Raw genomic sequence first — 228,696 nt, 5'->3', positions numbered from 1 at the left:
CACGCCGATCGCGAGGTTCGTGATGCCCGGCCCCCGGCTGCCGAGCACGAGCGCGGGCATGTCCCGCAGCTTCCCCTCGGCCTCGGCCATGAACGACGCCCCGGCTTCGTGGCGGGTGGTGACGAGCGTCATACCCGGCCCGAGCTGCAGCGCGTCGACCAGTTCTAGGAAAGAGTCGCCCGGCACCATGTACGTGCGTCGCACGCCGGCGTCGGAAAGAATGCGTACGGCCGTCTGCGCGACGGTCCAGCCCCGGTGATACCTGATAGGCCACAGTATTGAGAAACGGTTAGCCCGGTCAAGTGATGACCCGCGGTCCATTCGGGTCCCGCTCAACTCAGAGTTGATCGGCTATTGGTGAGAATTTTTCGGGTTGCCCGAAAGGACCGATTCCGGGGAACGGGTCCGGAGCCTTAATCTCGGGGCAGGCCTTCGAGCGGCAAAGGGGTACGCGAAGTTGACTTCCGCAGAGACGGTGTTCACCTACGGCGCGCCCGCGCTGAAGTACGGGCGCGGGGCGTGCGACGAGATCGGCTACGACCTGACCCAGTACGGCGCGAAACGGGTGCTGGTGATCACCGACCCCCGGGTGGCGGCGACCGGCTGGCCGCACCGGATCGCCGAGGGCATCGCCGGATACGGCGTGCACGCGGAGATCTTCGACGGCGTGCACGTCGAGCCGACCGACATCAGCATGCGCAAGGCGGTCGACCACGCGCGCGGCACCGGTCCGTGGGACGCCTTCGTCGCGGTCGGCGGCGGGTCGACCATCGACACCGCGAAGGCGGTGAACCTGTTGACCAGCAACGACGGCGACCTGATGGACTACGTCAACGCGCCGGTCGGCGGCGGCCGGGCGCCGAGCGCGCCGCTGAAGCCCCTGGTCGCGGTGCCGACCACCACCGGGACCGGCTCGGAGAGCACCACGGTGTGCGTGCTCGACGTGTTGTCGCTGCGGGTGAAGAGCGGGATCAGCCACCTCAAGCTGCGCCCGGCCCTCGCCGTGGTGGATCCGCGGCTCATGCTCAGCCAGCCGTCCGGGGTGACCGCGGCGAGCGGGATGGACATCCTGTGCCACGCGGCGGAGAGCTACACCGCCAAGCCGTACACCGAGTTCGAGCGGAAGCGGCCGGAGCAACGGGTGCCCTACTGCGGCGCGAACCCGCTCGCGGACATGTTCGCCGAACGCGCCCTGTCCCTGCTGCGCGATTCGCTGCGCGCCGCGGTGACCGACGGCGACGACGTCGCCGCGCGCGAGGACATGGCGCTGGCGGCCACCTTCGCCGGGCTCGGGTTCGGCAACGCGGGCGTGCACATCCCGCACGCGAACGCGTACCCGATCGCCGGGCAGGTGCGGGACTTCCACCCGGACGGCTACCCGGCCGAGGAGGCGATGGTGCCGCACGGGATGGCGGTTTCGCTGACCGCGCCCGAGGCGTTCCGGTTCACCTTCGACGCCGCGCCGCGGCGGCATCTGCGGGTGGCCGAACTGCTCGCGCCGGAACTCGACCGGCCCGCCGACGACGCGGACTACCTGCCCGCGGCGCTGCGGAAACTGATGGCCGACATCGGGATCCCGAACGGGATCGGCGGGGTCGGCTACTCGGAGTCCGATGTGGACAGTCTGGTGGAGGGAACGGTGAAACAACAGCGGCTGCTGGCGACCGCGCCGCGGCAACCGTCCGAAGAGGACCTGGCGGAGATCCTGCGGCGATCGGTTTCGCTGTGGTGAACGGCGACTACCCGCACTGGCAGCGCGTGCCGACCCGCTGGAAGGACAACGACGTCTACGGGCACGTGAACAACGTCGTGCACTACGCGCTGATGGACACCGTGATCAACGCCTGGCTGATCGAACGCGGCGGGCTGGACATGCACACCGGCGAGGTCATCGGGCTGTGCGTCGAGTCACACTGCAACTACCACGGCTCGGTGGCGTTCCCGGACGTGCTTTCGGTCGGGCTGCGGGTCGGCCACCTCGGGCGGTCGAGCGTGCGGTACGAGATCGGCATCTTCCGCGAGGGCGGCGGGGAACCCGCGGCGGAAGGTCATTTCGTGCACGTGTTCGTCGACCGGGAATCCCGGCGCCCGGTGGAGGTCACCGGAAAACTCCGCGAATCACTGGAAGCCCTGCGCGTGAATTCCTGAGCTAAGCTAACGACCAGGGCGCTTTTGGGGAAAGCGCGCCCGAGTACGGCCTTGCCTGGGGATTCAAGGTTTGCCGAAGGTTCTCTCAAGATCGGTGCCGCAGAGTGGTGCCTGGCGGCCCGACCTGGGGGCGGGCCGCACCGCGCCGTTTTCACCCGGGGGCTAAACGGCGACCCGCGCGACGGGGTCGGTCCACGCGCGCATCAACGCGGCATACCGGGCCGACCCCGTCAGCAGTTCCGCGTGCGTCCCGAGCAGCGTGGTGTCCCCGTCCATCACCAGCACCCGGTCCGCGCGCAACGCCGACGACAGCCGGTGCGCGATGACCACCAGGATCCCGCCGCGTCCGGCGAACGCGCGTTCGGCGCGCGCCTCGGCCACCGGATCGAGGTGCGCGGTGGCCTCGTCGAGGATCACCACCCGCGCCGGGCTCGCGTACACCCGGGCCAGCGCGAGCAGCTGCGCCTCACCCGCGGACAGTCCCGCGGCCTCGTGGCCGAGTTCGGCGGACAGCCCGCCGAGGCGGTCCGCCAGTTCCGCCGCGCCGACCGCCTCGAGCGCGGCCGTGAGGTGCGCGTCGGTCGCGGCGGGCGCGAACAGCGCGAGGTTCTCCCGGACGGTTCCGGCGAAGACATAGGTCTCCTGCGGGACCAGGGTGACCAGCCGGTGGCGCGTTTCCGGCCGCACCTCGCGCACAGGTGCGCCGCCGAGCAGCACCCGGCCCGCCTGCGGCGCCAGCATCCCGGTGAGCAGCCCGGCCAGCGTCGACTTGCCGATCCCGCTCGGCCCGACGACCGCCAGGTGGTCGCCGCCGGCCAGGTCCAGGTCCAGGTCGCGGACCACCGGTTCGGCGTGCGCGCCCCAGCCGAAGGTCAGGCCCCGCACCGCGATCCCGATCGTCGCCGGTTCCGCGTCGCCGCCCGCCGGTTCCGGTTCGACGGCCGCCTCGCTCAACCGCCGCAACGCCACCAGCAGCCGCAGCACCACCGTGCTCGAGGTCGCCGCGAGCCCGCGCAACGCGGGCTGCAGGGTGGTGGCCAGGTACACCAGCGAACCCAGGGCCGCCCCGGCCGACATCGCCCCCGCGGCGACCAGGCCCGGCGCGACCACCAGGACCAGCAGGAGCGGCACGAACCCGCCGAGGGAGATGACCGCGGTCCGCAGCGCGGTCGCCCGGGCCATCCGCATCGCCGCCTCGGCCTGTTCCTCGACGGCCGCGTGGATCGCCATCCCGGCGGTCGCCTCGGCGCCGCACGCCACCACGTCCCGCATGCCGACCAGCACCCCGCCGGCGGTTTCCGCGGTCGCCTCGTCGGCCAGCACCTGCGCGCGCTGCCGCCGGGCCAGCGCGGGCAGCAGGCAGCCGAAGAGGACCAGCGAAACCACGACCGGCGCCGCCACCAGCCAGGCCAGCGATCCGGCGACGGTGAACAGCCCGGCCAGCGCACCGGCCGTGGTCACCAGCATGCCGCGCGCCTGCACCAGCAGTCCGCTGGTCGCATCGCGCACCACCTCGACGTGCTGGGTGATCCGCGCGATCCCGCTGGCGTCCGGGCCGCGGCGCGGGCGGGCGTCGTGCAGCACGCCCCGCACGACCGCGGTCACCAGCGCGTCCCGCATCGGCTCGACGACCCGGCCCAGTTCCCGCCACACGAACCGGGAACCGACCGCGCCGAGCACGGCGACCGCGGCGAACACCAGCAGCCAGCCGACCCCGGCGCGCGGGTTCCCGGCGGCGAACCCGCGGTCCACGGCGAGCTGCACGAGCCGGCCGGAGAAGAAGGCGGGCACGCTTTCCAGGGCCGAGCAGCCGAGCAGCGTCAGGCCGCCGCGCCACTGGGTGGCCAGGGTCGTCCAGTACAGCCTGATCACCGGGTGTCCCCCTCGGTGAAGATCGCCCGATATCCGGGAAGCGTCCACAACCGCTCGTGCGGCGCGACCGCCTGGATCCGGCCGCCGTCCAGCCAGGCCACCAGATCCGCCCGGCTCGCGGCGGCCGCCCGGTGCGTCACCACGATCCGGGTCCGCCCCGGCAGGGCATCCGCGATCGCACTGTCCACTCTGGACTCGGTGACGGTGTCCAGGCTCGCGGTCGCGTCGTCGAGGACGAGCACCCGGGGCCCGCGCGCCAGCGCCCGGGCCAGGCCGAGCCGCTGCGCTTCCCCGCCGGAGAGCGGGGTTTCGGCGAGCGGGTTGTCATAGCCCTCGGGCAACCGCACCACCAGGTCGTGCACGTGCGCGGTCCGGCACGCGCGCTGGATGGCGGCCCGGCCCGCCCACGCGCCGTAGCCGACCGCCTCGGCGACCGTCGAGCCGAGCAGGGCGGGCCGTTCGAAGGCGTAGCCGACGACCGCGCGCAACTCCTCGGTGCGCACCCGGTCCAGCGGCACGCCGTCGAAGAGCGCCACCCCGGAATCCGGTTGCCGCAACCCACCGAGCACCTCGGCGAGCGCGGACTTCCCCGCGCCGGATTTCCCCGCCACGGCGAGGAAAGTGCCGCCCGGCACGGTCAGGTTCACGTCGGTGAGCGCGCCTGCGACGGTGACCTGGCGCAGTTCGACCGTGCCGACGCCCGGGGGCACCGGCAGCATGCCGGGTTCGGGCGCCGGGGTGCCGGTGACCTCGCACAGCCGCCGCGCGCAGGAACGCGCGCGGGCGAGCGTGGTGAGCAGCGGGATCTGGTGCACCATCGTCATCCCGAGCGCCACGTAGCCGAGCGCGGCGAGGACCTGGCCGAGGGTGAGCCGCCCGGCCAGCACGCCGAATCCGGCGGCGACCAGCACGGCCAGTTCGACCGCGGGCAGCAGCAGCGCCGCCCGCCACACCATCTTCGCCTGCGTGCGCCACATGCCGATCCCGGCGACGCCGAGCCGGGGCAGCGGGCGCAGCACGCGTTCGGTCTCGGCGTCGGCGGTGCCGGAGGCGGCGATCGTGCGCAGCCCGCGCACCGCGTCGAGCAGGCGCGCCGAGAGTTCGCCGGAAACCTCCTGGTAGGTCAGGACGTCATCGGCGGTGTGGCGCAGATGCGAGCGGGCGAGCAGCAGCGCGACCGGCACGCTGGCCAGGAAGACGAGGGCGAGCCGCCAGTCCATCAGCGCGAGCAGCAGCACCGCGCCGGTGGAGATCAACGCCGACGAGCCGAGCTGGACGACGATCGAGACGACCGCGCCCGCACCGGTGCAGTCGGTGGTCAACCGGCTCAGCGCGTCGCCGTCGGCGAACCGGGATCGGGTGCCCAGGGCGAGCAGGTGATCGGCGAGTTCGCGGCGCAGCCAGGCCGAAGCGGCGCTCGTCGCGCGCACGGTGAGGATGCCGCCGACGATGTCCGCGGCGATCTCCGCCCCGCCGAGGGCGAGCAGCCAGAGCACCTGGGGCCAGCTGCGTTGCCCGGAGATCACCGCGTCCACCGCCGCGGCCAGCGCCTCGGGAAGCAGAAGACCCGCGGCGGTGGCCAGCGCGGCGCTTGCGACGATGCCGATCAGGCGGAGGCGGTGCAGCCCGGCCAGCCGGCAGAGCAGGCGATCACCGGGTCCCGCCATCTCGTCCCCTTTTGTTTCGGTGCTTTGCGATTTGTTTTCAAGGAACTGCCCGGTGGCGCAGAATGGGGGCGCGGGAGCGGCGCACTTGGCCTGTGCCGCTCCCGCGCCCTTACCTGCGGGAGGCGCCTACGTCAGTGGCAGGTGAGCAGGCTGATGGTGCTGTTCTGGCAGGAAGCGATGAGGCTCAGGTTGCTGCCGCCACCGCCGCCGCTGTGGCCGGCCAGCGCGCCTTCGGTCGCCTCGGGGGCGTCCAGGTCCTGCAGTTCGAGAACGAAGTCCATCGTTCTTTCCTTTCTTCGGGGGTTCACCGGCCGGGGATGGCCGGCGTCTGGGGGACGGCCCGGGCCCGGGCGCCGAGGAACGGCAGGGCCGGGGAGCCGTCGAGGGTGGCGGCCAGGGCGAGAAGCACGCCCGCGCCGCCGGTTTTGACGTCCATCGACAACCGGAGCAGCTGGTTGCCGGGGAAGGCGAGCCCGTCGCGGTAGGGCATCGCGTACCAGGCGAGCCGGGCGAGGTGGGTCTCGATCGCGCGTTCCGCGCTCGCGTCGTGCCCGCGATTCCGGCCCATGGCCAGCGTGACCATCAGGCCCGCGCGGCCGTAGAGGAAACCCGGGTGGATCACGAACTCACCGCGGCAGGACTGCCGGAGGCCGGGCAGTTTCGCCACGCTCTCCGCGTCCGGGCGGTGCACGGCGAGTTCCTCGGCGGCCATCGCGACTCCCGCGCTGCCGATCGCGACGTACGGCAGGGTCCGCGTCCCGCCGTCGCGGACCTGGAGGGATTCGTCGTCGGCCGGTACGCATTCCTCGAGATCCCGTCGCAGGGCGCGATCCGCGAGGTCCAGCCAGGCCGCGTCCCCGGTGCGTTCGAACAGCCGGACGAACAGCAGCGCGGGGCCGGACCAGCCGCTGAGCAGCCCGGCGCGGGCGAACTTGCCCGGGGGCTCCGCGGTGGGCAGCGCCTCGGCCAGTTTCTCGCCGAGTTCGCTCGCCTGGCGCTGGAAGTCGTCGTCCTGCCTGGTTTCCGCGAAGTGCAGGAGGTTGAGCGCGATACCGGCGAGCCCGGTGTCCAGGGCGTGCTCGCGGGTCTGCTCGACAAGCGTGGCCGACTGCCGGATGAGGTCGGTGGCCGCCTCGTGGTGGCCGAAGTTCTCCAGCACGTAGGCGATGCCGTGCGCGCCGTCGTAGAAACCGGGGCGGCCGGGCGGCTCCCGGCGCAGCTTGGCCAGCAGCCACTCCTCGTGCTCCGGGTAACGCCCGGCGCCCGCGGCGTCCAGGGCGTGCAGCACGCCCGCGGCGCCGACGCCGAAGCACGCGCCGCCGACCCGGAACTGTTCGATGTCGCCGGGGAAGAGCCGGTCCTCGCGTTCGGGGGTCGCGCTCGCCAGGATCGCCTCGGCGATGGATTTGCGGACCACGTCCCAGTCGGGTTCGGGCTGGTCGAGTTCGGTGGTCACCGGGGCCGGCGCGTCCTGGCCGCGGGGGCTGAGGCGGCTCAGGATCGAGTCGGCGTACTCGGCCGGCAGCGGGAACCGGCGCCGGACGAATTCGACCAGGCTGTGCAGTTTCGCCGGGGCGAGCTCGAGCAACGGGTTGAGCGGCAGGAAGAGCCAGAGCCGGAGCGCGGCGAGGGCGTACTCGTCGATCTCGAACCCGGTGCGGTCGGCGGGCGCCCGGAAACCGGGGGCGCCGAGCGTCGGCCGGCCGCCGCCGTCGGCCTCGAAGGCCAGTTCGAAGTCGATCAGCGAAACCGTGTCCTCTCCGGTCTCCTCGTCGGTGTCCACGAGGATGTTCATCGCGTGCAGGTCACCGAAGACGACCCCGCGTTCGTGCACCGCGGCGACCAGCCGCTCGACCTGGCCGACCAGGCCCAGCACGCGCTCGGTGTACTCGGCGAGATCCTGCTCGGCAGGCTCCCGGCGGGTGAGCGGGTAGTTGCGCGCCAGCCAGGGGGCCAGGGCCTTGCCCGGCACGTGCTGCATGGCGAGGAAGTGGTGCTCCCACACGGTGAACCGGTCGTATACAACCGGTATACCGGGGATGCCCGCCAGGCGCTCCAGGATTTCGTGCTCGCGCTTCAGGCGGGCCACCGCGTCCCGGCCGTCGCGGTCGAGGCCGGCGTGCGGGCGGGCCTCCTTGAGCACCAGCCGGTGCCCGTCGGCGAGCCGGTCGGCCAGGTAGACCCCGCCGCCGTTGGAAAAATGCAAGGAAGAGATCACCTGGTACGGGAATTGCGAGCGATCCCCACCCTTCCGGGCGGCCAGGTGGGGCGCCAGACAATCCGGAAGGGGCTCCCAATCGGGCACGTAGAAGCTGGGGCCGCGCTTGTCCGGCACCAGCGTGCCGTCCGGTTCGCGGATCGCGAGCACCCGGGTTCCGTCGGCTTCGACCCACTGTTCGGCGAATCCGCCGTAGCGGACGTAGAGGGGACCTTCGCCATACCGGAGGTCACTCAGAATATAAGGGCCGGCCTCCCCGGCCAACTCGGCCGACAGGTCGGCGAGAACGCGCTCCAGTTCTTTGTTGTCCGCCGGATAAATCGTGATCAACTTGCCACTCGCCTCACGTGGCGCGTATTTGGAATTCCGGCCCAGCAGGATGGACGTGGTCCGGAGATACTTGAAGGCGATCGTCCGGTCGACACAGTAGGTATAGACCTTCGCGAGCACCCGCTCCGCGTTGTCCATACCAGCCGAGACGTGAATTTTCCAACCCTGCGAGGGTAAAGTACGTGAAGTAGGATCCAGCACCCGCCACACGCCACGGTCCGCCCGCACCCATCCGTCGGGCAACGGCAGCCCCCGCGCGAAGTCGTCCTCCGGCGTTCCGTTGTCGCGCTGCTCGTCGAAGAAGAGTGGATCCGCGAAGCAGAACGCCTCATAACGGAGATCCATCAACATACCCCCTGCAGCCCGCACCGGTGTTTACGACAGGGGATATTCCCGCACGCCGGACGCCACAGTGACCATCCGCCATCCCGGGGGTTCGACTGCGCTGATCAGGGTAGGCACATTCTCTTACCACCCAGACATTCGAAAACCCTCGGTAAGAGCCAGCAGCAAGTAAACCACTCGATCGCGGTGTAACAGATCTCGCGCGCAGTAAATCACCTGGTAGACAGTCCGGATTATTCCAGGACACCAGTTCAGCAATGACGCCTCAGGCGGATCGGTTCGTTTTTTTCAAGCCGACACCCATTCGAGTGGTTCCGATCCTCAAAGGACGAGCCGGGGGACCGTCCGATCCCGCGAACGGACCCGGCGACACCGTCCGTCTATACTACGAGTGGTAGTAATCGGCGTGCCGTGGAGGACGGGTGATCTCAGGGTTCGCGGTGACGGTCGCGGTGTGCTCGCTGATCGTCGCGGCGTGGAGCTTCCTGCTGGCCGCGCGCAACCGGGAACCGCGACGCGCCCTGCTCGCCGGCCTGGCCGTGGTGGAGTTGCTGCTGGTCGCCCAGCTCGTGATCGGCGTGGTGCTGCTGGCCGGCGGCGAGCGGCCGGGCAGCCTGGCGACCTATCTGGCGTATCTGATCGGTTCGTTGCTGGTGCTTCCGGTGGGCGCCGCGTGGGCGCTGGCCGAACGCAGCCGGTCGAGCACCGCGGTGCTCGGGATCGCGTGCGTCGCGGTGCCGGTGATGGTGCTGCGGCTTTGGGAAGTTTGGGGTGGGGCGCATGCCTGACAGAGCAGCTGAAAGCGGGGGCGCCCCGCGGAAAGCGAGCGGCGGAAGCGGAGCGAGTTCTCAGACAAACACTGAGACCGCGCGACGGGCGACCGCCACGGGACCGGGCCGCGTGCTGGTCGCCGTATACGCGATCTTCGCGCTGGCCGCGACCTCGCGGGCCGCGGTGCAGATCGCCACGAAGTTCCACGAGGCGCCGCTGGCGTATCTCCTGTCCGCCTTCGCGGCGGTGGTCTACATCCTGGCGACATTCGCCCTCGCGCGATCCGGCCTCCGCTGGTGGCGGATCGCCGTGGCCGCCTGCGCCGTCGAGTTCATCGGCGTCCTCGCCGTCGGCACCCTGAGCATCCTCGACGCCGCCGCGTTCCCGGACGAGGCGGTCTGGTCCGACTACGGCCGCGGCTACCTCTTCATCCCACTCGTACTACCCGTCCTCGGCCTGCTCTGGCTCCGCCGTACCGCACGGAACTGACGAGCGGGCAACCGCTTGCGAACCCGAACCGCCTTCGCGGCGGCCACCTACACCCCTGGCGACATTCGCCCTCGTACGATCCGAGCCTCTACTCGTGGCGGATCGCCGTAGTCGCCCGCGCGGTCGAGTTCGTCGGCGTCCTCGCCGTCGGCACCCTGAGCATCCTCGACGCCGCCGCGTTCCCGGACGAGGCGGTCTGGTCCGACTACGGCCGCGGCTACCTCTTCATCCCACTCGTACTACCCGCTCTGGCTCCGCCGCACCGCACGGGACTGAGGACTCACCAGAGGACGGCGATACCGACGTTGACCAAGGTCAACCCGGCCAGGCCCATCAGGCCGCCGCGGATCTCCTTACCCTGGCGCCGCCACAACACCAGCGCCAGCACCAGAACCACGACCGCGATCACCAGTTTGACCGCGATCTTGGCGTTGTTCGGCGGCTGACTGGCCAGCTTCGCGGAGGCGATGCCGACCAGCGCGAGCCCGGTGACCACCTGCGTACCGGCGCCGTACAGCACGTGCACCAGAGAACGGGACTCGCTCGCGCCGAGGCGGACGGCGAGCGCTCCCGCCACGATGGTCGCCATACCGAGCAGGTGCAGGATGACGAGAACGTCGTATACAAGTTGCATACCGGGATCGTACTACAAGCCGTAGTAGATCACGCGGGCAAGGCGAACAGGCTGACCGGAGTCGCCAGGGCCACCATCGCGACGACGACCGCGAGCACTCCCAGGACCCCGGCCGCCCGCCGGGGATGGCGGAGCCGCTGGATCCGCGCGGTGGTCGCGACCGAAGCCGCGGCGAACGCGCCGGCCGGGGTGCCGCCGATGCCGAGTTCGGAGAACCGCTCGAGCGCGCCCGCGAGCGCCTCGCCGCCGTGCTGGCGGGCGGCGCGATCGTCGGCGCACATCTCGACCAGGAGCTGGATGGCAGCGAGCGCGCCGGTGGGCAGCAGGAGCCGCAACCCCTCGAACGGCTCCAGCAGGAGGTGATGCCGCTCGTGCACGTGCGCGCGTTCGTGGGCGAGCACCGCGCGCAGCTGTTCCGCGCTGAGCACCTGACGCGTGCCCGCGCTGATCACGATCTGCGGGCGGCGGCCGGGCAGGCAGTAGGCCACCGGAATGGAATGCCCGACCACCATCGCGTCCCCGTCCGCGCTGGCGACCAGGTCGAGCAACCGCCGGTGCCGAGCCCGCGCGCGAGCCGTGCGCAGCAACCCCAGCACCTGTTCGCTGACCAGCAACCCGATCACCGAAAGCCCGGCGAGAACCGCGACCAGGTGCACCGGATCCAGTGCCCCGGGCGCGTTCAGGAACGCCAGGAACCCGGGCACGACACCGCGCCCGTACGGCGCCAGCCCGGCGCCGAGCAGGGCTCCCACCAACGACACCACCGCACTGAGCACCACGAGCTGCCACAGCACCAAAGCCGTCCGCGGGCAGGAATGCGTCCACCGGCCGCGGGGCAGCCACACCATCGCGACCGCCGCGAACAGCAGGGTCACCAGATGGTGCAGGACGTAACTCACCGCTTCCCCTTGCCCCGCTCCCGATCGAGCGCCGCCCGAAGCGCGTCCGCCTCGTCCCCGCTGACCGACTCGGCGAACCGGACCAGCGCGGGCCCCCGATCCCCGGTCAAGGCCAACGCCTCCAACATCAACTCGGCGACGAAGTCCTCCCGACTGGCCACCGGGGCGTACAACCAAGCCCGCCCAGCCCGCTCCCGCCGCACGATCCCTTTGTCCGCAAGCCGCGAAAGCACGGTCATCACCGTGGTGTAGGCGAGATCGCGGTCGGCCAGGTCCCCGTGCACCACGCGCACACTCACCGGCTCCCCCCGCGCCCAGAGCGCGTCCATCACCGCGCGCTCCAACTCACCAAGCCTGCCCACGCGCACCCCACCCAACTCGCCGCCCTACTACAACCGGTAATGCTACACGACGTAGTAGACCCCTCCGCGGCCCGAACACCCCCTCAACCTGACACCCCGCACACCCCAACCGGCGATCGTCTAGGCTGACCCCCACGGGGCGTTAGCTCAATTGGTAGAGCTGCGGACTTTTAATCCGTAGGTTCTGGGTTCGAGCCCCAGGCGCCCCACAGTGAACCTGTTCGGCGGCCTTCGGTCGCCTTTCCGTTGTCCCGTTTTGTTGTGGGGCCGAGGCCCCACCCTCACGGTGCGAGCTTCTGCTGATCCAGCGTGTCCGGCTGGTTGCTCACCAGCACATGGCACGCCGAGGAATTGGCGCGGTCGAACGCGGACCGTTCGCTCGTGGTGGAATGAATCCTGGAACGCCTTTGCACCTGGTTGGAGGGGACGGGGCCTGGTTCGCTCATGGACTTCGATGAACTCGACCTGCTGCGTCGCAACGACCCGGCTTGGAAGCTGTTGCGTGCCGACAACGCGCCGCTCGTGTTGGGGTTTCTCCGGAAGGTCTTCGTCGACGAGAACGTCCGTTCGATCTCCGCTACCGAACTGATCAGCAGGCTGGACGACGAGCTGTACGCCCTCAACGAGCGGCTCGGCGACGGCACGTTCCCCAAGCCGGCCAAGGCCTACCTCGCTGACTGGTCCGCACCGGAAAACGGCTGGCTGCGCAAGTACTACCCGGCCGGCTCGGACGAGGTGCACTTCGATGCGACTCCGGCCGTGGAGAAGGCGCTGACCTGGGTCGATTCGCTGCGCGAACGGTCCTTCGTCGGTACCGAGTCGCGGCTGAACACCATCTTCGAGCTGCTGCGTCAGATGGCCTACGGCGCGGAGACCGATCCGGATGTCCGGCTCGCCGAGCTGCACCGGCGCCGCGCCGCGATCGACGCGGAGATCAACCGGGTCGCGGGCGGTGACTTCGCCGTCCTCGACACTTCCGCTCAGCGGGACCGCTACCAGCAGTTCGCCGCGACGGCGCGGGAGTTGCTGGCCGACTTCCGCGAGGTCGAGGCCAACTTCCGAACGCTCGATCGCGCGCTGCGTGCCCGGGTCGCGGGCTGGGAAGGATCCAAAGGTGAACTACTGGACGACGTAGTGGGCAACCGCAGTACCATCGCGGATTCCGACCAGGGGCGCAGCTTCCAGGCCTTCTACGACTTCCTGCTCTCGCACGAACGGCAGGCCGAGCTCACCGAATTGCTCGAGAAGGTGCAATCCCTCGAAGCCATCGGGGAGGCCGACGCGCGCATGCGGCACATCCACTACGACTGGCTGGACGCGGCCGAACGCACGCAGGCGACGGTGCGGCTGCTGTCGGAGCAGCTCCGGCGCTTCCTCGACGACCAGGTGTGGCTGGAGAACCGCCGGGTGATGGACATCCTGCGCAGTATCGAATCCTCCGCGATCAAGCTGCGCGAACACCGCGATCCCGCGGTCACGTGCGAACTCGACGGCACCGCTCCGGCGATCGCGCTGCCGATGGAACGCCCGCTCTACCTCCCCAAGGCGAAGGTCCCGCTGGAAAGCGCGGGCATCAGCGCGGCCGCGGAAGATCTCGATGCGTCCGCCCTGTTCGAACAGGTCCACGTCGACCGTGAGCGGCTGAGCGGCATCGTGCGCCGCGAGCTGCGCGACCGCTCCCAGGTCGGGCTCACCGAAGTGCTCGAACGCCAACCGCTCGAGCAGGGCATGGCCGAACTGGTCGGCTACCTCTCCCTCGACGATTCGGCCTTCCGGGTGGTCTTCGACGAGACCGCGCGCGAGCGGGTGCGCTGGACCGACGCCACCGGCACGCGTCGGGTCGCGACCATCCCCCGGGTGACCTTCACCAGCGGCGGCCTTTCTGTCGGTGCGGACTCCTAGCATGGCCGGCGTGACCACATCGCTACGCCGGGACGAACTCGACCTGTCATTGGTGGTCACGCACCTGATGAAGGGTGTGGTGTACGCCGACGGCCACGAGAAGGTGTGGCGCCACCTCCTGCCGCTGCAGGCCCAGGTGCGTGACTACGTCGCCGTCCTGGGCCTGACCGTCGTCGTCGACGAGGCCGAGGGCTACGCCTTCCTGCGTTCCAAACCGGACGCCGAGGACGGTGAGCAGCCGATTCCCCGGTTGATCCCGCGACGTGCCCTGTCGTTCCACGTGAGCCTGCTTTTGGCCCTGCTGCGCAAGAAACTGGCCGAGTTCGACGCCTCGGGAGCGGAGACGCGGCTGATCCTGACCAGGGAACAGATCGTCGAGATGCTGCGACTGTTCCTCCCCGACAGCAGCAACGAGGCACGGCTGGTCGACCAGATCGACACCCAGATCAACAAGGTCGTCGAACTCGGTTTCCTGCGGCGGATCACCGGGCAGGACGCCACCTACGAGGTGCGGCGCATCCTCAAGGCGTTCGTGGACGGGCAATGGCTGGCCGAGTTCGACCAGCGGCTCGGCGAGTACGCCGCCCAGCTCGGCGGCGGGGAGGACGGCGACTGATGGGCGGCCTGTTCAGCGCCACCGGGCTCGAGGCGGGTGCGGCCGACCTCGCCGGCTACCGGCTCGAGCGCCTCGAGGTCTACAACTGGGGCACGTTCGACCAGCGCGTGTGGACCTTCTGCCCGTACGGCAAGAACAGCCTGCTGACCGGCGACATCGGCTCCGGTAAGTCCACGATCGTCGACGCGATCACCACGCTGCTCCTGCCCGCCCACCGCATCTCGTACAACAAGGCGGCGGGAGCCGAGGCGAAGGAGCGGAGCCTGCGCTCGTACGTGCTCGGCTACTACAAATCCGAGCGCAACGAGGCGACCGGGGCGTCCAAGCCCGTCGGGCTGCGGGATCGACGGTCGTTCTCGGTCATCCTCGGTTCCTTCACCAACCACGGGTACGACTCGACGGTGACCCTCGCGCAGGTTTTCTGGTTCCGGGACGCATCCGTCGGCCAGCCGGACCGGTTCTTCGCGACCGCGGACCGCGGCCTGACGATCGCCGGGGACTTCGCCGATTTCGGCGGGGACATCGCGACGCTCAAACGCCGGCTGCGCAAGCAGGACGTCCGCGTCCATGACCACTTTCCCGCGTACAGCAAGGATTTTTGCCGTCGGCTCGGCATCGACTCCGAACAGGCCATGGAGCTGTTCCACCAGACGGTGTCGATGAAGTCGGTCGGCAACCTGAACGACTTCGTCCGCTCGCACATGCTCGAGCCCTTCGACGCCGCCGACTGGACCGGCAGGCTGGTCGACCACTTCGAGGATCTGACCAAGGCGCACGAGGCTGTGCTCAAGGCGCGCAAGCAGCTTGCCCAGCTGGAACCGCTGCTCGCGGACTGCGACGTCCACGACGACCTGGGCGAACGGATCGCAGCGGCCAAAGCCCAGCGCGAGGCGCTGCGGTACTACTGCGCGGACCGCAAATCGGCGCTGCTGGCCGACCGGATCACCGCGCTCGCCGCTGAGATCGACAGTCAGACGGCCACCCAGAAACGGGCGGCGGACGAACTGGAGCGACTGCGCCGCAAGGAGAAGGAGCTGATCGTGCGGCGCGCCGGTTGCGGTGGCGACCGGCTCACCCAGATCGAAACCGAGATCGCGGCCGAGCAGAAGGAACGCACCCGGCGAGAAGACCGTTTCAACCGGTACCACGAACTGCTGGCCGAAGCCGCACTTCCGGAGGTCGCGGATCCCGAACAGTTCACCGCCCGGCAGCGTGCTGTCGCCGAGCGCGCGGGAAACCTCGACGAAGCACAAGCCGAACTGCAGAACCGGCTCACCGATATCAGCGTCGAACGCCGCGCGCTCGATGCCGAAGCCAAGGAGCTGAACGCCGAACTGCTCAGCCTGCGCGAGCGGCGCAGCAACATCCCCAAGCGCAGCCTGGACGTGCGCAACGCGCTGTGTGCGGAGCTGGGGGTCCATTCCGCCGCGCTGCCGTTCGCCGGCGAACTCATCCAGGTGCGGGCCGACTGCGCGGAGTGGGAAGGCGTCGCCGAGCGCCTCCTGCACGGCTTCGGCCTGTCCATGCTGGTGGCCAGCGAGCACTACACCGCGGTGTCCGACTGGATCAACGAACGCCACCTCGGCATCAAGCTGGTGTACTACCGGGTGCCGGAACGACCGGGGGCCACCCCGCCGACACCGCTGCCCGAGAATTCCCTGTTCGCCAAACTGGAGATCAAGGAGTCGCCGTTCTCGGCCTGGCTGGATCGCGAACTGGCACACCGCGCGGACTACCAGTGCGTGGAGACGATGCCCGAGTTCCGCCGCGCGGCGAAGGCCGCCACCTTGGCCGGGCAGATCAAGGGCGCCCGCGGCAGGCACGAGAAGGACGACGCCCGCCGTATCGACGACCGCCGTCACTACGTGCTCGGCTGGGACAACCAGGCCAAGATCGACACGCTGCTCGAGCAAGCCAACCGGCTGCACCACCGGAAAGGCGAACTGGAGAAACGGGCGCAGGAACTCAGCGGGGAGCTGACCGGCAAACGCAAACTCGCCACGACGTTGACGCTACTCGCCGAGTTCGGCGGCTTCGGCGAAATCGACTGGCAGGCCGCGGTGAACCGCATCGCGGAACTGGAGGCCGAGAAGCGGCTCCTGGAGCAGCAGTCGGACGAGCTGAAACGGCTGACCGCCGAACTGGACACCGTCGGCGAGCGGATCGAGAAAGCCGAGGCGGCCCGGGACGCCGCGATGTCGATGGCCGGCAAACTCGGCGGCGAGCGCGAAACCGCGGAGAAACAGCTGCGCGGTGTCCAGAGCACATTGGCCGAGCCGGAATGCGAACAGGCGAGACACTCGTTTCCGCTGATCGACAAGCGCGCCGGCACCAGAAGCCTGGCCACGCCCGAAGACTGCGACAGCTACCAGATCGATCTGGGCGACGAACTGACCGCCGAGGTCGACCGGCTCACCGCGAGGCAGGGCAAGGTGGCGAACCGCGTCGTCGCGAAGATGGGCGATTTCCGCAAGGCGTATCCGCTGGAGACCACCGAATTCGACGACTCGGTGCAATCCGCGGACGAATACCGCGCGCTGCGCGACCAGATCGCCCGCGACGACCTGCCGCGGTTCGAGTCCGATTTCAAGACCTACCTCAACACCAACACGATCCGCGACATCGCGGGCTTCCATTCCCAGCTGAACAAGCAGGCCGAGCTGATCAAGCAGCGGATTGAGACCATCAACGACTCGCTGGTCGACATCGACTACAACCCGGGACGGTTCATCCGCCTCGAGCCGCACCCGACGGTCAACGTGGAGATCCGCGACTTCCGCAAGGACCTGCGCGAGTGCACCAGCGGATCGCTCGGCGGTGACGACTCGGACCAGTACTCCGAACTGAAGTTCCTGCAAGTCAAGGTGATCATCGAACGATTCAAAGGACGCGAGGGGCAGACCGAGGCCGACCGGGCGTGGACGCGCCGGGTCACCGACGTGCGCAACTGGTTCACCTTTTCCGCGTCGGAGCGGTGGCGTGCCGACGACACCGAGCACGAGAACTACACCGACTCCGGCGGCAAATCGGGCGGGCAGAAGGAGAAACTCGCCTATACGATCCTGGCCGCGTCCCTGGCGTACCAGTTCAAGCTGGACTGGGGCGCCCAGAAATCGAGGACCTTCCGCTTCGTGGTCATCGACGAGGCGTTCGGCCGCGGCTCCGACGAGTCCACCCGGTTCGCCCTCGACCTTTTCCGGCGGCTCGGCCTGCAGTTGCTGATCGTGACCCCGCTGCAGAAGATCCACGTCATCGAGCCCTATGTGGCGGCGGTCGGCTTCGTGGACAACAAAACCGGCAACAGTTCCCGGTTGCAGACCCTGACCATCGAGGAATACCAGCAGCGCCAGCTCGCCCACGCCATCAAGACCGCCTCGGCTCCCGGCGGTTAGCGATGGCGGTATCCGACTTGTCCGGTTGGACCTTGCCCGCCGACGTCGTGCGCAAGCTGCGGCGGCGGTGGGAGCGGGGCGAGTTTCTCTCGCGGTTCGCCGCCGGCGCCCCGTGGGAGCCGATGGCGGTCGGCCTGCGCGGGCCGAACGCACGGGATGTGGCCGACCGCTTCGGCGAAGTGCGCGCCTGGGTCGAGCACTGGCGGCGCGAGCAACGGCTCCGCATCGAGATGAAGCCGGTGGGCGGCCGGGTCATCGGTGCCAACGACATCCCCGCCCGCGCCTGGGTCGACTCCTACGACCAGTTGTGGGCCGTGCTCGGCGTGCGAACCGAGATGCGGAGATTCGCGGATCTGCTGGACGCGACGAAGCCCCGCGCCCCGGCCATCGCCGAGTGGATGATCGCCAAGCCGATGGAGGCGCTCCGGCACGCGCGCGAATGGGCCGGCCTGGTCGACACGGTGCTGTGGATCGACGCGCACGCGCACCCCGACATGTACCTGCGGCAGGTCGACGTGCCGGGGGTCGATACCAAGTTCATCGAACGGCATCGCACGATCCTGTCGGAGATGCTGGACCGGCAACTCCCCGAGCAGCGGGTCGACCGCACCAAGCCGCCATCGGACTTCGCCGGCCGCTACCGGTTCCGGAGCAAACCCGCCTACGTCCGGTTCCGCCACCTCGCCGCGGGCGCCGGCTTCAGCGAGTTGTCCGTGCGGGTGTCCGAACTCGCGGACACGCCGCTGGACGCGCACACGGTGTTCGTCGTCGAAAACGAGGTGACCTACCTGGCGTTCCCACCGGCCGAAGACGCGATCGTGATCTTCGGTGAAGGATACGCCGCCACCCGGCTGGAGCCGCTCCGCTGGCTGCCGGACAAGAACCTGGTGTACTGGGGCGACATCGACACCCACGGCTTCGCCATCCTGAACCGGCTGCGCCGCGCATTCGGCCACGTCCGGTCCATGCTGATGGATCGGACGACGCTCCTGGCGCACGAAGGCCAATGGGTACGTGAGCCGAACCCCGCCGCCGACCACCTCGAAATGCTGCTGCCGGACGAAGCCGCGCTCTACACCGATCTCGTCGAAGACGTCCTCGGCACCGCCGTCCGCCTCGAACAGGAACGCATCTCGTACGCCGCCATCGAGCAAGTCGTTCGACGTGCAGGCGAGTCAGGAACCGATAAAGCGGCAGACGTAACATGAAAACATCTCTATATACACTGGAGATACCTCAAAACTCATTGCCGACCCCTTGGCATGACTGCCCTTCTGCCACAAGGAGCAATGACCAATTATGCGCTCGAATCACCCCAATGCAGTAGCGAGTCAAGCTAGATCATCTTCGTGGCCTCGCGAGTTCGCCAGCCGAGTTCTTGACACCAGCGTTGAGAAAGAGCCTCAAGTTCGTTGAGCCGGACGAGTGATTGCCGTTTCCAACCGGCCGATCAGGACAGTACCGTGGCCCGCAGAACGCAACGCAAGAACCGTGCCGGTATAAGGAACCTCGACTGAGCCCGGGGTGATGCTTCATGAGCGCGGCAGCAGGTTCTCGGCGATATCGGCGCACTCCTGTCCCGGATTCGGTACAACGACACCGGGCCTGGTTGAGTCTGATCGAGGTCGAAGGGCCTTTTCTATCCTTGCCGGTGCTGCGCGCCGTCTGGCCGACATTAGACACACTCGACAAACCGACCCGGCAGGCTCTGCGGATCGCGCACGCAAAGTGGCAGGAGTCTCCGGCGGAACACCACGACGCGTGGCTTGACTTCGTGCTACGGGAGCTCACCGGCTGGAGCGACGAGCTCCTCTGGAGTGACAGCGGCTTGCTCGAACCACTCTCGCTCGATGTCACTGAGCACGACACGCGACTAACCCCCTCGTTCGCCCTGATCTCGCCAAATAGTGAGGTCAAACCGACAACAACACACGTACTCGGCATAGCACTCCAGCCGGGCACTCACCCGACCACGCGGCTCAAAGGAGACGCTTGGGCCGCGACTCCGGCCGACAGGTTGGCTCGCCTGTGCCGGCACCACGGTGTCCAACTGGGTCTGGCCACTGACGCTCGCTGGTGGACTCTGGTATGGGCACCGCGCGACGAGGTCACCACCACTGCGACGTTCGATGCCATTGGCTGGTCCGAGTCAGCGGAACAGGATATCGTACGCGCTTTCGTCTCCGTGCTCGGCAGGCGTCGGTTCTTTTCCGTACCGGATGAGGAAAAGTTGGGTGCCCTGCTCGCAGAAAGCAAGCACTCACAAGAGGACATCACCGAGGCCCTCGGCATACAGGTTCGACAGGCCGTCGAATTGCTGGTCGCGGCGATCGGCCGGGCGGACACTGCCGGCGGCAACGCGGCGAGCGCGGCCTGATCGACGTCGACGCTACCGAGATCTACAACGGTGCCGTGGCGACGATGATGCGGGTCGTGTTCCTTCTTTTCGCAGAGGAGCGCGGACTCCTGCCCGCCGACAACGAACTCTACGTTGCCGCATATTCGGCCGGGCGCCTGTGTGCCAAACTCGAGCGGCAGGCGCTCGAAACCAGCGAGGACGACCTCGAACACAGCTACGCCGCATGGCATCGGCTGCTCGCCCTCTTCGATGCCGTGTACTACGGCATCGACCATCAGCGCCTGTCGATATATCCGCACGACGGTTCTTTGTTCGACACGACGACATTCCCGTGGTTTCCACGCACCATCGACGACAGGACCGTCCTGCACGTGCTGCGCGCCGTGCAATATGTGGAGACCGGTGTGGGCAAGTCACGTGAACGTCGCAAGCTTTCCTTCCGGGAGTTGAATGTCGAGCAGATCGGCTGCGTCTATGAGGGGTTGCTCGCCTACTCCGGTTTTCGTGCCGACGAAGTCACGGTTGGACTGATCGGTAAGGTGGGAGCCGAAGCAGAGGTACCATTGCGCGATCTCGAAAACCTGGCGGCCCAGTGTCGGGATGCGCCCGCGCTGGCGGAAAGACTGGCCGAGGCGTACAAGAGCTCCACAATCGGATCCGCTAAGGCACTCGCGCGGAAACTCGCCAGCCCCGCCGACGCTAATGGCGCACAAGCCCGCAAGAAACTGCTCGCGGCGGTACGCGGTAACGGCGATCTGGCTGAGCGGCTCCTGCCCTTCTACCAACTCATCCGGCACGACCTGCGGCAACTGCCATTCGTCATCCTGCCCGGCGAGCTGTTCGTCACCGAATCACCACTCCGCAAGAACACCGGGACGCACTACACACCGCGGCGTCTCGCCCAGCGTGTTATCGCACGTTCGCTGGAACCGCTGGTCTACTCCCCTGGGCCATTGCAGACCGCCGACACCTCAAAGTGGAGACTCAAGAAACCGGACGAGATCCTGGCGCTCAACATCGTCGACATCGCAATGGGATCGGGAGCCTTCCTCGTCTCGGCTGCTCAATATCTGGCCGACCGCCTTGTCGAGTCGTGGATTCGTGAAGGCGACGAGGCCGCGCTCCTGTCCCAGATCTCGCGTGTCATCGGCGACGTCGATGAGGACCAGGTGGTGATCAGCGCCCGGCGGCAAGTCATCGAACACTGCCTTTATGGGGTCGACATCAACCCGGCGGCGGTAGAGATCACGAAGGTGTCCTTGTGGTTGATCTCAATGGCTCCTGAGCGGCCATTCACCTTCCTTGACGACCGGCTCAAGACGGGTGACTCATTGCTCGGCATCACCTCCGACGAGCAGCTGTGGCACATGCACCTGGATCCCGCGCGGGGTGGTGAAATCCGCGCCGACCTCTTCCAGTGGACAGCTCCCGGCCAAGCTCTGTTGGAGAAGCTGGCCGACGATCGCCTTCGCATCGCTGACATCCCGTAGGCGAGGACCCCCTCGGTGGTCTAGCCGAGAAGCGCAAACTGCTCGCTGAAATCGATCGAGATGTCGCGCAACTCCGGCTGATTGCTGACTTGCTGGCGGGATCGGCGGTGGCCCATGCACCCGAAGGGGCACGCGGGCTGGATCGGGGATCGGTGGCTGCGGCGAGGCTCGCGAGCAACGCCGTTCGAGACGGCGATGAATCCACCGCCAGCACGCAGGCGCGCCGTTGGCTGCGTACGGACGAGCCCGCGAACTCGTTCCGCCGAGTACCTTTCCACTGGCCACTCGAGTTTCCCGAGGTGTTCCGGCGCGGCGGGTTCGATGGGGTAATAGGCAACTGGCCGTACCTCGGCGGGCAGAAGCTCACCGGCGTGCTCGGCAATACCTATCGCGAGTACCTAATCCACGCGCTGGCGAACGGTGTCCGTGGCAGCGCGGACCTGATCGCGTACTTCGCACTCCGCGCCGCCGAGCTGGTCAGACACGATGGCACCATCGGCCTGGTCGCCACGAACACGCTCGCCCAGGGGGACACCAGGCAGGTTGGCCTTAACCAACTGGCGGCGAACGGCATCACCATCTACGACGCGATCAAGTCCATGCCGTGGCCGTCAAGGAGTTCTGCGCTGGAGTGTTGTGTCGTGTGGGCTACGCGAGCGAAGGTTCGCTCCCAGCGAGGCATGACTTCGACGCTCGACCCGCCCCCACGGGTGTGCGGCTCACCTGAACGGCTGGCAGCTAATAAGGGCATCGCGTTCCAGGGCTCGAACATCCTCGGGCTTGGCTTCACCTTGCACCCGGATGAAGCTCAAGATCTCATCTTGCGGGATCCTCATAATAAGGAGGTGCTATTCTCTTACCTTAACGGCCAGGACCTGAACTCCCATCCCCAATTTGCACCAAGCCGCTGGGTGATAAATTTCCACAACTGGCCGGAAGAGCGCGCCCGACAGTATCAAGAGTGCTACGAACAGGTTGTGCGGCTGGTGAAGCCCGAGCGCGCTCGAAACAAAGATAAATCGCGCCGCGAAATCTGGTGGCGGTTCACACGACCGACCCTTGAACTTTACGAGACGATCGCGCCGTTATCTCGCGTTGTCGTGATGACCCTCGTGAGCAAGACCGTGATGCCGGTGATGGTACCCACCGGGCAGGTGTTCTCTCACATGCTTGGGGTGTTCGCTGATGACGACCCCGCCATGCTGGCAGCACTTTCCAGCTCAGTCCATTACTGGTGGGCGAAATCCCGTGGGTCCTCGATGAAGACGGACCTCCGATACACGCCTTCGGACGTTTTTGAGACCTTCCCGCTACCCCCTCTCACCGAGGAGCTTCGGCAGACCGGTGACGAGTTGGATACATACCGCCGGAACGTGATGAGCACCCGGCAAATCGGACTGACCAAGACCTACAACTTGGTCTTCGACCCCCACTGCACGGCCAGCGATATCGAAGAGTTACGCCGCCTTCATCGCGCCATTGACGAGGCTACCGTTCGCGCATACGGCTGGACGGAACGCATCGACGCGGTCGGCGGGCTCGACCACGGCTTCCACCCCGTCGGCCGGGAGACTCGCTATACGATAGGCCCCGCCGCCCAGCGCGAGCTCCTGGACAGTCTGCTCGAGCTCAACCACGAACGCTATGCCGACGAGGTCTCCCAGGGTCTGCACGTCAAGAGCCACCGGAAAGACAAGCGCCGGGTCGGCGAGCAGGAGGAGCTGGATCTGGGGATCGACGAGCCCCATGAATGACGCAGCCTTATCCGCGAGACTTTTCCGCAACCTGTTACACACGGCGCCGGTCCGGCGACATGACAGAGCGAACCCCCGTTCCGGGTGATCGAGTGTTAGTCGAGTTGACAACTTCCCATGGCGCTCTCGACCCTGCGGCGGGACCGAGCGTAAGTTGACTGACAGTCATTCACGACAGCTGGCAGGGGTGTGCATGGCCGACTCGGCAACGACGGAGCTCAAATCAGGTTCCCTGGTTTCGGTACGCGGGCACAAGTGGGTGGTCAGCGATGTCGACGCCGCGGCGGGCAACACGCTGGTGTCCCTGCAGAGCGTCGAGGACGTCGTCCAGGTCGAGCGGCTGCGGGAGGTCCGTGCCCTGATCGGCTTCACTCGCCTCGACTCGCCGGATCCGGACGATCCCGATCTGGTCACCGTTGCACCGCTGTCCCGGGACAGGCCCACTTGGGTCCCTGGCAGTGAGGTGCGCGGCGAGGGCATCTTCCTGCGCCTTCCCGACGACCTGCTGGATCGCTGGGTCGACCGCGTCACCGACACGGACGCCATGCGCAGGCACCGGGATGCCTACGCGCAGTTCCGCAAGAACAGGTACTCGGACCGAGTGCGGGGCCCGTTCGACCCTATGGCGCACTGGCCCGGCGAGCGCTACATCGCGCTGCACACACTGTCCCATCTGCTGATCCGCACCATCGCGCTGGAATGTGGTTACAGCTCGGCCAGCCTGTCCGAACGCATCTACGCGGGCACCGATGAAGACCCCCGCAGCGGCATTCTCATCTACACCGCCGTGCCTGATGCTGAAGGCACGCTCGGCGGCTTAGTGTCACAGGCCGAGCCAGAACAACTGGTGCGCATCACCCGCCGGGCGCTGCGAGATGCGATGCGTTGCTCGTCCGACCCGCTGTGCGCCGAACGGCTACCACAGCCACCCGCCGACTTCCTGCACGGTGCCGCCTGTCACGTCTGCCTGTTCGTCTCCGAGACGACCTGCGAACGGGGAAATCGGTTCCTCGACCGCCGGTTCGTCGTACCCGTCGGCGAGCCCGAGCTGGCGCTGTTCTCCACAGTGCCATGAGCGGATTCGAGGCTATCGCCGCCGCGGCTGCGCCCACCCTCGGGGCCGCGGCACTTCGCACCCTCGCCGACCGAGTCGGCGAGGGATGGCCCGAACACGCGGTGCTGTCCGGCATGGGGAACACCTTCACCGTGGCTACCCGCCCGATCCTGCGCGCGCTCGACGACAGCGAGACACCACAGACGCAGGCGGCCGCGTTCCTGCGCGGTCTGGCCGCGGGCTACGCACAGCATGCCGCGTCGGTCGAAGTCGAAACGGTGTGGAGCGGACCGAGCAGCCATTCGGTACCGGTGCGTGCGACTGCCCAGGCGCTGATCCAGGTGGTTACCGAAGCCACCAGCGAACTGCTGCTGATGACCTACTCCGCGAAACCGCACGAACCGTTGCGAGAAGCGCTCGCTTCGGCCATCGAGCGGGGCGTCCAGGTCACCGTGGTGGTGGAGACATTGCAGGGTGCCGGTAGCGCGCTGGCCGGTGCCGAGCCCGCCGCGGCATTCGCCAGGATCAACGGGCTCCAGCCGTGGCACTGGCCGGTCAGTAAGCGCAGCGAGCCCGGTTCGAAAATGCACGCCAAGCTCGCCGTCGCCGACCGGCGCGTCCTCCTGGTCTCCAGCGCGAACCTCACGCAATCGGGCGTGCAGAAGAACATCGAAGCGGGCGTGCTGATCCGTGGTGGCAGCGCCCCCGTCCGCGTTGCCGAGCACATCGTGGAGCTGAAGTCCAAGGGCATGCTGGACCGCCTGACCGTCAGCGGCAGTGCACTGTGACCGCCGCATCGCTAGGAGGACGAGGCAATGCCATCACTGGCCATTGACAGAGAATTCCTGCGCGAATACCCGAAACTCGACAAGGCAGTACAGGAGCGGGTGACCGAGGCGTTCGCTAAATTCGAACAGGCCACGCACACCGGACAACATCTGGAAAAGGTAAAGAATGCACGGGACAATCGATTCCGGACGATCCGCATCACCCAGTTCTGGCGAGGTGTGGTGCTGGCTCCCGAGACCGGCAGCACCTACACCCTGCTGAAGGTACTTCCGCACGATGACGCGTACACCTGGGCGCAGCGTCGCCTCGCCTCGGTGAACGCCGCGACGGGACGAATCGAGATCCGTGATGTGACGGCGATCGAAAGCACCCTGCCGGGCCTGTCCGGCATCGCGGAAATGGCACCGGCCCGGCTCTTCGACGATGTCAACGATGCCGACTTGCGCAGGCTCGGCATCGACGAGCAGACTCTCGCCTTCGCCCGCGTCCTGACCGACCCCGTCCAGCTCGACGCGGCGCGCTCGTTCTTGCCGTCCGGGCAGTGGGACGCGCTGGCCGGCCTCGCGGCCGGACTCAGCCCGGAGGAAGTGTGGGCCGAGCTCGGCGATGTGATCTACGGGCAACGGTTCGACCCGAACGACCTGAGCGCCGCAGTGGCACGAAGCTCGGATCGCATGGTGCTGGTGGACGGACCGGAGGAGTTGCTCGCCATCTTCCGGCACCCGTTCGCGCTGTGGCGGATCTACCTGCATCCGGTACAGCGCACGACGGTTGACGCGCACTTCCGGGGTTCGGCACGGGTTACCGGTGGGCCGGGAACCGGCAAGACGGTGGTCGCACTGCACCGCTCCAATCACCTGGCTCGGCTGAACAACGGGCAGGTGCTGCTCACCACCTTCACTTCCACCCTCACTGGATCGTTGTCGGCCGGGCTGAAGCTACTCATCGAGTCCGACGAGATCCGGAGCCGAATCGATGTCAAGAACGTGGACCAGCTAGCTCATCAAGTCTTTCGAGAAGAACACGGGGCACCACGGCTACTCGACAGCGACGAGGAGAGCGCGCTGTGGCGTTCGGTCATCGACAGGCTCGACCTACCGTTCAGCGAACCTTTTCTGCGGCAGGAATGGCGACAGGTCGTGCTTGCTCAGAAGGTGACCAGCGCGCAGGAGTACCTGTCCGCCAAACGCACCGGGCGCGGCCGTCGCCTCGGTCCACGGCAGAAGGCGCAGGTCTGGCAGGCGATCTGGGAGTTCGAGCAGCAGCTCCGCGACGGCGACTGGTGGACCCACGAGACCGTGTGCGTCGAGGCGGAGCGGCTCCTCGAGCAGCGTACCGAGAAACCCTACCAGCACATCGTCGTCGACGAGGCGCAAGATCTGAGCCCGTCACAATGGAGGTTGCTGCGCGCAGCCGTCCCCCGGCAACCCAACGATGTATTTCTCGCGGGCGACACACACCAGCGCATCTACTCGCACCTCGTCAGTCTTCGTGAGGTCGGAATCCACGTAGCTGGGCGGTCGAGCAGGCTCACGGTGAACTACCGCACCACAGCCGAGATTCTCTCGTGGAGCCTCGGACTGCTCCGCGGAGAGCCGATCGACGACATGGACGGCGGGCTCGATTCGATTGCCGGATGCCGATCCGAGATGCACGGCATGCCACCGGAACTGAAGGAATACCGCAACAAAAACGCCGAGCTCGACGGCTTATCGACGACGGTGCGAATGTGGCTGGACGCGGGGGTGGAACCCGGCGAGATCGGTGTCGCAGCGCGGGCGAAGTGGCTGGTCGAAGCAGCCGTGGATGCGCTGGAAGCGGTTTCGATCCCGGTAAGGTCGCTGCTCGGTGCGAAAGCACCCGACGACGCCGTCGCGGTCGGGACAATGCACCGCATGAAGGGACTCGAATTCCGGTGTCTCGCGGTGATCGGGGTAAGCGAACACCAGGTGCCACCGTCCAGCGCGATCACCCCTCTCAACGAAGATGAGGCAACGCACCACCAGGACATGCGACGGGAACGGTGCCTGCTGTTCGTCGCATGCACTCGGTCCCGCGAACAACTCGCCGTCTCCTGGCACGGCGCCAGCAGCAAACTGCTGAGCGGGCTCAAGTAAACATTCGACCGCTGATTCGGAAGGTACTGCATGGGCAAGCTCTCGACCATCCTCGACCAAATCGATTCCGGAACGGTGCTGCTGCCCGAGTTCCAGCGCGGTTACGTCTGGAACCGGGACCAGGTTCGAGGGCTCATGCGATCGCTGTACCGCGGCCACCCGGTCGGTGGACTGCTGCTCTGGGAGACCGAAGCGGAATCGGTATCGGTTCGCGGAGGTTCCGCGGGCGCGGGTACGCATCTGCTCCTGCTCGACGGCCAGCAGCGCATCACCACGCTGTACGGACTGGTGCGAGGCAAGCCGCCTGCCTTCTTCGAAGGGGACCCTGCCGCGTTCAGCGGGCTGTATTTCAACGTGGACAGCGAGGCCTTCGAATTCTACACAGCTAGCAAGATGGCCGACGACGTTCGATGGGTCGACGTCACGAAGCTATTCCAGGACGGCCCCATGGCCTTCCTGTCCACCTTCATCGACACGCCCGACAACGCCAAAATATACCTGCGCAGGCTGAACACGCTGTGGCAGGTCTACGAACGCCACTTCCACGAGGAAAAGATTACCGGTAGTGACAAGACGGTCGATTCGGTTGTCGAGATCTTCAACCGAGTCAATTCAGGCGGAACCAAACTGTCCAAGGGCGACCTCGCGCTGGCGAAGCTGTGCGCGCACTGGCCGGACGCACGGCACGCGATGCGCGAACAGCTACTGCTGTGGCAACAGGCGGGGTTCAAATTCTCCCTCGACTGGCTCCTCCGCAATGCCAACGCGGTGGCGACGGGCCGATCGTTGTTCACCGCGCTGGACCGGATCACCGTTGACGAGTTCCAGGCCGCCCTCGAAGAATCGATCAACCACGTGGGCACTTTTCTCGATGTGGTTTCCGGCAGGCTCGGCCTGGATCACGACCGAGTGCTGATGGGTCGCTACGCCTTCCCCGTCGTGTCCCTGCTGTTGCATCGCAGCGGCGGACGTTTCGAAGACCGCGTGCACCAAGACAAGGTGCTCTACTGGTACGCGCAATCGGCATTGTGGGGCAGATTCGCGGGGTCAACGGAAACGATTCTGCAAAAGGACTACGACACCGCCCACCGGGAAGGCATCGACGGCCTCATCGATACCCTTCAACGGTGGCGTGGCGGCAATCTGGACGTCCGACCACACGACTTCGAGGGATCAACCAAGGGTTCGCGCTTCTACCCGATGCTCTACATGCTAACCCGAGTCAAGGGGGCTCGTGATCTCGGCAGCGGGCTGGAGTTGCGCGCCGAAATGCTCGGGAAGCTTTCCTCTCTGCAAGTGCACCACATCTTCCCGAAAGCGCTGCTGTACAAGGCCGGCTACCCCCGCAGCCAGGTCAATGCGCTTGCCAACTTCTGCTTCCTGACGCAGGACACGAATCTGACTGTAGGTAAACGCGCACCCGAAGACTATTTCGCCGAAGCCGAACGCAAGTACCCGGGAGTGCTGGCCTCGCAGTGGATACCGCTGGACCCCGCCCTATGGAAGGTCGACCGCTACGAAGACTTCCTCGAAGCCCGTCGCGAACTGCTCGCCGAAGCGGCGCAGTCGTTTCTGTCAAGTCTACGCACGAGTACCGGCTCGTCCGAGGAAAGGCTCCTCGCCCCGTTGTCTGTAATAGGCGAGGAAGAGGAAGACGCGCGAACTACCCAGGTCCGTGACCTCATTGAGGAGCTCCGGCGGCTCGGCTACAGCATGCCGTCCACCGATGCAGAGATCGCCGACCCCGTTAGCGGTCGGCAGATCGCGGTCGCCGAGGCGCTGTGGCCGGATGGATTACAGGCTGGCCAAGGGAATCCGGTGGTACTGGAGCTCGATCCCGAGTCTGCCGATTTGACTCGGTTGGCCGAACTCGGCTATGAGGTGTTCACCTCGGTGGACGCCTTGCTGGGCTTCGTGAACCGGCGCAACGAGGACGCCCGTCTCGACACCACTGACGCGGAACCGGAGCCCCCCTCCGTCGATGAACCGATCGATCAAGGCCCCCTGGTGGAACGGTTCGGAACCGAAATGCAGCGCCTGTACGAACGCAGCCGGAGGGAGGCCCGCTACTCGGCAACCTACTTCCTCAGTATGTTGGCCGATCTGGGGCCGATGGAGACAGCGCGAAAATTGCTGCTTTCCCCTGCCGTCTCCGACGGTTTTGCTGCGTTGTGGGAACGAGGTCGGCTGGACCTGACGGTCGAGGCCCTCGTGACCCGGGCCCCATTCACTGACCTGTTCGACGAGCGAGAGCTTGAAGTCGCCCGTGCGCGACTTGAACAGTTCGGCTACTCTCCCCGAACAGGCGCGGATAACGCCTAGTCGACGAGTTCCTTAGCTTCCTTCAACACCTTGGCTACTAATTGAACCACTTCGTGCGACTGGCCGTATGTTGCGACCGCTTCTTCCAGCAGGGCATGAAGACTTGCGCAGGCTGTTTGGAGGTCGCCGCAGGCGAGGTCGCTTTTCGCTTTCTCAATTCGCTCGTTGACCGCACTGCGCGTCAGGTAGTCACCCTGTCGAGCGCGCCGAAACTTGGCTCTGGGTGTCTTGTGACCCTGGAGTTGCTGGTTGACTTCGCGTACTGCGCGCGGTTCACGGTAAGGTATCGTTAGGTCAATGTCGAACCCGGGGTTCGGTTCTGGGGCGCCCAATTTAGGCAGATACGGCTTGAATACTTCGATCACGTCTTCACTGCTCGGCCGGTCTTCGTACCTCTTGGCCAGCAGCGCCAGTACGAATTCGTCTATCTCGGTGGGTGTGTCGATAGCCCAATGTCGCAGTGACTCGGGGTTTCGGTGGAGATGCTGCTCTTCGGTGGTCATGCCGCTGTTTCTCGACGCGAACGGCTCCCGTCCGGTCAGCATCAGATAGAGAATGCAGCCCAGGCTGTAGAGATCCGAGCTTGGCACGTCAGCAGTCCCCTGTAGTCGTTCTGGCGCCATATAGCTCAGGGTTCCGACGTTCAGTTCCGTGTAGCGTGTGGGGTCGTCGTCGAGGGATAGTGCGATGCCGAAATCGATCATGTAAACCCGACCACTACAAGTGAGCATGATGTTGTCTGGTTTGAGATCGCGGTGGTAGATGTTTTTCGCGTGCGTCGCAATGAGAGCCCCGGCTATCGGGACCGCCAGGCATGCCGTCTCGATCACTCGAGGCCGGTTTCCCGCCAGGTACCTACTCAGAGTGATGCCTTCGATAAACTCCATCGCGAAGTACTGAAGGCCCCGATGGATTCCCTCATCGTAGAACTTCGGGATGTTCGGGTGCGCCGCCTTGTGTAGAATCTTGCCCTCGCGGGCAAATCGACCCAGCAGTTTCCGCTCGGCGTCCGTACCCAGTTTCTCCCGAGTGCCCAGAGCGGGAGTTTTGATCATGACAGCGCGGTTTTCTTCCATGTCCAACGCCTTGAAGGTGCGGGCCATCCCACCTCCGCCGATTGACTGGGTCACCCGATACCGTGCGCCCACCACATCGCCAACCTGCACTGTCCACTCCTCGATCCCAGTCGTTCCGCCAGCTCTCTGGACATCTTGCCCGACTGTGGTCGTCGTTTGTGTACGGCGGTAGCATGTTCGGAGGTGGCGAATTGATCTACCTTGACCGTATACCTACCTTGGGCGGAGGTTTCGACAATGGTCCACTCTGGGCGAGCCGCGATGGCGCGGTGTTGATTCGGATCGGCGCGCGCGATCTCCGCGAGGACGCATGGAGGTGCCCGCAGTCGGTCGCGCTCAAAATTCGAAGTCACGTGGCCGGTGCGGATCGACTCCGCACAGACTTGGAGGCATTTAGCCTCGGTCCGCTCATGACAGCGCTTGATCAACTGGAGTTCGCGCGCCTATCCCACGATGAGGTGGTCGATCACCTGCTACGTCGAACATATGCGTGCATCGGTCGCTCCAAACCGATGCACCCGGGCTTCGTCGAGTGGACGATCCAAGCTTTCCGCAACTATTTGACCGCTTGGCAAGCGCACCGGGAAAGTACGGACACACCCGCTGTGATCCCGGTTCGACCAGAGTGGGTGGTGCACCGCAAGCTGGAGGAGCGCGACAGCCGTGGTGTGCTCATCTACGAATGGACCAGTTGGGGGCGCCGATACCGCTCCGCCGACGGGAGCGTCCGGGAAGCGTGGCTGATCCAGCTGAACGAACCCAAGGACAGGTCCGCCGCGGAGAAGACGGAGATCGCGCACGTTGCCGCGCACGGAACGCCGCTCGGAGCCGCGGAACGGACGCCCGCCGAGACGGTGCAGCCACAGCTAGTCAAAGTGGTGGCGTTCGGCACCGGCTCGGCGAAGGCCAAACCCTTGGGCGAATGGCACGTGTCCGCCACACCTGAACTGTTCCGGGAACACGTGGTGAAGCGCGCCATGGCGGTTATGGACGACACCAAGCGCCGCCCTGGCAGTAACTGCGCGGAGTGCAAGATCACGGTCACATGCGAGTCCCTGAAGAAGTTCGACTTCTTACCTGCCGTGGCCGCTCGTCCCCGCGGGCGGCGCACTTTGTCGGTGACCGACCTCCGCATGTACGACGCCTGCCCGGCCCGGTATCACCTTGACCGGCAGCTCGGCCTTGGCGTCCGGGACATGGCGGAGTCACCCGAGATCGTCCGTGGCCGCGCGGTCGACGCTTGGCTCAACCAGAAGCACGACGGCGAGTCCGTGCGCTGCGACGCTGACGACATGCTCGCGCTGTCGTTTCCGGAACTTCAGCCGGACCAGTCCGAGCAGGTGACCCGGATGCTCGCTGAGCACACCGCGTTCTGCCCCATGTCGGAGACGGCGGACCTGCCGCCGCGGGTGCAGCCCCAGTTGTCGGCGTACGACGAGCGGCTCGGGGTGGTCTTCGTCGCGACTCCTGACCTGCTGTTCCGCCGCGACGGGGCCTGGGTGTGGCGCGAGACGAAGACCGCTGGGCGGCCCATCTGGCGCGGCCGTCCTCTGTTGAGGCAGTTTCCCCAGCTCGCGATGGGGACGTTACTACTCGCCGCCGGGGTGGTGGGCGATCTGTCGAGAGCTTCCCGCGTGGAGTTGGAGCATCTTCGGGCCGACGGCGGTCAACTTGAGGAGGTCGACCCAAACCAGCCGGAAGTCCTGGCCGAGGCCCGCGAGGTGATCGGCGACCTGACACGGCCGTTGTTATTCGACGACAGGTTCGAAGCCAAGCCCGGCACTGGCTGCGGCGGCTGCCCGGTGCTCGGATGGTGTTCACCCGGGCGAGCACACCTCGCGCGGGCAGCCGAGGCGGAGGTTTCCGGTGAACTGGGCTGACTCGGACGCGCCTTTGATCGGGGACGTGGCGCGGGCATTGATCGAGTTGGACGAGATCAAGAACGTTCAGCTTTTCCGCCTGCCGTATCCCGCAGCTGCCCAGCGCGCGCTGAATCGACTCGCGCTACGAGCACTGAGAGACGGGGCGACGCCACCGGCAAGCGTGCCTGACCTGGTGACGCTGTGCCAGGAACGGCCGGTAGTCGACTGGCCGCTGACCGCTCCGCCGGGTGTGTTCAACCAGGCAAGTTGGCTGCTGGACGAGGAATACGGCTTTCTGACGGATCTATGTCACGAGGTGGCGCTCACGGTCGGAGTGCCGAATCCGTGGGCCACGGTCCTGCGGACGCTGGACGATGCCGCGGAGCTGTGCCGCGAGCGACGCGACACGACGGCGTACACCGCCTTCCGGCGCCTGCTGATCGAGCGGCCCGTGCTGGACAACGAGGCGGTCAACGCGATCAACTTCGACCCGCGGCTCGGCTCGCTGGAGAGCGTTGTCAAGCAGACGTACCAGCAGGTCGACGAGCGGTGGGTCCACGGTGGAGTGCTCCACGCCTGTGGTGATTGCGACCACTTGGCATTCCCCCTGGACAAGTACACCTGGTGGTGCGAGAGCGCCCGTTGCGACGACGAGCTTATCCAAGACGGTAAGGACTGGACCGACGAAGACGGTCCGATGTTCCACCTGGATCGCCTGCACCGGCAGTTCGTGTCCCGGCCTGGACGGGTGGTGTGCAATCTCGCCGACCGGCTGGTGGCGTGCGGAGCGAAGGCGGAGCCGTGGCCGAACTTCGGTGCCTACGACCTGCGGATCGTGTTTCCCGACCGCGAAGCGTGGGCAGTCCAGGTCGTAGATTGGAGCAACCCCGCATTAGCAGGTGCGGTTGCGTTCCCGATTCCGGATTCGCCAGCCGCGGACAAGGCCTTCCGGGTGGTTCCCGACGACCGGCTCGCGCCCGATCCCGACTACTACTTCAGTACATTCGACGAACTCTGCTCGGCAGCGGACGACGCATCGCTGATCTCCGACACCCGCATCGTCGACCTCGCGCAAGCGCGCCTCGGTGGACACCGGTCTCCCGCAGAGGGGAGTGCACGTGCGTAGTCCGGACGCCTGGCTCAGGCCACTGGTCAAGAGCTTGGACGAGAACTGGCCCGACAAGGACCGGAAGGTGCAGCCGGCGTTGCTGTGCCAGGTCGAGTTGGGGCTCCGGCTGCTCGAACGTCTTGACCCAGCACAGCCAGCCGCCGGCGCGTGGGTCCTGTTCGGCGGGTACCCGTTCGGCGAGGCTGCCGGTCTCGTGACGACACCTGAACAGGAATGGATGGTGACCTGCGCACGCCACCGGTTGTGGCCGCTGCGCCGCCGGCGCACCTGGCGCGAGGCGGTCAAAGCGTACCGGAAGCTCTCCCCGCAGGTCCGCGCCTACCAGGTGCCCAAAGACCTCGGGCCCGCGACGTTCACCGGTCCCGGCGACACGGCCGCCGACCGCCTGGCCCACTACGACCTCGCGTTGGCGGAACTGCCGGAGTACAGCGAGAACGCTATGCGGCTTGCCGAGCCTGGACCGCACTACTTTCTTCGCCGAGGCAAGCGAGCACGCGTCGACATCCCCGTCGACCTGGTAGCTACCCCTCGGAAGCCGGTCAGCCACCCGATCGACACGCGATCGCGGGTCAACGGCGGTCCCGTCGAGATAAGCCGGGAGGAACTCAAGCGCACGGCCGAATGGCTTATGGATCGGGAGCGGGAGCTACCAGATGTTCGCTCACGGAATTGGGTCGAGCATCTGGAAGACGTGAACTTCGGCGTCTTGGCCCCGGACTGTTCGACGTACGTCGAGAGCGAGTCGTTCTGGCTGGACGGGCTGCTGAACGCGGTGGGCATCGTCGGTGCTGGCAAGAGCACGCTGATGATCCTCATCGCTGTGTGGGCGGCTCGTCAAAAACCGACGCGGGTCACGCTCGTTGTCGGTGACGTGGCGGAGCAACTGCGGCTGACTGAGTACCTCCGCGCCGTCCTCGGGCGCGACGTCGCGGCTCCCGTTATCGGGTTCTCCACGCGCGGGCGTCACATCCAGGGGGTGCACCGGCGGCTCGCGGCGCAAGGGAGAACGTCGTTGCTCGACCATCGGGGCGAGGCGGCGTTCGATGACCTGAACACCACCTGCCCGATTGATGCCCTGCGCCACGACGACACAGGGGAACCGACTCGCCTGATCGACGCCCCATGCGTGGGCTTCCACCCCGCAGACGACGAGGATGAGGAGGACGACCAGCCAGTCCGCAGCATGGCGCGCGGCTGTCCGCTCTGGCACGACTGCCCCCGGCACAGCGCGGCACGCAGACTGGTAGACGCATCGATCTGGATCGCCAACATGGCCTCGCTCGTGACAAGTCCGGTCTCCCCGCACGTCAGCAATGTGCGGCTGCGCCATCTGGAACTCGCCTGCCTGCGCAGCGACTTCGTCCTCGTAGACGAGGCCGACCGCGTGATGATGAACCTCGACGACATGTTCGCCCCGTCGGCGACACTGACCCTCAAGGGACCGGAATCCTGGCTGGACCAACTGCACACGCACAACATTCGAGAACTCGCACGCGAAGGACGCATCCAGCTCTCCGACCGCAATGTGAAGCTATGGGAGGCGTCGCTCACGATCGCCGCGAGCGCCACGAACAGGTTGTACGAGATTCTGATCGATGACGCCGAGATCTGCGAGTGGGTCGGCATCGAATTCTTCAATTCTTGGACGCTTCAAGAGAGGCTCCTAAACGAGTTCTTCCCGCGAGACGACGCACCGGATCCAGTCTCCGATGATGAGGATCTCGCCGTCGATGCCCCGGACCCCGACGAATATCAGCGGATCGGCGTAGCGGCGTCGACCGCCCCAGGCCCGGCCGATCGGCGGGCGCAGCTGGAGAAAGTGTTCGACGTCTTCCGCGATGACCCGCTCGGGGACCGGGGGCCTTACCAGAGCGACGCCGATCGGCTGGTCACCTCGGTCCAGGAGCTTCTGCATACCTTGAATCCCGAGGGCGCGCGCCGGAAACTCGAGGTGGTGCTGCGGAAGTTGATCGGTGACAAGGCCGTGCCGAACGCCGACGGCGTCACCGTACGCAAGTTGGAGTTTGTTCTGTTGCTGTCGGCGCTGCACCACCGGTTGGACCGGCTCACCTACCTCTGGCCGCAGGTCGAAGCCGCGTTGCGGCTGGAATTGACCGACAACGAGTTGGTCCGCCGGCCGCCGTTGGACTACCAGCCGCTGATCCCGGAATCGCCGATGGGCAACCTGCTTGGCTTCCAGTACATACTGGACAACGGCCAGCCCGCCGAGTCGGGCGAGCGACTCACCGGGACGCTTCGGTTCTTCCGGTGTTCCGGGGTCGGCCGGGAACTGCTCATGTCGCTCCCCCGGATCGCCACCGACTCGCACCGTCGCAGGTCAGGGCCGCACGTGATGCTGCTGTCGGGCACCAGCTGGGCCGGCACGTCGACGCGGGCGCACCTGCCCGAGCCGGTCAACGTCATCCTTAGCCCAAAGGCCGAGCGACTCAAGTCGGTGCGCGGGTCGACCCTGACGACCCGGTTCCTCTACGACCGGGGCAAGCCGATCAACCTGTCCGGCCAGCCGCCGGCGACACGGCCCGCGGTGCTGAGGCTGATGATCCAGAAGCTGGGCATGGAACGGCCTGGGGCGCGCAGCATCCTCGACGAAGAACTGGAGCAAGTCGAGTACGCCAGGAGACGGGCGTTGCTTCTCGTGGGCAGCTACCGCGAAGCCGAGATCGCGGCGGACCAGCTCAACGGAATCGGTCAGTGGCGGGGGCACGTCCACGTGCTCACCGCCGATGACGCCGACTTGGACGAGGCCACCACGGGAGCGAAGGACGGCCCGAAATCGAAGCCGGGTTCGATCCGCCGCGGCAACATCGCCGACTTCGCCGACGATCCGTCGGCTTGGGTGCTCGTCGCGCCGCTGTTGGCAGTGGAACGCGGCCACAACATCCTCAACCGCGAGGGTAAAGCCGCGTTCGGGGTTGTCCTGTTCCTCTCGCGACCGCATCCGGTACCCAACGATTTGAGCCTCGCGGTGTTCGCGATCAACGACTGGGTCACTCGATTCGTTCGGGGCATCGCCGAGAAACCGACCGACCCCGATGAGCCAGCTGACTTCCGCGAGCTCGTGGCGCAGGCGGCATCACTGGACGAGGCCGGTCAGTCGTTTCGCGCCCTGGCGCGGACTCGCTGGGGCCGGCTCCTCAACCGACGCTACTCTTACCGCCGCCTCTCGGTATCGGAGCGCCGCTCGTTCGCCTGGGACCAACTGGTGACCATGTGGCAGGTGATCGGTCGGCTCGTGCGCGGTGGAGTCGCCGCCCGGGTTGTCTTCGTGGACGCAAAGTTCGCGCCGCGGCTCGCCGCCGCGCTCGCGCCGGATGCGGTCGATGGCGCGAAGATGCCGCGCGACACCCCGGCGACAAGCCTCCTCGTCAACATCAAGGAAGTGCTCGCCCCATACTTCGCATCGACCAGCGCTGAAGCCCAACTGGTCCAGATGCTGTATGCGCCCATCTACGACGGGTTGCTCAAAATGTTTCCCCCGGACGGGCTCCAAGCGCTGCCGGACGGTGAATGACCATGGGATTCGAGTACTCCGCCATTCGCCGGGCCGTATACGAACCGGCGCCCGACCAAGACCTAGTCGTCGCGTGCTACGACACGTTGCCATTCCCGGAGCAGTTCGCAGCCGGGGTCGTGGACTTGCTCAACCGAGGGCGGGAGGGCAGGGAACCGATACGGACCGCGCCCACCCACCAGCTGAACGCCCTATTGCAGGCACTCGCGTCGGACGTCTCCGTGATGCGGCGCGGCCAGGATCGCGGCGTCCTCCGTGGACACAACTGGCTATATCACCCCTCGGGACGACCGAACCCATTGCCCGAACATGTGCTCGGCAGACTCCTCGACTACTGGATTTCCGGTCTTTGCCCAGCCGAAGAGGATGAGAGCCATGCCCGGGAGCTGCTGGAAAAGCTGCGCGTGGCGCCACCGCGGTGGGCGCCAGTGGATGTGCCGCTGCTGCGCACCTGGGTCGGTGATGGAGGCACCGCCGCACCGAACAACCTGCAGTACCTCCTCGTCGCCGACCACTTCGCCCGGCGTATCCAGGAGTTGCCACCGTACCGGCACAAAACTCGTGAACTCAGGTTCCGGGCGATCGGGCGGGGGCCGCGCCAGCAGGGCGCCGAATTGATGTCGCAGCCACTTCACGAGGACATCGATGGCCGGACGTGGTGGTTCTCCGTGATAATCAATGTCACGCTGCACACCGTGCCGTTCGACCCGCTGCCCAAAATCCACCTCCACACCGGAATACGCCGCTGGGCGACGCATACCGACCCGGACACGGGTCTGCTCCGGCTCGGCTACGGGCGGGATTCGTCCATCTATCTCAGGCCGACGGTCCCCTGGCTGCCGAACGCGCCGGTGAGCGAGCGTTACGGCGTGGCACGCGTCACCTGGGACAACGCTACAAAGCAGCACCAGTGGAAGCGAGGAGGCCCAGCTCGCCTACTGAGCCGAGTGGCCGGCACACGGAAGTTTCCCGATGTGGACGATCTCCTTCGTGACCCGGTGCCCTGGCTAGTCGGCAAGGACAAGCTCGAAGCCTTGGTGGTCCACTCGACTGGCATGGGGAAGCACGGCGTTGGCGTCGGGTTGATGTCTCACCAGCGCTCCCAGATCATCGAATGGGCCGAGCAGGCCTTGTTCCCCGAGCTCAGGAGAGTCCCCGACCTTGTCCGTTCCCTGGTCCCGGCGGATGCACCAGCGAACGTCCGCAGAGCTGTCCCCAAGGACAGGCGCGCGGAGGCCGAGGAACAGGTCGCACTGCGGCTGCGGTCATCGCTGGGCGCGTTGTGCGCTCACCGGTCAGAGGGCGGCGAACGTGTGTTCGAGGCTCGGCTACTGTGGCAGTCGCACGGTGTGCGCGAAGCGGCCATCGCGGCCTTGACGGCCGCGCTCAGCCTCACCGGCGACGGCGGTGCGCAGCGGGGCGACGAGCGTGCGCACGAACTGAGTAAACCCGGCAGCCCCGTGGTGCTGACCTGGGAAACACCGGAGCTCACTGTCCGGTTGAGGTGCCTGCGCCTCGGTGATGGACTAGGTGGCTCGCTCAATGTCGACGCTAAGTCCAGGACAAGGCGCGCCGATCGACAGTCCGCAATCGCGTTACGCAGGCGGGCGCTGGAGAAGCTTCTGACCGACGACGGAGCGAGCGTGGCGTTGCCCAGCCTGGCGCTCGTCGAGATTCCCCGGCGGGGAAGCTTCGTCTACCAGGGCAACGATCCCAAGTTCGCCATGCGCCTGGGGTGCGCGGACGCGGGCGTGTTCACCCAATTCATTGTCGACCGAGGCGCCAAGCGAGCACACCGCGCCAGAGCGTCCTGGATGGACGGATTGCGCCAGACCGGAGCAGTCACCGTGCCCATGCCTGACATCCCCTCGGGAATTCCACCGGAGACGCAGTTCCTCGCCATCTGGATGGCCAGCACGCAGCGAGACAGCCCGGCCAGTCCGCGGCGCAAGCTGCCAGTTGCCGTGCTGGTTCGCCCGGACATCGTCGCAGGAGAGGAGCGGGTGCTGGGCTGGGATCCGGAAGCCTTCCACGGCATCGGCGGTTGGACGAGCTACCCGCGCCTGCTGACCAGACTCCCCGCGCTGGCCCGGATCGAACCAGAGGAATTGGCTGACGACCCGCTGACGCAGTGGGTGCCGTGGTCGGAACACCACCGTGACCTCGAACAGCAGCGCGGGGTAGTGGAGGGCTTCCTGCAGAAACTCCTGCAATCGTCAGAGGTGGTGAATCGGCCAACGGTTCTCCTCGCGCACGCGCAGAACGCCCGCCAGCAGTGGACCTGGTTGCAAGACGGCAACGCGCGCAGGGACCTCATCCGGACAGGGCTGGCCCCCGCCGCCGCTGTTCGGGACAACCTTCGGCTAGTCCGCGTGCGCACGGGCGAACAACGCGAGACGGGCTCGTGGTGGGCAACTGGCCATCCGGACGGGATCAACGGCTTGTCCGCTGGTCTCTGGGCGCAAGATGACACCGCGCCCGAGGATTCCCGGGTGTTCTACAGCACGGCCGCGAAAGCCGCGTCCGCCGGTGGCGCCGCCGTCGCGGCGGACAAACTCGCTCCCCGTCCGATGCGGACTGGCAAGAACAAGGGACAATTGACCATCGACACCGACGTACCGGGGTGGAACCCGTCACTCGTCGAGTTCGCGGTGCTGGGCTGTCACCCCGGCCGCGGTGACGATCCCGAGGCGATCGCCATGGCTCTGCACCAGCTTCGCCAAGCGCCGGACCACCTCGACGCGCTTCGCCTCCCGTTGCCGCTTCACCTGGCCCAGAACGCCCAGGAATACGTGTTGCCCGTGGCGGTCCCCAACGATGAAGAGGAGGACGTAGAGCAGGCAGAGGCCGAAGCCGCACCAGGGGTGATCGTGGAGGACTGAGCGGCACGCCGTCAGTTAGCCAACAGGGCCGCGAGGCGGGCACGCGTCTCTTCATCACGGCTCCGTTTCTCGGGCAGCTTGTCCAGGATGGCGTGGGCGCGCTCCGCGGCACGGCGTTCCTTGTCCGCGTGGCCGAGCTGCTGGTAGACCGAAATAAGTGAGATCAAGATGTGCGCCTCGTTGGCCGGCGCGTCTACGCGGTAGAGCTGCGCTGCCGACTCGCCATGCGCGATGGCCTGTTCCCAGTCGTTCAAACTTTTGTACACGCGGTGCAGGTTGCGGTGTACTGCAGCTTTTCCGTAATCGTCGGTGGTTCTGTTGATTGCCGCGAGTGCCGCCAATCCGTGTGCGACCGCGCGTTCGGGATGACCGGCTGCCAGTTCGACACTGGCCATGGTGTTGCGGGTATGTCCCATGCCGCGGAAGTCGTCGAGTCCTTCGTAGATCGAGTGCGCGATCGTGCAGTGACGCAGCGAATCTGACCAGAGTTCCTGGTCCTCGTAGGCGACCGAGAGCTGCTGATGGCCGTTGGCCTCGTCGATGCGCGCCCCGATCTCCGCGCACCGGCGGATGGACCAGGTGAACTGCTGGATCGCCAGGTTCAGTTTTCCTTGTTTGCGCTGCACCATGCCGATCAAACGGAGAATCACAGCCTGAAAACGCGCCGCCTCCGATGGGCCGAATTCCGATTTGTCAACGTCCAGTGCCGCGTGAAGCAGTTTTTCGGCCGTGATCCAGTGTGCGGACCGATTGTGGAAAGCGCAAAGCGCTGCGGGGAGCAGCCACCGGTAGGCGGGCCAGGCGGCGAACTCGGGTGAGTCCAGGACGGCGAGAAAGGTCTCATGTTCCGCGGTAAGCCAGTCCGTGGCGTCCTGTTTCGTCATCGGTTCAGGCAAGGGCGCCCTCTCGTCCGGCTCGCCCACCGGGAGGTCGCGCCCTGAGTCGAGCGCTCGGTCGCAACGCACGGCCGCCCACAGCAGGTATTCCAGCAGGGCTTCCCGGACCCGCGCCACCTCGCCTGGCCCCGCCCGAGTGGCCATGTCCACCGCGTATTCGCGGAGCATGTCGTGCACCGCGAAACGATCCCGTGGCGCGGAATTCACGAGGTGGTTGCCGAGCAGTTCGTCCAACGCCAAAAGCACTTCCTGCCGGGGCAGTTCGGCGAGGTACGCGACGACCTCCGCGCTGACCGAAGATCCAGGATGCAGAGCGATGATGTGCAGCACCCGTGCCGCCCGGTCCCCGAGGTTCCGGTAGGACCAGGTGAAGGACTCGCGCAGACCTGGGTTGTCGCTCGTCGGTCCGATGTCCAGCAGCGCGCCGGTCGCCTTCAGCTCGGCTTCGATCGTGCGCAGTGTGTGCAACGGCCGCGATCGCGTCCTCGCCGCAACGAGCTGGATGGCCAGCGGCAGGCCCCCGCACCTTTTCACGATGTCCGTTGCCATCACCCACTCGGCACTCACTCGGTCTTCGCCGATCGAGTCCGCCAGCACCTGTTGCCCGGCCTCGGGTGATAGCGGACTCAGCTCGATCTCGCAGACGCCGCCGACGACATGCGAGGTGAGCAGCACAGACCGGCTGGTGATGATCGTCCGGTTCGCTGCCCCGACAGCGATCAGGTCCTTGACCTGATCGTAGTTGGCCGCGTTGTCGAGCACGACCAGGACGGCACGGTCCGCGAGAATAGTGCGGTAGACCGACACGAGGTCGCTGCTCGCCCGCTCGATCGGGTCGACGCCGAACGTGCGGATGAACGCGGTCAGCACCACCTCTGTCGGGACAGGATCGTGACCGGAGAAGCCTGCGAGATCGAAGTAGAGATTCCCGTCGGTGAACCGCTCGGGGAACCGCGCCACCGAACGCGTGGACCAGGACAGGGCCAGCTCGGTCTTCCCGATCCCGGGTGGTCCGGTGATCGTCGCTATGCGCGGCGCCGATGTTCCGTCTCCGAGGAGCGTGTCCAGACGTGCCAACTCCACGTCGCGACCACGCACGACCGTGTTTAACGGAGGCAGCTGGTAGTGGGCCGCGTAGGCAGGCGGGACAACCCCAGATTTTCTGGGGCGTTTCTGTCGCGCTTTCGCCCGCAGCTCGGGCGACACCTTCACTCCGGATTGCTGAGCGCGATCCAGGTAGTTAGTGAACTTGCTTTCAATTTCCCGTTCTCGACCAGCCGCAGCCAATGCGTCGAACAGCGCTGAACAGACCAACTCGTCGGTCGGCCAGAGTTTCGCGGCTTGTTCGGCGTCCGCGACCGCCCAGTCCGGTCTGCCCAATCTGGACTCAGCCTGGATCAGGTCCAGAAACATGCCCCGGCGGCGTTCGTTGAGCTGATCGAACCGGTCGGAGAGCGGATGGTCGGCCCCGGTGAACGGTTCCCCGGGGCGCCAGAGATCGCGTGCTTCACGTAACACGTGAATACGTTTGTCGTCCGGTAGCCGCAGCGCCTTGTTGAGAAGTGCATCAAACCGGACAGCGTCGATCTGTTCACGATCGATGGCTAACCGGATACCGCCGTCCCGCTTCGGGATGACGTGCGTCCCCAGTTGGCCACGCAAGTTGGACACATAGGCCCGGACAGTGGTCTGCCTCCCCGGAGTGTCCGCGGCAAAGGCACGGTACAGATGTTGGTAATCGACGAACAGCCCATCAGACAGCGCTACGAATGCAAGGACGATCAACAGACTGGGCTGTAGGCGAATCTCCTCACCGTCAACCACGACGCGAGCAGGGCCGAGCACCTCTACCTGGACATGGTTCGTATTCATCGAGTCCAGTGAACCAGATCCTCGCCGTCGTGTGCTAGCCACCTCGTTGTTGGATTCGGCGCCGCTGGGTCCAACATTCGTCCAACATCGCACCAACATTCATCGGCGACGCTTCGTCCATCAGGTTCATCTCGGAAGCGGAGCGATGAATGATCGAACGGGAAAGGTGGCCGGTGCCCCATGGCACCGGCGGAGGCGTAGGGCATACGCGGGTCGTCAATCGGGTGGTCCTGGCGGTCGTGCACAGCGTGGCGGGAGGTCAACGCCTGTTCGACGTGCTCGCGGCCGCGGAGAAAGTGTCCGATGTCCAGGTGGTCTTCACTCGTCCCCCGGGGCCGAAGGACAACGGCGTCGGTGATCTTCTGAAAGCGCAGGGGGCGCTGGAAACTCCCTGGGACCAGGCCGTCCACGAGCAGTTCGACCTGGTCGTATCCATCTCGGGAACGGCCATAGACTCGCTGGGCGCCCCGGCCCTGCTGCTTCCCGCACTGGGGGATCAGGGCCAGCCGGTCGACCACCACGGCCGCCCGGGAGTCGCCGCGATTCGGCGAGTGCGTAAGCGGCGCGGTGCCGCTGGCCACCCGATTCCGCTCGCGGTCGGGTTGCCCCAGCGGCGCGACGTTGCACTGTTGCGGAGCACGTTTCCCGACATCGGGCAACACGCGGAGGTCGTCGGAGATCCGAGTTTCGACCGCCTGTTGCGGACCATCGGACTTCGCACCGCTATCCGCAGAAAACTCGGCGTCAAGGCAGGCGAACGTGTCGGTCTCGTACTCTCGTCGCGGGGGCCGGAGTCGCTGTTCGGCCGGTCGCCAGGAATACTGGCCGCGATCGGTCGGGCCAATCGGCATCGAAACGACCGAGTGTTCTGCCAACTGCACCCAGCTGTCTGGATTGGGCACGGTAGTCGGCAGGTCATGGCGTGGTGCGAGGAGGCGTCACAGGAAGGCGTGGCTTTTGTCCAGCCTGGCCAGGATTGGTGCCCTCTCCTGGTCGCGTCCGACTATGTGATCGGCGACCACGGGATCGTCACTTCTTATGCGGCGGCGATTGGCAAGCCGGTTTTCCTGGCCCATCCGCTCGAACGGGCGGCCGCCCGTTCAGCGCTCGTCGGGCTGCCTGTACTCGACCCTTCCCACGCGCTGCACGGGCAGCTCGACCTGACCGCGACCGCGAACACGCCGCATCAGCGAATCACCTCGGCGCCACGACGGTCTGCGGACCTACTCCAGTCCCTTTTCCTGCGCTTGCTCAAGCTCCCGGCGCGCCCAAAGGAAGGCCGTGCCGGATGATTTCGGAAAGAAGGTGAGGTCATGATTCGCATGCTGTTGTCCAAACTTCCGCTCGGCGTCCGGGGCGGGGGTGGTACTGGCGACCGGTGAAGTCAGCCGGTTCATTCGCAGTCGAGCGGTTGCCCTGGACGTCGTAGCACCGGGCAACCGCTCGATGCTGCCGCCGCGTGGTTCCTAGCGCACGACGGGTCACGAGGATTCTCACTGCTTCCTGTCAGCAGTGATGGGCCGGGCACCTCCCCGAACAACGGCTAGGCGACATCGGGTTTCACTGGGATTTCATCGTGGGCTGGGAGCCTTCACCGCAGTCGGGGCCGCTCGGGCCTTTGGTGACGGAGGTTGAGTTGAGAAAGATTGCGGTTTCCTTGGCCGGTCTTCTTGCGTTCACGGGGCTTTGCCTGGTGACGGCGCCCGTGGCGCAGGCGGCTTCGTGTGAAGGTACCTACACGATCGTGGTCGGTGGGACCGGGGACAACGACTCCAACGCGCCGTACTGGCAGGGCGACATCAGCCAGCGCGTCGGGTATCCGGCCCAGCCGATCGGTTACAACGCCCGGCAAGGCGTCAACGAATTGAACCGGTTGATCCGCGACCAGCGCAACGGGTGCCCGGGTCAGCACGTGAAGGCGGTCGGGTTCTCGCTCGGCGCCGCGGTGGTGCACACCTGGGTCACCGAGAACTGGCAGACCATCGACAACGTGAACGCGGTCCTGATCGCCGATCCCAAGCGGGCCGCGGGGCCGGGAAACGCGGGGGCCGCGGCGCATCCGGCCATCGGTCCGTTCATCGGTTTCCCGCTCGCCTGGGCGGACAACTTCTTCGGCAACATTCCCACGCTGACGCTCTGCACCGATGACATCATCTGCGACCTCAACGCGGCCTCGGGATTGCCCGGGTACCTCTGGGAAGGCAAGCACGGGAACTACAACTTCAACGTCGACGTCTACTCCGACGACGCGCGGGGGCAGTGGTACAACGGCGTCTACTACCCCTGATCGGGAAACGCCAGCGGGGTGCCCAGTCGGCGACTGGGCACCCCGCTTCACCGCATCGAAGATGGGTCAGATCGAGTAGTCCACATTGGCCACCAGCGCGTTCGGCCTGGCCTGGACCCGCACCTCGAGGTTCGACGCGGTGTTCGCCGGCCAGCTGACCGTGCCGGATCCGGACGTCCCGCACCCCACGGACTGCCACTTGTCGGGGTTGCGGGCCTTGCCCATCCGCGCCTGGACGCACGCGTACTGGTTGGTGCCCGACTGCACGTTCCACGTGACCTTGAGCTTCCCCTTCCAGCCGCTCGCCGGGCTGGTGTACGAGCACTGCTTGGAGACCGGCCCCCACTTGAGCAGGGCACCGGACGCCGTGCCGTTGCACAGGCTCATCGCGTGCGCGTCGGCCGCGGACGCCGACCCGGCGGTGAACCCCATCGACAGCGCTGACACCACCACGGACGTCGCCACGGCGGCGACGATGCGGCCGCGCTTGGCCGACTTCACTTCGCTCATGTAAACACTCTGGCTTTCTCGGTCGTGACCATCGGACTCCGGCCAACCAGTGGTCCGCTACCGTTGAACCCAACGGCGCAGCCGGTTGACCTGCACTTGCCCGAACAGCTTCACCCGGTCGGCGCACTGTCCGGAAGGACCGGACAGAAGTTCGGACAAGGATTGACGTGTCGGACGAGGTGGTTCCCGGCGCCGGTCGGACCCGGCAGGCCGAGATCGCGCAGTTCGCGGCGGAGTTGCGCCGGCTGCGGGCCGCGGCCGGTGACCCGTCGTTCCGGAAGATGGCCGAGGTGTCCGGATACGTCTCCCGGACGACCCTGCACGAGGCGGCGCAGGGTGTCCGGATGCCGTCCTGGGACACGACGCGGGAGTTCGTCCGGGCCTGTGGCGGCGACGAGGCCGAGTGGAAGGCTCGCTGGCAACGGCTCCAGGACGGGCCCGAAGACCTGCCCGCCCCGCGGGAAGAACAACCGTCCCCGGAGCCCGGACGGACGGCGAGACGGGGCTGGTCCACCCGCGGCGTGGCGCTGCTGACCAGCGGGGTCGCCGTGGTCTGCAGCATCGTCACGGCCGCGGTCGTCGCCGCGGTCCGGCCCGCCGAAACCCCGCCGGCGGCCCCGCGGACGACGCCGACGGATCAGGAACCACTCGTCCCCGGCGACCTCAGCCGCTTCGTCGTCGACGTGACCTACCCCGACGGTGCGACGGTGCGGACCGGCCAGACGTTCACCAAGGTGTGGGAGATCGAGAACGCCGGGACGGCCGTCTGGCACGACCGGTACCTCCAGCGCCGCGAGCTCCCGATCGAGCCCGGGGACTGCGTCACCCCGGAACGCACACCGATCGGTGACGTCCTGCCCAACGAGCGCGTGAAGGTCATGGTTCAGGTCACCGCGCCGGCCACGCCCACGCAGTGCACCGTGAGCTTCAAGATGGTCGACCGTTCCGGCAGATCGTTCTTCCCGGCCTCCCGGCCGGTGTACTTCTCGGTGAACGTCACCGGCTCCTGAGCCCTACCGGCGCGGCCTCCTCGTCCGCCTTGGCGCGGGACCTCGCCGAATTGGTTACTTCGCAAAACAATCGAAATCCCACCACAGGTGTTTGTGGAATTAGTTTTCGACGATCTTGTCGCACACACCACGGGAGCCGTTGTCGAAATGGCGAAACGGCCAGGTTATCGGTCGCAGGTGTGCTCGCGGCACATATTCGTACAGCGATCAAGGCGTCGGGCACTCGTAGTCCGATCAGCTATCGCTTACCGTAGGCGTCTGCTTCGGACGGATGGAAAGGAATGGTTGTGGAGGGGGTCCATAATTTCTTGTCCAGTGCGGCGAGCGGGCCCGTCGTACAGGCTCGAGACGTTCATCTGGGGAACTCGCCGCTGCCCGTGCCGCACCAGTTACCGGCGGACGTGCGGGGATTCACCGGGCGATCCGGCTATCTGGAGAAGTTGGACGCACTGATCCCGGAGGCGGAAAACCACGGGGATCGGGCCGTGGTGATTTCCGCGATCGCGGGTACCGCGGGGGTGGGGAAGACGGCCCTGGCGGTGCACTGGGCACACCGCGTACGAGACCGGTTCCCGGACGGGCAGCTGTACACCAACCTGTGCGGCTACGACCACGCCGGAGTGCCCGCCGACCCCGACGCGGTGCTGGAGAACTTCCTGCATGCCTTGGACGTCCCCGCCGAGAAGGTCCCCGGCGATCTGGCCGCCAAGCAGTGCCTGTACCGGTCGGTGCTGGCCGGGCGGCGAATGCTGATCGTGCTCGACAATGCCTGCTCCGCCGAGCAGATCCGGCCGCTCCTGCCCGGTGAGGGAACCTGCCTGGTGGTGGTGACCAGCCGCAACCGCCTGTCCGGGTTGGTTGCCCGGGAAGGAGCCGAGCGGGTCACCTTGGATGTGCTTCCGCTCGCGGAAGCGGTCGAGTTGCTTCGTTCCATCCTCGGCTCCGACCGCGACCGGACCGCGATCCTCGAATCGTTGGCCGAGCTGTGCGTGCGGTTGCCGCTGGCGTTGCGGATCGTGGCGGAACGGGCCGCGACCTCGGCGGTTCCGCTGACCGAACTGGTGGCGGAGTTGACCGATGAACGCTCCCGGCTCGACGCGCTGACCCCGGACGGGGACGAGGACACCACCGCGGTTCGCGCGGTGTTCTCCTGGTCCTACCGCGCCCTGCCACCCCCGGACGCGCGCGTGTTCCGGCTGCTCGGGCTCCATCCCGGCCCCGATCTCGGCCTGCACGCGGCGGCCGCGCTCGCCGGTGTCTCGCAAGCCGAAACGCGGCGCCGGTTGGATCGGTTGGTCGGCGCGCACATGCTGGAACGGCACGGTCGCCGCTTCCGCTTTCACGACCTGCTGCGCGTCTACGCCGCCGAGCGGGCGCACGAGGACGAAACGGCGACCGAGCGGGACGCGGCGCGGCGGCGGATGCTGGACTGGTACCTGCACACGGCCAGCGCGGCGACGACCGCGGTCGGCCACGACAGCCAGCTCCGGCTCGAACCGGTCAGCCCCGGCATCACACCGCTCACCTTCGACACCCCCGGGCAGGTGGCGACCTGGTACGCCGCCGAGTACCGGAATCTGGAAGCGACGTGGCGGTACCTGGTCAACCAGGCGTGGCGGGCGGTGGGCGGCCGGAGCGGGAAACCGGAATCGTGCGGGCTGGCCGAGGTCGGTGCGCACACCCGAATGGTGCGGTGAGGGAATTCGCCCGCACCGCACCGAATTCGCCGGGTCAGATGCCGGTGCAGACGGCTTGGGCCAGCGGGCCGGAGGCCGTGTTGGTGGCGACGACCTTGCCGTCGACGGTGATCTTGCAGGTGACCGAGCCGCCGTTCTCGTCGGCCAGGGCGGTGAGGGTGCCGCCCTTGAAGGCGCCCTTGTTCTCGGTTTTCTTGGTCCAGGGCAAGGTCGGGGCGGTTTCGGTGCGCGGGTTGAGCACCTCGCCGTAGAGGACTTCGACGTTCTCGGCGGTGCCGGTGACCTCGTAGGTGACGCTCGCGGTCCGGTTGAGTTCCTCGTTGACCTCGTCGACGGCGCGGTTGAACACGAAGATCCAGGTGATGCACACGCCCAGGCCGAGCAGGGACAGCACGATCCCGGTGATGGAGAGGCCCTTGTTGGTGGCGTTGCCCTTCCGCACGCGGGCGAGGCCGACCGCGGAGAAGACCACGCCGAGGATGACCAGCGGCCAGGCGACGACCCCGACGAACGGGATCGGGGAGAAGGCCAGCCCCACCAGGCCGAGGACGAATCCGGTGGTGCCCAGGCCGTTGCGGGGCGGAGCCGGGGCGGCTTGGGGTGGCATGGCCGGCGGGTAGGGGGTCTGCTGGGTCACGGGTCGTTTCCTTTCCACGGGATTTACCGGACGCCGATGCAATCAGCGGGCGAATTCCGGCGCGTCCTCCGCGACGCGTCGACGCGTTACGACGAAAGTCGTCACTTCGCCCGCGCGATCGAGCGGAAACGCTGATGCGGGCCGGTGCGGGCCACTCCGTAGGCTCGGCGCATGGGAAGGCGTGTGCTGAGCGTGGCGATCACCGTGGTCGCGGTCGCGGCGAGCGTGCTGAGCAGTTTCTACGTCTTCGGCGCCCACGATTACGTGTCCGGCGACGACCGGCTCCACCTGTCCTGGTTGTCCGTGCTCAGCTTCCTCGCCGCGCTCGACGCCGCCGCCCTGCTGTGCTGGCGGCACCGGTGGCCCGTGGTCGTCACCGGCGTGGCCGCGGTTCCCCCGCTGCTGCTGGCCGCGGACTCGCTCGCCGCGCTGATCGCGCTCGCGGCACTGGCCGCGCACCGCCGGGACCGCGTGCTGTGGGCGGGCGGCGCGATCGTCTACGCGGCGACCGCGCTCGCCGTGTGGCGGGACGCCCACCGCAACCCCGAGGTGACGGTCGCCGGGCGGATCGTCGGCACGCAGACCAGCGCGGGCCAGGTCATCGGGATCCTGCTGATGGCCGCGATCATGACCGCCATCCCGATCATCGTGGGCACCGTGCGGGGCGTCCGCGGAGAGCTGGCGCGCCGGGAGGCCAGCGAACGGGAACTGCGCGCGGAGATGACCCGGCGGGAGGAGCGCACCCGGATCGCCCGCGAGATGCACGACGTGCTCGGGCACCGCCTTTCGCTGCTTTCCCTGCAGGCCGGGGCGCTCGAGGTCAGCCGGGGCGCGGGATCCGCGCAGGCCACCGAGGTCGCGCGCACGGTGCGCACCACGGCCCGCCAGTCGCTGGAGGATCTCCGCCAGGTCATCGGCGTGCTCCGGGACGGCCAGGGTTTCGCGGAACCGGACGGGGATCCGCGCGGGCCGGTGCGCCCGCAGCCGACCCTGTCCGACATCCCGGAACTGATCGCGAACGCGCGCCGATCCGGCCTCGCCGTGAACGTCACGATCCTGATCGACGAGGCCGCCGCCGCGCCCGCCCCGCTCGGCACCGCGGCCTACCGGGTCCTGCAGGAGTCGCTCACGAACGTGCTGCGGCACGCCCCCGGCGCGGCGGCCGAGGTGTTCGTCCGGGGTGGCCCCGGGGTCGGCCTCGCCCTCGAGGTCGTCAACCCGCTCGGCGCGGGGGCCGCCGAGCCGTCACCGGGCTCGGGCACCGGCCTGACCGGTATCGGCGAACGGGTCGCGCTGCTCGGCGGCAACGTCAGCGCCGGGCCCACCGACGAGCGGATGTTCGCCCTGCGCGCCTGGCTGCCCTGGGCGCGGCACTAATATGTTCGGGTGAACCAGCGCCCCCTGCGAGTGCTGCTCGTCGACGACGATCCCCTCGTGCGCACCGGGCTGTCCATGATCCTCGCCAGCACCGGAGACATCGTCGTCGTCGCGGAGGCCGGGGACGGCGACGAAGCCGTGTCGAAGGTGACCCTGCACGCCCCGGACGTCGTCCTGATGGACATCCGGATGCGCCGCATGGACGGCCTCGCCGCGACCGCCGCGGTCACCGCGCTTCCCCGCCCGCCGAAGGTCCTCGTCCTCACCACCTACGACCTGGACGAGTACGTGTTCGACGCCCTCGGCGCGGGCGCCAGCGGGTTCCTGCTCAAGGAAGGCGGCCCGCGGGAGATCATCGACGCGGTCCGCGTGGTCGCCGCCGGGGAGGCGATGCTTTCCCCGCGTGCCACCAGAAAACTCATCGGCCAGTTCGTCGCCGCACGGGCCAATCCCCGGCGCGACCGCGCCCGGGCCGGGCTGGCCACCCTCACCGAACGGGAACGCGAGATCGTCACCGCGGTCGCGCGGGGCAAGCCCAACGCGGAGATCGCCGCCGAACTGCACCTGAGCGAAGCCACCGTGAAAACCCACATCACCCGGATCTTCGCCAAACTCGATGCCGCCAACCGGGTCCAGCTCACGATCTTCGCCTACGAGGCTGGACTGGTGACCCCCTAGCACCGTTACGGCAGCGGCACCGCCGGGCACCGCGTGCCCGCGGCCGGGACTCGCCGGTCGATGAGGTAGGCCGAAACCACGTCCCGCATGCACCGGCCCCGCGGGGCCGCGCCGTGGCCGAGGCCGTCGTAGGTGACCAGCGCCGCGTTGCCGATCTGCTCGGCGACCCGCACCGCGCCCGCGTGCGGGGTCGAGTCGTCGTAACGGGAATTGGTCACCAGGATCGGCGGTGCGCCCCGCACGTGCAGCCGGTGCGGCGGGTTCGTCGTGCGGAACGGCGGGTTGGCGCAGAGCTGGGGCACCCCGTGCCAGCCCGTTTTCACGTCCGGTGCGACCGCCGCCGACCGTGCGCGGACGCGCTGGAGATCGCGGTACGAATCGATGTCGTTGCGGTGGTCGGCGCAGAAGAGGTAGATGGGCAACGCGTTCGGCGCGGGTCCGCCCGCGCCCGCCCGCGCGGCGGGGCGCGGACCGGCGAGTGCGGCGATCCGGCGCGCGACCCCGGCGACGTCCGCGTTCCCGAGCGGTTCCAGGATCTTCTGCGCCAGCGAACCGCGGTCCAGGCGCACCGCCGGATCGTCCGGATCGGTCAGCTCGCCCGCGTCGGCCTTCGCGTAGAGATCGGCGACGATGGCCTTGACATCCTTACCGCGCAAGGAACATGCGGCACTCGCCGCGCACCAGCGGACGAAGACGTCGAAGGATTCCTGCGCGGCACGGGATCCGGTCACGTCGGTCCGCTCGGTGCTCGCGCTGTGGTCCACATTGGCGTCGAGCACGAGCGTGCGGATCCGGCCGGGGAACAGTTCCGCGTACATCTGCCCGAGCACGGTCCCGTAGGACAGCGCGTAGATGTTCAGGGTCTGTTCGCCGAGGGCCGCCCGCAGCGCGTCGAGATCGCGGGCCTGGACGTTGCTGTCCAGATGGTCGATCAGGGGGCCGGTGCGGTCCCGGCAGCTCCGGCCGAGCGCGGCCTGCGCGGCGAGCAACCGGTCGAACTCCGCGGCGTTCCGCGGTGCGGGGTGGTTCAGCTCGCCGAGTGCTTTTTCGTCGCACAGCACCGGATGGCTCCGGCGCACCCCGCGCGGATCGAAGCTGACGACGTCGAACCGGGCCGCCTGCTCCGGCGGGAACAGCAGGCCGAAGATCTGGTCGTTGGCGACCGCGTCCACCCCGGAACTCCCGGGCCCCGCCGGGGCGTAGACGAGCGATCCGGCCCGGTGCGCGGGATCCGCCGCCGGGCGCCGGGCCACCGCGAGGTCGATCTTCGGCCCGTCCGGTTTCGCCCAGTCGATCGGCACCGGCACGACCGCGCACTCGACCTTCGCGTTGTCCTCGCACGGGTGCCAGGGGACTCCTGGTGCGGCCGCCGCTGCGGGCGCGCACGAAACGAGTGCCGCCACCGCGGCGAGCAGCGCGAAGATTCGTGTCCTCATCGTCCGAACGCTAGGCCCCCGCTCGCCGAGTCACCTCCTGCTCGAGGCCGGAGAGCACTCCTCCCCAGGCAGGATCGATAACGGAATGATCACGGGTTGATCACGGAACGCTCTTACTGCAGGCGCTCAAGGCGCGACACTCCGGGCCGTTCGAAAACACCGGTTCGCCCAGGAGGAAACATGTCCGACGCTCCACACGCCGGGATCGACCCGTTCGCCGCCGCCGTCCGCGGTGTCGCCGAACCGGAAACCGCGCACACCGCGTTGCGGGCCACCGGGCCGATCGTTCGCGCCGACGCGCCGGCCGGTGGTCCGGTGTGGATAGTCACCGGCGACGCGCTGGCGCGGGAAGTCCTCACCGACTCCCGCATCGTCAAGGATCCGGCGTTCGCGCCGGTGGACTGGGATCCGGCCGAGCTGGAGCCCGCCGCGGCCGAGCAGCCCTCGCTCACCACGCTCGACGGCGCGGCGCACACCCGACTGCGCCGCGCGCACGCGCCGCTCTTCTCCGCCCGGCGGATGGGCGAGCACGCCGGCCGGATCACCGCGATCGCCCGGGAACTGCTCACCGGGCTCACCGGTGATCCGGTCGACCTGATGGCGGATTTCACCACGCGGTTCCCGCTCACCGTCCTGTTCGAGCTGCTCGGCGTGCCGCTCGACCGGATCGACGACGCGACCGCGGCCTGCAAGCGCATGCTCAGCGCCGACCCCGGAGAACGCGGGGCGGCCGTGGCCGCGTTCCTGGAACTGGGCGGCGCCGCGGGGCGGAACGGCCTCGCCGCCGAACTGCGCGACCGGGTCCCCGGCGAGCTGACCGACGCCCAGGTGCACTACCTGCTCTTCGGGCTGCTCTTCGCGGGCCAGCTCACCACCGACGCGGCGCTGGGTTTCCTGCTCGCGCACGCACTCGAGGGCGACCTGGCGCCGGTCACGACGGACGAGCTGGTGCGGGAGGTGCTGCGGCTGCACCCGCCCGCGCCGTTCACGCTGTGGCGCTTCACCACCACCGAGGTCGAACTCGCCGGGGTGCGGCTGCCCGCCCGATCGCCCGTGCTCGTCGACATCCAGAGTGCGAACGTCGATCCCGGGCGACCGGACGGGCAGGACCTGACCTTCGGCGCCGGTGCGCACTACTGCATCGGCGCGCGGCTCGCCCAGCTGGAACTGCGCGCCGCGGTGGACGTGCTCCGCGCCGAATTCCCCGGCGCCCGCCTCGCCGTCCCGTTCGCCGAACTCCGGCAGGCCGATCTCGGCGGCAACCAGGGCAGCCGGTTGACCGCGCTCCCGGTCCGGTTGCGGGGCTAGTAGTCGTCGCCGCCGACGAACTGCTCCTCCAGTTGGTCGGCGGTGCAGGCCACCAGGTCGAGGGGGTCGTTGAACTCGTTGAAGTCGACGTTCTCCAGGGGGAGGGAGTGCCGGATGACGACGTGCTCACCCATGATCGCGGCGCCGCCGGCGATGGTGGTGTGCCCGATTTCTTCCAGGAAACTCCGGAGGTTGATCTGGGACGCCAGGCCGCACGGTGAGGCGATCTGCACCCAGTCGTGCTTCTTGTCGAGAACCTCGTGGGCGAGAACGATGACCTGGGTGCGATCGTCGTCACCGTATTGCCGGAATGAGTACTCGATGCGAAGTTCGTCCGGTTCTTCCCGGAGCACCCGGTACGTGGATTTGACGTACTGCACCAGGTCGTGCCACGACGCCATGCGGTCCCTTTCCCTCAGCGAAATCAGCCCTACCACCTTACGGGGAACCAACCCGGCGCATGGCGGGTTTTCCGCTTCGGCACCCGAACGGACAACGCGTCGCCCGAATGGATCAACCGCAGGAAACCGGACCCCTGATCAGCTGTTTCTTCGGCGCGGTTTCCTGAATGAGACCCTGGGTGCAGCCGGGGCCGATGTAAGTAGGCCACTTCTGGCTGTACGTCTTGCCCGCGACCATCGGCACCGGAGTGGAGCCGAATATCTTTCCGTCCGGCTTTCCGCCCTTCAGGTTCTGCCAGGCCAGATAGGCGGTGACCTGGGGCCCCTTTTTCTTGACGTACCAGACGTGGATCTCCCCGGGCTTGCCGGTCGGCGTCTTCTCGATGCACAGGTCACCGTTGCCGATGCCCTTGCAGACCGGCTTGTCCACCGGGGCCGCGGCGGCGTGGACCGGGAGGAAAGCCGAAGTGGCGAGCGCCGCGAGGACGGCCAGGCCGGTTCTCAGCGCGTATTTCTTACGCATGCGAATCTCCTCGGGAAAGAAAGAAATCATGCCGTGATGGCCGGATTTCCCATTGTGGCGACCGTTTCGGCGCGGGACAAGGTGCGCTGCGCGGTTGTCACCGTGTGGGGGAAATCCGACCTTTCACGTGCGTTTTCCTTTGCGCGGAGAGTGCATTCATTCGGCGGTGGTGGTGACGAACCCGGACTGGTAGGCGATCGCCGCGACCTGGACCCGGCTGCGGGCCCCGAGTTTGCGGGCGAGGTTGCGGGCGTGCGTCCGGACCGTTTCCACCGAAAGTACCAACCGCTGCGCGATGGTGTGATTGTCCAAACCCTGCGCGATGAGTTGCAGGATCTCGGTTTCCCGCGGAGAAAGCACGCCACCGGGCCCGCCGAATTCGACGACCGTCCGGAAACCGCCGGTGTCGGAATCCGCGGTTTCGGGGAGTTCCCGGCGGGTGGCGTGCCGGATCGCCTCGGTCAGCAGTTCCGTCCGCGCGGCGGCGGGGACGGCGTTCGCCGCGCCCGCGCGCATGGCCTCCGCGGCATGCGCGGTCGCGGGCGTGCGCGGGGCCAGCAGCACGGTCACGCTGGTCCGGACGTGGCGGCGGGACAGCACGCGCACGGCGTCGAACCGCGGATCGGCCTGTTCGTCCACCACCAGCACGTCCACCGGGCGGGCCCGCAGCCGCGCGTCCGCCGCCTGGACCGAATGCACGGTGTCGGCCAGTTCGGCCTCCGGCATGCGTTCGACCAGGCGCGCGAATCCCTCGCAGAGCAGCGGGATCTCGCTGAAGACCACCACGCTGAGGCGGCGGGACGAACGCGCGGGACGGTCGTCCGGGGCAGAGCGCACGAGCCGGGGCTGCCAGGGGGCCGGGGACGGTCTTCGCGGCGCGGGCGGGTCACCCGCCAGCGCCATCGCGTTGCGCCCGCCCTTCCCGGCGGGCGGGGCGAAACGGCCGTTCACCACATTCATTTCGGTACTCCCAAGCCGGATTGGAGGTGTGGATCGATTTCGTGGCTGCCGCGGGACAGCGCGCGGATCAGGCGGCAGGCCGCCGCGTAGGTGCCGGGCAACCGGACCCGCCACACCCGGACCACGTCGGCCGGGATGTGCTCGACGGCGAGCCCGCGTTCGACGAACGCCCGGGCGGTGAGCGCCCGCGCCGGGACCAGCCCGCTGCGCGGGGTCAGCACGACCGCCGTCGTCGTCGCCAGCAGGGCCCGCGTCTCGCCGTTGGAGAAGACCGCGTCCAGCGCGGCCGCGGTCAGCACCATGGCCGCGAGCGCGGTCATCGTCGGCAGCCCGGAAACGTCCAGGGCCACCGCGACGAACTCGTAGCGCGCGGAGGTTTCGACGGAGTTCGCGTCGCATTCCTGGTACACCTCGAGCAGCCGGGTGCGCAGGTACGGCGCGGTCGCCAGGCCGGTGAGCCCGTCGTCCAAACGGGACAGTGCGAGTTCGTCGGCCGCCTCGTCCGCCCAGCCCTCCGCGGCCGCGCGCAACCAGGCGGACGGCAGATCGTCCGAAGTGGACGCTTCGGTGTCGAGAACCTCCCGCAGGGTGAGGAGATCCGCCAGGGTCTCGCGCAGGTCGATGCCGCCGCGCGCTCGGGCCCGGCCGAGGCGCTCGAGCGGGCCGAGCAGATCCGCCTCGCCCAGGGCGGCCTCGGCCACCTCGATCACCTCCGGCACCTCCCAGTCGTCGGGATAGGCCCAGCCGAGGGCGATACTGCCCGCGCGCCACGCCGATACGGTGCGCCGCACCCGTTCCTCGGCATCGCTCACCTGAAGATTCCCCTTTCCCCTCGCGGCTGTCAGTAAGCCCGGGTCAGCTTCGCCTGCGCCTTGCCCCGCGTGCTCGCCCAGATCACCAGCGCGACGCCGAGGCACGCGGTCACCAGGCTGATGACGCTGCCGATCACGTGGTGCGAGAAGTCGAAGCCGACCTTGGAGCCCCACCACCGGGTCGCGAAGGCGATCGCGAGCAGGCGGAGCTGGTTGCCCAGGAACACCGCGCCGAGCCCGGCCAGCCCGGCGAGCAGCAGCCGCCGCTTGCCCATCTTCCGGCGCCAGGCCAGCACCGCGACCGCGATCAGCACGGGCAGGCCGAGAATGCCGACCGTGCAACTGGTCGTGATGTCCAGGCCGATCGCGTTGCGCTCCTCGAGCCACGCGTACACCACGGTGTCGTGGACCGAGGTCTCGCCGAACAGGCCGATGATCCGCGCCGAGCACCAGGCTTCGAACATCCGGATGTCGCGCTGGAACACGATGCCCAGCGCGCACAGCACCGCGACGAGCACGCCGAAGAGGATCGTCAGTCGCCGGCCCTCGTCCGGCCGCGGGGGCTGCTGGTCACCGGGCTGGATCCGCACTGCCATTCGACTGCTCCGTTTCTGGTTCGGGTTGGGGGTGCTCGATGTGGTCGAGCGCGTGGGCGATGCCCTTGGTCAGCACGTCGGTGATGCCCTGGATCACCGGGCGGACCAGTTCGAGCAGGTCCACAGTGGACTCTTCCGGGGTGGCCAGCCGCTCGGCGTACACCGCGGTCACCGATTCGGCCAGCACCGGACTGTCCCGGAAAGTCGCGGAGAACACGGCGAACAGGGACTGGGCCAGCACCGGGTGCCCGGCGAAGGTCCGGACGGTGTGCGCGGTCCGCACCGGTTCTTCCGGCGCTTTCCCGGCGGGCCGCGCCACTTCGGCGGGCTGCACGACGTGGGCGAGTTCGGCGGCCGTGTCGATCGGGGCCGGCCGGGCTTTCGCCGCGACGGCCTGGACCGGCGCCTGCTGCTTCGGTTCGGTCCGCACCGGCTGGGCGATCGGCGGTTCCGCCCGCTCGGCCGGGGGCCGGGGCTCGGGAACCGGGACGGGTTCCGGCTGCTCCCGCTCGGCGGGGGCGAGCGGGGTCCCGGACAGCGTGTTCAGATCCGGCGCGGGTTCGTCCCGGGCGAGCGGGGGAATGAGTTTCGACGTGGCCGTGGACGGGATCGCGGTCGCGAAGATCGGCACGTTCGACGGGCCGGAGAAGAGCCCGGTGTTCGACACCACCACCGGCAGGATCGCGCCCGCGGCGATCGTCACACCCAGCGCGATCGGAATCCGGCTCTTAGAAGGCCCGGTCGGCGGGGCGGCGCGATGGCGGCCGCGGACATCCGTGGTGGCGCACTGGTCCCGGCCGGGCGCATTCCCGTTCCATTCGTTACCCATCACCAATCTCCTCGATGTCTCACAGAATCGGCGAACTGACAGGCGTTACCGGTTTGAATGACGGAAAAGGACTATTTCGCGGAGCCGGGTTCGGCCACGCCGTCGATGCGCCAGGAACCGCCGTCGCGGACCAGGCTTATTTGATAGGTGCGGTCTATCCGGGCCGGTGGCCCGCCCTTGCCGTCCGACGGCAGCGGCGGCTCGGAGACCGCGGCCACGGCGTGCGCCCGGCCGGAATCCGCCCGGACGTCCGAAACCGACCGGACCAGGGTCGCGACCTCGTCGGGACGGAACCTGACTTCTTTCTGCGCCAGGAGTTTCGTCATGTGCTTCCACCCCGCGCAGAGCCCGCACGCCGCGGTGGTCGTCCGGTCCAGCGGGCCGGGATCGCCCGAGCTGTAGGCCCGGCCGACCGCGTCGAATGTCCCGCGCACCACGGAATCGACCTCGGCCGTGGTCGGCGCGTCGGCCGGGGCGAGGACGACCGGGCGCCCGGCCTGATCCGCCGGGTCGTCGTTCGAACAGCCACCGGTCAGGGAAATGACACCGGCCGCCAGCACCAGCGCGCCGAGCCTTCCGGCATATCGATGACAATTCATGCTCTGACCTCCCGCAGCGAATTCCGGGCCGGGTGCCCGGTACGAGCTGCCGGGGCTCAGATGCGCCACCCCTGGGTCGATTACGCGCCAACTTCGAATTTTTTCCGCCACCCCGGCACGGGTTGTGCGAGGGCCCGCGCAATACCACCGGAGCGGTAACCTTGCTCCCCCGCGGCGAGGTATTCGTCCCGAAAGCCTTGCCCGCCCGCGCCCGCGCGTCACAGGCTCGGCGGCGCAAAGCACGAACCCGCCTTCCGGCTGGCTCGATTCCGACGGGAAACCCCTGAACCACTCCGGCCCCAGCGGCGGCGTGAACCCGTCACCGCTTGCACCACCTCTCTCGCGCCAGATGCGAGTCCACGTGACGAATAGGAGAACTCAGTGCGATCCACCCATGCCCGCCGGGCACTCGCCACGCTCGGAGTGGCCGGTCTGCTCACCGCCGTCGGCGGGGCCCCGGCGTTCGCCTCGGGCGACAGCGACAGCGGCAAGGCGTATTCGAAGGCCGAGCTCATCAAGGGCACGGTGCTGAACCAGACGATCCTCGACCCGGTGGTGCAGGAGTACCCGCCCGGCGGCACCATCGAGCAGCCCAAGCTGAACATCGGCAACGTGATCAAGCTGGAGCTGACCGGCCTGGGCGTCTCCGCGACCGGGGACAAGGACAAGGGCAAGTCGCAGGCCTCGGTGAACGTGGCGGACGCGGCGCTGACCGTGGGGCTGCCGAACGTGGCCGAGATCCGGATCAAGGAGAACGCGCTGGACAGCTGGTGCGAGGCGAACGGCGGTGAGCTGAAGGGCGGGACGACGCTGGCCAGCGTGGCCATCTCGGTGATCGGCCCGAACGGCGTGCCGCTCGGCGAGCTGAAGATCCCGTTCAACCCGCCGCCGAACTTCGGCGTGAAGCTGCCCGGCGAGCTGGGCGAGGTGCTGGCCAACAAGCAGGTGCGCAAGGACGGCGTGATCACCGTGACCGCGCTGTCGATCAACGTCCTCGGCCAGGGCGGCGCCTGGATCGAGAAGGGCAAGACGACCTGCGGCCCGAACATCCCCACCCCGGAGGTGCCGGTGGCCGCGCCCGAGGCGGTCGGCGCGGCCGCGCTGGCGCTCGGCGGGATCGGCGGGTTCGCCTACTACCGCCGCCGCCACAACGGCTCCGAGACCTCCTGATCCACGTCACCCCGAAGCGGTGGTGGCGCCCCCGGGCGCTGCCACCGCTTCTTGGTGCGCGGGGCCCGGTCGATGTCATGAGGGGACCCCTCCAGACGAAATTTGTCCGGAGGGGTCCCCTCAGGAAAGTTCGGCGGCCGGTCAGCGGGGGCCGGGGCGCCGGGTGGGTAGCGGGATGACCTGGGTCGGGTGGTCTTCGATGGCTTCGAACCGGCGGGCCCGGGCCCGCCGGGCGCGCAGGAGCAGCACCCCCGCGACGATCAGCACCACGCCGAGCACGATCGGCCAGACGATCGGGGCCCCGGTGGCCGCGAGCACCACGGCGCTCGCGCCACCCGCTCCGGCGGCGACCCCGCCGCCAATTCCGTACATTCGCACTTCTCCCTTCGAAACGAGTTCAAGCGACCCGGCCGCACCGTGCGGCCGGGTCCGTTTTCCCTGCTGTGGCTAGCGTTCTTCCTCCCGCAAGGCATGCGCGGCGTACGACCGCCGCGGGACGGGGGTCGGTCGCGGGCGGTCCTCCCGCAGCGCGTGCCGCCCCGAGGGGCGGCCGCCGGTGACGACCACCGGGCGCAGCACGCCCGGCCGTTCCTCGCGCAGCGCGTGGCGGCCGAAGGACCGGACCGGCGGCACGTGCCGCACCCGCGGCATGGCCGGGGGCATCGGGCGGCGCGGGATCGGCCCGGTCAGCACCATCGCCTCCTCGGCCTGCTCGACCACGCGCGCGGTCTTCGCCCAGCCGCGTTTACCGCGCAGGATCCGCCACAGCGCCTGGTAGGTCGCCGCGTAGCCCACGTAGTTCCACAGCAGCATGAGGTGGCCGAGCGCGAGCGCGCGGAGCAGGCCGACCTGCCGGGTCCGGCGGCTGTAGAGCGTGCCGATGATGATGTTCGGGAAGAACGCGGTGAGGTACCAGAACAGCGCGTAGGCCACCCGCACCGGGACCGAGCCCCCGGAAATGGCAGGGAACATCGACACGTTGCCGAGCAACGCCTGCAGCAGGGCGTAGTGCTGGATGACCGACCACGGCAGCACGATCACCCACGGCACGAGCACGTAGGCGCACAGCTCGAAAACGCCCTTGTTGGACAGGAAACGCGCCCGCCAGATCTCCGGCAGGCGCGTGATCGACATCATGGTGCCCTGGTACCAGCGCGCTCTCTGCTTGAGCAGCGCCCGGTACTTCGTGACGCCCTGTTGATCCACGTACGCACGCGGCGTGGTGACCGTGCGCCAGCCCCGGACGTTGAGGCTGATGGACAGGTCGAGGTCCTCGGTCAGCGATTTGCTCCACGGCCGCCCGCCGACCTCGCCCAGCGCGGACAACCGGGTGAACTGGCCGTTTCCGCCCAGGCTGACAGTTCCGGGCGCGACCCTGCCAAATTGTGTCATCGCGGAGATAATCCAGAACTCGACGTCCTGGAACCGGGTGATGAGCCGGTCGGTATTCCGGATGCGGACACTGAGCTGCACCCCGCCGACATCGGGCGCGTCGAACAACGGAAGCACGTGTTCCAGAGCACCTTCGGAGAGATGCCCGTCCGCGTCCATCACGCAGAGCAGAACCCGGCGGCGATCCAGCCTTCTCCGTTGAACATCGAATAACACGTACTGCAGCCCGTAATTGAGCGCTTCACCTTTTCCCTGCCGCGCGTTCGGGGGTGTGCGGCGCAGCACGTGCACCCGGTCCCCGCCGACCATCGCGGCGTGGTGCCCGGTCCCGTCGTCCGAACCGTCGTCGACCACGACGACCCGGCAGTCACCGCGGATCGCCGCGAGCCGGTGCACGGTGCCGCGGATCACCGCGGCCTCGTTCAGGGCCGCGACCAGGAAGTACACCGAGTAGTGCCGCGGGATGGGCCCGCTGGAGGCGGCGGCCTCCTGATCACCGAGCCGCAGCCGGGACCTCCGGACGAAGGTGACGCCCTTGAAGACCATGACCGTGAAGTAGGTCAGGCTGAACGACAGAATCACCACGGACGCAATCCCCACCACGGAGTTCACCGACTCCATCCAGCTACCCGCCTCACTCTCGGTTCGACCGCGACGTAGACGGAGCAGGTCCGCCAGGATTACGCACTTGGCGGCAAAACATTTGGCGCGGGGCACCGGGAGCGCCCGGAATGGCATCCGCCGCGCGGTTTCTGACCGGTGGGCCGGAAAGCGGCAGACGTTATTGCCCGGCGGTCCCGGCTGCAGTAATTTGCCTCTGGCCGACGACCGGCTTCGCCGTAGGGCCGGTCCGTTCGCCTCCCTGCCCAAGAAGTTCGCAAGGGCGCGTAATCCGCGAGGGCCGGAAGCATCCTTGTCTCAGCGACTGATGGGAAGGATCCGCATGACTACGGAGCTCTCGGCGGCGCTCGATCGCAGCGACGGAGAGTTGATCAAGGAGGCACGCGAGGGTTCGGACGCTGCCTACCGCGTGCTTTACGAGCGGCACAGCACGGCCGCCCGCAACCTGGCCTGGCACATCACCAAGAGCGCGGCGGACGTGGACGACTTCGTCGCCGAGGCGTTCGCCCGGGTGCTGGACGCGATCCGCCGCGACGGCGGTCCGACCCTGGCCTTCCGTACCTACCTGCTGTCCACCCTGCGCAACGTCGCGAACGAGTACTACCGGCGCAACCGCAAGCTCAGCCTCGGCGGCACGATGACCGAGCACGACGTCGGCGAGATCCACGCCGACACCGTGCTCGCGGCCGAGGAATCCTCGATCGTCAGCCGCGCGTTCAGCCGGCTGCCGGAGCGGTGGCAGGCCGTGCTGTGGCACACCGAGATAGAGGGCCAGACCCCGACCGAGGTCGCGCCGCTGCTCGGGATGACCCCGAACGCCGTCGCCGTGCTGGCCTACCGCGCGCGGGAGGGGCTGCGCCAGGCGTACCTGCAGGCGCATCTGGCCAGCACCGATGTCGCGTCCTGCCAGGCGGTCCGGGAACGGCTCGGCGCGTGGGCGCGCGGCGCGATCCGCAAGCGCGAGGTCATGCAGATCGAGGTGCACCTGGACAAATGCGAGCGGTGCCGGTTGATCGCGCAGGAGATCACCGATCTGAACGGTTCGCTGCGCGCGGTCGTCGCCCCGCTCGTGCTCGGGGGCGCGGCGGCGGCCTACCTGGCGCAGACCAAGGCGCAGGCGGCCGTCTCGTCCGTGGCGAGCACCGCCGGAACGGTGTTTCCGGCGAAGTTTTCCTCGCACTGGTTGTCGGTGGCGGGCTCGGGCGCCGCGCTGACCATGGCCGTCGTGCTCGGCGTGCTGGTCGGGGTCCCCGGTATCGACACGCCCAAGCAGGCGATCGGCGCGCCGCCGGTCGTCCCGTCGGCGACACCGGCTCCGCCGCCGCAGCCGGAACCGGTGGCGCAACCCGCGCCGACGCCCGCCGAGGTGACCGTGCGGCCGAACACGGACGCGATCACGCTGCCCCCCGACCGCGGCCCGGCCGATCTGTCGTTCGTGGCGCGGAACTCCGGGCAGTCGGTGAGCGGTTCGATCACCATCACGATGACCGTGCCCAGTGGCGTCCAGCTCAGCGGCACCGCGGCGGTGCGGGCGGCGGCGACCAAGGGCATGAAGTGCACGCAGTCCGGATCGGTGATCACCTGCACCACGGTCGCCGGGCTCGCCGCGGCGGCGGAGGCCGAACTGTCGGTGCCGCTGCAGGCGATCACCGGCGCGCTGTCCGGAACGCTCACCACGAAGGCGTCGACCGGCCGGGCGACCATGACGCTCAGCCCGGTGCGGGTGGACGTGCCGCGGCCGAGCCAGCTGCTGATCGAACCCAAACCGTTCTTCATCATGGGGTGGTGGGCGAAGCTGCCGCTGGACATCACGAGTTCGGCGGAGATCCCGCTGGACGCGACGATCGACATCGTCCCGCCCGAGGGGTCGGCGGTGCAGTCGTTCGACGTGCGCTGCGATCCGACCGGGAACCGGGTGCACTGCAACGTCCAGCTCAAACCGGGCGAGAAGCTGCACACCTGGGTGGTGCTGGAGTCGATGCCCCCGAAACCGGGCAACGCGACCGTCACCGTCACCACCCCGCGCGAAACCCGCACGATCACCGTCCCCATCGACTTCCACTAGCCCGGAAGCCCGGCGGGTTTCATGAGGGGACCCCTCCAGACAAATTTTGTCCGGAGGGGTCCCCTCATGAAAGCTCGGCGATACCCGGTCAGAGGTCGAGCAGGGCGCCCGCGTAGATCCACTTGGTGGCTTCGAGGCCGATGAGCAGGACCCGGTGCCCGGGTTTCACCCGGCCGGATCGGCGGGCTTCGTCCAGGAAGAGCGGCACCGCGGCGCTGCCGACCGCGCCCATGGTGGGCAGGCTGTCCAGGATCCGGCCCTCGAGCGCCCGCCAGTCGCCGGTGTCCAGTCCTGCTCCGGTCAGCGAGTCGAGCATCCAGTTCACGTTGCCTTCCGGCAGCACGCACGCGTCGACCGCGTTCGCCGGGAGACCGGTGGCGCGCAGGGTCGCGGCGATGGCCTCGGTGACCAGCACCGGCGTGAAGTCCCCGGCGCCCACCACGTCCACCTTCAACTCCACCAGGCGTTTCGCCTCGAGCTGCCGGTGGATCGGGGCGTGCGTGCCACCGCCGACCGCCCGGATCCCGGCCGGCCGGTCGCCGCCGATGGCCGCCATCGCGGCGCCCCGCACCCCGCCCGGCTCGGCGTCCGCGCGCAGCACGATCGCGCCCGCGCCATCGCCGAACATGTACAGCGGCATCCGGTCGCGCATCCGGATCCGCTCCGGATCGCGGCCGAGGTACACCGGCGCGAGCACCGGGGAAATCGCCTCGCTGCCGACCACGACCGCGGTCCGGTGCACCCCGCGCTCCAGGTACATCCGCGCGATGTCCAGGCCCTGCACCGCGCCCGCCCCGCCGGACCGCAGTTCCAGGGTCGCGCAGCGGGCCAGGCCCAGCCGTTCCTGCACCAGGTTCACCACCGGCGGCAGCGGGTAGTCCGGGGTCCCGGTCGAGCACACCAGCAGGTCCACTTCGGCCGGTTCGACCTCCGCGTCCGCGAGCGCCCGGACGACCGCCCGGTACGCCAGCTCCGAGTTGCTGGTGTGGTGCTCCCCGGTGACCGGATCGATGATCCAGTGCCGCTGCCGGATCGACAGGCCCTCGGCCACCTCGTCCGGCAACGGCCCGGCGAGTTCGGCGATCACCGAGGTCGGAATGGGGGCGCCGGGCAGGCAGCCGCCGGTGCCGATCAGGTGTGCGCTGGGCATGCCGCTTCGATCCTCCTGGGTCGCACGAGCACGCCGTGCCGGGCGCGCAGGGTCAGATCGGGCTGGAACTCCACCGGGTGCCCCGGCACCGATTCGAGGTCGAACCGCCGCAGCACGGACGCCACGACCAGCGGCATCTCCAGGTTCGCGAAGGCCATGCCCACGCAGTTCCGCGGCCCGCCGAGAAACGGGAAATACGCGTACCGGGGCCGTCCGGCCGACCGCTCGCGGGTGAACCGGTCCGGGTCGAAGCCCTCCGGGTTGTCCCAGTACGCCGGGTTCCGGTGCGTGATATACGTGCTCAGCAGCAGGAACGAGCCCGCCGGGATCCGGTGCCCGCCGAGCACGTCGTCGCGCAGCGGGGTCCGGGCCACCTGCCACAGCGGCGGGTACAACCGCAGCACCTCGGCCAGGACCCGGCGCAGGTACTTCAGGTTCGGCACGTCCGCCATCGCGGGTTCGCGGTCGCCGAGCACCTCGGCGAGTTCCGCGCGGACCCGCCGGGTGATCTCCGGATGCCGGGACAGCACGTGCCACACCCAGGTCAGGGTCGCGGCGACCGTTTCGTGCCCGGCGACGAACAGGGTCATCACCTGGTCCCGCAGCTGCCGGTCGGTCATGTACTCCCCGGTCTCCGGATCGGGGGTGTGCATCAGCGTGGTCAGCAGGTCGGCCTCGTCCGGCGCCGAATCCCGCCGCTCGCCGATCAACCGGTAGACCAGCTCGTCGAGCCGCCGCCGCGCGGCGAGGAACCGGCGGTTGCGCGGTGTCGGCACCCATTCCGGCAGATCCGGTACCGAGATCAGCTTGTGGTTGAGGTGTTCCAGCTGCCGCCGCACGGAAGCGCCCACCCAGGCGGCGTCGGCGGACCAGTCGGTGCGGAACAGGCAGCGCGCGAGGATGTCCAGGGTCAGCGCCTGCATCTCGGCCTGCATGTCGAGCGGTTCGCCGCCCCACCGGTCGAGCATCCGCCGGGTGCCCTCCAGCATCACGCCGGCGTAGGAATGCATCTGTTCGCGCCGGAACGCGGGTTCGGCCATCCGGCGCTGCGCGCGCCACGGCTCGCCGTTCGTGGTGACCAGCCCCTGGCCGACCGACGCGGAGACCTTGCGGTCGAAATCGGCCGGATGCGGGTAGTTCTCGAACTCGTCGACCAGGATGTGCCGCAGGTGGTCCGGATGCGCCACGAGGTACACGGTGACCGGGCCGCGCAACCGCACCAGATCCCCGTATTCGCGCCACGCGGCCAGGAACGTGCCCAGCGGATCGCGGCGGAAACCCAGGGAGGAACCGAAGATCGGGTGCCCGCGCGGTCCGGGTGGTAGCGGTTTCACGGCGCCTCCTCGACGCGCATCGGCATCCCGCCTTCGGGATAGAGGAAAACGTTCGACGTGGGCACGCACCGGTGACCGGGCGCGAGCGAGAACCGGAACTCGCCCAGCAGGCGCGCGAGCACCAGCGGGGCCTCCAGCAACGCGATCGACGAACCGGGACACAGCCGGGGCCCGCGGGAGAACGGCAGGTAGGCGTACCGGGGCACGCCGCCGGTCGGCCCCCCGGCGAACCGTTCGGGATCGAAACCCTCCGGATTGACCCAGAATTCCGGGTGCCGGTGCACCAGGTACGGGCTGAGGAAGACCTGCGCGCCGCGCTCCACCGGATGCCCGCCGATCACGTCGTCCTCGAGCGGGGTCCGCGAGATCGTCCACACGGGAGGGTAGAGCCGCAGCGCTTCGGCGTAGACCATGCGCAGGTACTTCAGCTTCGGCAGATCCTCGGCACGCGGTTCGCGGCCGCCGACCACCTCGGCGAGTTCGTCGCGCACCCGCCGCTCGGCCTCGGGATGCCGGGACAGCAGGGAAAGCGTCCACGTCAGGGAAAGCGCGGTCGTCTCGTAACCGCCGAGGAAGATGGTGACCACCTCGTCGCGGACCTGGCGATCGCTCATCCGCGCACCGGTCTCCGGATCGGTCGCGCCGAGGAACCGCCCCAGCAGGTCCGAAGTGGACTCTCCGGTTTCGCGGCGGCGCGCGATCAGGCCGTAGACGAACTCGTCCAGTTCCGCCCGCGCCGCGAGGAACCGGCGGCGCGCTCGGGTGGGCAGGATCGGCGGCAGCTCCACGAACCGCTGCAGCCGCAGGTTCGTGTACGCGTTGCAGGTGCGGACCGCGGTCGCGATCTTCCCGGCGACCGCGTCGACCTCGGTGCTGAACAGGGTGCGCATCACCACGGTCAGCGCCAGCCGGAACAGGTCGCCGGTGACGTCGAGGGTCTCCCCGGCCCGCGCCACCGGTCGCCACCGCCGCGCGAGGTCACCGGCCGCGTCGACCATCGCGGGCGCGAACGCGCCGATCCGGGCGCCGGAGAACGCGGGCTGGGCGAGCCTGCGCTGCCGGAAGTGGAAATCCCCGTTGGAGGTGAACAGTCCCTGCCCGACGAACGGTTCGAACTTGCCGATGGACAACGGGTCCTTCGGGTAGTTCGGCTGCCGGTCCTCGAGCACGTGCTGAATGTGCGCGGGGTGCACGGCGAGGTACATCCGGCGGCCGCCGGGCAGCGGGAACCGCACGAAGTCCCCGTGCTCGCGCCAGGCCCGGGTGAACGTGCCGACCAGGTCCCGCACCAGATCCGGCCCGGACCCGACGACCGGACAACCCGCCGCCACCGGGGTCATGGGTGCCTCCGGAGGTCGCGGGCGAGCGTGCGCACGGCGTGCGTCAGGTGGCCGAACGGACCGGTGCCGGGGGCGGGAATCGCCCCGGCCCGGATCAGCAGCCCGTGGAAATCCGATTCCTGCCACAGTTCGGTGAGCAGGCCCTGGTCGTTCATCCGCACCACGATCATTTCGGTCAGGGACAGGAGTTTTCCGGTGGGCGGCACGAACCCGGCGAGGTGGCCGAGGTGCGTCCCGGTGAACCGCAGGCGCGCGGCCACGGTGGTGCCCTGCGTGATCAGGTCGAGGAACTCGTACCGCAGATCCGGTTGCCCCCGCTTGATCACGCGCACGAGGTCCTGGAACTCCGAAAGCGCGCGCACTTTCGGGCGGCTGCCGACGTAGAACACGGCATCCGGCGTCGCCAGCTCACCCACGGTGTCCAGCGCGCCGGGATCGGTGACGCTCCACGCGCGTTCCGCGAACTCCCGGACCTTCACCGCGTAGTCCACTTCGGACCCCCTTTCGCGGTGAGGACGGCCATGCGGGCCAGCGTGCGCAGGGAATGGCCGAACCGGCCGAAGGGACCCGCGTCCTCCGGGGGCACCACGCCGAGCTGGTCGAGGACGACGAGCGGATTGGATTCCCGCCACAGGCAGGCGACGCGGCCGCCGTGGAAGCGGTACCAGACCAGTTCGGTGCGCAGGGTCGGGCGCCCGGTCGGCGGCAACCCGAGGAGCGGTCCCCGGTGCGTGCCGGTGACGTGCGCGCGCAGCAGCACCTGGTTCCGCTCGGCCACCGTCTCGTGCACGTGCACCGCCAGATCCGGCAACCCGGCCCGGGTTTCCGCCACGTACCGGGAAAACCCGTCGCGGTCGAGTTCCTCCGGCAGGTACGCCACCAGGTCCGGCCAGCAGAAGCCCTCCACGGTCGCCAGGTCGCCGTGGTTCCACAGCCGGTCGTGGATGCGCACGGCCAGTGCCGCGTAGTCCAGGTCACCACCGCGGTCCGACATCGGTTTCCCCTTCCTGGCGCAGGATTTCCTGGGCGGTGTGGCTGCCGGACACGAGCACCCGCAGCGCGCTGGCCGCCTGCGCCCAGTGCCCGCTCAGGTAGAGCCCGCCGATCGGCGTGCGGTGGGTGAGCCGTTTGCTGCCCGCCTGGGCCGGGGTGTTCTCCCAGCCGTAGGCCGCGCCGTCGCGGTTCGCGGTGAAGCGCCGCAAGGTCAACGGGGTCGCGCTTTGCGCGAACGTCAGCCCGTCCCGGAAACCGGGGTAGATCCGATCGATCAGGCCCAGGTAGCCGTCCTCGACCCGAGCCTTGAGTTCGGGCCACGGCGCGTCGAACGGCGCCAGCGCGGTCGAGGTCACCAGATGCTCGCCGGGCGGCCCCAGCGACGGATCGAGCAGCGTCGGCACCACGATCACGCTCGCCGCGGCCTCGCCGCCGAGAATGCCCCGGAAAGTCCGGTCGTGATCCGGATCCGGGAAGGCGAACGTCTCGTGGGTGGCACCCGCCAGATCGCAGGTGGTGGCCGCGTACACCACGAACATCGACAGCGAAGGCTTGAGCGAACGCAACCGCCGGACATACGCCGTCGGCAGGTTTCCCATGCCCACCAAGGAATCGAAGGTCTGCCAGGCGTCGGCTCCGGACACCACCACGGGCGCGGTCACGGGTTCCCCGCCGAGCACCACCCCGGTCACCGCGCCGCTCTCAAGCGTGATGCGCTCGACCGGTGTGCCGTAGCGCAACACGCCGCCGCGGCTCTCGATCGCGAGCACGAACGCGTCCACCAGGCGCTGGAACCCGCCGACGCAGTGGTACAGGCCGTGCACCTGGGTGAAGAGGAAGCGCGCGTACAGCTCGAAGGACAACTGCGACGGCGGCAGGCCCATGTACGGCCACCCCGCGGTGCACAGCGCCTTGCACCGCGGGTCGATGAGGTACCGATCGACCACCTCGCCGAGCGTGCGCATCCGGTGCTCGAACAGCACCGGGAACCGCCGCACCGCCGCACCCAGTTCCCGCATGCCCAGTCGCACCGGAACCTGCCGCGCCTCTTCGAGGAAGCGCCCGCACAGCCCGAAGAACGCGCGGATCCCGGCCGCTTCGCGCGGGAACGCGCGGACGTGCGCCTCGACGAACTCCTCGGCGCCGAACGGCACATCCCAGCGATCGTCCTTAATGGACACCCGATACAGCAGGTCCGATTCGACGAACTCGCAGTTGTCCCGCACGCCGAGGAAGGTCAGCAACTCGTCGACCGTGCCGCCCGCGTCCGCGCCGGGCACCACGTGGATGGCCGGATCGAAGTACCGGCCGCCGGCCTCGAACGCGTGCGCGTAACCGCCCGGCCCGTCGGCGCGTTCGGCGACCAGCACCCGGCGGCCGAACCGGGCGAGGTAGGCCGCGGCGGCGAGCCCGCCGAGCCCGCTGCCCACCACGATCACGTCGAAATCGGTGTTCTTCCTGAAACGCGCTTCCGCGTTCGCGTTGACAGGGCTCGACTTCCCGCCAAGCCTCGCCTCTCGCTGAAGGGAGCCCTGCCCCCGCGAAAGCGGGCCTTCGGCAGGGGCGCGTTCGGCGCTCGCTTTACGCGTAAAGCTTACGTTCTCAGATGTTCCCGGCCTCACAGGGACGGCCTCCCCAGCCCGAGCGCGGTCGCCGCGCCACCGTCCACGGTCACGAACGAACCGGTGAGGTAACTCGATTCCGGGCCCGCGAGGAACCGCACCGCGCTGGCGACCTGCTCGACCTCGCCGTACCGCCGCATCGGGATCTGCTTGCGGATGCTCTTCCCGGAGTCCCCGTCGACCAGCCCGCCGACCAGATCGGTCGGGGTGAACCCGGGCAGCACGGCGTTGACCCGGATGCCGAACCGCGCGGCTTCCATCGCGGTGCACCGGGTGAACGCGTTGATCGCGCCCTTGGACGCCGCGTAGTTGGATTCGCCGATCCACCCGCGTTCGGCCATCACCGAGGACACGTTGACGATCACGCCCTCGCCCTGGGCCATGAACCGCGGCAGCACGCTCTTGGTGCCGTTGAAGACGCCGCCGAAGTTGGTGCGCATCACCTCGAGCCAGTCGTCCGGGCCGAGGTGGTAGACCAGCCCGTCCCGGGCGATCCCCGCGTTGTTGACCAGGATGTGCGGGCCGCCGAGTTCGTCGCCGACCCGCCGGACCATCGCCTCGACCTGGTCCGGTTCGGCCACGTCGGCCCGTACCGCGATGGCCCGCACGCCCCGCGCGCACGCCTCCTCGACCACTTGGGCCGCGGCGCCCGCCGAACCCAGGTAGCCGACCGCGACGTCGGCGCCGTCCGCGGCCAGCGCGGCGCAGATCGCCCGGCCGATGCCCCGGGAACCGCCGGTGACCAGCGCGACCTTGCCCTGCAACGGTTTCACGGCTGCCTCCCCTCGGCCAGGAGACTCAGATGCGTGCCGCCGAGCGACGCGCTGTTGACCAGGGACAGGCCCGGCGACCGCAGCGCGAGCGCGAGGCTCAGCGCCCCGCCGACACCCAGCGGTTCGCCGAGTACCCGTTTCGGCGCATGGCATTCCGGCACCGGATCGAACACCCGGCCCAGCGCGAGGCTTTCCGCCCGGTCCGCGCTCGCCAGCCCGGCGGCCGCGAGCCAGACACCGTCCACATCGGATGGTGCGCGGCCGCCGTCGCGCAGGGCGGCGCGCATCGCCCGCTCGGCGCCGCGACCGCGGGCGTCCCAGCCACCCGCGCGGCGGGCGTCGGAAGCGCAACCGCTGCCGAGGATCTCCCCGAGGATCCGCGCACCGCGCGCCCGCGCCGCGTCCCGGCGTTCCAGGACCAGCGCGACGCTCCCCTCCGCGAGCGGCAATCCCGGGCACCGGGCGGCGTAGGCGCGCAGCACCTCGTCGGTGAGCGTGTCCGCGGCCACCGCGACCAGCGCGTCGGCATGCCCGCACGCCAGCAGATCGGCCGCGTACCCGATCGCGGCGGCCCCGGCGGCGTGCCCGGCGGACAGCGTGCTCGTCGGCCCGCGCAGCCCGAGCCGGGTCGCGATCTGGCCGGGCGCCTGGCTGAAGACGGTGTTCACGAACACCCCGGGATGCGCGGCGGACACGCCCTCGGCGAGCAGCGGGCGCATGAACTTCTCGGTGTCCGCCATCGGCCCCAGCCCGGTGCCGAACAGCACCCCGATGTCCTCGACCGCCGCGGTGCCCGGCGCGAACCCGGCGTCGGCGAGCGCGCGGGCCGCGGCCACCACGCCGAACACGGCGAGCCGGTCCATCCGCCGCCGGGCGCGCCGGTCCAGGTACGGCTCGGGATCGACCTCGACGCGCCGGTCCGGGCCGAGCACCGCTACCCCGGTCACCACCACCCGGCCGGTCACCGGCTCGGGGAGCGAACGTCCCGGGCGGCCGAGCACGATCGCGGTGTTGACCCCGCCGAACGCGAAGTTCGTGGACACCGCGACCTCCCGGTCGAACGAGCGCGGCCCGCCCGGCACGTAGTCGAGGTCGCATTCGGGATCCGGGCGGACGTACCCGGCCGTCGGCGGCGCGGTCCGTTCCGCCAGCGCCCGCGCGGTCACGATCGCCTCCACCGCACCGGCCGCGCCGAGCAGGTGCCCGATGACGGATTTGGTGCTGCTGACCAGAACCCGGTCGGCGGCGGGGCCGAGCGCGTGCCGGATCGCGCGGGTCTCGGCCGGATCGTTGCGGGGTGTGCCGGTGCCGTGGCCGTTGACGTACCCGACCTCCCCGGGCGCGACCCCGGACCGCCGCAGCGCCGAACCGATCGCCGCGCCCGCGCTCGCGCCGTCCGGGCGGGGCGCGGTGACGTGGTACCCGTCGGCGGCGAGCCCGTAGCCGAGCACTTCGGCGAGCGCGGGCAAATCCGCCCGCGGGGAAACCAGCAGCACCATGCCGCTGCCCTCGCCGAGCGAAAGGCCGTCGCGCGTCGCCGAATAGGGCGCCATCGGCTCGGCGGACAGCGACTCCAGCGCGTTGAACCCGGCGATCACCGTCTCGGACAGCGCGTCCACGCCCCCGGCGAGCACGGCGTCCGCCCGGCCGCGCCGCACCAGATCGGCGGCCAGCCCGATCGCCCCGGCGCCCGAGGCGCACGCGGTGTTCACGGCCAGCACCGGCCCGCGCGCGGAGAACGCGGCGGCGACCGCTTCGGCGAGCGACTGCGGGGTGAGCGTGGCCAGCAGGTCCGGATCGGGATCGTCGGCGCGCAGCCAGTCCTGCGCGGAGAGCAGCCCCGCATTGCAGGTGCCGAGCACGACCCCGAGCCGTTCCGGCGCGACCGTTCCGGGTGGCAGCGCCGCCATCGCCTCCTCGGCCGCGGCGAGCGCCAGGTCCAGGACGCGGTCGCGGTGCGCGGCGAACCTCCGGTACCGGGCGCGGGTGTCCGGCCGGACGTCCACCTCGCCGAGGACCTTGGTCCGGTAACCGGTCAGGTCGAGGTGCTGGGCCGGCCGGATCGCCACCCGGCCGGACACCGCGCCCTCCCACAGATCGGCGGCCGTCCCGCCGAGCGCGGTGACCGCGCCCGTGCCGACGATGGCGACTGCGTTCACGCTCTCTGCTCCTTCCTGCTGGGCCGCGTGAGCACCAGGGCGGCCTCCTGCCCCTGTGGTCCCCGCGCGAGCGCGAGGGTGTGCCGCGCGGTCAGGGGTCGCGCGCCACCGGAATCCCCGGGCGCGGGCGGGACGGCGTCCTCGTCGAGCATCAGCGCGGCGACTCCGGCGTTCAGCGCGCCCGCCGCCGCGCCCAGGTCCCCGGTCGCCGCGCGCACGTCCCGCTGGACGTACCGGGCCTCGGCGACTCCCGCGTCGGCGAGCGCGCGGGGTGCGGCCGGTTCGCCGAACGTGGCGCCGAAACCGGTGACCTCGGCGTAGACCTTCGCGTCCCGCTCCCGCGCGGCGGTGAGTTCCTCGAGCACCACGAACGCGGCGCCCTCGCCGGGCGGCACCACCGAGTCGCTCGCGGACAGTGCCCACCAGGAGACCGCGTCGTCGAAACCCCCGGCCAGGGCCACCCGGGACTCCCCGCGCCGCAGGGACCGGTAGGCGCGCCCGATCGCGGTCAGCCCGGCCTCCGGACCGCCGTGGAAGTAGGCGTTCGCGCCACGCAGCCCGTGCCGGGCGGACAGGTGGTACAGCACGGCCGACTGCAGCCCTTCGACGTAGAACAGCGGGTAGAAGGCCGAGGTCGCCCGTTCCCCCAGGAGCCGGAGATCGGCCCGGCCGTCCGGCCCCCGCGCGGCCCGGGTCCCGGCGAGCAGGTGCTCCGGGTTGGAGATCTCCTTGCGGCCACCGGCGAAAACCCCGAGGTCCTCCGGATCGTGGCGGGTGAAGTCGATCCCGGCATCGGTGACCGCGAGCGCGGCCCCGGCGATCGCCAGCTGATCGGCCCGGGTGGTCATCCGCAGCGCCCGGCGCGGGGCGTAGCGCTCCGGCACGAAGTCCCGGATCTCGGCGCCCAGCCGGTCGCCCTCGCGCAGGCGGCCGATCGCCGTCTTCCCGTCCAGCAGCGCCTTCCAGGTGTCGGTCCGGCCCGCGCCGAGCGCGGTGAGCAGCCCGATCCCGGTGATCACGACGCGGTTCACTCAGACCTCCTCCCGGGTGGCGATCCGGGTCATCCGCAGCTCGCGGACCGTGGCTACGGTCCGGCCGTCCACCCGGGCCACGCCCTGGCACACCGCGTCGCAGGCGCGGGCCTCGACGACCTGGGCGGCGAGCACGAGCTGGTCGCCCGGTTCCACGTACCGCCGGTACCGGACGCGGTGCGCCTCGGCGAGCAGCCAGCAGCCGTCGCCCGGGTCGCCGAGCGCGAGCCGGGCGACCGCCGCCAGCTCGTCGAGGATGAGCACGCCCGGCAGCACCGGGAACCGGGGGAAGTGCGTGGCGAAGATGTCCAAAGTGGACGGAATGTTGCGGATCGCCTCGGCGCGGACCCCGGCCCGCACGGAAAGCACCTGGTCGAAGCCGGTCATCGCGGTGCGCCGAGCACGAAGGAGGCGTTGGCGCCGCCGAACGCGAACGCGTTCACGCACGCCGTCCGCACCGGGCGCCGCCGGGCCGTTCCCGGCACGTAGTCCAGGTCCAGCTCCGGGTCCGGGTGCTCGAGGTTGATCGTGGGCGGGACGAGCTGCTCGCGCAGCGCGCCGACGGCCGCCACCAGGTTCACCCCGGCGGCGGCCGAGGTCAGGTGCCCGGTCATCGACTTCGGCGAGCTGACCGACAGCGCGGCCGCGTGTTCGCCGAACACCGCCTTGATCGCGCGGGTCTCGCTGAGGTCGTTGCCCGGCGTCCCGGTCCCGTGCGCGGCCACGTAGTCCACTTCGGACGCCTCCACTCCGGATTCCGCGAGCGCCTTGCGCATCGCCCCGGCCGCCCCGCCGCCGTCCGGGGGCGAATCGGTGATCCGGTAGGCGTTCAGCGTCGAGCCGTAGCCGAGCAGCTCGCCGTGCACCCGGGCGCCGCGCGCGGCCGCGTGTTCGGCGTCCTCGAGCACCGCGACCACGGCGCCCTCGCCGAGCACGAACCCGGACCGGCGCGCGTCGAACGGCCGCGACGCCCGCGCGGGCTCGTCGTCGTACTCGCTGGTCAGCGCGCGCAGCAGGGCGAAACCGAGCACGTCGAGCCAGGTGGTGAGCGCGTCGAAACCACCGGCGAGCACCAGGCGGCAGTCCCCCTCTTGGATCCGCCGCATGGCCTCGCCGAGGGCGTGCGCCGCGCCCGCGCAGGCGGTGCTGACGCTGACGAACGGGCCCCGGCAGTCCCCGGCCCGCGCGATGGCCGCGATCCCGGTGTTCTGTTCCCGCCGCCGGACTTCTCCGGTGCGCTGCCGGGGAAGTTCCCCGGTTTCGAGCCGGTCCGCCAGTTCGGTCAGCTCGTCCAGCTCGGGGCGCCCGACCGTGCCGCCGAAGGCCACCCCGCGTTCGCGCGGCGGGATCGCCCGCCACCCCTCGCCCGCGTCCGCGAGGGCTTCCCGGGCGGCGGCGAGGCCGAAGCCCGCGGCCCGGGACAGTCCGCGCTCCCCGGCGAACCCGGTGACCTGACCCGCGATCCGCACCGGGAAGGTCGAGCAGTCGAACGTGGTCAGCCGGGAGATCCCGCTGCGCCCGGACTTCAGGCCGTCCCAGGTGGACGCCACGTCGTTGCCCAGCGGGGTGACCGCGCCGAGCCCGGTGATCACGACCCGCCTCATCGGTCCGGCCGTTCCAGCCCGCGCCGCATCCGGGAGACGTCCTCGATCGACTCCAGGTCCTCGGTGTCGACCAGCGCGCACATCAGCGCTTCGGCGGCCACCACCACCTCGCCGCCGGTGCGGACCGCGCCGGAGAGCACCGCGCGGTCGGCGTTGATCGATTCGACGACCCCGTCCAGTGCGAGCACGTCGCCCGGCCGGATCGGCGGCCCGAGCCGCACCCGGTCGACCGACAGCAGGGCCGCCCGCTTGCGCAGTTCGGTGGAGATCAGCACCAGCCAGCTGCCCGCCTGGCACAACGCCTCCAGCGCGAGCGCGCCCGGCATCTCCGGCCCCCGGCCGTGATCGCGCCAGTACGGCTCCAGCCGGGAGGTGAGCTTGCGCGCGGCGATGGACTCGGCGGGCACGACGTGGTCGATCCGGTCGATCAGGTGGAACCGCATGGTTTCTACCGGCCGATCCGGGCCAGCGCGGGGGTGTCGACCCGGCTGCGCACCAGCTGCACCAGGTTGTCCACGGTGAACAGCCCCAGCACCTCGTCGGCCTTGAGGCGGCCGGACAGCGCTTCGGTGTCGATCTGCGGCATCACGGTTTCCAGCTGCGCCAGTCCCTTGGCCGTGACGACCTCCGCCGCGTCGCCGAACTCCTCGTCCGGGATGCCGCCCTGGACGTAGGTGGCCAGTTCGGCGGCCTCGATCTTGACCCCGAGCGAGCGCTCCAGCCGGAACAGCATGTCCAGCAGATCGATGGATTCCGCGCCGAGGTCGTACAGCAGGGTCGCGTCCGCGGTGACCTCCTCGGGCTCCAGGCCGAGCGCGTCCTGCACGGCCGCGTAGACCGCGGCTTCGATGTCCGTGCTTTCGGTGTTTTCCATGCTTCTCCTCCACTTTGTCGGGGCGAAAACTCAGGCGGGGACGAGCCGTTCGGCGCCAGGCAGGAACGGCTCCGGCGCTTCGGCGCGCAGGCCGAGCAGCCGGGCGAGCGCCTGTTCGGTGCGCAGCGCCGCGCGCCCGTCGCCGAACGGGTTGCCCGCCGCGACCATCGACGCGGCCAGTTCCGGTCCGGTCAGCAGGGCGTGCGCGGCGGTGACGATCCGGTTCTCGTCCGTGCCGACCAGCCGCGCGCACCCGGCGTCGACCGCCTCCTGACGTTCGGTGAGTTCGCGCAGCACCAGGACCGGGACGCCGAAGGTGGGCGCTTCCTCCTGGATGCCACCGGAATCCGACAGCACGAGCGTGCACGAACCCAGCAGGCGGGCGAGATCGGCGTAGTCGAGCGGATCGGTGAGCAGCACCCGCGGGCAGCCGCCGACCGCCGCGGTCACCTGCGCCCGCACGGCCGGGTTGGGGTGCGCGGGCAGGACGACCTCGAGTTCGGGGTGGCGGCGCACCAGGGTGCGCACGGCCCGCAGCACGGCGGCCATCGGGGCGCCCCAGGACTCCCGGCGGTGCACGGTGACCAGCGCGAGCCGGGTCTCGCCCGACCGCGCGCGGCGTTCGACTCCGGCGAGTTCCCGTTCGGCGAACGGGCGGCGGGACACCGAGACCGCGCGGACCGCGTCCACCACGGTGTTGCCGATCACCTGGATCCGCTCGTCCGGCACGCCCTCGGCGGCCAGGTTCGCCGCGGACCGCTCGGTCGGCGCGAGGTGCAACGCGGCCAGCGTGCCGACGAGTTTCCGGTTGGCCTCCTCGGGAAACGGCGCGGCCAGGTCGTGCGACCGGAGCCCGGCCTCCAGGTGCACCACCGGCACGTGCCGCCAGAACGCGGCGAGCGCCCCGGCGACCGTGGTGGCCGTGTCGCCCTGCACCACCACCGCGGCGGGCGGGCGGCGCGCCCACAGCGCGTCCAGGGCGGGCAGCATTCCGGCGTACAGCTCCGGCTGGCTCCCGGTGCGCCGGTCCACCGCGAGGGTCTCGTGTGGACACAGGCCGAACGTGCGCAGGGACTGGGCCACCATCGCGGGATGCTGACCGCTCGCCACGAGCACGGGCCGCAGCCGCCCGGCGCGGGCCAGTTCCCGCGCGACCGGCGCCAGTTTGATCGCCTCCGGCCTGGTGCCCGCCACCAGGTGCACCTCGGGTCGTCCGTCCACCCGGTTTCCGCCGTCCATGCTCGCCTCCTCCGCTCTTGGCGCGGGGTAGTGACGGCCGGGCGGGGCCGATGACGAAGTTCGGCCGGATCTACTCCTCGTGCGGTAGCCGGGCTGTCCAAGCTGGCAGAAAACGGTGTTTACCTGCCGAATACCACGGGAATGGTATGTACCAGTGTCCGCACGCGCGTTAGCGTCCGGACGGCCATTCCACTCGATCGGATGAATTGGGCGTCGCGCCTATGCCGAGCCGGATCGCCGCCGCCGAGCAAGCCATTCCTGGGCGCCGCTGGTCACCGGAAGATTTGTCATCCGGACCAGCACTGACCGGCGCGAAAGGCGCAAAAACCGCAAGGTTCCGGTTTAGGCGACCCGCCAGTAGGTCTGCCGGACGTGTCGCTAGTATGCGTGCCTACACCCACCAGGGTGAGGTCACTTGTCGCTCGAAAGGTAGGCACGTGGACGTTTCGTTGGTAATTGACACTCTTTCGGGTGGTTCGTGAATCTCCCATGAGGGTGGCGCCCCAGATCCGTTGGCGCGGCGGATACCGGCGGGCAGGCAAGTGATTTTCGATTCGTGCAGTTGGTTCCCGCGTCGTTACTTCCTGCGTGAAATTCTTCATTCAAGGATTGTGATAGATGGAAAGCTGTGCTAATCCGAGTCGTTCCCGGAAGCCGGGGCGGAATCGGGCGTGGTTCGCGGTCTCGGCCGTCGCCGCTTTGGCGTTCCTGACCGCGGGTTGTGGCGGTGACGCCCCCGAGGCGGCCCCGGCGGCGGTGAGCCAGGAGGACCTGACCGCGCTGCCCGAGGCCAACACGTTCGGCTCGGTCCCCGAGGCCGCCAAGGATTCCGGCGCCCAGCCGACCGGGAAGGTCATCCACCCCAAGGAGGAGTTGGTCGTCTACTCCGCTGTCGGCGGGAAGGCGATCGCGAAGCTCCCGACGGTCCAGATGGGGTCGCCGACCTGGGTCCCGGTCATCGCCGAACAGGGCTCCTGGGCCGAAATCCTGCTGCCGACCCGGCCGAACGCGGCCGCGGGCTGGGTGCACGTCGACGGCGGGAAGGTGGAGAACGCGCAGAACGACTACGTCATCAACGTCGCCCGCGACGCGTTCTCCCTGGAACTGCTGCAGTCCGGCAAGAAGCTCGGCAAGTGGACGATCGGTACCGGCAAACCCGAGTACCCCACTCCGCTCGGCCGGGCGTACCTCCTCGCCTCGATCGAGGAAACCGTGAACAAGTACAGCCCGATCGTGCTCCCGCTGAGCTTCCACTCCGATTCGCACGAGACCTTCGGCGGCGGGCCGGGCACGGTCGGCATCCACACCTGGCCGGACGAGAGCTTCGTCGGCAAGGCCAACAGCGACGGCTGCATCCGAGTCCCCAAAGACGCGCTCGAGGCACTCGTCAAGGTTCCGCTCGGCACGATCGTGAACATCACGTAACCCCGGCGGATCCGCTTCACCCTCCCCGAAAAACCGTTATCCCCCAATGTGAAAGGCACTGCATTGTCCAGAAGCAAAGCCGTTGCCGCCGGTGTCGGCGTCCTGACCGCCACCCTCGCGACCGGCGCCCTGTTCGCCCCCGCCGCGAGCGCCACCGAGCACAGCAGCTCGGCCTACGCGATTTCCGCGAGCGGCCTGCTGAAGATCGACCCGCTCCCCTCGGTGGGCGTGTCGGAAGGCTTCGACCAGAAGTCGGTCGCCGAGTTCTCCCTGCCGGGCGGGCTGTTCAAGCTGAACGCGCTCAACGCCCAGGCGGGCAAGGGCTTCGCCAAGGCGAGCATCAAGGACGTCAGCCTGAACCCGGGTGTGCTGATCCACGTGGACAAGCCGCTGCTGACCGCGTCGGCGATCACCGCCGACTGCAAGGACGGCAAGGCTTCCTCCTCGCTGGCGAAGGCGTCGATCGGCGGCATCAAGCTGGACGTGGCCGCCGCCCCGAACACCACCGTCGGCGTGCCGGGCCTGGCCTCGGTCACCTTGAACAAGCAGACCAAGAACAAGAACGGCTCGGTCACGGTCACCGCGATCGAGGTCAGCGTGGACGGGATCCAGAAGCTGAGCCTGGCCTCGGCGACCTGCGCGACCGGTGGTGACGGCGACGGCGGCACCCCGACCACCGAACCCACCAAGCCGACCAAGCCGACCGACAAGCCCACCTCGCCGGGCAAGCCGTCCGACGACAAGGGTGGCGACAAGGGCAAGGACAAGCCCGCCGGCGACAAGCCCGACGCCAACGGCAAGGCCCCGACCCCGACCCCGGTCAAGGCCCACCTCGACGTCACCGGCTGATCCACCCGGCCCCACCGTGGCCTCCGCCCCACGGGGCGGAGGCCACTTTCACGTCCACGCACGCGAATTACACATTCAGGCACGCGAGTTGCACGTTCGCGCTCGCCGCCTCGGCGCGGACCGGTTACCCGGATGCCGAACTCGGGTGCCCGAATGAGGTTTTCTCGGTGTGTGGCGTGGTGCCGTGCTCGTGGGATGTGCCCGAATGTCGAGCCCACCTACCGAAATGAGGAACTCGGTGTGCCGAAACGGGGAACTCGCACGTCCGGAACGGGGGACTCGCGCGGTCAGTGGGTGCGGAGCCGGGCGCGGAGGAGTTTGCCGGTGGCGTTGCGGGGGAGTTCGGCGAGGAAGACCACGTCGCGCGGGACCTTGTAGCGGGCGAGGTTTCCCTTCACGTAGGCCTTGATCTCCTCGGCGTCCAGGGTGCGGTCCGGGGCGGGGACCACGAAGGCCCGCAGCCGGTGGCCGAACTCGCGGTCCGGCACGCCGATCACCGCCGCCTCCAGCACGTCCTCGCGGGCGGCGAGCAGGTCTTCGATCTCCCCGGGGAACACGTTCTCGCCGCCGGACACGATCATGTCGTCGTCCCGGCCGTCCACGAACAACCGGCCGGACGCGTCGAAGTGCCCGATGTCGCCGCTGGACAGCAGGCCGTCGATGATCTCCTTGTGGCCGCCGCCGGAGTACCCCTCGAACGCCAGCGCGCTCCCGGCGAAGATCCGCCCGCGCACCCCCGGCTCGGTGACCTCCTCGCCGCCGGCGTCGAAGAGTTTCACCCGGCAGCCGAGCGGCGGGCGGCCGACCGTGCCCGGCGCCGCCCGCCAGTCCTCCGGCGTGGCGACGGTCGCGACCGCGACCTCGGTCGACCCGTAGAGATTGTGCACCACCTCGCCGAACGCCTGGGTCGCCCGGTTGCCGAGATCCGCCGGGAGCGCGGATCCCACGCTGAACAGGACGCGCAGGCTCGACGTGTCGTACTCGGCCAGCGTTTCCGGGCCGAGGTCGAGGATCCGCCGCAGCATGGTCGGCACCAGCACCAGCGCCGTGCACCGGTACCGGGCCACTCCGTCCAAAGTAGACAGCGCGTCGAACCGGCGGCGGAAGATCACCGCGGAACCGAGCGCGAAGGACAGGATGAACTGGGAGAGCCCGGTGCCGTGGAAAGTCGGCGCGGCCACGAAGGTCGCCTCCCCGGCCCGCAACGGGATCCGGTCCAGGAACTGCGCGGCGGCCAGCGGTGACCGGACCCTGCGCGGCGCGCCCTTCGGCGTCCCGGTGGTGCCGCTGGTGAGCAGCACCAGCCCGCCCGCCTGCCGCGGCGCGGGCACATCCCGGTCTTCGGTGCTCGCGATCAGCTCGTCCAGGCACGGCACCCCGGTGCCCGGTTCGTCCACCCACGCCAGGTACCGGCGCACCTCCGCCGGCACCCGGGACAGGACCGGTGTGAACTCCTGGTCGTGCACCAGCGCCGAAACGCCTTCGCGCGCGGCCACGTCGGCCAGCTGCGGCGCGCCGAAACCGGTGTTCATCAGCAGCAGCCGGGCCCCCAGTTTGGCCGCGGCCAGCATGGTGTCGACGACCCCGCGGTGGTCGCGGCACAGCACCGCGATCACCGAATCGGCGCCCAGGCCGTGCGCGGCCCACGCGCGGGCCAGCGCGTTCGACCGGCGGTCGAGGTCGGCGTAGGTGAGCGTGCCGCGCTCGTCGACGATCGCCACCGCGGACCGGTCCCGCCGGGCGGCGATCCGCGCGGCGCCGGCGATCGGGCCGTAGCGGCGCACCGACCGGACCGAGGCGATCGCCAGATCGGGCCGCGAAGGCCGCACCAGGCCGGATCGCCGCAGCACGCCGACCGCGCGCGCCGCCCCGGTCAGCCTGCCGATCGCCTCGACCGGATTCGCCAGGATCGCCACCGTGAGCACTCCTTTCGCGGGCGCGCGGAAACGCGACCTCGGCCGGTCACGTTAATCGCGGCGACCTAAAGTGACAAGAGTGCTGACCAGATTGTGACACCGGGACTCAGTCCAGGCAGCCAGCCTGCCAATACCCAGGAAACCCTTGCCAACCGGCCACGAATGCGGCATACATGTCGCCATTGATAAGACCCCTTATCAAAAGCTGCGCCACGGAGTCAAGGAGTGTCATGTCCCCCTCGAAATGGAGTTTCGCGCGGGCTGGGGTGATCGCGACCCTGCTGCTGGGCCCGGCGTTCGCGCCCGCCGCGGCGGCCGAGTCCCCGGGCGTGCCGCCGGTGCGGTTCGCGCCGAAGGCGGAGTACGCCAGCGGCGGGATCGGCGGCCCCGGCTGGCACGAGACCAACACCGCGGTCGCCGACTTCGACCACGACGGGCACCCGGACGTGGTGACCGCCGATCTGTTCGATCCGTTCGGCTCCGGCCCGTTGCTGTTGCTGAACTCCGGCGACGGCACGCTGACCAGCCCGGGCAAGCGGATCACCACGACCCCGTTCACCGGCACGGTGGTGCCGGCGGACCTCGACGGCGACGGGAACACCGACCTGATCGCCGGCGCGACCTGGGGCTTCTTCGTGCGCCTCGGCAACGGGGACGGGACGTTCGCCGACGGCGAGTTCCACTTCGTCCTGCAGGCGTTCCAGAACGACATCGAGGTCGGGGACGTCGACACCGACGGCCACCCGGACGTGCTGGTGCGCGCCGCGCACGGCATCGTCGCGTACCTGGGCAAGGGGGACGGCACGTTCCCCGAATCCAAGACCACCGTGTTCACCGGCGGTGTCACCCCCGGGTTCTCCGGGATCTCCCTGGCCGATTTCGACAACGACGGCAAACCCGACCTCGCCGCCGCCGACGCGATCACCCAGCGCGTGGTGACGCTGCGGGGCGACGGGACGGGGAACTTCACCCCGCTCGGCAGCGGGCCGAGCGCGCTCGTGCCCGGCACCGTGCTCACCGGCGACTTCAACCACGACGGCATCGACGACGCCGCCGCGCTCAACGAGTTCAACACCGCCGATGCGGGTTCCTCGAGTGCGGTGGTGCTGATCTCGGACGGCAGGGGCGGGTTCGAGCCGCCGAAGAAGTACGGCGGCGGGCTGGCCCCGGTCTCCGGCGCGGTCGGCGACCTCAACGGCGACGGCAACCCGGACCTCGTGTCCAGCGACGTCGCGCTGAGCCAGGAGGTCGTGCTGCTCGGCGACGGCCGCGGCGGGTTCGTGCCCGGCGGGGCGTTCGGCGTCGGCCTCTTCCCGCAGACCCCGGCGATCGGCGATCTCGACGGCGACGGCCGCCCGGACCTGGTGACCACGGCGGTGACCACCGGCATTCTTCCCGGTGTCTCCGGCGTCTCCGTCCTGCGCAACATCTCCTGACCCCGGCGCGGGGTCTCGAATGCGACCTTCGAGACCCCGCGGGGCGGCGCCGAGTTGTCCACATCGGACCCAGCTGTCCACAGATTTCCACGCCCCCCGATTTCCGGGGTTTTCGCGGATAGACTGGCCGTGGGGTCGCCCCCCAGGGAGTGGTGGGGGGTGGTGACCTGGGTATGCGGCAACCGATCCGCGGACACCCCTTGACTATGACGTGCGGCATACTCGACTCTTGGGTTATGACGGTTGGCATAACCCAGGGAGACGGGTGAGCGCGATGGGTGCCGAACGCGCGGTGCGGCGGCTCGGGATCGGGATGCGCGTGGTCGGGGTGTTGTGGGTGGTGTTCTTCGCGGGCGCGTTCGTGGCGCTGGCCACCGATTCGCCGCTGGCCCACCGGGACAACGGGCTGGGACGGTTCGTCGCCTGGGGCGAGGACGGCCACGACTACGCCCTGATGCTCTCGATCATCTACGTGGTCTGGGGCGTCTTCACCTGGCGCGCGGCCCGCGATCCGCTGGCGCACCGGAGTTTCCTCGACTTCACGATCACCGCGAACTACGCCCACATCGGCCTGATGCTGGTGCTCGCCCTCGTCCGGCACCACGAGCACGCCCACCTCGCCGGGGACGTGGCCGCCGGTTTCCTGCCGCCGATCCTGCTCAGCATCCTGTGGTGGCCGATCCGGTCCCGGGTCCCCGCGCGACTATGATGGCCGTCATGGCCGCCGACGCGCGTCAGCGCATGATCATCAGTGCCGCGGTGCTGTTCCGCGAACGCGGTATCGAAGCGACCGCGTTCGCCGACATCGTGGCGCACAGCGGCGCCCCGCGCGGTTCGATCTACCACCACTTCCCCGGCGGCAAGGCGCAGCTCGTCGAGGAGGCCACCCGGTACGCCGGGGACTTCATCGCCGCCCAGCTGGCCACCGCGCTCGACCGGGACGATCCGGTCGCCGCGCTGCGCGTCTTCTTCGACCAGTGGCGGGATGTGCTGCGGGACAGCGACTTCGCCAGCGGCTGCCCGGTCGCGGCGGCCACGCTCGCGGCCGCCGAGTTCCCGGCCGGGCGCGACGCCGCCGGGGAGGGCTTCCGGCGCTGGGAGACCCTGATCGCCGAACGGCTCGGCGACCACGGGCTGCCGAAAGCACGCGCCCGCTCGTTCGGCACGCTCGCGCTCGCCGCGATCGAGGGCGCGGTCGTGCTGGCCCGCGCGCAGCGGGATCTCGCCCCGCTGACCCGGGTCCGCAAGGAACTGGAAGCCGCCGCCCGCGCGGCCCTCGAGGAGGCGAAAACCGCTACCCGGTGAGGAGTTTGGCGGCGGTCCCGTCGTCGACCACCAGATCGCTGAGCAGCCCGCCGCGCAACGCGGCGCGCAGCCCGGGCAGCTTGTGCTCCCCGGCCACCACGCAGATCCGGGACCGCACCCGCCGCAGCACGGACAGATCCGGCCCGCTCGCCCGCTCGTTGAGTTCGATGCCGTCGTGCGAACCGTCCGCGCGGAAGAACACCGTCGCGATGTCCCCGGCCACGCCCTCCTCGCGCAGCGCCCGCAGCGCGGCGGCGTCGAGGTAACCCGCGCGGTAGACGTGACTCGGCACGTCCCCGGCGTCCGCGCCGATGCCGAACAGCGCGACGTCCGCGCCGTGCTGCAGATCGAGGATCCGGCGCACCGAACGCTCCCGCCACAGCGCGCGTTTGGTGTCGGCGTAATCGAAGAACGCGGGCACCGGGAACTGCTCGACGTGCGCGCCGTAGTTCCGGCCGAACCGGGACAGGATCTCGCTGGCGTAGCCGAGCCCGGTCGCGCGCGTGTTCCCCGCCCCGTTGAGCTGGACGATCCGCGCGTGGTGCGTGGCCTTGGGCACCAGGTGCCGGGAGACCGCCTCGATCGTGGTGCCCCACGCGATCGCGAGCACCATGTCCGAACCGAACAACCCGTTCAGCACGCGCGCGGCGACCATCGCGGTCCGGTCCAGCCGGTCCAGTTCGCTCGCGGTGTCCGGCACCGGCACCACGTGCGCGGTCACCCCGAACTCCGCGTGGATCCGCTGTTCGAGGTTCGGCACGTGCTCGTCGGGCAGGTGCAGCCGGAACTCGATCAGCCCGGACGACCGCGCGAAGCTGATCAGCCGGGACACCGTCGACCGGGACGTGCCCATCTCCCGCGCGATGGCCTCCATGGTCATGTCCTGGAAGTAGTGCATCCGCACCGCGCGGACGGCGTCGTCCAGCCTGGTTTCGTCCACGATCAACCAGCCTAGGTGCACGATCGTGCAGCGCCACCGCACGCGGTCCCGCGCCGACCGCCGCAACGGCCTGCACGTTCGTGCAGCACCCTTGACCACTCGCTCACGGCGCCGGAATGTCGAGGTAGGAAGCACTACGCGAGAAGCTGGGAGTGATCATGAAACCGGCCGCACTGTCCCCGCGGGCCCGCACCGAAGCGCTGCGGGAGATGTCCGAAGGCCGCCCGCTCGACGTGCTCGTCATCGGCGGCGGCGTGGTCGGCGCCGGAACCGCGCTGGACGCCGCGACCCGCGGCCTCCGGGTCGGCGTCGTCGAGGCCCGCGACTGGGCGAGCGGCACCTCGAGCCGTTCCAGCAAGCTCATCCACGGCGGCCTGCGCTACCTGGAGATGTTCGACTTCCGGCTGGTCGCCGAGGCCCTGCGCGAACGCGGCCTGCTGCTGCAGCGGCTCGCGCCGCACCTGATGCGCCCGGTGCCGTTCCTCTACCCGCTCACCCACCGCGCCTGGGAACGGCCGTACGTCGCCGCCGGGCTGACCCTCTACGACACCATGGGCCTGACCCGCGGCAACTCGCGCGGCCTGCCGCACCACCGCCACCTGTCCCGCACCAAGGCGCTCGCCGAGTTCCCCGCGCTGCGCCCGGACGCCCTGGTCGGCGGCGTGCAGTACTGGGACGTCCAGGTCGACGACGCCCGGCACACCATGACCCTCGTCCGCACCGCGGCGAGCTACGGCGCGCTGGCCGCCAACCGCGCGCGGGCGGTCGCGCTCCTCCGCGACGGCGAGCGGGTCACCGGCGCCCGGGTCGAGGACACCGAAACCGGCCGCGTGGCCGACGTCCACGCCCGCGTGGTGATCAACGCGACCGGGGTGTGGTCCGACGACGTGGACGCCCTCGCGGGCGCGCACAGCGAGGTCGGGGTCCGCGCCTCGAAGGGCGTGCACCTGGTGGTGCCGCGCGATCGGATCGAGGGCGAGACCGGGCTGATCCTGCGCACCGAGAAGAGCGTGCTGTTCGTCATCCCGCGGGATCGCCACTGGCTGATCGGCACCACCGACACCGACTGGGAGCTGAACAAGGCGCATCCCGCCGCGACCGCCGGGGACATCGACTACCTCCTCGAGCACGTCAACAAGGTGCTGCGCACGCCGATCGGCCGGGACGACATCGTCGGCGTGTACGCGGGCCTGCGCCCGCTGATCGCCGGGAAGTCGGCGGAGACCGCGAAGCTCTCCCGCGAGCACAGCGTCACGCATCCGCTGCCCGGGCTGGTCGCGGTGGCGGGCGGCAAGTACACCACCTACCGCGTGATGGCCGAGGACACCGTGGACGAGGCCGCCAAGGACCTCGGGGACGTCCCCGCGGCGGTGACCGACCGGGTGCCGCTGGCCGGGGCCGAGGGCTACCCCGCGTTGCTGCGCCGGGTCCCCGCGCTCGCCGCCGATCTGGGCGTCGGCGCGGAGACCGTCGAACGCCTGCTCGGCCGGTACGGTGACCTGCTGCCCGAACTCCTCGCCCTGATCGACGAAGACCCGGCGCTGGCCGAACCGCTGCCCGGCGCGCCCGGCTACCTGCGCGCCGAGATCGCCTACGCCGCGACGCACGAGGGCGCCCAGCACCTCGACGACGTGCTGACCCGGCGCACCCGGATCTCGATCGAGGAACGCGACCGGGGCGTCACCGCGGCCGAACCCGCCGCCCGCCTCGCCGCGCCCGCCCTCGGCTGGGACGAGGACCGGATCCGCGAAGAGGTCGCCGCCTACACCGCGCGGGTCGAGGCCGAGCTGCGCTCGCAGGAACAGCCGGACGACACCGGCGCCGACGCCGCCCGGCTCGCCGCGGCGGACCTCGTTCCGGTGCCTTAAGCGGAAAGAGTCCCGCGCCAGGGCCGTATCCAGGTACTTTCGGGCCACATGGAGATCAAGGAAGTCCCGGTGACCCTGGCGCGGAGGTTGAACACCGCCTACTTCGAGGGCCGCCTCTCGCCCGCCGCGGAGGCGGCCCTCGCCGGGCTGGAGACCGCCGGGGCGGACGCGCGGGAGCTGGCCGACCGGATGTTCCGGCTGATGCGGCTGGCCCGGTTCGAAGCGACCGACCTGTCCCCGTTCACGGCGTGGCTGCTCGGCTTCAGCGTGCCGCGGACGGTGCCCAGCGCTTGGCGCGGGGCGGTCCCGCCGGTCACCATGGCGGGGCGGCACCGGAAGATCGACGACTACCTCGCCACGAATCCGTGGCACCGCCCGGACACCGACCCGGTCTTCGTCGACCTCGGGTGTGGTTTCCCGCCGTTCACCACGATCGAGACCGCGCACCGGTTCCCCGGCTGGCGGGTCATCGGGGTGGACCCCGCGTTCGGCCGCTACCTGGTCCACGACGCGGCCGGGAACTACGCCCTCTTCGATTCCGAGGACCGCCTGCGGTATTACCAGGCGGGCAACTACGACCCCGCCCCCGAGGCCAGCCATGCCCGGTTCCACGACCTGCTGCGGCGGCTGCTGCCGCTGCTCACCGAATCCGGGGAAGCGGTCGCGGAGTTCGGGCGGCTGACCCGCGATCCCCTGCGCCAGTACGAGAAGGGCAACCTCGGCCTGCGACCGGGCGAGATCGGAGCATTCGAGCTGGACGGCGGCGCGGACGTCATCCGGTGCCTGAACGTGCTGATGTACTTCGACCAGGACTTCCGGGAACGCGCCCTCCGCTGGGCCGCGCGCCTGCTGCGTCCCGGCGGGCTGTTCCTCTGCGGCAGCAACTGGATCGACTCGGCCAGCTCCCGGTACACCGTCTACCAGAAGGAATCCGGCGAGCTGGTGGCCCGCGAATTCGCGTTCAGCATCGAGAACGTGCGCCCGATCGAACTCGCGCCCTGGTACGCGCTGCACGACGACAACCTGGAGAACCTGCGCAACGCGCACGCGGTCGGCACCCTGCGCGCCGACGCGGACTTCCGGCGGCGGTTCGACGCCCGGCTCGACGCGTTGCTCGCCGAACTCGGGGTCTGCCCGCGGGGCGCCGACGGCTACCTCGGCGACTCCGCCGAAGGCCGGGCGCCCGACGAACTCGCGCGGTGCAGCGCGCTGCTGGCCGAACGGCTGGACTCCGAAGGGTTCGTGGACGACGCGGTCGCCGTGCTGCGCCGGGCGGGCTTCGAGGCCTGGCGCAACGGCGCGGGACACGTGGCGATGCGGCCGGTGCCGCCGCCCGCACTGGGACCTTCCCTCGTGCCGCTTGACCTCAACCGGACTTGAGCCGCCATTCTCGTAATGTGCACGGGCTCATCGACACCACGGAGATGTACCTGAAAGCCGTCTTCGAACTGGAAGAGGACGGTGTCGTTCCACTGCGCGCGCGGATCGCCGAACGACTGAACCACAGCGCCCCCACGGTGAGCCAGACCGTGTCGCGGCTGGAACGGGACGGGCTGCTCGCGGTCCACGGCGACCGCCACCTGGAGTTCACCCCGCGGGGCCGCCGGTACGCGGTGCAGGTCATGCGCAAGCACCGGCTCGCCGAGGTGCTGCTGTACCAGGTGATCGGGCTGAGCTGGGCGCAGATCCACGTCGAGGCGTGCCGCTGGGAGCACGTCATGTCCGAGGACGTGGAGCGCCGCATCGCGATCGTCTGCGATCGGCCGCGGTACTGCCCGCACGGGAACCCGATCCCCGGGCTGGACGAACTGGGCGTGCCGGGCCGGATGCCGGTGCCGTCGGAACGGTCCAGCTCCGCGGCCGCCGCCGCGGGCGGGATCGACGTGGTGGTGACCAGGATCAGTGAACGGGTGCAGGACGACGTCGGCTTCATGGCGGAACTGCACGAAGCCGGGATCGGTCGCGGTTCGCGGGTGCGGTTGAGCCCGAACCGGAACGGCACGATGAACGTCCAGGCGGGTGAGCGGCACCTGCTGCTCGATCGGCACCAGGCGGATTCGTTGTTCGTCGGTGCCCGGATTCCCGCTCCCGCCTGGCCCGAGGGCGAACCGGCGCAGCTGACCCCCAGCGGCTGATGCCGGTTCGCCCTCCTCTCGCCTCAACCGCGGCCGACGGGCTCGCAGTGCAGCCGCGCGCTCAGCCGGTGGTAGGCGGCGAGCAGTTCGGAACGCGTCTCGTTGTATTCGCCGGCGGCGGCGTGTCCCATGGCCGCGCCGATGGCGGCGAGGATCTCCGGCTCGGTCACGTCCGGCCGGATCTCCGCCTGCGCGGCGGTTTCGCGCAGGGCGGCCAGCATTTCGGGGATTTCGGGCCGTCCCTCGCCGACGGTGAGCACCGGGATGAGGACCCGGAGCTGGCTGCGCAGCCGGACCAGTTCCGGCGCGGGTATGTCGTCGTTCACCGGTGCTCCCGGAGACTCGGCATGCGTGGATCGCACGGTCTCCAAGGCGACGAACGAATCCCGGGCCCGTGACGGCGATCACGGGGCCCGGGTTTTTCTCACTCGTTCGCGTGCAAGGTCCCGTCGAGGACGGTGACCGCGCGCCCGGTGAGGTGCACGCGATCACCGCGCACGGCGGTGCGGACGAGCCCGGTCCGCGCGGACGCCTGCAGCCCGGTGAGCTCGTCGCGGCCGAGCCGCCGCGACCAGTACGGGGCGAGCGCGGTGTGGGCGCTGCCGGTGACCGGGTCTTCGGGAATCCCGTCGGCGGGCGAGAAGTACCGGGAGACGAAATCGTAACCTTCGGTTCCCGCGGCGGGTGCGGTGACGATGACCCCGCGGGCGACTTCGGGCGGGGTCAGCGCGGCCACCGCGGTCAGGTCCGGTTTCAGCCCGCGCACGGCCGCTTCGTCGGGCAGGACGAGGAGCAGATCGCCGAGCGCGCCGGTGCGGTAGGTGGCCTCCGGGGCGGCGCCGAGCGCCTCGGCGAGCCCGTCCGGGATCGGGGCCTCGACGGGCGGAGCCGCGGGGAAGTCCAGCACGATGGTGCCGTCGTCGTGGGTGTGGGTGGTGAGGATCCCGCTGCTGCGGCTGGCGAACCGGACGGTCGCGACGGTACCGCGGTCGGCGTGCAGCGCGTGCGCGGTGGCCAGGGTCGCGTGCCCGCAGAGGTTGACCTCCAGGACCGGGGTGAACCACCGGATCGCGCGGTCGGCGCCCTCGGCGCGCGGGAGGGAGAACGCGGTCTCGGACAGGTTCATCTCGGCCGCGACCCGCTGCATCCAGCCCTCGTCGGGCCAGGTGTCGGTGTCCAGCAGGCAGACGGCGGCGGGGTTTCCGGCGAACGGGCGATCGGCGAAGGCGTCGATGATCCGGATGCGCATGGCGCGAGGCTACGGCGGCGGGCGGGCGCGGATCCATGGCCACTTCGTGAGTACTGGACTTGTCAGGCCCGGCGGATTCGGGGAAGGGTGTGCGGATGACCGAACGCAGGCTCGTGCTCCTCCGCCACGCGAAGTCGGCGTGGCCGGACGGGGTGCCCGACTTCGAACGACCGCTGAACGACCGGGGCCGCCGCGACGCCCCGGCGGCCGGGCGGTGGCTGCGCGAGAACCTGCCCGGGCTCGATCTCGTGCTGTGTTCCACCGCGGTGCGGGCCCGCCAGACCTGGGACCTGGTCGCCGGGGAACTCGGCCACGCGCCCGAGGTGCGCCACGACGACCGCCTGTACGCCGCGGCCACGACGACCCTGCTGACCGTCGCCCGCGAGTTGCCCGGATCCGCCCGCACCGTCCTGATCATCGCGCACAACCCGGGCCTGGAGGACCTGGTCAGCGTCCTGACCAACACCGACGGCCAGCTGAAGACCAGCTCGATCGCGGTCCTCACCGGCTCCGGCGACTGGTCCGCCACCGCCCCCGGCCGGGCCACCCTCACCGCCTTCACCACCCCCCGCGGCTGACCAGTCCGTTCCGGTAGGCGAGTTGCACGTTCAGGCACGCGAGTTCAACGTTCGGGTAAGCGAGTTCGACGTTCGGACACGCGAAACTCACGTTCACGACCACGTCGTAACCCTGGCCGGGTCCGAACCGACTAGCAGGTCATGGCTTGGGAATGGATCGCACCGGTGGCCACCGCGACCGCTGGATGCGCGGGCGTCTACTTCACCTGGCTCAGCGGCGCGCAGGGCAGGCGTCACGCCGAACAGCTGGCCGACCGCGCCGAGTCCGCGGCCGAACGAACCCGGGTGCGGGAGCAGCGCCGGGATGCCTACCTGGCCGTGCTTCGCCTGCGCTACCTGCGGCGCAAACAGCTCAAGTATCGGAGCCAGAACCGGCAGGAGGACCTGCGCAACCTCGAGCGGTCATATCCACCGGGCGATCACTTCCGGATGACCATGGAAGCCCGCATCGGCCTCTCCCTGTTCGGCAGCCCGGAAGCGGCAGAGCTGTTCGAGGAATGGGCGGAGATCCGCTATCCCGCCGAGAAAGCACGAGAAGCCGAGTTGTACCAGGCATTCCTGACCCAGGTCCGAAGAGAACTTGGAAACGACCTCATCCTCTCGATCCCGGACGATCAGCCCTGACCGGGCATGGTCTGGCTGCCTTCCGGGACGACCGGGTCCGGGTTGTCGCGGGCCTGCTTCTGCGCGGCGACGAGGTGCCGCACGGTCGCCGCGTACCGCAGGCGCTCGTTCTCGCTCGGGAACCGGGCGGGCGGTTTGGTGAACCGGAACGCCGAGGTGAGGTCGCCGACCGTCTTCCGCCGCCATTCGCTGATGTGCGGTTCGCGCACCCCGAACCGCGCCTCCAGGAACCGGATCAGCGACGAGTGGTCGAACCGCTCCGAGCACACGTACCCGCCCGCGGTCCACGGCGAGACGATCACCGTCGGCACCCGGAACCCGAGCCCGATCGGGGTGCCGTCCACGAACTCGTCGGCCGTGCCCGCCGCGGGGATCGGCGGGAACACGTGGTCGAAGAAGCCGTCGTTCTCGTCGTAGGTCAGGATGAACACGGTTTTCTTCCACACGTCCGGATTCGCCGCGATGGCGTCCACTTTGGACGCTATGTACTGGGCGCCGGCGGCGGGCATCCAGTCCGGGTGCTCGGTCTGCGCGGACGGGGCGACCAGCCAGGAAACCGCGGGCAGTTTGTCGTGCAGCGCGTCGTATTCGAACCAGCCCGCGGATTTGCGCACCATGGCGTTGCGGTGCAGCGGCGAACTCTTCGGCGCCTCGGCGAACTGCCGGAACCAGGCCAGCGAGTTGTCGTCGTAGTTGTCCTCTTCCTGGTAGATCCGCCAGGAGATGCCGCGTTCGGTGAGCCGCTCGGGATAGGTGGTCCACTTCAGCCGCGGGTTGGCCGAGGACATCGAGTTCCGGATGGCCGGTTCGCCGTACTGGCCGTGCGGGTCGATCCAGCCGCTCCACATGTACAGCCGGTTCGGGTTGGTCGGCCCGATCACCGAGCAGTGGTAGTTGTCGCAGACGGTGAACGCCTCGCCGAGCGCGTAGTGGAACGGGATGTCGTCCCGGGTGAAGTAGCCCATGGTGCGGCGGCCCTTGGCGCGGATCCAGTTGTCCATCGCGCCGCGGTTCCACGCCGCGTGCTGGTCGTCCCAGTCGTGCGGCAGCGCGGACAGGATCTGCGCGTTCGTCTTCGAGGTGTCCAGCCGGAAGGGCAGCAGATAGCCGTCGGAGTGCGCGGAATCGGGCTGGTAGAAGGCGGGCCGCCCGTCCGGCAGTTTGCCGACCGTGGGATCGGCGAACCCGCGCACCCCGGGCATGGTGCCGAAGTAGTGGTCGAAGCTGCGGTTCTCCTGCATGAGGATCACCACGTGCTCGATGTCGGTCAGCTTCGACGCGGGCCGGGCCGGGGTGTCGGCGAGCGCCTTGCGCAGGTTCGGCGGCAGCACCACCGAACCGAGCGCGGCCGCGCCCGCGGCCCCGAGCACGCGGCGGCGGGTCAGCTTCGGGGTCACCTGTTCCCTCCAAAGTGGACGATCCGGTCGTTTCCGGTGTCGGCGACGAACACCCCGCCGCGGCCGTCGCAGGCGACCCCGATCGGGGACCGCAGCTGGCCCGGGCCCTCGGTGCCGAATTCATTCAGGAACGGCCCGCTGGTGCGGAACTGGGCGACCCAGCCGTAGTCCGGCACGGTGACGAACACCCGGCCCCCGGGATCGACCGCGGCGTGCGCGGGGTTGGAGAGCCCGCCGAACCGGCTGCTCTGCCCGTACCCGACGGTGAACAGTTCCGCGCCCGCGGGCGAGTACCGGACGATCCCGTTCTTCCCGCTGTCCCGGATTCCATTTTGGACAACCCAGAGATCGCCGGACGGGTCCACGGTGATGCCCTGCGGCCCGCTCATCTTCGCGGTGATGGTCCCCGCGGGCTTCCCGGTGCGCTGATCGAACCGGACGACCCGCTCGTGCGCGGTGTCGGTCGCCAGCACCTGCCCGGCGCGGTCCACCGCGACCCCGCGCGGATTGTCCAGCTCGCCCGCGCCGAACTCCCGGACGAACCCGCCCCACCAGGCGAATTCGGCGATCCGGTTGTTCCCGGTGTCGGCCACGAACGCGTTGCCCGCGTCGTCCACCGCCACCGCCTGCGGCGCGTTCAGCGCACCGGCGCCGAGGATCCGCAGGAACCGGCCGTTCGCGGCGAACACCTGGACGCGGTGGTTGCCGGTGTCGGCGACCCAGAGCCGCCCGCGCCGGTCGACGGCGATCCCGGCGGGCCGGTCGAACTGGCCGGGCAGCGAACCGGTGCGCCCGAACGCGCCGGCGAACGGCGGCGGCGCGGGCTGTTCGGACGCGCGCACGGTGAACCGGACGGGATCGGCGAGCGCGGTGTAGCCGTCGTTGTGCAGCAGGCAGGCGACGTACTCGCCGGGGCGCAGCGCGCCGGTGGTCATCGCGAGCTTCCCGGCGGCCTCCGGCGCGTACTCCCAGGTCGCGTACTGGCCGACCTTGCGGCCGTCGACCGGTTCGCTGCCCGCGGGGAACAGGCCGATCCAGTTCTTGGCGGTGACCTTCCCCGCGTCCACGGCGTAGGTGAAGGTGATCCGCTCGCCCTGTTCCAGCGAGGTCGAATCGGCACGCAAACTACTCACCAGGCGACCCTTTCACGTCAATCGGAACCCGAGGCGAACGATCAACTACCGGCCGGTGTCGTCACGTACCGAAGACCAGCCCCCACCACTCCCTGGGGGCGACCCCACGACCAGCCTACCGGCGCGAACCCCGAAATCCGGGGCGCGGGGAAATCTGTGGACAGCGGAGTCCGGTGTGGACAACCCGGCGCCGGGGACGTTCGGTTCGCGCGCGTTCGCACCGGCCCGGGTATCCTGCCCGCCGGGCGGCGCGCCAGAACGGCCGCGGCTCACGGCGCCCGGCCCGGAGGCGGGGGAATCGTGGCCGTGGCGAACGCGCTGTTCGTGTACCCGAAGCCGCGCGCGGCGTAGGCCGCGTCCGCGCGCAGCGGGTAGCCGCCCGGTCGCACCGCCTCGCCCGGCACCACCAGGAACCGCGTGCGCACCGTCTCCCCGGGCCGCACCACCCGGAAAGCCGCCTCGCCCAGGGGACGGGCGGTGAAGTCCGCGGGCAGCGACAGCGAGAGGCGGACGTCCCGCAGCGGCACCGCGGTGTCGTTGCGGAAACTCGCCTCGGCTTCGGCGCCCTGCCCCGGCCCGTGCCACACCGCCGGGACCGCCAGTTCGGGGCGCGCGAGCGCGTCGCCCACCCGGTCGCCGCCACCGAGCGAACTGGATCCGGCCAGCGTCACCGTCGCGCTCCGCCCGGTCGGCACCGGCGCGGTCTTCACGTACACCACGCCGCCCCGGTCCTCCGCCGCGTAGTACCAGCCGGTCTGCGCCGCGTCGTATTCGGCGCGGGTGCGCAGCCGCGGCAACGTGCCGGTGTCGGTGCGCACCGCGCCGGGTGCGGTGCCGGTGTGCGCGGTCACCTCGTACGGGCGCGAAGCCGGTTTGCCCGCGTAGTCTCCCCGGCTCTCCCCGATGCGTACCGTCACGTCACCCCTGCCTTCCTCGGGCGCGAGCACGTCGAACCGTTGCTCGGCGGACTTCCCCTGCTGGTGGGCGCGGGTGACACCGTCGTCTTCGTACATCGTGAACGAGGACGTGCCCTGCGGGTACACGTCGACGGTCACCCGGTCGCCGGGCCGCTGTTCGGCGTGGTTGTTGATCCCGTCCCGCCACATCGGCACGACCGCCCCGGCCCGCACGAACAGCGGCAGCCGGTCCAGCGGCGCGTGGTAGCCGGGGATCGTGGCCGGGCCCTGGTAGACCTGGCCCGTCCAGTAGTCGGTCCACAGTCCTCGCGGCAGGTAGATCCCGTTCCGCACCTCACCCGCGGAGAACATCGGCGCGACCAGGAACTCTTGTCCGGCAAGGAATTCGTACTTCGTGGTGTCGTCCCACGCCTTCGGGTCCCCGGGGTACTCCAGCGCCACCGAGCGGGCGATCGGCACGCCGGTGCGGTGCGCCTGCGCGGCGTAGCTGTAGAAGAACGGCAGCAGGCGCTCGCGCAGTTTCAGGTACTTCCGGTTGATCGCGGTGTACGGCTCGCCGCGGCTCCACGGCTGCTTGTAGGCCGGTTTCGCCCACCCGCTCATGCTCATGAACGCCGGGGTGAACACCTTCCACTGCAGGTCGCGCACGTAACTCACGTCGCTGCCGCCGAAGATCCCGTCCACGTCGCCGGCGCTGTAGGCGATACCGGAGTTGCCCGAACCGTGGATCGCCGGGATCTGCCATTTGATCGCGTCGAGCGTCCCCGCGTGGTCGCCGGTCCACTGCACCGCGCACCGCTGCGCCCCGGCCCAGCCCTCGACCATCCACGCGAAGCCGCGCGCGTCGCTGTACCGCTCGATGCCCTGGTGCGCGTCCTCGCAACCGGACAACGCGTGCCGGTAGCCCGGGCCGACCCAGGCCACGTCGAGCTTGCGGACCCGGACCCCGGACTTGCCGACCTCGTCGGGCTGCTTGTCCAGCTTCTGCTCGGTCCACAGGCCCAGCTGGATGTTCCGCTCGCGCAGTTCGTCGCCGGTCTTGGTGAGCGCGCCGATGTCGCGGACGCCGACATACGCCTTCTTGTCGGCGTTCCACTCGTAGTCGGTGTTCGCGCTGTAGCCGCAGCCGTAGTCGTCGTTGACCAGCATCCAGCCGCGCGGCATATCGGTGTCGGCGAACTTCCGCGCCACCCGCACCGCGTCCACAGTGGTCTGTTTGTCCGGATGGTTCTTGTAGTCGTTCTTGGGATCCGGGTCGACGCCGTAGTGACCGCGGTTGTAGCAGTCGGAGTCGCCGTACTCCAGGCCGTAGATCGGCGGCAGGAACGGGCGCCCGGTCAGCTCGGTGTACCGGTTGAGCGAGGACTTCAGGTCGCCGACGAAGTAGTAGGCGTCGAACCGCTTCTCCTCGTGCGTGGTGGCCACCGGATCGGTGAAGGAGTAACTGCCCGGGGTGAACGTGTTGCGCAGGACGCCGTAGCCCGCGGTGCTCTGGTAGTAGGGCGAGGCGTTGGGATTGCCGCCGTCTTCCCAGTTGTAGTCGCGCGTGATCTTGATGGTCTGGCCGCGGTGGGAGAACCGACCGTTCTGCATGCCGCCGCCGAGGAACTGCTCGGCCCGCCCGCGGGTCAGCGCCTGGGTCGTCGAACCGTCGGTCCAGGTCAGCGGCTTGGTCTCCGCCCAGATTCGGCCCCCGTCCGCGCGGTACAGGCCGAACCGGAGCTTGTCCTTGTACGCGCGGACCTCGGCGGATCTGGTGCGCAGCGAGTAGTAGGCGCCGTTGTCCGACCACGCGGTGAGCGGGACCGGGTAATCCCGCTTGACCACGATGTTCGCGCCCGGCTGGGCCGGGTCGTTCGGCGGGGTGTTGGCCGGATCGGTGAACGTGCCGTCCGGGGCGAGCCAGAGCCGGAACACGTCGTCGGCCAGGAAGACCACGCGAACCTTCGCCTTCCCCGCGGTCAGCGTGAAGGTCGCCTGCTCGGCCGCGAACCCGGTGACCCGCCCGAGGCTGGTCGACGGCGCCGCGGCCGCCGGTGTGGCGACCAGGGAAAGGAGGACAGCCAGAACAACCCCGAGCGTTCTTGATCGCTTCTGTGCGCATGTGCTCATTACGGCCTCGCTTCACGCACTATCAAACAGGTAGGCCTCATTCAACGCGTGCGTGTGCCGCTTGTCACTCCGCCGATCGTCGGGTCTCCGCGGGTCAGGACACCGGCGGGCGCGGGGTGGTGTCGACCGACAGGTGGAAGACGTCCGGGCGGGCGTAGTGGCCCACGACGTCGAAGTCGTACTTGCCCTCCGTGATCGCGCCGAGGTCGAGGTCCGCGCGCAGCACGGTCTCACCGTCGGTAGCCGGTCCGGCCAGGACCTCGCCGAGCGGGGACACGATCACCGAATTGCCGATCGAGAGCACCTCGTCGGCGGGAACGTCGAGCGGGTAGTCCGCCGGGTAGTCGCCGCGGCGGGCGAACTGGTTCGCCGACAGCACGAAGCACCGGCCCTCGGCGGCGACGTGCCGCATGCTCGCCACCCAGGTGTCCCGCGGATCCGCGGTCGGCGCGCAGTACAGCTGCACGCCCTGGGCATACATGTGCATCCGCATCAGCGGCATGTAGTTCTCCCAGCAGATGACCGTGCCGAGCCGCCCGATCGGGGTCTCGAACACCGGCATGGTGGATCCGTCACCGAAACCCCACACCAGCCGCTCGGCGGCGGTCGGCATCAGCTTGCGGTGCTTGCCGAGCAGCTCGCCGCCGGGGGAGAACGTCAGCGCCGTGCAGTACAGCGTGCCCAGGCCGCGCTCGATCACCCCGATCACCAGGTGCGTGCCGTGCTTGCGCGCGATCGCGCCGAGCCGGTCGGTGGCCGGGCCCGGAACATCCACACTGGACTCCCAGTACCGCCGGTACCAAGCCCGCCCCTCGGGCGTCCGGCCGCCGACGACCGCGCCGAAGGCGATGCCCCGCGGGTAGCAGGAGACGAACGCCTCCGGGAAGAGCACCAGGTCGACGCCGCCTTCCGCGGCCCGCGCGGCGAGCGCCTCGACCTTGTCCAGCGTCGCCGCCAGGTCGAACGCCACCGGCGCCGCCTGCACGACCGCCACCCGAACCACCATGCCGAACCTCCTCACGCGGTGTGCCCGGCGCGGTAGACGCCGGGTGTTACGCCGTAGCACCGGCCGAACCACCGGGTCAGGTGGCTCTGGTCGGCGAACCCCGCCCGGGCCGCGGCCTCGGCGGGGGTGGCGCCCCGCGCGAGCAGCCGCCGCGCCGCGTTGAGCCGCAGCTGCCGCTGGTAGTCGCTGGGCGCGAACCCGTACGCCGCGACGAACGCCCGGTGCAGCGCGTACCGGCTGCATCCGGCGACCTCGGCCAGGTCGGCGGCCCGGACGTCGGTGGCGTAGGCCGCGTGCAGCAGGTCCCGCGCGCGGCGGACCCCGGCGGGCGCGGGATCCGGCAATCGCGGCGGATGCGCCGACCCGCGGCGCACCAGGGCGCGCACGGTCGCCGCGAGCGCCTCGTCCTGGGCCAGCCCGCTCGCCTCGCGCAGGGCGGTGTGCAGGCGGCGCAGGGCGGCGGCGAGCCCGGGATCGGGCAGCACCGGTTCGGCGAACAGCGGCAGGCCCACCGGCCGATCGGCGGCGTCGGCGAGCACGTCGGCGATCAGTTCGGGTCCGATGTGCACGATCCGGTAGGTGAAGCCGTGTTCGGCCGCGGCCTGTCCGTCGTGCGGTTCGTCCGGGTTGAACGCCATCACCATCCCGGCGGCGCTGGTGCGGGCGGCGCCCCGGCAGGTGAACGCCTGCGCCCCGGACTCGGTGACGCCGAACGAGTAGGTCTGGTGGCTGTGCCGGTGGTACACGTGCCGCTCGAAGTGCGCGTGCATGGCTTCCAGCGGCCGGTCCGGCGCACGCCAGTAGTCCGCCCAGTCGCTGATCATGTCCCCCATTGTCCTTGGTTTCCCGTCCCGCACCAGCGTTCAAGACGTGCCCGACCGACCGGGGGCAGGCTGCGGGCATGCAGCCGAAGACGAAGATCGCCGTGGTGGTCCGGGACGATCTGGCCACCTGGCAACGCCTCAACGTCACCGCGTTCGGGGTGAGCGGGATCGCCGCGCGCCACCCGGAGACGCTCGGGGAGGACTACGAGGACGCCTCGGGCGTGCGCTACCTCCCGATGTTCGGGCAGCCGGTGCTCGTCTACACCGGGGACGCGGACGGCCTGCGGGCGGCGCACCGCAAGGCGGTCGACCGGGGGCTCGCGGTCGCGGTCTACCCCGACGAGCTGTTCGCGACGGACAACGACACCGACAACCGGGCCGTGGTGCGCGCGGTGCCGACCGAGAAGCTGACACCGGCCGGAATCGTGCTCTACGGCGGCCGCAACGCCGTCGACAAGGCGGTCAAAGGACTGCGCCTGCACCCGTGAAGTTCGGCACGAATAAAGTCGGCATAAAGAAAACCGTCAAACTCTTACCCGGCAGAAATCTTCGCGGAAATACCCGGGGGGACTAAGGAAACGATCACCGCGGAACGGAAATTCATCGGTGGTACACCGCGCGGAAACTCAGGGCCCGGACGCCATCGAGGGCCACGCGGGTGACGTCCGCGTGGCCCTCGCCTCGGGTGCTACCTCTTGAGTCGAGACCGAAGGGGGGTCCCGGCGCGGCGCCCTGCTACACCGCGCCAGGACCCCTTCAGTCGCCGGGCGCGCGTGCGGCACGTACCCGGCTGGCTACCAGATCGCGAACCCTCAGCCTAGCGCGGCTCGCGATGCACTCCGTCGCCCGTCTCGTGGTTCCGAGCAGACGGGATATTTCTTCGTGGGACATTCCCTGCTCCAGGCGGAGCAGGACAAAGCATTCGCGTTCGCTCAAGCGTCCACACCGGTCCATGATCCACCTCGCCTCGTCCCGATTCGCGGCCATCTCCTCCGGATCGGCCACCTCCGGTGGCAACAGGCGCGGGTGCAAGGCAACCTGCTGGGCGGCCGTCCGGCGGCGGAGGTCGTCGACACACAGGCGCTTGATCACGGTCACCAGGAAGGGAGCGAGCCGGGCGAGGTCGAGCTCGCGGTGCCCGGCGGCCCGGAGAAACGCCTCGTGCACGATATCCTCCGCGTCCACCTCGACACCACACCGGCAAGCCGTTCGGATCAACGCCGGGCGAAGCCGGACACACTCCCTCCAGAATGTCTCGGTCTTCGCCGAGCAAAACGCACGAACATTTGCATCACCCCTGCTGGTCACAATTTTCCCTTCGCCCCGGCAAACGATCTCACGGGATTGCCGCTCGATCCTTTCGGGGCGCGTGTTCGCCAAGCCTTGTCGCTCGAGACGCAACTTTGGCATTCCGTTCTCACGGCTCGTACCGCCGTTCGTGGGAAGCAATCCGAAGGTCTGAACCTCGCAGTGACACTCATCACAGAGAGTGCATATCTGTCAATCCGTATTCACGAGTGGGGCCACCCACAAGGCGCCCCCGTACCACCAATCGTTTCAGCTGAAGGGTGAACATGCTTCACAAGCGATTTCTCGCAGGTGCGCTCGCATTAGCCGCGGCGTTCCTCCTCTGCACCACCGCGACCGCCACGGCCGCGCCCACCCCGACCCAGGACCTGAAATCCACCTGGCTGCTGCTCAGCGTCAACCCAGGTGAGCGCCCCCTCCCTTCCGCCAAGCGGGTGACACTGACCTGTCAGCCGACGGGCGGCTCGCACCCACTGTCCGAATTGGCATGCGCGGAGCTGGCGAAAGTGAACGGGGACATAACTTCGCTCGAAGTCGATCGGCAGCGGCCGTGTTACCTGATCTACGCGCCGCTGTACGTGACAGCGTACGGCTACTGGAAAGGCCAGCCGGTCCAATATCAGGAAAAGTTCCCCAATGACTGTGTGCTGGACGCCATAAAGGGCGCGGTCTTCAAATTCTGATCATTTTGATCGGTTGTGGCGACGGGGGTCAGTCAGTGCCCCCGGCCCGGTGAGTTCTTGACCGAGTGAATGGACACTCCGCGGTGCGATCTCCGCCCCGCGGAGTGTTCCATTAGGCCGGTCGGCGGCGAACCACCCGAGCGGTTCCGCCGCACTTCCCGCGCATCTCGCGGAAAATTGCCACCGGAGCGGGCCCGATGCCCGGTGTTCCACCCATTCGGCGCGCGGCCTCTTCGCCCAGCGGACACCGCGCATCGGCCGCCCACCGAACGAGGGTTTCCAGCGACACCCAGCTCAGGGCTTCTCCTGCCGGGCCCACTCGGCGCGGGTGAGGGCGTACTCGACCTCGCCGTGCTCGCTGCCCTCGATGGGCTCCGCCCAGTCCTCGTGGAACGTGCGGACGAAGCGGAGGCCGCATTTCTCCAGGACCCGCCGGGACCCCCGGTTCACCGCCATGGTCTGGGCGTACACCCGGCGCACGCCGAGCTCGGTGAAGCCCCGGTGGATCAGCGCGCGGCCACCTTCGGTCGCGTACCCCTTGCCCCAGAAGCGTTTCCGCAGCCGGTAGCCGAGTTCCACGTCGCCGGGTTCGTCGCCTTCATGCGGCCGGAACTCGAACCAGCCCAGGAACTCGCCGCTCGCCTCCTCGATCGCCGCCCACCAGCCGAACCCCTCGTACCGCGCGTAGTAGCCGAAGTACAGCGGGAGGATCCGGTTCTCCACCTCCGAGCGCGGGGTCGGCCTGCCGTCGTTGAGGTACCGCATGACCTCGGGGTCGCTGTCCAGTTCGACCAGCTTGTCCACATCGGACTCGGTAAAGCGGCGCAGCGACATCCGCTCGGTGCGCAGGAAGATTCGCATCGATCGATGGTCGCGGGCCGCCGGTGGGCGGTCAACCGAATTGACCGCGATCGCACGGCTCCGAGTATCATATATCAGATCTGACATGCACAAGCGAAGCTCGGGAGGCGCCGTGGCGTTCGACCGCGTCCGGGCCCGGCTGGCCGGTGTGGTGGCCATTCCGGTGACCCCGTTCGACTCCGGCGGGGCGGTGGACCGGGACGCCTACGTCCGCCTGATCGACCGGCTGCTCGGGGCCGGGGTGGAGGTGGTGACGCCGAACGGGAACACCGGCGAGTTCTACGCGCTGACCGAAGCGGAGGCCCGGTGCTGCGTGGAACTCGCGGTGCGGGCGGCCGGGACCGGGGCGAGCGTGCTGGCCGGGGTCGGCCACGACGTGGACACCGCGGTCCGCGCCGCGCGGCACGCCCGCGAACTCGGCGCCGAGATGATCATGGTCCACCAGCCGGCGCACCCGTACATCTCCGCGCGAGGCTGGGTCGACTACCACCGGGCGATCGCCGCGGCGGTGCCCGAACTGGGCGTCGTGCTGTACCTGCGCGACCCGGCGGTCGACGGCGCCCGGCTGGCCGAACTCGGCGCGGCCTGCCCGAACGTCATCGGGGTCAAGTACGCGGTGCCCGATCCGGCGCGGTTCGCCGCGGTCGCCCGGGACGCGGGGCTGTCCCGGTTCGCCTGGATCGCGGGCCTGGCCGAACTGGCCGCCCCCGGCTATTTCGCGGTCGGCGCGACCGGGTTCACCTCCGGCCTGGTGAACGTCGACCCGGCGGCCTCGCTGGCGATGTTCGGCGCGCTCGAGTCCGGGAACTTCGGCGGCGCGATGCGCGTGTGGGAGCGGATCCGCGGGTTCGAGGAGCTGCGGGCCGCGGCGGCGTCGGCGGACAACGTGAGCGTGGTGAAGGAGGCCCTCGCGCAGCTCGGGCTCTGCCTGCCCGCGGTCCGGCCGCCCAGCAGCCGCCTGGACGAACCCGGGCGCGCCCGGGTCGCCGCCCTGCTCCGGGACTGGAATCTGGCAGCCTGACCTGCGAATACGCCCGGCGCTCGAATGTGGTGACCACCACCCGGGCGTCAACATCACGTCAACGCCTCCACCCAGCGCGTCAGGACCTCGTAGGCGATCCGCCCAGCACGCGGTCGCGGCGCTGTGCTTGCGGATGTCGGAAACCGATCCGAAGCACGGAGGTAACAGTGACGCTCGCCGAGCTGCTGCCAAGCCTTGGCTGCTCAGTAGCCGATCACCTCGAGCACGACACCTGGCCGCCGGGGACGCGGCTGGGCCGCGACGGTGAGCTGATCTTCGCCGGCGCGCCGGTCAGCCAGCTCGCCGCGCGGTTCGGCACCCCGGCGTACCTGATCGACGAGAACGCGGTCCGCGCCCGCGCCCGCGCCTACACCGCGGCGCTGCCGGAGGCGGAGGTGGCGTTCGCGAGCAAGGCGCTGTCCTCCGGCGCCGTGCTGCGCTGGATCGCCGAGGAGGGGCTGTCGCTGGACACCTGCTCCGCGGGCGAAATCGCGATGGCGCGGTCGATCGGCTTCCCCGCGGAGCGAATCCTGTTGCACGGCAACGCGAAGACGCCCGAGGACCTGAAGGCCGCGCTGAGCTACCGGGTGGGGCGGATCGTGCTCGACTCGCTCGACGAGATCGCGCAGCTCGGCGCGCTCGCGCCGCACCGACAGGACGTGCTGCTGCGGGTCACGCCCGATGTGGACGCCCGGACCCACGCCAAGATCAGCACCGGCGCCGAGGGCCAGAAGTTCGGCTTCTCGCTGCGCGGCGACGTGCCGGACAACCTCGACCGCGCGGTGGCCGCGGTGCTCGCGCAGCCGAGCCTGCGCCTGGCCGGGCTGCACTGCCACATCGGTTCCCAGGTGTCCCGAGTGGACAAATACGAGGAGGCCGCCCGGCGGATGATCGCCGAACTCGCGCGGATCCGGGACACCCACGGGATCACCCTGCGCCAGCTCGACCTCGGCGGCGGGCAGGCGATCGGGTACCTGCCCGGCGAGGCGCCGTTCGATCTGCAGGGCTACGCGCGCCGGTTGCGGGTGGCGATCGGTTTCGAATGCTCGTCGCGCGATTTCCCGATGCCCCGCCTGACGATCGAACCGGGCCGGTCGATCGTCGGGCAGGCCGGGATCACCGTGTACCGGGTGTGCGCGGTGAAACGCGGCGGGCGGACGTTCGTCGCGGTGGACGGCGGGATGAGCGACAACCCGCGGCCCGCGCTGTACGGCGCGCGGTACACCGCCCGGCTGGTCGGCCGGTATTCGGCGGCGCCGCGGAAGCCGATGGTGGTGGTGGGGCGGCACTGCGAATCCGGTGACGTCCTGGCCGAGGACATCGCGCTGCCCGGCGACCTGCGCGCGGGCGATTTGCTCGCGGTGCCGTGCACCGGCGCCTACCACCACTCGCTGGCGTCGAACTACAACCTCGTCGGCCGCCCGCCGCTGGTCGGCGTCCGCGACGGGCACGCGAGCCTGCTGGTCCGCCGCGAAACCGAGGACGACCTGCTGGCGCGGGAGGTGGGCTGCCGCTAGGGGTCGAGGCGGCGCGGCAGGACGAACCACACCACGGCGAACGCGCCCCCGGCGAGCACGCCCACCACGGCCATCGAGATCGGGCCGTACACCACCTTGGCGATCAGCGCGACGGTCAGGGTCACCGCCCCGGCCAGGCAGACCAGCCCGGCGATCACCGAGCGGTTGCCCGCGTTGAGGATCTCCGCGCGGGCGCCGCGGCGGAACAGGATCCGGTGCCACGCGGCGGGTGCGGACAGCAGGACCGTGGACAGCACCGCGAGCAGGACCGCGCACAGGTGCACGGCCTTCTCGAACCCGCTGGCGTGCCGGAAGGCGTCGGTGAACACGACGGTGAGCAGGAAGCCGAACAGGATCTGCACCCCGGCCTGCGCGACCCGCAGCTCACCGAGCAGCTCGTTCACGTTGCGCGTGAGCCGCTGGTTCTCCGTCTCCTCCGGTTCGCCGGTCACAACGCGGGCTCCAGCACCACCGGGCGCCGCCGGACCTTCTCGTGCCAGCCGAGCGCGGTCACCGCGACCACCACGATCACCAGCCCCAGCCACTGGGTCGCCCGCAGGTGAGCGTCCAGAAAGGACACTCCGATCAGGGCAGCGGTCGCCGGGAACGCGAGTTCGGCCAGGGTGGCCCGGGCGGCCGGAGTGGACCGCAGTCCCGCGTAGTACAGGCTCAGCGCGAGCAAACCCGGGACGAAGGCCAGCAGGGCGAGGCCGAACGCGTTGCCCCAGCCGACCGCGAACGAGCTGCCCTGGGCCGCGACGATGATCGCGGCCACCGGCAGCCCGACGGTGAACCGCAGCACGGTCACCTCGCGCGGCGCCAGGCGGGTGGACACCAGGCGCCCGAGCACGGTCCCGGCCGCCCAGAGCACCGCCGCGCCGATGGCCAGCAGCGCCGCCCGCACCGCGGAGAGCTGGATGTGCAGCGGATCGGCGAAGGCGAGCAGCCAGGCCCCGATCAGCGCGGGCACCGCGAACAGGGCGTAACCGGCGCGGATGCGTTCGCCGAGCACTCCGAAGGCGGCGAGCACGGCGAACAGCGGTTGCAGTTTCTGCAGGACCAGCGGGGTGATCGGATCACCGGTTTGGAAGGCCGCGGTGAACAGCGCGGTGGCCAGTGCCGAGGAACCGCCCCCGATCACCAGCACCGCGAACCACTCCCGGGGCGTGCCGCGCCGAAGCGCGCGCAGCGCGGCCGGGATGAGCGGGCTGAGCACGAGCACCACCAGCAAATGTTCCCAGAACACCACGGTTCCCGCAGGCAACGCTTCGGCCAGCGGCAGCCGCAGCAGTCCGTCGGTCCCCCAGAGCGCGGCCGCGACCGCCACCAGCCAGGTGCGGTCCGCGGGCGCGTCGACGGTTGTAGTCACAGGCCCACATTACGAGCGGATTCGGCATTTCCGGTGCTCGTGATGCCACTGGGTGGACCGGAAATACATCACACGTCCGAGTGGGAATAATGGCCCCGTCAGTCGTTGCCGGGTTAAGGAATGATCATGCGAATCGTCGCGGGAGTCCTGACCACCGTCCTCGTCGCCGCCACGGCGCTCACCGCCGCCGGACCGGCGGCCGCCGCGTCCGAAGCCGGCGGCGGCCACAACTTCCGGGTCGTCGCCGCGCACGGCGAGTTCGGCGAGTTCGAACCGGGCGCCAACGCGGTCACCTACCAGCCCGATCTCGTCCCGGTGGACTCGAAGGCCCACGTGCTCTCGGTGTCCTCGTCCGGGTTCGGCACGACCACCTGGTTCGCCGTCGCGGGCCTGGTGCCGAACCGCGAATACGGCGCCCACGCGCACACGAACGCCTGCGGCGCGACCGGCAACGACGCCGGGCCGCACTACCAGAACGTCCAGGATCCGGTGTCCCCGTCGGTCGATCCGGCCTACGCCAATCCGCGGAACGAGATCTGGCTCGACTTCACCACCAACGCGCATGGCCGGGCGCACGCCAACTCCAAGGTGGACTGGCAGTTCGGCGAACGGCGCGCGAAGTCGATCGTCATCCACGAAACGCACACGCACACCGACCCGGGCCACGCCGGGATGGCGGGCGCGCGGCTGGCGTGCCTGAACGTGGACTACTGAGTGTCGCCTGGCGGGCGGGTCAGTGTCCCGCCCGCCGGTTCGCGACCAGTCGCGCGTACCGGGTCCCGGCGGCGAGCAGGATCAGCCCGGCGCCGAGGAACGCGGAGACCCGGGCCATCCCGTCCAGCGCGGCGAGGTCGAACAGCACCAGTTTGACCACGGCCGCGCCGACCAGCACCAAGCCGATCACCCGCAGGGCCACCACGTCGATGCCGCGCACCAGCAACGCGAGCGCGGCGACCGTCCAGGACACCGTGATCACGGCGTGCCCCAGCAGGAACCCGGACCGGCCGGGCAGCACCAGCAGCGCCCCGGACAGCACGACCCCGGCCGCCCCGTAGAGCGCGGCGACCCCGGCGATCAGCCAGGGCGGCAGGTTCGCCGAGGGCGCGCGGAGCGCCTCGAGCCGGAACGCGGCCCACGGCAGCGCGATCGAGACCGCCAGGATCAGCGCGGCCACCAGGACGGCCCCGGCGAGCGCGGCGGGGGTGCGGTAGCGGAACACCAGCAGCATCCCCGGCGGGAGGTCCCGCGCCAGCGCGAGCACCCCGCCGAGCACGGCGAATCCGAGCGCCCCGGACAACGCGACCCGGTTGCGGGCCCACGCCGCCACCAGGACGAGAAGCAACGCCTCGCCGAGCAGCACGGCCGCGCGAGCCGTCCCGTCGAACTGGAGGACGGTCGCCTGCAGCGCCGCGACCAGCCCGGCCGCCCCGGCCAGATCGCCCGCGTGCCCGGGCCAGAAACGCCGGGTGGCCCAGACGGCGAGCAGCGCCACGGCCACCCCGGCGGAAACCGGCACGGCCTGGGTTTTCGGCAGGAGCCAGGCCGCGATCAGCGCGGGCGCCGCGGCCCCGGCGAGCAGGGCGAGCGCGGCCGCGTCGTCCGGGCGGCGGCGGGCGGCGATCAGGGCGAGGGCGAGGCCCACCGCCCCGGCGGCGAGCGCGGCGGCCGTGTTCGCCCAGGTGCCGGGTTCGCCGGTGACCGCGGTGCCGCACACCGAGGCCATCAGCGGCGGCACCCCGGCGGCGACGGCCAGCCCGGTCCAGTCCCGGCGCAGCTGCACCGGGGTCGTGGCCACCTGGACCATCAGCAGGAACGCCACGAGTTCCGGGGTGAAGCCCCGGGTGATCACCGGCGCGCACACCGCGCACCCGGCGACCACGGCGATGGCGAACAAGGCGGAATCCCAGCGCGCGGCCAGGCCGAGCCCGCCGACGGCGACGAGGAGCCCGGCCGCGAGCCCGGCGAACGCGGGCAGGAATTCGTACAGGGTCGTCGCCGCGATCGCGTCCAGGTAGAGCGCGGCGATCCCGGTGGCGGCGAGCGCGAACGCGCCGGTCCGGCCGGCGGGATTGCGGTGCAGCCAAGCTCCGGTCCCGATCAGCCCGAGCCCGAGCGCGGCGCCGAGGAGCACCCGCGGCAGCGGACCAAGCCAGCCGCGCTGGATCGCCAGCACGAGCAGCAGGACCACGCCGAGCAGGGTGACCGCGCCGCCGACCCAGGCGAGCAACCGGCTGCCCGCGCCTTCGCTCCCGAGCGCCTCGGCCAGCGACCGGCGCGGCGGCCGTGGTGGCGCTGGCGGCGGCATCGGCGGTGGTTGCCACTGCCGCGGGGGCGGCGGCATCCACTGCGGCCCGGGCGGCGGCGGGGGCATCGGCTGCCACGCGGGATCGGGTTGCGGCCGCGGTGCGGGTTCCGGTGCGTCCCCCAGGTTCCGTATCTCGGCGCCGACCCGCGCGAGGCGGCGCCCAAGGTCGTCTATCTCCTCGGCAAGCCTGCCGAGCGCTTCTCGATCGGGCATGCGCCCAGGATGGGCGGCGGACCGCGGCCGCGGATGCGTAGCACTACTCAAAGCCCGATGACGATTCGGCCACCACCCGGGCCATGTCACACCATCGAAGCAACTGTCTAGACCGCTATTGACGGTTGCGTCTACCCCTGCCTAGACATACCCTGTGAAGAGACGCGAAGTCATCAAGAAGATCGCCGCCGCGGCCAAGAAACACGAAGCCGAGTGGGTATTGGCCCGAGAAGGCGCCAACCACACCGTCTACACCCTGAACGGCGTGGTGATACCCATACCGCGCCACAACGAACTCGGCGAGATCTTCGCGGCGGACATCTTCAAGGAGTGCGAAGAGGTCTTGGGGAAGGGATGGTGGAAGAAGTGAAGACTTACCACGCCGAAGTCACTCGAGACGGGAAGTTCTGGCTCATCCGCGTCCGCGAGATCAACCGATCGACCCAAGCCCTCCGCTACAAGGACGTCGAGATGATGGCGAGTGACCTCATCGAGATCATGGAGGATCTTCGCAACGACGAGTACGACCTCGAGCTCGAGGTGCACCTGCCGAGTTCGGTGACGGACCATCAGGCGCGCGCCGAGGTCCTCCGCGAGCAAGCCCAACGCAAGCAAGCGGAAGCTGCCGCCGAGAATCGAGCGGCGGTGCAAGAACTGCTCGCGCTAGGGCTCTCACAGCGTGAAGCGGGCGAGGTACTCGGTGTGTCGTTCCAGCGCGTCAGCCAGTTGGCCAAGTAGCCCTGGAGCAGCCCAGTCGCCCGTGCCACACGTCACCAGCCACAATGGAGGACGTGACCGCCACCCTGAGCAAGCCCGCGCTGCGGATCGGACCGTACGAGGTCGATCCGCCGGTCGTGCTCGCGCCGATGGCCGGGATCACCAACGTCGCGTTCCGGCGCCTGTGCCGCGAGTACGGCGCCGGGCTGTACGTCTGCGAGATGATCACCGCCCGCGCGGTGGTGGAGCGGCATCCCGGCACGATGCACATGATGACCTTCGACCAGGGCGAATACCCCCGGTCGATGCAGCTCTACGGGGTCGACCCGGTGACCATGGGCGAGGCCGTCAAGATCATCGTCGGGGAGGGGCTCGCCGACCACGTGGACGCCAACTTCGGCTGTCCGGTGGCGAAGGTGACCCGCAAGGGCGGCGGCGCCGCGCTGCCGTTCAAGCGCCGGTTGTTCGGCGACATCGTCGCGGCTTCGGTCCGCGCCGCCGAATCCGCGGGCGTGCCGTTCACCGTCAAGTTCCGCATCGGGATCGACGACGACCACCACACCTACCTCGACGCGGGCCGGATCGCCGAGGCCGAGGGCGCCGCCGCGGTGTCCCTGCACGCGCGCACCGCCGCGCAGCGGTACTCCGGCCAGGCCGACTGGAGTGCGATCGCGCGCCTGAAGGAAGCCGTCACCACCATCCCGGTCCTGGGCAACGGCGACATCTTCACCGCGGCCGACGCGCTGCGCATGGTCGCCGAAACCGGCTGCGACGGGGTCGTCGTCGGGCGCGGCTGCCTCGGCCGCCCGTGGCTGTTCGGCGAACTCGAAGCCGCCTTCGCCGGTCGCGAGATCCCGGCGGGCCCGAACCTCGGCGAGGTCGGGCGCATCCTGCGCCGCCACGCCGAACTGCTGGTGCAGCACGACGGCGCCACCAAGGCCATGCGCGACCTGCGCAAACACATGGCCTGGTACTTCATGGGCTTCCCGGTCGGCTCCGAACTCCGCCGCCGGTTCGCCATGGTGTCCAGCCTGGACGAACTCGACGAACTCATCGCGCAGCTGGACGCGGACGCCCCGTTCCCGGCGGCCGCCGAGGGACCCCGGGGCCGCCAGGGTTCCCCGGGCAAGGTCGTCCTCCCGCACGGCTGGCTGAACGATCCGGACGACGAACGCGTCCCCGAGGCCGAGGACATGCACTCGGGCGGCTGAGCCCCGCCATACTGGATCGCGGAAGCGGGAACGCCGAGCATTCGACGCGGAGGGCACATGATCGGCCGGCTCGGCGGTTGCCTGGTCCTGCTGGCCGCGCTGGTCGCGGGCTGCACGAGCGATCCGCCGCCGCGGCCGGAATCCGACCGGGAGAAGGTCGATCGCTACTTCAGCGAGCTCAACGCGGCCGGGCGGCAGGGATCCCAGGCGCAGCAGGAGTTCCTGCGCGGTGCCCAGCATCCCGACTTCACCGGCAAGGCGTGCGAGCTGAACGGGCTGACCCTGGACGTCTACGCGGCCCTGTCGACGCTGCGGCCGGATCCGGACTGGACGCCGGAGGGCGCCACCAAACCGCCGAGCGGGGTCATCTACGTCCTCGGCATTTCGATCACCCTGCGCCGGGCGGGCGCGACGCTCGGGGAGCAGATCGGCTCGGCCCGGGTCGCCCTGGCAGACGGCCGCGCCTACGGGTTCACCCCGTGCCCATCGTCTCGTTGAGCGGCCAATCGGGGGGTTGGATACCACCAATCGGCCGCATGTCTTAGTCCGCTTGAGCGATCTTCGCGTCCCGTCGGACCGATGGCTCAAGCCCGGCAACGAACCGGACGACAAGAACTGGGTGACGGATATCGAGGTGATGTCACAACAGGAAGCGCTCGCGGACCCGTTCGGGCCGCACGAGTCGATCGCCGGGGTGCTCGCGGCGCAGGGTGAATGGCGACAGGCCTACGAGCACCTGCGGACCGCGCTCGACCGGGCTCGTGAGGAAAGCCTGCGCGACGCGCTCACCGCCACCTACAACCGCCGCTTCCTGGATCTGTGGCTCGCCTCGCGGCCGCGCGCGGTGAACGGGCTGGCGCTCGCGCTGGTCGATCTCGACCTGTTCAAGCGGATCAACGACACCTTCGGCCACCCCGCCGGGGACCACGTGCTGCGCCGCACGGTTTCGCTGTTGCGCGACGGCCTGCCGCCGGGCGGGTTCTGCGCGCGGTACGGCGGCGAGGAGTTCGCCCTGGTGCTGCCCGGGGTCCCGCCGGGCACCGCGCTCGGGGTGGCCGAACGGGCCCGGGACCGGGTCGCCCGGCATTCGTGGCCGGAACTGGCCACGGGGTTCGCGGTCACCGTGAGCATCGGGCTCGCGTACCAGCCCTCGGGCCGGGTCGACGTGCCGCACCAGCTCAAACAGGCCGATCGGCTGCTCTACGCGGCGAAACACGCGGGCCGCAACGCGGTCGCCTACCGGGAGCGCGGCGACATCCGGATCGTCGCACACGGTAGGTAGCAAAGCCCGGTTTGTCGCCCACTTCGCGGACGAGCGACTTAACCAAAACGTGGCGGCGAGGCCCCCTATTCCCACTGTGCGTAAAAAAGTTCTCGGGAGGGTGTCGTCACGAACGGCGGGTATCCGTACGATAACGATGCCCGACGCACCGGCGATGAATCTTGTTGATGCCTACCGGCGCGCGCGGGCAACGGAACGAACCGGCGCGGCGTCTGAAGATCGCCGAACCACCAACGCGAAAGGAGACCGGGTGCCCGACGACCAAGTTCCCGGTCCCCGGCCGACGGACGGGTTCGCGCGCATCCGCCACAACCGGGCCCAGGCGTCCGGCAAGCGCCGTCGTTCGATGGACACCTACGGCGGCATCAGCGTCTCCGAGGTGGTGGCCCGGCACACCGGCCAGCATCCCCGGCCCGAGGCGCCGAAACCGCAGGCCGCGCCGAAACCGCAGCCGCCGCGCGCGCCCGAGCGAAAACCCCCGGCGGCGCAACCGCCCCCGCCCCCCGCGGCGCGGCGCCCGGCACCGCCGGCGCCGCCGGAGACGCGCCGGTCCGACTTGCCCGCCCCGCAGCGCCGTCAACCCGCCCCGGGCACCGGCCAGCCGCCGGTGCGGCGGGCTCCGCGCCGCCCGGCCCAGCGCCCGGCGCCCCCGGCCGCCCGGCGCCCGCCGCAGGCGTCGGCTCCCCTGCCCGCACCCCCGCCCCCGCCCGCGGCGCCCGCTCCAGCCCCTGCCGAGCCGCCACCGGCCCAGCCGCCACAGAAGCCGCCGCAGGACTCGATCCGCAACGCGCTCGACGGCGCTCCGCCGCCGTCCGCGCCGCCGCGCGCGCGGCGACCGCCGCGTCCCCGCCGGCCACCGGCCCCCTCGCTCGAGGACCGGCTGACCATGACCGACGAGATGGAGCCGGTCGACGACGCCACCAAGTACCGGCGCAAGATCGACAACTCGCTCGCCCGGTTCTCCGCCGCGCACGACGAACTCGCGGCCGAGGAGGCGAAACGCAAGCAGCGCCGGGAACGGCTGGCCGCGCGTCCCGCGCAACTGCTCGAGCAGACCCGGACGCGGCTGCAGCGGGTCGTGCACCACGATCCGGCCGACGAGCCGACGCGCAAGGTGGCCCAGCCGGTCGCCAAACCGGACGCGGAGCCCGAGGCCGTCCCGGAAGCGGCACCGCAGACCCGGTTGCAGGAGAAGAAGCAGCGCCGCAACGAGCGGTCGATCAAGGCCGGGCGGATCACCGCGGTGGCGCTGGCCGCGCTGGTGTTCCTCGCCACGGGCGCGCTGTGGGGCACGAAGACCTGGTTCAACAACAAGTTCAACGAGATCGCGGCGCTGGACGAGAACTCCTCGGACATCCAGGACGCGGCCGGGCAGCGCGGCGACGAGAACTTCCTCATCGTCGGCTCGGACACGCGGGCCGGTGCGGTTCCCGGTCAGGACGTCGGCGACGAGGACGGCGTGCCGGGGGCGCGGTCGGACACGATCATGCTCGCGCACATCCCGGCCGACCGGCAGCGCGCGGTGGTCGTGTCGTTCCCGCGCGACCTGGAGATCAAGCGGCCCGAATGCGACCGCTGGGACCCGGTCAAGGCCGACTACACCGCCGAGAAGGTGCCCGGCGAGAAGATCACCAAGCTGAACACCACCTACTCGGTGGGCGGTCCGCGGTGCACGCTGAAATGGGTGCAGCAGCTGACCGGGATGAAGATCAACCACTTCATCGGGATCGATTTCAACGGGTTCAAGGGCATGGTCGACGCGGTGCAGGGTGTGACCGTGCACCTGGACAAGCCGGTGGACGACACGACGCTGGGCATGGTCATCTCGCAGACCGGGGACGTCACGATCTCCGGCGACCAGGCGCTGAACTTCGTGCGGGCGCGGCACGTCAAGGGCGATGTGACCTCCGACTACGGCCGGATCAAGCGGCAGCAGCAGTTCATTTCCTCGTTGCTGCAGAAGGTGATGTCGCACGGCGTGCTGACCGATCCGGGTCAGCTGAGCGCTTTCGTGACGGCGTTCGCGGGGGCCACCTTCGGCGACAACATCGGGGTGGACCAGATGCTCACGCTGGGCCAGTCGATGAAGGGGATGGACGCGTCGAAGGTCAACTTCCTGACCGTGCCGACGACCGGCGAGTCGAACTCCCGCGGCAACGAGGTGCTGATTGAATCGAAGGCCGCGGCGATCTTCCGCGCGCTGATCGCGAACGGGCCGATGCCGGACGACAAACCGAAGCCGAACGTGCAGGCGGACGGGCCGCAGAAGCCCGCTCGCTGATCGATTCGCCTGGTCGGAAAAGGTGATTCGTTAGGCCGGGTTCATGTCCGGTTCACCCTGCGATGCGCCGTTCGCGTTGTGTCATCAGTAAAGTGTGGCCATGCGCGAGGCTTACCACGTCGAACTCGAAGAACTGGCCGGGCAGCTGGCCGCCATGTCGGCCCAGGTCGCGGACGCGATGGAGAAGGCGACCAAGGCATTGCTCGAAGTCGACCTGGAGCTGGCCGAGCGGGTGATCAGCGACGACACCAAGGTCGACGACGCCCGGGCCGCGTGCGAGGAGCAGGCCTACGCGCTGCTCGCGCTGCAGGCCCCGGTGGCGACCGACCTGCGGACCGTGCTCGCCGCGATCCACGCGGCCGAAAGCCTGGAGCGGATGGGCGATCTGGCCCTGCACGTGGCGAAGGCGGCCCGGCGGCGGCACCCGGAACCGGTGCTGCCCGATCAGGTCCGCGGCGACTTCGCCAAGATGGGCGAGGTCGCGGTGAAGCTGGCCCGGCAGGCCGAGCAGGTGATCAAGTCCAAGGACGTGGACGCGGCCCGCAACCTGGAGGCCGAGGACGACCAGGTCGACGACATCCACCGCCACCTGTTCACCGTGATCATGGACCGCGACTGGCCGCACGGCGTGGCCGCCGCGGTGGACGTCACGCTGCTGGGCCGCTTCTACGAGCGCTTCTCCGACCACGCCGTCTCGGTGGCTCGGCGGATGGTTTTCGTGGTCACCGGCAAGATGCCCGGCTACGGCTCCAACGAAGACGTCTGACCAGCCCTTCCCCTTACCCACCCCCCACCACTCCCTGGGGGGCGACCCCACGGCCAGTCTATCCGCGCGGGCCCCGGTGATCGGGGTCCGCGCGAAATCTGTGGATGGGGAAGGGCGGTGTGGACAACTCGGCCGACCGGTCAGTGCCCGGCTGGGAACCCGCTTCGCGATCAGGTGGCCGGTTTGGCCGTGCGCGTGGCGCCGATCGACGCGATCACCACGCAGCACACCGCGACCCACTGCAGCGGCTGGAGCATCTCGCCGAGCACCACGAGCCCGGCGAGCGCGCCGACCGCCGGTTCCAGGCTCATCAGGATCCCGAACACGCGCGGCGGGATCGTGCGCAGCGCCTCCAGTTCCAGGGAGTACGGGATCACCGAGGACAGCAGCGCGACGGCCAGCCCGATCGCCAGCACCCACGGCGCGAGCAGCCCGCTGCCGGTCTCCACGACGCCGACCGGCATCGCGACGATCGCGGCCACGGCCATCGCGAGCGCGAGCCCGTTCCCCTCGGTGGTCCGGCTGCCCAGCGCGGCGCTGAGCAGGATGTAGCTGCCCCAGCAGATCCCGGCGGCCAGCGCGAACAGCATCCCGGCCAGGGACAGGTCACCCCGCGACTCGCTGAGCAGCACGACCCCGCCCGCGGCGAGCAGCGCCCACAACGCGTCCAGCAACCGGCGCGAACCGGCCAGCGCCACCACCAGCGGCCCGAGGAACTCGATGGTCACCGCGATCCCCAGCGGGATCCGGGCGATCGCCTGGTAGAAGCACAGGTTCATCACGGCGAGCACCGCGCCGTAGGCCAGCACGACCGGCAGCGCCTTCCGCCCGATCCGCAGCGACGGCCGCCAGATCAGCAGCAGGACGACCGCCGCGAAGAACAACCGCAGCGCGACCGTGCCCGCCGGACCGGTCGCCGCGAACAGTTGCTTCGCCAGGGCCGCGCCGACCTGCACGCTGAAGATGCCGATGAGCACCTGCAACGGCGGCGGGATCGCGCCGAGCGCCCGCCCGGCCAGCGCGATCAGGCCGGACCGCGGCAGCGGCCTGCCCCCGACTCCCTCGACGTACGCCGAAACCACGCCCGCGCCCCCTTCCCGGCTCCACCGAAACTGGGACGACCGTACTTGCGACCCCCGACAGTTCTCGACCGAATATGCCCGATGTCATGAGGGGACCCCTCCAGACGAAAAGTGTCTGGAGGGGTCCCCTCATGACAGTGCGGTTTACCCGCGGTGTTGGAAAGCTCAGCCGAAGCGGCCGGAGATGTAGTCCTCGGTCGCCTTCTCGTCCGGGTTGGAGAAGATCTTCTCGGTGTCGTTCAGCTCGACCAACCGGCCCGGCTGGCCGACCCCGGCGAGGTTGAAGAACGCCGTCTGGTCCGACACCCGCGCCGCCTGCTGCATGTTGTGGGTGACGATGACGATCGTGTAGTCCTTCTTCAGCTCGCCGATCAGGTCCTCGATCGCGAGCGTGGAGATGGGGTCCAGCGCCGAGCACGGCTCGTCCATCAGCAGCACGTCCGGCCGGACCGCGATGGCCCGGGCGATGCAGAGCCGCTGCTGCTGCCCGCCGGACAGCCCGCCACCCGGCTTGCCCAGCCGGTCCTTGACCTCGGTCCACAGGTTCGCGCCGCGCAACGCGCGCTCGGCGACCTCGTCGAGCTTCTTCTTGTTCTTGGTGCCGGCCAGTTTCAGCCCGGCGACCACGTTGTCCCGGATGGACATCGTGGGGAACGGGTTGGGCCGCTGGAACACCATGCCGATCGTCCGGCGCACCTGCACCGGGTCCACAGCGGACGCATAGATGTCCTCGCCGTCCAGCAGGACCTCACCCTCCACCCGGGCGCCCGGGATCACCTCGTGCATCCGGTTCAGCGTCCGCAGCACGGTGGACTTGCCGCAACCGGACGGTCCGATGAACGCGGTGACGTTGCGCGGCGGCACCGACAGGGTGACGCCGTCCACGGCGTGGAACTTGCCGTAGTAGATATCCACGTCCTTGACGTCGATTCGCTTAGCCATGGCGGAAAACGCTCACTTCTTCTTCGGGGCGACCAGGCGGGCGAACACCGTGGCCAGGAGGTTGATCAGGGCGATGATGAGCACCAGGGTCAGGGCGGCGCCCCAGATGCGGTCGAAGCCGACGCTGCCGGGCGCCATGCTGTTGGAGACCCGCTCGTTGTTCATCAGCAGCGGCAACGAAGCCTGCTCACCGTTGAATACGTCCCAGTGCACGAAGTTCGAGTAACCGACGAGCACGAGCAGCGGCGCGGTCTCACCCATGACCCGGGCCAGCGCCATCATGACGCCGCTGATGATGCCGGACAACGCGGTGGGCAGGACGATCTTCATGATCGTCTTCCACTTCGGCACGCCCAGCGCGTACGAAGCCTCGCGCAGGTCGTCCGGCACGATCCGCAGCATTTCCTCGGTGGACCGCACCACCACCGGGATCATCAGCAGCACCAGCGCGAGGGACACCGCGAACCCGCTGCGCGGGAGCCCGAACGTGGTGATCCACAGCGCGTAGATGAACAGCGCGGCCACGATCGACGGGACACCGGAGAGGATGTCCACCATGAACGTGGTGATCTTGGCCAGCCTGCCGTTGCGGCCGTACTCGACCAGGTAGATCGCCACCAGCAAACCCAGTGGCACCGCGATGATCGCGCAGATCAGCCCCTGGAGCAGGGTGCCGATGACGGCGTGCAGCACCCCGCCGCCGACCTCGTCCGGGAGCACCGAGCCGAAGTCCTGCGTCCACCAGTTGGTGTAGGGGATGCGGGTGATGCCGTTGACGATCACCGTGTACAGCACCCACACCAGCGGCACCACCGCGACCAGGAAGGCGAGCCATACCAGCACGGTGGCGACGGCGTTCTTGGTCTTGCGCGCCAGGCTGACGTGCTGGAAGGCCGGCGCGGTGGCCGGTCGTTCCGGGTCGGCGATTGTGCTGGTCATCCTCAGTCCCCCTTCCGGTCGCCGATGATCGACCGTGCCGCGAAGTTGACCACGAAGGTCAGCACGAACAGCACCAGCCCGGCCGCGATGTACGCACCCGCCGAGGTCGGGTTGTTGAACTCGGAGTAGTTCGCCGCGATCTTCGAGGCGAAGGTGGCCCCGCCGTCGAACACGCTCCAGTCGAAGATCCGGCCCACCGGGATGTACAGGATCACCGCCAGCGCGATGGTCTCGCCGAGCGCCCGGCCCAGCCCGAGCATCGAGGCGCCGACGTAACCCGCCTTGCCGAACGGCAGCACGGTGGTCCGGATGACCTCCCAGCGGGTGGCGCCGAGCGCCAGCGCGCCCTCGATGTGGGGCGTGGGCGTCCGCTCGAACACCTCGCGGGTCAGCGAAGTGATGATCGGCAGCAGCATCACGGCGAGCACGACGCCCGCGGTGAAGATGGTGCCGAGGAAGTTGCCCCCCAGGTTGCCGTCGGCGAAGATCGGGATCCAGCCGAAGGCGGAGTTCAGCCACTTGGCGACCGGCTCGATTTCCGGGGCGAGCACGAGAATGCCCCACAGGCCGAAGATGATCGACGGCACCGCGGCGAGCAGGTCGATGATGTAGGCGAACGGCCGCGCCAGTTTCGCCGGCGCGTACTGGGTGAGGAACAGCGCGATCCCGAGCGAGATCGGCATCGCGATCACCAGGGCGACCACCGAGGTCGCGATGGTCACCAGCAGCAGGTCGAGGATCCCGAACCGCAGGTTGTTCGGGTCACCGGTGGCCCATTCCCGGGAGAACAGGAAGCTCACCTTGTCCGCCTGGAGAGCGGGGATCGCTTGCACCAGCAGGAAAAGGCCGATCAGGCCGATCAGCGCCACGACGAACACACCGGCGCCGGTGGTCAGGTTCTTGAAGATGCGGTCACCGGGCCGCATCTTGGTCTTCTTGCTCGCGCCCGGTCCCGCTGGGGAATCCAGGGGCGCGGCCGGATGCTCCGAAATCGGGCCCTCCGCGGGATGTTTGGACGACGACGGACGCCCACCGGTGTCCCCGGTGGGCGTCCGCGTCGAGTTTGGCTCGGTCATCGACTGTGTCAGTCCAGCCTGTCGTTACTGTTCAGAATGCTTCTCCGGCAAGATGATCAGGCGATCGCCTTGATGGAGTCCAGCACCTTGGTCTGCAGGCTCTGCGGGATCGGGACGTAGCCCTTCTCCGAAAGCGGCTGCTGGCCGTCGGTCGCCGCGACGGTCAGGAACGCCTTGACCGCCTTGGCGATGTCCGGGTTGTCGTACTTGGAGCACACGATCTCGTAGGTGGTCAGCAGCAGCGGGTAGGCGCCCGGGGTGTTGCTGGCGTAGATCTTGTCCAGGTCCAGCGCGAGGTCCTTGCTGCCTTCCTTCTTGAAGCTGGCGCTGTCCAGCGACTTGGCCACGGTCTCCGAGGTCAGCGCGACGCCGCCGGAACCGCTGTCGAGCTGCGCCGCGGTCAGGCCGTCCTTGGCGAAGGAAGCCTCGACGTAGGTGATCGCGCCGTCCGCGGTCTTGACCGCCTGGGCGACCCCGTTGGAACCGGCCGCGCCGTTGCCGACACCGCCCTTGAACTGCTTGCCGTCACCCTGGGTCCAAGCGCCCTTGGCCGCGGCCTTCAGGTACTTCTGGAAGTTGTCGGTGGTGCCGGACTCGTCCGACCGGGAGACGACCTGGATGTCCTTGTCCGGCAGGTTCAGGCCCTCGTTGCCCTTGACCGCCTTGATGGCCGGGTCGTTCCACTTCTTGATGCCACCGTTGAAGATTTTCGCGGCGACCTCGGGGGTCAGCGTCAGCTTGTCGACGCCCTGCAGCTTGTAGGCGATCGCGACCGGGCCGACGACCAGCGGCAGGTTCCACGCGTCGTTCCCCGCGCAGCGGGTCTTGGCCGCGGTGGCCTCTTCGCCGTCCTTCAGCGGGGAGTCCGAACCGGCGAAGTCGACCAGCTTGGCGTTGAACTGCTTCACCCCGGCGCCGGAACCGCTCGGGTTGTAGTTCACCTGCTGACCGGAGCACTTGGCCTGGTACTTCAGCGAGAAGATGTCGATGGCGTTCTTCTGCGCGGAAGACCCCTCGGCGGACAGCGGGCTCTTGCCGCCGCACTCGACGTTGGCGGTCCCCGAAGGCGCGGGCGCACCGGAGTTCTGGTTCCCGCTGTTGTTCGAGGCCGGATCGCTACCGCAGGCGGCGAGAACGAGGGCCGCACACGCCGCGATTCCGACGACGCCCATCGGCCGCATGATCTTCACTGCTTTTCCTCCAGGATTGGAGTCGTGTATCGGGATTCGCGGTCGGCTTGCCGCGTCGGCACCGGACACTAGGCAGCCTCGGTGGACGGGCGGCCGTCAGCAGATGAACGGAAGGTGAACAAGACAGCCATTGTGAGTAGTGATACCTCGGCCGAAAGGCTGCCGTGTCCGGCCTGTGACCTGGGTGTTTGCTGTGCGTGATAGCGCGCTGGCTGCCGGTTACAGAGATGCGAACTGCTTTCCGTAACTCCGGACAAACCGGCAACCACCCCCCACCACTCCCTGAGGGGCGGCCCCTCGGCCAGCCTACCGAGTCCCCGGTCGATCATGAAGGATTTCCACAGTCGCCTGTGGATAACCCGGATCCTGTGGATAACTCGGGGACAGGCCGGGGGACAACTCACCGACCCGAGCAGAGAACGCCTCCCCACCGGGAGGTGTTGGGCGGTCGCCTGTGCCGAAGGTTTTCCGGCTCGCCGGGGAGGACTGCCGGGGTCGTGAGTGGCCAGGCCGGTTCTAACCGGCCCAAACACTCACGACCCCCGGCACCCGGCGACCCCACTCCACAACGTCACCGTGCCCGGGACGCGCCGTCCCCGCGGTCCCAAAGCGCCCGCGGGGACGGACTATCCGGCGTACTGGACGTCGACCTCGTACCGGGTGAAGCCGAGTCGCCGGTACACGGCGATGGCCGGGGCGTTGTCCCCCTCGACGTAGAGGATCACCTGGCCGAGTCCCTTGTCCCGCAGGTACCGCAGCCCGGCCAGCGTCAGCGCCCGGCCCAGCCCGCCGCCCTGCGCGCCCGGATCGACCCCGACCACGTACACCTCGCCGACCGGTTCGCCGCCGAAGCGCGCCGGGTTCGGCGGGTGCACCTTGGTCCAGTGGAAACCCACGACCCGCCCGCTCGCGTCCTCGGCGAGGAAGAATCCGGCCGGGTCGAACCAGTCCTCGCGTTCGGCGGCGCGCACGTCCTCGACGGTCAACCGGCCCTGTTCCGGATGCCAGTCGAAGGCCCGCGCGTTGACCGCGACCAGCGCCTCCTCGTCCCGGCCGGGCACGAAGGTCCGCAGCGAGATCCCGGGCGCCGGGCTCGGCTCCGGCCAGTCGGCGTCGGCGGCCGAAACGTGCATCACCAGCAGTTCCCGGTCCCGGGTGAACCCGGCGCGTTCGGCGAGCCGCGCGGCGCCGGGGTGGTCGCCGTGCGCCCACACCCGCAGGTTCTCCCGCGGCGCCTTCGCCAGCAGGGCCTCCGCCATCGCGGTCGCGTGACCGCGGCGCCGCCGGTCCGGGTGCACGATCAGCTCGGCCACCTGCCGCCCGAACGCGTCCCCCGCGGTGTCCAGATGCGCGTAGCCGACCAGTTCGCCGTCCACCCGGGCGAGCAGGTGCGATCCACCGTCGAACTCGGCGGCGACCTCGGGACGGCCGTCGGCCTCCCGCGCCGCCAGCAGCAAAGCGCGCACCTCGCGCACGTCGCCGGGGTCCAGTTCGTCCGCCCACACCGCGTTCAGCACACGAGCGAGCCTACTTACCGGATCAGGTGGCGGAGTACTCCGTGGCCTCGAACGACTCCGGCACTACCGGGGCCGCCGGACCGCTCTTCGCGGCCGTGCCCTTCGCCGGGCGCTCGAACTTGTAGCCCACGTTGCGCACGGTGCCGATCATCTGCTCGTGCTCGGGGCCGAGCTTCGCGCGCAGCCGTCGCACGTGCACGTCGACCGTGCGGGTGCCGCCGAAGAAGTCGTAACCCCAGACCTCCTGCAGCAGCTGCGCCCGGGTGAACACCCGGCCCGCGTGCTGCGCGAGGTACTTGAGCAGCTCGAACTCCTTGTAGGTCAGCTCCAGCGTGCGGCGGCGCAGCCGGGCCGTGTAGGTGGCCTCGTCGATCACCAGCTCGCCGACCCGCAGTTCGGCGTCGACCTGCGTCGAACCGCCGTCGCGGGTGGTGGCCAGCCGCAGCCGAGCGTCCACCTCGGCGGGACCGGCCGTCGGCAGCAGGATGTCGTCGGTGCGCCATTCGGCGCTCACCGCGACCAGGCCGCCCTCGCCGACCACCGCGATGACCGGGGTCGCCGCCTCGTCTTCACCGGCGCCCTTGAGCAGCCGGCAGAGGCTCTTCGCCGACGCCAGATCGCTGCGCGCGTCCAGCAGGATCACGTCCCGGTGTCCCGCGTCGAGCAGCGCGGTGACCTCCGGGGCGCGCACGCGTACGGTGTGCGGCAGGAGATCGAGGGCGGGCAAGACCGCGGTGGCCTCAGGTTCCGGGGTGAGTACCAGCAGGTCCAGGCTCATCGCCACACCGCCTTGTCTTCAGATCGCCTCGGGCACGGCTTTGGTCGGTGCTGAGTGAGAATAGCGGGTGAACACGGGAAACACCGCATTGTTGCCATCGGCGTCACACCGATGGCCGGATATGTAAACCACATGTTAACCAGCGGCGAGAGAAACGGACGTAATGGTGAGCAGGCCGGTAACACAGGACGGACGCACTCCCCGGGGAACGACGCCCGACAGCCGGCGCCGGGGCCGTCGTGCCAGGAAGATCATCATCGTCCTGGTGGTGCTGGCCGGCTTGCTGGTGGCGGCCGATTTCGGGCTCGCGGCGATCGCCGAGCACGCGGTCTCGCAGAAGGCGCGCGAGCAGCTGAAGCTCACCGACGACCCGTCGGTCACGATCCACGGCTTCCCGTTCAGCACGCAGGCCATCGGCGGTGACTACCGCCACATCTCGATCTACGCGGCGGGCGTCCCGCTCCAGGACAAGCTGCGCGACGTCGAGCTCACCGCCGAGCTGCGCGACGTGACCGCCCCGCTGTCCGATCTGACCTCGGGCAACACCGGCGCGATCAAGATCGGCAAGCTGGAGGGCCAGGTCAAGATCAAGGCGAGCGACATCGCCCGGGTCGAACCGCTGACCAAGGTCGAGAACCTGCGCATCGAACCGGCCAGCGAGGACTACGTCAAAACCGGCCAGGACAAGAAGGAAACCGAGCCCACCACGACCGCCAACGCACCCGACGAGGACGATTCCTCGGCGGGCGTGCGGATCTCCGGGAATGTCCAGATCGCCGGGCAAAAGGTGGAAATCTTCTGCTTCGCCATGATCGAACTCGACAACAACACGATTCAATTCACGCCGGAGCGGCTGCAGTTCGGGAATGACAAGGAGACCACCATCGTTCCACCGGAGGTGCAGAAGGCGTTGCTGCCGAACTTCCGCGCGAGCGTGGACGTCGGCAGCCTGCCGTTCAAGGTGACGCCGACCGCGGTCAAGGTGGAAAGTGGTTCGGTGACGCTCAAGGGCGAGGCCAAGGACGTGACGTTCGCCGGAGTCACGGCGGGAAGGTGATCGCGCATGGCGGGGTTGTGGGTGCTGCTCGGCACGCTCGTCGTCGGGCTGGTCGCGGGGGCCGTGCTGCGCGCCCGCAACGGCCGGATCCGCGCCGCGAAGACCGCTGAGCCCGGGGAGGCCGCGGCTCCGGAAGAACGCACCGCGCTGCCCGCCCCGGTCGCCGACGCCCTCGACCCCGCCACGCCGATCACGCTGGTCCAGATCTCCACCACGTTCTGCGCCCCCTGCCGCCATGCGCGGGCGGTGCTGTCCCAGCTCGCGGACCGCACCGAGGGCGTGCGTCACGTCGACCTCGACGTCACCCAGCGGCCCGAGGTGGCCCAGCGGCTCGGCGTGCTGCGCACGCCGACCACGCTCGCGCTGACCCCCGGCGGCCGGGAACTCCTGCGCGTCAGCGGGGTCCCCAAGGCCCCCGAACTGCTCGAGGCGCTCCGGCCCCATCTGGCCCAGGTGTCGTAATCTCCCGGCATCTGGGAAGCGTCCCACTGGGTGAGCGCTGTTCCCACTCTGAGGGACCAGTGGGTACCCTCGTCGCCGTGGACAAGCTGCCCATCCATCTCCTTACGCAACGCCGCGCAGTCGATCTGTGCCGCGTGCGGAGCAGCCTGTGTCCGCTCCCGCGGGCACCGCGCTGAAGCGCGCCCGCCGCACCCCGGTTCTTCCCCGCCACGCGCGTCCGCGCGTTCCGGCCGTTCATATCGGGAGGTGACATGTCAGCAGGACCAGCCGTCGACCCCCGCGGACCGCGTTTCGCGGCCGTGCTCACCACGATCGTGCTCGCGGTCGTGCTCATCACCGGGTGGTGGCCGCTGCTCGCCGCCCAGACCGTGGTGTTCGCGATCGGCGCGTTCATCGGCCTCAAACCGGCGCCCTACTCGCTGATCTACCGCTACCTGGTCGCGCCGCGCCTGGGTCCGGCCGAGGAACGCGAGGACGCGGCGCCCCTGCGGTTCGCGCAGGCCGTCGGGTTCGTGTTCGCGCTCGCCGGCACGATCGGCTACGCGGCCGGGATCACCCCGCTCGGGATCATCGCCACCGCGTTCGCCCTGTTCGCCGCATTCCTCAACGCCGCCTTCAACTTCTGCCTCGGCTGCGAGATGTACCTGCTCATCCGCCGGTTCACCCCCAACGCCAGCGGCCAGCCGTCTTGAGCACACCCGCCCATCCGCGAGAAACAAGAAAGTGAGTGCCCCTCCATGAGCCGTGAAGACGTCCTGGTCACTACCCAGTGGGCCGAGGAGAATCTGGACACCCCCGGGGTGGTGTTCGCCGAGGTGGACGAGGACACCACCGCCTACGACGGCGGGCACATCCGCGGCGCGGTGAAGATCGACTGGCGCAACGACCTGCAGGACCCGGTGCGCCGCGACTTCGTGGACCGGGCCGGTTTCGAGAAGCTGCTGTCCGAGAAGGGCATCGGCAACGACGACCTGGTCGTCCTGTACGGCGGCAACAACAACTGGTTCGCCGCGTACGCGTACTGGTACTTCAAGCTCTACGGGCACGACAAGGTCAAGCTGCTCGACGGCGGCCGCAAGAAGTGGGAGCTGGACGGCCGCGAGCTGACCAGCGACGAGGTCAAGCGCGAGGCGACCGACTACAAGGCCAAGGAGCCGGACACCTCGATCCGCGCGTTCCGCGACGAGGTCGTCGACGCGATCGGCAACAAGAACCTGGTCGACGTGCGTTCGCCGGACGAGTTCTCCGGCAAGCTGCTCGCCCCGGCGCACCTGCCGCAGGAATCCGCGCAGCGCGCCGGCCACATCCCCACCGCGCTGAACGTGCCGTGGGCCAAGACCGCCAACGAGGACGGCACCTTCAAGACCGCCGAGGAGCTCAAGGAGCTCTACGCGGAGGAGGGCCTGGACACCTCGAAGGCGACCATCGCCTACTGCCGCATCGGCGAGCGCTCCAGCCACACCTGGTTCGCGCTGCACGAACTGATCGGGCTGCCGGACGTGAAGAACTACGACGGTTCGTGGACGGAATACGGTTCGCTGGTGGGCGTGCCGATCGAAACAGGCACAGCGACGGGAGCGAAATGATGGCAGTGAGCGACGGTTGCGGCGCGCCGGTGCAGACGGCGACTCCGTCCGATGTGGACACTCAGGGCCAGGTTGTGGTGGCGGGCAAGGTGACCGGGGCCGACGGGCCGCTCGGCGGCGCGTACGTCCGGTTGCTGAACGCCCAGGGCGACTTCGCCGGTGAGGTCCAGGCGTCGGCCGAGGGCGACTTCCGGTTCTACGCCGCCCCCGGCGCGTGGACGGTCCGCGCCCTGCACCGCTCGGGCAACGGTGAGGCCTCGGTCACCGCCGAAGGCCCCGGCCTGCACCAGGTGGCGGTGGCGGTTTCCGCCTGACCAGGCGAGATCCGGAAAGGGGCGCCTCCCGCGAGGGGGCGCCCCTTTTTCTTGGTCCACATTGCACTCAAGCCCACTTGAGCGGGCACCCTCGCGGCCGTGACGCAAACGGAAACGATTACCAATAAGCGTGGCAGTGCGCTCCTGCTCACCGCGCTGTTCCTCGGCACGTTCATGGCGCTGCTGGACGTCAGCATCGTCACCATCGCCCTGCCCAGCCTGCGGGACGAGCTCCGGGCGCCGCTGTCCCAGCTCCAGTGGATCATCGACGGGTACACCGTCGCGCTGGCGGCGCTGATGCTCACCGGTGGCGCGCTGGCCGACCGGTTCGGCCGCAAGCGGGTCTTCCTCACCGGGCTGACCGCGTTCACCCTCGCCTCGCTGGCCTGCGCGCTGTCCGGCGGCGCGGGCTGGCTCATCGCGGCCCGGGCGGTCCAGGGCGCGGCCGCGTCGGTGGTCACGCCCGGCGCGATGTCGCTGATCGCCCAGTCGTTCCCCGAACCCGCGCGGCGGGCCCGGGTCCTCGGGCTGTGGAGCACCGTCGCGAGCCTGGCGTTCGTGCTCGGCCCGCTGGTCGGCGGGCCGCTCACCGAGACCTTCGGCTGGCAGAGCATCTTCTTGCTGAACCTCCCGCTCGGCCTGTTCGCGGTGCTTCTCGGGCTGCGCCACCTGCCGGAGTCCGCCGACCCCGCGCACGCGTCCCTCGATCCGGCCGGTCAGGTCCTCGGCATCGCCTGGATCGGCGCGCTGACCTACGCCGTGATCAGCGCCGGGCACGCCGGGCTGACCTCGGCGGGCACGCTGGCCGCACTGGCCGTGGCCGCGGGCGCGCTGGCCGCCTTCGTCGTGGTGGAACTGCGCCAGCGCCACCCGATGCTGCCGATCCGGCTGCTCGGGCGGCCCGAGTTCGGCGTGGTCAACGTGGCCTCGTTCGTCCTCGGCTTCGGCACCTTCGGCGCGTTCTTCCTGCTGTCGCTCTACCTCCAGACCGCCCGGGGCGCGTCGCCGTCGGAAGCCGGTCTGCAGTTCCTGCCCTATGTGCTCGCCAACAGCGCCACCGCGCTGATCACCGGCCGCCTGGTCGCCCGGTTCGGCCCGCGGCCGGTGCTGCTCGCCGGGTACGTCCTGCTCAGCGCCGCCCCGCTGGCCATGCTCGTGCTCACCACGACCACGCCGTATCCGGTGGTGGCCGCGCTGTTCGTGCTCACCGGCGCCGGGATCTGCCTGGCCGGGGTCCCGACGAACGCCCTGGCCCTGCACGCGGTGCCCCGGGAACGCAGCGGGACCGCCTCGGCCACGGTCAACGCGGCCCGGCAGACCGGTTCGGCGCTCGGCATCGCCGCGCTGGGAGCGCTCCTGGCGACCGGCGCGGACTTCGTCGACGGCCTGCACCGCGCGCTGCTGGTGGCCGGGATCGTCACGCTCGCGGTGACCGTGCTCACGGCACTCACCCTGCGTCCGGCCCGATGAGCCGGTACGGACTATTGTGCTGGTCGTGGAGATCCTGTTTACGTCGCTGCTGGTGCTCGCGTTCGTCGCGGTCGTCTGGTTCGCCGTCTACGTCGTCTACCGGCTGTACGCGGACCAGCGCTAGTACACCGACATGACGAGCGGCGACGAAGCCATCCAGGCCGCCGAGCAGCGGGCGGAGAGCACGCGCGGGCGCAACCTGCCTCCGTACGGCGCCCTTCCGGACCTGCCGATCCCGGCGGACACCGCCAACCTGCGCGAGGGCCCGAACCTCAACGACGCGTGCCTCGCGCTGCTGCCGCTCGTCGGCGTCTGGCGCGGCGAGGGGGAGATCAACTACCCCACGATCGACGGGCCGAAGAAGTTCGCGCAGCAGCTGACCATCGCGCACGACGGCCGCCCGTTCCTCTACCACGAGGCGCGGTCCTGGCTGCTCGACGACGAGGGCAACGTGATCCGCCCGGCGGCGCGCGAGACCGGCTGGTGGCGGCCGCAGGCCGACGACACGATCGAACTGCTGCTCACCCACTCCAGCGGGATCCTCGAACTGTTCTACGGCAAGACCCGCGGCCAGGCGTCCTGGGAACTGGGCACCGACGCGGTGATCCGCACGGCCACCGCCAAGGAGGTCACCGGCGCGCAGCGGCTGTACGGGATCGTCAACAACGGCGACCTCGGCTATGTCGAGGAGCGGGCCATGGTCGGCCAGCCGATGCAGCCGCACGTCTCCGCCCTGCTGCGCCGCGTCGCCGGCTGACCGCCCGCGATGCGCTGGCGGCGGTACGGGACCGACGCGGTGCTCCTGGAATGCGAATCCCTGGAGCAGATGGCCGCCGCGCGCGCCACGATCGCCTCAGCGTCCCTGCCCGATCTCGTCGAACTGGTGCCGGGCGCGCGCAGCGTGCTGATCGCCGCCCGGCCCGGTTCGAAGGCGCTGGACGAGGTTCGCGCGCTCGTCGAGGCCGCGGATCTGAGCCGCCCGCCCGCGGCCGATCCGCGGGAGATCACCCTGGACGTCCGGTACGACGGCGACGACCTGGACGAGATCGCCCGGACCGCGGGAATCGGCGTGGACGAGGTGGTGGAACTGCACACCGGCGCCGAGTACACCGTGGCGTTCACCGGATTCGCCCCCGGTTTCGGCTACCTCACCGGACTGCCCGAACCGCTGCGGCAGCCGCGACTGGAGAACCCGCGGACCCGGGTGCCCGCCGGTTCGGTGGGGATCGCGGGCGAGTTCACCGGGGTCTACCCGCGCTCGTCGCCGGGCGGCTGGCGGCTGCTCGGGCGGACCGGCGCGGTGCTCTTCGATCCCCGGGACGACCGGCCCGCGCTGCTCGCCCCCGGCGACCGCGTGCGGTTCCGGAGCGTTTCGTGAGGGAGATCGAAATCCTCGAGCCCGGGGCGTCGGCGTTGATCCAGGACCTGGGGCGGCCCGGCCACGCGCATCTCGGCGTGCCGCCCTCCGGCGCCCTGGATGTGCCCGCGCTGCGCCTGGCCAACCGGCTGGTCGGCAACCCCGAGGACCGCGCGGGCATCGAGTCGGTGCTCGGCGGGCTGGCGCTGCGCGCGCGGGCTTCGTGCACGGTCGCGGTGACCGGACCGGCGGTGCGCGTGCGGGCCGGGGACCGCGAGATTGGCTCCCACGTGCCCGTGCACCTGGCCGCCGGGCAGGTGCTGCGGATCGGCGGCCCGGACACCGGATTGCGGTGCTACCTGGCGGTTTCCGGCGGGATCGACGTGCCGCCGGAACTGGGCAGCCGGTCGCGGGACGTGCTGTCGGAGATCGGCCCGCCGCCGCTGCGGGCGGGGGACGTGCTCCCGCTCGGCACCCCGCACGGGGTTCCCGCCGGGGCGGACACCGTCGCCCCGCCGAAGCTCGCCGACCGGCTCGAGGTGCCCGCGCTGCTCGGGCCGCGCGACGACTGGTTCGACCACGCGGCCGAGCAGCTGGCCGCGGAGTGGACGGTGGCCGCCGAGTCCAACCGGGTCGGGCTGCGGCTGGAGGGGCCCGCGCTGCGGCGGACCGAGCGGCGGCGCGACACCGAACTGCCCAGCGAGGGCGTCCTCACCGGCGCGATCCAGGTGCCGCCGAGCGGGCGGCCGGTGGTGTTCCTCGCCGATCACCCGACCACCGGCGGCTACCCGGTGATCGGGGTCGTGCCCGAACGGTCACTGCCCGCGCTCGGACAGGCACGACCTGGAACCCGGGTGCGCTTCCACCCGTCCATGTGAGCGTGGAAAGCGTCACGGTCACCGGGGGAGCCGGAGTCATCGATCTGCGCGGCGAGGACACGCCGCACGGGTTCACCGAAAGCCTGCTGTACTCCGGCGGCGCGGTCGCCGCGCTGGACGGTCCGGCCACCGGGGGGCACCGCCTGGTCGCCCGCGCCCCCGGCCGCCGCCCGGAACTCGGGGGCGGGCTGCGGATCGCGCTGGCGACCGGTCAGGTGAGCCGCCCGCTGCGCGACAGCCTGCGGCCCCTGCTCGATCTGCTCGCCGACGGTCACTACGAACTGAGCGGGCCGGAACGGCTGTTCGCCGACGAACCGGCCCCGGTCGCCTGGTCGGTGCCGGAGGTCGGCCCGGACCGCCCGGAACTGGTCGGCGACGGCCGCTACCTGGTGCCGACCGACACCTGGCCGCCCGCCGAGGACGACCGGGTCGCCTACTACCGGCAGGCGATCCGGTCGGGGCACCGGCCGGCGACGGTCCTGCTGGGGGTCGCGGGCGGAGCGGGCGCCGGGTTCGTGCTCGACGGTCACCACAAACTCGCCGCGTACCTGGCGGAAGGGGTGACCCCGCAGGTGGTGCGGATCGCCCGGACCGAGACCCCGGTGCTCGCGGCCGCCGAGCTGCGCGCCTGCCTCTCCGCCACCGCCCTGGGCCACCCCGCCCTGGCGTCCCTGCTCACCACCCTCGACGGCCACCCCGGTTCGCGACCAGAGGTGTCATGAGGGGTCCCCTCCAGACAAATTTTGTCTGGAGGGGACCCCTCATGGAAGTGCGGCGGGCCCGGGACCTAGGCGTATTCGGACTCGTAGGCGGCGGCGAGTTCGGCGTGCACGGCGGCCGAATCGGGCAGCGGTTCGCCGTCCAGGGTGTGCACGCGGGTGACCTTGCGGACCGACGAGGCCAGGAACACCCCGTCCGCGGTGCGCAGATCGTCCAGCCGCAGCGGTTCCACCTTGGTCGTCCAGCCCGCCCGCTCCGCGCCGCGGAACAGGCCCGCCTGCGTGGTGCCCGGCAGGATGCCGATGTTCGCCGGCGGCGTGTACAGCGTCCGCCCGCGCGCGACCACGACCGTGGACGTGGGCCCCTCCAGGACCGAACCGTCGCTCGCGGTGAGGATCACGTCCTGGGCGCCACGACGCCCGGCTTCCCGGATCGCGGCCATGTTGATGCCGTACGACAGCGACTTCGCGCCGAGCAGCAGCCACGGCGCGCGTTCGGCCAGGCCGGGGTCGATCCCGCGGTCCAGGGTGATCGCCGCGACGCCCTCGGCCCGCGCCTTGATCACCTTCGGGTCGATGGACAGCCCCAGCGCGTACCCGGTGGGCTTCGCCTCCGGATCGCCCTCGTACCCGCGGGTGTAGACCAGTTTGAGGGCGATCTCCCGTTCCCCGGTCCAGTTGTCGATCACCAGCCGGGTCGCGCGTTCGAAGGCGGCGCGGTCCGGCGCGGGGAGATCGAGCATCGCCGCCGAGCGGCCCAGCCGGTCCAGGTGCGGGCCGAGTTCTCTCGGCTTGCCGTCGACCACCAGGATCGTCTCGAAGATGCCGTCCCCGCGCATCAATCCGAGATCGTCGACCCGGATGTGCGGGGTTTCGGGATCGGCCAGGGTTCCGTCGAGGAAGGCGAGCACGCGCATGGAGGTCACCCTACGCGCGTAGGGTTGGACCTATGCGTGAACACTCGCCGCTGCTCGACCTGCGCGGATCCGTGGCCCCGCCGGACGACCATCCGGAGCAGGGCGTGCCCTGGCACTGGGGCGACCCGTTCGCCGAGCAGCGCACCGCCACCCGGGGAGTGGCCGTGGTGGACCGCTCGCACCGCGAAGTCCTCAAGGTGACCGGCGAAGACCGGCTTTCCTGGCTGCACCTGGTGATCTCCCAGCACGTGACCGAGCTGCCGGAGAACACCGGGACCGAGGCGCTCGTCCTGGATCACCACGGCCGGGTCGAAGCGCACATGATTCTGGCGTATGAGAACGGCACCATCTGGCTCGACTCCTACCCCGGCGAACAGGTGACCAGCGCGCTGCCCAAGGGCGGGCCGCAGCGCCTGCTCGACTACCTCGAGGCCATGAAGTTCTGGTCCAAAGTGGACATCACCGACGAGACCGGGGACCGCGCGGTGCTCACCCTGCTCGGCCCGGACGCCGACCAGGTCCTGTCCACAGTGGACATCGAGCTCCCGGCGGCGCCGTACGCGGTCACCGGGTTCGACGGCGGCTTCGCCCGCCGGATGCCCTGGCCCGGCCGGTCCGGCGTCGACCTCGTGGTGCCCCGCGCCGAGCTGACCGCCTGGTGGGAGCGGCTCACCGACGCGGGCGCCCGCCCGGCCGGGAGCTGGGCCTTCGACGCGCTGCGCGTGGAATCGCTGCGCCCCCGGCTCGGCGTGGACACCGACGACCGGACCATCCCGCACGAGGTGGGCTGGATCGGCTCGGCCGCGCACGTGGCCAAGGGCTGCTACCGCGGCCAGGAAACCGTGTCGAAGGTGCACAACGTGGGCCGCCCGCCGCGCCGGATGGTGCTGCTGCACCTGGACGGTTCGCCGGAGATCTACCCGGAGACCGGGGATCCGGTGCGGCTCGGCGAGAAGGTCGTGGGCCGGGTCGGCAGCGTGGCCCAGCACCACGAACTGGGCCCGGTCGCCCTGGCCCTGGTCAAACGGTCCGCGCCGATCGACGCCGAACTGCTCGCCGGGGACGGCGACCGGGTGGTGCAGGCCTCGGTCGACCCCGATTCGGTCCCCGAGGAGGGCGCGGCGCCCGGCCGGGAAGCGGCGCAGCGGTTACGCGGGTGACCCGGCTATGGCGCCGGAGCCCGAGATAGAGCAGGATGTCCGCGTGATCGAAGTCCGGCCAGGCGGGCGCCGTCGTATCGACCGCGTTCTGGACGCCGACTACGTGCGCTGTCTCCACGAGCTGGCACTGGACGTGCTGCGTGCGAGACGGGACGAGGCCGCCCAGGAGGAGACCGACCTCTCCTACCTGCGCCGCCTCCTGCACGCGCGGATCGACATCGTGCGCGCCGAGCAGCAGCGCCGCAGCACCGGCGGCGACACCAGCATCGTCGACCAGCTGGCCGCGATCCTCTCCGACAACGCGCTCGGCCCGGCGAGCGGTTCCGGACGGCACCAGCAGCTCGAGCCGACCCGCGCGGGCGAGCACCGGCGGCAGGCCGAGGCGCTGGTCGGCGATGCGGGGCTGTCCGACGTGGGCGCGCTGACCGACGAGAAGCTGACCGCGACCCTGGCGAACTACGCCGCCGAGGAGGCGTCGGTCTCGCAGCGGCGGCGCGAGGTGCAGGGCGTGGTCGACACCCTCAACGCCGAGATCGCGAGCCGCTACCAGCGCGGCACCGCGTCGGTGGACGAACTGCTCGCGACCGAGCGCCGCGCGAAGGACGCCGACCCGGAGTGAGCAACCCGGTACTGGCCGAGGTCGTCCGCTCGGGCTTCACCGAAAGCGTGCACCGCGGCGCCTGCGTGATCCTGCGCCCGGACGGTTCCGCGCACCGCACCGCCGGGGACGTCAAGGTCCCGATCTCCCCGCGCTCGTCGACCAAACCGCTGCAGGCGCTGGGCATGCTCCGGGCGGGACTGGAGGCCGGCGCGGCCGACCTCGCGTTCGCGTGCGCGTCGCACAACGGCGAACCCGGGCACGTCCGCCGCGCGCTGGACCTGCTCGAGCGGCACGGCCTGGACGAATCGGCGCTGCGCTGCCCGCCCGCGCTGCCGCTGCACGAGCCGAGCCGAGCCGGTGTCACACCCCGGCGGGCGGCGATGAACTGCTCCGGCAAGCACGCCGCGATGCTGGCCACCTGCGTGCGGCGCGGCTGGCCGACCGAGTCCTACACCGATCCCGGGCATCCGCTGCAGCGGCTGATCGCGGACACGGTCGCCGAGCTGACCGGCGAGCCGGTCGCGCACACCGGTGTCGACGGCTGCGGGGCGCCCTTATTCGCCTACTCGCTCGCCGGACTCGCCCACGCGTTCGGCACGCTGGTCCAAGCGACCGGCGGGCCGGAGCGGCGGATCGCCGACGCCATGCGGGCGCATCCGTGGCTGGTCGCCGGGACCGGCCGCGCCGACACGCTGCTGATGCTCGCGGTGGACGGGCTGCTGGCGAAGGTCGGCGCGGAAGGGGTGCAGGCGATCGCCCTGCCCGACGGCACCGCGATCGCGTTCAAGATCGACGACGGCGCCGCCCGGGCCCGCGATCCCCTGGCGGTCGCCGCGCTGCGCGCGCTCGGCGCGCTCCCGGAGAATCCGGCGGCCCGTTCGGTGCTCGAGGGCCTCGGCCGCGGTGCGGGCCTGGTGCTCGGCGCCGGACGCGAGGTCGGCGAGATCCGGGTGCCCGCGGACCTGTTCGCTAGTTGAGGTGTTCGCGGGCGGCCAGTTCGCTCCAGTACTCGCGCAGGTCCCGGAACAGTTCGGCGAGTTCCTCGACGTTCCCGTCGCGCAGCGCGTCCAGGATGCTGTGCACCTCTTCGGCCGAGGTGTCCGAGGCGAGGATCGGGTCGGCGATCAGCTGCACCAGACCGCCGTAGTCGAGTTCGATCGCCGACTCCGGGTGGAAGTTGTCCAGCCAGCGCGCGGTTTCGGCGAGGATCCGGGTCGGCCCGGATTCGCCGAGGGTGCTCTCCACCAGTTCCCGCGCCTCGGTCACCCGTTCCTTCGCGTCCCGCATGGCCGCCCGCCAGGACAGCTCGCGTTCCGGATCGGCCCGCCCCGTGCCCAGTTTGAGCCGCCGCTGCGCCGGATCGATCAGCGCGAACCAGGGCAGCGGCACGGTCCAGGTGGTCGACAGCACGTGCACCGCCGATTTGGCGACCTCGCCGAGCGCGGCGTTCGTGCGCGACCGGACGGCCTCGGCGGTGAGCCCGCCCGCGGCCAGCACCGACGCCCGCAGGGCCGGATGCGCGTCGCCGAGGAAGCTCACCAGCGCGGCGGCCGACCGGGCCCGCAGCTCGAGCGGGCAGACCAGCGGACCGGGCCCGACCGTGGTCTCGCCCACGACCGGGACCTGGGCGGGATCGAGCACCAGGACGTCGGTGCCGGTGGACGGCGCCGCGCGGCCGTCGGCGAGCTCCGCGGGCAGCAACCGGACCGGCGCCGCGGTCTGTGATTTGAGCCACATGCGTTGTTCTCGCTCACCGGCCAACGCCCTGGTCAGCTTCGCGGCCTCGACCGCCTGGAGCAGTTGCGGCGAGGGCGGCTCGCCGAAGGCGGACAGGGGTTCGTACACCCTCAGATACGCCACGAACGGTCGGAGCACCCCTGAATCGTGGCACGGCCGCCACGGACGGCCACCACCGACCGGCCGAACGGCAAGCTCCCGGCGCCCGGAGATAACACTGTCGCGTCCGGCACACGGTGCCACGTCGCATTCCACCCCTGGGACACGGTACGGTGTGGACAGGAAACAGTTGTCGAGACGATGCGGGGCCGCCGTTTCCCCCGGCCGCCCCGCCCCTGTGCGAGGGGGTCGAGCCATGGGGCGCGGCCGGGCTAAGGCCAAGCAGACGAAGGTGGCGCGAGAGCTCAAGTACAGCACTCACGACACCGACTTCGATGCTTTGCAGCGCGAGCTGTCCAGTAAATCCTCTTCCGACAGGCACGAGGACGACAAGCGGTACGACGAGGACCCGTACGACGACGGGTACGACGACTACCGCCGTTGAGGCGCGTTTGACGCGAGGGTGGGAGCCGGGTGACACCTGGCACCCACCCTCTCCTCTCGCGTGCGCCCGCACGCGAATCGCCTAGGTAGGAACGGAGTTTGCCGTGGCAGATATTCAACGGGTCGGCGTGGTGGGTGCCGGGCTCATGGGTTCCGGTATCGCCGAGGTGCACGCGCGGGCGGGAGCCGACGTGGTGGTCACCGAGGTGAGTCAGCCGGCGCTGGACGCCGGGCGGGCCCGGATCGAGAAGTCGCTGCGGCGCGGTGTGCGCAGCAGCAAGCTCTCCGAATCCGACGCCGAGGCGGCGCTGGGCAGGCTGTCGTTCACCACCGATCTGGACTCGTTCCGCGGCGTCGACCTGGTGGTCGAGGCGGTGATCGAGCAGGAGCAGGCGAAGATCGACGTGTTCCGCTCGCTGGACAAGATCGTCGAGCGGGAGGACGCGATCTTCGCGTCGAACACCTCGTCCATTCCGATCATGAAGCTGGGCATGGCCACGGCCCGGCCGCAGCAGGTGGTCGGCATCCACTTCTTCAACCCGGTGCCGGTGCTGCCGCTGGTGGAACTGGTCCCGTCGCTGCTGACCAGCGAGGAGACGATCAAGCGGTCCGACGAGCACGCCACCGGGACGCTCGGCAAGACGGTGATCCGGTCGCAGGACCGCGCCGGGTTCATCGTGAACTCGCTGCTGGTGCCGTACCTGCTCTCGGCGATCCGGATGATCGAATCGGGCTTCGCGTCGGCCGAGGACATCGACCGCGGGATGGAGCTCGGCACCGCGCACCCGATGGGCCCGCTGCGGCTGTCCGACCTGATCGGGCTGGACACCATCAAGGCGATCGCGGACTCGATGTACGCCGAGTTCAAGGAGCCGCTGTACTCGTCGCCGCCGCTGCTGCTGCGCATGGTCGACGCGGGCCTGCTCGGCAAGAAGACCGGGCGCGGCTTCTACCAATACGAGTAGCAACTTTCGTTGCCGAAAGCCGGCAACTTCTTCGGCTGTCGCAGGTGATCGGCGCTCGGTTTGACTGGGCGCATGAGCGAACTGACCAGACGTTCCGCGATCATCGCGGCCGGGATCGCCGGGGCGGCTACCGTCGGCACGGCGAACGCCGACGACCGGCGTCCCCGGCGCGGGGTCACCACCTTCGTCTTCGCGGCCGGGGCCAACGGCGCCGCGGGGGCGCCCGCCGAACTCGTGCTGCGCGGGCACCGCGCCGTCGGGGTCGAACTGCCCGGGCACAGCGCGACCGACGCCCAGTTCCGGCTGTCCTACCAAGCGCCGCAGGACCTGGCCGCCCTGGCCACCGAGCCGTCACCGCTGGCCGGGGTCACCTTCGAAGACCAGATCCAGGCGACCGTCGACGTGGTGCGGCGCGCGGCGCGCTTCGGGCCGGTGGTCCTGGTCGGCACGAGCATCGGCGGCGCGACCATCAGCCTGGTGGCCAACCGGGTGCCGCACCTGATCGACCTGCTCGTCTACGACACCGCGTTCTGCTGCGTGAACCTGGCCAAACCCAACGAGTACATGCTCACCCCGGAAGCCGCGGGCACCCAGGTGCTGGCGCTCGCGGGTTTCGCGATCGGGGATCCGAAGGCGATCGGCGCGGCGCGGTCCAACTGGCGCCTGGCCGACCGGCAACTCCTGGCCGCCGCGAAGAAGGCGCTCATCGACGACGGCACGGACGCCGAGTTCTACGGGTTCCTCAACACGATGGCGCCGGACGAGCTGGCCACCAAGGGGGAGACGGACGCGCGCGGGCACGTGGACACCTGGGGCCGCGTTCCCCGCGCGTACGTGCGGCACACCGGGGACAACCTGATCCCGCTCGCGCTGCAGAACCGGATGATCGCCGAGGCCGACGCGCTGACCCCGCGCAACCGGTTCCGGGTCTTCGACGTGCCCAGCGGCCACGTCCCGAACGCGGAGAACATGGCCCGGCTGATCGACATCCTGGACGGGCTGGCTATCCGGTGAACGTGACCGGGGCGTCGAAGGCCGCGCGGCGGGCCGATCGCCGCAGGATGGCCAGGATCGCGCGGCCGACGAGCAGGATCGCCACGACGTTGGTGATCGCGCGCCCGGTGTCCCAGCCGAACGTCGAGGTGAGCACCGTGAACACCAGGAACCGGTGCAGGTTCTCGCCGATCGGCGCGCCGGGCACGAACGACAGGCCCGCGGTCTCCGCGCTCATCGACGCCCCGGCCAGGAACGGCCAGAACCACATGTTCATCACCAGCCCGAACCCGTACGCGGCGACCACGCCGTAGGCGCACAACATCGCGATCTCCGCCTTGCCGCGCACCCGCCGGGGGAGCAGCCCGGCGCCGAGCCCGATCAGCGACGAGCTGAACATCTGGAACGGCAGCCACGGGCCGACCCCGGCGGTGAGCAGCGCGGAGGCGAACACCGAGGTGGAGCCGAGCGCGAACCCGAAGCCCGGCCCGAAGACCCGCCCGGCGAGCACCAGCAGGAAGAACACCAGCTCGATGCCGCCGGTCCCCGCGGCGAGCGGCCGCAGCCCGGCGTTCACCGCGGACAGCACCCCGAGCAAGGCGAGTGCCTTCGCGTCGATGCCGCCACTCGACAGCTCCGCGAGCACGACCAGCATCAGCACCGGCAACGTGACCATGAACAGGAACGGCGCGTCCACCGCGTGCGCCTGCCCGCCCGCGGGCGGCGCGGCGAACAGCGGCCAGGTGAACATCGCCAGCCCGAGCACCACCGCCAGCCCCAGCGCGGCCCCGGTCCGCGGACTGATCCGGACAACCCTCGGGCCACCGAGGAAGTCGTCACTCCCCATCGGCCAAGGCCTCCGCCACCTCGTCCACCGTCAGCCAGTCACCCAGCACCTTGGCCACCTGCGGCGCGAACGCGGGCGAGGCGACCACCACCTCCTTCGTCGGCCCGTCCGCGACGACCTCCCCTTCGGCGAGGACCAGCACCCGGTCGGCCACCGACGCGACGAACTCGACGTCGTGCGTGGCGAGGACGATCGCGTGCCCGCTCGCGCGCAGTTCCCGCAGCACCTCGGCGAACCGCCGCTTCGCGTGGTAGTCGAGCCCGCGGGTGGGCTCGTCGAGCAGCATCACCCGCGGCGCCGCCACCAGTTGCACGGCCAGCACCAGCGCGAGCCGCTGCCCCTCGGACAGGTCCCGCGGATGCTTCGCCCCGCCGATCCCGGGCGCGAGCCGGTCCAGCAGCGTCCGGCAGGCCCCCGCCGCCGACCCCGATTCGCGGTCCGCCTGCGCACATTCCTCGGCCACGCTCTCCAGGTACAGCAGATCCCCGGGCGTCTGCGGCACCAGCCCCACCAGCGCCCGGGCCCGGTGCGGTTTGAGCCGCCCGGGATCCTGCCCGCCGACGTCCACCTTCCCGCCCTGCCGCGGCCCGCTCCCCTGCAGGGCCCACAACAACGACGACTTCCCGGACCCGTTGCGGCCCATCATCGCCACGATCTCCCCGGCCCGCAGCCCCACGCTCACCCCGCGCACCGCCACCTTCTCCCCGTACCGCACCACAATCCCCACCGCCTCGAGCGCCAGTTCCCCCAATGTGGCTTTCGGGGCACTGGAGGTTCCCAATGTGGCTTTCGGGGCGTCTGATGTCCCCAATGCCGCATTGGGGGACTTTCGGTGGGGGGAGAGATGGTCGCGGAGGGGGCGGGCGAGGCGGCGGGCGTCGCGGACCGACAGCGGCAACGGGTCCCAGCCCGCCAGGCGGCCGAGTTCGACCAGGGGTGGGGCGACTTCCGAGGAGGCGAGGATCTCGGCGGGCGGTCCGGAGTGGACGGTGCCGTCGCCGGGGAGGTAGAGGAGGCGGTCCGCGTAGTGCACCACGCGTTCCAGGCGGTGTTCGGCGACGACGACTGTGGTGCCGAGATCGTGCACCAGGCGGGTGATCGCGGCGAGCACGTCCTCGGCGGCGGTCGGGTCGAGGGCGGAGGTCGGTTCGTCGAGGACGAGCACGTCCGGGTGCGCGGTGAGCACCGCGCCGATCGCCACGCGTTGCTGCTGGCCGCCGGAAAGTGTCCGGAGTGGACGGTGGCGCAGCTCGGCGATGCCGAGGAGGTCGAGGGTTTCCTCGACGCGTTTGCGCATGACGTCCGGGGCGACGGCGAGTTGTTCCATGCCGTAGGCGAGTTCTTCCTCGACGGTGTCGGTGACGAATCCGGCGAGGGGGTCCTGGCCGACGACACCGACCACGGCAGCCAGTTCGCGCGGCGGGTGGTCGGCGGTGTCCACACCGGACACCCGGACCGTGCCGCGCAGGCAGCCGCCGGTGAAGTGGGGGACGTGGCCGTTGATCGCGCCGAGCAGGGTGGATTTGCCCGCACCGGTCCGGCCGGTGACCAGGCAGAGTTCGCCCTCCTCGATCACCAGGTCCACTGTGGACAAAGCGGGGCGGGTGGCTTCCGGGTAGGTGACGGTCACCCGGGAGAACTCGATCATCGGGACGCCTCCGTGCGGGGAGCCGGGGCCAGCCCGGCGGGGAGCACGCCGACCAGCAGCGATCCGGCGTGCAGCGGGGAGAGTTCCGGCCAGCGGAGGGGACTCACCGACGAGTACAGGGCGCCCGCGTCGAGACCCGCGGCGAGCACGAACAGCGCGCACGCCCCCGCGCCCGACGCGGCGACCAGGGTTTCCGGCCACCGCCAGGGATCCGGCCGGTACGTGCTCCGCCGCACCCGCCGCCCGCCGAGCAGGAATCCGGTGATCGCGACCGCCAGCCCGGCCAGCAGCATCGGCACGCCGAGCGGACCGGAGGTCCCGTCGAGCACGCCGTACACGCCGACGCACACCCCGAGCAGGCCGAGCAGCACGCACGCGCCGGTGAGCACGCGCATCCCGCGCGGCACCGAAGCCCGGCGGCCGTAGCCCCGGGAATCCATCGCGGCCGCGAGCAGCAGGGAGCGGGCCAGCGCGTCTTCCAGCACGGGGACCAGGATCCCTTTCAGGGCACGCATTCCGCGCTGCCGCCCGCCGCGCAGGCGCCGCGCCCGGCGCACCCGGCCCACGCTTTCCACCAGTTGCGGCGCGACCGACAGCGCGACGGTCACCGCGGTGCCGATCTCGTACAGCGCCCCGGGAACGGCCTTGAGCAGCCGCTTGGGATTGGCCAGCGCGTTGGCCGCGCCCACGCAGAGCACCATGGTCGCCAGGCGCAGCCCGTCGTAGAACCCGCCGAGCAGTTCCTCCGCCGACGCGGGGCCGAGCAGGGTGATCCCGGCGGCGATGTCCGGCAGCGGGATCTCCGGCAGGCGGAAGAGGATGTGCCCGCCGTCCCGCCCGCCGACCAGGATCCGGAACAGCACCCGGGTCACCACGATGAACGCGCCGACATACGCGTAGAGCCGGAACGCCAGCGCCCACGGCGCGTCGCTGCGCCGGGTGGCCACCACGAACCCGAGTACCGCGATGATCAGCCCGAGCAGCAGGGGATTCGTGGTCCGGCTCGCCGCGACCGCCATCCCGAGCGCCCACAACCACCACGCACCGGGATGCAGGTTCCTAGGCACCGCGCCCGCGCCGCCGCCACGCGACGAAACCGGCCGCGCTGCCCAGCACCAAGGCGCCGACCCCGCCGATCAGGGCGCCCCACGGGAACCCGCCCTCCGGCGAGGCCGGGGGCAACGATTCGCCGCCGGTCCAGGCCACCCCGCCCGGGGCGACCCCGCCGACCGAGGTCGTCGGCGGTGCGGCCGGGGTGGTGGTCGTCGGTGCGGCGGAAGTGGTGGGCGCGGCGGGTGGTGCGGGCGGCGCCGCCGAAGGTTGCGGCGCGCCGCCCCGGCCGGGGATCGGCGCGTCCTGCGCCTCGGGCGGGGGCGGCGGGGCGACCGGCTGGCCGGGCCGGACCGGCGCGATCCGCGGCGCCGGATTGCTGCCCGCGGTGTGGTTGCGGGAGAACGACCAGCCCTCGAAGCTGCCCGCCGGGGGGTTCCGGTTCTGCAGCCCGTACTGGCTGGGCCGCCAGCTGCCGCCGTTGGACGCGTGCCAGTAGCCCCAGTGGGCCTCGTTCGGCGGGGTGTCGATGCACGGTTCGGCATCGGGGCCGGGTTTGCCCTCGAGGCGGCAGACGAACCCGAGTCCCCAGCGATCGGTGCCGGTGATCTCGATCCCCGCGTTCTGCACCGCTTCGAGCCCGGTCTCCGGATCACCCGGTGCGCAGCGGATGAGGACGTCCCCGCCGAGGTCCTGGAAGTCGACGACCACCGTGACCCCGTCCGGGCCGGGGCAGTAGCCGGGCGTGCCCCGGCGGTGGTCGACGGCCAGGGCCGGTGCGGGCACCGCGAACAGCAGCGCGGTGACCGCGGCGAGCCGGAACAACCTCACGAAGTACCTTTCGTTGTGCGGCGGGTCAGGAACCAGTACCCGGCCCCGGCGATCGCGAAGCCGAGCAGCACCGAGGCGCCGATGCCCCACGGGCCGCGCAGGAAACCGGCGAACCCCGCGTCCGGGTCGGGCAACGCGTCGGCGCGGCCGATCGACAGCACGGTGGCCGGGGGCGCGGCGGCGTCGGCCGGGCCCTGCGGCGCGGGTGGCGCCACCGGCGGCGGCAACGGCAGGGTGGCGCCCGCCGGGGAGAACGGCGTCTCGGGGGTACCCGGGGGCGACGGCGTCCCGGGATTTCCGGGAGTACCGGGTTTCCCCGGCTTTCCGCCGCCGGGCCGGGCCGGGCCCGGGGCTGGGCCGCCTTCGTCGCCGCCCGGATCGACCGGACGCGGCGGGATGGCCGTCGGGGCGGTCGCGGCGAGCCCGAGCAGCGCCTGCGCGGTACCCCGGCGCAGCTGGTCCTGCGGGCCGGCGCCCTTCCAGTACGCGGCGGGATCCTTCTGGATCTCCAGGTACTTGTCCGCCGAGTACGCGATCGCGCCCGCCATCTCCGGGACGGCGATGTCGGCGGGCAGCTGCATCGAGGCCAGCCAGCCGGTCGCCCGCCCCGCGTTCGCGCGGTCCCCGGCCCGGGTCAGCGCCAGCGCGCCCAGTCCGGTGCTGTTCGCGTTGGGCATGCCCTCGCCGACGAAACCGCCGTTCGCCTGCTGGTGCTGCCGCAGCCAGGCCACGCCCTTGTTCAGCGCGGCGGGGTTCGCCCCGGTCTCGGCCAGCGCCCAGACGGCCATCGCGGTGTAGTCCGGGCCGACGTTCGGTTCCTCGGCGGTGCACGTCGAACCCACCGCGCCGGGTGCCGGGGCGGGCCGGAACCCGCCGCTCGGGCACTGCTGGCGCAGCAGGTAGCCGACCGCGTTCCGCGCCACGCTCCGGTCGAACTCGTGCATCGCGATCAGGGCGAGGGACTGGGAGAAGACGTTCGACAGGTCGAACTTCGGGTCGTAGGCGCCCGGGCGCAGATCCCGGTAGCGGCCGTTGTCGTCGAGCGTCTCGCCCAGCCGCGCGACCAGATCGATCGGTTTGCCGTCCGAATCGTTGCCCCAGTCCCGCGGGTTCACCCGCGCGTGCACGGCGACCAGCAGGTACTTGGCGGTCAGCCCGGACGTGCGGATCTTGGCGCTGAAGTAGGTCTCCCGGAGCTTCTGCGTCGCCCGGCGGAACTCGTCGCCGGTTTCCCCGGCCGCGTGCAGGCCGAGCAGGACGTCCGCGACCAGGCCGCCGTCGGAGGTCTTCGGGTTGGTGGACGGCAGGGTGTAGCCCAGCCGGACCAGTTCCCGTTTCAGGAACCCGGCCGCGGCCGACGCCTGCGGAGAAATCTCCGCGGACGCCGGCGCGGCCGTCACGGCGAACGAGACGAGCAGGCACCCCAGCAGGGCGCCGCAACGGCGAAAAACCATCAGCTACCGGAAGGCCAGTTCGGGTCCTTGGCCTGGGCCAGCGTCAGGCTCATCTGGTTCGGGTCGGACGCGGTTCCGGCGCCGTAGGAGAAGCCGAGCACCACCCCGGCGGCCGGGACGTAGGTGTCCACGCCCTCGGAGGCGTAGGTCCAGTTGGCGTTCGCGCTGTCCGGCACCCAGAACGCCCAGTACGGCGCGTTCGGCGCGAACCCGGTGCACGGGTCCTGCGCCGGGGCCGGTTTGCCGTTGATCCGGCAGAGGTATTCGTACGGTCCGGTCTGGCCCTCGCCGGTCCCGTGCTCCGGGTTCAGGCCGACGTCGGCCAGCGCGGCGAACGCGGTGGCCGGGGTGCCGGTGTCGCAACGGCGGATCACCGAACCGCCGGGAAACTTGGTGAGGTCGGCGACCACGGTGACCCCGGTCGGGCCGGTGCACGGCCCTTCGGTCCAGCCGGCCACGCGGGCCGGGGCCGCGGTGGCCGGGCCGCCGATCAGCAGTGCGGAGGCGAACAGGGTGAACAACAGGGCGAGCACACGCCTTGTCATGTCGTTGCCTTTCTCGGGCTGGCATCCCGCAGCCCCGGACCGGCCTTGTGAGCCGTCGGGCCCGATGACTGCGAAACGCGACAGTGAAGCCGGGCCGAAACCGGGATGGCGGTCCGGCTCACCACGGCCGCGGGTCCACGGCCGTCGCATACGGTTGCGCGTCAGCGCCGGATTCGCACCGGCTTTCCCACCCCAGATTCGCGAGGAGCACGCACAGGCGTCCCCGAGGAGACATTAACTCAGTCAGGTGACACGGGGAAAGGCGATCACCGCCACGCGCGGTGCCTGTCACCGGAATGCCGCACCGAATCGAGTAAGGCAGGATGGCGCGCGTGGATGAGCAACTGCGGGTGGGTCTGGTCGGCGCGGGACCGTGGGCGCGCACGGTGCACGCGCCCGGCCTCGCCGACCACCCGGGAACCGTCCTGGCCGCGGTGTGGACCCGCCGCGCGGAACGCGCGCGCGAACTGGCCGAACCGCACGGCGCGGCCGTCGCCGCCGATTTCGGCGAACTGCTCGAGCAGGTGGACGCGGTCGCGTTCGCCGTGCCCCCGGCCGTGCAGGCCGAGCTCGCGGTCCGGGCCGCGCGAGCCGGGAAGCACCTGATCCTGGAGAAGCCGATCGCCCCGGACCTTCCCGCGGCGCGGCGGATCGCGGACGCGGTGTCCGAGGGCGGGGTCGCCGCGCTGGTGGTGCTGATCCTGCGGTACGCGATGGAAACCCAGGACTGGCTCGCCGACCTCGCCGGTTCCGGCCGCTGGGCCGGTGGGAGCGCGCGGTGGCTGACCGGCGCGCTGCTCGGCGACAAGTACGGCAACTCCCCCTGGCGGCACGAGCAGGGCGCGCTGGCCGATGTCGGCCCGCATGCCCTGGACTTGCTGGACGCCGCGCTCGGCCCGATCACCCGGGTGCTCGCCGCGCACCGGACCGGCGAGGACCTCTGGCACCTCCTCCTGGAGCACGACGGCGGCGCGACCAGCACGGTCACGATGTCGATGCGGTTGCCGATCGAACCGAGCGTCGTCGAGGTCGCGGTCTACGGCGATCGCGGCTACCGGGTGCTCGCCCGCAAACCGGGCGCGGCGAACGCCGCCTACACCGCGCTGCTGGACGATTTCGCCGCGCTGATCGCCAGCGGCGTGACCGGGCACCCGTGCGACGTGCACCGCGGCGTGCACCTGCAACGCCTCCTGGACGAGGCCCGCGCACTCGCCACCCGGCCCCGATAGCAGCGGTTCCCCGGCAAGTACACGATCGCCGCGCCCGCCACTTCAAGATCACCTCAACGGGCGTCCCGTTGAGCGCGCCAAGATCGTCTTGTGCTGCGAAAGTGATCTTGGAGTCGCGTTCGGGGAAAGGGGAACGCGTGGAAAATCTGCTGCGCGATTTCGGGGCCATGATTCCGATCGCCGCCGTCATGCTGCCGGTCGCGCTGCTCGGCTGGCTGGTCCTGGCGGGGCGCTCCGGTCGAAGACGCGGCGCGGTGCTCGCCGGGATCGACGTGAGCATCGCCCTGACCGCGGCGCTGGCGCTGTGCCTGGTGACCCTCCCGGTCCCCGGGAAGCACGGCAGCCGGTTGCATCTGCTGCCGGGCGAGGACGTGCTCACCGCGTTCGGCGAATACGGCTCGGCGTGGCAGTTCGCCGGGAACCTCCTGCTGCTCGGCCCGCTCGGCGCGCTGGTACCGCTGCGCTCGCCCGCGCTGCGCTCGCTCCCGCGAGTGGTCCTCGCCTCGCTGACCGCGTCGACGCTGATCGAGCTCACCCAGTACCTGATCCACGCCGGCCGGGTCACCTCGACCGATGACGTGCTGCTCAACACCCTCGGCGCGGCGGCGGGCGCGACCCTGACCCGCGGCTGGTGGCGCGGGCCGATCCCGGCCCCGGTGGTGCCCGCGCCCAGGACGGGTGTCCTGATTTCCCGGCCGGTCGTCCCGGCGCCCGTCCGCACGCCGTGCGTACCGGAACGCCGATACCCCGGCATGCCGCGGCAGATGGTATTAAGCCGGGCTATAAGGCGTTGAGAAACTCATGCCACCGATTGGGTGACACGAATAGCGCGCCCGCGTCGAGATCCTTCGAATCGCGCACGCCGACCGTCGAACCGGTAAAGGCCACTTCGACGCAGTTGGACGTGTCACTGCTGTACGAACTTTTGCGCCACGCAAAGGTGCCGCGATCCCCGCTGTCCGTCATCCCCGCTCCCCCTGAGCTGCTCAGATGCGATCCGCCACCGAAAAGATGAGCTCAACGGAGTCGGCGGGAGCCAGGGCATCGTCGAGAATGCCCCCGAGCGCCAGCCGATAGTCCGCCAGATCTTCCGGTTCCTCAAGGAACAAACCGATTCCTTGATTCTCAATATGTACCAGGCTCGGTTCACCCGCGAAATCCATCAACACGAACGGCCCACGCAGACCGGCGTTCGCCCCCGCGCCGAGCGGCACCACCCGGACCGTGACGTTCGGATGCTCGGCGGCCGTGCCGAGTTGGCGCAGCTGCCGCCGCATGACCCCGCCGTCGCCGATGACCCGGTGCAGCGCGGTTTCGTCCACGACCGCCAGGTATTTCAGCGACCGGCGCCGGAGCAACGCCTGGCGAGCCATCCGCGACGCCACCAGGGTGTCCAGCTCGGCCTCGGTGATCGCCGGGTTGATCCCGCTGATCACCGCGCCGGCGTATTCCGCGGTCTGCAACAGACCCGGCACCAGCGCGAGTTCGTAGTTCTGGATACGGATCGCCCGCGACTCGAAGTCGATGAGCTCCTTCCACAAATCGGGCAATCCGGATCCCGGGCTGTGCCACCACCCCTGGTCGCCGGACTTTGTCACCAGCGCCAGGATTTCGTCGCGGCGAAGCTCGGGAACGCGATAAAGGGCGAGCAGGGCGGCGACGTCGTCGAGGTGCAGTCCGCGGTTCCCGGTCTCGATCCGGCTCAGCTTGCTCGCCGACATGCCGAGCGTCTCGGCGACCTCCGCGCCGGTCAGTCCGGCCTCCTCGCGCAGGCGCCGCAACTCCGCGGAGACCTGCCTGGATCGCACGCTCGTGCCCTGAGATGATGCCATGATCCGATATTTCGCGAAAACGCGTGGTGTACACAATCGTGCAAACGGATTACGTGCACTCAATTTGGCAAGGTGCCATCACACGCCGTGTCCGCCGGCGCCCGGTGGGCCGGAAAATCGGTTGGCGACCGAGGCCGATCGTGGAAAGCTGCCCACGGCCGTGTTCGCGGCCAATCCTTCGAGCACCGGGAACGCCATGACCTACCCCCGCAGCGGTACCGCCATGGCCATTCGCGCGCCCGGCGCGCACGTTTCCGCATGCTCGAAAGGATTACACCGAGATGTCAATACAGTCCTACCTCCGGCGCAACGCGACGCACGGACGTGACACCGAGCGGATCGGCCCGTTCCTGGCGACCTTCTCGCCCGGCACGGCCAACCCCTTCCTCAACTACGCGATCCCGGACGACGGCGCCACGCCCCGCCAGTCCGATGTGGACGGTCTGACCGAGGCGTTCCGGCGGCGCGCTCTACTGCCCCGCTTGGAATTCATCCCCGGCACCGCACCGGCGGCCGAGCGGGTGCTACTCGACCGCGGGTACTCGGTGGAGCGCCGGGTGCCGCTGATGGTGTGCCCGCCCGGCTCGGTCGCCGGAGTTCCGGTTCCGCCCGGCATCGAACTCGTGGTGCCCGCCTCCGACGCGGAGTTCGCCGCGATGTCCGCCGCGCAGCACATCGCCTTCGGCGAACCGGCGCCGATCGACCCGGTCGAACATCCCACCATCGTCGAGTCCGGCGGCTTCGCCGTGCTCGCGCGGGAAGCCGGCGCCGGGGCGACGGTCGGCGGCGGGGTCGGTGACGTGGTTTCCGAACGCACCACCGAGATCGCCGGGATCGGGGTCCTCGAGCCCTACCGGCGGCGCGGGATCGCGGCCGCGATCACCGCGTTCCTCACCCGGGAGGCGCACGAACGCGGTGTCCGCACGGCGTTCCTCACCCCGGGCGGCGAAGCGGAGGAACGCGTCTACGCCCGGGTCGGCTACCGGCCCGCGGACGAGATGCTGCACCTGCGGCTCGAGTAGCCGCTCAGGGCCCCAGGTGCAGGGTGGCGGCCAGCTGCCTGAGCTGGTCCGCCCCCAGCCGCCCCGGACGGTCCGCCGAGACGAAACCGGACAGCCCCTGACCCAGGTCGAGGATCGTCACGCTCGTCTCGGTGACCACCGCGGGCCGACCGCCGACCTGGTCGTCTGCGACGGCCCCGGGGTCCTTCGGGCGAATCCCGGCCGAAACCGGTTCCCCGGGGGCGTCCGGCGTTTCGAACACCACGCGGACCGAGGGTTTCCGGTCCGCCTTGCCGATCGCGCTCACCACGCCGGTCCAGACTCCCGGGGTTTCCACCCGGAACGGGATCTGGACCGGCGTCGACGCATCGGGTTCGACGCTCTGCGCGACCCGGTGCGCCCTGTCCCGCGCGTCCGGCAGATCCGCCGGAACGCTCGCGACCGCCCACGCGCCGTCGGTCCACTCCCACGCGATCTCCGCGCGGCCCGGGGTGTCCAGCCACACCGCCCGGCGATCGTGCACCGGGGGCGCCGGATCGCCCGCCGGGTCGAACTGGCGGCCCGCGTACAAGGTCGCGGTGGCGGCCGGGGCCGCCGGATCGGTGCTGCGGTCCGGTTTCAGGTAAGCCCGCTGCCGGTACTTCCCGGTTTCGAAGGCGTACGGCGTGAAGCCGCCCGCCGAACCGATCCCGAACTCCTGGCGCCGCACGTCGAACTCCGTCGGCGCCGAGGCGACCCGCAGATCCCCGGCGCCACCGGACCATCCGGCCACGAGGTTCGGCAGCCCGGCGACGGCGAGCGCGGTCACCGCCGCGGCGACCGCGGCGCGGACCGCGAGCCGGGCCCCCTTCCGGCGGCGGCCCGTCCGGATCGCGCGCTCGATGTCGACGCCCGGCCCGGTTTCCGGTCCGGCTTCCCGCAGCGGCCCGAGCAGGCGGGCGGCCTCTCGATCGGTCTGCTCCATCCGCTACTCCATCCCCAGGCTGACGGCCGGTCGCTCGCCGAGCTGGCGGCGCAACGCGGCGAGCCCGTTCGAGGTGAGGCTCTTGACGTTCCCCGCGGAACAGCCGAGCAACCGGGCGACCTCGGCGACCGGCTGGTCGTACAGGAACCGGAGCACGAGCACCGCCCGCTGCCGCGCGGGGACCCGCGCCAGCGCGGCGTGCAGCACCTCGCGGACCTCGACGTCCGGCCCGGGCGGGGCGGTCCGCGCCGGGGTCTCGGCGACCAGCCGCACCCGGGACAGCCAGCCGCGCCGCTGCTCGTTGAGGAACGTCCGCACCACGATCGCGCGCACGTACGCGTCGAGGTTGTCCGCGGCGGCCGCCTTGCGCCAGTGCACGTACAGCCGGGTGATGGCGGTCTGCACGATGTCGTCCGCGCGATGCGGGTCGCCGCAGAGCAGGTACGCGATCCGGCGCAACGCCGGCAGGCGCCCGGTCACGTACTCGGTGTAGGCCTGCTCGTCCCCAGCGCGCACCCGCCCACCTCCTTCACCCTCACCGTGAGGACACGGCCGCACTCCGCTCCGGTTGTGTGAACTGAGTCACAGTGCGCACGTCCCAGGCCCACACCCCGTCCACCGGTCCGCCGGGATCGCCCAGCAACGCGGTGACCGAGGCCCGCAGGGCGCCGAAGTGCTCGTGCGGGGGCAGCACCACGACGTCCGCGCCCCAGAATCTCAGGTCGGCGGCGGCCTGGTCGCGTTCGGCGTCCCCGACGTCCGCCGCCACCCCGGATTCGCCGACCTCCTCCAGCAGCTGGGAGGTCCGCGTGCGGCGCGCGCCGTAGGTTCCGTTGCGCTCGGCACTGCCATCCGGGCCGACGAAGTACCCCTCGGCGAGCGGGAAGCCGAGGTTCGCCGCGACCTGCCAGTGCAGTGCCCGCGCGTCCCCGGAGTCCGGCAGCGGCACGACGACGACCGAACCGCGCGTCACGAACCGCTGCCACGCGCCGTCGGCGAAGAAGGCGGGCGTGGCCGGACGGGGCGCGGCTTCCAGCGGGGTGGGCGCGATCGGGACGAGTACCGCGGCGAGCACGCCCCACCACAGCACCCGCAACCGGCGGCGGCCCTGCGGTGCGGTCGCGATCACCGCGAGCGCGCGGTCGGTGGCCAGGGCGAGCAGCACGCCGACCAGCGGCACGCAGCCGAGCGCGAACCGCGACACCAGCACGGAATCCAGCAGCGGCAGGTGGAACAGCAGCAGCCAGGGCCCCGGGATCGCGGTGACCGCGCCCCCGGCGATCAGCACGATGCCGAACGACAGCCAGGCCAGCGCGAGCGTGGCCAAAGCCAACGCGCGGGCGAGGACATTCCGCCACAAGCAGATCGTGAGCGCGCCGAACAGGATCACCAGCGGCCAGCCGAAGAACGCGTTCTCCTCGGTGCGGTTCAACGAGTATTCCCGTGCCGCGGCGGGATCCCCGGCAATGCTTTCGGTGGCGAACGAGGTGAACGCCGCGAGGTCGTTACCGGCCAGGCCGTGCCACAGCGTGCCGTAACTCTGCGGCCCGAAGAACTGCCACCACAGCGGGAATCCGCACAGCACAAGGGAAACCCCGGCCGCCACGCCGAGCCCCCTGGCCAGCGGGCGCAGCATCGGGCCGACTTCCCGCGGCCGTAGCATCGCGTAACAGGCCGCGAAGACGCCGAAGGTGATCGCGCCGAGCAGCAGCGGTTCCTCGCCGAGGAAGATCTGGGCGGTGACCAGCAGTCCGATGTGGACACCGTCGCGCACCGGCCGCGTGCTCGTGCCCAGCCGGATCACGCGCAGCACCAGTACGGGCAGCAGGAACAGCACGACGAAGTTGGGATGCGCGTTCGCGTGCGAGATGATCGGCGGCGCGAACCCGCAGAACGCGCCGCCGAGCGCGGCGGCCGGGCGGGAACGCCCGAAACCCCGGTGCAGCACCAGGAACCAGGCCGCCGCGGTCCCGGCGAGCCCCCCGGTGAGCGCGAGGGCGAAGGTGACGGTCGGCCCGAAGAGCCAGGTCACCGGCGCCAGCGGGATGCCGATCCCGAGCATCGCGGTATTGGCCATCAGGTTCACGCCGAGCGGATGGTTCTGCAGGTCGGTGGTGAGCGGGTTCTCCAGTTCCGCGACCTTCCGCGCGGTGACCGCGAAGAACCATTCCCACATGTTCTGGTCCTGCATGCTGTTGACCAGGTACCCACCCCGCAGATCCATCCACAATGGACCGATCACCACCAGCGCGGCCACCAGATACCCCAGCAGGACAAGGAAATCGGCCCGCACCCATCGAACCCGTCTCGCCACGCCCCCGAAGGCCAGGGGGACCGGCCGCACTGTTTCTCGCACACCCCGGAGACACCCCGAGCATCCCACCAGGCTGCGTGACCCCCGTCACACCCGCGCTTTGTCGGCCAAGTGCGAAGCCTGTTAGTCGTCGAACTTGCCGCGGCGGCCGCGTTTCACGTCGCCGCGGCGCTTCTTGGCGGCGAGGCGGCGTTCCTTCGAACCCCGGGTCGGTTTGGTGGCCCGGCGCTTCGGGGGCGGGGGCGCGGCGGCCGCGCGCAGGACGTCGGCCAGCCGGGCCCGCGCGGCCTCGCGGTTCGCCAGCTGGGCCCGGTGTTCGCTCGCCGTGATCGTCAGCACCCCGTCGACCAGGCGCCCCGCCAACCGGTCGAGCAACCGCGCCCGCAACGGCTCGGGTACCGACGGCGAACGGGCGACGTCGAACGACAGCTCGACCCGCGAATCGGTGGTGTTCACGCCCTGCCCGCCGGGCCCGGACGACCGGGAGAACCGCTCGCTCAGTTCGGCGTCCGGGATCACCAGCGCCTTGGTGACGACCAGGTCAGCCCCGGGCACCGGACGAGTCCCGCCCGCCGAGCAGGCCGTACGCGAGCAGCCCCTGCGCCGCGGTGTAGGTGGCCATCACCGCGCCGTCCACGAGATCGAACCGGCGCGCGGAACCGCCGAGCCCGCGGAACCGCCCGGCGGCGAGCAGCGTGTCCGAGGTGAGGAACAGCAGCGCGCCCGCGATCGTCGCCGCCGACCGGCGCGCGGGCAACCGGCCCGCGGCGTCCACCGCGAGCGCGCCCATCACCCCGATCACCGTGCTGTACACCGCGATCGGCGCGCGCAGTTCCTTCGGCGCCGCGGGCTGGATCGCCGCGTTCACCGCGACGACCCCGGCCGCGAACGGCGCCGCGAGCCACGGCCTCCGCCGCAGGTATCCCCGGTCGCCCGGCGTTCCGGCGGCCGCGGCCAGCCAGCCCGCGTGCCCGGCCAGGAACCCGCCGACCCCGGCGACGAACGCGCGGTCACCGTCGCCGAGCAACGCCACATCCCCGGCCGCGGAACCGGCCAGCGCCAGCGCCGCCCCGTGCCGCACCGGGCGGGCCGAACGGCTGCCGGGGAGCGCGGCGGCGGCCAGCGCGGGCATCAGCGCGGGCTTGGTCACCCGCCGGACCCGGCGCGCCCGCCGCGCCGCGGCCACTGTGTCCACAGTGGACAAAGCGGCGTAGGCGAGCCAGCGCATCAGAATCGGGGATGCGCGCCGGACAGCACCGCGCGCGGGCCGTCCGGGTCCTCGGCGGGCCGGACCTCGCCGAGCAGCCACGCGGGCACGTGCCGCGCGGTGAGCACGGCCAGCGCGCGGTCGGCGTCCTCGGGGCTCACCACGGCGACCATGCCGACGCCCATGTTGAACGTCTTCTCCATCTCGGCGGCGGCCACCTTGCCGCGCTGCGCGATCAGCGCGAACACCGGCGCCGGGGTCCAGGTGCCGCGCTCCAGCGCGGCGGTCAGCCCGCGCGGGATCACCCGCGCCAGATTGGCCTCCAGCCCGCCGCCGGTGATGTGCGCGAACGTGCGCACCTCCGCCTCGGCGGCCAGGGCCAGGCAGTCCTTCGCGTAGATCCGGGTCGGCTCCAGCATCTCCTCGCCGAGCGTGCGGGCGAACTCCTCGACGTGCCCGTCCAGCGGCATCCGGGCGATCTCCAGCAGCACGCGCCGGGCCAGCGAAAACCCGTTGGAGTGCAGGCCGGACGACCCCATGCCGATGACCACGTCCCCCGGCCGGACCCGCTCCGGCCCGAGCATCGCGGACGCCTCGACCACGCCGACCCCGGTCGCGGACAGGTCGTAGTCGTGCTCGCCCATCAGCCCGGGGTGCTCGGCCGTCTCGCCGCCGAGCAGCGCGCAACCGGCCTGGACGCAGCCTTCCGCGATACCGCCGACGAGGGCGGCGATCTTCTCCGGCACGACCTTGCCGACCGCGATGTAGTCCTGCAGGAACAGCGGTTCGGCGCCGGTGACCACGAGATCGTCGACGACCATGGCGACCAGGTCGACGCCGACCGTGTCGTGCTTGTCCAGCGCCTGCGCGACGGCGATCTTGGTGCCCACGCCGTCGGTGGAGGACGCGAGCACCGGCTCGGTCCAGCGGTCCAGCTTCAAGGAGAACAACCCGGCGAAACCGCCGACGCCACCGAGCACCTCGGGCCTGGTCGCACGCTGCGCGTGCGGCTTCAGCAGCTCGACTGCTTGGTCACCGGCATCGATGTCGACCCCGGCGGCGGCGTACGTTGCGCTCGTGGATTCGCTCACGGCAAGCGCTCTCCATCCCTGAACCAGACGCTAAGGACGCCGGACGGCGTCCTCGGCACCGTACCCCGCGGGGGCGACGGGCCGAGCCGCGCCGTCCGCGGCCTCGAGGCTCTCCAGCAGGTGTTTGCCGATGAGCGCGTCGTCGGGCAGCGGGATCGGGTACTCTCCGCTGAAGCACGCGGTGCACAGCCGCGAGCGGGGCTGTTCGGAGGCCGCGACCAGGCCGTCCAGCGAGACGTACCCCAGCGAGTCGGCGCCGATCGAACGCCGGATGCCGTCCAGGTCCACCCCGTTGGCGACCAGTTCGGCCCGGGAGGCGAAGTCGATGCCGTAGAAACACGGCCAGCGCACCGGCGGTGAGGCGATCCGGACGTGCACCTCGAGCGCGCCCGCCTCGCGCAGCATCCGGACCAGGGCGCGCTGGGTGTTGCCGCGGACGATCGAATCGTCCACCACGACCAGGCGCTTGCCGCGGATGACCTCGCGCAGCGGGTTGAGCTTCAACCGGATGCCGAGCTGGCGGATGGTCTGCGACGGCTGGATGAAGGTGCGGCCGACGTAGGCGTTCTTCACCAGGCCGGAGCCGTACGGGATGCCGGACGCCTGCGCGTACCCGATCGCCGCCGGGGTGCCGGATTCCGGAACCGGAATGACCAGATCCGCGTCGGCCGGATGCTCGTGGGCGAGTCGCCGCCCGATGTCGACCCGGGTGGCGTGCACGCTGCGCCCGGCGATCGAGGTGTCCGGCCGGGCCAGGTACACGTACTCGAAGACGCAACCCTTCGGTTCGGGGTTCGCGAACCGGGACGACCGCAGGCCCTCGGCGTCGATCGCCAGCAGCTCACCCGGTTCGACCTCGCGGACGAAGGACGCGCCGACGATGTCCAGCCCGGCGGTCTCGCTGGCCACCACCCAGCCGCGTTCCAGGCGGCCGAGCACCAGCGGGTGCACGCCGTGCGGATCGCGCGCCGCGTAGAGCGTGTTCTCGTCCGAGAAGACCAGGCAGAACGCGCCGCGCAGGGTGGGCAGCAGCTCGAGCGCGGCGGCCTCGATGCCCTTGTCGGCGGCGGACGAGGCGAGCAGCCCGCAGATCAGATCGGAGTCGCTCGACGATCCGGTGAGCCCGGCGTGCGGCTTCAGCCCGGCCGCCGCCGTCCGGTCCCGCAGCTCGGCGGTGTTGACCAGGTTCCCGTTGTGCGCGAAGGAGATCCCGCTGCCAGTGTCGGTGGTGCGGAAGATCGGCTGCGCGTTCTCCCAGATCGTCGCGCCGGTGGTGGAGTACCGGCAGTGGCCGACCGCGACGTGGCCCTGCAGCGAGGACAGGACCTGCTCGTCGAAGACCTGGCTGACCAGCCCGAGGTCCTTGAACACCACGATCTGGTTGCCGTCGGAGACGGAGATTCCCGCGGCTTCCTGCCCGCGGTGCTGCAACGCGTACAGCCCGTAATAGGTCAGCTTCGCGACCTCTTCGCCGGGCGCCCAGACACCGAAGACTCCGCATTCCTCACGCGGCTCGGGGTCGGGCTGTTCGGCTGGGGCGTGTCCGGCGTTCAACTGGTCGGAAACCACCGAGGTGCTCCTGAGGACGAGGGCGGGCTGAGTCCCAGTGTAAACGGCCGCCGAACGGCAGAAGCCCCGCCCGGAGTGGCTCTGACCACTCCGGACGGGGCTTCCCCCGACTCCCTGGACGAAGTTCTAGGACGCCGCCAGCCACTTCGAGCGGGCCCCGTCACCGGGCACCCAGCAGCCCCTGGCTGCTGGTGTGCCCGGCGCGGCGGCCTCCCCCGGCACGTGATCCTCCGGCAGGGTCAGCACCTCGTTCAGCACGGTCTGCACCGAACCGGCGGCCTGCCAGTAGACCTTCTTCGGCACCATGACGTCGGGCTCGTCGCCCGGCATGCGGGTGGCGATCACATCGTCCTCGGCGTGCAGCCGGACCACGTCGATCACGCTGTCGTGCACCCGCACGCCGACGACGGCGACGACCTCGCCCTCGGCGTTGCGGGGGTGGACGAACTGGTAGCCGCGCCCGATCAGCTCGTTCAGGCCGCTTTCCATGTCGACGACGACTTGGTCGCTGACTTGATCGCTCTCCAGGGTGTCAGTGGACGAGGTCATCGAACTCACCGTCTTTCGCACCCGCGACGAAGGCAGCGATCTCGGCACGCGTGTAGACGAGAGCGGGTCCGCTTGGGAAGCGCGAGTTGCGTACCGCGATCTCGCCGGACTCCAGGGGCGCTACCTCGACGCAGTTCCCCACCGCGCCGCTGTACCTGCTCTTGCGCCACGAAACATCGGCAAGAAGCTCGGCTGAGATGCCGTTGACGATCTGTTCCGCCATGATCCCCACCCTTTCCCGACTGATCACTGGGGGATTGCATATGCACGTGCATTTGACTGTGACGATGACGGTAGCACGTGTGCGTGCAGGAGAGAATGCACGTGCACGAGCTGTCTCAAGGTCTTTTTCACCTGGTACACAAGCCCTTCAGCCAATGGACACCATTGGACGAAAAAGCCCGTCACTCGATCGAGTGACGGGCTACGAAGCGTTACGGAAAACGGTTGAAGATCAAATTTCGGACCGCATCTTCGACAGCATCTGACGCGACCGGTCCGGCGTTTCCGCGTCCACCGCGAGCCGGTCGAGCGCACGGCTGTACGCCTCGATTTCGTCCGATTTTTCCAGGTAGAGCGCGCCGGTCAGATGCTCGACGTACGCGATGTTCGGCAGTTCCGGCTCGGCGAACCGCAGCAGCGTGAACGCACCCTCGGCCGCGTAGCCGCTCATCCGATAGGGCACAACCTGAAGGGAGATGTTGGGCAGCGTGGTGAGTTCGAGGATCTGGTCGATCTGCGCGAGCAGCACCCGGCGCCCGCCGATGGGCCGGTGCAGCACCGATTCGTCGACGACCGCCCACAGGCGCGGCGCCTTCGGGTTCAGCAGCACCTTCTGGCGGCGCATGCGCAACGCGACCATGCGCTCGACGTCATCGTTCGCCGCTTCCGGACGACCGTGGCTCGCGATCGCCCGCGCGTATTCCTCGGTCTGCATCAGGCCCGGCGCGAACTGCAGTTCGTAGGCCTGGATCCGCGCGGCGGCCTCCTCGAGCCCGACGAAATCGTCGAACCACTTCGGCATCAGGTCGTTGTAGCGATGCCACCAGCCGGGCTGGTTGGACTGCTTGACCAGCGCCAGGAACTGTTCCCGTTCCTCCGGGTCGGTGACGCCGTACATGGTCAGCAAATCGGTGACGTCGCGTTCCTTGAAACCGACGCGGCCGAGTTCGAGCCTGCTGATCTTGGATTCCGAACCGCGGATGCTGTATCCGGCCTCGGCGCGCGTGATTTCCGCGCGTTCCCGCAGGCGGCGAAGCTGAGTGCCCAGGATCATCCGGCGAGCGGTGGGGCCCGTGCCCTGTTGCTCGACCGACGAAGCGCCCACGGCGACCATTACCGGAACCTTCCCTGGATCGCAGGAATTTTGATCAACCCATGGTACCGGAGAAAAACTGCCTGATTGTCGAACGTACACCCAGACGGCGCATAGTCAAGGGCTCCCACGTTTACCCCAGGCGTACGAACCCCTACCCTAAGTGTGATCTGCCCTACTTTTACTCACGCCTGGAGCTCGTGATGCCCGGTACTGCCGCTGCACGTTCCGATGCACGTTCCGACCGAAAGGTTCCAGTAGGTGTCGACCCCACGCGGGCGAGCATCGCCCGAGTCTACGACGCCTTCCTGAACGGCAAGGACAACTACGAGATCGACCGGGAGGTCCTCCGCGGCGTTCAGAAGGCCGCTCCCGAGGCACAGGAGCTGGCGTTCGAGAACCGGGGCTTCCTGATCCGGGCCTGCCGCTTCCTGGCCACGCAGACCGGCATCACCCAGTTCCTGGACTGCGGCTCCGGCCTGCCCACCGCGGAGAACATCCACCAGGTCGTCCAGCGGGTCAACCCGGACGCCACGGTCGTCTACATCGACAACGACCCGGTGGTGCTCGCGCACGGGCGCGCGCTGCTCGAGGAGAACGAGCAGACGCACTTCATCTCGGCGGACATCTTCCAGCCGCAGGAGATCATGGAGAGCGAGGAGATCCGCCGGCACATCGACTTCAGCCAGCCGATCGCGTTCCTGCAGCTGGGCACCCTGCACCACTACGACGGCCCGCGCGAGCGGCCCGCCGAGATGATGCGGGAGTACCTCGAGTACCTGCCCTCGGGCTCGTACGTCGCGATCAGCCACTTCCTGGATCCGGAGAACGAGCACAGCGAAGTGGCCCGCCGGATGGAGCACATGTTCCTGCACAGCCCGATGGGTTCGGGGACGTTCCGCACCCGGGCCGAGCTGGAGGAGCTGTTCGACGGGCTGGAGATGGTCCCGCCGGGGCTGGAGCTGTGCGCCAAGTGGTGGCCGGACGGCCCGCAGCTCAAGCCGCTCAACCAGGTGCAGTACTGCATCGCGGGCGGGATCGGCCGCAAGCCCTAGACCCGCACCACCGGAAGCCAGTGGCCGAGGTCGGCCCGGGTGCCCGAAGCGGTCACCCGGCCGGCCTCGACCGCGTCTGTCCACTGTAGACGGCCGGTGGCGAGTTCCAGCCACGTCCGCGGGTCGGTCTCCACGACGTTCGGCGGGGTGCCCCGGGTGTGCCGCGGACCCTCGACGCACTGCACCGCGGCGAACGGCGGCACCCGGACCTCGACGCTGCGCCCCGGCGCGTCGGCGGCCAGCGTCCGCAGGCTCAGCCGGACCGCCTTCGCCAGTTCCGCGCGCCCGGGTTCCGGTCCGTCTCCGCTCAACCAGGCCGAAATTGCCAACACGGCCGTACGTAACTCACCGGGGTCGACCGAACGCGGAGACGTCATGGCACAACAGTAGAGTGACTCCAGATGCGTTGGCACACGTGATCTAGGGAGGCACATGTCGCAGCGGGACGAGGCCGACCGGCTCGCACCCAATCCGGAACCCGGCCCCAGGCTGAGCAAGCCCAAGATCACCGACGAGATGCGCGGCAACGCGCGGCGGAACCCCAACAGCTGGCTCTACGTCATCGACGAGGCCTTCGACCCGAACGGCCCGGTGCCGTCCTGGGCGGTCGTCGGCGCCTACCCGGTGAACGCGAACGGGCAGATCGTCGAGGACTTCCACCCCAACGACCGGTACCGCCCCTCGCCCAAGGCGCTCGGCTTCCCGGAGCCCCGGAACGAGCTGGAACGCCTCCTGCAGCTCGTGCGGACCAACCACCGGCCGCCCGAGGACCTGCCGCGGGTGATCCTGGACGCCACGCTGTTCGTCTACGCCATGTCGCCGATACAGCGGACGGTGATCGGGTTCCACAACACCGACGGCCGCGTGCTGGTCCCCGCCTACACGTCGAAGGCGCTCGTGCCGGGGGACTGGCCGCACGCCCGGGCGGTGCTCGGGCGGGACATCGTGCCGCTGCTCGCCGGGCACGCGGTGGCGATCAACCCGCACGACCTGATCACCGCGGTCGTGCCCGCCGAGCACCTCACGAAGGCCCTGGCCGAAGAGGGCCGGTAGCCCAATTCGTTCACCTGGTCAAGATCACCCGGGCAGGTGACAACCGATTCGCATATTGCGCTCCATCGAGGCATCGTGTCGCCCGGAGGGTTAGCGTGCGAGCCGCGAGGCGGCAGATCGGGGGCCTGACGTGAACGATGCCGAACCCGTGCGGCGGGCGATGCCACGGGTCATCGCGGCCACCCGGACCCCGGAACCCCCGCCGCGGCCACCGCGCCGCGGCCCGCTGCTCCGGCTCGGCTTGGCGGTCACCGCGGTCGGCGCGCTGACCGCCGGGCTGGTCCACGCCTGGCAGGACCCCGAGGTGGCCCGCACCGGCTACGCGGACACCGCCGACTACAGCCTCGCGGACGCCAACTCGGCGGGTTCGCGGATCGCCGAGCACGAGGGCGTGCACGGGACGCCGATCCGGTACGAGCTCACCGCCCAGACGCTCGGCCACGACGTGAGCGGCCACCAGGGCGACGTCGACTGGCCCGGCGCCGCGAACGCCGGGGCCAAGTTCGTCTACGTCAAGGCCACCGAGGGCACCGGGTTCACCAACCCGCGGTTCGCCCAGCAGTACAACGGCTCCTACGGCGCCGGGATGATCCGCGGCGCGTACCACTTCGCCCGGCCGGACGTGTCCGGCGGCGCCGCTCAGGCCAACTACTTCGTCGACCACGGCGGCGGCTGGTCGGCGGACGGCAGGACGCTGCCCGGGGCGCTGGACGCCGAGTACAACCCCTACGGCGATGTCTGTTACGGCAAGGACGCCGCCGGGATGACCGCGTGGATCCGGGACTTTGCCAACACCTACCGCGCGCGCACCGGCCGGTGGCCGGCCATCTACACCAGCACGAACTGGTGGAAGCGCTGCACCGGGAACACCGCCGCCTTCGGCGCGCAGAGCCCGCTCTGGCTGGCCCGGTACCACACCGAGATCGGCGAACTCCCCGCCGGCTGGCCCGCCCAGACGATCTGGCAGTTCGCCAACAAGGGCAGCCTGCCCGGCGACCAGAACTACTTCAACGGCTCGCTGGAACGCCTGCGCGCGCTCGCCCACGGGTGATCCGTACCGCACTGTCCCCTTCTGTCCGGTATCACGTGCCGTGTTTGTTGGCTTTTTGTTAGCCACTCACACGGACGGCCAGGTTCACGGAATTTAGTGACAAACAGCCATTCATGTTTAACAATCAACGCTCGGGCGGCTACTTGCAGTGAGCCGCCCACCGCGAGGGTATTTGTGAAGGGATCCTGCTATGTCCACTGCACGAAGAAGCTGGCGGCGCGCCCTGTGCGCCGCCTTCGCCGTCTCGGCCGGCGCGCTCCTGCTCGGCGCTCCCGCCGCGGCCGGCGCGTCCCCTGCCGAGGGCGCCGCGGTGCCCGCGACCGTCGACGGCATGCCGGTCGACGACTACGTGCGCGCCAACGACCACGCGCTCGGCTCGCAGATCGCGCGGGTCGAGGGTGACCGGTCGACCCCGGAAACCCGGGACCAGGCCCGGCGCGAACCGGCGATGGGCCCCGACGGGTTCCAGATCACGGCCAGCGTCGAGGGCATCGACGTGAGCGGCCACCAGGGCAACGTCGACTGGAACTACTGGTGGGGCCAGGGCAAGCGGTTCGCCTACGTCAAGGCGACCGAGGGCACCGGGTACAAGAACCCCTACCACACCCAGCAGTACAACGGCTCCTACAACGTGGGCATGATCCGCGGCTCGTACCACTTCGCGCTGCCGGATCGCTCCAGCGGCGCCGCTCAGGCGGACTACTTCGTCGACCGCGGCGGCGCCTGGTCCCGGGACGGGAAGACCCTGCCGGGCGCGCTGGACATGGAGTACAACCCGTACGGCGCCACCTGCTACGGCAAGAGCAAGAGCGGGATGACCGCGTGGATCAAGGACTTCCACGACCGCTACCACGCCCGGACCGGTCGCTGGCCGGTCATCTACACCAGCACCAGTTGGTGGAGCCAGTGCGTCGACGGCGACTTCAGCGCCACGGCGCCGCTGTGGGTGGCCCGGTACGCGTCCGCCCCGGGCACCCTGCCGTTCAACTGGGGCTTCTACACCTTCTGGCAGTACACCTCGTCCCCGATCGATTTCAACCGCTTCAACGGCGCCTACGACCGGCTGGTGGCACTCGCCAACGGCTGATCCCTTCGGCACCCGTCGGCTCCCGCTCGGCTCCGGCCGGGCGGGAGCTCGCCGTTTCCGGGACGTTCACGGCCAAAACCGGGGCGGCCGGTCGCTCAACGGGAGATACTGCGCAGGGCATCCGCACGAAAGGCGCATTCATGACCTACCCGCCACCACCCGGCCAGGGCCCGCGGCCCTACGGCCAGCAGCCCGATCCCTACGGCCAGGGCGGTTACCCGGCCACCGGCGGGTTCGGCCAGCCGCACGGCGGCCAGTACGACCAGTACGGGCAGCAGCAGCCCGGGGGCTACCCGCCACCCGACGGCGGCTATCCGCAGACCGCGCAGTTCCCGCAGTACGGCCAGCCGGGCGGGTTCGGCGGTCCGCCGCCGCCGGTCAGGAAGAGCAAGGCGGGGCTGTGGATCGCGCTGGCGATCGCCGTGGTCGTGCTCGCCGGGATCGGCATCACCGGTTTCGTGGCGCCCGGGTTCTTCCTCGGCGACGACAAGGCGTCCGCCGAACAGGACAAGACCGTGCAGGCGATCGTGAACGCGCTGAACGCCAAGGACAAGGCGGCGCTGACCGCGCTCAAGTGCGCGGACGCCGAACCGGAGGTCGCCTCGCTGATCGACAACGTGGACCGGACCTCCGGCGCCAAGCTGATCAGTGGCCCGACCGCGGCCGCCGCGGGCGACTACACGGCGAGCGTCGAGGTCATGATCAACGGCAAACCCGTGACGTACCAGGGCACCGTCAGCAAGGCGGGCGAGAAGTACTGCTGGAAGAACGCGACCGGCGGGCCCAAGCTGAAGCCGACCGGCAAGCCGACCGGGCTGAACGACCCCACCGCGGAGTCCGAGCCCGGCGAGCCGTCCTCGACGCCGGGCATGCCGCGGAGTTCGGGCGAGGGCACCAAGGCGATCGGCGACTTCCTCGCCAAGCTCAGCGCCGGGGACGCCGCGGGCGCGGGCGGCCTGGTCTGCTCGGAGTCCAAGGCCACCCTGGAGCAGACGATCCAGCAGGCGATCGCGAAGCAGGTGAAGCTCACCGCGGAACCCTCGGGGTCGCTGGAGATCGCCGACTTCGCCTCGGCGGCGATCAAGGGCACGGCCGGCGGCGCGGAGGTCAACGGCCTGGTGTCGGCGAAGAAGCCGTCCGGGCAGAGCTTCTGCGTCGATAACATGTTCTACTTCTAGGTTCTGCTGATTCAAGATGTGCGACTGCTTCGTGGCCGCATGATCAGCGCGGCCACGAAGTAGTGGCAGTCGGCGCCGCCGCGGTTGGCGTAGCCGTGCGGGACGTCGGCGGCGAGGTACACCGAGTCGCCCGCCGCCAGCTCGACCTCCCGCTCGCCGATGGTCATCGCCAGCACGCCCCCGGTCACCACGATGAACTCGTGCGATCCGGCGGCCCACGGCCCGTAGGTGCCCGCTTCGCAGCCGGGCGGCAGGGTGACCGAGATCCACTCGAAGTTCACCCCGGGCACGACCGGGGTCAGGATGGTCCGGCGCCAGCCACCCGGTTCGTGCACGACGTCCTGCTGATCGGCCCGGCGCACCACGATCCGCTGGGTTTCCGGGTCCTCGATCAGGCGGGCGAGCCGGACGCCGAGCCCGCCGGCGATGCGGTCCAGCACCACGACGGTCGGCGCCTTCTCGCCGCGTTCCACCGAGGACAGCATGCTCAGGCTCACCGACGACCGCTCGGCGAGCCCCTGCAGCGTCATACCCCGTTCCACGCGCAGCGCCTGAACGCGCTTGCCCAACGCCAGGAGATCCACCTACGCTATAGTAATGGATCATTCCACTATAGCGAAGGTGGTGCGGCCCGCTTCGCCCGATGACCTCGACTCGATCACCGAGATCTACGCGCATTACGTGCGGACGAGCGTCGCGACCTTCGAGTTGACCGCGCCGGACCGGGCGGAGTGGGAACGGCGGTTCGCCTCCGTCGCCGAAACCGGGCTGCCGTTCCTGGTGGCCGAATCCGCAGGCGAGGTCGCCGGGTACGCGTACTGCTCGCCGTGGAAGACCCGGCCCGCCTACCGGCAGACCGCGGAGGATTCGGTCTACGTGGCGCCCGGTTCGGCGGGACTCGGTTTCGGCGGCCGCCTGCTCGACGAGTTGCTGGCGCGCTGCGCGGCGACCGGGATCCGCGAGATGATCGCGGTGATCGCCGACGGCGGCGACCCGGCGTCGGCGGAACTGCACCGGCGGCGCGGTTTCACCGAGGCAGGGCGGCTCACCCGGGTCGGCTTCAAGCACGGCCGCTGGCTGGACACCGTGCTGTGGCAGCGAAGTCTGCCCCACTGATAGAACCTCTGAGAACCGGAGTGAGCCGCGAAAACGCGCCGAGGATCTCGCCGGCCGAAGGCCCCGCTAGGGCGCCCAACGGCAAAAGCCGAGCGAGGCCCGTGCGGGAGCGCCCGGTCGACGTGATCGCGGAGCGAGTTCTCAGACAGACACTGACGCGTCCGGGCGGCTACCGTTCCACCCCGTGACCGATCCGCGAAACCGCCGCCCCCTGTGGAAGACGCCGCTTTTCGGCACCGTGTGCTGCGCGCTGGTGCTGCTGATCGCCGTCACCGGCTGGTTGTTCACCGACAAGGCCACCAGCCGCAGCGAGGCGCTCAAAACCGGTGGGCTGGCGGCGGGCGCGCTGGTGGCGCTCTACGCGTTGTGGCTCAACGACCGGCGGCGCCAGGTGGAGGAACGCCGCCAGGAGACCGAACGCGAGCGGTACGCGCTGGAGAGCGAGCGGGTCGCCGACGAACGGTTCGCGAAGTCGGTGGAACTGCTCGGGCACGCGACCGACCAGGTGCGGGTGGGCGCGCTGCACGCGCTCGCCGGGCTCGCCCGCAGCCGCCCGTCCTACACGCAGACCGTCCTCGACGTGCTGTGCGCCTACCTGCGCCGCCCCTTCCACCACCCGCGCTGGGACGAGGCGGAGACCGACGATTCCGAGGTCGACCGCGAACTCACCGTCCGCCTCACCGCCCAGCGCCTGATCAAGGACCTCCTCCCGCTCACGTCCGACGCGGAGGCCCCCGCCTACGACCTCGACCTCACCGGGGCCGCCCTGGAGTACTTCGACATCGGCGGGCGCCGCATCGGCTCGCTGATCATCCGCCTCGCCAAACTGCACAGCAGCACCACGTTCCGCGAATGCGAGTTCACCGGACCCACCTGGTTCACCGAGGCGAGCACCGGCGCGGGCCGAACCTCCGGCCGGTTCCACTGCCAGCGCACGGTTTTCCGGGATCGCGCGTGGTTCAGCGGCACCGAGTTCAACGGGCGCGCCGACTTCGAGGGGACGGTGTTCACCGGGAAGACCACGTTCAAGCGCGCGAAGTTCTCGGGCCTGGCGGTCTTCGCCGGCACGACCTTCGAGACCAGCCTGGAACTGGAGAACACGCGGTTCGAAGACAGCACCGACCTGCGCTTCCGGCGCCTGCCCGGAACCGTGGAACTCCACAACACCCAGGTGAACCCGGCCCGCGAACTCCACCTCCCCGAGGGCTGGCGGACCAGGGAACTCCGCGACGGCACTTACCGCATCACCACGGCCCAGGCAAGCGGGTGAGCCCATCCCGGCGCCCGAAAAAATAGCGGGGGACCTTTACTCACGTTCTGCGGTAGTAAAGGTCCCCCGCTCACGTTTCGCCGGAGCAAAGGTCCCTTCCTATCGCGGCCGCCGCCGGGTGCTGGGCGCCGTCCCCAATGCGGCATTGGGGACGTTGAAGGTACCCAACGCCGCATTGGTGACCTCCGAGCACCAGCCGAGTGCGGGGGCTCGGGGTGGCTAGGCGAAGAGGCTGGGGAGGGTGCTCTCCCAGGCGAGGCGGAGTTCGTCGAAGGCGAAGCTCGCCACGCTCTGGATCTCCAGGCCGCCCGCTTCCGGGTCGACCACGCCGGTCTTGCGCCACGGGAGCCCTCGCGCGGTGCACATCTCGGTGAACCGCAGTTCCTCGGTGCGCGGCACGGCGACCAGCACCCGGCCCGCCGACTCGGAGAACAACTGCACGAACGGGTCCGCGTCCTCGTCCAGGACGACCCGTGCGCCGCACTGTCCGATGAGGACGGTCTCGACCAGGGTCTGCGCGAGGCCGCCGTCGGACAGGTCGTGGGCCGCGGAGATCATGCCGTCGCGCGAACCGGCGACCAGGATCTCGGCGAGCAGCCGCTCGCGCTCCAGGTCGACGCGGGGCGGCCGGCCGCCGAGGTGGTTGTGGATCACCTGCGCCCACGCCGAACCGCCGAACTCGTCGTGCGTGTCGCCGAGCAGGATCAGGGTTTCGCCCGCTTCGGCGCCGATACCGGTGGGGATGCGGCGGCGGACGTCGTCGAGGACGCCGAGCACGCCGACCACCGGGGTCGGCAGGATCGCGGTGTCGCCGGTCTGGTTGAAGAAGCTGACGTTCCCGCCGGTCACCGGGATGCCCAGCTGCGCGCAGCCGTCGGCGAGCCCGTGCACCGCGCGTTCGAACTGCCACATCACGCCCGGATCGGTGGGCGCGCCGAAGTTGAGGCAGTTGGTGACCGCGATCGGGGTCGCGCCGCTGGTGGCCACGTTGCGGTAGGCCTCCGCCAGCGCGAGCTGGGTGCCCTGGTACGGGTCGAGGTAGACGAACCGCGAGTTGCAGTCGGTGGAGACGGCGACGCCCCGGCCGGTCCGCTCGTCGATCCGGATCACGCCGGAGTCGGCGGGCTGCGCGAGCACGGTGTTGCCGCGCACGTACCGGTCGTACTGCTCGGTCACCCATTCCTTCGACGCGAGGTTGGGTGAGGCGATCATGCGCAGCAGGGTTTCCCGGATCTCCGCACCCGTCGACGGGCGGGTGAGCGTGTCCGGGGTGTCGGCCTGGATGCCGTCCTGGGCGGCCGGGCGGGCGTAGGGCCGGTCGTACACCGGGCCCTGGTGGGCGACCGTGCGCGGCGGCACGTCGACCACGGTCTCGTCGTGCCAGGTGATCACCAGGTGGTCGCCGTCGGTGACCTCGCCGATCTCGGTGGCGATCACGTCCCACTTGCGGCACACCGCCATGAACGCGTCCACATTGGACGGTTCGACGACCGCGCACATGCGTTCCTGGGATTCGCTGGAGAGGATCTCGGCCGGGGTCATTCCCTTGGCGCGCAACGGAACCCGGTCGAGGTCGATGTGCATGCCGCCATCCCCGGCGGCGGCCAGCTCCGAGGTGGCGCAGGACAGCCCGGCGCCGCCGAGGTCCTGGATGCCGACCACCAGCTTCTGCGCGAACAGCTCGAGGCAGCACTCGATGAGCACCTTCTCGGTGAACGGGTCGCCGACCTGGACGCTCGGCAGCTTCTTGCGGCCCGCGGTGGTCTCGTCGCCGGAGAACGTGTCGCTCGCGAGCACCGAGACGCCGCCGATGCCGTCCAGCCCGGTGCGCGCCCCGAACAGGATGATCTTGTTCCCGGCGCCGGAGGCGAACGCGAGGTGCAGGTCCTCCTTGCGCATCGCGCCGACGCACAGCGCGTTGACCAGCGGGTTGCCCGCGTAGCTTTCGTCGAACACCACCTCGCCGCCGATGTTCGGCAGCCCGAGGCAGTTGCCGTAGCCGCCGATCCCGGCGACCACGCCGGGCAGCACGCGCCGGGTGTCCGGGGCGTCCGCCGGGCCGAAGCGCAGCGGATCGGCCACCGCGAGCGGGCGGGCGCCCATCGCCAGGATGTCCCGGACGATCCCGCCGACCCCGGTCGCCGCGCCCTGGTAGGGCTCCACATAGGACGGATGGTTGTGGCTCTCCACCTTGAAGGTGACCGCCCAGCCGTCGCCGATGTCCACCACACCCGCGTTCTCGCCGATCCCGGCGAGCATCTTCGCCTTCATCTCCGGCGTGGTGGTCTCGCCGAAGTAGCGCAGGTGCTTCTTGGACGATTTGTACGAGCAGTGCTCGCTCCACATCACCGAGTACATCGCCAGTTCGGCGTCGGTGGGGCGGCGGCCGAGGATCTCCCGGATGCGCGCGTACTCGTCCTCGGCGAGGCCGAGTTCGAGGTAGGGCTGCGCGAGGTCGGGGGTCTGGTTCGCGCGTTCGGTGGTGTCGATGGCCAGGGTGTCCGTCTCAGGAGTCGCCACGTGGGAAAGGGTATGTCAAGGGGTTTTCCGGAGAAAAATCGGTCGCGTCCAGCAGCTTGATCGCCTTAACGTCAGGCCACGTGCCGACCGACTATCCCGCGCCGGAGATCCGGCTGCCCGCCAAGCTGACGCCCGTCCGGTTCCTCGGGGCGATCCTGCGGGCACGTCCCTGGCTGGCCACCGCGGCGGGCGTGTTCGGCGCGCTCTGGCTGGTGCCCGGAGCGCTGCTGCCACTCGTGGTCGGCCGGGCCATCGACCGGGGCATCGCGGGCGGGGACACCGCGGAACTGGTCTGGCTGGCCGGGGTGATCGTGGCGATCGGCATCGCGCAGGCGGTCTGCGGAACGGTCCTGGACTTCGCCGGGCACGGGATGTGGATGCACGGCGCGTCGGCCACCCAGCGCACGGTGGCCACCCACACCGCCCGCCTCGGCGCCTCGCTGGACAAGCAGATCGGCACCGGCGAGCTGATGGCCATCTCGTCCTCGGACGACAACCACGTCGGCAACGCGTTCGAGACGTTCGGGCGGCTGGCCGGTTCGGCGGTGGCGTTCCTCACCGTGGGCATCGCGCTGCTCGGCACGTCCCCGCTGCTCGGCACGGTCGCGCTGATCGGGGTGCCGCTCGCGGTGCTGGGCATCGGCCCGCTGCTGGCTCCGCTCCAGCGGCGCAAGGGCACCCAGCGGGAGCAACTGTCCGAGGTGAACGCGCTCGGCGCGGACATCGTGTCCGGCCTGCGCATCCTGCGCGGGATCGGCGGCGAACGGCAGTTCCTCGCCCGGTTCCGGGAGGCCAGCCAGCGGGTGCGCCGCGCCGGGGTCGACGTGGCGCGCAGCGAGTCCTGGCTGGCCGGGGCCGAGGTGCTGCTGCCGGGCCTGGTCACGGTCGCGATCACCTGGCTGGGCGCGCGGCTGGCGCTGGAGGGCACGATCACCGTCGGCGAGCTGGTGGCGTTCTACGGCGCGTCGGCGTTCCTGGTGATCCCGGTGAACACGGCGACCGAGTCGGCGGACGCGTTCGCCTCGGCACTGGTCGCGGGCAAGAAGGCGTGCAAGGTGCTGAGCCTGCGCCCGGTGACCACCGATCCGGAATCGCCGGTGCCGCTGCCCGCCGGGCCGCTCGAACTGCACGATTCGACGACCGGGTTCACCGCGGTCGCGGGCAAGCTGACCGTGGTGGACGACCCGGCCGGGGCGGAGACGCTGGCCGCGCGGCTGGCCCGGTTCGCCGATCCGGCCGAGGGGGAACGGGTGCTGGTGGCCGGGACGCCCGCGGACCAGGTGGCCGTCGCCGAACTGCGGCGGCGCGTGGTCTACGCGCACAACCAGGACATCTGGTTCTCCGGGATCCTGCGCGAGCAGGTCGACTCCGGGCGCGAGTCCGGGGTGGACGTGGAGACCGCGCTGTACGCGGCCGACGCCGACGACATCGTGGCCGCGCTGCCGAACGGGCTGGACGAGCTGATCGGCGAGCGGGGCCGGGAGGTCTCCGGCGGTCAGCGGCAGCGGCTCAACCTGGCGCGGGCGCTGGCCACCGGGGCCGACGTGCTGCTGCTGGACGAGCCGACCTCGGCGGTCGACGCGCACACCGAGGCGCGGATCGCGCGGCGGGTCGCCGAACTGCGCCGGGGCAAGACCACCGTCGTGTTCAGTCAAAGTCCCTTGTGGACACATGTCGCCGATGAGACCGTGCGGCGTTCTGCTGAGGAGTCGTTGTGCAGCTGAGGCTTCCGCTGGCCACCCCGGCGCAGGCGCGCGCCTGGGCCCGGGAAACGCTGCGCGCCAACCGCGCGAGCTTCGCGTGGGTCGTCGGGTTGTTCGCCCTGGCCACCATCGCCGGGCTGGCCGGTCCGCAGCTGCTGGGCTACCTGGTGGACGAGGTGGTCGCGGGTTCGGGCACGGTCGGCGTCGATCTGCTGGCGCTGGCCTTCGTCGGCGTGCTGCTGGTGCAGGGCGGGCTCCGGCGGACCGCGCGGCTGCTGTCCGGGAAGCTCGGCGAACGGGTGCTGGCGCGCAACCGGGAGGAGTTCGTCGCCGAGGCGCTGCGGCTGCCGCTGAGCACCGTGGAGGCGGCGGGCACCGGTGACCTGCTCAGCCGGGCGACGACCGACGTGGACCGGATCGACCACGCGACCCGGCACGCGGTGCCGCAGATCCTGATCGCGCTGATCACCGTGCTCCTCACGGTCGTCGCGATGATCATCACGTCGCCGCTGCTCGCGCTGGCGCTGCTGGTCGCGGTCCCGGTGCTGTGGTTCCCGACCCGGTGGTACTGGCGGCGGGTGCCGCCCGCGGTGGAACGCATGCTGGACAACTGGTCGTTCCTGCAGTCCACCACGCACGAGACGGCCGAGGGCGCGCGGACCACCGAGGCGCTCGGGCTGACCCGGCGGCGGATCGCCCGCGGCGAGCGGACCCTGCAGCAGGCGCTGACCGGCGAGCGGGAGCTGCGGTACCTGCAGGTCCGCTGGATTCCGTGGCTGGAGTTCTCGCACGCGCTGCCGATCGCGGCGCTGGTGCTGCTCGGCGGCTGGGCGTACGGCCAGGGCCTGGCCCAGCTCGGCACGATCACCGCGCTGGTGCTCTACGCCCAGGCGCTGGCCGAGCCGATGGACGAGATGCTGTGGTGGGTCGAGGACCTGCAGGTCTCCGGTACCGCGTTGCGCCGGGTGCTCGGGGTGCGCGGCGCCCGGTCGGCCCGGGAGCGGACGGCCACCGGACCGCCGGATCAGGACATCGAGGTGCGCGGGGTGCACTACGGCTACTCCGCGAATCGCGAGGTGCTGCACGGCATCGACCTGCGCGTTCCCCGGGGCGAACGGCTCGCGATCGTGGGGCCGTCCGGAGCGGGCAAGTCGACGCTCGGGCGCCTGCTGGCCGGGATCGCCGCGCCGGACGCCGGTTCGGTGACGATCGGCGGGGTGGAGGTGTCGTCGATGCCGGACGATCTGCTGCGCGGCGAGGTGCTGCTGCTCACCCAGGAGCACCACGTGTTCGCCGGGACGCTGCGGGAGAACCTGACCCTGCCGGCGCGACCGGGCGGCGGCGAGTGGACCGACGCCGAGCTGTTCGGCGCGCTGGCCGCGGTCGGCGCCGAGGCGTGGGCGCGGTCGTTGCCGGACGGGCTGGACACCCGGCTGGGCGCCGGGGCGCAGGCGGTCCCGGCGGCGATGGCCCAGCAGCTCGCGCTGGCCCGGGTGGTGCTCGCCGATCCGCACACGGTCGTGCTGGACGAGGCGACCTCGTTGCTGGACACGTCGTCCGCGCGGGATCTGGAGCGGTCGCTCGGCGGGGTGCTGGCCGGGCGCACGGTGATCGCCATCGCGCACCGGCTGCACACGGCGGCCGCGGCGGACCGGGTCGCGGTGCTCGAGGACGGCCGGATCACCGAACTCGGCAGCCACGCCGAACTGCTCGCCGCCAATGGCCCCTACGCCCGCCTGGTCCAAGCCGCGAGCGCCTGACCCGGCCCGGCGACTTTCATGAGGGGACCCCTCCGGACAAATTTCGTCAGGAGGGGTCCCCTCATGACAGGGAGGCGGCCCGGGGTCAGGCGGTGACCAGGGCGTCGAGGACGGAGTAGAACATGCCGAGACCGTCGTCGGAGGGGCCGGTGAGCGCGTCGATGGCGTGCTCGGGATGCGGCATCAGGCCGACCACCCGGCCGTTCGCGCTGGTGATCCCGGCGATGTCGTCGCGCGAGCCGTTCGGGTTGCCGCCGACGTACCGGAAGACCACCCGCCCTTCCGCCTCCAGCTCGTCCAAAGTGGACTGAACGGCGGTGTACCGGCCGTCGATGTTCTTCAGCGGGATGAGGATCTCCGCGCCCGGCTCGTAGCGGCTGGTCCACGCGGTCGCCGTGTTCTCCACCCGCAGCCACTGGTCGCGGCAGATGAAGTGCAGCTTCTCGTTGCGCAGCATCGCGCCGGGCAGCAGGCCCGCCTCGCACAGGATCTGGAAGCCGTTGCAGATGCCGAGCACCGGCATCCCCTTGTGCGCGGCCTCGATCACCGAGCTCATCACCGGCGCGAACCGGGCGATCACCCCGGCGCGCAGGTAGTCGCCGTAGGAGAAGCCGCCGGGGATGACGACCGCGTCGACGCCGTTCAGGTCCTCGTCGGCGTGCCAGAGCGACACCGCTTCGGCGTCGGCATAGCGCACCGCACGGGCCGCGTCGACGTCGTCCAGCGTGCCGGGGAACGTGATGACCCCGATCCGGGCGCTCACTCCGACACCCGCCGGACGGTCCACTCCTCGATCACCGGGTTGGCCAGGAAGCCTTCGGCGATCTTGGCGAGCGTCTCGTCGTCGACCGAGTCGTCGACCTCGAGTTCGAAATGCTTGCCCTGGCGGACCTCGGTGATCCCCTGGAAGCCGAGGCGCGGCAGCGCACCGGCCACGGCCTGGCCTTGCGGATCCAGGATCTCCGGCTTCGGCATGACGTCAACCACGACTCGAGCCACGACTGGCTGCTCCCTCATTCGTGCAGGTCGGCGGTACCGCCAAAGCGTACTTCACCGCAAATCGAGCGGGGCCGACGAGCCCCCGACGCTCTTCGGCCCCGCTCGATCCCGGGGTTACTTCACCACCTGCACCACATCCCCGGGCTGGAGTGTGGTGAAGAACTTGGCCGCCGCCTCCTTCGACAGGTGCACGCAGCCGTGCGACCGCACCTTGAGGCTGCCCTGGTGGAACGCGATGCCGTTCGTGGTGAAGAAGACCGAGTACGGCATCGGCCCGTTGAACTGCTTGCTGTAGTGGTCGATGTCCTTGTACCGCACCTTGAACGTGCCGACCGGCGTCCGGTATCCCGGCTTCCCGTGGGTGACCGGCACCCCGCCGTAGGTGATCCGGCCGCCGTCCGTCAGCCAGGCCGTGTTCGTGTGCAACTGGAGGCAGGCCCTGGCCTGCGCGCCGCACGGCGCTTCGGCGGCCTCCGCGGCCGGCGCCAGTGCGATCGCGGTCGCCCCGAGCATCGCGGCTCCGGCGGCCACTCCCATGACCCTGCGCGGCGTTCCCATCATCGACCTCCCATCGGTCGCCCGCAGTGGCAGGATTCCCGAAGTTGTTGCTTCCTAACCACAAGTTCGCCTTTCCAGGCCAATACTTACGTCGTTCGGTCGCCGGAATGTGACATGTGGGGGATGCTGGCTGCCGCACTCTTCCCCCACTCGCCGTCTTCCGTCATCATCGCCAGGGGTTGACGCACCGCCAACAGCAGGAGGCACCGTGGCCCGTCCGGACGCGTTCGACTACGTCATCGTCGGAGCCGGGAGCGCGGGCTGCGTGCTCGCGAACCGGCTCACCGAGGATCCGTCCGCGAGCGTGCTGCTCCTGGAGGCGGGCGGCGAGGACGACGCCGACGAGATCCGCATCCCGGCCGCGTTCGCGAACCTGTTCAAGACCAAGCGGGACTGGAACTACGAGACGACCGAGCAGAAGCATCTCGGCAAGTCGGCCTACTGGCCGCGCGCGAAGATGCTCGGCGGCTGCTCCTCGATGAACGCGATGATCTACATCCGGGGCAACCGCGCCGACTACGACGCCTGGCGCGACCGCTTCGGCGCGCGGGGCTGGGGATTCGACGACGTGCTCCCGTACTTCGTCCGCGCGGAGGGCAACACCCGGCTCGGCGGCCCGCTGCACGGCACCGACGGACCGCTGCGCGTGGAGGACCGGGTGTTCACCCACGAACTCACGCACGCCTGGGTCGATTCGGCCGTCGCGTGGGGCCTCAAACGCACCGACGACTTCAACGGCGAATCCCAGGAAGGCGCCGGGCTGTACCAGGTGACCTGCAAGAAGGGCCGCCGGTGGTCGGCCGCGGACGCCTACCTGCGCCCGGCGCTGACCCGGCCGAACCTCACCGTCCGCACGAACGCCCACGTCACCCGCGTCCTCCTCGACGGCACCCGCGCGACCGGAGTGTCCTATGTAGACAGCTCCGGCGAGCGGACCGTGCACGCGGACGCGGAGGTCCTGCTCTGCGGCGGCGCGATCAACTCGCCCCAGCTGCTGATGCTGTCCGGGATCGGCCCCGCCGAACACCTGCGCGAACACGGGATCGAGGTGGCGAATGGGCTGCCCGGTGTGGGCCAGAACCTGCACGACCACCCCGCGTCGCCGATCATCTGGACCACCCGGGGCACCACCGACGTCATCGATTCGGCCACCCCGCTCGGCCTGGTCCGCTGGCAACTGACCAAACGCGGGCCGCTCACCTCGAACATCGGCGAGGCGGGCGGGTTCTATTCCACAGTAGACGGTCTGGCCGCGCCGAACATGCAGTTCCACGTCGCGCCGACTTTGTTCTACGACAACGGTTTCCGCGAGCCCACGGTGTCCGGGTTCACCTCGGCGACCACGCTGGTCGACGTGGCCAGCCGGGGCCGCCTGCGCCTGCGGTCGGCGAACCCGTTCTGGCGCCCCGAACTCGACCCGGCCTACTACGCCGAACCCGCCGACTTCGAAGCCACCCTGTCGGCCCTGCGCACCCTGATCGAAATCGGCCGCTCGGGTCCGCTGGCACGCTACCTGGACAAACCGTTCCTGCCGGACACGCACGAACTCGACGACGACGCGCTCGCCGAACACGCCCGCCAGAACACGCAAACGCTCTACCACCCGGTGGGCACGTGCGCGATGGGCACCGGCGACCTGGCCGTCGTGGACCCCGAACTCCGCGTGCACGGCGTCACCGGCCTCCGCGTGGTGGACGCTTCGATCATGCCGGTGGTCCCGCGCGGCAACACGAACGCCCCCACCATCATGGTCGCCGAAAAGGCGGCCGACCTGATCCGCTCCCGCTAGCCCACCGAAAATCCCCCAATGTGGCATTGGGGGCGTTGAAGGTACCCAATGCGGCTTTCGGGGCGTTGAAGGTACCGAAAGCCACATTGGGGGAAGTTCGGTTACCGTTTGCCGTGCAGGATGGCGGTGAGTTTGGCGACCAGGACGTCCGTCTTTTCCTTGCGGGCGAAGGTGGTCAGCGCCAGCGGGGCGGTGAAGCGCTGGCGGGCGATGGACTTCGGGCGGGCGAATTCGCGGAGGCCTTCCGGTCCGTGGATGCGGCCGAAGCCCGAGTCGCCCACCCCGCCGAACGGGAGCGACGCGATCCCGGCGAAGGAGAGCGGCGCGTTGATGGCGGTCTGCCCGGTGCGCAGGCGGCGCGCGAGTTCCAGGCCGCGGCGCTTGGAGAACACCGTCGAGCCCAGGCCGTAGCGGGAGTCGTTCGCCTTCTCGACCGCCTCGTCCATGTCGCGCACCTTGGCGATGGTGACCGTGGGGCCGAAGGTCTCCTCCTGGACGGCCGACGAGTCCTCCGGGACGTCGACCAGGACGGTCGGCTGCACGTACCGGTCGCCGACCGCGTCGGCGCCGCCGAGCAGCGCGCGGCCACCGCGGGCCAGGGCGTCCTTGATGTGCCGCCGGATGACCTCGAGCTGGGCGGGCATGGTCATCGGACCGTACTTCGCGGAGTCGTCGGAGCCCGGGCGGACTTCCCGGGACTTCGCCACGACCTTGGCGACGAACTCGTCGTGGACGCTTTCGTGCACGTAGACCCGTTCGACCCCGGCGCAGGTCTGGCCCGCGTTCCAGAACGCGCCCCAGACGGTGGCGTCCGCGGCGGCTTCCAGGTCGGCGTCGGCGTCGACCAGGACCGGGTCCTTGCCACCGGCCTCGATCACCACCGGGGTGAGGTTCTCGGCGGCCGCGGCCATCACCTTCTTACCGGTGGCGGTGGAACCGGTGAAGGCGATCTTGTCGACGCCCGGGGAGGTGGTCAGCGCGGCGCCGGTTTCGCCGAGGCCGGTGACCAGCTGGAGGACCGGCTGCTCGGGGACCACTTCGGCGAACGCGTCCACCAGCCACTTGCCCACGCCCGGGGTGTATTCGCTCGGCTTGTAGACCACGGCGTTCCCGGCGGCGAGGGCGTAGGTGATCGAGCCGAGCGGGGTGTACACCGGGTAGTTCCACGGGCCGATCACGCCGACCACCCCGAGCGGGTGGTACTCCACGGTCGCCGCCTGGTTCGACAGCAGCAGGCCCGGCGAGCGCCGCTGGCTGCCCAGCACCTTGCGCGCGTGCTTGCCCGCCCACGCGATGTGCTCGATCGCGAGCACGATCTCCAGCTGCGCGTCGGCGACCGGTTTCCCGGTCTCGTCGTGCACCAGCGAGCTGAGCTGCGCGAGCCGCCGGGCGAGCACGCCCTTCCAGCGGCGCAGCCGCTCCCCGCGGCCGTCGAAGCCGAGCGAGTTCCACCAGTCCGCAGCCTCCCGGGCACGTTGAACGGCCGCCTCGACGTCCTCGCGGGTGTGGATCGGATAGGTGCCGACCACCTCGTCGGTCGCGGGATTGAGCGAGTCGAAGGTCTCGCTGGCGGTGGCGGGCTTGGGCTGGGCGGCGGTCATCGGCGTCTCCCGTGATGTCGACTTGGTGACCAAGACTACGAGCTTACTGACACTCTGCCAATAGCTGTTCCGCTTCGGTAGGACAGCATGGCACAGGTGAGCGCCGCGGTGGCCGCATCGAGCGAAGGAGCCGGCCAGGGCGGCGGCGGGGCACCGGCGCACCGAACTTGGCGACTCCCTCGTGCGGTCGTAGGGTGAAAGTGGATCTCATAAGGGAGAAAACATATGCGAATTGTCCACTATGGACACGCTTGCGTACTGCTGGAAACCGAGAACGCCCGGATCCTGATCGATCCCGGCACGTTCTCCACCGGTTTCGAGAACGAGCGCGACCTGGACGCCGTGCTGATCACCCACCAGCACTTCGACCACATCGACGCCGAGAAACTGCCCGGGCTGCTCAAGGCGAACCCGGACGCGCGGCTGATCACCGACCCCGGTTCGGCCGAGACCGTGGAGAAGCTGGGCCTGACCTCGCGGACCGTGCGGCCGGGTGACTCGCTCGACTTCGGCAAGACGGGCATCGCGGTGGTCGGCGGGCAGCACGCGACGATCCACCAGGACATCCCGATCGTCCCGAACGTCGGCTACCTGGTCGACGACGGCGCGTTCTACCACCCGGGCGACTCGTTCTTCGTGCCCGACCAGAAGGTGGACGTGCTCGCGCTGCCGACCGGCGCGCCGTGGCTGAAGGTCGGCGAGGCGGTGGACTACCTGCGCGCGGTGGCGCCGCGGGTGGCGGTGCCGATCCACGAGGCGGTGCTGGCGCGGCCGGAGATGCACTACGGCCTGTTCACCAACCTCGCCCCGGAGGGCACCGAGGTCAAGGTCGCTCCCCGCGACGAGTTCACGACCCTCTGACCAGGGCGGCACTTCCCCAAAGTGCCGCTAGGGAAGGGCTACCCGGCGGCGAATCGCCGGGTAGGTGGTGGCGGAGGCGCCGTTTTCCAGGGCGATGTCGACCGCGTCGAGCAGGGCCTGGCGCGGTCCCGGGCGGGCGAGGTCGGCGGCGTCCGCGCCGATCCGGACCAGCCCGCCGCGCCGGGCGGCCCGGGCGGCCGCGAGCACCAGGGCGAAGCAGCGGACCGTCTCGGTGCGCGGCGAATGCCCGCCGACGGCCAGCACCCGCGCGCGGTGCACCTCGCCGGTCCGCAGGTCGCGCACGGCCGAAAGGTCCGCGCAGTACGCGAAATCCCGTTCCCGCAACGCTTCCAGCGTGCCGCGGGAGGCGAGCCAGCGCGGCGGCGCGAACCCGTCGGCGTGCAGCCCGGCACGTTCCAGCGCGGCCGTCGCGGCGATGAGCCGCAGCCGCGCCTCGTGCGCGGGGAGCGCGGCGAATTCGGCCTTCTTGCCCAGGTACACGGTCCGGTGCGTCGGCGTGACGCGGTGGTCGTAGCCGTGCAGCAGCAGGGCGTCACCGCCTCGGGTCCGCGCCCGCACCCAGCCGGGCACCGCGCCGTCCCCGGTCCGCGGTGAGTACAGGATGGACAGGGGGACCTTCCGGCTCTCGAGTTCGGCGGCGAAGTCCGCGCAACGGTGCAACGTGCGCGGGCTGAGCCCGGACAGCGATACCAGCAGCTGAGCGTCCACGCTGCCCATTGGGCCAGTCCGGGGTGACACCACCCTGACCCGCAGATGACCGGTCGGGGTCACCTACGAGAAGTGTTGCCCGGGCAACGCTACGTGCTCGGCTCGCGCCTCAGCCCGGCCAGTCGGCGAGGGAGCGCCCGGTGATCCGTTCGTACGCCTCGACGTACCGGTCGCGGGTCGCCTCGACCACCTTCGCCGGCAGCGGTGGCGGCTGGGTGTTCGACGCCCGGTCCCAGCCGGATTCCGGGCCGGTCAGCCAGTCCCGCACGTACTGCTTGTCGAACGACGGCTGCGCGCGCCCCGGCCGGTACTCGGACGCGGGCCAGTACCGGGACGAGTCCGGCGTCAGCACCTCGTCCGCCACGACCAGCCGCCCGGCCGCGTCCACGCCGAACTCGAACTTCGTGTCGGCCAGCAGGATCCCGCGCTCGGCGGCGTGCTCGGCGCCGCGCCGGTAGATCGCCAGCGTGGCCTCCCGCACCTGTTCGGCGCGCTCCCGGCCGATCTCGGCGGCCACGTGCTCGAAGTCCACGTTCTCGTCGTGCGCCCCGAATTCGGCCTTGGTCGCCGGGGTGAAGATCGGCTCCGGCAGCCGGTCCGCCTCCTGGAGACCGTCCGGCAGCGCGACCCCGCACACCGCGCCGGTCCGGCGGTAGTCGCTGTACCCGGATCCGGCCAGGTACCCGCGCGCGACGGCCTCGACCGGCAGCATCCGCAGGCGCCGCACCAGCAACGCCCGGCCGCGGACCTCGTCCGGGATGCGCGGATCGTCGTAGGCGACCAGGTGGTTCGGCAGCACGTCCGCCAGCAGGTCGAACCAGAACACGCTCATCGCGGTCAGCACCCGCCCCTTGTCCGGGATCGGGGTGTCCAGCACGAAGTCGAACGCCGAAATCCGGTCGGAGGTGACCAGCAGCAGGTGCTCGTCGCCCACGGCGTACAGCTCACGGACCTTGCCGGCGGCGATCTTCGGGTATTCGGCGAGCGTCGTCACGCCGAGAACCCTAGCTAACCGGCGACCGGCTCGGCTTGGTCGGCGGGGGCGTCGGTCTCCCCGGCGAGGATGTTGGCGCGCTTCTCGGCGCGGACCGAGCGGATCGCGGCGACCAGGCCCGCCACCCAGAGCAGCACGATCGCGGCGTAGGCGAGCACGAACACCGCGGTCGAGGCGTCGGCGGCCTGGAGCAGGGTGCGCGCGTTGGTGAGCACGATCAGCCCACCGGCCGCGGCGCCGAGCACGCGCGGCGGCAGGTGCCGGACCAGCCAGGCCGCGACCGGCGCCGCGATCACCCCACCGGCCATCAGGCCGAGGACGACCGTGTAGTTCAGGTTCTGCTCGGACGAGAGCGAGAAGAAGAACCCGATGCTCGCGGCCAGCGCGACGATGAACTCCGAGGTGTCCACCGAACCGACGACCTTGCGCGGCTCCAGGCGCCCCGAGGACAGCAGGGTCGTGGTGGCGACCGGACCCCAGCCGCCGCCCCCGGTGGCGTCCACGAACCCGGCGATCAGCCCGAGCGGCCCGAGGAACCGCGCGCCGGGGCGCTTGGTGGTGATCAGCTTGCCCAGCTTCAGGAACGCGAACCGGATCAGCACGTACAGGCCCAGGATCAGCAGGATCGTGGTGATCCAGACCTCGGCGAACTCGGTGGACAGCGAGGTCAGCACGTACGCGCCGAGCGCCGCCCCGGCCGCGCCGGGCAGCGCGAGGACGCCGACCGTGCGCCAGTCGATGTTGCGGAACCGCCAGTGCGCGACCCCGGACGCCAGGGAGGTGCCGACCTCGGCGAGGTGCACCGCGGCCGAGGCGACCGCCGGGGTCGTGCCCAGGGCCACCAGGGTCGTGGTCGAGGTCACGCCGAAGGCCATGCCCAGGGTGCCGTCGACGAGCTGGGCCAGGAACCCGGCCAGGCCGAAAAGAACGAGAACGCGCATCGGGAGGTCCTCAGCTGATGGCCGCGACAGCGGCGCCGGAAAAGAAGGGCCGGATGATCAGCCGAGGCGGCACAGCGCGGAGTTGACGCGCAGCAGATCGACATGCCTGCGCTGCACCAGCGCGATCGCATACCTCTGCATGGTGACAGGATCGCAGAGGTCCACGACGTGATCCAGAAGTTCCCAGATACTGAGCAAAGGATTCGGCGCATGACGTACCGGTGGCTCTCGTTCCTGACCGACTACGGCCTGCGCGACGGGTTCGTGGCCGCGTGCCACGGCGTGATCGCCCGCATCGCCCCGGACGTTCGGGTGATCGATGTCACGCATTCCGTGCCGCCGCAAGGCATCCGGCACGGCGCCGAGGTGCTGGCCCAGACCGCGCCGTACCTGCCCGACGCCGTGCACCTCGCGGTGGTGGACCCGGGCGTGGGCACCGCGCGGCGCGGGGTCGTCGTGGTGGCCGATCGGGGACTGCTGGTCGGTCCGGACAACGGGCTGCTGGTGCCCGCCGCCGAGGCGCTCGGCGGGGTGCGCGCGGCCTACGAACTCGCCGAACCCGCCTACCGGCTGCCCGAGGTGTCGGCGACCTTCCACGGGCGCGATGTCTTCGCCCCGGCGGCCGCGCACCTGGTGTCCGGGGTTTTGCCCGAACGTCTCGGCCCGCCGGTTCCCGAGCTGGTCCGGTTGCCGGAGCCCAAAGTCGTCGCGCGCCCCGGGCAACTGGTCGCCGAGGTGCTGACCGTGGACCACTTCGGCAACGTCCAGCTCGCCGCCACCGCCGCCGATCTCGACGCGGCGGAACTGGGCCGCTGGCTATTGGTCCACTGTGGACAGAACGAGCTACCGGCCGCGCGCGGCCGGACGTTCGCCGATCGGCCGATCGGCGAGGCCGTGCTGTTCACCGATTCGGCCGGGCGGCTCGCCGTCGCGGTCAACGGTGGCTCCGCGGCCGGCGCGCTCGGGCTGACCGGTTATCCGGCCGCCCAGCTGTGCACGATCACCTCGTCGCCGACCGCGACCTGACCGGGCCGGGTCACCGCGGCCTTCATGCCGAATTCGACCGGCCCCTCGGCCGAACGGCGGTACCGGGCGAGGCTGCGGATCGGCTCCGGGCCCGCCTTGCGGCCGGTCTCCTGGTCGACCATCGGCACCGTGCACCGCGTGCACACCCGCGCGTACCCGAATTCGGCGGTGCCCGCGCGCATCGCGCGCACCCGGTCTTCGGCGTGGGGCTCCGCCCAGCCGCGGACGATCAGATTCGGCCGGAACCGGTCCATCGGCACGGCTTCCCCGCCCGCCGCGGCGATCCGCTCGTTCAGTGAGTCCAAAGAGGACTCAGAGGCGACCAGGATCGCGTGCCCGTCGGCGAAGCCCGCGGTGCCCGGGGTCTCGCCGCTCGCGACCCGGGTGTGGTCCGGTGGCACGCGCACCAGCCGGGATTCCTGGCCGAGGACCGTGGAAAACCAGTCGGCCGCCTCGTCGCCCTGGTCGACGCCCTTGCCCTCCCAGGCGAACACCTGCACCACCAGCCGCCGCCCGTCGAAGGCGACCGCGAGGTCGAGGTCTTCGACGCCCGGCGCGGTGAGCCGCAACCGGCCGCCGTCGGCGGACAGTTCGGGTTTGATCACGGCCATCACCGGGGACTGGCGCTGGCTGCGGAACCGCCCGTCCGGGGCGACCGCCATGAACGTGCGGTCGTGCGCGAGCCCGGCCGGGGTCACGTCGGCGGCGGGCAGGGACTTCCCCGCACACCCCTTGACCGGGTAATGGACGAGATCGACGATACGGGCCACTCATCCAGTTTATCGACATACCGCCAGCCGTTTTCCTAGGTGAACGGCACCCAGGCCAGCTGGGCCAGGCCGCCGCCCTCGTCCACCCGCACACCGCTCGAAGACACCGTCCACAGCTCGTTCCCGAGCACCACGGCCCGCCGGATCTGCGCCGACCCGCCGGGATGGCGCACCGTACCGGCCTCGGTGAACGTGCCGCCGGACAGCCGGAGCACGAGCGCGCCCCCGGCGGAACCCGTCACGGGCACCACCAGCAGGCCGGTCGGCGGCCAGTACAGGAACGCGTGCGGATCCGATTCCACCTCCGAGGAACCGCCCGGGAGCTGGTGCTGCGCGATCCGGCGCGGCCGGGCGGCGTCGCCGACGTCGAACAGGGAGACCTGGAGGCCGAGGCTCCGGCCGCGCTCGTCCGCCTCCCGGCCGACCCCGATCAGCTTCCGCTCGCCCGCGTCGTGTAGGTACGCCGAGTACCCGGTGATCTTCAGCTCGCCGACGGCCCGGGGGTGGGCCGGATCGGCGAGGTCGAGCGTGTAGAGCGGGTCCGTCTGGCGGAACGTCACCACATAGCCCACCGGGCCGAGGAACCGCACCGCGTAGATCCGCTCGTCCTTGCCGAGCCCGCCGACCTTCCCGGTGACCGACAGCGCCTCGCCCCGGCGGGCCAGCACGGTGACCGCGCTCTCGGTGTCCATCGTGGTCGCCACCCGGAGATGGCCCTGGTACTCGGAAAGCGAGTACTGGTTCAGCAGGCTTCCCTCGACCGCACCGGAGGCGACGTGCTTCGGCGGGCCCGGCTGGGTGATGTCGAACTGGTGCAGTTCGGTCCGGCCGCGCGGCGCGTCCTCGGTGCTCACCTGCGCGGCGACGTAGAGGCTGGTCGCCGTGCCGTACACGGTGTCCCCGTCGGCCACGATCGACACCGGATCGCCGGTGCCCAGTTCGCCGCGCAGGTCGATGGTCAGCAGGGTGAGCATCGAGGTGCCGGTGTACTTCGCGGGGTGGCTCACCCGCGCGCAGTCCACCAGTTGCCCGGCGCTGCGGTTGCCGCCGGATTCGAGTTCGTACCGGGGCAGCCAGTCGCCGATGGACGAGCCGCGCGGTTCGTCGCCGCGCGGGTGCCCGTACGGGATCCGGGGCGCCGAGCGGAGCACGATCCGCGCCCGGCCGCCGACCTGCCGGGCATCGACGTACTGGCCGTCGACCGAAAGGGACCCGAGCATCCGCGCCGGGCCCGCGAGGTCCACCAGGGTCAGGCGAGCGCCGGAACGCATCCCGGGCGGCAGGTAACCGCGCTCGGCCGGGACGGCCATCTCCGCCGGGGAGAGGACCAGCGCCCGATCGCCGTCGAGCAGCAGTTCGCTCGCCGGTCCGCCGGGCAGCTCGAGCGTGGAGGTGACCGCGCGCGTGGCCGCGTCGATCACCCGCAACCGGCCGTCGGCGACCGTGACCACGCGGCGGCCGTCGGTCTGCACGAGATCCGGTTCGCCGACCCCTTTTTCGTGGTTGTTGGTCGTCGAATGCTCCGTGCCCTGCTCGGCGGGCGCGGGCGCCTGCGGCGCCGCCGCCCGGCCACCATCGGCCTGCGCCTCGACCCCGCCCTTGGCCCCGTACTGGGGACCGTAGGTGCCCGCGTACCGCCGGGCGTTGTCCCGCAAGGCGTTCAGCGCCTCGGCGCAGGAATCGAAGGCGACCAGGCGCGGCCCGCCACCCGGGCCGCCGATGACCTCCCCGCCCGGCGGCCGATCATCGGCACGGAAAACGGCCACCGCCGCGACGACCGCGACCACTGCCCCGAGAATGCCCCACCGACCGAAATGCCGTTTCATGCCGACCAGACGGAACCAACCGGCGATCCGGTTGCGCCCAGGTTCGCACTTTGTCGGCCAAGTGCGAGTCCACGGCGGCCGAAGTGGCCGAGGCACCGCACTCAGCCGACAAAGTGCCCCGTCTCCGGCCTAGAGCACCTGGGAGAGGAACCGCTGCAGGCGCTCGCTGTGCGGGTTGTCGAAGATCGCTTCGGGCGTGCCGGTCTCCACGATCTTGCCGCGGTCCATGAACGCGACCCGGTTCGCCACCTCGCGCGCGAACCCCATCTCGTGCGTCACCACGATCAGCGTCAGGCCGCGCTCGGCGAGCCCGGCCATCAGGTTCAGCACGCCCTTGACCAGTTCCGGGTCGAGCGCGCTGGTCGCCTCGTCGAACAGCATGACCTCGGGGTCCATCGCGAGCGCGCGGGCGATCGCGACCCGCTGCTGCTGGCCGCCGGACAGCGCCGCGGGCCGGTACGGCGCCTTGTCCGCCAGCCCGACCTCGGCGAGCCGGGCCCGCGCGATCTCCTCGGCCTCGGCCTTCGCCAGCTTCTTCACGCTGCGCAACGGCAGCGTGATGTTGTCCAGGACGCTGCGGTGGCCGAAGAGGTTGAAGTGCTGGAACACCATGCCGACGCGCTGCCGCAACTGGTCCGGATCGGCGCGGATCACGCTCTTCCCGTCGAACAGCAGATCGCCGGAATCGGGTTCCTGCAAGCGGTTCACGCAGCGCAGCAGGGTCGACTTGCCGGAGCCGGACGGGCCGATCACGCAGGTGGTCTCGCCCTTGGCCACCTTCAGGTCCACCCCGCGCAGCACCTCGAGGGTGCCGAATTTGACGTGGATGTCGCGCAGTTCGACGCTCGCCGAATGCGCCGGCGCGGTCACCGAGGTCATGCAGCGCCTCCCGACGCGTACTGGGCGTGGTCGTAGTTGGTGTTGGGATCCACGGTGTCGACCTTCCGCCCGGTCCGCAGTTTCTTGTCGATGTAGTTGACCAGGTGCGTCAGCGGCACGGTGATCACCAGATAGACGAATCCGGCCGCGACCAGCGGCGAGAGGTTCCCGGTGTTCGCGGCGAGGTCCTGCCCGATGCGGAACAGTTCGCGCTGCTCGGCGAGCAGGCCGAGGAAGTAGACCAGGCTGGAATCCTTGACCAGCGCGATGAACTGGTTCACCAGCGCGGGCAGCACGCGCCGCACGCCCTGCGGGATGACCACCAGCAGCATCGCCTTCGAGTAGGTCATGCCCAGCGCGCGGCTGGCCTCCAACTGTCCTTTTTCGACACTCTGGATGCCGGAGCGGAAGATCTCGCCGATGTAGGCCGCGGCGATCAGGCTCAGCGCGAGAATGCCCAGCGGGTACGGGTTCGTGCCGACGATGTCGCGGGCCAGCACGCCGAGGCCCTGGCCGATCAGCAGGATCGTCAGGATCGCGGGCAGCCCGCGGAAGATGTCGGTGTAGACGCGGGCGGGCCACCGCAGCCAGCGCTTGGCGGACAGCCCCATGACCGCGAGCACCATGCCCAGCACGGTCCCGATCAGGGCCGAGCTCACCGCGAGGATGAGCGTGTTCAGCAGCCCGGTCCCGATCAGATCCGGGAAGACCTGCCAGATGTATTCCCAGTTGAGAAATGTGTCGAGGAACTGGTCCATTATTTGGATTTACCCGCCTTGAATTGATCCGGCACCGGTTCGGTGGGCAGGAACCGCTGGTGCAGTTCCTCCCAGGTGCCGTCCGCGATCACCTGCCGCAAGCCCGCATTGATCTTGTCGCGCAGTTCCGCGTTGCCCTTGCGGACCGCGTAACCGTGCGAAACTCCGGTGGTGAACGATTTGGTGACCTTCAGTTTCGCCTCCGGGTACAGGGCGACGAACTTCTCCGCCGTGGACTGATCGAGCACGCAGGCGTCCACCGCACCCGTTTTCAGCGCGCTCAATCCCGCGGTGACATCCGGGAACCGGACGATGAGGGCCTGGGGCACGGTGCTCGTCACCCAGAAATCGGAAACCGTCGCCTGGGTGACGCACACCCGTTTGCCCGGCAGGGAGTTCTCGTCGGTGATCGGTACGCCTTCCCTGGTCTGGATGCTCGTGGTCTGGAAGTTGTAGGCGTCGGAGAAGTCGACCGTCTTCTTCCGCTCTTCGGTCTGCGAGATCGCCGAGCTACCGATGGCGAACTCCCCGCTCGCCACCCGCCCGAGCAGGGCGGAGAAATCCGTCGCGGCGAACTCCAGTTCCAGGCTCTGTTTCGCGGCGATCGCCTTCAGCAACTCGTTGTCGAAACCGGTGTAGTTCCCGTTCTCCTGGTACATGTTCGGCGGCGAATCGGACAGCGTGCCGACCCGCAGCGTGGTGCCGCCACTGCCGTCGCAAGCCAGGGTGAAGGTGAACAACGCGGCGATCAAGATCGTCTTCATGAGGGCGTCCCGCCTGTCGTGTCGCCCTCATTTTATGGCCTTGAACTGGTCCGGAACCGGGGCCGTTGGCAGGAACTGCTGGTGCAACCGCTCCCAGGTGCCGTCGGCGATCACCTGCCGCAGGCCCTGGTTGAGCTTGCCGAGCAACTCGCCGTTGCCCTTGCGCACCGCGAACCCGTGCGGGGTGTCGGTGGTGAACGACTTCACCACCTTCAGCTTCTCGGCCGGATTGGCGGCCGCGTACTGCTCGGCCGTGGCCTGGTCGAAGACCGCGCCCTCGACCGCGCCGGTCTTCAGCGCGCTCAGCGCGGCGGCGTCGTTCGGGAACCGCACGATCTGCGCGCCCGGCGCGGTCGACACCAGCCAGCCGTCCGAGGCGGTGCCCTGCACCACGCCGATCCGCTTGCCCGCCAAGGATTTCTCGTCCGCGATCGGGACACCTTCGGAGGCTTCGATGCTGATCGACTGGAAGTTGTAGGGCGCGCTGAAGTCGACGGTCTTCTTGCGCTCCTCGGTCTGCGCGATCGCCGAGCTGCCCACGTCGAACTGGCCACTGGCCAGCCGGCCGAGCAGGGCCGAGAAATCGGTCGCCGCGAACTCCAGCTTCAGGTTCTGCTTGGCCGCGATCGCCTTCAGCAACTCGTTGTCGAAACCGGTGTAGTTCCCGTTCTCCTGGTAGACGTTCGGCGGCGAATCGGACAGCGTGCCGACGCGCAGGGTGGTGCCGTCGCCACCGCCGCAGGCCGTGAGCAGGGCCAGCAGCGCGGCGGCGAACGTGGTGTGGACGATCTTGCGCATTACTCGGGCTTACCCGCCTTGAACTGGTCCGGAACCGGGGCCGTTGGCAGGAACTGCTGGTGCAACCGCTCCCAGGTGCCATCGGCGATCACCTGCTTGAGCCCCTCGTTGAGCTTGCCGAGCAACTCGCCGTTGCCCTTGCGCACCGCGAACCCGTGCGCGATGTCCGTGGTGAAGGACTTGGTGACCTTCAGCTTGGCGTCCGGGTTCTCGGTGACGTTCTTCTCCGCGATGGCCTGGTCGAGGACGTAACCCTCCACCGAACCGGACTTGAGCGCGCCGAGCGCGGCCGCGTAGTCCGGGAAGCGCACCGCCTGCGCGGCAGGCACGGTCGTGCCCAGCCACTTGTCGCCGACCGTGCCCTGGATGACCGCGATCCGCTTGCCCGCCAAGGTGCTCTCGTCGGTGATGGGCGTCCCTTCCCTGGTCTGGATGCTCATCACCTCGAAGTTGTACGCGTTCGAGAAGTCGACGGTCTTCTTGCGCTCGTCGGTCTGCGCGATCGCCGAACTGCCCACGTCGAACTGGCCATTGGCCACTTTGGACAGCAGCGAGGAGAACTCGGTCGCGGCGAACTCCAGCTTCAGGTTCTGCTTGGCCGCGATGGCCTTGAGCAACTCGTTGTCGAAGCCCGTGTAGTTCCCGGACTTGTCGACGAAGATGTTCGGCGGCGCGTCGCCCAGGGTGCCGACCCGCAGGGTGGTCTGGTCGCTTCCGCCGCCGCACGCGGTGAGCGCCGCGAGCAGCCCGGCGGCGAGCGCGGTGATCAGTGTTCTCTTCGTGCTCTTCATGGATTTCCCCCTCACTGACCCGGGTTCCGCACCGGCAGGCCCGGCCCGCCGGGTTCCAGTTCCTTCGGCAACGGCTCGGTCTTGAAGAACTGCTCGTGCAGCCGTTTCACGGTGCCGTCGGCGATCGCCTTGGCCAGGCCGTCGTTGATCTTCGCCAGCAGCTCCTTGTTGTCCTTGCGCACCGCGAACGCGGACGGGGTGTCCTTGGTCTCCACGGTGTAGCCGAACTCCAGCTGCAGATCCGGGTTCTGGTCCAGGTACTTCTGGCCGATGTCCTTCGGCACCACCCAGCCGTCCAGGCTGCCGCCCCGCAGCTGCGCGAAACCCGCGTTGTAGTCGGGGAAGCGCACCACGTTCGCGCCCGCGACCTTCTTGCTCGCGAAGTCGTCCTGCACCGAGGCCTGGACCACCCCGAGGCGCTTACCGGAGAACGCGGCCACGTCCTTCAGTCCCGCGCCCTTCCTGGTGACGATCGAGGTGAAGCCGGTGCTGTAGCCGTTGGAGAAGGCGACCGTCTTCTTGCGCTCGTCGGTGGTGGAGATCGTGGAGCTGCCGATGTCGAACGTGCGGTTGGCCACGTTGGCGAGCAGCCCGGCGAACTCGGTACCGCGGAACCGCACCTCGAACCCCCCGCGCTTGGCGATGTCGCGCAGCAACTCGTTGTCGTAGCCGGTGAAGTTGCCGTTCTCCAGGTAGATCGACGGCGGGGCGTCGGTCAGCGTGCCGACCGTCAGCGGTCCGCCGGCTCCGTCCGAGGAGCCGCCGCACGCGGCGAGGGTGAGGGTGGCCGCGCCCGCGGCGAGGACGGCGAGGAATCGCGACAGCGTGGATCTCATGCTACTTCCGTACATTTCGGGCGCACCTGGGCGCGAGACTACGCGCCGGGAAGCTGGTGGCCGCCCGGCGCGCTGGGTTCCGCGCTCACGTTAGAGAAATCGCCCGAACGGGTAACGTCGTCCCAGCATGTGAACGCCCTTGCGTTCCTTTGATCACAGACCAATCAGAGAATTGGTGCCGGGGCGTACCCCACGGCCTCGGGGAACCGCTTGAGGACTTCCTCCACCCGCCGGACCACCGCGTCGACCTGGGCGGGCGCGACGCCGGTGAACGAGATCCGGTCGGCCAGCAGTTCGTCGAGCTTGGCGCGGTCCAGTGGGAGCCGCTCGTCGGCGGCGAGCCGGTCGACCAGATCGTTCCCGGTCTGCCCCTCGCGCATCGCCAGCGCCACGGCGACCGCGTTCTCCTTGATCGCCTCGTGCGCGGTCTCCCGGCCGACCCCGGCCCGCACCGCCGCCATCAGGACCTTGGTGGTGGCCAGGAACGGCAGGTACCGGTCCAATTCGCGCTCCACGACCGCGGGGAACGCGCCGAACTCGGCGAGCACCGTGAGGAAGGTCTCCAGCAACCCGTCGAGCGCGAAGAACGCGTCGGGCAGCGCGACCCGGCGCACCACCGAATCCGAGACGTCGCCCTCGTTCCACTGGTCACCGGCCAGCTCGCCGACCATCGACAGGTACCCGCGCAGCACCACGGCCAGCCCGTTGACCCGTTCGCAGGAGCGGGTGTTCATCTTGTGCGGCATCGCCGAGGAGCCGACCTGACCGGGCTGGAAGCCCTCGGTCACCAGTTCGTGGCCCGCCATCAGCCGGATCGTCTTGGCCAGGCTGGCCGGTGCGGCGGCGACCTGGACCACGGCCGAGACCACGTCGAAGTCCAGCGAACGCGGGTAGACCTGGCCGACGCTGGTGAATCGCCGGTCGAACCCGAGGAACTCCGCGACCCGGGACTCCAGTTCATCCAAAGTGGACTCCGAGCCGAGGAGGTCGAGCATGTCCTGCGCGGTGCCCACCGGCCCCTTGATCCCGCGCAGCGGGTACCGCTCGATGAGCTGGTCCAGCCGCTCGAAGGCGACCAGCAGCTCGTCGGCCGCGGTGGCGAACCGCTTGCCGAGCGTGGTCGCCTGCGCGGCCACGTTGTGCGAACGACCGGCCATGACCAGGTCCGAATGCTCGGCGGCGAGCGCGGCGAGGCGGGCCAGCACCGCGGCGACCCGGCCGCGCACCAGCTCCAGCGAGCGCCGCAGCTGCAGCTGCTCGACGTTCTCGGTGACGTCCCGCGAGGTCATCCCCTTGTGCACGTGCTCGTGCCCGGCGAGGGCGTTGAACTCCTCGATCCGCGCCTTCACGTCGTGCCGGGTGACCCGCTCCCGCTCGGCGATCGAGGCGAGGTCCACGTCCTCCAGCACCCGCTCGTAGTCCTCGACCACCCCGTCCGGCACCTCGACGCCCAGCTCGCGCTGGGCCCGCAGCACGGCCAGCCAGAGCTCGCGCTCCAGCTTGACCTTGTTCTCCGGGGACCAGAGTTCGACCAGCTCGGCGGAGGCGTAGCGGGCGGCGAGCACGTTCGGGATGCGGGGCTTCTGCGTCACCGCGCCAGGTTAACCCGCTGGCAGCGCCAGCCCGGGATCGGTCGCCAGCGCCGCCGGAGTCAGCTCAGCGCTTCGCGCAGCATCTTGGCGGCGGCGGCCCGCGGTTCCGGGTCGACCTCGACCAGGGCGGCGACCACGGCGCCGTCGACCAGCGCGATCAGGCGTTTGAGCTCCTCGGCGTCGACCGGTTTGCCGGAACGGGCGAGGATCTCGGAGATCAGGTCGTTCAGCTCGACGGCCAGGGTGCGCATCAGCGGGCGCAGGTAGGGCCGCCGCCCGGTGGCCACCAGCCGCTCGTACCGCAGCAGCACGGCTTCGGCGTCCGCCTCGCGGCCGGCGTGCTCGGGGCCCAGCAGCAGCTCCAGCACCAGGTCCACCACCGCCCCCACGCCGCGGTTGCGGGTCGCGATCTCCTCCAGGCGCTCGCGGCCCTGGGCCAGCTCGTACCGGGAGTAGTGCTCGACGGCGGCGGCGACGAGGTCGTCCAGCGAGTCGAAGTAGTACGTCGTCGAGGCCAGGGGCAGCTTGGCCCGTTCGGCGACGGCGCGGTGCCGTACCGCGTCGAAGCCACCTTCGACCAACAGTGCGGAGGCGGCCTCGACCAGGGCCGCCCGCCTTCGTTCGCCTTTGGGCGTACTCGCTGCAGAGGTCACGGCGGACCATCCTGCCATTCGGCCCCCTCAGAAGCGTGCAGCAAGCGCGGTAACGATCCGATCGAGGTCGTTCGGAAACGGCGGATCGACCGATCCGGTGCGCGGAACGCTGAGGACGAAAACCGTGCCCCCGCCCTTGGCGGCGCGTTCGGCGACGAGCGTGCCCTGCGGCAACCCGGTCGGCTTGATCATCTGCCCGGACGGGACCACGGTGGCCGAGATCACACCACCGCGGCCGGTATCGGCCACCTCGAACGCGGCCGAACGCCAGTCCGGCGCGCACCATCGCGCCGGGGAAGCCTGCAGTCCGGTGACCGGAAGCTCGCCAGCGAGGGCGGTGGCGAGCTCCCGGTCGACCTTGTCGCACCCTTGGGTGCCTTCGGCCCGAGGGCCGTTCTCCCCGGACCCGTCGCCCCCCTGCTTGGGCGAGTAGGTCGGGAAGCCTTCTTGGGGTACTGCGTTCGGAGGACGTCCGGTCCCCCCTCCAGGTTGCCTGGGATTACCCGAATCCGCATTACTTTGAAACTCCGGCGCGGACGCCGTCTGCTCGAGGACTCCGTCATTGAGTAACAAACCGGTCAAACCGCCACCGGCGAGGAGGACGACCGCGCAGCTGACGGCGACCAGGACCCGGTTCCGGCTGCGTATCCCGGCCCGGGCCGACGCCTTGGTGACGTCGGTGACGGTGAATCCGGCGGGCGGCGGCTCGCCGGGAGCCTCCCGGAACAGCGTCTCCAGTTCCCGCTCATCCATGCGTGTCCACCTCCTCGCCCAGCACTTCCCGCAGGTTCGCCAGCCCGCGAGCGGTCTGGCTCTTCACGTTTCCCTCGCTGCAGCCCAGCGTCCTGGCCACACCGGCCACGTCGAGCCCCTCGAAGTACCGGAGCACCAGCACCGCGCGCTGCTTCGGCGGCACGCGCCGCAGCCCGGCCAGCAGGTCGGCCCGGGTGGCGACCTGCTCGTCGAGCCGGACACCCTCGGCGTCGGGCTCGGGCAGGCTCTCGGTCTGCCGCTCCCGCCGCCAGGGCCGCCGGGACTCGTCGATCACCGCACGGACCAGCGTTTTACGCAGGTAGGCGTCCGTCGCCGACCGGTCCCGGATCTTCCGCCAGCGCCGGTGCAGCGCGACGAACGCCGTCTGCGCGAGGTCGTCCGCGCGGTGCCAGTCCCCGCACAGCATGTACGCGGTCCGGCGCACGGAGTCCCGCCGGGCGGCGAAGTACTCCGCGAACTCCTGCTCGTCGCGCTGATCCACGCGGCTGGCTCTCCGCTCTCGAGGCGTTCAAGGGTGAGGACGGAACGGGCGGCGTCTACGGTTGCACGTCCTTCGCGCCCCATCCACCCGCACCCGCGTGTTTGAGTGCGACACCGGGCATGTGATGTGATCCAACCGTGACCTTCGCTGAGAACCGGACGATTGACCTCCGCTCCGACACCGTCACCCGGCCGGATGAAACTATGCGGAGAGCCATGGCGTCCGCGGAGGTCGCGGACAACGTCATCGACATCGATCCGACCATCCTCGAACTCGAGCAGCGCGCGGCGGCCCTGCTCGGCATGCCCGCGGCGCTGTGGACCCCGAGCGGCACGATGGCGAACCTGATCGCGCTGAGCGTGCACCTGCAGCGCGGCGACCGGTTCCTCGCGCCGAAGGGGGCGCACGTCCTGCTCAACGAACTGGGCTCGGCGGCCTGGCTGGCCGGTGGCATGCCCGAACCGCTGCCGCACGACGCCGGGCCGGGACGCCCGGCTCCCGGCACGCTCAGCGCGGCGATCGGCGGGGCCGGAGCGCCGTACTACGCGCTGCGCACCACCTTGCTGTGCCTGGAGAACACGCACAACTGGGCCGGTGGGGCGGTCACCCCGCCGGACGAGCACGCCCAGCTGCTCTCCGTCGCGCGGCAGGCCGGGCTGCGCGTGCACCTCGACGGCGCCCGCATCTGGCACGCCGCCTGCGCCCTCGGCCTGCCACCGGCGGCGCTGACCGTGGGCGCGGACACCGTGTCCGCGTGTTTCAGCAAGGCCCTCGGCGCCCCGGTCGGTTCGGTGGTGGCCGGCAGCGAGGACTTCGTCGCGAGGGCCCGCCGGATGCGGCAGATGCTCGGCGGCGGGGTGCGGCAGGGCGGGGTGCTGGCCGCCGCGTGCCTGGTCGCGCTGGACCGCGTCAACGATCTCGGCGCCGAACACGAGAAGGCGAAGCGGCTCGCCACCGGGCTCGCCGAACTCGGCTGGGAGGCGGACACCCCGGAGACGAACATCGTCCTGGCCGGGGTTCCGGACGTGGCGGTGGCGGTGGAATCGTTGGCATCATGGGGCGTGCTCGCGGGCCCGATGGCCGGGAAGGTCCGGTTCGTGACGCACCGGGACGTGTCCGCGCAGGACATCGACGAGGCGCTGCGCCGCATCCGAGGGGGAAATGCCAAGTGATCAGGGCGGCACCCAAGTCGGCCCGCACGCGCGCCTCGGCCGAAGGCCCCACGAGCGCGGCGGCGGGGCGTTGGCACAACGGAGACGGAGACAACTCGGTGAGCCAAGCCCCGGCGACGCGCTCGTGTCGCGCGCGGAGCCGCCGAAAGAGCGGGGGTATCGCGAAGTGAACTGGGTCGTGTTCGACTACGGCGAGGTGATCAGTCGCCGGACCGCGGCGCTGCCCCGGCTGGCCGCCGCGCTCGGCGTGGAACTCGCGGAGTTCGAACCGCACTACTGGGCCCAGCGCGACTTCTACGACCGCGGCGCCGGGGACCTGGAGTACTGGCGGGCCGTCGCCGAACCGCTCGGCATCCCGGTCAGCAAGTCCACTTCGGACACTCTCACCGAGATCGACATCGAGGGCTGGTCGCACGTCGAACCGGAGTCGGCGGAACTGCTCGAGGCGCTCGCCGAAGCCGGGACCGCACTGGCGCTGCTGTCGAACGCGCCGGCGTCGTTCGCCCGGTTCGCCGAGCGGCAGGACTGGATCAAACCCTTCCGGGTGCGGCTGTTCTCGGCCGACGTCGGCCTGGCGAAACCGGATGCGGCGATCTACCAGACCCTGGTTTCCCGGCTCGGCGCGAAACCCGCCGACTGCCTGTTCTTCGACGATCGACAGTACAATGTGGACGGTGCTCGCGCGGTGGGACTGCGCGCGCACCGCTGGCTCGGCCCGAGCACGGCCGAGGAAGCCTTAAGCGAGCGCGAGTAACACCGCGTTCGCCACGGACAGCACCCCGAGCACCGCCGCGGGCGCGGCGCGCACGACCGGGTCCCGGGCCCGCAGGTGCCGCGCGACCGCGCCGACCATCAGCAACATCAGTCCCATGGACGCGGCGAAACCGATCGGGGTGATCCAGAACCCGGCGATCAGCCCGGCCGCGGCGGCGAGCTCGAGCCCGCCGATCGCGCGGGTCAGCCCGGGCGACACCCCGAGGTGCCCGAGCGACCGCGTCATGTTCTCGACCCCGGCGAGCTTGGCGCCGCCGGCGCCGACGAACGCGAACGTCAGCAGGACCGACAGCAGCCCGATCAGAATCGACATGGTGGCCCGGGTCAGGAACGGATGCGCTTGTGCTCGCTCTTGCCCTTGATGGCGCCGTAGGCCGCGGTGCCGAGGAAGACCGCGCCACCGATGATCGCGATCCACAGCACGGCCTTGAACACGAATCCGATCACGGACCCGATCACCATGAACGCCAGCCAGGCGACGATCAGCGCTCCGACGATCTTCCAGAACATGGTTTCCCTCCGGTTACCTCCGGGCCAACCGGCCCGCTACTAGCAGGCTCCCACGTGCTCGCCCGAATTACCCGTCGTCCGCTCAACGTTCAGGGACAATTCGGGGTTCCCCCCTACAGCCAGGCCCCCAGGCGGCGCACGCCCTCGGTGACCTCGGCGGTCGCGCCCGCGAAGGAGAACCGGACGAACTTGCCGCCGTCCACCGGGTCGAAGTCGATCCCCGGCGTGATGGCCACCCCGGTGTCGGCGAGCAGGCGCTGGCACCAGCTCAGGCTGTCCGCGGTGTGCGCGGACACGTCGACGTAGGCGTAGAAGGCGCCGTCGACCGGGGCCACCCGGTCCAGGCCGAGGTCGCGCAGGCCGTCGAGCAGCACGTCCCGGTTGGCGCGGTAGTGCGCGACATGCCGGTCGAGCTCGGCGTAGGACTCGGGCTCGAAGGCCGCGACCGCCGCGTACTGGGCGAGCGCGGGCGGGCAGATGTTGAAGTTGCCGGTCAGCACGTCCACCGCCCGGTGCAGGCGCTGCGGCACCAGCATCCAGCCGAGCCGCCACCCGGTCATCGCGAAGTACTTGGAGAACGACCCGAGCACGAGCGCTTCCCGGGAGCTCTGCCACGCGCAGCCGAGTTCGGCGCCGTAGGAGATGCCGTGGTAGATCTCGTCGCTGATCAGCTGGACCCCGCGGGTGGAACACCAGCCCGCGATCGCCGCCAGCTCACCGGGGTCGAGGACCGTGCCGGTCGGATTGCTCGGGCTGGCCACCACCAGGCCGCGGATCGGGCCGAGCCGGTCGAGCAGTTCGGTGGTCGGCTGGAACCGGGTGGTCTCGTCGGTCGCGAACTCGACGACTTCGCAGCCGAGCGCGGTGAGCAGGTTGCGGTAGGCGGGGTAACCGGGGCGGGCCATCGCGACCCGGTCGCCGGGGTCGAAGGCGGACAGGAAGGAGAGCAGGAACCCGCCGGAGGAACCGGTCGTGACGATCACGTCTTCCGGGCTGACCTCGAGCGAGTAGCGGCGGTCGTAGTGCCGGGCGATCGCCTCCCGGAGTTCCGGGATGCCCAGCTGGACGGTGTAGCCGAGGTTGTGCTCGCGCAACGCCTTCTCGGCGGCCTCCCGCACCGGCGCCGGGGCGCCCGCGGTGGGCTGCCCGGCGCACAGCGACACGACGTCACCATGACTGCGCTGGCGCGCCTGCGCGGCGGACAGCACGTCCATCACGTGGAACGGCGGCACATCGGCGCGCCGGGCGGGGCCGGGGAAGGTGGCAGGGTCGATCATGCCGCCCAGGCTAGGCGAGTACGGCGCGCGCGAAACTACACTGCTGGTGAATGTCGTATGTTGCTGACACGACATACGCTACGTGCGTATCCGAGGGACGCTGGAAAGGATTGTAATGGTCGCACCCTGGCCCGACCATCTCGTGACCCTCGACGAATGGGACGCGCTGCCCGAGGACACTTCTCGGCACTACGAACTCGTCGAGGGAGTGCTGATCGTGTCACCCAAGCCGCAGCCCACTCACCAACGTGCTGTGCAACGTCTAGCGTCATGGGTCGATGAGCAGCTCCCCAAAGATCTGACCGCAATCATCGACATCGAGATCACGGTCGCGCAGGATCCGCCGATCGTGCGGGCGCCGGACGTCACCATCATCACTTCCCATGCGGTGGATTCCGGGCGGGCGCGGATCGACGCGTCCGAGGTGCTGGTTGCGGTTGAGATCATTTCGCCGGGATCGGCTCGCACCGATCGGCTGGTAAAGCCGATCGAGTATGCCGACGCCGGGATCCCCGCTTATTGGCTCATCGACCTGGACGAACCGGTCTCGCTGACTGCGTACACCCTCACCGAGGGCGACTACCACGTCGACCAAGAGGTCACCGGAGCCTTCACCTCCTCGTTCCCCGCCGCGGTAACGGTGAACTTGACCGACCTGACGACTCGCGAGGTCAGTCGATCGGGGCCAGGCAGTAGGTGACCGGAGGGTCGCGGTAACTCTCGGTCACCTCTTCGCCGCAGACTCCGCCACCGCGCCGGGTGCGGCCGGTTTCCTCGAAGTGCCCGTCGAACTTCCGGGTGATCCGGTAGGCGGCCGGGTCGGTGCAGGCGAGTTTCCGGAACTTCTCGGCGCGCTCGGACGGGTGCGGGAAGCAGTCGCCCACGTCGCCGTTCAGCACCAGGCAGGTCCACGTGGACGTGACGTTCGGCGTCTCGCCGGTCTGCTGGAGCACCGAGCTGTAGTCGCCCTCGGGGCAGCCGCTTTCGCTCACCGCGGCGATCCGCAGCCCGGCCTGCGGCGAGCCGCAGTCGACCTTGACGATGGCCTGGTTGACCAGGGTCTCGCCTTCGACCCGGACGCACGCGCCGAGGTCGGAACGGAGACCGCCCGGCCCGAACTGGGTCCACGCGAACGCCCCGACGGCGACGACCGCCACCGCCGCCCCGGCGATCCAACTGGTCCGCCGGGACAGCCTGCGCCGGTCCCTGGTCACCTGCGAATCAGTACCCCTGGTAGCCGCCACCGCCCGCCATCGACTTCAGGCCCGGGTGCCCGGCGAAGCCGCCGTAGCGGTCGAACGTGTACCGGACCCCGGCGATGATGTTGTCGACCGGGTTGTAGATGTCGTCGTGGCCGGGCAGCTTGTGCGCCTGGAACGTCGGGTCGATGCACTGCATCAGGCCCTTCGACGGGGTGCCCTTCGCCGCGTTGGAGTCCCAGTTGTTGATGGCGTTGGGGTTGCCGCCGGACTCCTTCTCGATGATCGTCCAGATCTTGCCGATGTCGGCGTCGGTCACCGGGATGCCGTTGGCCTGGAGGATCTTGATGGCTTCCTTGATCCAGCCCTCGACGTTGCCGGGCGGCTGGGTGCTCGGCGGCCCGCCACTCGGGCCGAGGCCACCGCCCCCGCCACCGCCACCGCCGCCACCGGCGTGCAGCCCGCCGGAGCTGCGTGCGGCCCGAGTGCCGCCCCCGCCACCGCCGGGCCCCTTCACCGACGAGTACCCACCGGTGATCTTCTGCCGGGCCAGGTTCCCGGCCTTGGTGAGGAAACCCTCGGCCTGGGTCACGAGGTTGCCGATCTTCGTATTGGCGACGTTCGCGCGCGCGTCCGCCTTGCCCTGCGCGTCCTTGGCGATGGCCTCGGGCGTCGGGTCCGGCGCCTTGTTCTTCTCCGGGTCGCGCTGATGCGCGGCCATCGCCGACTCGGCCGCCGGAATGGTCTGGTTGTTCGCGGTGTTGACGAAGGAATTGATCTCGGTTTCGGCGGCGCTGCGCTCGGATTGAATCGCGCCCTTGACGGTATTGAGATCCTGCTGAAGCTGGGTGAATTCCCGCGCGACGTCGTCCAGTTTGTCGTTGAATCGCTTCCCCGCGTTGACGACCTCTTGGACCCCGGCGAAGAACTGGTCGGCGGCGGGCCCCTTCCACAAGCCGACGAGCGGCTGGCTCACCGAATTCAGATGCGCGACATGGTCCGCCGAATCCTTGGACGCATTGGTGAACTGGTCGGCGATCGCCTGGATGTCCACCGGCTTGATGTCATTGACCTGATCCGCCTTGGCCTTCGCCTGATTCCACGCCTGCGGGATCTCGACCCTTACCATGAAGCCCCCTTGACGACTGAGTTCGAATTGGTCCGCGTGCTCATATGTCCAGGGAGCCCGGGTCCTTCAGGGTGACGCTGTCCTTCGCCGCGGCTTCCTGCGCGCGCAGCACCTGGATGGCTTTGGTGAGCGCGTCGCTGGTGGACTTCATGAGCTGGGCCCCGGCCTCGAATTCGGTATGCGTGCCGTCGGTGAAGGTGTTGACCGCGTTCGCGGTCTCGTCCGCGGGAGACGGTTTGGTGAGGTCGGGGTGTTCCGGATCCTCGTCGGGGTGGCGGACCGCACCGAAGGGGTGGCCGCCCTCCAGGCGCTTGATCTTGCCCTTGGACTCCTGGAACTTGTCGTGAATGGCGGCGATCTTGCCGGCCACCAGTTCCATCGACTCGAGATCGTAGTCAGGCACGCCTGGTCATCCCCTTCACAAGCTTGTCTCCGCCGGTCGGACGCACAAACCCGGCCGACGGTTCCCGCGCATACTGTAAAGCTTCCACTCCGGCCCGTGTGCGGATTGGCAGCAACTACCACCCGTCGAAGTGCGACGTAGGACGACCGGGCACGCTTTGTAACATCACCCGGGACTGGGAGGTGCCGTGAAGCCGTTGAATCCGGGCGAGAATCGCCAGGTCGGACGCTATCGAGTATTGGCCGCGCTCGGCGAGGGCGGAATGGGCCGGGTCCTGCTGGCGGTGTCCGCGGACGGCAGACTGGTCGCGCTCAAGCAGGTCCATTCGCAGTTCGCCAACGACGACGGCTTCCGCACCCGCTTCCGCCGCGAGGTCGAGGCGTCCCGGATGGTCTCCGGCGCCTACACCGCCGCCGTGATGGACGCCGACCCGGACGCACCCCTGCCCTGGCTCGCGTCGGTCTTCGTCGCCGGGCCGTCCCTGCACCAGGCGGTCGCCGCCGCGGGTCCGCTGCCGGTGCCGACGGTCCGCTACCTCGCCGCCGGGCTCGCCTCCGCGCTGACCGAGATCCACCGCGTCGGGCTCATCCACCGCGACCTCAAACCCAGCAACGTCCTGCTCACCGAGGACGGCCCCCGGGTGATCGACTTCGGCATCGCCCGCGCGACCGAGGGCGACATCGAGCTGACGCACGCCGGATCGGTCATCGGTTCGCCCGGGTTCATGTCCCCGGAGCAGGCCGAGAGCAAGACGCTGACCCCGGCCAGCGACGTCTTCTCGCTCGGCGCGCTGCTGGTGATGGCCTCCACCGGGCGCAGCCCGTTCAGCGGGGCCTCCGCGCCGCAGACCCTGTACAACGTCGTGCACTCGCAGCCGGAGCTGGACCAGGCCCCGCCCGAGGTGCGCCAGCTCGCCGAACCGTGCCTGGCCAAGGATCCCGCCCAGCGGCCCACACCGGACCAGATCCTCGACTTCCTCGGCCCGGTGTCGCCCGGTGCGAACCTGTGGCCACCGATCGTGCAAAGCCAGATCGCCCAGCAGAAGGCCGAGGTGCAGGCCGTCCTCAACGGTCCGGTCGCGCCCGAACCGCAGCCGCAGGTGCAGGCGCAGGCGTGGGCCCAGCCGAACCTGACCATGCCGCAGCCGCCCCCGGCGAAGCAGTCGAACACCGCGGTCAAGGTCCTGCTGGCGATCATCGCGGCGATCGTGCTGGTCGGCGGCACCGCGGTCACCGTGATCATGCTGAACAAGGACGGCAGTCCGAGTTCGGCGTCGCCCGCGAGCGGAGCGTCCTCGAGCGCGCCCGCGCCGACCACCGATCCGCTGAGCATCGACAAGCTGCGCCGCGTGGACCCGTGCAAGGTGCTGCCCGCGGACTCGGTGCCCGCGCTCGGCAACCTCACCCCCGATTCCGGCTCCGACCTGGGCGAATGCGATTACACGGCGGCGAACGACGTCGAGGTGGAACTCAACCTCGGCGACGAGCTGACCGGTGGTGGTTCGGACGAGCCACCGGCGCAGATCGAGGGCCTGCCGGTCACCATCGACAAGCGCGACGACCCGAAGAACTGCGACGCGACCGTGCCGATCTTCAACGAGAAGCGGGTCGGCATCACGGTGACCGGCCGGGTGCAGTCCGGGGAAGGCTGCGAAACCGCCCGCGCCGCGCTGACCGAGGTCGTGAAGCGCCTGCGCGCCAACCCGCCCGAGTACGACATGCCCAGCGGCTCGCTGATCCGGGTGGACCCGTGCTCGCTCATCGACAAGGCGTCGATGGAGCAGATCATCGGCGTGGTGTCCGAGATGGCGGCGACCGGCCTGCACGAATGCGACTGGGACAGCAAGGGCCTGTTCGCGCTCTACACCGACCGCGGCAGCGAGCCCGATGCCGACGACGGCACCCCGATCGACCTCGGCGGAACGCCCGCGTTCCAGGAGCTGAAGCAGGATCGCGAGGACAGCGCCTCGTGCGGTATCGAATGGTTGCACCGCAAGTCCGGTGACGACGCCGAAACCGTCCGGATCTTCTACACGGTCAGCGGCGACGCGGCCACGGCCGGGCAGATCTGCCAGCAGGCGCAGGCCGTGGCGAAGGCGATCATCCCCAAACTGCCGAAACCGTAAGGGGATCAGACTTCTTCGAGGAGTTCCCAGATTCGCTGGGAAAGCAGGTGGTTGTCGGCGGGGGTGACGGTGGCCCAGTCGCGGCCGTCGGAGTTGCGGCCCAACTGGAACAGGTAGCGGCCCGCATCGGTGTCGTGGAAGGCGACCACCCGGCCCGCCCGGTGCATCTGGCCGTCGCGGCCGAGGCGTTCCACGCCGAACTGGCCGCGGGCGACCATGCCGACCAGCATGCCGGCGATCTCCTGCGCCTCGCCGAGGGGGACGCGCCGGTCCTCCAGCGCGGTGACCAGGGCCTTCGCGTCACCCCGGGCGTCGGCGTCGGCGGCCACCAGGACGTCGTGGGGCAGGCTGACCGAATGGCCGACGCCCGGTCCCAGCTCACCGGCGACCGACACCGCGGCTTCCGGCAGCGAGGTGTCCCAGGCGGGGATCAGCCACACCTCGCCGTTGTCCACGACGCCGAGCAGCGCCTGGCTGCCCACGCTCACCGCGAGGCCCTTGATCTCGCGTTCGGCCCACACCCAGACGTCGATGCTGACCTTCGGGTGGGCGAGCAGGTTGAGCATGTCGACCAGCTCACCGGAGGCCCTGGTGCCCCGGGCCAGCCGCCGCGCCGCCAGGGAATCCCAGGCCTGGCCGACCAGTTCGCGGCGCTCGGTGTGCGTCATACCGGGGCTCGGCACCTGCAGCGCGGGGTGCCGCGCGGGGAGTCGTTCGGCTTCCCAGAGCACGTCGAACTCGAGGGCGGACAGCACGAGGCTGCCATTGGGGGAACCCATGGGCACGTTCGGATTTTTCCTTAGCGGAAGTCGCCGGCGTTGTCGTCGCCGATCAGGTCTGGCGCCACCATGCGCTGGTCGGCGAAGAGGTCCTTGTCGTCGATCCCGTATTTGCGCACGTGCTCGGCGTCCTCTTCGTCCCGGGCGCCCTGCGGCGCGGCGCGTTCCAGCAGGCTCCGCTGGGACTGGCCCGCGTGCGGGCTGAGCTTCTCCGACCGCCGCGTCACCCGCGCCTCTTCCTCCGGCAGGTCGCCGATCGGCAACGGCCGCGCGGGCTTCCCGGCCGGGGCGCCCTTGCCGAAGCCGCGCCCCTGGCGTTCCTTCTCCCCGCTCACCGCGCCACCAGCGCCGGCCGCGCCGAGCGCGGTCGCCCCGGCGCCGAGTTCGTTGGCGCCGAAACCGACCTTCGCCGCCGCGGCGATCCCGGGGCCTGCCGTGGGCACGACACCGGGGGCCTGCGGCGCCACGCCGAACGTCCGGCCCTTGCCGAGCACGCCGTCACCGCCACCCCCACCTCGGCCGCCGTGGGGCGGCTCGCCGACCCGCCCGACCACGCCTTCGGTGCCCGGGACGGGAGCCTTGCCCACCGGACCGCCGCCGGTGCGGCCGCTCTGCGAGTCCGGCGGCGGGGTGCCGACCACGCCGGTGATCGGCGGCGTGCCGGGCGCGGGCGGGGTGCCCGGCAACCCCGGGATGCCGGGGGACGGTTGCCTGATCTGGTCCGGCTGCCCGCCGCCGGGGCGCTGGCCGCTGATGATCCCGGTGGTCGGGGTGTGCGGCGTGGTGGCCGCGGGCACGCTCGGCGCCGAACTCGGCGAGGTGCGCTGCGGCGGCGGCGTGCTGACCCCGGTCTGCTTGCCGCCGATGACGACCGGCGCGGGCTGCTGGTGCTGCTGCGGCGGCACCTGCGGGGTCGGCCGGGTGTGCCCCGGTTCGATCGGTTCGCCCTTCCCCTTGCCGGGGACCTGGTCGGTCGAGGACGCGGTGGTCGACGGATCGGGGACCTGGACATCGGGCTGCTGGCCCGGTGTGCCGACCGGATCCCACGGGCTGCCGGTCGGGGCCGACACCAGCTGCAGCGATTCCGGTTTGGACAGTGCTTCGGTGGACGCCAGGTTGTCGCCGCTGTCCTTGGCGTATCCGTTGAGCGCGTCGATGGCCTGCTGCCGCGCCGCCTGCCCGGCCCGGACCGCCTTCGCGTGATCGGTTTCGAACCCCAGCAGGCTGACCAGCGAGTCCAGCAGGTTGTAGCCCTTGCTGCCCTCGCCGGTCCGCAGCGCGGCGGTGTCCGGCAGCTTGTGCAGGGTCCGGCTGAACGCCTCGCCCTGCGCGAAGATCATCTCGGCGGAGTGGTTCACCTTGGCGTTGGCGTCGGTGGAGAACCCGGCGTGCTCGGTGAGCACCGCGCCGGCCTGGCCCCCCGCCTTGCCCTGCCAGATCACGCCGAGCTTGCCGAGTTCGGTGCGCAGCGCGTCGTCGGTGTCCGCCAGCGCGCCCGCGACCGCCTTCAGCGCGTCGACGGCGTTGCCGATGCTGCCGACCCCGTCGCCGCTGCGGAAGGCGGCGATCTCGTCGGCGAGCGCGTTGTCGCTGTATCCCTCGAACCGGTGATCGCGGATCTTCTGCACCAGTTGCGGGATGTCCACGCCCAAGTCGTTCTGGCCGGTCATGTCCTGCGTCCTCACTTCCGGGCTTCGAGGGTCTGCAGCGCCATCGACGCCACCTGGGTCGCCATGTCGCACATCTGCCGCTGGTCGAACGCGCCCTCGGTGGTGGGCGCCATCTGCGCGCGCAGCGTCTGGCCCGGGGCGACGCCGACCAGGGTCTCGCAGTCCTGCGGGCGCTCGCCGGCCCGATAGTTCTTCAGCGCCGGGAATCCCGGCAGGTTCACGGGTTCCTTGGTCATGCTGGACTTCTTGTGCTTACCGGTCAGCCAGTCCTGGAGGTCCGCGGTGGTGATCGTCTCCAGGTAGTACGTGTAGTGCGGCGCCTTCGCGTCCACCCGGAACGCGCAGGTGGGCCCGTCGCGCTGGTCCTTGGCGTCGACCAGCTCGGGCAGGCCGTTCTCCTTGAGCTCGTCGAGCTGGGCGTCGGTGAGCAGCCGGCACGGATCGACGCCGTGCAGCGTGAGCTCCTTGGTCCGCTGCGCCAGCGCGAGCTCGCCGGTCTGCTTCGTCTCGGCGGCGGGGTCCGGGGCCGCCCGGCCGGACTGCTGGGCCACGCCGCAGCCGCTCAGCACGGCGACCGCGAGCACCCCGGCCGCGGCCGCCTTAGGCCTGGTAGACACGCCTGTCCTTGAACGCGGCCGCCTTGCCCTCGTCGTCGTCGCGGTAGGTGTGGGACGCCTCGCGGATCTGGTCGGCCAGCGTGCGCAGGCCATCGACGTAGTTGCGGACCCGGGTGGCGTACGACGACTCCCCGTCGGCGACCAGCTCGTTCCACGCCTCGATCGCGTACTTGGACACCACGTCCCCGGCCGGCGGGTCGAGGTGCAGCTGGCCGAGCCGCTGGTTGAGCAGGTGCTGCAGGGCGTTGGCCTGCTTCTCGATCACGCCGGCGACCTGGAGCACCTTGTCCGGGTCGATTTCGATGTCCTTGGCGGCCGGGAGCTCCGGCACCGTGGAGGCGAGGGCGTGGACCGTGCCTTCCGGGGCGTACATCGCGTCGCGCGCCTGCGCGGCGGCGGGGTTGTCGGAATCTTCGGACATGTGCGCACCCCCGGGTACGGACGGTAGCCAACATGACTCAACCTGCAGGCTACCAACGTGCGTGTGACGGCGACCTGAGTTTTGACGAAGAAACCCGGCGACCGGTTCCCGCGAGTTTTCAGCGAGCCGGAACGGCCACTTCGCCCTCGGCCGCGCGCAGCGCGATGTCGGTGCGGTGGTGCGAACCGGGCAGGTGCACCTTCGCGACCCGCGCGTACGCCTGTTCCCGGGCTTCGGCCAGATCGGCGCCCACGCCGACCACGGACAGCACGCGGCCGCCGTGCGAGACGACCGCGCCGTCGTCGCGGCGGCGGGTGCCCGCGTGCAGCACCCCTTCGCCGTCGCCGCCGGTGATCACGTCACCCGGGCGCGGGACGCCGGGGTAGCCGTCGGCGGCGATGACCACGGTGACCGCGGCGCCGTCGTGCCATTCCAGCGGCGGCTGCTCGGCGAGCTTGCCGGTCGCCGTCGCGTGCAGCAGCTGGGCCAGCGGGGTCTCCAGCAGGGCGAGCACGACCTGGGTCTCCGGATCGCCGAAGCGGCAGTTGAACTCGATCACCTGGGGGCCGTCGGAGGTCAGCGCGAGCCCGGCGTAGAGCAGGCCGGAGAACGGGGTGTCCCGCGCGGCGAGCTCGTCGACGACCGGCTGCACGATGTCGTGGACGATCTCGTCGACCAGCCCGGGCGGGGCCCACGGCAGCGGGGCGTAGGCGCCCATCCCGCCGGTGTTCGGCCCGGCGTCGCCGTCGCCGACGCGTTTGAAGTCCTGCGCGGGCAGCAGGGGCACCACGGTCGTGCCGTCCACGAGGCAGAACAGCGACGCCTCCGGTCCGTCCAAAAAGGACTCAAGCAGGACCGGGTGCCCGCCGTCGAGCAGGGTGATGGCGTGTTTGCGGGCGACGTCGAGGTCGGTGGTGACCACCACGCCCTTGCCCGCGGCGAGGCCGTCGTCCTTGACCACCCAGGTCGGGCCGAACCGGGCGAGCGCGGCGTCGAGGTGGGCCGGGTTGTCCACGATCTCGCTGTGCGCGGTCGGGACCTTCGCGGCGGCCATCACGTCCTTGGCGAAGGCCTTGGACCCCTCGATCCGGGCCGCCGCGGCGGACGGTCCGAAGCAGGCGATCCCCGCCTTGCGGACCGCGTCGGCGACCCCGGCGACCAGCGGCACCTCGGGCCCGATCACCACGAGATCGGCCTGCCAGCCTCTGGCCAGCTCGGCGACCGCGGCCGGATCGGCGGCGTCGACCCCGAGCTGTTCGGCCAGCGCGACGGTCCCCGCGTTGCCCGGCGCGCAGCCGAGCGCGGTGACCGCCGGGTCGTGGGACGCGGCGAGGACTAGGGCATGTTCGCGGGCACCGGACCCGACAACCAGGACACGCACGGACCAAAGCGTAACCTCGCGCCTGGCCGGGGTCGCACTTAGCCGACGAAGTGCGACCCGTCGGGTACCGCGCCTGCGCACTTTGGGGCAGAAGTGCCTTCGTTCGGTCACGTAACGGAGGGCACATTTCACCCAAAGTGCCGCCGGTCAGGAGCCGAGGGCCTGGCGGGCGCCGGAGTGCAGCGGAACCGGCAGGGACTGACGGGCCACCGCCGGATCGAGTTCGTTGGCCACCGGATGCACCTTCGCCAGCTCCGCCTTCCGTTCGAAGATCAGTTTCGTGATGGCGCAGGCGTTTCCGGCCGGGAAGTCCTCCCGCACGAGCAACAGGTTCGGCACCACGATCGTGGGGGTGTCCGCGGGCTGCCCGTAGGTCGCCGCCGGGATCACCCCCCGGTCGTACACCGGGTTGATCCGCTTCAACGCGTCGAGCTGGCCGGTGATGTCGAGGAATTTCACCTGCCCTTTGAGCGAAGTCGTGATGTCCGTGATCTGCGCGGTGGGCAGGCCGCCGGACCACACCAGGCCGTCGATCGTGCCCGCCTTCATCCCGTCCGCGGTCTTGGCCAGGTCCAGCCGCTGCGCCTGCACGTCGGTCTCCGGGTTCAGCCCGGCCGCCTGCAGCAGCCGGTTCGCGATCACCTCGGTGCCGGACTTGGGCGAACCGGTGGAGATCCGCTTGCCGCGCATGTCGGCGATCGAGTTGATCCCGGCGCCCGCCCGGACCAGCACCTGCGTGGAGTTCGAGTAGATCCGGCTCAGCGCCTGGATCTTCTGCGGTTTGCCCTCGAACGCGCCCTTCCCGTTCACCGCGTCGGCCGCGGAATCGGCGAGCGCGAACGCCACGTCGTAGGAACCGGCGACCAGTTGCTGGATGTTCTGCACCGAGGCGCCGGTTTCCGCCGCGGTCGCCTTGAGCTTGCTGTTGTTGCTGATCAACTGCGCGAGCCCGCCGCCGAGGACGTAGTACACGCCGCCGCTGTTGCCGGTGGCGATGGTGATCCGCCCGTCCGCGGCCTCGCAGGCGACCGCCCCGCCGGGTTTGTTGTCCGAGGCCTGCTTGCCACCGCAGCCGCTCGCCACCAGCGCGATCGCTGCGGCGATCGCGAACCAAGCCTTCCCGCGCATGATTTCTCCTTACGTCCCAACTGGTTCTCTGGTCCGGAACACCGCGTGCAGGACGAGACCCGCCAGGCAGCAACCGATTCCGACCGCGATCGGCACCGGTTCCAGGTACAGCAGGCACAACGCGGCGGGGATGAACAGCGCGCGGGCGGGCCAGCGCACCGGGCCGAACAGCCAGCCGCCGGTCACCACCGCCAGCGCCCCGACGGCCAGCGCCGACACCGCGACCACCCACAGCACGGTCACCGGCCCGGCCTGCAGCAGCAGGGCGGCGCCGTTGCCGGTGAGCACGAACGCGATCGGCACGAGGAACGCCGGCAGCGTGTACTTCCAGCACTGCCACATGGTTTTCAGCACCGAACCGCCGGTGATCGCGGCCGACGCGACCGCGGCCAGCGCGGTCGGCGGGGTGACCTCGGACAGCACGGCGTAGTAGAAGATGAACATCGCGCGTTCGGCGTCCGCGACGCCGAGGTCGGCCAGCGCCGGGCCGATGACCACCCAGGCGATGATGAACGACGCGGTGACCGGTACCGCCAGCCCCAGCACGCCGACCGCGATCGCGCTGAACAGCACGGTGACCACCAGCATCGCGGTCGCGTTGCCGGTGAGCGCGCGGGCCGCTTCGACCAGCGCGTCGGCGAGTTCCTGCCCGAGCCCGGTCTTGGTGATCGTGGAGGTGATCACCCCGGCCGCCGCGCACACCGCGACCACCGGCAGCGCGCCGCGCAGGCCCGCGGACAGCGCGTCGACCATGTCCTTGGCCCAGCCGCCGATCGCGGCCCGGCCGCCACCGGCCACCCGGCTCACCAATGCGAACAGCGCGGCCACCCCGCTGGCGTAGACGACCGCGGCGAACGGCGGAATGTCCAGGGCCAGGAAGACCACGATGACGGCCAGCGACAGGAAGTGGTAACCGCCGCGCAGCAACAGTTTCCCGGCCCGGCCGGTGGGCACGTCGACGGATTTCGCGCCGAACCGGCGGGCGTCGGCCTCGACCGCGAACACGATGCCGAGGTAGTAGAGCAGGGTCGGCACGGTCGCCCAGATCAGCACGGTCAGGTACGAGGTCTGCAGGTATTCGGCGATGATGAACGCGGCCGCGCCGAGCGTCGGCGGAGACAGGATCGCGCCGATCCCGGACGCGGCGAGCAGCCCGCCCGCGTTCTCCTTGGGATACCCGGCCTTGCGCAGGATCGGCCAGGTGATCGCGCCGAGGCTGACCGCGGTCGCGGTGCCCGAACCGGAGACCGTGCCGAGCAGGAACCCGGACAGCACGGTGGTCCGCCCGGGCGCGGTGCGGGAGCGGCGGAACGCGGCGAACGAGATGTCCACGAAGAACTTCCCGGCCCCGGAGGCGTTCAGCACCGCGCCGTAGATGGTGAACAGCACGATGTAACTGGCCGCCACGTCCAGCGGGGTCCCGTAGAAGCCGCTCGCGTCGTTGTAGAGCGCGTTGACGATCTGGCTGAAGTCCACGCCCGCGTGCGCGATTCCCCAGTTCTGCGGGAGATAGCCGCCGTAGTAGGCGTAGGCGAGGAAGGCCACGCAGACCAGCGGCAGCACCAGCCCGGTGGTGCGGCGGGTGGCTTCCAGGATCAACACGAGCAGTAGCGCACCGGCCACGATGTCCACACTGGACAGCACGCCCTGCCGATCGAGGAACGCGTCGTAACCGCCCAGCACCGGATACAGGCCGACCAGCAGGGCGAGCACGGACAGCACCCAGTCCAGCACTCCGGGGTCGTCCCGGCCGTCCGGTTTGCGGCCCCGCGGCCGGTAGCACAGGAACACCAGCGGCAGCGCGCAGCCGAGGAAGATCACCAGGTAGAACTGGTTTCCCTTGCTGAACGGGAAGAACACCTGTTTCAGCACGAGCACCGCGACGGCCAGCGCGACCAGGTACACGATCCGCTCGGGGCGGCGGGACAGGTGCCGCGCCGGGCGTTCCTCGTCGTGCTCGGCGGCGATCTCCGCGGCCCGCGTGTCCACGGCGAGGCGCGCTGAACCCCCTTCGGGTTCCCGGGTTTCCGCCGTGGACATCGTGCCTCCGATCGCCCATTTCGCGCGCATCGGACGTTACGGTGTTCCGGGTCACAACCCAAGGCTTGATCTACCGGCCGTTTACCCGTATGTCGGTACCCGGTCGCACCCCGGTCGCCGGTCGGACGTGACCGGCGGCAAAGGTGGCCTGGATTTCTCCACATCCGAAAGACGAGGTTGTTCGATGATGCGAAAGCGACTGGGCGTGCTGGCCCTGTCCGGTCTGGCGGTGCTCGGCGCCGCGGGCCTGGCGATCGGGCCCGCCAGCGCGAACGAGGCGGCCACCGATGCGGCGATCGCGGGACGCGGGCACGATGGGCCGGTGATCGTCGGACATCGCGGCGCGCCCGGATACCGCCCGGAGCACACCCTGGCCTCCTACGAGCTCGCCTACCGGCAGGGCGTGGACTGGGTGGACGTGGACCTGGTGCCCACCAAGGACGGGCAACTGGTGGCCCGGCACGAGAACGAGATCGGCGGCACGACCGACGTCGCGCGGCACCCCGAGTTCGCGAACCGCAAGACCACCAAGGTGATCGACGGGACCGCGCTCACCGGCTGGTTCACCGAGGACTTCACGCTCGCCGAGCTGAAGACGCTGCGCGCGGTCGAGCGGATCCCGGATCTGCGGACGAACAACACCCTCTACAACGGACGGTGGCAGATCGCCACGTACCAGGAGGTGCTGGACCTGACCCGGCGGCTCGGGCGCGAGTTGCACCGGACGCTGGGCACCTACCCGGAGATCAAGCACTCCACGTACTTCCAGTCGATCCACAACCCCACCGAGCCGAAACTGGTGGAAATCCTCAACCGCAACGGGCTGAACCGGCGGAACGCCCCGGTGATCATCCAGTCCTTCGAGGTGTCCAACCTCAAGGAACTGCACCGGCAGGTGCGGGTGCCGCTGGTGCAGCTGACCTCGGCCGAAGGCGCGCCCGCGGACTTCGTCGCCAAGGGCGACCCGCGGACCTACGCCGATCTGGTCACGCCGCAGGGCCTGCGCGAGGTCGCGACCTACGCGCGGTACCTCGGCCCGGAGAAGAACCAGGTCATCCCGCGCGACGCCGCCGGGAACCTGACCACGCCGTCCGCGCTGGTGCGGGACTCGCACGCGGCGGGGCTGCGGGTCGTGCCGTACACCTTCCGCAACGAGAACAACTTCCTGCCGACGAACCTGCGCTCGGCCGGTGGACCCGCCGCCTGGGGCGACGTGTTCGCCGAGGAGGAGGCGTTCCTGGAAGCCGGGCTGGACGGCTTCTTCGCCGACCAGCCCGACACCGCCCTCGAGGCCGTGCGGGCGTTCACCCGGCGCTGACGTTCTGGGCGGGTTCGCTGGTGCGCGCGTGCACGGCGATCACCGCGAGCCCGCCCAGCGCGCCGACCACGGCGAACGCGTAGAAGCCCCACGGGTAGGCGATCCCGGCGGACAGCAGCGCGCCGCCGAGCAGCGGCCCGGTGATCGCGCCGAGGCGCCCGGTGCCCGCGGCCCAGCCGAGCCCGGTGGCCCGGCTCGCCGCCGGGTAGACCCGGCCGATGTAGGCGTAGACGAGCACCTGCGAGCTGAACACGAAGATCCCGGCGATCAGCACGACCGCGTACAGCCCGAAGCCGGGCAGTTTCACGCTGAGCAGCGCGAGGCCGACCGCGGCGAGCCCGAACCAGCCGATCGTCGCGTTGCGCACGCCGATCTTGTCGGCGACCCGGCCCGCGATCACCAGCCCGACGATCGCGCCGATGTTCAGGGTGAGCAGCAGCGACAGGGCCCGGCCCAGCGGATAGCCGGCCGACCGCATGATCTCCGGCAGCCAGGTGTTCAGCCCGTAGACCAGCAGCAGGCCCATGAAGGACGCGATCCAGAACGCGATCGTGGCCCGGGTCAGCCCGCCCTGGAACAGCGCGCGCACGGCGTTCAGGCTTTCCTTGGCGGCGGGCCGGTCGATCGTGGCGCCCTTGGCCGCCAGGAACGCCTGCGACTCCGGCAGGTACTTCAGCATCAGCGGCACCAGCACGAGCGCGGGCGCCGCGCCGATCACGAACATCGCGCGCCAGCCGAATTCGGGGATCACCACGATGCCCAGCAGCGCGGTGAGCACGGCGCCGACGTGGTAGCCGGTCATCAGGGTGGTGGTGGAACTGCTGCTGCGGCCGGTGCGGGCGTACTCGGTGACCAGGGCGATCGCCGTCGCGAGGCAGCCGCCGAGGCCGAGCCCGGCGAGGAACCGCAGGATCGCGAAGATCAGCACGTTCGGCGCGAACGCGCAGAGCAGGGTGAGGGCGGAGAAGCTGGTCACCGCGAAGATCAGGGCCTTGCGGCGGCCGATGACATCGGTGATCGTGCCGATGGTCAGCGCGCCGACCATCATGCCGAGCAGGCCCACGGTGGACACCGCCGAACCGATGCCCGGGGTCATGCCCCACACCTTGTCCCGGATCAGCACCGGGAGCACGGTGCCGAGGACGACCAGGTCGAACCCTTCCAGCAGCACCGAGGCCCAGCACAGCGGCAGGACCCAGGGGCGGTCACGAGTTTGCTCAGGCATGGCGGCCTCCGAGTGCTTCGTCGCACGAGCTGTGTTCGCTTGGCGACCAATGATGCGCAATGCGAACACTCCTGGCTAGCCCCCTTCCGCTCAGTGAAACCTGCCCCTGCCGAACTCGCCTCGCCGGGCGGCGAAAGTGCGGCCACTTTCGAGATGTACGGCACGCTGGGTGCCTTGTGTACGTGGGGGAACCGAGTGCTGGGGTACCCGGTTCCCTTCCGTGTGCACCCCCTCGCCATGCCCCCAATGCGGCGTTCGTAGCGCTCAACGCCCCCAATGCCGCATTGGTGGCGCCCAACGCCCCGAAAGCCACATTGGGGGAACCGGCGAAGTGGGGGTGAGTGGGTGAAGATCGGGGCGGGAGGTTGTCGATGGAGATTCTGGTTCTGATGGCCGTGCTGGCCGGTTCGCTCGGGTTGACGGCGCTCGCCCGGCACCTCAACTTCTCGGCGCCGCTGCTGATCGTGGTGGTGGCGCTGGGGATCTCGTTCATCCCCGGGGTGCCGCGGCTCGAACTCGAGCCGGAACTGATCCTCACCCTGGTCCTGCCGCCCCTGCTGTACTCGACCTCGCTGGAGAGTTCGTTCGCCCAGTTCCGCGCCGCGTCCCGGGCGATCGTCGCGCTCGGGGTGGTGCTGGTCCTGGTGACCGCGCTGGTCGTCGGGCTCACCGTGCACCTGCTGCTGCCCGATCTCCCGCTCGCCTCGGCGTTCGTGCTCGGCGCGGTGGTGGCCCCGCCGGACGCGGTCACCGCGGTCGCCATCGGGCGGCGGCTCGGCCTGCCCCGCCGGCTGATGACCGTGCTGACCGGGGAGAGCCTGGTCAACGACGCCGCCGCGCTCACCCTGTACAAGATCACCCTCGCCGCGGTCCTCGGCACCGCCGGCTCGATCGGTCACGGGTTCGCGGTGTTCGCGGTCGCCGTGGTGCTCGGCATCGGCGTCGGGCTCGTCGCCGGGCTGCTGGTCGGCTTCGTCCGCCGCAAACTCGACGACCCGCTGATGGAATCGGCGTTCGGGGTGGTCGTGCCGTTCGCCGTGTACGTCGCCGCCGAGCACCTGCACCCGTTCTCCGCGGACTTCAGCGGTTCCGGGGTGCTCGCCGTGGTCACCGCCGGGCTGTACCTGGGCAACCAGTCGCTGCACGCGAGTTCGGCGACCCGGGTGCAGGACTCGTCGGTGTGGGCCGCGATCGACGTGCTGCTGGAGGCGCTGGTCTTCGCCTTGATGGGCCTGCAGCTGCCGTTCGTGCTGGACAGCGTCCAGGCCTCCCACTCGGACAACCTCACGCTCGTCTGGTGCGCGCTGGTGGTGCTGCTGGTGACGATGGCGGTCCGCATTCCATACGTGTTCCTCAGCACGTACCTGCCGCGGGCCGTGCGGCTGTTCGGCCGGGGACGTCCGGCGCCGTCCTGGCGCCAGCTCACCGTGCTGTCCTGGACCGGGATGCGCGGGGTGGTCACCCTCGCCGCGGCCACCGGTGTCCCGCTGGTCACGGCGTCCGGCGAACCGTTTCCCGGCCGCGACGAGATCCAGCTCTTCGCGTTCGCGGTGGCGATCGGGACGGTTCTCGTGCAGGGCCTGACCCTGCCCGCGCTGATCCGGAAGCTCAAGGTGCGCGACGAGGACGAGGCCGCCCGCGACGAGGCCCAGGAACTCGAAGCCCGCTCGGCCGCGATGGAGGCGGCCCTGAACCGGCTGGACGAACTCCTCGCCGATCATCTGTCTGCTGTGGACATCTCGGAGGAACGGGCGGCGAAGCTCGCGGCCCGGCTGCGGACCCTGGTGGAGACCCGCTACCGCGGTGCGGTGGCGGCGATCTCGCTGTCCGCCGAGGAACGCGCGGCCAGCCCGCACGCGGCCTTCGTCAAGGCCCGCCGGGAACTGCTGATCACCCAGCGGGAAACCCTGCTCGCGGAACGGGAGGCCGGGCGGCTGGACGACGAGGTGCTGCGCAAGGTGCTGCGCGAACTCGACCTGGAGGAACTCGCGCTGTCCAACACCCTCACCTCGCGCTTGTCGTGAGCAGGTCCTCGATCCGGATCGGCAGGCCGCGGACCCGCTTGCCGGTGGCGTGGAAGACGGCGTTGGCGATCGCCGGGGCGACGCCGATGGCGCCCAGTTCGCCCACCCCCTTCGCGCCGAGCGGGCTCGCATGCTCGTCGAATTCGTCCACAAAGGACACATCGAGGTCGCCGATGTCCGCGTTCACCGGGACCACGTAACCCGCCAGGTTCTTGGCCAGGAAGCGGCCCCGATCCAGCACCGAGCGTTCCAGCAGGGCCTGGCCGTAGCCCCAGATCATCCCGCCGGTCAGCTGGCTGTGCGCGGTCGCCGGGTTCAGGATCCGCCCCGCCGCGAACACGCCGACCGCGCGCGGCATCCGCACCAGCCCGAGGTCCGCGTCCACCCGGACCTCGGCGAAGATGGCGCCGTACGACTTCGTCGAGTACTCGTCCTCGCCCTCGGGCGGGTCCCAGCGGCCCTCGACCTCGACGGTGTCCAGGCCCGCGTCGCGGAGTCCGGCCAGGCCGCCGACCGCGGCGAGCTTCTCGCGCACCTCGTCCGCCGCGGCCCGCACCGCCGCGCCCACGCTCATCGCCGACATCGACCCGATCGACGGGCTCGCCTCCGGCAGCGTGCTGTCCCCGTGCCGCAGTTCGACCTGCCCCGGCGCGACCTCGAGCGCCTCGGCCACCACGGCCCGCACGAGCGCGGGCATCCCGGTGCCGATCTCCTGCAGCCCGGTTTCCACCACGACCCGCCCGTCGGCGTGCACGCGCAACCGGGCCGCGGAAGCCGCCCGCACGGTTTCCCGGGTCGCCACGGCCATGCCCCAGCCGACGAACTCGTCCCCGTCGCGCATCGAGCGCGGCGACGGATCCCGGTCCGCCCAGCCGAACCGCCGCGCCCCCTCGCGCAGGCATTCGACCAGCTTCCGCGAGGAGAACGGCTTCCCGGTCAGCGGTTCCACCGGCGGCTCGTTGCGCAGCCGCAGTTCGACCGGATCCAGGTCCAGCCGGTACGCCAGTTCGTCCAGCGCGCATTCCACGCCGAACAGGCCGATCCCTTCGGCGGGCGCGCGCATCGGGGTCGGGTTGGGCCGGTCGGTCAGGCCCGCGCGTACCCGGGTTTCGATCGCCGGACAGTCGTAGAGCCAGCTCAGCGGCCCGGTGCCGCCCTCGAGGTAGCCGTCGAACCGGGCGGTGGCGGCGGTGAAGTGCTGCCGGAACGCGGTGAGGCGCCCGTCCCCGGTCGCGCCGACCGAAACCGTCTGCCGGGTCGCGGGCTGGTGCCCGCACAGGGTGAACATCTGCGCCCGGGTGAGCACCAGCTTCACCGGCCGCCCGGCGGCTTTCGCCGCGGCCGCCGCGAGCGGGATCGGCGGCCACATCCACGCCTTCGACCCGAATCCGCCGCCGACGAACGGGCTGACCACCCGCACCTGTTCCGGCCGCAGGCCGAACAACTCGGCCAGCGTCCGCTGCGTCATGGTGATCGTCTGCACCGACGCGTGCACGACCAGCCCGTCGCCGGACCACCAGGCCAGCACGGACCACGGTTCGATCGGGTTCGCGTGCCGGTCGGACGTGGTGTACCGCTGCGACACCACGGCATCCGCGGCCGCGAGCCCGGCGTCGACGTCCCCGCCGCCGTAGTCGACCGGCACCCACACGCCGGTTTCCTGCCGGGTCTCCCCGGCGTCGGCGAAGGCCAGCGGTTCGGCCACGTCCACGTACCGCGCGGTGGTCCGCTCGGCGGCGTGCTGGGCCCGCTGCGGGGTGTCGGCCAGCACGATCGCGATCGGCTGGCCCTCGAAATGGATCTCGTCGTCGCGCAGGCCCAGCACGGTGTGCCCGAGCGGCGGCATCGGCATCCGGTTCAGCCGCGGCAGGTTCTCGTGCGTGAACACCGCGTGCACCCCGTCCACCGCGGGCACGTCCACGGCCGCCAACCGTCCTAACGGGACGGTCGACAGGACGAGCGCGGCGTGCAGGGCGTCCGGCTTCGGGGTGTCCCCGGCGTAGGTCGCCGCGCCGGTGAGCTTGGCCGGGCCGTCCGGCCGGAACAGTCCGGTCGTCATGCGCGTTCCCCCGCGATCCGGAGTGCGCGCAGTGCCGCGCGCTGCCCCAGGGTGACCTTGTACTCGTTGCCCGGCAGCGGGCGGGCGTCGGCGAAGGCGGGGTCGATCGCCGCGCGCAGGCCGTCGGCGTCGGCGAGGTCCAGGCCGGGCAACGCGGCTTCCGCTTCGCGCAGCCGCCACGGCCGGTGCGCGACGCCGCCCAGCGCGATCCTGGCCTCGGCGATCGCGCCGCCGTCGAGCCGGACCACGGCCGCGGCCGAAACGACCGCGAACTCGTAGGAGACCCGCTCGCGCACCTTGAGGTAGTGCGAGCCCGGGGCTGGCCGGGCCGGGATCTCGATCGCGGTGATCAGCTCGTCGGGCAGGAGTTCGTTGTGCCGTGCGGGATTTTCACCGGGCAGGTGGTGGAACTCCGCGGCCGGGATGCGGCGCTCGCCACGTTCGCTGCGCGCCACGACCTCGGCCTCCAGCGCGGACAGCGCGACCGCGAGGTCGGAGGGATGGGTGGCCACGCACTGCTCGCTCCACCCGAAGATCGCGTGCGTGCTGGTGTCGCCGTGCAGCGCGGAACAACCCGAATCGGGCGTGCGCTTGTTGCACGGCAACTCGGTGCCGGCGCGGAAGTACGGGCACCGGGTGCGCTGCATCAGGTTCCCGCCGAGGGTGGCCATGTTGCGCAGTTGCGCCGAGGCCGCGCGCAGCAGCGATTCGGCGAGCACCGGGTAGTCGCGCCGGACGTCCGGATCGGCGGCCACGTCGCTCATCCGCGCGAGCGCCCCGAGCCGCAGCACTTCCGGGCCGGATTCGAGGCCGTGCAACGGAACGCGGGTGATGTCGACGATCCGGTCCGGCGCCTCGATGCCCTCCTTGAGCCAGTTGACCAGCTCGGTGCCCCCGGCGATCAGCTGGGTCCGGGGTTCGCGCAGCGCGGACAACGCTTCCTCGACGGCTGTCACGCGGTCGAAGCTGAACGTCCTCATCGGACACTCCGCGCGGCCTTGGACACCGCGGCGACGATCTGCGGGTACGCGGCGCAGCGGCAGAGGTTGCCGCTCATCCACTCCCTGATCTCGTCGTCGGATCCGGCGTGGCCCTCGGCGATGCAGGCGACCGCGGACAGCACCTGACCGGGCGTGCAGAATCCACATTGGAACGCGTCGCTCTCCAGGAAGGCGCGCTGCACCGGGTGCAGCTCGCCGTCCCGGGCCAGACCTTCGATGGTGGTCACCTCGGCGCCGCCCGCCGCGACGGCCAGGGTCATGCAGGACAGGACCCGGCGGCCGTCCAGCAGGATCGTGCACGCGCCGCATTCACCGCGGTCGCAGCCCTTCTTGGTGCCGGTGAGACCGAGCCCGTCCCGCAAAGCGTCGACCAGCGTGGTCCGCGGATCGACGTCCAGTTCGGAGTGTTGCCCGTTGACGGTCAGTGCCAGCCTTGCTTCGCCTTCGGCGGTCACGCATCGCTCCTCGCGGCGGTCGTCCCCAGTGGAACTGACACTAGTGACGCGCCGAGCCGGGCCGCAACGAACTTTCACGAATCGCCCGAATCGCCTGCTATGCCCGGAGTCCGCTCCGGGCCAGCTCGCCGCCGAGCTTCCAGGTGCGCAGTTCGGCCTCCGGCCCGGCGAGCCCGGTCTGGGTCAGGATGACCTCGGTCGCGCCCGCGTCGAAGTACCGGCGGATCCCCGCGGCGACCGCCTCCTCGTTCCCGATCTCCACCAGCTCGGCCGCCCGCGACGCACCTTCCAGGCCGAGAATCCTTTGATAGGACGGAATCTGGTCGTAGAAGGCGGTCTGCTCGGCGGCCTTCTCCCGGGCCGCCTCGACGTCGTCGGTGACCACGGCCGGGATCGCGGCGACCACGCGCGGCCGCGGGCGCCCGGCGTGCTCCGCGGCCTTGGTCAGGGCCGGGACGATGTGCTCGCCGAGCGCCTTCGGCCCGGCGAGGAACGGCAGGGTCCCGTCGGCCAGTTCCCCGGTGACCCGCAGCGCCTGCGGGCCCATCGCCGCGACCAGCAGCGGCGGCGGGGTCGCCCCGGGGAGCGCGGTCGGCAGCGGGCTCCGCGCGGTCAGCGTCTCGCCCTGGAGGTCGACGCTTCCCTCGGTGAACAGCGACCGCAGCGCGGCGAGGAACTCCGCGAGGTGCTTGGCCGGGCGTTCGAAGGGCACGCCGAACACGGGTTCCACGAACGCCCGCGCGCCGAGCCCGACGCCGAGGGTGAACCGGCCGTGCGTGGCGGCCTGCGCGGTCTGCGCCTGCGCGGCGAGCAGGATCGGATGCCGCCCGAAGATGGGCACCGCCGAGGTGCCGACCTGGATCTCCGGGACCTCGCGGCCGACGTGCCCGACGAGGGCGACGGAGTCGAAGTGGAACAGCTGGCCGGTCCAGACCGTTTTCAACCCGGCCTCGGCCGCCTGGCGCGCCTTGCCGACCACCTCGTCCACCGCGTTGCCGTACGTCGAACCGTCCGCGGACGGAAGAATCGCTACCCCGATCGTCATACCGCGGTTCAAGGCGTGCCATGAGCCGGGTATTCCCGTTCCAATCCACGGGATGCCCTTGTCCGGGCGTGGTGGGCGGACGACCGTTCGGGGCATGTCCCTCACCACTGTCATCGAAGGAACCCGGCAGGCGCTCGACGCCGACCCGCGCAACGGAGCCGTCCAGTTCAGCGTGACGCACGAGCTGGTGGCCGGTTCGAACACGACCGTCGACGTGCGGGTGCGCGAGCACGCGTTCACCGTGGACGAACCGCCGACGCTCGGCGGCACGGACACCGCGGCGAACCCGGTCGAGTACGCGCTCGCGTCACTCGGTTCTTGTCAAGTGGTTACCTACCAGTTCTGGGCGGCGAAGCTCGGCCTGCCGCTGGAGTCGATCCGGGTGACCGTCGAGGGCGACCTCGACCTGCACGGGTTCTTCGGCTTCTCGGAAACCACGCGCGCGGGCTTCTCCGGCGTCCGTGTGCACGTCGACCTGACCGGCCCGGCCGATCCCGCCCGCTACGAGGAGCTGAAGCGCCAGGTGGACGAGCACTGCCCGGTGCTCGACCTGTTCCGCAATCCCACCCCGGTGACCACGAACCTGGCCCCCTGACCCTGCCGGTCGGGGTGACTTTCATGAGGGGACCCCTCCAGACAAGATTTGTCCGGAGGGGTCCCCTCATGAAAGTTTCGAGGTGACTCAGAGGAACTCGTGCCGCACGATCGTCTGGTCGCGGCCGGGGCCGACGCCGATCGCGGAGACGCGGGCGCCGGAGAGTTCCTCGATGCGCTCGACGTACGCCCGGGCGTTCGCCGGTAGCTCCTCGAACGTGCGGCAGCCGGAGATGTCCTCGAACCAGCCGGGCATCTCCTCGTAGATCGGCACGGCGTGGTGCACGTCGGTCTGCGTCATCGGCATGTCCTCGGTGCGGAAACCGTCCACCTCGTAGCCGACGCACACCGGCACCTTCTCCAGGCTGGACAGCACGTCCAGCTTGGTGAGGAAGTAGTCGGTGATGCCGTTGACCCGCACCGCGTAGCGCGCGATCACCGCGTCGAACCAGCCGGTGCGGCGCGGGCGGCGGGTGTTCACGCCGACCTCGCCACCGGTCTTGCGCAGGTACTCCCCGGCCTCGTCGTGCAGTTCGGTCGGGAACGGGCCGGAGCCGACGCGGGTGGTGTACGCCTTGAGGATGCCGAGCACGGTGGTGATCCGGCCCGGGCCGATGCCGGAACCGGCGCTCGCGCCGCCCGAGGTCGGGTTGGAGGACGTCACGAACGGGTAGGTGCCGTGGTCGACGTCCAGCAGGGTGCCCTGCGAGCCTTCGAGCAGGACGTTCTCGCCGCGTTCCAGCGCCTTGTTCAGCTGCAGGCGGGTGTCGGCGATGCGGTGCGCGAACTTCTCGCCCTGGGCGAGCACCTCGTCGGCGACCTGCTCGGGTTCCAGCGCCTTGCGGTTGTAGACCTTGACCAGCACCTGGTTCTTGAAGTCCAGGGCGGCCTCGACCTTCTGCCGGAAGATCTTCTCGTCCAGCAGGTCCTGCGCGCGGACGCCGACGCGGGCGACCTTGTCCTGGTAGCACGGGCCGATGCCGCGGCCGGTGGTGCCGATCTTCTTCGCACCCAGGTAACGCTCGGTGACCTTATCGATGGCCACGTGGTACGGCATGATCAGATGCGCGTCGGCGGAGATGAGCAGGCGGGACGTGTCGACGTTCCGCTCCTCGAGGCCGGTCAGCTCGTCGAGCAGCGCGCCGGGGTCGACGACCACGCCGTTGCCGATAACGTTGGTCACACCCGGGGTGAGAATGCCGGACGGGATGAGCTTGAGCGCGAAGTCCTGCCCGTCGGGAAGGACCACGGTGTGCCCGGCGTTGTTGCCGCCCTGATAGCGGACGACCCACTGGACGCGGTCGCCGAGCAGGTCGGTGGCCTTTCCCTTGCCTTCGTCGCCCCATTGGGCACCGATGAGCACGATGGCCGGCATGTGACACTCCAAGTTGTTGTGGGCAGAGGCTCGGGTGCGGGTGTCCCGCGCGGGACAACGGCGCTGGCAAATGCCGGTGCATGAGCGTAACGGAGGATCGGGCGGTGCGTGGACTGGTGCTGGTTTGCGGGCGAGGCGCGCCCGCCCTCCCGGCCGTCGAGGGATTGCGCGTCGAGACCGTCGGCGAACGCCCGGGGAAGGCCGAGGTGGACCCGCTGCTGGCCGAGCCGGGCGTGGACCACGTGACCGTCGCGGGCACCGACGCGGATCTGGCCGCGGTGGTGCTTCGCTTGCTGCGCAAGGAAAAGCTCGGCGCGGTGTCGGTGGGGTTCGTCCCCGCCGATCCGGCGTCCGCGGTCGCCGGGCTGTGGCGGCTGCCGGTCGATCCGGCGGCCGCGCTGGCGCTCGCCCTGCGCGGCGAGGTCGATCCGGTGCCACTGCTGCGTGACGATTCGGGGGGCGTGCTTGTGGGACGCGGCACATTCGGCCCGGTGCGCGGGGTGGCGTACTGCGACGACGCGGTCGCCTTGCGTGGCCCGGCGCGCTCGATCGTGGTCGAACCGGACGACGAGGGCGGCCCGGGCCTGGTCGCCCGGGTGACCCGGGGGCTGATCTTCAAACGCCCGGCGACGGTGACCGGGCGGGCGTTCCAGCTCGGCTGCATCCCGGCGATCCCGGTGTCGGACGGCGTGCCGCATCCGCGCGCGGTGAAGCGCTGGACCTGGTACCGGCACACCGAAGACCTCCGCCTGGTCCGCGGCCTCCCGTAACGCGGACGGTTACGGAGTGTCAGCCGACGATCGTTGGATTGTCACCTCTGAGTGTTGCTTTGGTCACCTTGGTGAGTCACAGTCAGAAAGTCACTGACAACCAAGGCGAAGGAAACTCACGTGACCACTCCTGGGGCGTCCCGCATCATTCGCAAGAGTCTCGCCGTGGCCGGGATCGCGGCCCTGCTCACCACCGGCCTCGGTGGCACCGCCGCCGCGGAACCCCCGGGCATCCCGGACGGCGCGACCGCGAAAACCCTCCTCGGCGAGCTGTCCGTCGCGCCGGACGGTCCGCTCGACGGTTACGACCGCGACAAGTTCCCGCACTGGATCGACCAGGACGGCAGCTGCAACACCCGCGAGGCGGTGCTCAAGCGGGACGGCAAGGACGTGCAGACCGGCTCCGACTGCTACCCGACGTCCGGCAGCTGGTTCAGCCCGTACGACGGCGCCACCTGGACCCAACCGTCCGATGTGGACATCGACCACGTGGTCCCGCTCGCCGACGCGTGGCGCACCGGGGCGGCGAAGTGGACCCAAGAACAGCGCCAGGCCTACGCGAACGATCTGACCGATCCGCAGCTGATCGCGGTGACCGACAACGTGAACCAGGAGAAGGGCGACAAGTCCCCGGACCAGTGGAAGCCGCCGACGACCGGCTACTGGTGCACCTACGCGAGCATGTGGGTCGCGGTGAAGCACAAGTTCAAGCTGACCGTCAACGACGCCGAAAAGGCCGCGCTGACGGAAATGCTCGGCAAGTGCTGAGAACCTGAACCCCAGCACCCCCTTGGCCGCTGAGCCAAGGGGGTGCTCTTTCTTCACCGAGCTTCGGCCTCGACCATCTTCTCCATCGGATCCACGGCGAGCCCGCCGCCGACCACCATCGCCACCGCGATCGCGCCGATCAGGAACACCGAGCCCAGCCAGGCCATCGTGTCGATCGGCAACGTGTACGCGCCCACGACCCGCGCCACGCATTCGGTGAGCAGCGCCGCGCCCCACACGATCGAGAACGTCCGCTCGGCGCGGCGGAATCGCGGGGAGGCCGCGGCCAACCGGTCCCAGGCGGCGAGCTTCGCCGGGTCCCCCTTGGTGACCCACGGTTTCATCGCGGCGGTCATGATCGGCCGCCCGAGGAACGCCGAGCACAGCACGGCGATGCCGATCACGCTGCTCACCCCGCTGTCCTTCGCGAGCATCAGCCGCGGATCGCCGACGACCGCGCTCAGCAGCAGGCTCACCACGTTGGCGGCCAGGATCAACGCCGCGAGGGCGTTGAACCGGCGCCGCGCGACGAGTCCCCAGATCGTGCGGGCCGCGGGGAGCACGCTGCTCCAGGCGAGCGCGGCCGTGACGCTGAAGTCGAAGCCCTTGCTGAGCAGGTAGTAGGTAGCCACCGGCACACCGGCGTCCACAATCAGCGGCGAGAGGCTGCGCAGCAGCGGGTTGCCTTCGGTCTGCCCGGCTTCGGCGATCTGGGTCATGCTCGGCTCCTTCGATCCGTTGGTGACACCAGCTTCGCCGCGAGCGCGGTTCGTCACCGATGCCGAACGTCCGGAACCCGGCATGACATTTGTCAGGGCAGCACCGCCAGGCGGAGGATTTCGCGGGCCACGGCGTCGTTCTGGCGGAGCGGCAGGGCGTTGCGCCGGGGCCGGGTGAACGCGGCGGCCGAACGGGCGCTGGTGTGCGGGCCGACCGCGAACCGGCGTGGATGCGGGTTCCCGTTCGCGTCGAGCAGGCGGGAATCGTCGACGCGCGTGTGGATCCGGCCGGACGGCAGGCGAGCACCGGTGGCCGGATCGAGCACGGCCTCCTCGGCCAGCTCGCCCGCATCCCGCAGCTCGCGCAGGATCTTGTCCGTGGCGCGCTGAACACTCGGCTCCGGCAGCCGCGCCTCGATCAGCGTGGTCGCCCGCACGGTTCCCGGAAAACTCGCGGAACTGCCTTCGAACACCCCGTGCTCGGCATCCGCCCGCACCCGCATTTCCGCGCCCAGGAAGGAAACCACGCCCGCCTCGTGCAGGGCGAGCAGTTCCTCCAGGCGGCGCGGCGGCGGCCCGCTGGCGTAGTAGCTGAAGAAGCCGTGCCACCATCCGTCCACATCGGACACCTGGGAGTCCGCGCCGAGGCGGCCGGTGCCGACCAGGGCGGCGAGCGGGGGCAGCACGGACAGGAACGCCATGAACGCGCCCAGATCGGCGCTGAACTCGGGATCCGCGCGGCGGGCGAGATCCGCTTCGACGTACTCGCGCAGGTGCTTGCCGAACTCCTCGGCGCTCCCGAACCGCAGCCCGGCCAGCGGCCGGTCCAGGCGCTCCAGGTCCAGCCGGTCCGCCTCGGCCGGGACCGCGCGGCGGATCAGGTCCCGCAGTTCCGCGCTGTCCCACCGGGAATCGGCGAACGCGTCCGCGAACACCGCCCAGTCCATCCGCACCCGGTCCGGATGCCCGGTGAACAACTCGGTGTAGTAACCCCAGGCGATCTCCTTGGCCAGATGCGGCCACACGTCGGTCCGGAAATCCAGCGGCCCGGGCAGCGCGGTGAGCTTCTCCACGGTGTACGAATCGAAGAACCTGGGCAACCGCAACGGTTCCCCGCGCAGGCGGTACCCGGTCTTGGCGTGGTAGGGCACCCCGCGCCGGGAACCGACGTGCAGCACCGGCTCGGCACCGCTGGGCTCGTACCGCAGCCCGCCGCAGTCCTGCTCGACGAACCGGCCGCCGCGCCCCTGGGTCAGCAGCAGCATCAGATCGACGAACGCCAGCCCGAAACCGCGCACCAGCACGGTTTCCCCCGGCCGCACCGCGGAATAGTCGACGTCGGCGGTGTACCCGGCCGGGTAGTAGCCGAGCCCGTGCCGCTCCGCGAATCCGGCGAGTCCGGCGGCGGCCGCGTCCGGTCCGGCGTCGAGGTGCCCGACGGTCAGCAGCACGGCGTCCGCGTGCAGCGGTTCCGCCCGGCCCTCGAGCCACACCCGCTGCACCGGATCACCGGTCAGCCCGATCGCCCGCGCCCGGTGCTCGATCACCTCGACCCCGTCCGGCAACTCGGCGAGCACCTTCCGGTACACCCAGTCGAGGTACACGCTCTGCAGCCGCCGGGTCGGGAACGAGGTGGGGGCCAGCCCGGCGAGTTCCTCCCGCACGTCGGCGGGAACGTCCACCGCCAGTTTCCCGGAACGCACCCGCCGGGCCCATTCGGAAAGCGAGGGCCCCGGCCGGACCGGGCCGTCGATCAGCACGGTTTCGTCGGTGAACATGGTGACGTCTTCGGGCATCGAGTTCATCCGCAGGAACGGCGACTGGTCGTAACGCCACACCCGCCCCGGCCCGGGCGGAAAGGGGTCGATCAGGTGCACCACCAGCCGCCGCCCGCCGAGAAACTCGGGCGCGTTCGCGGAAAGCCGTTCCAGCACGCAAATCCCGCGCGGTCCGGCGCCCACGATCGCGAGCTGAAACGGCGGCATGTCACCGAAAGTACGCCGCGTATCCGCCATTCCCGCCAACCTTCCCACAGTCCGGACTCCGTTGCCGCTTCCCTCCGACCGGGCGTAGTCCTCGAAATCAGGACAGAAGGGTGGCGGATCATGCCTGTTGAGTTCCTGGGAATCGGTGGCACGCACGACGGTTCCGAAACGCGTGCGCGCTCCGGCGGCGTCTTCGACAAGGAATACACGCTCAAACTCGCCCGCGCGCACGAGGACCACGGCTGGGACCGGGTGCTGTTCGCGTACGGCTCCGGCGGGCCCGATCCGGCGCAGGCGGCCGCGTATGTCGCCACCAAGCTGGACAAGCTGCAGATCCTGCTGGCGCACCGGCCGAACGTCTCCTACCCCACGTTCGCGGCGAAGACGTTCGCCACGCTGGACCAGCTCTCCGGCGGCCGCCTGACCGTGCACTTCATCACCGGCGGCAACGACCACGAGCAGCAGCGCGAAGGCGACTACCTGACCAAGGACGACCGCTACGCGCGCACCAGGGAATACATCCAGATCGTGAAGCGGGCGTGGACCTCCGACGAGCCGTTCGACCACCAGGGCGAGCACTACCGGTTCGCCGATTTCGTCAGCGACATCCGGCCGGTCCAGCAACCCCGCCCGAACGTCTCGTTCGGCGGTTCCTCACCGGCCGCCTACGCCGCCGGTGGCGCCGAGGCGGACATCTACTGCCTGTGGGGCGAACCGCTCGCGCAGACCGCCGAGCAGATCGAGGCCGTCCAGGCCGCCGCGCGCGCCGCCGGGCGCACCGACCGGCCGCGGATCCAGGTCGCGTTCCGGCCGATCATCGCGCCGACCGAGGAACTCGCCTGGGAGAAGGCCTACCGCACGGTGGACGCGATCAAGGCGCGCACCGCGGGCGGTCAGCAGCTGACCCGGCGGCACTCGCTGACCAATCCGGAGAACACCGGTTCGCAGCGGCTGCTCTCGGTGGCCGCCGCCGGGGAGCGCTACGACCGTGCGCTGTGGACGCCGACCGCGGCGGCGACCGGTGGCGCCGGGAACTCGAACGCTCTGGTGGGCACGCCGGAAACGGTCGCGGCCGCGTTGCTCGACTACTACGACCTGGGCGTCGACATCCTGTCCGCGCGCGGCTACGACCTGCTCGGCGACACGATCGACTTCGGCCGGTACGTGATCCCGATCGTGCGGGAAGAGGTCGCGAAGCGGGACCGGGCGGCCCGGGCGGTCGCCGCACCGGCCGGTGATTCGGTAGCAGTGGACGGGTGACGTACGAGATACGGCAGTACGCCGTCACCGATCCGGAAGCCGAGCCGATGCTCGCCGAGCTGAACGTGGAGTACCACGCCCGCTACGGCCCGAGCGCCGCGGTGGAGATGAGCAAGTACCCGGCGGCGGAGTTCGCGCCCCCGGACGGCGCCTTCCTGCTCCTCCGGGAGGACGGCGAAAGCGTCGCGGGCGGGGCGTTCCGCCGCTACGACCCGGAAACCGCCGAGGTCAAGCGGGTCTGGACGCATTCGGCGCACCGGCGCCGGGGCCTGGCCCGCCGGGTGCTCGCCGAACTGGAGGCCGAGGCGAAGCGGCGGGGCTACCGCCGCCTCTTCCTCACCACCGGCCCCCGGCAACCGGAGGCGAAGGGCCTGTACCTGGCCGCCGGGTACACACCGCTGTTCGACGTCGACGCCGATCCGCTGACCATCGGCCACCTGCCGTTCGAGAAACCCCTCTGAGAGTCCACAAAGGACTAACGCATCCGGGCGATCACGTCCGAAGCCTGCTCGTACAGCCGGACCACGCCGCCGATGGTGAACTCGGTGAGCAGATCGATCAGCGCCTCCCGGTCCGGCGGGTCCCCGTCCCAGGTCAGGTTCACCAGCGCCTCGGTCATCGCGAAGTACATGGTGACCAGCGCGGTGTCGGCTCGCCCCGGTTCCACGCCGAATTCCGCCCAGCGCCGCCTGCTGGCCTCGGTGTAGACCCGGGCGAGCCGGGCCCGCAGCCGGGTCATCGCCGGATCGCCGAGCCGCTCGGCCTCCCCGAGCACCGACAGCGCGTCCGGGTGCTCCGCGACGAAGGTGAACATCGCGGCGTAGTTCTTCCGCGCCCACGCCCGCAGTTCGAGTTCGGCGTCCCCGGCCGCGACCGAGCCGATCGCCGCGAAGGCCCGCTCCTCGAGATCGGCCACGACCTCGTTGAACAGCGTGTTCTTGTCACCGAACTGCTCGTAGACCGCCTGCCGGGAAACCCCCGCGTCCCGGGCGATCTGCTCGATGGTGGCGGCCTGCGCGCCGTGCGCCGCGAATGCTCCGCGGGCCGCCGCCAGCACCAGCGCGCGCTGTTCGTCCGCCGGCAGCTTCCGCGGCCGGCCGGGCCCGCGCCGGGTCGGGCTTGACATGTCGTTCACCTCACGTGATTCTTTTTCCGACAATGCTGTCGGAAAACCCCTGCTCATCGGAGAGCTTGCATGCGTATGTTCGTTCGCCGCGGGCTGGCCGCCGCCCTCTCTTCAGCCGCCGCACTCGCGCTGCTGACCTTCGGTTCATCCCAGGCCGCCGCCGCTCCCTCGTTCTACGATCCTCCCTCGCCACTTCCCGCGGGAAGCAATGGCGACATCATCAAACACGAACCTGCCGATTTCTTCGTCGACCCGGTGAAGCTGATCCGCGCGCCGGCGAGCGTGCGGCGCATCATGTACCGCAGCACGGACACCCACGACCGCCCGATCGCGGTCACCGGCACCGTGCTCACCCCGACCGCGAAGTGGGACGGCCCGGGTGAACGACCCATCATCGGCTACGCGCCGGGGACCCAGGGCGTCGGCGACGACTGCGCGCCGTCCAAGGCGATGGCCGCGGGCCTGGAGTACGAGGGGCCGTTCATCTCCGGCCTGCTGCTGCGCGGATACGCCGTGGTGGTGACCGACTACGAGGGCCTAGGCACGCCGGGCACGCACACCTACGTCAACCGCGCCGCCGAGGGGCACGCGGTGCTGGACTCGATCCGCGCGGCGCAGCGGCTGCCCGAGGCGAAGCTGCCGGACGCGGGACCGGTCGGCATCGCCGGGTACTCCCAGGGCGGCGGCGCGTCCGCGGCCGCGGCGGAACTGCACCCGAGCTACGCGCCCGAGCTGAAGGTCAAGGGCGCCTACGCGGGCGCGGTCCCGGCCGATCTGGCCGCGGTGGCGAAGAACCTGGACGGGCACTACGCGGTCGGTTTCCTCGGTTTCGCGCTGGCCAGCATGGACTACGCCTACCCGGAGCTGAACATCCCGGACGTGCTCAACGACAAGGGCAAGCAGCTGTTCGAGCAGGTCAAGAACGAGTGCACGGTCCAGGCGATCGCGGCGCACGCGTTCACCCGGAGCAGCACGCTGACCAGGGACGGCCGCCCGCTCGCCGCCTACCTCGGCGAGGAGCCGTACAAATCGCGGGTCGCCGAGCAGCTGATCGGTGCGCGCAAGCCGACCGCGCCGACGCTGGTCGTGCACAGCGCCCTGGACGACATCGTCCCCTACGAGCAGGGCAAGACCATGGCCGAGTCCTGGTGCGCGCGGGGGACGACCGTGCAGTTCAGCACCTCGATCGTGCCGACCCACGTCGGCGGCGCGATCGCGGCCTTCCCGGAGGCGTTCGGCTGGCTGAACGACCGGTTCGCGGGCAAGCCCGCGCCGGACAACTGCGGCAAGTTCTAGTGCTGCGGATCGACATCCTGGACCGGGCGTACGCCGACGCGGAGCACGCCCGGTCCCGGCGTCACTTCAGCCCGGTGGCCTCGGCCGCCGCGGGGTCCGAATCGGCGATGAACTTGCTGCAGCGTTCGTACTCCTCGGTCTCGCCGATGCGCTGGGCCGCCTTGCCCAGGACGGCCAAGGCCCGCAGGAACCCCTGGTTCGGGCGGTGGTTCCACGGCACCGGGCCGAATCCCTTCCACCCCGCGCGCCGGAGCTGGTCCAGCCCGCGGTGGTAGCCGGTGCGGGCGTAGGCGTAGGCCGCGACGATTTGCTCGTCGGCCAGCGCGCGCTCGGCGAGGGCGGCCCACGCCTCGCTGAAGTCGGGGTGCTCGGCGGCCACCTCGGCGGGGTCGGTACCGGAGTCCAGCGCGGCCTGCGCTTCGGCTCGCTCGGGCAGCAGAGTCGGCTCGGGGCCGAGCAGATTGGCGTGCGTCATGCCGCCATTCTGCTCCACAGCGCTAGAAGAAGAGACTCCCCAGCACCCCGCCGCCGGTGAGCACGAGTGCCGCGATCAGCACCGCGGCCACGACACGTTTCGACATCATGGCCGAACACCCTGCCTCCCCGTTCGCCCGGGACGCAAACTCACCACCCCTCCGGGTGAACCCTGGTTTCCGGCGGCCGCCCTACCCAGCGGTAGCTCCGCGAGAGATGATGGCCGTTATGACGAGGACGGCCGACTCTTCCCGCGCCGCTGATCCGGACGTGATCCCGCGCGGCCCGATCGCGAAGACCAAGCTGTTCTTCCGCCGCTACTGGAAGCGCGGCGCGCCGGGGCAGCCGACCGCGCCCTGGGCGCTCAACTTCGCCTACACCATGTGGGTCGTCGCGTTCGCGTTCAAGGTGCTCGGCTCGTCCTGGGACATGTCGTGGCACTTCCGGTTCATCCGCGACGACCTGGCCCCGCCGCATCTGATCAACACCGTGGGCACCGGGATCGTCGTGGTGCTGGTGATGATCCACACCTACACCGGCCTGGGCTGCGACAAGCGCTCGCTGCGGCTGATGCAGGCCGGGATGGCGACCTTCCTCGTCGCCGGGCCGCTGGACGTGCTGAACCACCGGATCAACGGGCTCGACCTGACCGCGTGGAGCCCGTCCCACCTGCTGCTCTACCTGGGCACCGGGATCATGCTGGCCGGAGTCCTGGACGGCTGGCTGAAACTTTCCACCCCCGGCCGCACCCGCACGGTGGTCCTGGTCGCCCTGTGGACGTTCTTCCTGGAGAACACGTTCTTCCCGAACGGCCAGCAGGAGTACGGCATCCTCGGCCTGCGCGCCTGGGAACGCGGCGTCCCCGAGGCCGAGCCGTCGTTGCTGGAGTTCGCCGCGCAGCAGATCGGCCACCCGGTCGACCGGGACGCGGTGCTGCACTTCACCATGCCGATCGCGGACTGGGTCTACCCGCTGTGGGGCATCGGCGTGTCCGCGCTGATCCTCGCGCTCGCCCGCCACACGATCGGCCGGTCCTGGGCCGCGACGACCGTGGCGGGGCTGTACGTCGGCTACCGCCTGCTGATCTGGCCGCTGCTGCTGGGCTCCGGCTTCCCGGTGTCGACGGTCCCGTGCTACCTGCTCGCCGTCGGGGTCGCGGTCGACCTCGCGTTCCGGATCGGCCGCGACCACCGCGCCCTGACCGCGGCCACCGGAGCCCTCCTGGTCACCGCGTCCGGCTACGGGACACTCCTGCTCCAGGCGCAGTTCCGCCCCTGGATCCTCGGCGACGCGCACACCGAATCGGCGCCCCCGGTCGCCTACTGGACGATCCCGATCACCCTGGTCGCCGTGGGCCTCCTCTGGTGGGCCGCACCCCCGGCCACCCGCTGGCTGAGCACCCGCCTCGCCCGCCACCGCCCCGCGACCACCCTCCCCGACGCCGTGCTCTGAATAGCTCAACGCCCCCAATGTGGCATTGGGGGCGTTGAAGGTTCCCAATGTGGCTTTCGGGGCGCTCAACGCCCCGAAAGCCACATTGGGGAGTTTTCATCCTGTTGGTGCTGGTCAGTGGGGTTGACG

The 228,696-nt window shown here is 70.1% G+C and carries 217 protein-coding genes and 1 tRNA gene (1 of these 218 only partly in view); 95 read left to right on the top strand and 123 right to left on the bottom strand.

Annotated features, from left to right (window positions below):
- Positions 1–189, bottom strand: partial view of a thiamine pyrophosphate-binding protein gene (locus FXO23_RS13565; protein ID WP_246257214.1) — the start only. Its footprint begins 1,392 nt before the window's first position; only the first 189 of its 1,581 coding nucleotides appear in the window; its start codon is at positions 187–189; the stop codon falls past the left edge of the window.
- Positions 190–457: 268 nt separating this feature from the next.
- Here FXO23_RS13565 and FXO23_RS13560 point away from each other — a divergent pair, with 268 nt between their 5' ends.
- Together FXO23_RS13560 and FXO23_RS13555 are read left to right on the top strand one after the other, a co-directional pair.
- On the top strand, positions 458–1,732 hold the full coding sequence (locus FXO23_RS13560; protein WP_179956760.1) for a hydroxyacid-oxoacid transhydrogenase: 1,275 nt from the start codon (positions 458–460) through the stop codon (positions 1,730–1,732).
- Complete coding sequence (locus tag FXO23_RS13555; protein ID WP_158884587.1) at positions 1,726–2,148, top strand: acyl-CoA thioesterase; 423 nt, start codon at positions 1,726–1,728, stop codon at positions 2,146–2,148. The genes FXO23_RS13560 and FXO23_RS13555 overlap by 7 nt, the downstream gene beginning before the upstream one ends.
- A gap of 162 nt (positions 2,149–2,310) precedes the next feature.
- Here the strand turns inward: FXO23_RS13555 and FXO23_RS13550 are convergent, their stop codons facing one another.
- The 4 genes from FXO23_RS13550 to lanKC form a co-directional block, all read right to left on the bottom strand.
- Complete coding sequence (locus tag FXO23_RS13550) at positions 2,311–4,020, bottom strand: ATP-binding cassette domain-containing protein (RefSeq protein ID WP_158884585.1); 1,710 nt, start codon at positions 4,018–4,020, stop codon at positions 2,311–2,313.
- On the bottom strand, positions 4,017–5,687 hold the full coding sequence (locus FXO23_RS13545; protein WP_158884583.1) for an ABC transporter ATP-binding protein: 1,671 nt from the start codon (positions 5,685–5,687) through the stop codon (positions 4,017–4,019). Before FXO23_RS13545 ends, FXO23_RS13550 begins: the two co-directional genes overlap by 4 nt.
- 131 nt (positions 5,688–5,818) lie before the next feature.
- Positions 5,819–5,968 (bottom strand): SapB/AmfS family lanthipeptide, encoded by a 150-nt coding sequence (locus tag FXO23_RS13540; RefSeq protein WP_158884581.1) that lies wholly within the window; start codon positions 5,966–5,968, stop codon positions 5,819–5,821.
- 23 nt (positions 5,969–5,991) lie between these two features.
- Positions 5,992–8,580 carry a class III lanthionine synthetase LanKC gene (gene lanKC / locus FXO23_RS13535; RefSeq protein WP_158884580.1) on the bottom strand — a complete coding sequence of 863 codons (2,589 nt, stop codon included), beginning with the start codon at positions 8,578–8,580 and terminating at the stop codon, positions 5,992–5,994.
- Between the two features lie 422 nt (positions 8,581–9,002).
- Between lanKC and FXO23_RS13530 the strand changes: the two genes are divergently transcribed.
- Positions 9,003–9,368 (top strand): hypothetical protein, encoded by a 366-nt coding sequence (locus tag FXO23_RS13530; RefSeq protein ID WP_158884578.1) that lies wholly within the window; start codon positions 9,003–9,005, stop codon positions 9,366–9,368.
- Positions 9,369–9,480: 112 nt separating this feature from the next.
- The gene (locus FXO23_RS13525) at positions 9,481–9,840 is read left to right on the top strand and encodes a hypothetical protein (protein WP_158884576.1); all 360 of its coding nucleotides are present in this window, start codon (positions 9,481–9,483) and stop codon (positions 9,838–9,840) included.
- 280 nt (positions 9,841–10,120) lie between these two features.
- Here FXO23_RS13525 and FXO23_RS13520 read toward each other — a convergent pair whose 3' ends face one another.
- From FXO23_RS13520 to FXO23_RS13510, 3 genes are read right to left on the bottom strand one after another with little or no spacing between them, the layout of a single operon-like run.
- Positions 10,121–10,474 (bottom strand): hypothetical protein, encoded by a 354-nt coding sequence (locus tag FXO23_RS13520; RefSeq protein ID WP_158884574.1) that lies wholly within the window; start codon positions 10,472–10,474, stop codon positions 10,121–10,123.
- A 29-nt stretch (positions 10,475–10,503) separates the two neighbouring features.
- Complete coding sequence (locus FXO23_RS13515) at positions 10,504–11,373, bottom strand: M56 family metallopeptidase (RefSeq protein ID WP_246257202.1); 870 nt, start codon at positions 11,371–11,373, stop codon at positions 10,504–10,506.
- Positions 11,370–11,741, bottom strand: a complete 372-nt coding sequence (locus FXO23_RS13510; RefSeq protein WP_158884572.1) for a BlaI/MecI/CopY family transcriptional regulator — start codon at positions 11,739–11,741, stop codon at positions 11,370–11,372. The genes FXO23_RS13515 and FXO23_RS13510 overlap by 4 nt, the downstream gene beginning before the upstream one ends.
- A 130-nt stretch (positions 11,742–11,871) precedes the next feature.
- Here FXO23_RS13510 and FXO23_RS13505 point away from each other — a divergent pair.
- From FXO23_RS13505 to FXO23_RS13460, 12 genes are all read left to right on the top strand, one after another.
- Positions 11,872–11,944: transfer RNA gene (locus tag FXO23_RS13505), tRNA-Lys, on the top strand.
- Positions 11,945–12,179: 235 nt separating this feature from the next.
- Positions 12,180–13,637: a DUF3375 domain-containing protein gene (locus FXO23_RS13500; RefSeq protein ID WP_158884570.1), complete on the top strand. Its 1,458-nt coding sequence runs from the start codon at positions 12,180–12,182 to the stop codon at positions 13,635–13,637.
- 10 nt (positions 13,638–13,647) lie between these two features.
- Positions 13,648–14,253, top strand: coding sequence for a DUF4194 domain-containing protein (locus tag FXO23_RS13495; RefSeq protein WP_218951985.1), 606 nt, complete (start codon positions 13,648–13,650; stop codon positions 14,251–14,253).
- Positions 14,253–17,645, top strand: a complete 3,393-nt coding sequence (locus FXO23_RS13490; RefSeq protein WP_158884568.1) for an ATP-binding protein — start codon at positions 14,253–14,255, stop codon at positions 17,643–17,645. The genes FXO23_RS13495 and FXO23_RS13490 overlap by 1 nt, the downstream gene beginning before the upstream one ends.
- A gap of 2 nt (positions 17,646–17,647) precedes the next feature.
- Positions 17,648–18,853: a DUF3322 domain-containing protein gene (locus tag FXO23_RS13485; RefSeq protein WP_158884566.1), complete on the top strand. Its 1,206-nt coding sequence runs from the start codon at positions 17,648–17,650 to the stop codon at positions 18,851–18,853.
- 401 nt (positions 18,854–19,254) lie between these two features.
- Complete coding sequence (locus FXO23_RS51025; RefSeq protein ID WP_218951983.1) at positions 19,255–20,022, top strand: hypothetical protein; 768 nt, start codon at positions 19,255–19,257, stop codon at positions 20,020–20,022.
- A 35-nt stretch (positions 20,023–20,057) separates the two neighbouring features.
- Positions 20,058–21,494 carry a hypothetical protein gene (locus FXO23_RS51020; RefSeq protein WP_218951981.1) on the top strand — a complete coding sequence of 479 codons (1,437 nt, stop codon included), beginning with the start codon at positions 20,058–20,060 and terminating at the stop codon, positions 21,492–21,494.
- 107 nt (positions 21,495–21,601) lie between these two features.
- Positions 21,602–23,248, top strand: coding sequence for a type IIL restriction-modification enzyme MmeI (locus tag FXO23_RS51015; RefSeq protein ID WP_218951979.1), 1,647 nt, complete (start codon positions 21,602–21,604; stop codon positions 23,246–23,248).
- 193 nt (positions 23,249–23,441) lie between these two features.
- Positions 23,442–24,323: a DUF1998 domain-containing protein gene (drmB, locus tag FXO23_RS13475; RefSeq protein ID WP_218951978.1), complete on the top strand. Its 882-nt coding sequence runs from the start codon at positions 23,442–23,444 to the stop codon at positions 24,321–24,323.
- Positions 24,320–25,090 (top strand): DISARM system phospholipase D-like protein DrmC, encoded by a 771-nt coding sequence (gene drmC, locus FXO23_RS13470; protein ID WP_158884564.1) that lies wholly within the window; start codon positions 24,320–24,322, stop codon positions 25,088–25,090. Before drmB ends, drmC begins: the two co-directional genes overlap by 4 nt.
- Before the next feature lie 27 nt (positions 25,091–25,117).
- Positions 25,118–27,208, top strand: coding sequence for a UvrD-helicase domain-containing protein (locus FXO23_RS13465; RefSeq protein ID WP_158884562.1), 2,091 nt, complete (start codon positions 25,118–25,120; stop codon positions 27,206–27,208).
- Positions 27,209–27,238: 30 nt separating this feature from the next.
- The gene (locus FXO23_RS13460; RefSeq protein WP_158884560.1) at positions 27,239–29,530 is read left to right on the top strand and encodes a GmrSD restriction endonuclease domain-containing protein; all 2,292 of its coding nucleotides are present in this window, start codon (positions 27,239–27,241) and stop codon (positions 29,528–29,530) included.
- On the opposite strand, the gene FXO23_RS13455 is transcribed toward FXO23_RS13460, so the two are convergent.
- The gene (locus tag FXO23_RS13455) at positions 29,527–30,696 is read right to left on the bottom strand and encodes a serine/threonine protein kinase (RefSeq protein ID WP_158884558.1); all 1,170 of its coding nucleotides are present in this window, start codon (positions 30,694–30,696) and stop codon (positions 29,527–29,529) included. The two genes, FXO23_RS13460 and FXO23_RS13455, sit on opposite strands and share 4 nt — an antisense overlap.
- Positions 30,697–31,016: 320 nt before the next feature.
- On the opposite strand from FXO23_RS13455, the gene FXO23_RS13450 reads away from it, so the two are divergent.
- From FXO23_RS13450 to FXO23_RS13435, 4 genes are read left to right on the top strand one after another with little or no spacing between them, the layout of a single operon-like run.
- Positions 31,017–32,486: a PD-(D/E)XK nuclease family protein gene (locus tag FXO23_RS13450; RefSeq protein WP_158884556.1), complete on the top strand. Its 1,470-nt coding sequence runs from the start codon at positions 31,017–31,019 to the stop codon at positions 32,484–32,486.
- Complete coding sequence (locus FXO23_RS13445) at positions 32,473–33,594, top strand: pPIWI_RE_Y domain-containing protein (RefSeq protein WP_158884554.1); 1,122 nt, start codon at positions 32,473–32,475, stop codon at positions 33,592–33,594. Before FXO23_RS13450 ends, FXO23_RS13445 begins: the two co-directional genes overlap by 14 nt.
- A complete protein-coding gene (locus tag FXO23_RS13440; RefSeq protein WP_158884552.1) occupies positions 33,587–37,129 on the top strand; it encodes a pPIWI_RE_Z domain-containing protein in 3,543 nt (1,180 codons plus the stop codon). Before FXO23_RS13445 ends, FXO23_RS13440 begins: the two co-directional genes overlap by 8 nt.
- A gap of 2 nt (positions 37,130–37,131) precedes the next feature.
- A complete protein-coding gene (locus tag FXO23_RS13435) occupies positions 37,132–40,011 on the top strand; it encodes a pPIWI_RE module domain-containing protein (protein ID WP_158884550.1) in 2,880 nt (959 codons plus the stop codon).
- Between the two features lie 11 nt (positions 40,012–40,022).
- Here the strand turns inward: FXO23_RS13435 and FXO23_RS13430 are convergent, their stop codons facing one another.
- A complete protein-coding gene (locus tag FXO23_RS13430; protein WP_158884548.1) occupies positions 40,023–42,779 on the bottom strand; it encodes an ATP-binding protein in 2,757 nt (918 codons plus the stop codon).
- Between the two features lie 149 nt (positions 42,780–42,928).
- On the opposite strand from FXO23_RS13430, the gene FXO23_RS13425 reads away from it, so the two are divergent.
- Positions 42,929–44,071 (top strand): hypothetical protein, encoded by a 1,143-nt coding sequence (locus FXO23_RS13425; protein ID WP_158884546.1) that lies wholly within the window; start codon positions 42,929–42,931, stop codon positions 44,069–44,071.
- Between the two features lie 401 nt (positions 44,072–44,472).
- A complete protein-coding gene (locus FXO23_RS13420) occupies positions 44,473–45,066 on the top strand; it encodes a cutinase family protein (RefSeq protein ID WP_246257201.1) in 594 nt (197 codons plus the stop codon).
- A gap of 66 nt (positions 45,067–45,132) precedes the next feature.
- On the opposite strand, the gene FXO23_RS13415 is transcribed toward FXO23_RS13420, so the two are convergent.
- Positions 45,133–45,576, bottom strand: coding sequence for a hypothetical protein (locus tag FXO23_RS13415; protein ID WP_158884542.1), 444 nt, complete (start codon positions 45,574–45,576; stop codon positions 45,133–45,135).
- A gap of 167 nt (positions 45,577–45,743) precedes the next feature.
- Here FXO23_RS13415 and FXO23_RS13410 point away from each other — a divergent pair, with 167 nt between their 5' ends.
- Together FXO23_RS13410 and FXO23_RS13405 are read left to right on the top strand one after the other, a co-directional pair.
- Positions 45,744–46,586, top strand: coding sequence for an NBR1-Ig-like domain-containing protein (locus FXO23_RS13410; protein ID WP_246257199.1), 843 nt, complete (start codon positions 45,744–45,746; stop codon positions 46,584–46,586).
- A gap of 377 nt (positions 46,587–46,963) precedes the next feature.
- A complete protein-coding gene (locus FXO23_RS13405; RefSeq protein ID WP_158884540.1) occupies positions 46,964–48,283 on the top strand; it encodes an ATP-binding protein in 1,320 nt (439 codons plus the stop codon).
- Between the two features lie 34 nt (positions 48,284–48,317).
- On the opposite strand, the gene FXO23_RS13400 is transcribed toward FXO23_RS13405, so the two are convergent.
- Positions 48,318–48,920: an MmpS family transport accessory protein gene (locus tag FXO23_RS13400; protein WP_246257190.1), complete on the bottom strand. Its 603-nt coding sequence runs from the start codon at positions 48,918–48,920 to the stop codon at positions 48,318–48,320.
- A 171-nt stretch (positions 48,921–49,091) separates the two neighbouring features.
- On the opposite strand from FXO23_RS13400, the gene FXO23_RS13395 reads away from it, so the two are divergent.
- Complete coding sequence (locus FXO23_RS13395) at positions 49,092–50,297, top strand: sensor histidine kinase (RefSeq protein WP_179956759.1); 1,206 nt, start codon at positions 49,092–49,094, stop codon at positions 50,295–50,297.
- Between the two features lie 30 nt (positions 50,298–50,327).
- Positions 50,328–50,975 carry a response regulator gene (locus FXO23_RS13390; RefSeq protein ID WP_158884728.1) on the top strand — a complete coding sequence of 216 codons (648 nt, stop codon included), beginning with the start codon at positions 50,328–50,330 and terminating at the stop codon, positions 50,973–50,975.
- A 5-nt stretch (positions 50,976–50,980) separates the two neighbouring features.
- Here FXO23_RS13390 and FXO23_RS13385 read toward each other — a convergent pair whose 3' ends face one another.
- Positions 50,981–52,411, bottom strand: a complete 1,431-nt coding sequence (locus FXO23_RS13385) for an alpha/beta hydrolase (protein ID WP_158884538.1) — start codon at positions 52,409–52,411, stop codon at positions 50,981–50,983.
- A gap of 180 nt (positions 52,412–52,591) precedes the next feature.
- Between FXO23_RS13385 and FXO23_RS13380 the strand changes: the two genes are divergently transcribed.
- Entirely contained in the window at positions 52,592–53,719 is a 1,128-nt protein-coding gene (locus FXO23_RS13380) for a cytochrome P450 (RefSeq protein ID WP_158884536.1), read from the top strand.
- Here FXO23_RS13380 and FXO23_RS13375 read toward each other — a convergent pair.
- The 7 genes from FXO23_RS13375 to FXO23_RS13345 all read right to left on the bottom strand — a co-directional run bounded on the left by FXO23_RS13375 (position 53,716) and on the right by FXO23_RS13345 (position 58,439).
- On the bottom strand, positions 53,716–54,120 hold the full coding sequence (locus tag FXO23_RS13375; RefSeq protein WP_158884534.1) for a type III secretion system chaperone family protein: 405 nt from the start codon (positions 54,118–54,120) through the stop codon (positions 53,716–53,718). The genes FXO23_RS13380 and FXO23_RS13375 overlap by 4 nt on opposite strands.
- Positions 54,121–54,232: 112 nt before the next feature.
- Positions 54,233–54,643, bottom strand: a complete 411-nt coding sequence (locus FXO23_RS13370) for a hypothetical protein (RefSeq protein WP_158884532.1) — start codon at positions 54,641–54,643, stop codon at positions 54,233–54,235.
- A gap of 156 nt (positions 54,644–54,799) precedes the next feature.
- Positions 54,800–55,603, bottom strand: coding sequence for a helix-turn-helix transcriptional regulator (locus FXO23_RS13365; protein ID WP_158884530.1), 804 nt, complete (start codon positions 55,601–55,603; stop codon positions 54,800–54,802).
- The gene (locus FXO23_RS13360) at positions 55,600–56,415 is read right to left on the bottom strand and encodes a GGDEF domain-containing protein (protein ID WP_158884528.1); all 816 of its coding nucleotides are present in this window, start codon (positions 56,413–56,415) and stop codon (positions 55,600–55,602) included. The genes FXO23_RS13365 and FXO23_RS13360 overlap by 4 nt, the downstream gene beginning before the upstream one ends.
- Positions 56,416–56,444: 29 nt before the next feature.
- Complete coding sequence (locus tag FXO23_RS13355; RefSeq protein ID WP_158884526.1) at positions 56,445–57,011, bottom strand: exosortase/archaeosortase family protein; 567 nt, start codon at positions 57,009–57,011, stop codon at positions 56,445–56,447.
- Positions 56,986–57,840 carry a hypothetical protein gene (locus FXO23_RS13350; RefSeq protein WP_158884524.1) on the bottom strand — a complete coding sequence of 285 codons (855 nt, stop codon included), beginning with the start codon at positions 57,838–57,840 and terminating at the stop codon, positions 56,986–56,988. Before FXO23_RS13350 ends, FXO23_RS13355 begins: the two co-directional genes overlap by 26 nt.
- Before the next feature lie 71 nt (positions 57,841–57,911).
- A complete protein-coding gene (locus tag FXO23_RS13345) occupies positions 57,912–58,439 on the bottom strand; it encodes a hypothetical protein (RefSeq protein WP_158884522.1) in 528 nt (175 codons plus the stop codon).
- Positions 58,440–58,820: 381 nt separating this feature from the next.
- Here FXO23_RS13345 and FXO23_RS13340 point away from each other — a divergent pair, with 381 nt between their 5' ends.
- A complete protein-coding gene (locus FXO23_RS13340; RefSeq protein ID WP_158884520.1) occupies positions 58,821–59,609 on the top strand; it encodes a choice-of-anchor P family protein in 789 nt (262 codons plus the stop codon).
- Between the two features lie 141 nt (positions 59,610–59,750).
- Here the strand turns inward: FXO23_RS13340 and FXO23_RS50750 are convergent, their stop codons facing one another.
- Together FXO23_RS50750 and FXO23_RS13330 are read right to left on the bottom strand one after the other, a co-directional pair.
- On the bottom strand, positions 59,751–59,981 hold the full coding sequence (locus FXO23_RS50750) for an LPXTG cell wall anchor domain-containing protein (RefSeq protein ID WP_179956758.1): 231 nt from the start codon (positions 59,979–59,981) through the stop codon (positions 59,751–59,753).
- Between the two features lie 75 nt (positions 59,982–60,056).
- Entirely contained in the window at positions 60,057–61,586 is a 1,530-nt protein-coding gene (locus FXO23_RS13330) for a glycosyltransferase family 2 protein (protein WP_218951977.1), read from the bottom strand.
- A gap of 358 nt (positions 61,587–61,944) precedes the next feature.
- On the opposite strand from FXO23_RS13330, the gene FXO23_RS13325 reads away from it, so the two are divergent.
- Positions 61,945–63,687 (top strand): sigma-70 family RNA polymerase sigma factor, encoded by a 1,743-nt coding sequence (locus FXO23_RS13325; RefSeq protein WP_158884518.1) that lies wholly within the window; start codon positions 61,945–61,947, stop codon positions 63,685–63,687.
- Between the two features lie 88 nt (positions 63,688–63,775).
- Here FXO23_RS13325 and FXO23_RS13320 read toward each other — a convergent pair whose 3' ends face one another.
- From FXO23_RS13320 to wecB, 14 genes are all read right to left on the bottom strand, one after another.
- A complete protein-coding gene (locus FXO23_RS13320; protein WP_158884516.1) occupies positions 63,776–64,837 on the bottom strand; it encodes a 3-oxoacyl-ACP synthase III family protein in 1,062 nt (353 codons plus the stop codon).
- Entirely contained in the window at positions 64,819–66,171 is a 1,353-nt protein-coding gene (locus tag FXO23_RS13315) for a cytochrome P450 (RefSeq protein ID WP_158884514.1), read from the bottom strand. Before FXO23_RS13315 ends, FXO23_RS13320 begins: the two co-directional genes overlap by 19 nt.
- Positions 66,168–67,511, bottom strand: coding sequence for a cytochrome P450 (locus FXO23_RS13310; RefSeq protein WP_158884512.1), 1,344 nt, complete (start codon positions 67,509–67,511; stop codon positions 66,168–66,170). The genes FXO23_RS13315 and FXO23_RS13310 overlap by 4 nt, the downstream gene beginning before the upstream one ends.
- Entirely contained in the window at positions 67,508–68,002 is a 495-nt protein-coding gene (locus FXO23_RS13305) for an ester cyclase (protein ID WP_158884510.1), read from the bottom strand. The genes FXO23_RS13310 and FXO23_RS13305 overlap by 4 nt, the downstream gene beginning before the upstream one ends.
- A complete protein-coding gene (locus tag FXO23_RS13300) occupies positions 67,987–68,505 on the bottom strand; it encodes an ester cyclase (protein WP_158884508.1) in 519 nt (172 codons plus the stop codon). The genes FXO23_RS13305 and FXO23_RS13300 overlap by 16 nt, the downstream gene beginning before the upstream one ends.
- Entirely contained in the window at positions 68,486–69,943 is a 1,458-nt protein-coding gene (locus FXO23_RS13295; protein ID WP_158884506.1) for a phytoene desaturase family protein, read from the bottom strand. Before FXO23_RS13295 ends, FXO23_RS13300 begins: the two co-directional genes overlap by 20 nt.
- Positions 69,944–70,122: 179 nt before the next feature.
- A complete protein-coding gene (locus tag FXO23_RS13290; RefSeq protein WP_158884504.1) occupies positions 70,123–70,899 on the bottom strand; it encodes an SDR family NAD(P)-dependent oxidoreductase in 777 nt (258 codons plus the stop codon).
- Complete coding sequence (locus FXO23_RS13285) at positions 70,896–73,058, bottom strand: beta-ketoacyl-[acyl-carrier-protein] synthase family protein (RefSeq protein ID WP_218951976.1); 2,163 nt, start codon at positions 73,056–73,058, stop codon at positions 70,896–70,898. The genes FXO23_RS13290 and FXO23_RS13285 overlap by 4 nt, the downstream gene beginning before the upstream one ends.
- Complete coding sequence (locus FXO23_RS13280) at positions 73,055–74,089, bottom strand: beta-ketoacyl synthase N-terminal-like domain-containing protein (protein WP_158884502.1); 1,035 nt, start codon at positions 74,087–74,089, stop codon at positions 73,055–73,057. The genes FXO23_RS13285 and FXO23_RS13280 overlap by 4 nt, the downstream gene beginning before the upstream one ends.
- A complete protein-coding gene (locus tag FXO23_RS13275) occupies positions 74,090–74,476 on the bottom strand; it encodes a 3-hydroxyacyl-ACP dehydratase FabZ family protein (protein WP_158884500.1) in 387 nt (128 codons plus the stop codon).
- Positions 74,473–75,693: a beta-ketoacyl-[acyl-carrier-protein] synthase family protein gene (locus FXO23_RS13270; protein WP_158884498.1), complete on the bottom strand. Its 1,221-nt coding sequence runs from the start codon at positions 75,691–75,693 to the stop codon at positions 74,473–74,475. The genes FXO23_RS13275 and FXO23_RS13270 overlap by 4 nt, the downstream gene beginning before the upstream one ends.
- Positions 75,690–76,136 carry a hotdog family protein gene (locus tag FXO23_RS13265; protein ID WP_158884496.1) on the bottom strand — a complete coding sequence of 149 codons (447 nt, stop codon included), beginning with the start codon at positions 76,134–76,136 and terminating at the stop codon, positions 75,690–75,692. The genes FXO23_RS13270 and FXO23_RS13265 overlap by 4 nt, the downstream gene beginning before the upstream one ends.
- Positions 76,137–76,141: 5 nt before the next feature.
- Complete coding sequence (locus tag FXO23_RS13260; protein WP_158884494.1) at positions 76,142–76,567, bottom strand: acyl carrier protein; 426 nt, start codon at positions 76,565–76,567, stop codon at positions 76,142–76,144.
- A 30-nt stretch (positions 76,568–76,597) separates the two neighbouring features.
- Positions 76,598–77,806: a non-hydrolyzing UDP-N-acetylglucosamine 2-epimerase gene (wecB, locus tag FXO23_RS13255; protein WP_158884492.1), complete on the bottom strand. Its 1,209-nt coding sequence runs from the start codon at positions 77,804–77,806 to the stop codon at positions 76,598–76,600.
- Positions 77,807–78,424: 618 nt separating this feature from the next.
- Between wecB and FXO23_RS13250 the strand changes: the two genes are divergently transcribed.
- Complete coding sequence (locus tag FXO23_RS13250; RefSeq protein ID WP_158884490.1) at positions 78,425–79,231, top strand: L,D-transpeptidase; 807 nt, start codon at positions 78,425–78,427, stop codon at positions 79,229–79,231.
- Between the two features lie 63 nt (positions 79,232–79,294).
- The gene (locus FXO23_RS13245) at positions 79,295–80,080 is read left to right on the top strand and encodes a choice-of-anchor P family protein (protein WP_158884488.1); all 786 of its coding nucleotides are present in this window, start codon (positions 79,295–79,297) and stop codon (positions 80,078–80,080) included.
- A gap of 287 nt (positions 80,081–80,367) precedes the next feature.
- Here the strand turns inward: FXO23_RS13245 and FXO23_RS13240 are convergent, their stop codons facing one another.
- Positions 80,368–81,996 carry an acyl-CoA synthetase gene (locus FXO23_RS13240; protein WP_158884486.1) on the bottom strand — a complete coding sequence of 543 codons (1,629 nt, stop codon included), beginning with the start codon at positions 81,994–81,996 and terminating at the stop codon, positions 80,368–80,370.
- A 230-nt stretch (positions 81,997–82,226) separates the two neighbouring features.
- Here FXO23_RS13240 and FXO23_RS13235 point away from each other — a divergent pair, with 230 nt between their 5' ends.
- The 3 genes from FXO23_RS13235 (at position 82,227) to FXO23_RS13225 (ending at position 84,737) form a co-directional block, all read left to right on the top strand.
- Positions 82,227–83,432, top strand: coding sequence for an FG-GAP repeat domain-containing protein (locus FXO23_RS13235; protein WP_158884484.1), 1,206 nt, complete (start codon positions 82,227–82,229; stop codon positions 83,430–83,432).
- A gap of 274 nt (positions 83,433–83,706) precedes the next feature.
- Positions 83,707–84,141, top strand: a complete 435-nt coding sequence (locus tag FXO23_RS13230) for a DUF6632 domain-containing protein (RefSeq protein ID WP_343034482.1) — start codon at positions 83,707–83,709, stop codon at positions 84,139–84,141.
- 8 nt (positions 84,142–84,149) lie between these two features.
- Positions 84,150–84,737, top strand: coding sequence for a TetR/AcrR family transcriptional regulator (locus tag FXO23_RS13225; RefSeq protein ID WP_179956757.1), 588 nt, complete (start codon positions 84,150–84,152; stop codon positions 84,735–84,737).
- Here FXO23_RS13225 and FXO23_RS13220 read toward each other — a convergent pair.
- Entirely contained in the window at positions 84,727–85,677 is a 951-nt protein-coding gene (locus FXO23_RS13220) for a sugar-binding transcriptional regulator (protein WP_218951975.1), read from the bottom strand. The genes FXO23_RS13225 and FXO23_RS13220 overlap by 11 nt on opposite strands.
- 158 nt (positions 85,678–85,835) lie before the next feature.
- On the opposite strand from FXO23_RS13220, the gene FXO23_RS13215 reads away from it, so the two are divergent.
- From FXO23_RS13215 to FXO23_RS13205, 3 genes are read left to right on the top strand one after another with little or no spacing between them, the layout of a single operon-like run.
- Positions 85,836–87,545, top strand: a complete 1,710-nt coding sequence (locus FXO23_RS13215) for a glycerol-3-phosphate dehydrogenase/oxidase (protein ID WP_158884480.1) — start codon at positions 85,836–85,838, stop codon at positions 87,543–87,545.
- 48 nt (positions 87,546–87,593) lie between these two features.
- Positions 87,594–88,925: a class I SAM-dependent methyltransferase gene (locus tag FXO23_RS13210; protein WP_158884478.1), complete on the top strand. Its 1,332-nt coding sequence runs from the start codon at positions 87,594–87,596 to the stop codon at positions 88,923–88,925.
- Positions 88,926–88,942: 17 nt separating this feature from the next.
- Positions 88,943–89,680 (top strand): iron-dependent transcriptional repressor DtxR, encoded by a 738-nt coding sequence (locus tag FXO23_RS13205; RefSeq protein WP_158884476.1) that lies wholly within the window; start codon positions 88,943–88,945, stop codon positions 89,678–89,680.
- A 23-nt stretch (positions 89,681–89,703) separates the two neighbouring features.
- Here the strand turns inward: FXO23_RS13205 and FXO23_RS13200 are convergent, their stop codons facing one another.
- Together FXO23_RS13200 and FXO23_RS13195 are read right to left on the bottom strand one after the other, a co-directional pair.
- A complete protein-coding gene (locus FXO23_RS13200) occupies positions 89,704–90,006 on the bottom strand; it encodes a hypothetical protein (protein ID WP_158884475.1) in 303 nt (100 codons plus the stop codon).
- Positions 90,007–90,104: 98 nt separating this feature from the next.
- On the bottom strand, positions 90,105–90,929 hold the full coding sequence (locus FXO23_RS13195; RefSeq protein ID WP_158884473.1) for a PhzF family phenazine biosynthesis protein: 825 nt from the start codon (positions 90,927–90,929) through the stop codon (positions 90,105–90,107).
- Positions 90,930–91,024: 95 nt separating this feature from the next.
- Here FXO23_RS13195 and FXO23_RS13190 point away from each other — a divergent pair, with 95 nt between their 5' ends.
- Both FXO23_RS13190 and FXO23_RS13185 read left to right on the top strand, forming a co-directional pair.
- Positions 91,025–91,507 carry a SixA phosphatase family protein gene (locus FXO23_RS13190; RefSeq protein WP_158884471.1) on the top strand — a complete coding sequence of 161 codons (483 nt, stop codon included), beginning with the start codon at positions 91,025–91,027 and terminating at the stop codon, positions 91,505–91,507.
- A gap of 165 nt (positions 91,508–91,672) precedes the next feature.
- Entirely contained in the window at positions 91,673–92,131 is a 459-nt protein-coding gene (locus tag FXO23_RS13185) for a hypothetical protein (RefSeq protein WP_158884469.1), read from the top strand.
- Here FXO23_RS13185 and FXO23_RS13180 read toward each other — a convergent pair.
- The 5 genes from FXO23_RS13180 to FXO23_RS13160 all read right to left on the bottom strand — a co-directional run bounded on the left by FXO23_RS13180 (position 92,122) and on the right by FXO23_RS13160 (position 99,520).
- Complete coding sequence (locus FXO23_RS13180; RefSeq protein WP_158884467.1) at positions 92,122–93,528, bottom strand: alkaline phosphatase family protein; 1,407 nt, start codon at positions 93,526–93,528, stop codon at positions 92,122–92,124. The genes FXO23_RS13185 and FXO23_RS13180 overlap by 10 nt on opposite strands.
- The gene (locus FXO23_RS13175) at positions 93,525–94,661 is read right to left on the bottom strand and encodes an NHL repeat-containing protein (protein ID WP_246257188.1); all 1,137 of its coding nucleotides are present in this window, start codon (positions 94,659–94,661) and stop codon (positions 93,525–93,527) included. Before FXO23_RS13175 ends, FXO23_RS13180 begins: the two co-directional genes overlap by 4 nt.
- 269 nt (positions 94,662–94,930) lie before the next feature.
- Positions 94,931–97,690: a TIM-barrel domain-containing protein gene (locus FXO23_RS13170; protein ID WP_158884465.1), complete on the bottom strand. Its 2,760-nt coding sequence runs from the start codon at positions 97,688–97,690 to the stop codon at positions 94,931–94,933.
- 94 nt (positions 97,691–97,784) lie between these two features.
- Positions 97,785–98,696, bottom strand: coding sequence for a nitrilase-related carbon-nitrogen hydrolase (locus FXO23_RS13165; RefSeq protein WP_158884463.1), 912 nt, complete (start codon positions 98,694–98,696; stop codon positions 97,785–97,787).
- Positions 98,697–98,707: 11 nt separating this feature from the next.
- Positions 98,708–99,520 carry an AraC family transcriptional regulator gene (locus FXO23_RS13160; protein WP_246257186.1) on the bottom strand — a complete coding sequence of 271 codons (813 nt, stop codon included), beginning with the start codon at positions 99,518–99,520 and terminating at the stop codon, positions 98,708–98,710.
- A gap of 77 nt (positions 99,521–99,597) precedes the next feature.
- Between FXO23_RS13160 and FXO23_RS13155 the strand changes: the two genes are divergently transcribed.
- On the top strand, positions 99,598–100,008 hold the full coding sequence (locus tag FXO23_RS13155; protein ID WP_158884459.1) for a DUF2000 domain-containing protein: 411 nt from the start codon (positions 99,598–99,600) through the stop codon (positions 100,006–100,008).
- A 268-nt stretch (positions 100,009–100,276) separates the two neighbouring features.
- Here the strand turns inward: FXO23_RS13155 and FXO23_RS13150 are convergent, their stop codons facing one another.
- Positions 100,277–100,930 (bottom strand): RNA polymerase sigma factor, encoded by a 654-nt coding sequence (locus FXO23_RS13150; protein ID WP_158884457.1) that lies wholly within the window; start codon positions 100,928–100,930, stop codon positions 100,277–100,279.
- A gap of 164 nt (positions 100,931–101,094) precedes the next feature.
- On the opposite strand from FXO23_RS13150, the gene FXO23_RS13145 reads away from it, so the two are divergent.
- On the top strand, positions 101,095–101,511 hold the full coding sequence (locus FXO23_RS13145) for an SSI family serine proteinase inhibitor (RefSeq protein ID WP_158884455.1): 417 nt from the start codon (positions 101,095–101,097) through the stop codon (positions 101,509–101,511).
- Positions 101,512–101,805: 294 nt separating this feature from the next.
- Here the strand turns inward: FXO23_RS13145 and FXO23_RS13140 are convergent, their stop codons facing one another.
- The gene (locus FXO23_RS13140) at positions 101,806–102,372 is read right to left on the bottom strand and encodes a GNAT family N-acetyltransferase (RefSeq protein ID WP_158884453.1); all 567 of its coding nucleotides are present in this window, start codon (positions 102,370–102,372) and stop codon (positions 101,806–101,808) included.
- 112 nt (positions 102,373–102,484) lie between these two features.
- On the opposite strand from FXO23_RS13140, the gene FXO23_RS13135 reads away from it, so the two are divergent.
- Both FXO23_RS13135 and lysA read left to right on the top strand, forming a co-directional pair.
- Positions 102,485–103,393, top strand: coding sequence for a dihydrodipicolinate synthase family protein (locus FXO23_RS13135; protein WP_246257182.1), 909 nt, complete (start codon positions 102,485–102,487; stop codon positions 103,391–103,393).
- 167 nt (positions 103,394–103,560) lie between these two features.
- Positions 103,561–104,910 carry a diaminopimelate decarboxylase gene (gene lysA, locus FXO23_RS13130; protein WP_158884449.1) on the top strand — a complete coding sequence of 450 codons (1,350 nt, stop codon included), beginning with the start codon at positions 103,561–103,563 and terminating at the stop codon, positions 104,908–104,910.
- On the opposite strand, the gene FXO23_RS13125 is transcribed toward lysA, so the two are convergent.
- Together FXO23_RS13125 and FXO23_RS13120 are read right to left on the bottom strand one after the other, a co-directional pair.
- Positions 104,907–105,362, bottom strand: a complete 456-nt coding sequence (locus FXO23_RS13125; protein WP_158884447.1) for a DUF6328 family protein — start codon at positions 105,360–105,362, stop codon at positions 104,907–104,909. The genes lysA and FXO23_RS13125 overlap by 4 nt on opposite strands.
- Positions 105,359–106,279, bottom strand: coding sequence for a DMT family transporter (locus FXO23_RS13120; protein ID WP_158884445.1), 921 nt, complete (start codon positions 106,277–106,279; stop codon positions 105,359–105,361). The genes FXO23_RS13125 and FXO23_RS13120 overlap by 4 nt, the downstream gene beginning before the upstream one ends.
- Positions 106,280–106,405: 126 nt before the next feature.
- Here FXO23_RS13120 and FXO23_RS13115 point away from each other — a divergent pair, with 126 nt between their 5' ends.
- On the top strand, positions 106,406–106,993 hold the full coding sequence (locus tag FXO23_RS13115; RefSeq protein ID WP_158884443.1) for a superoxide dismutase: 588 nt from the start codon (positions 106,406–106,408) through the stop codon (positions 106,991–106,993).
- Between the two features lie 19 nt (positions 106,994–107,012).
- Here the strand turns inward: FXO23_RS13115 and FXO23_RS13110 are convergent, their stop codons facing one another.
- Positions 107,013–108,797, bottom strand: a complete 1,785-nt coding sequence (locus tag FXO23_RS13110; RefSeq protein ID WP_158884441.1) for a DUF2339 domain-containing protein — start codon at positions 108,795–108,797, stop codon at positions 107,013–107,015.
- 154 nt (positions 108,798–108,951) lie between these two features.
- Here FXO23_RS13110 and FXO23_RS13105 point away from each other — a divergent pair, with 154 nt between their 5' ends.
- From FXO23_RS13105 to phoU, 7 genes are all read left to right on the top strand, one after another.
- Positions 108,952–109,167: a hypothetical protein gene (locus FXO23_RS13105; protein ID WP_158884439.1), complete on the top strand. Its 216-nt coding sequence runs from the start codon at positions 108,952–108,954 to the stop codon at positions 109,165–109,167.
- On the top strand, positions 109,152–109,535 hold the full coding sequence (locus tag FXO23_RS13100; protein WP_158884437.1) for a HicB family toxin-antitoxin system: 384 nt from the start codon (positions 109,152–109,154) through the stop codon (positions 109,533–109,535). Before FXO23_RS13105 ends, FXO23_RS13100 begins: the two co-directional genes overlap by 16 nt.
- Positions 109,536–109,579: 44 nt before the next feature.
- Positions 109,580–110,725, top strand: coding sequence for a tRNA dihydrouridine synthase DusB (gene dusB, locus FXO23_RS13095; protein ID WP_158884435.1), 1,146 nt, complete (start codon positions 109,580–109,582; stop codon positions 110,723–110,725).
- 57 nt (positions 110,726–110,782) lie between these two features.
- Complete coding sequence (locus tag FXO23_RS13090; RefSeq protein ID WP_158884432.1) at positions 110,783–111,223, top strand: hypothetical protein; 441 nt, start codon at positions 110,783–110,785, stop codon at positions 111,221–111,223.
- Positions 111,224–111,344: 121 nt separating this feature from the next.
- Entirely contained in the window at positions 111,345–112,007 is a 663-nt protein-coding gene (locus FXO23_RS13085; protein ID WP_425484862.1) for a GGDEF domain-containing protein, read from the top strand.
- A 250-nt stretch (positions 112,008–112,257) separates the two neighbouring features.
- Positions 112,258–114,288, top strand: a complete 2,031-nt coding sequence (locus FXO23_RS13080) for an LCP family protein (protein WP_343034478.1) — start codon at positions 112,258–112,260, stop codon at positions 114,286–114,288.
- 100 nt (positions 114,289–114,388) lie between these two features.
- Positions 114,389–115,054 carry a phosphate signaling complex protein PhoU gene (gene phoU, locus FXO23_RS13075; RefSeq protein ID WP_158884430.1) on the top strand — a complete coding sequence of 222 codons (666 nt, stop codon included), beginning with the start codon at positions 114,389–114,391 and terminating at the stop codon, positions 115,052–115,054.
- Positions 115,055–115,224: 170 nt separating this feature from the next.
- Here phoU and FXO23_RS13070 read toward each other — a convergent pair whose 3' ends face one another.
- The 7 genes from FXO23_RS13070 to FXO23_RS13040 form a co-directional block, all read right to left on the bottom strand.
- Positions 115,225–116,136: an EamA family transporter gene (locus FXO23_RS13070; protein WP_158884428.1), complete on the bottom strand. Its 912-nt coding sequence runs from the start codon at positions 116,134–116,136 to the stop codon at positions 115,225–115,227.
- A 165-nt stretch (positions 116,137–116,301) separates the two neighbouring features.
- Entirely contained in the window at positions 116,302–117,078 is a 777-nt protein-coding gene (gene pstB / locus FXO23_RS13065; RefSeq protein WP_158884426.1) for a phosphate ABC transporter ATP-binding protein PstB, read from the bottom strand.
- A 12-nt stretch (positions 117,079–117,090) separates the two neighbouring features.
- Entirely contained in the window at positions 117,091–118,017 is a 927-nt protein-coding gene (gene pstA / locus FXO23_RS13060) for a phosphate ABC transporter permease PstA (protein ID WP_158884424.1), read from the bottom strand.
- A gap of 2 nt (positions 118,018–118,019) precedes the next feature.
- The gene (gene pstC / locus FXO23_RS13055) at positions 118,020–118,943 is read right to left on the bottom strand and encodes a phosphate ABC transporter permease subunit PstC (RefSeq protein ID WP_158884712.1); all 924 of its coding nucleotides are present in this window, start codon (positions 118,941–118,943) and stop codon (positions 118,020–118,022) included.
- A gap of 206 nt (positions 118,944–119,149) precedes the next feature.
- The gene (pstS, locus tag FXO23_RS13050) at positions 119,150–120,283 is read right to left on the bottom strand and encodes a phosphate ABC transporter substrate-binding protein PstS (protein ID WP_158884422.1); all 1,134 of its coding nucleotides are present in this window, start codon (positions 120,281–120,283) and stop codon (positions 119,150–119,152) included.
- A gap of 626 nt (positions 120,284–120,909) precedes the next feature.
- A complete protein-coding gene (mshD, locus tag FXO23_RS13045; RefSeq protein WP_158884420.1) occupies positions 120,910–121,800 on the bottom strand; it encodes a mycothiol synthase in 891 nt (296 codons plus the stop codon).
- A 22-nt stretch (positions 121,801–121,822) separates the two neighbouring features.
- The gene (locus FXO23_RS13040; RefSeq protein ID WP_158884418.1) at positions 121,823–122,578 is read right to left on the bottom strand and encodes a winged helix-turn-helix transcriptional regulator; all 756 of its coding nucleotides are present in this window, start codon (positions 122,576–122,578) and stop codon (positions 121,823–121,825) included.
- A 163-nt stretch (positions 122,579–122,741) separates the two neighbouring features.
- On the opposite strand from FXO23_RS13040, the gene FXO23_RS13035 reads away from it, so the two are divergent.
- The 10 genes from FXO23_RS13035 (at position 122,742) to FXO23_RS52500 (ending at position 130,424) form a co-directional block, all read left to right on the top strand.
- Complete coding sequence (locus FXO23_RS13035) at positions 122,742–123,635, top strand: LmeA family phospholipid-binding protein (RefSeq protein WP_158884416.1); 894 nt, start codon at positions 122,742–122,744, stop codon at positions 123,633–123,635.
- A 6-nt stretch (positions 123,636–123,641) separates the two neighbouring features.
- Positions 123,642–124,097 carry a TlpA family protein disulfide reductase gene (locus FXO23_RS13030; RefSeq protein WP_158884414.1) on the top strand — a complete coding sequence of 152 codons (456 nt, stop codon included), beginning with the start codon at positions 123,642–123,644 and terminating at the stop codon, positions 124,095–124,097.
- A gap of 251 nt (positions 124,098–124,348) precedes the next feature.
- On the top strand, positions 124,349–124,789 hold the full coding sequence (locus FXO23_RS13025; protein ID WP_158884412.1) for a DUF4395 domain-containing protein: 441 nt from the start codon (positions 124,349–124,351) through the stop codon (positions 124,787–124,789).
- Positions 124,790–124,834: 45 nt separating this feature from the next.
- Complete coding sequence (locus tag FXO23_RS13020; RefSeq protein ID WP_158884410.1) at positions 124,835–125,683, top strand: sulfurtransferase; 849 nt, start codon at positions 124,835–124,837, stop codon at positions 125,681–125,683.
- Positions 125,683–125,997, top strand: a complete 315-nt coding sequence (locus FXO23_RS13015) for a DUF1416 domain-containing protein (RefSeq protein WP_179956763.1) — start codon at positions 125,683–125,685, stop codon at positions 125,995–125,997. The genes FXO23_RS13020 and FXO23_RS13015 overlap by 1 nt, the downstream gene beginning before the upstream one ends.
- Positions 125,998–126,096: 99 nt before the next feature.
- Positions 126,097–127,467, top strand: a complete 1,371-nt coding sequence (locus tag FXO23_RS13010) for an MFS transporter (protein WP_158884406.1) — start codon at positions 126,097–126,099, stop codon at positions 127,465–127,467.
- 133 nt (positions 127,468–127,600) lie between these two features.
- Positions 127,601–128,224 (top strand): heme-binding beta-barrel domain-containing protein, encoded by a 624-nt coding sequence (locus FXO23_RS13005; RefSeq protein ID WP_158884404.1) that lies wholly within the window; start codon positions 127,601–127,603, stop codon positions 128,222–128,224.
- A gap of 9 nt (positions 128,225–128,233) precedes the next feature.
- Positions 128,234–128,845, top strand: a complete 612-nt coding sequence (gene pxpB, locus FXO23_RS51010) for a 5-oxoprolinase subunit PxpB (protein ID WP_158884402.1) — start codon at positions 128,234–128,236, stop codon at positions 128,843–128,845.
- Positions 128,842–129,702: a 5-oxoprolinase subunit C family protein gene (locus tag FXO23_RS51005; RefSeq protein WP_158884400.1), complete on the top strand. Its 861-nt coding sequence runs from the start codon at positions 128,842–128,844 to the stop codon at positions 129,700–129,702. Before pxpB ends, FXO23_RS51005 begins: the two co-directional genes overlap by 4 nt.
- Positions 129,703–129,704: 2 nt before the next feature.
- On the top strand, positions 129,705–130,424 hold the full coding sequence (locus FXO23_RS52500; protein WP_179956755.1) for a hypothetical protein: 720 nt from the start codon (positions 129,705–129,707) through the stop codon (positions 130,422–130,424).
- Between the two features lie 65 nt (positions 130,425–130,489).
- Here FXO23_RS52500 and FXO23_RS12985 read toward each other — a convergent pair whose 3' ends face one another.
- Positions 130,490–131,338, bottom strand: coding sequence for an aminodeoxychorismate lyase (locus tag FXO23_RS12985; RefSeq protein WP_158884398.1), 849 nt, complete (start codon positions 131,336–131,338; stop codon positions 130,490–130,492).
- Between the two features lie 32 nt (positions 131,339–131,370).
- Between FXO23_RS12985 and ygfZ the strand changes: the two genes are divergently transcribed.
- Genes ygfZ through FXO23_RS12970 form a run of 3 tightly spaced genes read left to right on the top strand, consistent with a single transcriptional unit; the run spans position 131,371 to position 134,076 of the window.
- Positions 131,371–132,498 carry a CAF17-like 4Fe-4S cluster assembly/insertion protein YgfZ gene (gene ygfZ, locus FXO23_RS12980; protein ID WP_158884396.1) on the top strand — a complete coding sequence of 376 codons (1,128 nt, stop codon included), beginning with the start codon at positions 131,371–131,373 and terminating at the stop codon, positions 132,496–132,498.
- Between the two features lie 43 nt (positions 132,499–132,541).
- Positions 132,542–133,117 carry an RsiG family protein gene (locus tag FXO23_RS12975; protein ID WP_158884394.1) on the top strand — a complete coding sequence of 192 codons (576 nt, stop codon included), beginning with the start codon at positions 132,542–132,544 and terminating at the stop codon, positions 133,115–133,117.
- The gene (locus FXO23_RS12970; RefSeq protein ID WP_158884392.1) at positions 133,114–134,076 is read left to right on the top strand and encodes an asparaginase; all 963 of its coding nucleotides are present in this window, start codon (positions 133,114–133,116) and stop codon (positions 134,074–134,076) included. The genes FXO23_RS12975 and FXO23_RS12970 overlap by 4 nt, the downstream gene beginning before the upstream one ends.
- Here the strand turns inward: FXO23_RS12970 and FXO23_RS12965 are convergent.
- Positions 134,069–134,974: a DUF8083 family protein gene (locus tag FXO23_RS12965; protein WP_158884390.1), complete on the bottom strand. Its 906-nt coding sequence runs from the start codon at positions 134,972–134,974 to the stop codon at positions 134,069–134,071. The two genes, FXO23_RS12970 and FXO23_RS12965, sit on opposite strands and share 8 nt — an antisense overlap.
- Before the next feature lie 217 nt (positions 134,975–135,191).
- Here FXO23_RS12965 and FXO23_RS12960 point away from each other — a divergent pair, with 217 nt between their 5' ends.
- The 3 genes from FXO23_RS12960 to FXO23_RS12950 all read left to right on the top strand — a co-directional run bounded on the left by FXO23_RS12960 (position 135,192) and on the right by FXO23_RS12950 (position 137,358).
- Positions 135,192–135,380: a DUF3073 domain-containing protein gene (locus tag FXO23_RS12960; protein WP_158884388.1), complete on the top strand. Its 189-nt coding sequence runs from the start codon at positions 135,192–135,194 to the stop codon at positions 135,378–135,380.
- 103 nt (positions 135,381–135,483) lie between these two features.
- The gene (locus FXO23_RS12955) at positions 135,484–136,344 is read left to right on the top strand and encodes a 3-hydroxybutyryl-CoA dehydrogenase (protein ID WP_158884386.1); all 861 of its coding nucleotides are present in this window, start codon (positions 135,484–135,486) and stop codon (positions 136,342–136,344) included.
- A 72-nt stretch (positions 136,345–136,416) separates the two neighbouring features.
- On the top strand, positions 136,417–137,358 hold the full coding sequence (locus FXO23_RS12950) for an alpha/beta fold hydrolase (protein WP_158884384.1): 942 nt from the start codon (positions 136,417–136,419) through the stop codon (positions 137,356–137,358).
- On the opposite strand, the gene FXO23_RS12945 is transcribed toward FXO23_RS12950, so the two are convergent.
- The 6 genes from FXO23_RS12945 to FXO23_RS12920 are packed head-to-tail and all read right to left on the bottom strand — an operon-like array spanning position 137,348 to position 143,712.
- Positions 137,348–138,184 (bottom strand): ECF transporter S component, encoded by an 837-nt coding sequence (locus tag FXO23_RS12945; protein WP_158884382.1) that lies wholly within the window; start codon positions 138,182–138,184, stop codon positions 137,348–137,350. The two genes, FXO23_RS12950 and FXO23_RS12945, sit on opposite strands and share 11 nt — an antisense overlap.
- Positions 138,174–139,832 (bottom strand): ABC transporter ATP-binding protein, encoded by a 1,659-nt coding sequence (locus FXO23_RS12940; RefSeq protein WP_158884380.1) that lies wholly within the window; start codon positions 139,830–139,832, stop codon positions 138,174–138,176. The genes FXO23_RS12945 and FXO23_RS12940 overlap by 11 nt, the downstream gene beginning before the upstream one ends.
- Positions 139,829–140,851: a CbiQ family ECF transporter T component gene (locus FXO23_RS12935; RefSeq protein ID WP_218951988.1), complete on the bottom strand. Its 1,023-nt coding sequence runs from the start codon at positions 140,849–140,851 to the stop codon at positions 139,829–139,831. Before FXO23_RS12935 ends, FXO23_RS12940 begins: the two co-directional genes overlap by 4 nt.
- Positions 140,852–140,891: 40 nt before the next feature.
- Positions 140,892–141,713 (bottom strand): hypothetical protein, encoded by an 822-nt coding sequence (locus tag FXO23_RS12930; RefSeq protein WP_158884376.1) that lies wholly within the window; start codon positions 141,711–141,713, stop codon positions 140,892–140,894.
- Positions 141,710–143,167, bottom strand: a complete 1,458-nt coding sequence (locus FXO23_RS12925) for a prenyltransferase/squalene oxidase repeat-containing protein (RefSeq protein ID WP_158884374.1) — start codon at positions 143,165–143,167, stop codon at positions 141,710–141,712. The genes FXO23_RS12930 and FXO23_RS12925 overlap by 4 nt, the downstream gene beginning before the upstream one ends.
- Complete coding sequence (locus tag FXO23_RS12920; RefSeq protein ID WP_158884372.1) at positions 143,167–143,712, bottom strand: hypothetical protein; 546 nt, start codon at positions 143,710–143,712, stop codon at positions 143,167–143,169. Before FXO23_RS12920 ends, FXO23_RS12925 begins: the two co-directional genes overlap by 1 nt.
- A 332-nt stretch (positions 143,713–144,044) precedes the next feature.
- Between FXO23_RS12920 and FXO23_RS12915 the strand changes: the two genes are divergently transcribed.
- Together FXO23_RS12915 and FXO23_RS12910 are read left to right on the top strand one after the other, a co-directional pair.
- Positions 144,045–144,941, top strand: coding sequence for a Gfo/Idh/MocA family protein (locus FXO23_RS12915; protein WP_425484859.1), 897 nt, complete (start codon positions 144,045–144,047; stop codon positions 144,939–144,941).
- Between the two features lie 137 nt (positions 144,942–145,078).
- Positions 145,079–145,735, top strand: a complete 657-nt coding sequence (locus FXO23_RS12910; RefSeq protein ID WP_158884368.1) for a VanZ family protein — start codon at positions 145,079–145,081, stop codon at positions 145,733–145,735.
- Here FXO23_RS12910 and FXO23_RS12905 read toward each other — a convergent pair.
- Both FXO23_RS12905 and FXO23_RS12900 read right to left on the bottom strand, forming a co-directional pair.
- Positions 145,722–145,907, bottom strand: a complete 186-nt coding sequence (locus FXO23_RS12905) for a DUF397 domain-containing protein (RefSeq protein ID WP_158884366.1) — start codon at positions 145,905–145,907, stop codon at positions 145,722–145,724. The genes FXO23_RS12910 and FXO23_RS12905 overlap by 14 nt on opposite strands.
- Before the next feature lie 20 nt (positions 145,908–145,927).
- Entirely contained in the window at positions 145,928–146,773 is an 846-nt protein-coding gene (locus FXO23_RS12900) for a helix-turn-helix domain-containing protein (RefSeq protein ID WP_158884364.1), read from the bottom strand.
- 281 nt (positions 146,774–147,054) lie between these two features.
- Here FXO23_RS12900 and FXO23_RS12895 point away from each other — a divergent pair, with 281 nt between their 5' ends.
- Complete coding sequence (locus FXO23_RS12895) at positions 147,055–147,795, top strand: GNAT family N-acetyltransferase (RefSeq protein ID WP_158884362.1); 741 nt, start codon at positions 147,055–147,057, stop codon at positions 147,793–147,795.
- Between the two features lie 4 nt (positions 147,796–147,799).
- Here the strand turns inward: FXO23_RS12895 and FXO23_RS12890 are convergent, their stop codons facing one another.
- From FXO23_RS12890 to FXO23_RS12845, 10 genes are all read right to left on the bottom strand, one after another.
- On the bottom strand, positions 147,800–148,738 hold the full coding sequence (locus FXO23_RS12890) for a hypothetical protein (protein WP_158884360.1): 939 nt from the start codon (positions 148,736–148,738) through the stop codon (positions 147,800–147,802).
- A 3-nt stretch (positions 148,739–148,741) separates the two neighbouring features.
- Positions 148,742–149,254: a SigE family RNA polymerase sigma factor gene (locus FXO23_RS12885; RefSeq protein ID WP_158884358.1), complete on the bottom strand. Its 513-nt coding sequence runs from the start codon at positions 149,252–149,254 to the stop codon at positions 148,742–148,744.
- Positions 149,255–149,273: 19 nt separating this feature from the next.
- Positions 149,274–151,052 carry a glycosyl transferase gene (locus FXO23_RS12880; RefSeq protein ID WP_246257178.1) on the bottom strand — a complete coding sequence of 593 codons (1,779 nt, stop codon included), beginning with the start codon at positions 151,050–151,052 and terminating at the stop codon, positions 149,274–149,276.
- 123 nt (positions 151,053–151,175) lie between these two features.
- Positions 151,176–151,607, bottom strand: a complete 432-nt coding sequence (gene arfB / locus FXO23_RS12875; protein ID WP_179956754.1) for an alternative ribosome rescue aminoacyl-tRNA hydrolase ArfB — start codon at positions 151,605–151,607, stop codon at positions 151,176–151,178.
- Positions 151,594–152,280, bottom strand: coding sequence for a lysoplasmalogenase family protein (locus FXO23_RS12870; protein ID WP_158884356.1), 687 nt, complete (start codon positions 152,278–152,280; stop codon positions 151,594–151,596). Before FXO23_RS12870 ends, arfB begins: the two co-directional genes overlap by 14 nt.
- Entirely contained in the window at positions 152,280–153,350 is a 1,071-nt protein-coding gene (purM, locus tag FXO23_RS12865; protein ID WP_158884354.1) for a phosphoribosylformylglycinamidine cyclo-ligase, read from the bottom strand. The genes FXO23_RS12870 and purM overlap by 1 nt, the downstream gene beginning before the upstream one ends.
- 30 nt (positions 153,351–153,380) lie before the next feature.
- Positions 153,381–154,919 carry an amidophosphoribosyltransferase gene (purF, locus tag FXO23_RS12860; RefSeq protein ID WP_246257177.1) on the bottom strand — a complete coding sequence of 513 codons (1,539 nt, stop codon included), beginning with the start codon at positions 154,917–154,919 and terminating at the stop codon, positions 153,381–153,383.
- 126 nt (positions 154,920–155,045) lie between these two features.
- Positions 155,046–155,468 carry a hypothetical protein gene (locus FXO23_RS12855; protein ID WP_179956753.1) on the bottom strand — a complete coding sequence of 141 codons (423 nt, stop codon included), beginning with the start codon at positions 155,466–155,468 and terminating at the stop codon, positions 155,046–155,048.
- The gene (locus tag FXO23_RS12850) at positions 155,452–155,691 is read right to left on the bottom strand and encodes a DUF397 domain-containing protein (RefSeq protein WP_158884352.1); all 240 of its coding nucleotides are present in this window, start codon (positions 155,689–155,691) and stop codon (positions 155,452–155,454) included. The genes FXO23_RS12855 and FXO23_RS12850 overlap by 17 nt, the downstream gene beginning before the upstream one ends.
- Positions 155,692–155,922: 231 nt before the next feature.
- Complete coding sequence (locus tag FXO23_RS12845; protein WP_158884350.1) at positions 155,923–156,804, bottom strand: helix-turn-helix domain-containing protein; 882 nt, start codon at positions 156,802–156,804, stop codon at positions 155,923–155,925.
- Between the two features lie 182 nt (positions 156,805–156,986).
- Between FXO23_RS12845 and FXO23_RS12840 the strand changes: the two genes are divergently transcribed.
- Positions 156,987–157,838 carry an SAM-dependent methyltransferase gene (locus tag FXO23_RS12840; RefSeq protein WP_158884348.1) on the top strand — a complete coding sequence of 284 codons (852 nt, stop codon included), beginning with the start codon at positions 156,987–156,989 and terminating at the stop codon, positions 157,836–157,838.
- Here FXO23_RS12840 and FXO23_RS12835 read toward each other — a convergent pair.
- Complete coding sequence (locus tag FXO23_RS12835; protein WP_158884346.1) at positions 157,835–158,215, bottom strand: sterol carrier family protein; 381 nt, start codon at positions 158,213–158,215, stop codon at positions 157,835–157,837. The two genes, FXO23_RS12840 and FXO23_RS12835, sit on opposite strands and share 4 nt — an antisense overlap.
- A 55-nt stretch (positions 158,216–158,270) precedes the next feature.
- Here FXO23_RS12835 and FXO23_RS12830 point away from each other — a divergent pair, with 55 nt between their 5' ends.
- From FXO23_RS12830 to FXO23_RS50740, 4 genes are all read left to right on the top strand, one after another.
- On the top strand, positions 158,271–158,891 hold the full coding sequence (locus FXO23_RS12830) for a type VII secretion system-associated protein (protein ID WP_158884344.1): 621 nt from the start codon (positions 158,271–158,273) through the stop codon (positions 158,889–158,891).
- Between the two features lie 226 nt (positions 158,892–159,117).
- Complete coding sequence (locus FXO23_RS12825; RefSeq protein WP_425484861.1) at positions 159,118–159,942, top strand: lysozyme; 825 nt, start codon at positions 159,118–159,120, stop codon at positions 159,940–159,942.
- Between the two features lie 190 nt (positions 159,943–160,132).
- Positions 160,133–161,029 (top strand): lysozyme, encoded by an 897-nt coding sequence (locus FXO23_RS12820; protein ID WP_158884342.1) that lies wholly within the window; start codon positions 160,133–160,135, stop codon positions 161,027–161,029.
- A 140-nt stretch (positions 161,030–161,169) separates the two neighbouring features.
- Entirely contained in the window at positions 161,170–162,207 is a 1,038-nt protein-coding gene (locus FXO23_RS50740) for a hypothetical protein (RefSeq protein WP_179956752.1), read from the top strand.
- Between the two features lie 11 nt (positions 162,208–162,218).
- On the opposite strand, the gene FXO23_RS12810 is transcribed toward FXO23_RS50740, so the two are convergent.
- The gene (locus FXO23_RS12810; RefSeq protein WP_158884340.1) at positions 162,219–162,791 is read right to left on the bottom strand and encodes a helix-turn-helix domain-containing protein; all 573 of its coding nucleotides are present in this window, start codon (positions 162,789–162,791) and stop codon (positions 162,219–162,221) included.
- Positions 162,792–162,804: 13 nt separating this feature from the next.
- Between FXO23_RS12810 and FXO23_RS12805 the strand changes: the two genes are divergently transcribed.
- Together FXO23_RS12805 and FXO23_RS12800 are read left to right on the top strand one after the other, a co-directional pair.
- Complete coding sequence (locus FXO23_RS12805; RefSeq protein ID WP_158884338.1) at positions 162,805–163,323, top strand: GNAT family N-acetyltransferase; 519 nt, start codon at positions 162,805–162,807, stop codon at positions 163,321–163,323.
- A gap of 184 nt (positions 163,324–163,507) precedes the next feature.
- Positions 163,508–164,593 carry a pentapeptide repeat-containing protein gene (locus FXO23_RS12800; RefSeq protein WP_158884336.1) on the top strand — a complete coding sequence of 362 codons (1,086 nt, stop codon included), beginning with the start codon at positions 163,508–163,510 and terminating at the stop codon, positions 164,591–164,593.
- A 219-nt stretch (positions 164,594–164,812) separates the two neighbouring features.
- Here the strand turns inward: FXO23_RS12800 and purL are convergent, their stop codons facing one another.
- Positions 164,813–167,113 carry a phosphoribosylformylglycinamidine synthase subunit PurL gene (purL, locus tag FXO23_RS12795; protein WP_158884334.1) on the bottom strand — a complete coding sequence of 767 codons (2,301 nt, stop codon included), beginning with the start codon at positions 167,111–167,113 and terminating at the stop codon, positions 164,813–164,815.
- Positions 167,114–167,193: 80 nt separating this feature from the next.
- On the opposite strand from purL, the gene FXO23_RS12790 reads away from it, so the two are divergent.
- Positions 167,194–168,837 (top strand): ABC transporter ATP-binding protein, encoded by a 1,644-nt coding sequence (locus tag FXO23_RS12790; RefSeq protein ID WP_246257174.1) that lies wholly within the window; start codon positions 167,194–167,196, stop codon positions 168,835–168,837.
- Positions 168,828–170,576 (top strand): ABC transporter ATP-binding protein, encoded by a 1,749-nt coding sequence (locus tag FXO23_RS12785; RefSeq protein ID WP_158884332.1) that lies wholly within the window; start codon positions 168,828–168,830, stop codon positions 170,574–170,576. Before FXO23_RS12790 ends, FXO23_RS12785 begins: the two co-directional genes overlap by 10 nt.
- Positions 170,577–170,661: 85 nt before the next feature.
- On the opposite strand, the gene purQ is transcribed toward FXO23_RS12785, so the two are convergent.
- From purQ to FXO23_RS12770, 3 genes are all read right to left on the bottom strand, one after another.
- Positions 170,662–171,339: a phosphoribosylformylglycinamidine synthase subunit PurQ gene (gene purQ, locus FXO23_RS12780; protein ID WP_158884331.1), complete on the bottom strand. Its 678-nt coding sequence runs from the start codon at positions 171,337–171,339 to the stop codon at positions 170,662–170,664.
- On the bottom strand, positions 171,336–171,575 hold the full coding sequence (gene purS / locus FXO23_RS12775) for a phosphoribosylformylglycinamidine synthase subunit PurS (RefSeq protein WP_158884329.1): 240 nt from the start codon (positions 171,573–171,575) through the stop codon (positions 171,336–171,338). Before purS ends, purQ begins: the two co-directional genes overlap by 4 nt.
- Positions 171,576–171,689: 114 nt before the next feature.
- Positions 171,690–172,112 (bottom strand): L,D-transpeptidase, encoded by a 423-nt coding sequence (locus FXO23_RS12770; protein WP_246257210.1) that lies wholly within the window; start codon positions 172,110–172,112, stop codon positions 171,690–171,692.
- 229 nt (positions 172,113–172,341) lie between these two features.
- Here FXO23_RS12770 and FXO23_RS12765 point away from each other — a divergent pair, with 229 nt between their 5' ends.
- Positions 172,342–173,922: a GMC family oxidoreductase gene (locus tag FXO23_RS12765; RefSeq protein WP_158884327.1), complete on the top strand. Its 1,581-nt coding sequence runs from the start codon at positions 172,342–172,344 to the stop codon at positions 173,920–173,922.
- 101 nt (positions 173,923–174,023) lie between these two features.
- Here FXO23_RS12765 and FXO23_RS12760 read toward each other — a convergent pair whose 3' ends face one another.
- A complete protein-coding gene (locus FXO23_RS12760; RefSeq protein WP_158884325.1) occupies positions 174,024–175,523 on the bottom strand; it encodes an aldehyde dehydrogenase family protein in 1,500 nt (499 codons plus the stop codon).
- Between the two features lie 225 nt (positions 175,524–175,748).
- On the opposite strand from FXO23_RS12760, the gene FXO23_RS12755 reads away from it, so the two are divergent.
- Positions 175,749–176,384 (top strand): MBL fold metallo-hydrolase, encoded by a 636-nt coding sequence (locus FXO23_RS12755; protein WP_158884323.1) that lies wholly within the window; start codon positions 175,749–175,751, stop codon positions 176,382–176,384.
- A 27-nt stretch (positions 176,385–176,411) separates the two neighbouring features.
- On the opposite strand, the gene FXO23_RS12750 is transcribed toward FXO23_RS12755, so the two are convergent.
- The 4 genes from FXO23_RS12750 to FXO23_RS52495 form a co-directional block, all read right to left on the bottom strand.
- Positions 176,412–177,122, bottom strand: a complete 711-nt coding sequence (locus FXO23_RS12750) for a DUF2334 domain-containing protein (RefSeq protein ID WP_158884321.1) — start codon at positions 177,120–177,122, stop codon at positions 176,412–176,414.
- Positions 177,123–177,222: 100 nt separating this feature from the next.
- Positions 177,223–178,107 carry a phosphoribosylaminoimidazolesuccinocarboxamide synthase gene (locus FXO23_RS12745; protein ID WP_158884319.1) on the bottom strand — a complete coding sequence of 295 codons (885 nt, stop codon included), beginning with the start codon at positions 178,105–178,107 and terminating at the stop codon, positions 177,223–177,225.
- A 14-nt stretch (positions 178,108–178,121) separates the two neighbouring features.
- A complete protein-coding gene (locus tag FXO23_RS12740) occupies positions 178,122–179,048 on the bottom strand; it encodes a sulfite exporter TauE/SafE family protein (RefSeq protein WP_158884317.1) in 927 nt (308 codons plus the stop codon).
- A 57-nt stretch (positions 179,049–179,105) separates the two neighbouring features.
- Entirely contained in the window at positions 179,106–179,213 is a 108-nt protein-coding gene (locus FXO23_RS52495; RefSeq protein WP_343034476.1) for a putative leader peptide, read from the bottom strand.
- A gap of 45 nt (positions 179,214–179,258) precedes the next feature.
- Here FXO23_RS52495 and FXO23_RS12735 point away from each other — a divergent pair, with 45 nt between their 5' ends.
- Positions 179,259–180,074, top strand: a complete 816-nt coding sequence (locus tag FXO23_RS12735) for an SAM hydrolase/SAM-dependent halogenase family protein (protein ID WP_158884315.1) — start codon at positions 179,259–179,261, stop codon at positions 180,072–180,074.
- On the opposite strand, the gene FXO23_RS12730 is transcribed toward FXO23_RS12735, so the two are convergent.
- The 12 genes from FXO23_RS12730 to FXO23_RS12675 all read right to left on the bottom strand — a co-directional run bounded on the left by FXO23_RS12730 (position 180,023) and on the right by FXO23_RS12675 (position 190,996).
- Entirely contained in the window at positions 180,023–180,844 is an 822-nt protein-coding gene (locus tag FXO23_RS12730) for an MOSC N-terminal beta barrel domain-containing protein (protein WP_179956751.1), read from the bottom strand. The two genes, FXO23_RS12735 and FXO23_RS12730, sit on opposite strands and share 52 nt — an antisense overlap.
- A 35-nt stretch (positions 180,845–180,879) precedes the next feature.
- Positions 180,880–182,631, bottom strand: coding sequence for a beta-propeller domain-containing protein (locus FXO23_RS12725; protein WP_218951973.1), 1,752 nt, complete (start codon positions 182,629–182,631; stop codon positions 180,880–180,882).
- Positions 182,632–182,799: 168 nt separating this feature from the next.
- Positions 182,800–183,549: an amino acid ABC transporter ATP-binding protein gene (locus FXO23_RS12720; RefSeq protein ID WP_158884311.1), complete on the bottom strand. Its 750-nt coding sequence runs from the start codon at positions 183,547–183,549 to the stop codon at positions 182,800–182,802.
- Complete coding sequence (locus tag FXO23_RS12715) at positions 183,546–184,307, bottom strand: amino acid ABC transporter permease (protein ID WP_158884309.1); 762 nt, start codon at positions 184,305–184,307, stop codon at positions 183,546–183,548. Before FXO23_RS12715 ends, FXO23_RS12720 begins: the two co-directional genes overlap by 4 nt.
- Positions 184,307–185,071 carry an ABC transporter substrate-binding protein gene (locus FXO23_RS12710; RefSeq protein ID WP_158884307.1) on the bottom strand — a complete coding sequence of 255 codons (765 nt, stop codon included), beginning with the start codon at positions 185,069–185,071 and terminating at the stop codon, positions 184,307–184,309. The genes FXO23_RS12715 and FXO23_RS12710 overlap by 1 nt, the downstream gene beginning before the upstream one ends.
- A gap of 27 nt (positions 185,072–185,098) precedes the next feature.
- Complete coding sequence (locus tag FXO23_RS12705) at positions 185,099–185,869, bottom strand: ABC transporter substrate-binding protein (RefSeq protein ID WP_158884305.1); 771 nt, start codon at positions 185,867–185,869, stop codon at positions 185,099–185,101.
- Positions 185,869–186,660: a substrate-binding periplasmic protein gene (locus FXO23_RS12700; protein ID WP_158884303.1), complete on the bottom strand. Its 792-nt coding sequence runs from the start codon at positions 186,658–186,660 to the stop codon at positions 185,869–185,871. Before FXO23_RS12700 ends, FXO23_RS12705 begins: the two co-directional genes overlap by 1 nt.
- Before the next feature lie 11 nt (positions 186,661–186,671).
- Complete coding sequence (locus FXO23_RS12695) at positions 186,672–187,496, bottom strand: substrate-binding periplasmic protein (protein ID WP_158884301.1); 825 nt, start codon at positions 187,494–187,496, stop codon at positions 186,672–186,674.
- Between the two features lie 164 nt (positions 187,497–187,660).
- Positions 187,661–189,088: an adenylosuccinate lyase gene (gene purB, locus FXO23_RS12690; protein WP_158884299.1), complete on the bottom strand. Its 1,428-nt coding sequence runs from the start codon at positions 189,086–189,088 to the stop codon at positions 187,661–187,663.
- Between the two features lie 59 nt (positions 189,089–189,147).
- Positions 189,148–189,741 carry a TetR/AcrR family transcriptional regulator gene (locus tag FXO23_RS12685; protein ID WP_179956750.1) on the bottom strand — a complete coding sequence of 198 codons (594 nt, stop codon included), beginning with the start codon at positions 189,739–189,741 and terminating at the stop codon, positions 189,148–189,150.
- 27 nt (positions 189,742–189,768) lie between these two features.
- A complete protein-coding gene (locus tag FXO23_RS12680; RefSeq protein ID WP_158884295.1) occupies positions 189,769–190,494 on the bottom strand; it encodes a hypothetical protein in 726 nt (241 codons plus the stop codon).
- A complete protein-coding gene (locus FXO23_RS12675; RefSeq protein ID WP_158884293.1) occupies positions 190,487–190,996 on the bottom strand; it encodes a SigE family RNA polymerase sigma factor in 510 nt (169 codons plus the stop codon). Before FXO23_RS12675 ends, FXO23_RS12680 begins: the two co-directional genes overlap by 8 nt.
- A gap of 161 nt (positions 190,997–191,157) precedes the next feature.
- On the opposite strand from FXO23_RS12675, the gene FXO23_RS12670 reads away from it, so the two are divergent.
- Positions 191,158–192,168, top strand: coding sequence for a threonine aldolase family protein (locus tag FXO23_RS12670; RefSeq protein WP_281356516.1), 1,011 nt, complete (start codon positions 191,158–191,160; stop codon positions 192,166–192,168).
- A 166-nt stretch (positions 192,169–192,334) separates the two neighbouring features.
- On the top strand, positions 192,335–192,922 hold the full coding sequence (locus tag FXO23_RS12665; RefSeq protein ID WP_158884289.1) for an HAD-IA family hydrolase: 588 nt from the start codon (positions 192,335–192,337) through the stop codon (positions 192,920–192,922).
- On the opposite strand, the gene FXO23_RS12660 is transcribed toward FXO23_RS12665, so the two are convergent.
- The 3 genes from FXO23_RS12660 to FXO23_RS12650 all read right to left on the bottom strand — a co-directional run bounded on the left by FXO23_RS12660 (position 192,905) and on the right by FXO23_RS12650 (position 194,729).
- Complete coding sequence (locus FXO23_RS12660) at positions 192,905–193,255, bottom strand: DoxX family protein (RefSeq protein WP_158884287.1); 351 nt, start codon at positions 193,253–193,255, stop codon at positions 192,905–192,907. The genes FXO23_RS12665 and FXO23_RS12660 overlap by 18 nt on opposite strands.
- A gap of 11 nt (positions 193,256–193,266) precedes the next feature.
- Positions 193,267–193,452, bottom strand: a complete 186-nt coding sequence (locus FXO23_RS12655; protein ID WP_158884285.1) for a hypothetical protein — start codon at positions 193,450–193,452, stop codon at positions 193,267–193,269.
- A gap of 113 nt (positions 193,453–193,565) precedes the next feature.
- On the bottom strand, positions 193,566–194,729 hold the full coding sequence (locus FXO23_RS12650) for an aminotransferase class I/II-fold pyridoxal phosphate-dependent enzyme (RefSeq protein ID WP_158884283.1): 1,164 nt from the start codon (positions 194,727–194,729) through the stop codon (positions 193,566–193,568).
- A 115-nt stretch (positions 194,730–194,844) separates the two neighbouring features.
- On the opposite strand from FXO23_RS12650, the gene FXO23_RS12645 reads away from it, so the two are divergent.
- Complete coding sequence (locus FXO23_RS12645; protein WP_158884281.1) at positions 194,845–195,429, top strand: Uma2 family endonuclease; 585 nt, start codon at positions 194,845–194,847, stop codon at positions 195,427–195,429.
- Here FXO23_RS12645 and FXO23_RS12640 read toward each other — a convergent pair.
- From FXO23_RS12640 to FXO23_RS12630, 3 genes are read right to left on the bottom strand one after another with little or no spacing between them, the layout of a single operon-like run.
- On the bottom strand, positions 195,401–195,943 hold the full coding sequence (locus tag FXO23_RS12640; RefSeq protein WP_158884279.1) for an LppU/SCO3897 family protein: 543 nt from the start codon (positions 195,941–195,943) through the stop codon (positions 195,401–195,403). The genes FXO23_RS12645 and FXO23_RS12640 overlap by 29 nt on opposite strands.
- Before the next feature lie 7 nt (positions 195,944–195,950).
- Positions 195,951–197,057, bottom strand: coding sequence for a transglycosylase SLT domain-containing protein (locus FXO23_RS12635; RefSeq protein ID WP_158884277.1), 1,107 nt, complete (start codon positions 197,055–197,057; stop codon positions 195,951–195,953).
- A gap of 40 nt (positions 197,058–197,097) precedes the next feature.
- Complete coding sequence (locus FXO23_RS12630) at positions 197,098–197,460, bottom strand: hypothetical protein (RefSeq protein WP_158884275.1); 363 nt, start codon at positions 197,458–197,460, stop codon at positions 197,098–197,100.
- A gap of 187 nt (positions 197,461–197,647) precedes the next feature.
- On the opposite strand from FXO23_RS12630, the gene FXO23_RS12625 reads away from it, so the two are divergent.
- Positions 197,648–199,585 carry a serine/threonine-protein kinase gene (locus tag FXO23_RS12625; protein WP_158884273.1) on the top strand — a complete coding sequence of 646 codons (1,938 nt, stop codon included), beginning with the start codon at positions 197,648–197,650 and terminating at the stop codon, positions 199,583–199,585.
- Positions 199,586–199,590: 5 nt separating this feature from the next.
- Here FXO23_RS12625 and FXO23_RS12620 read toward each other — a convergent pair whose 3' ends face one another.
- The 7 genes from FXO23_RS12620 to FXO23_RS12590 form a co-directional block, all read right to left on the bottom strand.
- Entirely contained in the window at positions 199,591–200,364 is a 774-nt protein-coding gene (locus FXO23_RS12620) for an ESX secretion-associated protein EspG (protein WP_158884271.1), read from the bottom strand.
- A 20-nt stretch (positions 200,365–200,384) separates the two neighbouring features.
- On the bottom strand, positions 200,385–202,034 hold the full coding sequence (locus tag FXO23_RS12615) for a hypothetical protein (RefSeq protein ID WP_246257166.1): 1,650 nt from the start codon (positions 202,032–202,034) through the stop codon (positions 200,385–200,387).
- Between the two features lie 11 nt (positions 202,035–202,045).
- Complete coding sequence (locus FXO23_RS12610) at positions 202,046–202,651, bottom strand: DUF3558 domain-containing protein (protein WP_246257164.1); 606 nt, start codon at positions 202,649–202,651, stop codon at positions 202,046–202,048.
- Complete coding sequence (locus FXO23_RS12605) at positions 202,635–203,072, bottom strand: hypothetical protein (RefSeq protein ID WP_246257162.1); 438 nt, start codon at positions 203,070–203,072, stop codon at positions 202,635–202,637. Before FXO23_RS12605 ends, FXO23_RS12610 begins: the two co-directional genes overlap by 17 nt.
- A 118-nt stretch (positions 203,073–203,190) precedes the next feature.
- Complete coding sequence (gene purD, locus FXO23_RS12600; protein ID WP_158884267.1) at positions 203,191–204,453, bottom strand: phosphoribosylamine--glycine ligase; 1,263 nt, start codon at positions 204,451–204,453, stop codon at positions 203,191–203,193.
- Between the two features lie 147 nt (positions 204,454–204,600).
- On the bottom strand, positions 204,601–205,581 hold the full coding sequence (locus FXO23_RS12595) for a TAXI family TRAP transporter solute-binding subunit (RefSeq protein WP_158884265.1): 981 nt from the start codon (positions 205,579–205,581) through the stop codon (positions 204,601–204,603).
- A gap of 9 nt (positions 205,582–205,590) precedes the next feature.
- Positions 205,591–207,621 carry a TRAP transporter permease gene (locus tag FXO23_RS12590; protein ID WP_158884263.1) on the bottom strand — a complete coding sequence of 677 codons (2,031 nt, stop codon included), beginning with the start codon at positions 207,619–207,621 and terminating at the stop codon, positions 205,591–205,593.
- Positions 207,622–207,805: 184 nt separating this feature from the next.
- Between FXO23_RS12590 and FXO23_RS12585 the strand changes: the two genes are divergently transcribed.
- A complete protein-coding gene (locus tag FXO23_RS12585) occupies positions 207,806–208,939 on the top strand; it encodes a glycerophosphodiester phosphodiesterase (RefSeq protein WP_158884261.1) in 1,134 nt (377 codons plus the stop codon).
- On the opposite strand, the gene FXO23_RS12580 is transcribed toward FXO23_RS12585, so the two are convergent.
- Positions 208,926–210,164, bottom strand: coding sequence for an MFS transporter (locus FXO23_RS12580; RefSeq protein ID WP_158884259.1), 1,239 nt, complete (start codon positions 210,162–210,164; stop codon positions 208,926–208,928). The two genes, FXO23_RS12585 and FXO23_RS12580, sit on opposite strands and share 14 nt — an antisense overlap.
- A 371-nt stretch (positions 210,165–210,535) precedes the next feature.
- Here FXO23_RS12580 and FXO23_RS12575 point away from each other — a divergent pair, with 371 nt between their 5' ends.
- Positions 210,536–212,188, top strand: a complete 1,653-nt coding sequence (locus FXO23_RS12575) for a Na+/H+ antiporter (RefSeq protein ID WP_158884257.1) — start codon at positions 210,536–210,538, stop codon at positions 212,186–212,188.
- On the opposite strand, the gene FXO23_RS12570 is transcribed toward FXO23_RS12575, so the two are convergent.
- From FXO23_RS12570 to FXO23_RS12555, 4 genes are all read right to left on the bottom strand, one after another.
- Positions 212,169–214,247, bottom strand: a complete 2,079-nt coding sequence (locus tag FXO23_RS12570; RefSeq protein WP_158884255.1) for a xanthine dehydrogenase family protein molybdopterin-binding subunit — start codon at positions 214,245–214,247, stop codon at positions 212,169–212,171. The two genes, FXO23_RS12575 and FXO23_RS12570, sit on opposite strands and share 20 nt — an antisense overlap.
- Positions 214,244–215,227 (bottom strand): FAD binding domain-containing protein, encoded by a 984-nt coding sequence (locus FXO23_RS12565; RefSeq protein WP_158884253.1) that lies wholly within the window; start codon positions 215,225–215,227, stop codon positions 214,244–214,246. The genes FXO23_RS12570 and FXO23_RS12565 overlap by 4 nt, the downstream gene beginning before the upstream one ends.
- Positions 215,224–215,703, bottom strand: coding sequence for a (2Fe-2S)-binding protein (locus FXO23_RS12560; protein WP_218951972.1), 480 nt, complete (start codon positions 215,701–215,703; stop codon positions 215,224–215,226). Before FXO23_RS12560 ends, FXO23_RS12565 begins: the two co-directional genes overlap by 4 nt.
- 97 nt (positions 215,704–215,800) lie before the next feature.
- On the bottom strand, positions 215,801–216,748 hold the full coding sequence (locus FXO23_RS12555; protein WP_158884251.1) for an LLM class F420-dependent oxidoreductase: 948 nt from the start codon (positions 216,746–216,748) through the stop codon (positions 215,801–215,803).
- Between the two features lie 94 nt (positions 216,749–216,842).
- On the opposite strand from FXO23_RS12555, the gene FXO23_RS12550 reads away from it, so the two are divergent.
- On the top strand, positions 216,843–217,343 hold the full coding sequence (locus tag FXO23_RS12550) for an OsmC family protein (protein ID WP_158884249.1): 501 nt from the start codon (positions 216,843–216,845) through the stop codon (positions 217,341–217,343).
- Between the two features lie 87 nt (positions 217,344–217,430).
- Here the strand turns inward: FXO23_RS12550 and FXO23_RS12545 are convergent, their stop codons facing one another.
- The gene (locus FXO23_RS12545) at positions 217,431–218,717 is read right to left on the bottom strand and encodes an adenylosuccinate synthase (protein WP_158884248.1); all 1,287 of its coding nucleotides are present in this window, start codon (positions 218,715–218,717) and stop codon (positions 217,431–217,433) included.
- A gap of 104 nt (positions 218,718–218,821) precedes the next feature.
- On the opposite strand from FXO23_RS12545, the gene FXO23_RS12540 reads away from it, so the two are divergent.
- Together FXO23_RS12540 and FXO23_RS12535 are read left to right on the top strand one after the other, a co-directional pair.
- The gene (locus FXO23_RS12540; protein WP_158884246.1) at positions 218,822–219,487 is read left to right on the top strand and encodes a hypothetical protein; all 666 of its coding nucleotides are present in this window, start codon (positions 218,822–218,824) and stop codon (positions 219,485–219,487) included.
- 165 nt (positions 219,488–219,652) lie between these two features.
- Positions 219,653–220,255, top strand: a complete 603-nt coding sequence (locus FXO23_RS12535; protein WP_158884688.1) for an HNH endonuclease family protein — start codon at positions 219,653–219,655, stop codon at positions 220,253–220,255.
- Positions 220,256–220,308: 53 nt separating this feature from the next.
- Here the strand turns inward: FXO23_RS12535 and FXO23_RS12530 are convergent, their stop codons facing one another.
- Entirely contained in the window at positions 220,309–220,974 is a 666-nt protein-coding gene (locus FXO23_RS12530; protein ID WP_158884244.1) for a VC0807 family protein, read from the bottom strand.
- A 92-nt stretch (positions 220,975–221,066) separates the two neighbouring features.
- A complete protein-coding gene (locus tag FXO23_RS12525) occupies positions 221,067–222,959 on the bottom strand; it encodes an FAD/NAD(P)-binding protein (RefSeq protein WP_158884242.1) in 1,893 nt (630 codons plus the stop codon).
- Positions 222,960–223,079: 120 nt separating this feature from the next.
- On the opposite strand from FXO23_RS12525, the gene FXO23_RS12520 reads away from it, so the two are divergent.
- Positions 223,080–224,219 carry an LLM class flavin-dependent oxidoreductase gene (locus FXO23_RS12520; RefSeq protein ID WP_158884240.1) on the top strand — a complete coding sequence of 380 codons (1,140 nt, stop codon included), beginning with the start codon at positions 223,080–223,082 and terminating at the stop codon, positions 224,217–224,219.
- Positions 224,216–224,680 carry a GNAT family N-acetyltransferase gene (locus FXO23_RS12515; RefSeq protein ID WP_246257161.1) on the top strand — a complete coding sequence of 155 codons (465 nt, stop codon included), beginning with the start codon at positions 224,216–224,218 and terminating at the stop codon, positions 224,678–224,680. The genes FXO23_RS12520 and FXO23_RS12515 overlap by 4 nt, the downstream gene beginning before the upstream one ends.
- Positions 224,681–224,694: 14 nt before the next feature.
- Here FXO23_RS12515 and FXO23_RS12510 read toward each other — a convergent pair whose 3' ends face one another.
- Positions 224,695–225,345, bottom strand: a complete 651-nt coding sequence (locus tag FXO23_RS12510) for a TetR/AcrR family transcriptional regulator (protein ID WP_158884238.1) — start codon at positions 225,343–225,345, stop codon at positions 224,695–224,697.
- Positions 225,346–225,414: 69 nt separating this feature from the next.
- Between FXO23_RS12510 and FXO23_RS12505 the strand changes: the two genes are divergently transcribed.
- On the top strand, positions 225,415–226,641 hold the full coding sequence (locus FXO23_RS12505; RefSeq protein ID WP_158884236.1) for a lipase family protein: 1,227 nt from the start codon (positions 225,415–225,417) through the stop codon (positions 226,639–226,641).
- A 61-nt stretch (positions 226,642–226,702) separates the two neighbouring features.
- On the opposite strand, the gene FXO23_RS12500 is transcribed toward FXO23_RS12505, so the two are convergent.
- Positions 226,703–227,116 carry a DUF3151 domain-containing protein gene (locus FXO23_RS12500; RefSeq protein WP_158884234.1) on the bottom strand — a complete coding sequence of 138 codons (414 nt, stop codon included), beginning with the start codon at positions 227,114–227,116 and terminating at the stop codon, positions 226,703–226,705.
- A 227-nt stretch (positions 227,117–227,343) separates the two neighbouring features.
- On the opposite strand from FXO23_RS12500, the gene FXO23_RS12495 reads away from it, so the two are divergent.
- Complete coding sequence (locus tag FXO23_RS12495) at positions 227,344–228,567, top strand: hypothetical protein (RefSeq protein WP_158884232.1); 1,224 nt, start codon at positions 227,344–227,346, stop codon at positions 228,565–228,567.
- The last annotated feature ends 129 nt before the right edge of the window (positions 228,568–228,696 follow it).

Source organism: Amycolatopsis anabasis, assembly GCF_009765355.1.
In the GTDB taxonomy this organism is placed as follows: domain Bacteria; phylum Actinomycetota; class Actinomycetes; order Mycobacteriales; family Pseudonocardiaceae; genus Amycolatopsis; species Amycolatopsis anabasis.
This window is presented reverse-complemented; position numbering and strand designations above follow the sequence as displayed.

Bases quoted from the DNA above. Each gene is read 5' to 3' on its own strand.
- ygfZ (WP_158884396.1), top strand. From the start codon at position 131,371: ATGCGTGAACACTCGCCGCTGCTCGACCTGCGCGGATCCGTGGCCCCG.
- FXO23_RS12845 (WP_158884350.1), bottom strand. From the start codon at position 156,804: ATGGTCGCCGTGGGCGCTTCGTCGGTCGAGCAACAGGGCACGGGCCCC.
- FXO23_RS13275 (WP_158884500.1), bottom strand. From the start codon at position 74,476: ATGACCGGCTTCGACCAGGTGCTTTCCGTGCGGGCCGGGGTCCGCGCC.
- FXO23_RS13540 (WP_158884581.1), bottom strand. From the start codon at position 5,968: ATGGACTTCGTTCTCGAACTGCAGGACCTGGACGCCCCCGAGGCGACC.
- FXO23_RS13250 (WP_158884490.1), top strand. From the start codon at position 78,425: ATGGAAAGCTGTGCTAATCCGAGTCGTTCCCGGAAGCCGGGGCGGAAT.
- FXO23_RS13005 (WP_158884404.1), top strand. From the start codon at position 127,601: ATGACGAGCGGCGACGAAGCCATCCAGGCCGCCGAGCAGCGGGCGGAG.
- FXO23_RS12710 (WP_158884307.1), bottom strand. From the start codon at position 185,071: ATGAAGACGATCTTGATCGCCGCGTTGTTCACCTTCACCCTGGCTTGC.
- FXO23_RS13100 (WP_158884437.1), top strand. From the start codon at position 109,152: ATGGTGGAAGAAGTGAAGACTTACCACGCCGAAGTCACTCGAGACGGG.
- FXO23_RS12895 (WP_158884362.1), top strand. From the start codon at position 147,055: ATGTCAATACAGTCCTACCTCCGGCGCAACGCGACGCACGGACGTGAC.
- FXO23_RS12605 (WP_246257162.1), bottom strand. From the start codon at position 203,072: ATGTCCGAAGATTCCGACAACCCCGCCGCCGCGCAGGCGCGCGACGCG.
- pstC (WP_158884712.1), bottom strand. From the start codon at position 118,943: ATGCGGCCCGGTGACCGCATCTTCAAGAACCTGACCACCGGCGCCGGT.
- FXO23_RS13140 (WP_158884453.1), bottom strand. From the start codon at position 102,372: ATGCGAATCTTCCTGCGCACCGAGCGGATGTCGCTGCGCCGCTTTACC.
- FXO23_RS12505 (WP_158884236.1), top strand. From the start codon at position 225,415: ATGCGTATGTTCGTTCGCCGCGGGCTGGCCGCCGCCCTCTCTTCAGCC.
- FXO23_RS13260 (WP_158884494.1), bottom strand. From the start codon at position 76,567: ATGGAAAACACCGAAAGCACGGACATCGAAGCCGCGGTCTACGCGGCC.
- FXO23_RS12590 (WP_158884263.1), bottom strand. From the start codon at position 207,621: ATGTCCACGGCGGAAACCCGGGAACCCGAAGGGGGTTCAGCGCGCCTC.
- FXO23_RS13265 (WP_158884496.1), bottom strand. From the start codon at position 76,136: ATGCGGTTCCACCTGATCGACCGGATCGACCACGTCGTGCCCGCCGAG.
- FXO23_RS13195 (WP_158884473.1), bottom strand. From the start codon at position 90,929: ATGCGCATCCGGATCATCGACGCCTTCGCCGATCGCCCGTTCGCCGGA.
- FXO23_RS13155 (WP_158884459.1), top strand. From the start codon at position 99,598: ATGCAGCCGAAGACGAAGATCGCCGTGGTGGTCCGGGACGATCTGGCC.
- FXO23_RS13425 (WP_158884546.1), top strand. From the start codon at position 42,929: ATGATCGAACGGGAAAGGTGGCCGGTGCCCCATGGCACCGGCGGAGGC.
- FXO23_RS12525 (WP_158884242.1), bottom strand. From the start codon at position 222,959: ATGCCGCCGTTTCAGCTCGCGATCGTGGGCGCCGGACCGCGCGGGATT.
- FXO23_RS13090 (WP_158884432.1), top strand. From the start codon at position 110,783: ATGATCGGCCGGCTCGGCGGTTGCCTGGTCCTGCTGGCCGCGCTGGTC.
- FXO23_RS12985 (WP_158884398.1), bottom strand. From the start codon at position 131,338: ATGCGCGTGCTCGCCTTCCTCGACGGAACCCTGGCCGATCCCGAAACC.
- FXO23_RS13320 (WP_158884516.1), bottom strand. From the start codon at position 64,837: ATGCCCAGCGCACACCTGATCGGCACCGGCGGCTGCCTGCCCGGCGCC.
- lanKC (WP_158884580.1), bottom strand. From the start codon at position 8,580: ATGGATCTCCGTTATGAGGCGTTCTGCTTCGCGGATCCACTCTTCTTC.
- FXO23_RS12830 (WP_158884344.1), top strand. From the start codon at position 158,271: ATGTCGCAGCGGGACGAGGCCGACCGGCTCGCACCCAATCCGGAACCC.
- FXO23_RS12935 (WP_218951988.1), bottom strand. From the start codon at position 140,851: ATGGCGGTCGCGGCGAGCCGGACCACGAATCCCCTGCTGCTCGGGCTG.
- FXO23_RS13025 (WP_158884412.1), top strand. From the start codon at position 124,349: ATGTCAGCAGGACCAGCCGTCGACCCCCGCGGACCGCGTTTCGCGGCC.
- FXO23_RS12840 (WP_158884348.1), top strand. From the start codon at position 156,987: ATGCCCGGTACTGCCGCTGCACGTTCCGATGCACGTTCCGACCGAAAG.
- FXO23_RS13215 (WP_158884480.1), top strand. From the start codon at position 85,836: ATGAAACCGGCCGCACTGTCCCCGCGGGCCCGCACCGAAGCGCTGCGG.
- FXO23_RS13350 (WP_158884524.1), bottom strand. From the start codon at position 57,840: ATGGGTAACGAATGGAACGGGAATGCGCCCGGCCGGGACCAGTGCGCC.
- FXO23_RS13435 (WP_158884550.1), top strand. From the start codon at position 37,132: ATGGGATTCGAGTACTCCGCCATTCGCCGGGCCGTATACGAACCGGCG.
- FXO23_RS13545 (WP_158884583.1), bottom strand. From the start codon at position 5,687: ATGGCGGGACCCGGTGATCGCCTGCTCTGCCGGCTGGCCGGGCTGCAC.
- FXO23_RS12700 (WP_158884303.1), bottom strand. From the start codon at position 186,660: ATGAAGAGCACGAAGAGAACACTGATCACCGCGCTCGCCGCCGGGCTG.
- FXO23_RS12570 (WP_158884255.1), bottom strand. From the start codon at position 214,247: ATGACGACCGGACTGTTCCGGCCGGACGGCCCGGCCAAGCTCACCGGC.
- pstB (WP_158884426.1), bottom strand. From the start codon at position 117,078: ATGGCTAAGCGAATCGACGTCAAGGACGTGGATATCTACTACGGCAAG.
- FXO23_RS12530 (WP_158884244.1), bottom strand. From the start codon at position 220,974: ATGACCCAGATCGCCGAAGCCGGGCAGACCGAAGGCAACCCGCTGCTG.
- FXO23_RS12855 (WP_179956753.1), bottom strand. From the start codon at position 155,468: ATGACCTCGTCCACTGACACCCTGGAGAGCGATCAAGTCAGCGACCAA.
- pstA (WP_158884424.1), bottom strand. From the start codon at position 118,017: ATGACCAGCACAATCGCCGACCCGGAACGACCGGCCACCGCGCCGGCC.
- FXO23_RS12550 (WP_158884249.1), top strand. From the start codon at position 216,843: ATGTCCCTCACCACTGTCATCGAAGGAACCCGGCAGGCGCTCGACGCC.
- FXO23_RS13040 (WP_158884418.1), bottom strand. From the start codon at position 122,578: ATGAGCCTGGACCTGCTGGTACTCACCCCGGAACCTGAGGCCACCGCG.
- FXO23_RS12805 (WP_158884338.1), top strand. From the start codon at position 162,805: ATGGATCATTCCACTATAGCGAAGGTGGTGCGGCCCGCTTCGCCCGAT.
- FXO23_RS50750 (WP_179956758.1), bottom strand. From the start codon at position 59,981: ATGTACGGAATTGGCGGCGGGGTCGCCGCCGGAGCGGGTGGCGCGAGC.
- FXO23_RS12705 (WP_158884305.1), bottom strand. From the start codon at position 185,869: ATGCGCAAGATCGTCCACACCACGTTCGCCGCCGCGCTGCTGGCCCTG.
- FXO23_RS13500 (WP_158884570.1), top strand. From the start codon at position 12,180: ATGGACTTCGATGAACTCGACCTGCTGCGTCGCAACGACCCGGCTTGG.
- FXO23_RS12720 (WP_158884311.1), bottom strand. From the start codon at position 183,549: ATGACCTCGGTGACCGCGCCGGCGCATTCGGCGAGCGTCGAACTGCGC.
- FXO23_RS12715 (WP_158884309.1), bottom strand. From the start codon at position 184,307: ATGGACCAGTTCCTCGACACATTTCTCAACTGGGAATACATCTGGCAG.
- FXO23_RS12890 (WP_158884360.1), bottom strand. From the start codon at position 148,738: ATGGAGCAGACCGATCGAGAGGCCGCCCGCCTGCTCGGGCCGCTGCGG.
- FXO23_RS13355 (WP_158884526.1), bottom strand. From the start codon at position 57,011: ATGGCAGTGCGGATCCAGCCCGGTGACCAGCAGCCCCCGCGGCCGGAC.
- FXO23_RS13485 (WP_158884566.1), top strand. From the start codon at position 17,648: ATGGCGGTATCCGACTTGTCCGGTTGGACCTTGCCCGCCGACGTCGTG.
- FXO23_RS13460 (WP_158884560.1), top strand. From the start codon at position 27,239: ATGGGCAAGCTCTCGACCATCCTCGACCAAATCGATTCCGGAACGGTG.
- FXO23_RS12735 (WP_158884315.1), top strand. From the start codon at position 179,259: ATGACGTACCGGTGGCTCTCGTTCCTGACCGACTACGGCCTGCGCGAC.
- FXO23_RS12520 (WP_158884240.1), top strand. From the start codon at position 223,080: ATGCCTGTTGAGTTCCTGGGAATCGGTGGCACGCACGACGGTTCCGAA.
- FXO23_RS12650 (WP_158884283.1), bottom strand. From the start codon at position 194,729: ATGATCGACCCTGCCACCTTCCCCGGCCCCGCCCGGCGCGCCGATGTG.
- FXO23_RS13415 (WP_158884542.1), bottom strand. From the start codon at position 45,576: ATGAGCGAAGTGAAGTCGGCCAAGCGCGGCCGCATCGTCGCCGCCGTG.
- wecB (WP_158884492.1), bottom strand. From the start codon at position 77,806: ATGGACGGCGGAAACCGGGTGGACGGACGACCCGAGGTGCACCTGGTG.
- FXO23_RS13430 (WP_158884548.1), bottom strand. From the start codon at position 42,779: ATGAATACGAACCATGTCCAGGTAGAGGTGCTCGGCCCTGCTCGCGTC.
- FXO23_RS12585 (WP_158884261.1), top strand. From the start codon at position 207,806: ATGATGCGAAAGCGACTGGGCGTGCTGGCCCTGTCCGGTCTGGCGGTG.
- FXO23_RS13520 (WP_158884574.1), bottom strand. From the start codon at position 10,474: ATGCAACTTGTATACGACGTTCTCGTCATCCTGCACCTGCTCGGTATG.
- FXO23_RS13035 (WP_158884416.1), top strand. From the start codon at position 122,742: ATGGTGAGCAGGCCGGTAACACAGGACGGACGCACTCCCCGGGGAACG.
- FXO23_RS13380 (WP_158884536.1), top strand. From the start codon at position 52,592: ATGTCCGACGCTCCACACGCCGGGATCGACCCGTTCGCCGCCGCCGTC.
- FXO23_RS12660 (WP_158884287.1), bottom strand. From the start codon at position 193,255: ATGTCGATTCTGATCGGGCTGCTGTCGGTCCTGCTGACGTTCGCGTTC.
- FXO23_RS12905 (WP_158884366.1), bottom strand. From the start codon at position 145,907: ATGACGGACAGCGGGGATCGCGGCACCTTTGCGTGGCGCAAAAGTTCG.
- phoU (WP_158884430.1), top strand. From the start codon at position 114,389: ATGCGCGAGGCTTACCACGTCGAACTCGAAGAACTGGCCGGGCAGCTG.
- FXO23_RS12615 (WP_246257166.1), bottom strand. From the start codon at position 202,034: ATGACCGGCCAGAACGACTTGGGCGTGGACATCCCGCAACTGGTGCAG.
- FXO23_RS13145 (WP_158884455.1), top strand. From the start codon at position 101,095: ATGCTTCACAAGCGATTTCTCGCAGGTGCGCTCGCATTAGCCGCGGCG.
- FXO23_RS12770 (WP_246257210.1), bottom strand. From the start codon at position 172,112: ATGGGAGTGGCCGCCGGAGCCGCGATGCTCGGGGCGACCGCGATCGCA.
- FXO23_RS13210 (WP_158884478.1), top strand. From the start codon at position 87,594: ATGGAGATCAAGGAAGTCCCGGTGACCCTGGCGCGGAGGTTGAACACC.
- FXO23_RS13490 (WP_158884568.1), top strand. From the start codon at position 14,253: ATGGGCGGCCTGTTCAGCGCCACCGGGCTCGAGGCGGGTGCGGCCGAC.
- FXO23_RS13150 (WP_158884457.1), bottom strand. From the start codon at position 100,930: ATGCCAAAGTTGCGTCTCGAGCGACAAGGCTTGGCGAACACGCGCCCC.
- FXO23_RS12750 (WP_158884321.1), bottom strand. From the start codon at position 177,122: ATGGGCAGCGTGGACGCTCAGCTGCTGGTATCGCTGTCCGGGCTCAGC.
- FXO23_RS12925 (WP_158884374.1), bottom strand. From the start codon at position 143,167: ATGGTTTTTCGCCGTTGCGGCGCCCTGCTGGGGTGCCTGCTCGTCTCG.
- FXO23_RS12595 (WP_158884265.1), bottom strand. From the start codon at position 205,581: ATGCGCGGGAAGGCTTGGTTCGCGATCGCCGCAGCGATCGCGCTGGTG.
- FXO23_RS12545 (WP_158884248.1), bottom strand. From the start codon at position 218,717: ATGCCGGCCATCGTGCTCATCGGTGCCCAATGGGGCGACGAAGGCAAG.
- drmB (WP_218951978.1), top strand. From the start codon at position 23,442: ATGGCCGACTCGGCAACGACGGAGCTCAAATCAGGTTCCCTGGTTTCG.
- FXO23_RS12760 (WP_158884325.1), bottom strand. From the start codon at position 175,523: ATGACCGCCGCCCAGCCCAAGCCCGCCACCGCCAGCGAGACCTTCGAC.
- FXO23_RS13020 (WP_158884410.1), top strand. From the start codon at position 124,835: ATGAGCCGTGAAGACGTCCTGGTCACTACCCAGTGGGCCGAGGAGAAT.
- FXO23_RS12835 (WP_158884346.1), bottom strand. From the start codon at position 158,215: ATGACGTCTCCGCGTTCGGTCGACCCCGGTGAGTTACGTACGGCCGTG.
- FXO23_RS13465 (WP_158884562.1), top strand. From the start codon at position 25,118: ATGCCATCACTGGCCATTGACAGAGAATTCCTGCGCGAATACCCGAAA.
- FXO23_RS12680 (WP_158884295.1), bottom strand. From the start codon at position 190,494: ATGGATGAGCGGGAACTGGAGACGCTGTTCCGGGAGGCTCCCGGCGAG.
- FXO23_RS13110 (WP_158884441.1), bottom strand. From the start codon at position 108,797: ATGCCCGATCGAGAAGCGCTCGGCAGGCTTGCCGAGGAGATAGACGAC.
- FXO23_RS13160 (WP_246257186.1), bottom strand. From the start codon at position 99,520: ATGATCAGCGACTGGGCGGACTACTGGCGTGCGCCGGACCGGCCGCTG.
- FXO23_RS13270 (WP_158884498.1), bottom strand. From the start codon at position 75,693: ATGAGGCGGGTCGTGATCACCGGGCTCGGCGCGGTCACCCCGCTGGGC.
- FXO23_RS13115 (WP_158884443.1), top strand. From the start codon at position 106,406: ATGCGAATCGTCGCGGGAGTCCTGACCACCGTCCTCGTCGCCGCCACG.
- FXO23_RS12960 (WP_158884388.1), top strand. From the start codon at position 135,192: ATGGGGCGCGGCCGGGCTAAGGCCAAGCAGACGAAGGTGGCGCGAGAG.
- FXO23_RS13225 (WP_179956757.1), top strand. From the start codon at position 84,150: ATGGCCGCCGACGCGCGTCAGCGCATGATCATCAGTGCCGCGGTGCTG.
- FXO23_RS12695 (WP_158884301.1), bottom strand. From the start codon at position 187,496: ATGAGATCCACGCTGTCGCGATTCCTCGCCGTCCTCGCCGCGGGCGCG.
- FXO23_RS12510 (WP_158884238.1), bottom strand. From the start codon at position 225,345: ATGTCAAGCCCGACCCGGCGCGGGCCCGGCCGGCCGCGGAAGCTGCCG.
- FXO23_RS12850 (WP_158884352.1), bottom strand. From the start codon at position 155,691: ATGGCGGAACAGATCGTCAACGGCATCTCAGCCGAGCTTCTTGCCGAT.
- FXO23_RS13235 (WP_158884484.1), top strand. From the start codon at position 82,227: ATGTCCCCCTCGAAATGGAGTTTCGCGCGGGCTGGGGTGATCGCGACC.
- FXO23_RS13170 (WP_158884465.1), bottom strand. From the start codon at position 97,690: ATGAGCACATGCGCACAGAAGCGATCAAGAACGCTCGGGGTTGTTCTG.
- FXO23_RS12635 (WP_158884277.1), bottom strand. From the start codon at position 197,057: ATGGTAAGGGTCGAGATCCCGCAGGCGTGGAATCAGGCGAAGGCCAAG.
- FXO23_RS12555 (WP_158884251.1), bottom strand. From the start codon at position 216,748: ATGACGATCGGGGTAGCGATTCTTCCGTCCGCGGACGGTTCGACGTAC.
- FXO23_RS12565 (WP_158884253.1), bottom strand. From the start codon at position 215,227: ATGAGGACGTTCAGCTTCGACCGCGTGACAGCCGTCGAGGAAGCGTTG.
- FXO23_RS13375 (WP_158884534.1), bottom strand. From the start codon at position 54,120: ATGGCGTCGTGGCACGACCTGGTGCAGTACGTCAAATCCACGTACCGG.
- FXO23_RS13015 (WP_179956763.1), top strand. From the start codon at position 125,683: ATGGCAGTGAGCGACGGTTGCGGCGCGCCGGTGCAGACGGCGACTCCG.
- FXO23_RS13395 (WP_179956759.1), top strand. From the start codon at position 49,092: ATGGGAAGGCGTGTGCTGAGCGTGGCGATCACCGTGGTCGCGGTCGCG.
- FXO23_RS12495 (WP_158884232.1), top strand. From the start codon at position 227,344: ATGACGAGGACGGCCGACTCTTCCCGCGCCGCTGATCCGGACGTGATC.
- FXO23_RS13325 (WP_158884518.1), top strand. From the start codon at position 61,945: ATGACTACGGAGCTCTCGGCGGCGCTCGATCGCAGCGACGGAGAGTTG.
- FXO23_RS12950 (WP_158884384.1), top strand. From the start codon at position 136,417: ATGAGCGAACTGACCAGACGTTCCGCGATCATCGCGGCCGGGATCGCC.
- FXO23_RS12580 (WP_158884259.1), bottom strand. From the start codon at position 210,164: ATGCCTGAGCAAACTCGTGACCGCCCCTGGGTCCTGCCGCTGTGCTGG.
- FXO23_RS50740 (WP_179956752.1), top strand. From the start codon at position 161,170: ATGACCTACCCGCCACCACCCGGCCAGGGCCCGCGGCCCTACGGCCAG.
- FXO23_RS12500 (WP_158884234.1), bottom strand. From the start codon at position 227,116: ATGACGCACGCCAATCTGCTCGGCCCCGAGCCGACTCTGCTGCCCGAG.
- FXO23_RS12645 (WP_158884281.1), top strand. From the start codon at position 194,845: ATGGTCGCACCCTGGCCCGACCATCTCGTGACCCTCGACGAATGGGAC.
- FXO23_RS12945 (WP_158884382.1), bottom strand. From the start codon at position 138,184: ATGGGGAGTGACGACTTCCTCGGTGGCCCGAGGGTTGTCCGGATCAGT.
- drmC (WP_158884564.1), top strand. From the start codon at position 24,320: ATGAGCGGATTCGAGGCTATCGCCGCCGCGGCTGCGCCCACCCTCGGG.
- FXO23_RS13030 (WP_158884414.1), top strand. From the start codon at position 123,642: ATGGCGGGGTTGTGGGTGCTGCTCGGCACGCTCGTCGTCGGGCTGGTC.
- FXO23_RS13450 (WP_158884556.1), top strand. From the start codon at position 31,017: ATGACAGCGCTTGATCAACTGGAGTTCGCGCGCCTATCCCACGATGAG.
- FXO23_RS13370 (WP_158884532.1), bottom strand. From the start codon at position 54,643: ATGCGTAAGAAATACGCGCTGAGAACCGGCCTGGCCGTCCTCGCGGCG.
- FXO23_RS12920 (WP_158884372.1), bottom strand. From the start codon at position 143,712: ATGACAAGGCGTGTGCTCGCCCTGTTGTTCACCCTGTTCGCCTCCGCA.
- FXO23_RS13230 (WP_343034482.1), top strand. From the start codon at position 83,707: ATGGGTGCCGAACGCGCGGTGCGGCGGCTCGGGATCGGGATGCGCGTG.
- FXO23_RS12870 (WP_158884356.1), bottom strand. From the start codon at position 152,280: ATGCGCTGGCTCGCCTACGCCGCTTTGTCCACTGTGGACACAGTGGCC.
- FXO23_RS13300 (WP_158884508.1), bottom strand. From the start codon at position 68,505: ATGTCGGACCGCGGTGGTGACCTGGACTACGCGGCACTGGCCGTGCGC.
- FXO23_RS12940 (WP_158884380.1), bottom strand. From the start codon at position 139,832: ATGATCGAGTTCTCCCGGGTGACCGTCACCTACCCGGAAGCCACCCGC.
- FXO23_RS12820 (WP_158884342.1), top strand. From the start codon at position 160,133: ATGTCCACTGCACGAAGAAGCTGGCGGCGCGCCCTGTGCGCCGCCTTC.
- FXO23_RS12740 (WP_158884317.1), bottom strand. From the start codon at position 179,048: ATGCGCGTTCTCGTTCTTTTCGGCCTGGCCGGGTTCCTGGCCCAGCTC.
- FXO23_RS12575 (WP_158884257.1), top strand. From the start codon at position 210,536: ATGGAGATTCTGGTTCTGATGGCCGTGCTGGCCGGTTCGCTCGGGTTG.
- pxpB (WP_158884402.1), top strand. From the start codon at position 128,234: ATGCGCTGGCGGCGGTACGGGACCGACGCGGTGCTCCTGGAATGCGAA.
- FXO23_RS12620 (WP_158884271.1), bottom strand. From the start codon at position 200,364: ATGGGTTCCCCCAATGGCAGCCTCGTGCTGTCCGCCCTCGAGTTCGAC.
- FXO23_RS13365 (WP_158884530.1), bottom strand. From the start codon at position 55,603: ATGAATGTGGTGAACGGCCGTTTCGCCCCGCCCGCCGGGAAGGGCGGG.
- FXO23_RS13345 (WP_158884522.1), bottom strand. From the start codon at position 58,439: ATGAATTGTCATCGATATGCCGGAAGGCTCGGCGCGCTGGTGCTGGCG.
- FXO23_RS13310 (WP_158884512.1), bottom strand. From the start codon at position 67,511: ATGACCCCGGTGGCGGCGGGTTGTCCGGTCGTCGGGTCCGGGCCGGAT.
- FXO23_RS12755 (WP_158884323.1), top strand. From the start codon at position 175,749: ATGCGAATTGTCCACTATGGACACGCTTGCGTACTGCTGGAAACCGAG.
- FXO23_RS13385 (WP_158884538.1), bottom strand. From the start codon at position 52,411: ATGAGGACACGAATCTTCGCGCTGCTCGCCGCGGTGGCGGCACTCGTT.
- dusB (WP_158884435.1), top strand. From the start codon at position 109,580: ATGGAGGACGTGACCGCCACCCTGAGCAAGCCCGCGCTGCGGATCGGA.
- FXO23_RS12655 (WP_158884285.1), bottom strand. From the start codon at position 193,452: ATGTTCTGGAAGATCGTCGGAGCGCTGATCGTCGCCTGGCTGGCGTTC.
- FXO23_RS13165 (WP_158884463.1), bottom strand. From the start codon at position 98,696: ATGGTGGTTCGGGTGGCGGTCGTGCAGGCGGCGCCGGTGGCGTTCGAC.
- FXO23_RS13190 (WP_158884471.1), top strand. From the start codon at position 91,025: ATGACCGAACGCAGGCTCGTGCTCCTCCGCCACGCGAAGTCGGCGTGG.
- FXO23_RS12900 (WP_158884364.1), bottom strand. From the start codon at position 146,773: ATGGCATCATCTCAGGGCACGAGCGTGCGATCCAGGCAGGTCTCCGCG.